The following is a 230,686-nucleotide window of genomic DNA, read 5'->3' as shown; positions in this document are numbered from 1 at the left end:
CGAAGTTTTAAGTCGACTTCGGCGATTTCGAAACCGTCGTTCGTTTGAACCATCGTTTCCATTCTTGTTTTACTGTCGGTGCTTAATTTGTGGCTTGTCATTAGAATACAATAACTCTGTTCGGCGCCACGGCCTACACGTCCGCGTAATTGGTGCAGCTGTGATAAACCAAAACGTTCAGCACTTTCGATAATCATAACGCTGGCATTCGGAACATTGACGCCAACTTCAATTACAGTTGTTGCGACCATAATATTGGTTTTTCCTTCAGAAAAACGTTTCATTTCGGCATCTTTATCGGCAGGTTTCATTTTGCCGTGCAGAATCGAAATCGAATATTGCGGCAGCGGAAAATCTCTCGAAATACTTTCGTAACCGTCCATTAAATCCTTATAATCCATCTTTTCAGATTCCTGAATTAACGGATATACGATATAAATTTGTCTCCCTTTTGCAATTTCATCGCGCAGGAATTTCCAGACTTTTAATCGGTTCGTATCAAAGCGATGTGCAGTTTCAATAGGTTTTCTTCCCGGCGGTAATTCATCTATTACAGAAATATCTAAATCTCCATATAAACTCATAGCCAAAGTTCTCGGAATTGGCGTCGCCGTCATAACCAAAACGTGTGGCGGAATATCATTTTTCTTCCACAATTTAGATCTTTGTTCGACACCAAAACGGTGCTGCTCGTCAATAACGGCCAATCCTAAACTTTGAAATTTTACTTTATCTTCTAACAAAGCGTGCGTTCCAATTAAAATCTGCAGATTCCCGTTTTCAAGTTCTTCATGAATAATTTTCCTTTCAGAAGTTTTAGTAGAACCTGTTAATATTTTAATTTTGATATTTAGCGTATTAGCAAATTTAGACAATCCAATAAAATGCTGATTTGCCAGAATTTCTGTTGGAGCCATTAAACAAGCCTGAAAGCCATTGTCAATTGCCAAAAGCATGCTCATAAAAGCAACGATAGTTTTTCCCGATCCAACATCTCCCTGAAGCAATCGGTTCATTTGGGCATTGCTTCCCATATCGGAGCGGATTTCTTTTATTACCCTTTTTTGAGCATTTGTCAGATCAAACGGCAGATGATTTTGATAAAAATCATTAAAAAGTTCGCCTACTTTTGTAAATGGATGCCCTTTTATTTTATGTTTTCTAATTAAGTTTTTAGTAATTAATTGTAATTGAATAAAAAACAATTCTTCAAACTTTAATCGGAATTGGGCTTTCGCCAAAGCATCTGCACTCTTAGGAAAATGTATATTAAACAAAGCCGCCCTTTTCGGAATCAGCTTTAACTCTTCTATTAAATAAGCCGGGAAAGTTTCGGTAAACAAAGCCTGAGTTTCAATAAACAATTGTTCCATCATTTTATTGATCGTTCGGTTTGAAATTCCTCGATTTGTCAGCGTTTCTGTAGAAGGATAAACCGGCTGCATGGCAGAACGAAGACTTTTTTCGTGCTCGCTTAACAACTCAATTTCCGGATGCGCCATACTGAATTGGCTTCCGTATAAAGAACATTTTCCAAAAATAACAAGCTGTTCGTTTAGTTTTAAGCTTTCGCGAATCCATTTATGGCCTTGAAACCAGTTCAGTTCAATCATTCCGGTTTCATCAACAAAACTGGCAACCAAACGTTTTTTGTTTTTGGCAAATTCAACCGTTTTTATATTGATAATTTTTCCAATGATCTGAACCTCAGTTCCCGTATTTTGCAATTCGTTAATCTTATAATAACGTGTCCTGTCGATGTATCGATTTGGATAAAAATTGACCAAGTCTCCATATTTATGAATTCCCAATTCCTTACGAAGCAATTGACCGCGACTTGGGCCAACACCTTTTAAGTATTCGATAGGAGTTTCCAGGAGATTATTAGACATTTATTAATTTTAGATTGTTGATTTCAGATTTTAGAAGCAAGAACCAGGAAAATAGACTATAGATTTTTTCTGTTTTCTATATTCTTTTTTCTTTCAAAAAGCGAAGATAGATTTTAATTACATAATTTGAAAATCTGAAATACTGAGATAAGCATTTTAATAAATAAAGATAATTCTTAGATTTGTTTAACTATAAGCCACTAAAAAAATGAGTAAAGAAGAAAAAGTTCCTTTTGAAACAATTGAGTTTGCAGGTGTTACGTTCAAAGTTATTAATAGAGACGAAGCCCATACTATTATTGGAGATCTTACCGATTTTAACAATCAAAAAATCTACAATGTTTTTGAAGATACCTGGCGTTTTCCTGATTATGAAGAAAATCCGATATTTTTATTAGCAGAAGATGATGTAGAAATGGAATCATTTGAAATGGATTTCACTACAGAAGAACATCAGGATATTTTTATTCTGGGATTTATTTTTAAAGGAAACCTGAATGTCAAAAAAATTATAAGTTCTTTTGATACAGATAATTCGCCCGCTTTGATTGTTTTGGGAGAAACTACTACGGTAAATATAACTTTGTTCGGAAGTGTACATTATTTAGGCGGAGGCTTAAAATGTGATACCATTATTGGTGAATACAATCACGGAGAACTTTTTGTAAAAGGCGATGTTACAGCGTGGCTAATTTACAGTGACGATATGCTGATGCATTTTGAACGTTTTACAGATGTTCAGGCAATAGTAAATGTAAACAGACCGGATATTATGATTTGCAGCAACCTTAGTGATGGAGACGGGAATATAATTACAATAGAAAACTACTTTCCTTCAACTCATAAACTATCTGATATTGTTGACGATTCTTTTATCGAACATTCAGGATATGGAACTGAAATATTAGGAAATAATTATCATGAGGATGTTTTTAGAGAAGGACTTTCGATCCTTGATTACGATAAAAAAGAAAAGTATATGTATACTGATTTTCGCAGTCAGTTTATAAATATGGTCGAAGTTTTGTCTCAATTAGAATATATAAAACACATAGGCAGAATTAGTAAAAAGAGCGGAATAAACGAATATTCGTTTATTCCTTTTACTTATGAAGGAATAAAATACAGCCAGATTTCAGAAGAAATTGGAAATGGCTTTAATATTAAAATGCGTGCTTTATGGTGCCATGATGATGAAGAAATTACGCTCGTTTTGGAATATCTTGATGAAGATGGAGATACCAAATATCAATGGGCAAATAATGAAACTGCACCCGGAATAGAAATGTTTTGTGTAAAATGTGCAGCAATAGAAGCCTTTGAAGTATTGACAAAAGAAACTTCTGTTGAAGATGAAGAAGATGATGACGATGACGAAACAGAATACCAAGAATATGATAATAGTTTTTCATTAGAAGAATTTTCAGTTCAGTTTGGCCGTTATGCTTTACCGAAAGATTTAGTAAAATTATATGAGTTTGATCAAAATTATGGGTCAGAAACGTATTCAGAATGTTTTGGTTTGCTGATATATGATGACAAAACCGGAATAAAAACTTGGTCTGAAGAAGAAGAATTTTATACTAGTTTTATTGAATTTGCAGGTGCAAACGGTTCAGGAAGTTCTTACGCATACTGGCTTATTGATAAAGATTTAAATAATTGCCCGATAGTAGTTTTTGGTGATGAAGGCGGAATTCATGTTGTGGCCGAAAATATCCGTAAATTAATTCATCTTTTAACTTTAGATACTGAAATTTCAGTCGATTTTGACAACGCTTATTTCTATAAAGATGAAGAATATTACGAAGAAATTGAAAATAAAGAAGAATTTCAAGAATGGGTTAAAGAGGAATTTAATTTAAAGCCAATAGAAACTAACGAAGAAGCTGATGAAATTGTAAATCAAGCCAAAGCGAAGTATAAAAAACAACTCAACGATTTTTTAATCAAGTTTGATATAGAAATTGGTGAAGATGAAGACTAGTTTTGATATAATGAATAAATGAATATTTATCTTTGACTAAAATTTTAAAAAATGACAACACATTTAGCACTTCTTCGCGGTATCAATGTTTCTGGCCATAATATGATGAAAATGGATGCTTTGAAAACAATGTTGGAAAATATAGGTTTTCAAAATGTTCGTACCTATCTGCAATCCGGAAATGTTTTTGTTGATAGTGAAGAAGACGCTGCAAAAGTGGGTTTTATGATCAAACAGGAAATCTTCAAGGTTTTTGGGCATGAAGTTCCTACGATTGTTATTACCAAAGAAGATCTTGAATTGTGTTTTAAAAACAGTCCCTATATAAAAGAAAAAGATATTGATACTAAAAAATTATATGTTGCTTTTGTTTCGACTGTATTGAAAAAAGAAAATATTAATGATTTAAAAATCAGTCAGTTTAAGCCCGATGAAGCCAATATCGACGGAAACAGAATTTTTATTAAATATGATATAGGAGCCGGAAAAACCAGATTAGAAGGCAAGTATATCGAGAAGAAACTGAACGTCATAGTAACAATGCGCAATTGGAATACGGTTACGAATTTGTTAGCAATGTATAATGAATAAATTTTAGCCGCAAATTACACAAATTATCACAAATCAATTCGTGAAAATTTGTGTAATTCGTGGCAAATTTTTATGCTCAGTTGGTCATTACTTCGGGATTAGGTCACAATACCAAAATCCAAAATCAAAAGCATCTGCAGCACTTGTATCGCAGGCTTTATTGGATGAATCATCACTTTTAGGTTTTTCATATTTTCGATAAACAATTTCACCAATTTCAAAATGAATAGGTTTAGAAAAAATTGGCCCATCAAAAGTAAAAGTGTGAAATTCTCCGTTTTCACCGCAGACATCAACGTTTTCAGGTAAATCATTTATAAAGTTCTGATCAATAATTCGGCCGACAAAACTTTTATCTAAATATCTTTCGTTTACGCAAACAACAATCGTTTTAAATCCAAGCGAAATAAATTCCTGAATTAAATCGTGAGATGGTATTTTCCAAATGGGAAAAATACCTTCGAAACCTATTTTTGCCAATTGTTCTTCACGATATTTTCGTAAATCTTCCAGAAAAATATCTCCAAAAACAGAGTACATGATTCCTTGGTTTTTTAGTTCCGTCAAAGTTTTGATCATTACATTTTCGTAAACTTCCATTGTCGGCATTTCCGGAACCTCCATAATTTTTAAAGGAATTCCGATGCTTTCTGCTTGAGCCTGCAACAATTCAACGCGAACGCCGTGCATGGAAATTCGTTGATATTGCTGATTTACACTCGTTAATAAACATTCGATTTTAAATTCAGGATTTTGAAGAATCTTGTATAAAGTTAAGGCAGAGTCTTTTCCGCTGCTCCAGTTAAATAAGGTTTTTTTGAGTGTAGGCACGCTTGGTTATTTTTGTATGTAAACTTACGAATTTCATTCGATTTGTTGTGGAAACCTTTGTAACTTTGGGTTTTTGCCACTAATCTATTTTCAATGAAATACATTTTTCTCTTTATAACCACTTTCATTTTTGCACAGCAAACCAAATATGTTGATTTTAAATCGGTTTCGGGACAATTAAATATCGTCGATTCCCAAAAAATAATTTACGGGCAAGTAGATTATAATTTTGATGTTTTACAGCCTATTGATACCATAAAAATCGATGCAAAAAACATGCAGTTTACAAATGTTCAAATTGGAGGAAAAGACGTGGTTTTTGTTAATACAGGTAAAGAATTACAAATCATCAATAATTTTCAGAAAGGAAATAACCATCTGACTTTCAATTATAACGTAAAACCAAAACAAGCATTGTATTTTGTAAATATTGAAAATGACGATATTCAAATCTGGACTCAGGGTCAGGGAAGATACACCAGTAACTGGTTTCCGAGTTTTGATGATGTGAATGAAAAAGTGATTTTCAATCTCGGAATTACCTATAAAAAAGACTATCAGGTGGTTTCAAACGGAGTTTTAAAAAGTAAAATGGAGAAAGATAATTTACTGCATTGGCAATACCAAATGGAAAACCCAATGAGTTCTTATTTATTGGTGCTTTCTATTGGGAAATATGATAAAAAGCTATTTACTTCGAAATCTAAAATCCCATTAGAATATTACATTGAAAACAAAGATGCTGCATGTTTTGAACCTACATATCGTTATTCGAAGCGAATTTTTGATTTTCTGGAAAAAGAGATTGGAGTAAAATATCCGTGGAAAGTTTTCAGGCAGATTCCGGTTCGCGATTTTTTATATGGCGGAATGGAAAACACGACAACTACACTTTTTACGACACGTTATGTAGTGGATAATATTGGTTTCACAGATCGAAATTATACTAATGTTGATGCTCATGAACTGGCACATCATTGGTTTGGAGATTTAATTACCGCCGAAAGCAGCACGCATCATTGGCTCCAGGAAGGTTTTGCAACTTATTATGCATTATTGGCTGAAAGAGATATTTTTGGAGACGATTATTTTTATGCCAAATTATATGATACAGCACAGCAGATAAAATTTGCTTCAAGAACAGATACCATTCCGGTTTTAAATGGAAAAGCCAGTTCGCTGACTTTTTATGAAAAAGGAGCATGGGCACTTTTCGTTTTGCATGAATCTATTAGCGACAAAGCCTTTAAAAAAGCGGTAAAAAGTTATTTGAATAAATATGCATTTAAGAATGTAAACACGCAGAATTTCTTCGATGAAATTAAAAAAGTATCCAATTTCGATTTGGTTCAGTTTCAGAAAACCTGGCTGGAATCTACTGCTTTTGATACGCCGACAGCCAATGCTTTATTAAGTAAAAATAAGGCAATTAAAGTGCGCTTGGAAGTAGATAAATTAAAGAAAACACCTCTAAAAGAAAAGATTGATTTTTTCACTAAAACCATAGATTCAGATATTCATTATTCAGTAAAAGAAGCAATTATTTCGCAATTGCAGACTGAAAAATATGAAGATAAAAAAGAGTTGCTACAGAAAGCATTGCATCAAAATAATGTACAGCTGCGCCAGACTTTAGCAGAAACTTTATCCAAAATACCGGAAGATTTTAGAACAGAATATGAAACGCTGCTGGATGATAAATCATATCAAACACAAGAAGCTGCGTTGTTTTATTTATGGAATAATTTCCCGAATCATAGAAAAGAATATCTTGATAAGTCGAAAAACTGGATTGGTTTTAACGATTATAACCTTCGTGCTTTATGGCTTTCACTTGCCTTATCGACTCCTGATTACAGCAGCAATGCTAAGGAATTAATAAATGAATTAATTGCTTTTTCTACAACAAAATATGAAGCGACTACACGCCAGAATGCACTAGAAAAATTGATTGCTTTTAAGTTTATTAACGATGATGTTTTAACGAATTTGGTTAACGCTACAACGCACCATATGTGGCAGTTTTCAAAATTTGGAAGAGATTCAATCAGGATTTTATTAAAAAATTCAGAAATGCGTGCTTCATTTAATAGAATTTTGCCTAATTTGACCCCCGATGAACAGTTTCAATTGAATCGTTTATTGAAAGAATAAAAGAGAATAGAAGCAAGAAATAGAATAAAGATTTTATCGGTACTAAAAAATCTTGATTCTTTTATCTTTTTTTCTCTTTAAAAAATCCAAAAACAAAACCTACTATATATTTTATGAGAGCATTAGTTATTTCTGGCGGCGGAAGTAAAGGCGCCTTCGCCGGAGGAGTTGCACAGTATTTAATAGAAGAAAAACGACATGAATACGATTTATTTATAGGAACATCTACAGGAAGTTTACTTATTCCGCATTTAGCTCTCGGTCATATCAAAAAAATACATTCCGTTTATACAAATGTTACGATGTCAAGTATTTTTAATATCTGCCCATTTGTAGTAAAAGTAAAAGAAGGAGTAGATATTGTGACGATTAATCACTTTAATGTACTTCGTCAGTTTTTTAAAGGAAAGAGAACTTTTGGCGAAAGCAAAGGTTTAAAGAAATATATTCGAAATAATTTTTCTCTCTCTGATTTCAATAATCTTAAAAAGATGAATAATGACGTAATTATTACGGTCACTAATTTTACTAAAAACGAATCAGAATACAAATCAGTAAAAGATTGTAGTTATGAAGAGTTTTGCGATTGGTCTTGGATCTCCAGTAATTATGTTCCATTTATGAGTTTGGTTTCAAAAAATAATTACGAATATGGCGATGGTGGATTTTCAAGTTTGGTTCCAATTCGAGAAGCTATTAACCGCGGCGCAACAGAAATCGATGTTATTATCTTAGAAACTGAAGTCAATACAAGTAAAACGGTTATTGGTAAAAATCCATTTTCTTTAATGATTGATTTGTTCCGAATTGCTTTAGATCAGGTTGAGAAACATGATATTGCTATAGGAAAACTTATGGCAAACACTAAAGATGTAAAACTTAATTTATATTATACTCCCACTAAATTAACCGATAATGCACTAATTTTCAATAAAGAAATAATGAAAGAATGGTGGAAGCAAGGTTACGAATATGCTCAGAATAAGTCTGAAGTTATGAGTGATAACAGGTAATTTTAGAATTCAGATTTTAGAATTTAGATTGTTTCTGAAATAATCTAAAATCTGAATTCTAAAATATTTTTTACCAAAGTTCTGCAACCTCATTCTTAATATATCCTAAAGCAGCATTGCTTGGAGATTGTTTTTCTAATAATTCATTCAAAATAACTTCACGAAGCTTATCTGCACTGTCAACACGGTCACTCATGGCAGCTTTACGAATCATTTGGATAGTAGAGTTTTTTGCAGTTGTAATTATTGTCCAGCATTCATCAGACATATAAATTTGCTGCGTTAAATTGTGTTCAAATTCTTGTTCAATTTGGTCAATTACAAAGTTTTCGTAATCATGTTTATCGTGTGAAATAGGAGTGATTCTGATTAATAACTTGGTCAAATTGATGCGCTCTAAAAATAAAGTCATACGTTCGTAAGCTTGCAAACGTATAGGAAGTGATTCTTTATGCGCTTGTCTGTTTAACAAAAAAGCACGCTTTTTATCATTGTTTTTAATGTGCAGTTCAAAAAAGCTGTAGGCTACAAATCCGGTAACAATAGCAGGTAATGTATAACTTGCTAATTCTATAATTCTTGTAAAATCCATTTGGGTAAATTTTTTTAGCAAAAATATACTTTTTGACGAGAAATCCACTTTAAATTTACACGAATAAACAAATTGTAAAACTTACTTTTGCAACTTGTTTTTTAATACACTTATAATGGATTTATACATAATAGTTTTTCTTTGTTTAGCTGCTTTTGCGGCAGGATTTATTGATGCAATTGTAGGCGGCGGCGGGCTTATCCAAACACCAATGGGATTAATTTTGTTGCCAAATCTGCCTGTTTCAACAGTTATTGGTACTTTAAAAATCCCGGCTTTCAGTGGGACAGCTTTTGCCGCTTTTCAATATCTGAAAAAGGTAGTTATTCAATGGAAATTGCTTTTAATTATGATGTGTCTTGCAGTTCCTTCGGCATTTTTAGGTTCTACTATTTTGACTTTGGTCAGCAATGATTTTATGAAACCGCTTTTGCTTGTCGTTTTATCATTGTTGTTTATATATACTTACGCAAAGAAAAACTTCGGACAGCATGTTGCCAAAGACCATTCGCCAGCAACACAAATAATTTATGCAGTTGTCATTAGTATAATTGTTGGTTTCTATGATGGATTTATTGGCCCGGGAACCGGAAGTTTTTTTGTTGTGGCTTTTATTGCTCTTTTGGGGTTTGATTTTTTGCACGCTTCTGCAAATGCTAAAATGGTAAATCTGGCGACGAATTTTGGTTCAATCTGTTTATTTCTGATAAAAGGAAAAATCATTTGGGCGATTGCAATTCCTATGGCAATTAGCAACGGACTCGGAGGCTGGCTTGGTGCGAAACTGGCAATCAATAAAGGAAATGGTTTTATTAGAATTTTCTTTTTGGTTGTTGTTGTGGGAACTTTGATTCGATTTGCGTACGATGTGTTTTATAAGTAAAAGTTCTCGGTAGTTAAATATTTTAAGAATATTTCTTCTCCTGAGTAATCAGGAGAAGAAAACATATCTTTTTAAATAGTATAAGATCACTATTTTTTGATGGTTTTTATAATTGTAAATTTATCTTCAGAGTATATTTTCACAAAGTATAAATCTGGGCTTAATGGTGTAAAATCAATTTTCACATTGTCTGCATTATAATCATTATCAAGTAATAATTGACCTAGTGCACTGTAAACTTGTACCTTATTAATTTCCTCACTATTTTGAATCTAGCCTCGATAGAGGCGGTATCCTCGCATCCCCGATGGCTATCGGGAGGAGAGATATAGCCGAAAGCGGGAAACCATGTTTAATAAAATGCCTATTCTTTGGGTTCAAAAAATACAAAAACTTAGCAGCTTAGAACCTCAGAATCTTAGTAGCTTATTAAAAGTATAATTCTTATTTTTGCATAAAGGAGAAAAATTACATGCAGAAATATATTGACCAGCTCAACGAAGCACAAAGACAACCCGTTTTACAAAAAGACGGGCCAATGATTATTATTGCTGGTGCAGGTTCGGGAAAAACCCGTGTTTTAACTATTAGAATTGCTTATTTGATGGCTCAGGGTGTTGATGCCTTCAATATTTTGTCGCTTACTTTTACCAATAAAGCGGCTCGTGAGATGAAGCACAGGATTTCGGATATTGTGGGAGCATCTGAGGCAAAAAACCTTTGGATGGGAACTTTTCACTCTGTTTTTGCCCGTATTCTTCGATCAGAATCAGATCATTTGGGTTATCCATCAAATTTTACAATTTATGATTCTCAGGATTCGGCCAGACTGATTTCTTCCATTATTAAAGAAATGCAGCTGGATCGTGATATCTATAAACCAAAACAGATTTTAGGCCGTATATCTAGTTATAAGAACAGTTTAATTACAGTAAAAGCATATTTCAATAATCCGGAATTAATCGAGGCTGATGCTATGGCAAAAAGACCGAGATTAGGAGAAATTTATCAGCAGTATGTAGAACGTTGTTTTAAAGCAGGAGCAATGGATTTTGATGATTTATTACTGAAAACAAATGAGCTGCTGACTCGTTTCCCTGAGGTTTTAGCAAAATATCAAGACCGTTTCCGTTATATTCTGGTTGATGAGTACCAAGATACGAATCACTCTCAGTATTTGATTGTTAGGGCTTTGTCTGATAGATTTCAGAATATTTGTGTCGTAGGAGATGATGCACAGAGTATTTATGCCTTCCGTGGAGCGAATATCAATAATATCCTGAATTTCCAAAAGGATTATGAAGGTGTAGTAATGTATCGTTTAGAGCAAAATTATCGTTCTACCCGAAATATTGTAGAAGCGGCAAATACAATAATGGAACATAATAAAACCAAGCTAGATAAAGTAGTTTGGACTGCAAATGAATTTGGTCCAAAAATTAAAATACATCGAAGTTTAACGGATGCCGAAGAAGGCCGTTTTGTAGCGAGTACGATTTTTGAACAAAAAATGCAGAACCAGCTTCATAATGGATCTTTTGCGATTTTATATCGTACTAATGCTCAGTCGCGTGCGATGGAGGATGCGTTAAGAAAACGTGATATTCCATATAGAATTTATGGTGGATTATCATTCTATCAACGTAAGGAAATTAAAGATGTTTTGTGTTATTTACGTTTAGTAATAAACCCGAAAGATGAAGAAGCTTTGATTCGTGTAATCAATTATCCGGCACGTGGAATTGGAGATACAACAGTAGAAAAATTGACAATTGCTGCCAATCATTACAAACGTTCGATTTGGGAAGTAATGGTGAACATTGATAAAATCGATTTGAAACTGAATACTGGAACAAAAAATAAATTGAAAGATTTTGTAACGATGATTCAGAGTTTTCAGGTTATTGATCAAAATCAGGATGCTTTTTATATAACAGATCATGTTGCGAAGAAAACGGGTTTGGTTCAGGAATTAAAGAAAGATGCGACTCCGGAAGGAATGGCAAAAATTCAGAATATTGAAGAGCTTTTAAACGGTATTAAAGATTTTACAGAAGGGCAAAAAGAGATTGATGGCGCAAGAGGAGCTTTGTCTGAGTTCATGGAAGATGTAGCGCTTGCAACTGATTTAGATAAAGATACTAACGATGAAGATCGTGTTGCACTAATGACGATTCACTTAGCAAAAGGGTTAGAGTTTCCTCATGTTTTTGTCGTGGGTATGGAAGAAGATTTATTTCCGAGTGCGATGAGTATGAGTACCAGAAGTGAATTAGAAGAAGAACGTCGTTTATTTTACGTAGCTTTAACTCGTGCAGAACATCAGGCGTATTTAACTTATGCAAACTCACGTTACCGTTGGGGAAAATTGACAGATAGCGAACCATCACGTTTTATTGAAGAAATTGATTCACAATATTTAGAATACTTAACTCCGGCGGAAAGTAATTACCGATATAAATCGCAAATTGACGGAGATATTTTTGGAGACATTGATAAATCAAAATTACGATTGGCAAAACCAATAGGAGGAACGCCGCCAAAGCACATTACAGATAACAACCCGAAACCGGATTTAAATATTCGTAAATTAAAACCTGTATCTGGAAATGCGCCGGAAAGTTCTAATACTAATTTGTTTGATAGTAAACTAACAATAGGAAATGTCGTAATGCATGAACGTTTCGGAAAAGGAGAAGTGATTAATTTAGAAGGGGTTGGAGCTGATAAAAAAGCCGAAATTAAATTTGAAGTAGGAGGAATTAAAAAACTTCTATTAAGATTTGCTAAATTAGATGTTGTAGGATAAGAATATTTGTTTCAGGTTTCAAGTTGTTGTTGAGTAACTTGAAACCTGAAACAAAATCAAACTTTAAACAAAAAACAAAATGGCTGAGTTCATAAAAATATATCCAGATAAACCTAGTGAAGCTGCAATTGCAAAAGTTGTAAAAGTGCTTCAGAATGGTGGATTGGTAATTTATCCAACAGATACTGTTTACGGTTTAGGTTGCGATATTACCAATTCGAGGGCATTAGAAAAAGTAGCGAAAATTAAAGGTGTCAAATTAGAGAAAGCAAATTTCTCGTTTATCTGCCATGATCTGAGCAATTTATCAGACTATGTTCGTCAAATTGATACTTCGACTTTTAAAATATTAAAAAGAGCATTGCCTGGGCCTTATACCTTTATTTTGCCTGGAAATAATAATCTGCCAAAAGAGTTTAAAAAGAAAACTACTGTTGGTATTCGTGTTCCTGACAATAATATTGTTTTAGAAATCGTTCGCCAGTTAGGAAACCCGATTGTTTCAACTTCGATTCGTGATGAAGATGATGTAATTGAGTATACTACAGATCCTGAATTGATTTTTGAAAAGTGGCAGAATTTGGTCGATATGGTAATTGATGGGGGATATGGAGATAATATTCCGTCAACAATTATAGATTTATCAGAGCATGAACCAGTTGTTGTAAGAGAAGGAAAAGGCGATATTGATATTTTGTAAAAAAATACCTAAATGGTATAAAAGTTAAAAAATTATAACTAACTTTAGTATAGTTAAAATTTAGTTAGTTAATAAAAATAATGTTGTCCTTGATTTCTGTTTAATTGGTTATTAAAAAAGATTAAGGATACAAAAAAAGCAGGTCAATTCGACCTGCTTTTTCTGTATATAAAGTATGTTACTTTAAAATTATTTTGCCTGTTTTTTCATTTCTTTCTCGATCATATCGTAGAATTGATCAATTTTAGGCATAACAACGATACGAGTTCTTCTGTTACGAGCTTTGTTTTCTGGAGAATCGTTTGCAACTAATGGTACGTATGAACTTCTACCAGCAGCAATTAATTTTGCAGGGTTAACATTTAAGTCATTTGTCAAGACACGAACGATAGAAGTAGAACGTTTAACACTTAAATCCCAGTTGTCTAGCAAAACTCCGTTGCTTTTGTAAGGAACATCATCTGTATGTCCTTCAACCATACACTCAAAATCTGGTTTGTCATTTACCACTTTTGCAACTTTAGCCAAAACTGATTTTGCTTTATCACTTACTTCATAGCTTCCGCTTTTGAATAATAATTTATCAGCGATAGAGATAAATACAACTCCTTTTTCAACATTGATCTCGATATCTGGATCGTTGATTCCAACTGCACCTTTTAAACTTGTAACTAATGCTAATGTTACACTGTCTTTTTTAGTAAGAGCATCTTGAAGTCTAGATATTTTTAAATCTTTCTCTTTTAAGCTTTCTAACGATTTTTCTAAGTTTTCTGCACCTTTAGTAGTTAAAACTGTTAAATCTTTAGAGCTGTTAATTAAGTCTTGATTGTGTTGTTTATAGCTTTCAGCTGTTGCTGCTAATCCTGCTTTTTCTTCCAGACAAGAATTTAATTTAACTGTGCAAGAGTTTAATAAATCTTGTGTCTCTTTTTGCTTAGCTTCTAATGCAGCATATTGCTTTTTCGATACACACGAAGTTAAGGCCATTAATACTGATAGTGCGATAACTATTTTTCTCATAGGTATTGTATTTAATTAAACGTTGATTACAAATTTAGTTTTTAATATTTTGATTACTGTTAAAGATTTCTTTAAAAACCTCTAATTTCTTTATATAATAAAGGAAAACGATACTTTTTACAGTATAGTATTGCTGTATTTGAAAATCTTTTCGTTTGTTTAGATATTTTAAAGATAGGCAATAAAATGAAAAATGTGCCTTTAAAATAGCAAAAGTATGCCCAAACTTTCCTTGTGTAAGAAAACGGATACCAGCAATTCCATCTAAAACCATTCTGAAGAAAATTACAAAGAATAATCCTTTTTTTGGAAGATTTTTCACAAGCATTAATAACGAATTCCTAAAGTTTAAATACGTTTTTTTTGGATTTCCCTGTTGTAAAGTTGCTCCTCCAACATGGTAAACAATTGATTCTGAATTGTATTTTATAATGTGTCCTTCATTTGCAGCACGCCAGCATAAATCAATTTCTTCCTGATGTGCAAAAAAAAACTCATCAAAGCCTCCTAAAGCATGATACACTTCTTTTCTTATAAAGAAACAAGCACCGGATGCCCAAAAAAGCTTACAGCTGTCATCATATTGCCCGTTGTCTTTTTCTATCGTATCAAAGATTCGGCCTCGGCAAAACGGAAAACCGTATTTATCAATAAACCCGCCGGCCGCTCCGGCATATTCAAAATATTCTTTGTTTTTAAAATCAAGAATTTTAGGCTGAATAATAGCGGTTTGTTTTTCTTTTTCAAAAGTATCGATTATTGGTTTTAACCAATTTTCGGTTACTTCAATATCAGAATTAACCAAGGCATAAATTTCGGCTTCTACACTTTGAAGAGCTTCATTATAGCCTTTTGCAAAACCGTAATTTCCAGTATTTTGTATGATTTTTATTGATGGATAATTTTCTCTAACAAAATTTACAGAAGTATCTGTTGATGCATTATCAGCAACATAAATAGTGGCTTCTTCTGAATATTCTAAAACTGAGGGTAGAAATTGTTCTAACAATTTAACTCCGTTCCAATTTAAAATGACAACTGCTATTTTATCCAAAAGTATTTTTTATTTTATTTATTAATATGATAATCTGGTAAGTTTTGTAAAAACTGATATTTTTCATTTTCAAAGTCCATTTGACAATAAAAATGACTTAACCCATTTGTGACATTCAAAAACCGTGCCTTCATAGTCATGTTATAACGGGCAATTTGATCAAAAGTTGCCTGTGATATTTTTACTTCAGGCGCTTTGCACTCTACTAATATATGTATAGAACCGTCTGAATTAAAAACCACAACATCATATCTTTTTCGTAATCCATTGACAGTTAAAACTTTCTCTACATTGATAAGCGATTTTGGGTATTTTTTTTCATGAATTAAATAATGAACAACATGCTGACGAACCCATTCTTCTGGAGTAAGAATGATGAATTTTTTCCTGATTTCATCAAAAATAGACACTTTATTTTCGCTATTTTTGAATCGGAAAGTATATGTAGGGAAATTTAGTTTTAACATATAGCAAAAATATAAAATAGTTTCAGGTTTCAGGTTTAAAGTTTCAAGTTTTGGAACGTGAACCTGAAACCTGAAATTTGAAACAAAAATATTTGAATGGACGAAGTTGTAAAAATTGTCAATGATATCAAGGCAGGAGATATAAAACCTATTTATTTTTTAATGGGAGAAGAACCTTATTATATAGATAAGCTGTCTGAATACATTGAGCAAAATGTACTGGCCGAAGAAGAAAAAGGATTTAACCAAACGGTTTTATACGGAAGAGATGTTTCTATTGAAGATATAGTTTCAACAGCTAAACGCTATCCTATGATGTCTGATCGTCAGGTTGTTATTGTAAAAGAAGCGCAGGATTTATCCAGAACAATTGATAAAATTGAGTCGTATGTTGATAATCCGATGCCATCTACAGTTTTGGTTTTTTGTTACAAATATAAAACACTCGATAAACGTAAAAAAGTAACCAAACTTTTGGCACAAAAAGGTATTGTTTACGAAAGTAAAAAACTATACGAAAATCAGGTAGGAGATTGGATTAAGCGTGTTCTGGCTGGAAAAAAGTATACAATCGATCCAAAAGCAAACGCCATGCTTGTTGAGTTTTTAGGAACTGACTTGAGTAAAATTAATAATGAGTTAGAAAAGCTGCAGATCATTTTGCCACAGGGAACAATGATTACACCGCAGCATATTGAGGAGAATATTGGTTTCAGTAAAGACTATAATGTATTCGAACTTAGAAAAGCAATTGGAGAACGTAATCAATTAAAAGCTTATAAAATTGCTGAGAATTTTGCTCATAATCCTAAAGAATATCCACTTGTAATGACAACAGGATTGGTCTTTGGATTTTTTGTACAACTTTTAAAATACCATGGATTAAAAGATAAAAACCCAAAAAACGTAGCGGCAGCAATTGGGGTAAATCCTTATTTTTTAAAAGAATACGATTTGGCTGTAAAAAATTATCCAATGCGAAAAGTCAGTCAGATTGTTGGAGCTTTGCGTGATATTGATGTTAAAAGCAAGGGGGTAGGTGCCAATGCTTTACCGCAGTCAGATTTACTAAAAGAAATGCTTTATAAAATATTTAATTAAGCCGTGAAAATTCACGATATTTGCCTTTCTAAAAATTTTACTACTTAAAAATAATAATTACACAATTATGGGAATGAATAAAAATACCGTTTTAGGATGGGCTACTTTTATAATGGTACTTATGGGATTGTTGCTTATAGGTCTTGGCGCTTTTAGATATAGCGATGTTTCAGGCTGGGGATTTGCTGCGGCAGGTGTTGGTTTTTTTGCTAATGCCTGGGTTTTTAATGCTTTAAAAGGTAGAGTTTAATTCGATTCAATATCAATTGCAAAATTCAATCGCAATTACGAAGAGTAAAAAATAATTAATTAAAATAAAAATAAATAGAATGTCAGACGATAAGAAAGTAATTTTCTCAATGCAAAAATTGAGTAAAACCTATCAGGGAGCAGACAAACCAGTACTTAAAAACATTTATTTAAGTTTCTTCTACGGAGCTAAAATTGGTATTTTAGGTCTTAATGGTTCTGGAAAATCTTCACTTTTAAAAATTATTGCAGGAGTTGATAAAAATTATCAAGGTGATGTGGTTTTTCAACCAGGATATACTGTAGGTTATTTAGAGCAGGAGCCAATTCTTGATGATTCTAAAACTGTTATCGAAATTGTTCGTGAAGGAGCTGCTGAAACTATGGCTGTTCTGGAAGAATACAACCAAATTAATGATCTATTCGGTCTTGAAGAGAATTACTCAGATCCAGATAAAATGGATAAGTTGATGGATCGTCAAGCAGCTTTACAAGACAAAATTGATGCTCTTGGTGCTTGGGAAATCGATACCAAATTAGAAATTGCAATGGATGCTTTGCGCACACCGGAGGGTGACACGCCTATCAAAAACCTTTCCGGAGGAGAGCGTCGTCGTGTGGCTTTATGTCGTTTGTTGTTGCAACAGCCTGATGTATTGTTACTTGATGAGCCTACCAACCACTTAGATGCAGAGTCTGTACTTTGGTTAGAGCAGCATTTAGCACAATATGCCGGAACTGTAATTGCTGTAACGCACGATAGATATTTCCTTGATAATGTTGCGGGTTGGATTTTAGAGTTGGATAGAGGAGAAGGTATTCCATGGAAAGGAAATTATTCTTCTTGGTTAGACCAAAAATCAAGCCGTATGGCTCAGGAAGAAAAAGTAGCTTCAAAACGTAGAAAAACTTTAGAGCGTGAGTTAGAATGGGTTCGTCAAGGAGCAAAAGGTCGTCAGACAAAACAGAAAGCGCGTTTACAGAACTACGATAAATTATTAAATGAAGACCAAAAACAATTGGATGAAAACTTGGAAATCTACATTCCGAATGGTCCACGTTTAGGTACGAATGTTATTGAAGCTAAAAATGTAGCCAAAGCTTTTGGTGAAAAATTATTATATGATAATTTGAACTTTACTTTGCCACAAGCTGGTATTGTTGGAATTATTGGGCCAAACGGTGCTGGTAAATCTACCATTTTCAAAATGATTATGGGTGAACAAGCTACTGACAGCGGAGAATTTTCAGTTGGGGAAACTGTAAAAATTGCTTACGTAGATCAGTCACACTCTAACATTGATCCAAATAAATCGATTTGGGAAAATTTTGCCGACGGTCAGGAATTAGTTATGATGGGAGGAAAGCAGGTTAATTCAAGAGCTTACTTATCTCGTTTCAATTTTGGTGGTGGTGAGCAAAATAAAAAAGTATCAATGTTGTCTGGTGGAGAGCGTAACCGTTTGCACTTAGCTATGACATTGAAAGAAGAAGGGAACGTACTTTTACTGGATGAGCCAACGAATGATTTGGACGTGAATACACTTCGTGCACTTGAAGAAGGTTTGGAGAATTTTGCAGGTTGTGCTGTAATTATTTCTCACGACAGATGGTTCTTAGATAGGATTTGTACGCACATCTTAGCTTTTGAAGGTGATTCTGAAGTATATTTCTTCGAAGGAAGTTTCTCTGATTACGAAGAAAATAAAAAGAAACGTCTTGGTGGTGATTTAACTCCAAAACGTTTGAAATACAGAAAATTGATTAGATAATTTTTTAAGTAATTTTCAAATTTTTAAAATCCCAAATTCCAAACTCCAAATTGTAATAGATTTGAGTTTGGGATTTTTTATATAGGATATCGTTGCTTTTTGTCATTTCGAGGAGTAAGGAAACTTCGTGACAAAATTCCGTAAAACTTGAAAATACTTTGTAGAATTACTCGTGAAGATTTCTCGTTCCTCGAAATGACAATATTGTGCTAAGTATCGGAATTTGGAATTTTTATCTTTTAAAGAAACTTAGCTTTCAATTCCGAAGTAGGAATCATGCAGCTTTCTTTTTTGCCATACCATTTGTAGCGGTTTTTAGCAATATAATCGTAAATATAATTCCGAAGTTTTTCTGGTAAAATTTTGAAGACAGAAAGTAAACTGTAAAATCCGCCTAAATCATTTGCGATTTCTACAACAGCTGATGATTTATAATAATATGCAACACCTGGATTATACAAAATAATGCTGTCAATTTTCGTTTGATCAACACCTATATAATTGCAAATCTCTTTTCCCAAATCTGACTGCAAGGCTACAAAGCGAAAAATATCTTTTTTATCGTGTTTGATAATAAACTGAACTGCACCATTGCATAGATTGCAAACGCCATCAAAAAGGATTATTTTTTTAGGAACAGTCATTGCGAGGAACGAAGCAATCTCATTTTGGGTTTTCATATTTAGTAGTTGCGTGTTTTAGTGTGTTTGCTTCGTTCCTCGCAATGACCTTGCGTATGTGTCTTTGCGAGGAACGAAGCAATCTCACTATGTTTTTCCATTTTGTTTTATACAGTCATTATATCTTCAATTTCTTCAAACAAATCTTTCCAAGTTGGATTTATAGAACGAATCAAATCATTTTTTGCCTCTCTTGAGCCGGCTTTGATTTGTTTTTCTCGGGTTATTGCATCTTCAATCCATTGAAATTGTTCGTAATAGACTAGAATGTTTATGTTATAACGAGCTGAAAATGATTTTGGATACTTTTTATTTTTATGTTCTAAAATTCTGTTTGGAAGATTTGAAGTTACGCCTGTATAGACTACAGTTTGATATTTATTGGTTATGATATAAACAAAACCTGGTTTCATTTTTATTTTTTTTGAATTGATAAGTCATTGTGAGGGACGAAGCAAATCTTACCTTATTTTCATAAACTTTGTATTTATTTATGTTAGAGCGGTTGCTTCGTTCCTTGCAATAACAAAGCTAAAAAATAAAATAAAGTATAGGTTTTTTTATTACTATTTGTTTTTATTATTAATATTTTAAAATCTATAAATTTTATAAATCAAAAACAACTCTCATAAAATATTTTTAAGCAGTTTTTGAAATTTTTCCATCTTTGTAGTTGTCTTTTTGGAGATCATTGCTTAAATCGCTTTATTTTAATTTGATTAAAATTTTTGCATTTTCAATACTGAAAACTACCACTGTGATTGAAAACTAAAAAAAACTTATTTCTTTACAGATTCTACCAATTCCAATTCATCCAAACTTACTTTCGAAGTAAAGATGCCATAATTTACAGTTGCTTTATTTTTTTCTATAGAGTCGATACTTCCAACAGATCTTCCGTCGAGCATTCTAACTCTGTCACCAACTTTTAAAATTGGTTTTGGTTTTTCGACAACAGGTTTAAGTTTCTTTTCTTTTTTCTCCTTTCGTATTTCTTCAACTTGAACCGAAACTTCGGCAATAACTTCTTTTTTCTTTTCTATAATTGCTTTGGTTTCTTTTGGTGTTGCTTTTTTACGTTTCGAATTTTCGATTTCAACGATCTTTAAAAACTCACCAATCAATTCTTTCTTATTTTTGTTGTTGAAATATTTCTCGGAAATGTCTTCAATTTTTTGCCCAATGTAAATTGTTTTCTGGTTGCTGTCATATAACTCCTGATAGCTTTCCAGTTTTTGTTTGATTTTTACATTGATGTTTTCCATCTTTTTGCTTTCTTCACGAGCGCGAGTTTCTTCTTCTTTTAAATTTAAAGAAGTTTTTTCCAGTTTCGATCTTTCTTTTTGAAGCGTTGCAATAGTTTTATCAAAACGAACTTTTCCAACTTCGATTTTCTTTTTTGCACGATTAATCAACCCAAACGGAATACCATTTTTTTGTGCAACCTCAAATGTAAACGAACTCCCTGCTTGTCCCAAAGCCAATTTATACATTGGTTCTAAAGATTTTTCGTCAAACATCATATTGGCGTTTGTTGCAAAAGGCAATTCGTTAGCCAGAATTTTTAGGTTTGAATAATGCGTGGTGATAATCCCGAATGCTTCACGATGATAAAATTCTTCAAGGAAAATTTCAGCCAAAGCGCCACCCAATTCAGGGTCAGAACCCGTACCAAATTCATCAATTAAAAACATGGTTTTCTTGTTACATTTCTTCAAGAAATAATTCATGTTTTTTAATCGGTAACTATATGTACTTAAGTGATTTTCAATAGATTGGTTATCTCCAATATCTGTTAGAATTCTATCAAACAAAAAAGTTTCGCTTCGTTCATGAACTGGAATTAATATCCCGGACTGCAGCATTAATTGTAATAGACCAACTGTTTTTAAGGAGATTGTTTTTCCTCCGGCATTTGGGCCCGAAATTACAATAATTCGGTTTTCTTGTTTTAGTTCAATTGTCTGCGGGTGCGTAATTTCATTTTTTTGTTTGTTGTTCAAATATAAAATTGGATGATACGCTTCTCTAAAGAATAATCTTCTTTCTTCCGTAATTGTTGGTAAAATTCCGTTGATTCGGTTTGCGTATTTTGCTTTTCCGGCAACGACATCAATATCACTTAAAAAGTCTTGATATTCAATTAATAAAGGCAAATAAGGACGAATTATATTCGATAAATTCTTTAAAATTCTCGTAATTTCTTCTTTCTCTTCATATTCAAGATTGGCTAATTCTCTTGAATATTTTAAAGTTGCTTCCGGTTCGATATAAGCAATACTTCCAGTTTTGGAACTTCCTAAAATAGAGCCTTTTACTTTACGTCTGTACATAGCAAGTACGGCCAAAACACGTCGGTTTTGAACGAAACTTTCTTTAATGTCATCTAAATATCCTAAGCCATTGTATTGAGTTAAGGCCACACCAAAACTTTGGTTTACTTTACCTCGAACTAAATTCATATTCTGACGAATACTTAAAAGTGCAGGAGAAGCATTGTCTTTAATTTCTCCATATTTATCAGCAATTGCATCAATATAAGTTATGATGTCTTTTGTTAATTCTACACGAGAAGCCCTTGCATTTAAGTTTGGGTAATAATCGTCAAATTTTCTCAGGAAGTTTAACAAAAAATTCGTTGTTGAAGAAAGATTGGCAATTTTTCTAAAACTGCCTACTTCAAGAAAGCTGTCCTCGATTGCTAAAAACTTAATTTCGTGCGTTATAGCGTCAAATCCGTGATTTGGAATTGCATTATTATTTTCAAAAGACGAAACATATTCTGATGTCTGCATTAAAGCCTGCATCAATGTTTCTTTATCTCTGAACGGTGTTATTTGTAAAGCTTTTTCTTTTCCAATATCTGTATTACAGCCTGCCGAAATAGTTTCGAGCACTGTTGGAAATTGTAAATCTTGTAATGTTTTTTCGGTAATACTAATCATTTAATTTCTTTAAGAAAGTACAGGCAAAAATACAAAAATAGTATCATTGAAAACTGTAAAGTTTTAGTGTTATTTTATTGTTTGTTAAAGTATGATTTAACTTAAAAATTTCTGAAATTCGCATAAAAAAAATTATGGACGTAAAAATGCATTCTTCCTGGAAACCAGTTTTGAATGAAGAATTTGAAAAACCTTATTTTACTGAATTAATCGATTTTGTAAAATTTGAATATTCTACTAAGGTTTGTTATCCAAAAGGGAGCCAGATTTTTTCAGCTTTTGATCATTGTCATTTTGATCAGGTAAAAGTGGTTATTATTGGTCAGGATCCTTATCATGGACCTAATCAGGCAAATGGTTTATGTTTTTCTGTAAATGACGGAATTTCTTTTCCTCCATCTCTATATAATATTTTCAAAGAAATCGAAACTGATTTAGGTAAGCCAGTTCCGAAAACCGGAAATTTAGAACGCTGGGCAGATCAGGGTGTTTTTCTTTTAAATGCTACTCTAACTGTTCGCCAATCTGAAGCCGGGAGTCATCAGGGAAAAGGCTGGGAAAAATTTACTGACGCTGTTATTAAACAAATTTCTGCTGAATCAGAAAATGTCGTGTTTTTACTTTGGGGTGGTTTTGCTCAAAAGAAAGCTGCTTTAATCGACGCTTCAAAACATCATATTTTAAAATCCGGACATCCATCTCCTTTGAGTGCTAATAGAGGATTTTGGTTTGGAAATAAACATTTCAGCCAGACAAATGCTTTCCTGAAATCAAAAGAATTGAAAGAAATTGAATGGTAAAAAGTTTAATTTTTCATTTCGAGGAACAAGAAATCTGTATAAATGTCGCCAATCTTTGTCGAGTTTCTTGTATGATTTCTCGTTCCTCGAAATGACAAATACGACTATTTCTTAATAATTTCTTCTAAAACAGCTTTGTTTTCGTAATTTACTACTTTTAGAATAATCTCTTGATTTTTAACTGTTTTTCCTTCAATGATATATAATTTTCCTTTGTTGAACGGAACATTACTTTGGTCAAAGTCCACGTCCCCGTAAGTTAAAGTACTTTTAATATCAGCAGTATCAACCCATTTTTCGTTTAAAGTCTTAATTGCTTTATCTGAATATTCAAAAGGTTTTGTTCTTAGATTGTTTAAAACTCTGGCATTTGGAAAATAATTGCAACGAGTGTCTTTACCACTAAATACAAGGGCTACAAAAAAGCATCCCATAATTAATCCAATCAAATAATATGCAAAACGGTGTACGAACTTCATGAAATAAAATTTTTGCAAAGGTACATTAAAGTTCCTTTAAAATACAAGTAAATTAATATCGTTGTCTGGCAGGTCGAACCAGTCGCCAATAGCTTTATTTGTTAGAATCCCATGATATAAATAAATTCCGTTTTTAAGTCCTTTATTGCATCGAATTGCACTTTCTAAGCCACCATCTTCGGCTATCTGATGCAGGTAAGGTGTTAAGATGTTACTAATTGATAATGAGGCAGTTTTGGAATAACGAGAAGGTATATTAGGTACACAATAGTGTAAAACATTGTTTTTAATAAATGTTGGTTTTTCATGAGTTGTTACTTCAGATGTTTCAAAACAACCTCCAGTATCGATACTTACATCCACTATAACGGCACCTTTTTTCATGTGTTCAACCATAGTTTCGGTAACTATAATAGGGCATCTTTCTTTGCCGCGCATCGCACCAATTGCGACATCGCAACGTCTTAATGCCTTTAATAACGCTTTTTGCTGAATAGTAGATGTAAAAATTCTTTGACTTAAATTGTTTTGTAAACGACGTAATTTAGTAATCGAATTATCAAAAACTTTTACGTTTGCACCCAATCCAATTGCTGTTTTTGCTGCAAATTCACCAACTGTTCCGGCTCCAAGAATCACAACTTCAGTAGGAGGGACGCCCGTAATATTTCCGAATAAAAGTCCTTTTCCAAATTCATCAGTAATCATTAATTCAGCAGCAATAAGAATTGAAGCTGTTCCTGCAATTTCGCTCAAAGATTTCACGGCAGGATATGAACCATCTTCATCCTTAATATATTCAAAAGCTAAAGCTGTAATTTTTTTTTGTGCCAAAGCTTCAAAGTAAGCTTTCTTTTTGGTTTTCAATTGAATAGCCGAAATAATGGTAGTTTCCGGATTTATCATTTCAATTTCAGCTAACGTCGGCGGTTCTACTTTTAGTAGAAGCGGACAGCCGAAAACTCTTTTGGTATCTTTTGTAATTTCTGCACCAGCATCTGAGTATTCCTTATCGGTATAACTCGAACTTTCTCCTGCTCCAGATTCAATCATAACACGATGGCCTTCATAAGTAAGAGAATTTACGGCATCAGGAGTTAGACAGATACGACGTTCCTGATAGCTTGTTTCCTTAGGAATTCCTATGAAAAGTTCTCTTTTAAAACGACCAACCTCAAGTTTTTCTTCTTGCGGAAGTAATTGTTGTTTTGTAAATGGAGTTAAGGTAATTGACATGGATTGTGCAAAATATTAAGGGTACAAATTACGTAAAAAGTTTTAAAATTAGTGCAAAAATTCTGCTAATAGTAAAGTCTAATGTTAAGTTATTTTTCTATCTATTTTTTATTGTTTTTTTTAAATCTGATTACATGATAAAAATTATATTATTCTTCATCATCATATTCTAACATATCTCTAACCCATTTATCTCCAATGAATTTTCTTGCGGCTTCTTCTCCATATTCAAGGTCAAATACCTCGTTTAATGTTTTGTCTTTCAATATTAATTGTTCCAAAGCAACAATTATAATATTTTTAGTTGATATTTCATCATCTGTCAAAAACTGCCAGTCACCATCTTCTTCGTGAATAACCCTTACGATTGTCTTTCCTTGATTAAGCCACTGTTTGGTTGTAAAAGTCGCAAGATTTTTGGATTCACTAAACTTGAAATCACTATTTCTATCTAGTAGTGGCTGTTTATAAAGAAATTCTTCTTCGAAATTTTCTTCCCAAGGAAATTTATTATTTCTATCTGTCCAAACTAATTGAAGAGCTGGAATATCCTCTCTTTCATAAAAATTGATTGCTGTGCCAAAATAGTCTGAAATATTATTGGGATGAACTTTTAAAAATTCTGCTCTGCTATCTTCAAAAATATCTGAATAGTTTTTTCCTTCAATAATTGTTTCATTCTTTTTAATTATTTCGGCAACGTCATTTATAAGTGTATGTAAAAGAGAAGTAGATAGTCCAAAACAAATAATTTCAGGATGATTATATTTTTTCCAAAGTCCTATGCTATAAGCAAAAGAAGGCAGGTAATCAGTTGCTTCTATGAGTATAACTTGAAGACCATATTTTTCAATATTAATTTTGGTATCCCTGATTAATTCATCAGTATCAATACAATTATGATTTTTATCTGAGGTCATAGTATTAATTTAACTTCAGCTCTCTTTTTCCGTCTGCCAATAGCTCAATTGTAATAACTGAAGTTTCTTCCGGAAGTAGATTCGCAATCTTTTCAGACCATTCGATAAAACACCAATTTCCTGAATATAAATAATCGTCAACACCCATATCGAGTGCTTCGGTTTCTTTATTTAATCGGTAGAAATCAAAATGATAAACGGTTTGATTATTAGAGGTATAATATTCATTTACCAAAGAAAAAGTCGGACTGCTGGTAGCATCCTGAACTCCTAAACTTTTGCATAACTGCTTGATTAAAGTAGTTTTTCCAACGCCCATTTCTCCGTTAAAAAGAATGATTTTTTTAGGGTTTGAGTCTAAAATCTGCTGTGCAACTTCCTGAATTTGATCTAATGAAAAAACGATAGTCATTTTTATGTTTATTTATTTTAGTCTCAGTCGCAGTTAACAGTCTCAGACTGAAAACTTTTAACTGCGACTGTAAACTTTTTTATTCATTTCAATTATCTTCCGCGAAAGCGAAATTTTTTTTTGCCACAGATTAAAAGGATTTTAAGGATTTTTTAATCTGTGTTAATCTTTTTAATCTGTGGCAAAATCTATTTTAAATCAATTTCAAGTTCTCACTGAAAACTGAGACTGAAAACTTTATTTAGGGTTAAATACCAAGAACGGAATAATCATTTCTTCTAACGAAATTCCGCCATGTTGATATGTGTTTTTGTAATAACTTACATAATGATTATAGTTATTTACGTAAGCCAGAAAAAAATCATTTTTGGCAAAAATAAACGAACTACTCATATTTATGGCAGGTAAACCAATTGTTTTAGGTTCTTTAACTACGTAAACATCTTTTTGTTCGTATGTTAAACTGCGGCCTGTTTTGTAGCGCAAATTTAAACTTGTATTTTTATCTCCCACAACTTTCGACGGATTTTTTACATTAATTGTTCCGTGGTCTGTGGTTAAAATCAATTTGAAACCTAAAAGCTGTGCCTGCTGAATGATTTCCAGTAAAGGAGAATTTTTAAACCAGCTCAATGTAAGTGAGCGATATGCTTTATCATCTGAAGCTAATTCTTTTACTACTTCCATTTCGGTTTTAGCGTGCGAAAGCATATCAACAAAATTGTAGACAACTGTTACTAAATCATTTCCTTTTAAAGCTTTGAAATTTTCAGCCAGCTTTTTACCGCCGGTATAATTGGTGATTTTGAAATAGTCTTCTTTGATGTTTAAACCTAAACGTTTTATTTGTGCTGAAAGAAATTCGGCTTCGTAAAGGTTTTTTCCACCATCTTCTACATCATTTTTCCAATACTGCGGAAATTGTTTTTCCATGTCCAAAGGCAGTAAACCAGAGAAAATAGCATTTCTGGCATATTGTGTAGCGGTTGGAAGAATAGAAAAATACGGAACTTCTTTTTCTAATTTGTAATAATTGGAAATTACGGTTTCAAAAGATTTCCATTGATCGTAGCGAAGATTATCAATTACAACAAACAAGATTGGTTTGTCTTTCTTTTTGATTTCTGGAACTACTAATTCTTTGAACAAATTGTGAGACTGAATTGGCTTATCTGCTTTTGGGGCAAACCAGTCTTCATAATTTCTTTCGATATATTTTCCGAATTGAGAATTGGCTTCAACCTTTTGAGATTCAAGAATTTCGACCATTGCCTGATCGTTAATATTCTCTAATTTTAATTCCCAAAAAAGCAATTTTTTATACAATTCAACCCAGTCTTCATAAGAATTAACCATGGCTAATTCCATTGAAATTTTGCGAAATTCTTTCTGATAATCGAGAGTAGTTTTTTCTGAAATTAATCTTGAATCGTCCAGGTTTTTCTTTAAACTCAATAAAATCTGATTCGGATTTACCGGTTTTATCAAATAATCTGCAATTTTAGAGCCAATGGCTTCTTCCATTATATATTCTTCCTCACTTTTGGTAATCATAATCATCGGGATAGCCGATTTTTTCTCCTTCATTTCAGACAGAGTTTCAAGTCCGCTCATTCCCGGCATATTTTCATCAAGAAAAACAATATCAAAATTTTCTTCTTCAAACAAAGCAATGGCATCAAGGCCGTTGTTGCTTGTTGTAACTTCGTAATTCTTTTTTTCGAGAAATAATATATGTGGCTTTAAAAGATCGATCTCGTCATCGACCCAAAGTATTTTGATCTTATCCATAAACAATTTTTAATTTTAATGCAATTTAGAAGTATAGAACTTAAAAAGTATTAAAAATAGTATAAAATTAGGGGTGATAAATTGAAATTTATTTTGAATTATTTTTTACGTCTTTTTAATATTTAAGAAAATACTTATGGTAAATATCTGTTTTTTAAGTTAAAAACTCAAATGAATTTATACTTATTTACTTATATTTGTTGACCAAAAAATAACCAAAGAGTGACTCAAATTAACAAGTTAAAAATATTCAATGACCCAATATACGGGTTTATAACAATACCGAACGAACTAATCTACGACCTGATTCAACACCCTTATTTTCAGCGTTTGCGCCGTATTTCGCAAATGGGATTATCGTATTTAGTTTATCCGGGAGCAAATCATACCCGTTTTCATCATGCTTTGGGCTGTATGCATTTAATGCAGAAGGCTGTCGAAAGTCTTCGTTTTAAAGGTGTTGCTATTTCAAATGAAGAAGAATGTGCTTTATTAATTGCTATCTTACTGCATGATATTGGGCACGGGCCGTTTTCTCATGCTATGGAAAAAAGCATTGTAGAAGATGTAAATCACGAAGCTATTTCATTATTGTTTATGAACAGGCTTAATGATGAATTTGATGGAAGATTAAGCCTGGCAATTCAGGTGTTTAAAGGTGAATATCATAGAAAATTCATGCTGCAATTGATTTCAAGTCAATTAGATATGGATAGAATGGATTATCTTAAAAGAGATAGTTTTTATACAGGGGTTGCAGAAGGAAATGTGAATTCAGAACGTTTAATTCAAATGATGAATGTTGTTGACAATGTTCTGGTGATTGAGGAAAAAGGTATTTATTCTGTAGAGAAATTTCTGCTTTCGAGAAGATTAATGTACTGGCAGGCTTATTTGCATAAAACAAGTTTGGTTGCTGAGTTAATTTTAATGAAAGTGTTGAAACGAGCTAAAGAACTTACTTTAAAAGGAGTTAAACTTCCTTGTAGTGAACCGCTTTTGTATTTTATGCAAAACAAAATTAGTCTTGAAGATTTTGATGCCGAAAAACTGGATTTATTTTCTCAGTTAGATGATTTTGATATCATCAGTGCCTTAAAAGCATGGCAGAGACATCCTGATTTTATACTTTCTACTTTAAGTAAAATGATCATTAACAGAGATTTATTAAAGATTAAACTTAGTGCAGAAAAAATTCCGATGGAAGAATCCCAATCTTTAAAAGAAGAATTTGCAGAAGCACATAATATTTCGGCATTAGATGCCGGTTATTTTATTTTTAGAGGTAAAATTAAGAATCAGGCTTATAGTAAAGCTGCCGAACCAATACGAATTTTGAAAAAAGATAAGACAATTGAAGATGTCGTTGAAGCTTCTGATCAGTTGAATCTGAAATCATTATCTAAATTGGTGACAAAATATTATATCTGTTTTCCAAAACAACTTATCTAAAATTAACATTTAAAATCTATTTTTTATATTTTTGTCGCGATGAAATTTACAGCAGAACAAATAGCAGGAATTTTAGAAGGAGAAGTTGTTGGAAATCCCAATGCAGAAGTTTCTCGACTTTCTAAGATAGAAGAAGGAGAGGAAGGATCTCTTACTTTTTTGGCTAATCCGAAATATATCAACTATATATATACCACAAGAGCAACAGTTACGATTGTAAATGACAGCTTTATACCTGAACAGGAAATCACTACTACATTAATAAAAGTGGAAGATGCTTATGCTTCTTTTTCTAAACTATTACATTTTTACAATCAGGTAAAATTAAATAAAAATGGAATCGAACCACAGTCTTTTATGTCTGAAGGAACTATTTATGGAGAAAATCTGTATTTAGGAAGCTTTAGTTATATTGGACAAAATGTAGTTTTAGGAGATAATGTAAAAATTTATCCAAACAGTTTTATTGGTGATAATGTTGTTATTGGCAATAATGTCTTTATTTTTGCCGGCGCAAAAATATATTCTGAAACTGTAATTGGAAACAATTGTACGATTCATTCAGGAACTATTATAGGTGCAGACGGCTTTGGTTTTGTACCAAATGAAGAAGGAGTTTATAGTAAAGTGCCACAAATTGGCAACGTTATTATTGAAGATAATGTAGATATTGGTGCAAATACTACAATTGACAGAGCAACTCTTGGTTCTACAATTATTAGACAAGGAGTTAAATTAGACAATCAAATTCAAATCGCCCATAATGTTGAAATTGGTAAAAACACTGTTATCGCTGCCCAGAGCGGTGTTGCAGGTTCTACTAAAATTGGCGAAAATTGTTTGATTGGCGGGCAGGTTGGTATCGCAGGCCACTTAGTAATAGGTAATAATGTTAGGCTTCAGGCACAGTCCGGAGTAGCAAGAAATATTAAAGATGATGAAATTCTGCAAGGAACACCATCTCTTGGATATACTGATTTTAATAAATCGTATGTTCATTTTAAAAATCTTCCTAAAATTGTTGCCGAAGTTGAAGAAATAAAAAAACAAATAATAAACCCAAAAAATGGAAATAATGGTTAAACAGAAGACCATCAAAAATGAAATTTCACTAACAGGAGTTGGATTACACACTGGAAAAGAAGTTACAATGACTTTTAAACCAGCTCCAATTAATAATGGTTTCACTTTTGTAAGAGTAGATTTGCAAGGCCAGCCAGTCATTGAGGCTGACGCTAATTATGTTGTTAATACGCAAAGAGGAACTAATTTAGAAAAATTAGGTGTTAAAATACAAACTCCAGAACACGTTTTAGCGGCAGTAGTTGGTTGCGATTTGGATAATATTATTATTGAATTAGATGCCTCTGAACTTCCTATTATGGATGGTTCATCAAAATATTTTGTTGAAGCAATTGAAAAAGCCGGAATCGAAGAACAAGACGCAAGCCGTAATGTTTATGTGGTAAAAGAAGTTATTTCATTTACTGATGAAGCAACAGGAAGCGAAATCCTTGTTATGCCAAGCGATGAGTATCAAGTAACTACGATGGTAGATTTTGGTACAAAAGTTTTAGGAACTCAAAATGCTACACTTAAGAGTTTATCAGATTTTAAACAAGAAATTGCAAGCTCAAGAACTTTTAGTTTTTTACATGAATTAGAGTCATTATTAGAGCATGGCTTAATTAAAGGTGGTGATTTAAATAATGCTATTGTTTATGTAGACAAGGAAATTTCTGAATCTACAATGGCTAATTTAAAGAAAGCTTTTGGTAAAGAAGAGATTTCTGTGAAACCAAACGGAGTTTTAGATAATCTTACTTTACACTATCCAAACGAAGCCGCAAGACATAAATTGCTTGATGTTATTGGAGATTTATCTTTAATTGGAGTTCGTATTCAAGGAAAAATTATCGCAAATAAACCAGGTCACTTTGTAAACACTCAGTTTGCTAAAAAACTGGCAAAGATTATTAAAATAGAACAGAGAAATCATGTTCCGGTTTATGATTTAAATCAAGAGCCATTGATGGATATTCATAAAATCATGTCAATGCTGCCACACAGACCTCCATTTTTGTTGATTGACAGAATTATAGAAATGTCTGATCGTCATGTGGTTGGTTTAAAAAATGTTACGATGAATGAAAATTTCTTCGTAGGACATTTTCCTGAAGCTCCAGTAATGCCGGGGGTTTTAATTGTAGAAGCAATGGCACAAACAGGAGGTATTTTAGTTTTAAGTACCGTTCCGGATCCTGAAAATTATTTAACATATTTCATGAAAATTGACAATGTTAAATTCAAACACAAAGTATTGCCGGGTGATACCTTAATTTTCAAATGCGAGTTGATTTCTCCTATCAGAAGAGGGATCTGTCATATGCAGGCTAATGCCTACGCAAACGGAAAATTAGTAACTGAGGCAGAATTAATGGCACAAATTGCAAGAAAACAATAATTAATCAAATTTATTGTTTAGGTTTGTTGCCCTAAAAATTAGACTATTTTAATTAAAATATAAAACATAGATGAATCAACCATTAGCATATGTTCATCCAGGCGCTAAAATCGCTAAAAATGTTGTAATTGAACCTTTTACAACAATTCACAATAATGTTGTTATTGGAGACGGTACTTGGATTGGTTCAAACGTGACCATCATGGAAGGTGCTCGTATCGGTAAAAATTGCAACATTTTTCCAGGAGCTGTAATTTCTGCGGTGCCGCAAGATTTAAAATTTGGAGGAGAAGATTCTCTTGCAATTATTGGAGATAACTGTACCATTAGAGAATGTGTTACTATAAACAGAGGTACTGTAGCTTCTGGACAAACTATTCTTGGGAACAATTGTTTAGTAATGGCTTATGCGCATATTGCACATGATTGTGAGATTGGAAATAATGCAATTATTGTAAATGGTGTTGCATTGGCAGGTCACGTAGTAGTTGGTAATCATGCCGTTATTGGAGGTTTGGCAGCAATTCACCAATTTATTCATATTGGAGATCACGCTATGATTTCTGGTGGATCTTTAGTAAGAAAAGATGTTCCTCCATATACAAAAGCGGCTAAAGAGCCATTATCATATGTTGGTATCAATTCAGTTGGTTTAAGAAGAAGAGGATTTAGTACTGAAAAAATCAGAGAAATTCAGGAAATATACAGAATTTTATATCAAAAAAATTACAATACAACACAAGCTTTAAGTATTATTGAAGCTGAAATGGAAGCGACTCCTGAGAGAGATGAAATTCTTGATTTTATCAGAAATTCATCACGAGGAATTATGAAAGGTTATTCAGGGAATTATTAATTTTAAAGTTTAGATTTCTGATTTTAGATTTCTTACTTCATCATTAAAGCTCAAATAAATATAAAAATAATAAAATGTAGATTATTAATTCTTTAAGAATTTAAATCTACATTCTAAAATCTAAAAATAAAAAACAAATGGCATCTACATCAGATATTAGAAACGGATTGTGTATTAAATTTAATCACGATATCTATAAAATAATTGAATTTCTTCACGTTAAACCAGGGAAAGGTCCAGCTTTCGTAAGAACAAAATTGAAAAGTTTAACAACAGGAAAAGTATTAGATAATACATTTTCTGCTGGACACAAAATTGAAGATGTTCGTGTTGAAACACATACTTTTCAGTTTTTATATCCAGAAGGAGATCAGTTCCACTTTATGAATGCTGAAACTTTTGAACAGATTTCTTTAAACAAGAACATCTTAGATGCTCCGGGTTTATTAAAAGAAGGAACAAATGTAATGGTTCAGATTAATACTGAAACTGATTTACCTTTATCTGTAGATATGCCAACATCTGTGATTCTTGAAGTTACGTATGCTGAGCCAGGAGTAAAAGGAAATACAGCTACAAATGCTACAAAAAGTGCTACAGTAGAAACTGGAGCATCTGTAAACGTTCCGTTGTTCATCAACGAAGGTGATAAAATTAAAATCGATACTGCTTCAGGTTCTTACATGGAGCGTGTAAAAGAGTAGTTTATTAATTACGATAATTTGTCAATGAGTCAATTAGATAATGTGTGAATCGGCACAATTTGATTTTTCATTTCTAACTGACTCATTTTCTAATTGACATATTCTCTAATTGACAAATTTTCTAATTAAAAAATATGAAATTTCCAAAAGTTCACTCTTTAGAAGAAATTGCAAATTTGCTTAACTGCGAATTTATTGGTGACAAAAACTTTGAGGTTTTAGGCATGAACGAAATTCATGTTGTAGAACCAGGTGATATTGTTTTTGTTGACCACCCAAAATATTATGACAAAGCTTTACAATCTGCAGCAACAATTGTTTTAATAAACAAAAAGGTTGAATGCCCGGAAGGTAAAGCTCTTTTAATTTCTGATGACCCTTTCAGGGATTTTAATACTTTAACGAAACATTTTAAGCCATTTCAATTCGCAAATGTTGCGATTTCATCTTCAGCAAGTATTGGAGAAGGAACTGTAATTCAGCCTAATAGTTTTGTTGGTAATCATGTAAAAATTGGGAAGAACTGTTTGATTCACTCAAATGTTTCTATTTATGATCATACCGTAATTGGTGATAATGTTATTATTCATGCCGGAACTATTTTAGGAGCAGATGCTTTCTACTATAAAAAACGTCCAGAAGGTTTCGATCAGTTAATTTCTGGTGGAAGAGTGGTAATTGAGGATAATGTTGGAATTGGTGCTCTTTGTACAATTGATAAAGGAGTTACCGGAGACACGACAATTAAGGAAGGTACAAAAATCGACAATCAAGTGCATGTTGGACATGATTCGGTTATTGGAAAAAAATGTTTAATTGCCTCACAGACCGGTATTGCAGGCTGTGTTGTTATTGAAGATGAAGTTACAATTTGGGGACAAGTTGGAACAACCAGCGGTATTACGATAGGAGCGAAGGCTGTTATTATGGGGCAAACTGGAGTTACTAAATCTGTTGAAGGAGGAAAATCATATTTTGGAACTCCAATCGAAGAATCAAGAGAAAAGTTAAAGCAATTAGCTAATATCAAAAAGATTCCTGAAATTCTAAATAAATTGAAGTAATATGTCTATAAAAGAGTTTGTTCAAAAATTTTATAAGTCGGATGCCTTAATTGATAGTGAAATTTTAAAAACGTATCTGCATCCTGAGGTAATCATTGAATGGAACAGTACTAAAGGTTTTATTCAGTTAGATTACAATGCTATAGTTGAATTAACAAATGAACTCAGCAGGGCATACGTGCGTTCTAAAGTTAGAATCAGCCACATTCTTGCCGAAGATGACTTAGTTTCAGTACGTTATTCTCATTATGTAAAAACAATCGAGAATCCGCGTGAGGAAATGTTATTGGCACATTTCTCAACGATTTGGCAAATAAAAGATGATAAGCTTTATAGAGGTTATCAAATGAGTCAATTTTCTTAATATTTTTTTGACAATAAAAGAGGCAAATTACATTACAAAACCTTATTTTTGCAACACAATTTTAAAAACTACATAAAATATATATCATGAGTGTTTTAGTTAATAAAGATTCCAAAATAATTGTTCAGGGATTTACAGGAAGCGAAGGTACTTTCCACGCTTCTCAAATGATTGAGTACGGTACTAATGTTGTTGGTGGTGTTACTCCGGGAAAAGGAGGATCAAGCCATTTAGACCGCCCGGTTTTTAATACAGTAAAAGATGCTGTAGATCAAGCTGGAGCTGATACTTCTATCATTTTTGTTCCGCCAGCTTTTGCTGCTGATGCAATTATGGAAGCTGCTGACGCTGGAATTAAAGTAATTATTGCTATTACAGAAGGAATTCCTGTAGCAGATATGATTAAAGCAAATAATTATGTTAAAGAAAGAAATTCTAGATTAATTGGCCCAAACTGTCCAGGTGTTATTACTCCGGGAGAAGCTAAAGTTGGTATTATGCCAGGTTTTGTTTTCAAAAAAGGAACTGTTGGTATTGTATCTAAATCTGGAACTTTAACTTACGAAGCTGCTGACCAGGTTGTAAAACAAGGTTTAGGAATTACTACAGCTATCGGAATTGGTGGAGATCCAATTATTGGGACTACAACTAAAGAAGCTGTTGAATTATTAATGAACGATCCTGAAACTGAAGCAATTATTATGATTGGTGAAATTGGAGGTCAATTAGAAGCTGATGCTGCAAGATGGGTAAAAGCTGATGGTAACCGTAAACCAGTTATTGGTTTTATCGCTGGAGAAACTGCTCCTGCTGGTAGAACAATGGGTCATGCAGGTGCTATTGTTGGTGGTTCTGACGATACAGCTGCTGCTAAAAAACAAATCATGAGAGACAACGGAATTTACGTTGTTGATTCACCAGCTGAAATTGGTAAAAAAGTAAAAGAAGTATTAGGATAATCTCCAAATATTCAAAATAACAAATTCCAAAAAAGTCTCAATATTTGTTGAGACTTTTTTACATTTTTAAAATGTTCGGAATATAATTAAAAATCTTAGCAACTTAGTTCCGATTGATATCGGGATAGAAGCTTAAAAAAGAAAAATGATGAGTAAAGAATTAGAAAAGTTTAAAGCAAGTAATAGTTTTACTTTTACTGTAAATGATAGTTTAGAAGAAGTTTGCAATGCTCCGGAAGGAAGTGCTGGAATTTTTGTAGTTTATGAAATTGACGGAGATGCAAAAGAATTAATTATGGTAGGTTCTACCGGAACTGTTCAGAATGATGGAACTCTTAAAAGCAAAAACGGCGGATTATACGACAAGATTGTAAACGGACACCAGTTTGCTAAAACAGGAAGAAAATATTCATGGCCGGCACAAATGAAATTAGAGAATATTTCTGTTCTTGAAGTAGTTTGGTACGAAACTTTTAATGCAGATGTAAAAGCAATTCCAACTGCAGTTGAAGGACAAGTTTTGCAAAATTTCTTAGATGAAAATGCAAAATTGCCAAGATGGAATGTGGCTTTTTAAAGCTAATATACTTTGTGATAAAACAATAAAGAGCCCTGCATTTAGCAGGGCTTTTTTTGTTTTATCAGGAAAACATTCTAAAAGGCAGTAAAAGTAAAGAATATTTACATAAGTAAAATCTGATAATTGTTTTACTTGTTTTAGTAAAAAAATAATTTTAACATTTCCTTAAGAACCCAGTTAAATCAACCAAAAGAGACAGTTTGCTATATTAGGAAACTGTCTCTTTTGTGTAAAATAATTGTTTTTAAGTTTTTGCTTTTATATATTTATCGAACAAAAGTAATTGATAATGTTAAAATAATGTATTCTCTGCATTAAGAAACATTGCCTTTGCAGAACTATAAGCCCCCACAATATGAAGACCCGAATCCTGCCAGTCAATGCTGTTGATGACAATACACTTTGGAATAATTTAATAATTGGAGATGAAAAATCATTTTCGTTATTATTCGAAAGATATTATAGTGATCTTGTAAGTTATGGAAATTCCCTTTCTCCATATGCAGAAAAAGTTCAGGATTGTATTCAGGATGTTTTTACAGATATTTGGGTTTATCGCAATTCCCTGCAGGAATCTGTAGTGGTAAAAGCTTATTTATTATCCAGTGTTAGAAAGAGAATTGCACGTTTGTATGAACGTGATCATATTTTTAGAAAAACAGCAAGTACAGATGCTATCGCTTTTCTCTTAGAGTTTTCTGTAGAAAACGAACTTCTGGAGGACGATTATACAGCAAAAGAAAAAGTAATATACCTTAATAAATTACTTAACGAATTACCTGCAAGACAAAAAGAGGCGCTTTATTTGCGCTATCATCAGGGATTATCTGTAGAACAAATTGCAGAAATGCTGGATGTCAATTATCAGTCGGCAAGTAATTTACTGCACCGCGGATTACTTACTCTTCGCAAAGAATGGAAAGGTAGTTTTTCCTTAATTATGCTACTATTTTCAGGCACTCTATAAAAAAAGTTAAAAAAACTTAAAAAAAATCTTAATTTGGTGAGTATATAATAAGAAAGCTGTCCTCTATGTTTTTGTAACCTTATTTTTTAGATGCAAAAACGTAATAAATATACCGAAATAGAAGACTTTTTATCTGACGAATCATTCCAATCGTGGGTTTTGTCTAAAATTGATGAAGATGGCTGGGAAGAGTGGACTTTAGAAAGCCGCCAGCGTGCTAAATTAGTTGAAGATTCAAGATTACTGCTTCTGGCAATGAAAGTTCCGGAAAGTAACCTTTCAAGCTCAGATATTCACAGGGCGTTGCACAACACCTGGATCAAAGTTCGAGATAAAGAAAATCAAAAAACTTTAGAAAATTTAAAAGTTAAGTTTTTCCGCAGACAATTTCTGTCTGGCGTAGCTGCAACATTGTTTTTTGCTTTTATGGGGGTGTGGTTTTATAATAGTTATTTTAAAACTGAAAGTACGGTTGTAACCTATAAAGAACTTATTGAAGAAAATAACGAAGGATTAGTAGAACAAACTAATAATTCTGACAAGCCTCAAATTATTACGTTATCAGATGGCAGTTCTGTATTACTGCAGCCTAACAGTAAATTAAGTTATCCTAAAATCTTTACCGGAAACGAAAGAAAGGTGTATTTATCCGGCGAAGGTTTCTTTGAAATTAGTAAAAATCCCCACAAACCATTCTTCGTTTATGCAAATGAAATTGTTACAAAGGTTGTCGGAACTAGTTTTAGAGTAAAAGCTTATTCTGACCAGCCTGATGTAGAAATTCTTGTTCGCACCGGTAAAGTTAAGGTAAAGTCAAATGATATGGTTTCTAAATCTGATAATGAAGAAATTGTGTTATTGCCTAATCAGGCACTCCGATTTTTGCGAAGCGACTTAAAATTTAATAAAATCACAAATATTACCCAGGATGCAGCTTTAACTCAAAGTGTTGGAAATATTGAACAGCTGAGTTTTGAATTCAATGATATTCCGGTTTCGCAGATTTTTGAAACAATAGAGCAGGCTTACTTAGTAAATATCGATTATCCAAAAAATAAATTAACAGACTGCCACTTAACAACATCTTTAAGTGATCAGCCTTTAACAGAGAAGCTAAAAATTGTCTGTAAAAGCATAGGCAATAATACCAGTTTTGAAATGAATGGGAATCAAATAATTATTACCTCAGACGGTTGTAATTAATTTTTTTAATGTAACTGTAATTACATCAAAAATACCCTTGTTTCTAATAATTAATTTTTCGAAGTAAAGCCTTTCATTTCTTGGAAGAAATGTAATTTATTTCACCAAAATAATAACCAAAAACTAAACTCAACCAGAAATAACTAAATGCCTATGTGAAAAAGAATACCATAAAAAAAGTGCCGAAATGCTGTAACATTATCGACACTTCATTAAATCGAATTTCTCTCTGTAAAGAGTTATTCATACGTTTCTTAAAATACACTCGAATCAGTATTAATCAAAACAAATCAAAATTATGAAAAAACCAGTTGTTAAACAACGATTACTCCATAGAATCATGAAAATAACACTATTTCAGTTTGTCTTAGCACTTGTGTTTTCAAGCTTTGCAGTGGCAAATAATGTAAATGGGCAAAAGAAATTAGATACCAAAGTTACAATTACAGTTGAAAATTTGACTCTTGATAATGCTTTGTCTAAAATTGAAAAGTCTGCACATGTAAAGTTTTCGTATAACTCAAGACTTCCTCAGTTGAGTAACAAAGTAAGTATAGAGGCCAATCAGGAAACGCTTTCAAGTATATTGAGCAGAATCCTGGTTCCATTTAATATAACATTTTCAGAAGTAAGCAATCAGATTATTTTGCAAAAAACTGCGAGTGCAGATCCGTTTGCAAGTGCAGATAATCACGATACACTTTTTGAAGTATTAACTGCAGGTCCAATTATCAAAGGTAAAGTTACAGACCAGTCTGGAAGTCCGCTTCCTGGCGCAACGGTTTTGGCAAAAGGAACTAAAATAGCAGTTTTAACAGATTTTGATGGTAACTTTACTATCGAAATGCCTGCAAATTCAAATGGACTTATCATTTCTTACGTAGGTATGGATACGAAAGAAATTGGTATTGAAAATACTACACCAACCGTAGTACTTAGTGAAGTAGGACAAAACTTAAAAGAAGTTGTAGTAACAACAGGTTACGAAAAAACATCAAAAAGAACTTTTACAGGAGCAATCAGTAAAATTTCTGGTGCCGAATTAAAAGTAGATGGTGTTGTTGACGTAAGCAGAATGATTGAAGGTAAAGCAGCAGGGGTTACGGTACAAAACGTTACAGGAACATTTGGTACAGCTCCAAAAATTACAGTTCGTGGATCATCTTCAATTTTTGGAGATACAAAACCATTATGGGTTATTGATGGTGTGGTTCAGGAAGATATCATCAATATGTCATTTGCAGATTTAGCATCTGGAAACTCAGAAACATTATTAAGTTCGTCTGTAGCAGGTTTAAATGCAAATGACATTCAAAGTATTGAGATTCTGAAAGATGCATCGGCAACTTCTATCTATGGTTCAAGATCGTTAAACGGAGTTGTGGTTGTAACAACAAAACAAGGACGCAGAGATGCTCCGTTAAAAATTACTTACGGTTTAGAGCAAACTGTTAGAGCAGTGCCAAACTACAACCAGTACGATATTTTAAATTCTCAGGAATCTATGAGTATTTTAAAAGAAATGGAACAAAAAGGATATTTAGATTTACCTTCAACAGTAAATGGAAGATACGGTGGAGCTTACAACATTTTAGGAAGAGCAATCAACACTTACGTGCCGGAAACGGGAGGATATTTAGTAAACAATGACCCGGTAAGCCGTAACAATTTCTTGAAAAAATACGAATTAGCAAATACAGACTGGTTCAACGTTTTGTTCAGACCATCTATTACACAAAACCACTCTTTAAGTTTTTCTGGTGGTGGAAAAAACAATACATTCTATGCGTCTTTAGGATATTATACAGATCCGGGATGGACAATTGCTGATGATGTAAAACAAATTTCAAGTAACATTAAAGGAACATTTTATGTAAACGACAAATTGAATATTACATTATCTACATTGGCCTCTATTCGTGATCAGGGAGCTCCTGGAAGTTACGAAAGCGAGAAAGACGTAGTTTTTGGAAAAGTAACTCGTGATTTTGATATCAACCCGTTTAATTATGTATTAAATACAAGTAGAACATTACGTCCTTATGATGAAAATGGAAACTTAGAGTATTACAGAAATAACTGGGCTAAAATGAACATCATCAACGAGCTTAAAAATAACTATATGGAAATCGAAGTAAAAGATATCCGTTTCCAGTTAGATCTTGATTATAAAATTACGCCACATTTAACGTATAACTTAACAGGTTCAGCACGTTACGCAAATACAAGCCGCGAGCATAAAATTTTAGAAAACTCAAACGTAGTGGGTGCTTACAAAGCTGGAACTCCAGATGGAGAAGACGGTGTAAACACACTAGTAAGAGATCAGAATATTTTCTTATACCAAGATCCAAATGATTTAACAGCACCAAAAGTATCTGTTTTACCAAACGGAGGTTTTTTAAGAAAATTTACAAACGACATGACATCTTATAACTTAAGAAATAGTGTTAACTATAGAAATGTATTCAGCGATAAACACGAAGTAGAAGGTTTATTTGGAACTGAGATGAGAGTTGTAGACAGAACAAGCGATCAGTTTACCGCTGCAGGTTTACAATATGACAGAGGTTTAACAGCCTTTACAGATCCAAGAATCATTGAAAAAATCATTAATGGAGGAGATTCTTATTATGGTTTTAATGAAGAAAAAGAAAGAACAGTAGGTTTCTTCGGGAAAATTGGATATACATACGATCGTCGTTATACAGCCTCTGTAACAGGACGTTATGACGGTTCTAACAGACAAGGAAACAGTGACTCTTCAAGATGGTTACCAACTTATACTTTTAGTGGAAAATGGAACGTTGCAGAAGAAAGTTTCATGAAAAATGTTGAGTCAGTAAATACTTTAGCAGTTAGAGCTTCTTATGGTTTAACAGCTACTGCAGGACCTGCAACAAACTCATTGGCAATCTATAAGAGTTATGTTACAGATCGTTTTAATCTTGATGACAGAGAATCTGGAATTAGAATTGACGAATTGCAAAACAGTGATTTAACTTGGGAGAAACAATTTGAAACAAACATTGGTCTTGACCTTGGAATGTTCAATAACAGAATACAGTTAACAACAGACATTTACCGTCGTAAAGCATTTGACTTAGTTGATTATGTAATTACTTCAGGAATTGGAGGACAAAGAATCAGACAAGGAAACAATGCCGATATGGAAACTAAAGGTTTAGAGGTTGGTTTTACAACTAAAAACATTGATAACAAAGATTTTAAATGGTCTACAACACTTAATTTTTCGGTATACCACCAGGAAATTACGAAGTTAGAAAACACACCAACAGCATTCGATTTGATTGATGCAAATGGAGGAAATACAGTTGGACACCCAAGAAACTCATTGTATTCTTACCAATTTACAGGTTTAAATAATCAAGGTCTTCCAACGTTTATTTTACAAGATGGTGCAGAAAATAATATTACAGATGCGAACTTTCAGGATAATTTAGATGTTACGAAATATCTTAAATATGAGGGATCAATCGAGCCAAACAAATCTATAGGTTTAGCAAACACATTTACCTATAAAAACTGGTCATTGTATGTGTTTTTTGTTGGGTCAGGAGGAAACAAAGTTCGTTTAAACCCTGTGTATGACAGTACTTATGATGATTTAACAGTATTTACAAAAGATTTCACAAACCGTTGGATTAACCCTGGAGATGAAAACTTTACAAATATTCCGGTTATTGCAGACAGACGTTTAAATGCTAATTATGGTGGAGAACGTACACTTGCAAGAGCTTACAATACTTATAATTATTCAGATGCTCGTATTGCAGATGGTGATTTCATTCGTTTGAAAAACATTTCATTAAGCTGGGAATTCCCTAAAGATTTCAAGAAAAAATTGGGACTAAGCACTTTTACACTAAAAGGTTCTGCAGTTAATCCTTGGTTACTTTACTCTGATAAAAGATTAAACGGTCAGGATCCTGAGTTTCGTAATTCTGGAGGAGTTGCTTTACCAGTAACATCTCAATACACCTTTACTTTAAACCTTTCATTATAATAGTCAGAAACATGAAAAACTTAAAAATAGCTTTATCCCTATTAATACTAATAAGTATTACTAGCTGCGATGATTTCCTTTCGGAAAAACCAGATAACAGAACAGAAATTGACACGCCTGCAAAAATATCAGAATTATTAGTTGAAGCCTATCCGCAAATGAGTTATTTTGATATTGCAGAAACAATGTCAGATAATGTTTTTGACAGTGGAATGGCAGAAACACTAAGAAAAAATGAGCAAAGTTATAACTGGGATATTCAAACAGAAACAACAGATATTGACACTCAGGCTTACTATTGGGATGCATGCTACAAAGCAATCGCTCACGCCAATAAAGCATTAGAAGCAATTGAAGACTTAGGAAGCCCGGCAAGTTTAAATCCGCAAAAAGGAGAAGCATTAATGGCAAGAGCTTATTCTCATTTTATGCTGGTTTCACTTTGGTCAAAACGTTACAATCCTGCTAGTGCTTCAACAGATTTAGGAATTCCTTACGTTACAAAACCAGAAACAGAATTAGTAACAAAATATAAACGTAATACAGTAAAAGAGGTTTTTGACTTTATTGAAAAAGATATCGAAGATGGTTTAAAAATCGTAACAAACGATTACAAACAGCCAAAATTTCATTTTAATGTAAGCGCTTCAAAAGCTTTTGCCAGCAGATTTTATTTAATAAAAGGAGATTGGGACAGAGTACTTGAATTAACAAGCGATTTAGGTTCAAAACCAGTTGGGAAATTAAGAGATTTTGCTTCTTATGATTTACTTAGTGCCGTTGATCAAAGATTAGCTTACGCAACCAGCGATGCCGAAACAAATTTATTAATCGTTTCAGCAAATTCAATTGTAAGCAGATCATACTATTCAAACCGTTTTTACCTTTCAGGAGCAAGATATCCAGATATTTTTGGTACAGCAACAAGTTTATTTAATAAACCTTGGTTATACAATTTTTATTCATCAAACAGCAGTATAACAGTATTTCTTCCGAAATTTTATGAATATTTTAAGTATTCAAACGTAACAGCAGGAATTGGAGATCCATATGTTGCAGAAGTTTTATTAAGCAATGATGAGTTTTTCTTAAACAGAATTGAAGCTCACGTAATGAAAGGAGATATTGCAACAGCAAACGACGAGTTAGAATATTTTCTATCAACAAGAACTGTAGGATATGCGCCGACAGACAAGCTTACGGAAGCAAAAGTTGTAGCTAAGTATCCGGTAATTGCAGATGAGTACACGCCATTTTACACCATGACACCAGTACAAACATCTTATGTAAAAGCAATTGCTGAAACAAGACGTAGAGATTTTATACACGAAGGAATGAGATGGTTTGATGTAAAACGTTTTAATATCGTAGTTAACCACGAAACCACAAACAAACCGGTAAACACTTTAGTAAAAGATGACAACCGCAGAGCAATACAAATTCCTTTGCACGCATCAAATACAGGTGTCGAATTAAATCCTAGATAATCTTTAAAATTAAAAACTTATGAAACTATTCAAATACAATAAAATTATCGTTATGGCCATGGTTTCGGCAGCTCTAATTTCATGCGGAAGCGAAGATCAGCCGGGAGAAAGCCAGTTAGACTTTACACAGCCTACAAAAACGGCCTTAGATAATTGGATTTCAACTACATATTTAAATCCTTTTAATATTAATGTACAATACAAATGGAACCAAAATACAGTTGATAACAGCCGTTATTTATTTCCGCCAACAATTGACAAAGTGAAACCAGCACTTGAAATTGTTGAAGAAATATGGTTAAAAAGTTACTCAACAGTTGGCGGGGCAGATTTCGTTAAGAAAATTGCACCAAGAGAAATTGTTCTGGTTGGAGGAGTAAACTTAAATAGTGTAGGAACAAGAACCTTAGGTATTGCTGAAGGAGGACAACGTGTTACATTGTTTGAAACAGATTATATAGATCAGTCAGATCGTGCAAACGTATCAGAATTTATACATACCATTCAACACGAATACATCCATATTTTAAATCAAAACAAACCTTTTGACGAAAAAGCATGGGCTGCAATAACACCTGTAGGATATACAGCAGACTGGTATAATTATGATATTCAGGAGTCAAACGAAATTGGATTTATTACATCTTATGCAAGATCAAATATTAATGAAGATTTTGCAGAAACAGCTTCAATGATTTTAATTTTTACAAAAGCAGAATACGAAGCATTTTTAGACGGTATCCAAAGCCCTTTTGCATATCAGGCATTAAAAACAAAAGAAGCGCTGGTAGTAAAATATTTCAAAGAAGCATTCAACATGGATTTTTATGCTTTAAGAGATGAAGCTGAGAAAAACACAACTGCTGTAATAAACAACTAAAACAAGTATCATGAAAATAAAAAACATATATAAGTATTTATTTGCAGCTATTTTGATACTGCACTTAAGCGCCTGTAATAACAATACAGACGCCGACCAATTATTTGACGAAACACCTACAACGCGTTTAAACAATCAAAAATCTGAACTTAATACGGCATTACTTTCATCACAGTTTGGTTGGAAAGCGGTTTATTTTACAGATAATACAGTTTTAGGCGGATACACACACTTGTTTAAGTTTGCTCAGGACGGAACTGTAGAAATGGCTTCTGATTTTGATGCAGATACAGATGTATACAAAAGTGAATATGCAATACAACTTGGAAGTACAGTAAGTTTAACATTTACTACAAAAAACAGAATTCACCTTTTATCAGAGTCAGATAATTATCCAATTCCGGCATTAAGAGCCAAAGGATATTTAGGAGATTTTCAGTTTTTATACTATGGACAAGAAAACGGAGAAATCATTTTTAAAGCAAACAGAAATGGTACAGAAATACGTTTTGTAAAAGCAACTGCTGATGATTGGGCAAAATTGCCTCAGAATTTGGTAATGGAGCAAAACGTTATCGGAAGTGACGAAAGACCGCTTTTTAGATTATTAGAAACTACAGACGGTACAACAACTCATAAATTCGATTTTTCTTTTAGCGAAATAACTCGTTTTGCAGAGTCAAATTCTATCGAAAGCGGTTATTCTATAAGCTACAACATGGGAGTAGGATACACGCCAACCGGCATTGTAGTAAGCCCGGCCGTAGAAGTAGGCGGACAAAAATTGTCAAACTTTGTGTATAATGATGCTGACGGAAGTTTTACAGCTACTGGAACAGGAGGAGTTAAGGCTGAAATTAAATATTCTAATAAACCATTGATCATTACAGATGACTATAAAAACTTCTTAAATGGTCAGCCGCAAATGGTTATAAGTTTTATTACTGCAAATCTTTATACAGCACCAACAACTTCTTCATACTTTAAAACGTTATTTGACGCTGCAAATGCTACATTACCGGCAAACCAAAAAATAACCAGAATTCAAATTTATTTCAATTCAGCCTTTGGTAACTATATCGAATATCGTTTTGCAGGCGGAAGACCAAGTGTTTATCACAACTTTACAACAAGTGCAGATGATACAAACAAACGAATTATTCTAACTCACGATTCATGGGATAACGGATCAGCATATATTCCGGCTCCGGCTTTCTTAAAATCGCTTGATGATGAATTCTTTAACGCAGCAGGACTTTACCTGAAAAAAGAAGCGTTTAAAATTACATTTACAAATAACATTTATACAATTACAAGTTCTACGACTAATTTTAGAACAACAACATATCAATTATAGTAATTTTAGTTTTAATTTTTATTTTGGAGAAAGCAGCTCAATTTATTGGGCTGTTTTTTTATTAAAATCAGATATCCTAAAGAATAATTAGTATGAAAAAATATATAACACCAGCAAATATTGCCATTTTCATCTGGGGAATAGGGCTTTTATTTATAAATGAGATGTACTATGAGTATTTAAGATACTATTTATATATCTCTATAATTCTTGCAGTTATTGCTATAATATATGATCGTTTAAAACGAAAAAAAGAAAACCAGCATCAGTAGAAAGAAAATATCCTTTAAAAATTGATGTTAAGATTTTAGTTTTATTTATTTTGGTGGAAGCAGCTCAGTTTTTTGAGCTGTTTTTTTGTTTGTAATAAAAGAAAATTCTGAGCCAATTTTTATAAAACAAATTTTATTAAATGCCCAAATACTCTATATTTGTAATTCGAAAAATAAAAACGAATACCTTAATATGAAATTACTAGAAGGAAAAGTAGCAATCATTACTGGCGCCAGCCGCGGAATTGGTAAAGGAATTGCAGAAGTTTTTGCTAAACACGGAGCAAACGTAGCATTTACATATAGTTCATCTGCTGCATCTGCAGAAGCTCTTGAAGCTGAGTTAAATAGTTTAGGAGTTAAAGCAAAAGGTTACCAATCTAACGCAGCCGATTTTAATGAGGCACAAGCTTTTGTTGATGCTGTTTTAGCAGATTTTGGAACAGTTGATATTTTAATTAACAACGCCGGAATCACAAAAGACAACTTACTTATGCGTATGTCTGAAGCTGATTTTGACCAGGTTATTGATGTTAACTTGAAATCTGTTTTCAATATGACAAAAGCAATCCAAAAAACTTTCTTAAAACAACGTGCAGGTTCTATTATCAATATTAGTTCTGTAGTTGGAGTTTCTGGAAATGCAGGTCAAACGAACTACGCCGCTTCAAAAGCCGGAGCAATTGGTTTTACAAAATCAGTAGCTTTAGAATTAGGTTCTCGTAATATTCGCTGCAACGCAATCGCTCCAGGTTTTATCGAAACTGAAATGACTGCAAAATTACCGGAAGATGTAGTAAAAGGATGGAGAGACGGAATTCCGTTGAAACGTGGCGGAACTACTGAAGATGTTGCAAATGCATGTCTTTTCTTAGCTTCAGATATGAGTGCATACGTTACAGGACAAGTTCTTAATGTTTGTGGAGGAATGCTTACTTAATGGTTTGCAGTGTTCAGTTTTAAGTATTCAGTAAATATCTAATCTGAAAAATAATAAAGAGAACACATTTGTTATAATTCGATTTCTAATGCTGATCACTAAAAACTGATTACTGAATACTAAAAAATATGACTACAAACACGATTTTATTATTATTACTTTCTTTAGTAATAGCGGGTGGTTTGTCGTACTTTCAATACTTTTATAGAGCCAAAAACAAATCAAATCTGATTTGGTTTTTGGCTTTTTTACGTTTTCTGGCCATTTTTGGATTATTGGTTTTATTAATAAACCCCATAATTTCTAAGAGTTCGCTGGAAATAACCAAAACACCTTTAGCGATTGCAGTTGATAATTCAAGTTCAATAACAGCTTTAAAATCAGATAAAAAAGCAATTGAATTATATCAAAAGCTGATATCAAATCCTGCTTTAAAAGAAAAATTCGAAATTCAGTCATATCAGTTTGACGACGAATTTAAAACTTCAGATAAATTTGATTTCAAAGGAAAACAAACCAATTTAGATGAAGTTGCCAAGAATTTAAAAAGCATCAACAAAAACCTGACTTTCCCAACGGTTATTATTACTGACGGAAATCAAACTACAGGAAACGACTATGTTTATAGATTCGATCCTGTCAATAAAGTTTATCCTTTGGTTGTAGGAGATACAACCACATTTTTTGATTTAAAAATAAATCAGCTTAACGTAAATAAATACGCATTCCACAAAAATAAATTTCCCGTTGAAGTATTCCTGCAATATGCCGGAAATAAAGCAACAACTGCTGATTTTACAATTTCGCAGGGAAATTCAGTTGTAGCAAAAGAGAAAGTTTCTTTTTCTCCATCTAAAAAAACAGCGACTTTAAATTTGCTTTTACCTGCAGATAAAGTAGGATTGCAAATTTTTAGAGCCAGCATTTCATCAAACGCAAAAGAGAAAAACAGTTACAATAATATCAAGAATTTTGCTGTCGAAATAATCGATCAAAAATCAACAATTGCCATAGTTTCGGCAATAAACCATCCCGATATTGCGGCCTTAAAACGTTCTATAGAAGTTAATGCGCAGCGTAAAGTAATCTTGGTTAAGCCCAATGATATTAATCAGTTACAAGAAGCTTCAGTCTTAGTTTTATACCAGCCAACTTATGCTTTTAAACCAATTTTTGACAATAATAAAGCGGCCGGAAGAAATACCTTTATCATAACCGGAAACAGCACTGATTTTAATTTTCTAAATCAACAGCAAAACAATTTAATCTTCAAAATGAGCGGACAGGTTGAAGATTACTTATCAGAGTTTCAACCGCAGTTTAATCTATTTGCGATAGACAATATTGGTTTTGAAAATTTCCCGCCATTGCAAAATGTATTCGGAACAATTTCAACAAACGGAAATGTATCGGTTTTACTTTCTTCAAAAATTAGAAACGTTTCTACCAATGCGCCTTTATTGGCTTTCGCCGAAAACCAAGGAAAACGAACTGCTTTTCTTTTGGGAGAAAACAGCTGGAAATGGCGTTTACAAAGTCATATCGACAATCAGTCCTTTGAAAAGTACGATGTTTTTGTAGATAAGATAATTCAGTTTTTGGCAACATCAACTTCAAAAAAATCATTGGTTGTAACACACGAAAGTTTTTATAATTCTGGAGAAGAAATCGTAATCAACGCCCAATACTTCAATAAAAACTATGAGTTTGACGAAAAAGCAAGGCTAACAATCACAGTTACAAATGCCGAAACCAAACAAGCGAAGAATTACGATTTATTAAAAGGAAATAATTCATTCTCCGTAAACTTAGAAGGATTAACAGCCGGAAAATATAATTTCACTGTAAAAGAATTAAATTCAAACACATCGTATTCCAGTCATTTTGAAATTTTAGATTTTGATATCGAAAAACAATTTGTAAATCCTGATGTTTTAAAACTGAAACAATTGGCTTTACAAACCAACGGAAAAGCTTTCTTCGAAAATCAAGAAGAAGACTTGATCAATACACTTTTAGAAAATAAAGAATACAAATCAATCGAGAAAAACATCTCAACAAAAACTCCAATAATTGACTGGGTTTGGTTATTGATTTTAATTGCTGCTTTATTAACGGCGGAATGGTTTGTTAGAAAATATAACGGGTTATTGTAAATTATAGTAAAACTATTTTTAGATAGATATGAAATATACTTTAATATTCGTTATCTTTTTGATAACAATGATTAGTTGTCAGGGAAATGATTATTTTAATTTAGGTGTTTTTCAATCTAAAAATGGAAACTACGAAAAATCAATTTATTTTTTTACAAAAGCAATAGAGAAAAACCCTAACGATAATGAAGCTTATTACAATAGAGCTTATTCTCAACAAAAGATTGGTGGTAAAGAACAAAATGTTATTTTAGATTATTCAAAATCGCTTGAATTCAACCCAAATGATTTCGAAGCCTATAATAATCGAGGTGTTGCTTACAAGAAAGTTAAAGAATATAAGAAAGCGCTTTCTGATTTTAAAATGACTATTAAACTTAATCCTGAATATTCGCTTGCTTTTTATAATATAGGGAATTTATATGCCTTAATGAAAAATAAAGACAGCGCTTGTGTGAATTTTAATAAAGCACTCAATTTAGGATATAAAGACGACAATATAAATCTTAAAATAAAAGTCAACTGTAAATAGAATTATATATTATGGATTTCAGGCTAAAAGTTTTCTATACAGTTGCACTCCGCCTTAATTTTACTAAAGCGGCAACGGAATTGTATATAACACAGCCGGCAGTTTCAAAGCATATTCAGGAACTAGAAGAAACTTATAAAACAAAACTTTTCGAACGAAACGGTTCTAAAATAGCTTTAACTCCGGCTGGAGAAATTCTGCTAAAGCATACCAAAGAAATCTTCGAAATTTACCGGGAAATCGATTTTGAAATGAGTTCCTTTATCAGTGAACGTCAGGGATTACTGCGATTAGGCGCAAGTACCACGATTTCACAATATATAATTTCTCCCGTTTTGGCACGTTTTCATCAAAAACAAAAAGACATAAAAGTCAATTTGTTAAACGGAAATACAGAACAAATCGAAAATGCTTTAATCAATAAAGAAATCGAAATTGGAATTGTGGAAGGACAGTCAAAAAATCAATCTATAAAATACATTCCGTTTTTAAAAGATGAACTGGTTTTAGTCTGCAATAGTAATAATCCATTTGTACAGCAAAATGAAATTTCAGTAAACGATTTAAAATCAATGAAATTCATAACCCGCGAACGCGGATCAGGAACACTTGAAGTTATAGAATTTGCACTTAAAAAGGTCGGTTTAAAATTCTCTGACTTGCAAATTGAAATGCAGTTAGGAAGTACAGAAAGCATAAAATCCTATTTATTAAATTCAGATTGTTTTGCTTTTATGTCCATTCATGCAGTAAGCAAAGAGTTGAAAAACAAAGAATTAATTGTTTTAGATGTCGAAAAATTAGCAATCGAAAGACATTTTTATATCATTACCTTATTAGGAAAATCAGATCCTTTATCAGAATTGTTTATTCAAAATATTGCAAATCATTATAATCTGAAGTTATAGTCGATTGTATTTTACGATTGGCGATTTCCATTTAATCGTCGGAACTTTGCAAGGTAAAATATCAATTACCTTATTTTGAAAACGAAACAACATTCCGCATCACATTTATTTGAAATAAATCATTTTTTGCAGCAATTAATTTTTGCTGTTGTAATCTTGTTATGTTTATTTTCGATAATTTCTCCGCCAGTTGCTTTATTAATTGGCGTTATAATAGTGAATATATTCGGAAATCCTTTTGTAGCATTCAACAGCAAAGCCATAACTTTTTTATTGCAGTTTTCAGTTGTAGGTTTAGGTTTCGGAATGAATGCATCAAGCGCATTTTCAGTAGGAAAAGAAGGATTTGTATTAACTATATTCTCAATTTTCAGCACCTTATTTTTTGGTTTTCTGTTAGGAAAATGGCTTAAAACCGAGAAAAAAACATCACATTTAATTTCATGCGGAACTGCAATTTGTGGTGGAAGTGCCATCGCAGCAATTTCTCCAGTAATAAAATCTAATGAAAACCAAACCTCAATAGCTTTAGGCGTAATATTTATATTAAATTCAATTGCACTGTTTGCTTTCCCGTTTATCGGACATCAGCTTGATTTGTCTCAAAAAGATTTCGGATTATGGTGTGCAATCGCCATTCACGATACAAGTTCGGTAGTTGGCGCGGCAAATAGATATGGAGTCGAAGCCTTGCAAATAGCCACAACTGTAAAATTAGCCAGAGCCTTATGGATTATTCCAATTTCACTTTTAACAGCAGTTATTTTTAAAAATAAAAACTCAAAAATTAAGATTCCTTATTTTATTGGTTTATTCGTTTTGGCGATGCTTATCAATTCTTACGTTCCGCAAGTATCTATTTTTACACCGCATATTGTAAGTTTTGCTAAAATTGGTTTAACCATTACGCTGTTTTTAATTGGAGCGACTTTAAATATAAATACTTTAAAATCAGTAGGGGTAAAGCCTTTACTTCAAGGCGTTTTTCTTTGGGTATTTATTGCAGGTTTAAGTTTAGTGTCAATTGTTTTTCTTAGTTAGACTATTTTACATTAGAAAATTTGACAACCGGTTTTCCTATCATTTTATAGAATTTTCCTTTAAAAGAAAAACGTCTTTCAATTTCAAAATTAAATGATTTTTTAGTTTTTGCCACTGCAGCAATTTCCTCTGGAGGTGTAACTTCAAATTCATCTTCTGCCTTTGCTGTTTTACTAAATGATCCGCTGGTTTTAATAATGATATCTCTAAAATGCTTTTTGGTACCGTCATCGACAACTGTATAAGAACCAGACCATTTTATGCTTGAAACGTTTGTTAACTGGTAATTATTAGCTTCCAGGATTGGCTGATATTTGCCATCAAAACCAGCAACAATATAAAGATAACCTTCAAAAGGGCCGCCGGCACCACCATTTACATGTAGTAAAGTAAAAGCATATTGATCTTCTCCAATTTGTAAAAGTTTAGGTTTTGGAGATTGTGAAAAAGCACCAAAAGCAGCAACTGCAGGCTGAAAAGATCTCATTTCCCAAGCACTGCCATTTTTAGCAAATTTTGCCAAACCTAATAAACCGCCAGAAAAACGTCCGGTTTGTAAACCATCTGCATCGTAATAAGAATGATTAAAAGCTAAAATTTTGAATTGGTTTCCTTTAGAATCAGAATAATCAATGTTAGCAAGAAGTCTTGTTGCCACACCTTCGCTGTAAGGAAACAATTGATCACCTTCAACGCCATTCACATCAGTAAAAGGTAAAGGTTTGCAAGTTTTACATTTCCAGCTTATAAAAGTATTGTGGTCAGAAAGCTTGTATAATTTTCCGGGAAACAATTTTTGCATCGTTTTTATTCCATCAAACTGATCTTGTATTTTTAGAATCCGTTTAGGATTTAAAATAGTATCGTTAACGTTTTTTAGCTCTATGTCAGCTTCTTGAGCAAAACAAACTGAACTAAAAATTAGGATAAAAAACAGAGATAAATGGCGCATATTTATAAAACTTAAGACTAAAACAAACATACAAATAAAAACTCTTAACACGAACATATTATTACTCAGATGGTTTAAAAACTAATAAAAGTTAAATTAATATATTCTTCAAGGGTAATCTTTTAAATTATCTTTAAATACGGTAACTTTGCCTTCCAAATACAAAAACAAAATGAAAAACTTCAAAATGAGGCCAAAATTGATTGCATTCTTCGCATTAATTATTGGTTTTTTTACTTTATCATGGGGAATTGTAGGCCATGAAAGAATTAATAAAGCAGCTGTAATGGCTTTACCACAGCAACTTCAGGTTTTCTTTTACAACCACATTGATTTTATTACGCAGGAAGCTTCAGTTCCGGATATTCGTAAATATGCTTTAAATTATAAAGACGAAAATCCAAGGCATTATTTCGACATGGAAAACTTTGGTTCTGCCGATAGTATTCCTCAGACAATGGAAGCCGCAAAGAAAAAATACGATGCTAAATTCTTGAACGATAACGGAATTTTACCTTGGTATATTGAAGATATGATGGTGAAGTTAACCAAAGCTTTTAAAGATAAAAACAGAGCAGAAATTTTATTTCTCGCTGCAGATTTAGGTCATTATATAGGTGATGCACATATGCCGTTACACACTTCTGCAAATCACGACGGACAATTGAGCGACCAAAAAGGGATTCATTCTCTTTGGGAAAGCAGACTACCTGAATTATTTGCTAAAAATTATAAATTAAATGTTCCTCAGGCACAATATTATACAGATGTTCATAAAGCAGTCTGGGACATGATCAACGATACACACAGTTTGGCGCAGCCATTGTTAGACATCGATAAAAAGTTGAGAACGTCAACTCCGGAAAGTCAGGTTTTTAAAATGGATGCTGATGGGAAAGTATTGAAAAGCAAATACAACACTCCAATTTTCTCTGATGAATATGCAAAGAAACTAAACGATCAGCTAAACGGAATGGTTGAAAGTCAAATGAAAAAAGCCATTACGGCAACAGCAAGTTTCTGGTATACAGCATGGGTAAATGCAGGAAAACCAGATTTAAGCGATTTAGATTCACCAGCAGTAACACAAAGAAACAATCAAGCTTTAAAAGACGATTTGATATTGTTTAAAAAAGGAGATCTATTCGGATTGAAAAATCAGAATGATTAAATTTTTGTTTCAAGTTTCAAGAAAAAGCCTCAAGTTCATTTTGAATTTGAGGCTTTTTGTTTTTAGTTGGTATTTCAAAATTGGAACTTCAAATTTTGATTCAGATTGTCGATTTAGATTGCGTAGACGCACTGCAGTGCGTCTCTACGATCAATTCATGTCGATCAATTCATGCAAATATATTTTATACAGAACGGTTATTTAGAGACGCACAGCAGTGCGTCTACGACCAGTATTCAAGGTCAGATATAAAAAGTCTATTTAAATCTGCAAAATCCGTGTGCCATTAACCACATTTGGAATTTTAAAAATTGAGATTTAAAAACTTTATCTCTGATATTTCTTTTCCTTCAACAAAAATGAAGCAGATTGATAATAAGAAATAGCTTCATTAACCAAATCAATTTTTTGCTTTTTTAACGGCATTTCATCATACTCAACTTGAAATTCAGATGAAACACTATCTTTTGAATCTAATTTTAAAGCAAATTGTTTCACCTCTTGTTTAGGCGATAAGATTGTTAAAACATTATCCTTTATCAAACCCAAATCCTGATAAGTAGCAATAAAAGCCCTAGGTTTATAAGAAGATTTTAAAACATCCTGCCCGAAAAATTTACTGTCGTAATCAAAATGCAATAATCCAAAAAGTGTAGGCATAAGATCAATTTGAGACATTAATTTGCTGCATTTTTCAGGTTTTTCATTCGGTATATAAATAAAAGCCGGAATTCTGTATTTATCAAGCGGAAGTTCTGTTTTTCCGGCGCTTGATGCACAATGATCCGCAACAATTACAAAAGCAGTATTGTTAAACCAAGGCTGTTTTCGAGCCATAGCAAAGAATTTTTTGAGAGCATAATCAGTATATTTTACGCCGCCGTCACGAGATTTAATATCACCGGGAATATCAATTTTATTGTTTGGATAAGTGAAAGGCCTGTGATTGCTCACTGTCATGATATGATTAAAGAAAGGTTTATTCTGTCTTGCTTCAATATTCATAATTTTAATTGCTTTGTTGTACATATCCTCATCACAAACACCCCAAACGTTTGAAAACGTGATCTCTTCTGGAGTAAAACTAGATTTGTCGACAATTTGATAACCATTGCCAGAATAGAAATCCTGCATATTATCAAAAAAAGCATCTCCGCCGTACATAAATTTTACATTATATCCTTTTTGTTTAAATATAGAACCCGTAGAAAATTTATTTTTATTGTCTTCTCGTTTTACAACACTTTCCCCAGCAGTTGGCGGCAGACATAAAGTAACAGCTTCAAGTCCGCGGACAGTTCGGTTTCCGGCAGCGTACAAATTAGTAAACTGCAGGCTTTTTTGAGATAAACTGTCTAAAAACGGGGTTATATTTTCTTGATTTCCATACGTTTTCATAAAATCGGCACTTAAGCTTTCGACCGTAATTAAAATCACATTTTTATGATTTTCAAGAGAATCGCTGGATATTTTCTGAATTGTATTTTCTCCGGAAATAGTCGGGAATTGTTTTTTCAAAATAGTAAAAGCTTCCTGATTAGGCAGTGTTTTGTAAAATTTGAAATAATCTAATTTGTTGTTTTGAAAAGCTAAGTAAAACTTATATAGTCCATTAGACTGCAATTCGTTTACAAATACATTTTTAGAGTTTTCGGTCTTCGCCAAAATCGGAATTGCAACAAGCGAAATAGCAAATAAAAGCCAGTAAACCCCGGAAATTTTTACTTTTTCAGTAAAAGAAGGAATCTCGTTAATATAATCCTTAGAATTTTTTACAATAAAATAAGTAACAATCCCGCTAACAAGGAATAAAGCTGAAAATAAAGGAATTACAGGATAAGACTGCATAATATTTCCGATAACTTCATTGGTGTAAATGAGATAATTAACCGCAATGAAATTGTATTTTACGCCAAATTCATTCCAAAAGAAATATTCACTTAATCCGTTTTGCAGAATTAGTAAAACATATAGAAAAACGACAAACGAATAGAGCCAAAATCTAAGTTTAGTTCTATATTTTGGCAATAAAAGAAAAATTGTAAATAAAATTGTTTTTAGCCCTATAAAAATCAAAACAATTCTGGGTAATGCGCCTCCATATTCGTCAAAAATACTTTTTCCCGAAGCAGTATATAAAAGTAATACAGCTAAAAATCCTAAAATAACATACCCATAAGGTTTATTGTATTTAGATTCTGAAAGGAAAATGAGATACAGCCAAAGAAAAACTCCGGCAATCACGAAAACAAAAAAATCTGAAAGTAATCCTAAGCCAAAAATTTTTAAACTTTCTAAAAATTTAAAAGAACTCTGTGTTATAGGATGAAAAATCAATACAACTCTCAATATAAAACTTACAGAAAAATAGAAAAAGGCCAGATTGTAAAACGGAGAAAATTTTTTGCAGGAAGTCATGAAATTTTATTTTCTGCAAAATTAATTTCGATTAATTAACGACAGATGAAGTTACCCTTTTACCTTACTTAGTCTACACTTAAATTTTGCTTAAGATCACAGATTTTAACCTATTGTTATGATTTTAAGTGGTTTCTGAGCCTTAAAATCTATATCTTTGAAGAGCAAAAGAGACAGATTAATCCTGGATCAAAATAATACGATATGCATATTTTAATTGTTGAAGATGAATTAGGAATCGTCCAGTTTTTAGAACAGGGACTGCGGGAAGAAGGGTATAAAATTACAACTGCAAATGATGGTTCAAAAGCTTTTGAGTTGTCTCAGAACCATAAATTTGATTTGATTTTGCTCGATTGGATGATCCCTAAAATCAATGGTTTGGATTTATGTAAAGCAATCAGAATCAAAGACCAAAAAACGCCGATAATCTTTTTAACCGCAAAAGATACCGTTCAGGAAACAATAGAAGGCCTGAAAGCAGGTGCAAACGATTATATCAAAAAGCCTTTTAGTTTTGAAGAATTGGTTGAAAGAATTAAAATTCATTTCAGGAATCGAGGAGGCAGCGAAGCACTTTCATTGGGAACAATTAAAATTGACCTATCGAAACATATAGTTTTAAAAAATGATGAAGAAATTGCTTTAACTCAAAGAGAATTTGAACTTTTGACTTATTTAATACAAAATAAAGGTAAAGTCTGCACACGAAATCAGATTTTAAAAGACGTTTGGGATATTAATTTTGAATACGATACCGGCGTAATTGATGTTTTTATGAATGCTATTCGTAAAAAACTCAATTTAAAAATAGAAGAGGATTATATAAAAACCATCCGTAGTGTAGGTTATATCGCTAATGACTTATAAATGAATCAGCTTTCCTTTAAAAACAGAATTGCCTTAAACTATATCATAACTACAGGATTATTGATTCTAGTAGTTTTTTCGGTTATATATTCTATCGTTAAACACACTGTTTACAGCCACATTGACGAAAATATTAAAGTCGAAATTCAGAATCATTTAGAAGAAATTAAAGTACAAAATGGCAAAGTAATTCTTATTGATGAAGAAGAATGGGAGGAGCGTGAACATAATACCGTAGATGTAAATCCTGTATTTGTTGAATTTTTAGATTTGAATAAAAAGATTATTGAAAAAGCACCTAATCTGAAAACACAAACACTTGAATTTCATGATTCTGTTGGAGATTATGAGTTGTTTGATACCAAAATGGGAGATCATGCTATTCGACAAATTCAGGTCAAATTAAACGTTCAGAACAAACCAATAGGCTATATTATAGTAGCTATGTCGCTGGCTGATTCTAGAATGGTATTAAATAATTTATTTGATATCATGTTTTTATCATTTTTAGCAATTTTAATATTGTTATTCTTTTTAGCCAGATTTTTTGCAGGCAGAAGTATTAAACCTATAAATGCTATAATTAACACCTCAAAAATCATTACAAAAGACAATCTGAAAGCGCGTATTCCGCTGCCTAAAACTCGCGATGAATTGTATACGCTTTCTAAAACCATCAACAATTTATTAAACCGGATTGAAGATGCTATTGAACGTGAAAAACAATTCACTTCTGATGCTTCGCATGAATTAAGAACACCGCTGACTGTTATTAAAGGAACACTTGAAGTACTGGTTCGTAAACCCAGAGATAATAAGGAATATGAAGATAAAATAAACTATTGTATAAACGAAGTTAACCACTTAAATGTGCTTGTGGATCAGCTTTTAACAATGGCCAGATTCGATAATCAAAAACAGCAGATTAACGCAGAAACGGTTTATTTAAATGCTGTAATTTTAGATATCTTAACTCTGAATTCTGAGAAAATAAAAAGCAAAAAACTTGATGTAAAATTTGATGCCGGAACAGATTTTTATATTCAATCTGATAATTTCTTAATCATAACGATTCTTAGAAATATTATTTCAAATGCTGTAAAGTATACAAATCCTTCGGGAGAAGTTTCGATTTTGCTCTTTAAAGAAAACGATAAAATAATTTGTAAAATTTCAGATAACGGAATTGGTATTGCAAAAGAAGATTTAGAGATGATATTAAATCCTTTTTTTAGATCTAATTATACTGAGCATCCTGAAATTAAAGGTGTTGGTTTGGGGCTTTCTATTGTAAAAAGAATTACCGAACTGCTTCATGTTAAATTTAAAATTGAAAGCCAGCTAGGAGAGGGGACTACTGTAATCTTAGCCTTTAATAAGGAATTAGAAAACGTTTTCGTAAATTGAAAATTTTCAATAAAAACCGCTCTTCAGATTTTTTTTAACAATAAACTATCGTTAAGTTATATTAAAAATTGCTTTTTTATGAAATTAACTAGTATATTTGCAACCGAATCAAAGAATTATAAAACAAACCAAACAATGATTTCAAATCAATTACATCATCATCATTTTCATTATTGCTCTCAAGCGATGTGTTAATGGTATGCATGTAAATCATCATATTTTAAAACCCGTTTGAGTACATCAAACGGGTTTTTTTATACCAATTCTTTGTACTCAAACTATTAATCAGCAAAAAACTAAAAAATGAGTACTTTAAAAATTGCAATTCAAAAATCTGGTCGTTTAAACGAAGACAGCATTCAAATCCTTAAAGACTGCGGTATTTCAATCAACAACGGAATCGATCAGTTAAAAGCTGAAGCTTCAAACTTTCCTCTTGAAGTTTTGTATCTAAGAAATTCGGATATTCCGCAGTATTTAATTGACGGAGTAGTTGATTTAGCCATCGTTGGCGATAACCTTTTAGTAGAAAAAGGAAAAGAAATTGAAGTTGTACAACGATTAGGATTTTCAAAATGCAAAGTTTCTGTTGCCGTTCCTAAAACCTTCGAATACAATTCAATACAGGATTTATCAGGTTTAAGAATCGCAACTTCTTATCCAAATACGGTTAACGAATATTTCAATTCTTTCGGGTTAACAGTAGATATTCACCAAATCTCAGGTTCTGTAGAAATTGCACCAAACATTGGTCTTGCCGATGCTATTGTGGATATCGTTTCAAGCGGAAGCACTTTATTCAAAAACAATCTAAAAGAAGTTGAAGTGATTTTAAAAAGTGAAGCAGTTTTAGCCGTTTCACCAAAAGTTTCTCCAGAAATTCAAAAACACATCGACACCTTAAAATTCAGAATACAATCAGTTTTAAGAGCGAGAAATTCAAAATACATTTTGATGAACATTCCGAATGATAAAATTGACGCAGTTGGAAAAATCCTTCCGGTTTTAAGAAGTTTAACCGTTCTGCCATTAGCACAGGAAGGCTGGAGCAGCGTTCACTCCGTAATTGATAAAGATACTTTTTGGGATGTAATTGATCAATTAAAAGAAGCAGGAGCAGAAGGAATTCTAGTTTGCCCAATTGAGAAAATGGTTCTTTAGGACGCTTTGCGCGCTTTAGGCTTTAAGCTTTAAAAAAACACTAAATTCCAATTCTTAATAACAGCTTTGCGAACTTATCGTTTTCTAAGCCAAAGAATAGCAAAAAACCTTGCGAACTTTGCGGTTAAAATAAACACAACGTTAATAAAGCTTAAAGCCTACTGCTTAAAGCTTAAAGCATAAAAAAAAATGAATAAAATAGACAATCCAAAACCAGATACTTGGTCTGAAATATTAAAACGGCCAACCCAAACGATTGATGATATTGAAGTTACGGTAAAAGAAATCTTCAAGGAAGTACAGAAAAAAGGAGACGAAGCTGTAGCAAAGTATACATCAATTTTCGACGGAATTACTTTAGAAAATTATGAAGTTTCTGCTGCAGAAGTAAATGAAGCAATTGCACTGATTCCGAATGAATTAAAAGAAGCAATACAATTAGCAAAAGATAATATCTATAAGTTTCACAAAGCTCAAAAAACAGAAAGAATTGAAATTGAAACTATTGAAGGTGTAAATTGCTGGCAGGAAAAAAGACCAATTCAAAAAATAGGATTATATATTCCGGGTGGAACAGCGCCGTTATTTTCAACAGTTTTAATGCTGGCGGTTCCGGCTGAGATCGCAGGCTGCAAAGAAATTGTTTTGTGTTCGCCTCCAGATAAAACAGGAAAAATAAATCCTGCAATTTTGTACGCTGCCAATTTATGTGGTGTAACTAAAATATTAAAAGTGGGCGGTATTCAGGCAATTGCAGGAATGACCTTCGGAACAAAATCAATCCCAAAAGTTTATAAAATTTTCGGCCCTGGAAATCAGTTTGTAACCGTAGCAAAACAATTGGCAACGCAGTTTGGTGTTGCGATTGATATGCCGGCCGGCCCATCAGAATTGTTAATTGTTGCTGATGATTCTGCCGTTCCGGCCTTCGTAGCCTCAGATTTATTATCACAGGCAGAACACGGAACAGACAGTCAGGTAATTTTAGTTTCGACTTCTAAGAAACTCATAAATGAAGTAGAAAAAGAAATTCAAACGCAGATTGAAGTGCTTCCAAGAAAAGCAATTGCAGTTAAAGCAATCGAAAATTCGAAATTGATTTATGTTGAAAATGATCAGATCGCTTTAGATTTAATTAACGAATATGGCCCGGAACACTTTATTATATGTTCTGAATATGATGATTTCTACTGCAACGGAATCGTAAATGCAGGTTCAGTTTTTATTGGAAATTATACGCCGGAAAGTGCCGGAGATTATGCTTCAGGAACAAATCACACATTGCCGACAAATGGTTATGCAAAAAATTACAGCGGTGTAAACCTGGATAGTTTTATGAAATCGATGACATTTCAAAAAATAACCGAAAAAGGGATTCAAAACATTGGAAAAGCTATCGGAATTATGGCTGAAGCCGAAGGTTTACAGGCACATAAAAATGCTGTAACTTTAAGGTTGAAGAGTTTAGAATAAAGAAAATAGAATATAGAGGCAAGAAGCAAGATGAAAGAGTTAAAGGATTAGAATTGAGTCTTTACTCTTGTCTCTTGATTCTTCCTTCTCCTTAAAAATAAAGAAATGAAATTCGACATAAATACAATTACACGTGAAAACGTAAAATCTTTAAAACCTTATTCGTCTGCAAGAGATGAGTTTGAGGATTTTGATACAGCCGAAATGATTTTTTTGGATGCGAATGAAAATCCGTTTCAAAATGGTGTAAATCGTTATCCGGATCCCCAGCAGAATTCGGTTAAAGCAATTTTAGCTAAAAATAATAATACAAAACAAAGTCAGATCTTATTAGGAAACGGAAGTGATGAAGTTTTAGATTTGATTTTCAGAGCTTTCTGCGAACCAAAAACAGACAATGTTATCACGCTTCCGCCAACATACGGAATGTACAGTGTTTTGGCAAATATAAATGCGATTGAAAACAGAGAAATTCTACTGACAAATGATTTTCAGCCACAAGTTGAAAAGATTCTCGAAGCCGTTGATGAAAACACAAAAATCATCTTTTTATGCTCACCAAATAATCCAACAGGAAATTCTTTTTCTGATGAAAGTGTGGTAAAACTACTTCAAAATTTTAAAGGATTAGTCGTTATTGATGAAGCTTATATTGACTTTTCGGAGAAAGAAAGCTGGCTTATTGAAATTGACGAATATCCAAATTTAATAATAACACAAACACTTTCAAAAGCGTATGGTTTAGCTGGAATTCGTTTAGGAATCTGTTATGCTTCAGAAGCTGTAATTTCGGTTTTAAATAAAATAAAGCCGCCATATAATGTCAACGAATTAACACAGCAAAGAGCAAAAGAACGTTTAAAGGATTCTGAAAAAATAAAGCAGGAAATTAATTCTATTATTGAGCAAAGAGAAGAATTACTTAAAGTTTTACTTGAAGTTAATTTTGTAGAGAAAGTTTACCCTACGGAAGCTAATTTTGTGTTAGTTAAAGTAGACGATGCAAATAAAAGATACGATCAATTAATCGAAAAAGGAATCGTAATTCGTAATAGAACAACTCAGCCTTTATGTGAAAATTGCCTGCGTTTTACAATTGGTATTCCAGAAGAAAATGCTGTTTTGATTAAGGAATTGAAGCTGTTGAAGTAAAAAATATAGGCCACAGATTAAACGGATTATTTATTCTGTTTATGTTTAGATTTTCGCCACGAATTTCACAAATTAACACGAATTGAATTAGTGAAAATTCGTGAAATTCGTGGCAAAAGGAACAAAAAATCCTTTTAATCTGTGAAATCTGTGGCAGAACAAAATAATAAACTATGAAAAAAGTACTTTTTATCGATCGTGATGGAACGATTGTTTTAGAACCTGAAAATTATCAATTAGACAGTTTAAATAAACTGGAGTTTTACCCAAAAGCCTTTCAATATTTGGCTAAAATTGCCAATGAATTAGATTATGAACTGGCAATGGTAACCAATCAGGACGGTTTAGGAACTGATAGTTTTCCTGAAAATACGTTTTGGCCAACGCAAAATTTTATCTTAAAAGCTTTTGAAAACGAAGGCGTTGTATTTGATGAAATTTTTGTTGACAGAACTTTTCCTGAAGAAAATGCACCAACACGCAAACCTAGAACCGGATTGCTGACAAAATATTTAAACAATCCCGAATATGATTTAGAAAATTCTTTTGTTTTAGGAGATCGTTTGACTGATGTTGAATTAGCAAAAAATCTTGGTGCAAAAGCAATTTTCATGAATATGACTGACGGAATTGGAAGCAATGAAATCTCATCAAAACGTGAAGAATTGAATGATACTATAATTCTGCAGACAACTGATTGGAAAAGAATTTATGAGTTCTTGAAATTAGAAGCACGTTCTGCATCAATAACCCGTAAAACAAATGAAACCGATATTTACATCAACCTAAATCTTGACGGAACAGGGAAAAGTAAAATCGAAACCGGAATTGCTTTTTTTGATCATATGTTAGATCAAATTTCACGTCACGGTCAAATGGACTTAGAAATCCTTGTAAAAGGTGATTTAGAAGTCGATGAACACCATACGATTGAAGATACTGCAATTGCTTTAGGTGAAGTTTTTGCAAAAGCCTTAGGTAATAAACTAGGAATTGAACGTTACGGATTCTGCCTTCCAATGGACGACTGTTTAGCGCAGGTTGCCATTGACTTTGGAGGAAGAAACTGGTTAGTTTGGGAAACGGAGTTTAAACGCGAAATGGTGGGTAAAATGCCAACTGAAATGTTTTATCACTTCTTTAAATCATTTTCTGACGGTGCAAAAGCCAATTTAAATATCAAAGCAGAAGGAATCAACGAACATCATAAAATCGAGGCTATTTTTAAAGCTTTCGCAAAAGCCATAAAAGTAGCCGTAAAAAGAGATACCGAAAAAATGATTTTACCTTCGACTAAAGGGATGTTGTAAAACGCTATAAGCTATAAGCAATAGGCAATAAGCCTAAAGCTTACGGCTTAAAGCTTAAAGCTTTTTTAATGAAAATAGTAATTATAAATTACGGAGCAGGAAATATTCAGAGCATTATGTTTGCTATAGAAAGATTGGGTTTTAAAGCTGTTTTAAGTAATAATCCAGAAGAAATTCAGGCTGCAGATAAAGTGATTTTTCCTGGTGTTGGTGAAGCAAGTTCAGCAATGGCAAAACTTCGTGAAAGCGGTTTAGACAGTCTAATTCCGGATTTGAAACAGCCGGTTTTAGGAATTTGCCTTGGAATGCAGTTGATGTGCAATTCATCTGAAGAAGGAAATACAAAAGGTTTGGGAATTTTTGATGTTGATGTGATTAAATTCACATCAAAAGTAAAAGTGCCACAAATGGGCTGGAATCAGATTTATAACTTAAAATCGGATTTGTTTGCTGCTATTCCAGAAAATGAGTTTATGTATTTGGTTCATAGTTTTTATGCTCCAAACTGCCCAGAAACCATTGCCACAACCAATTACGATTTAGAATACGCATCGGCCTTGCAAAAAAATAATTTTTACGGAACTCAATTTCATCCTGAAAAAAGTGGTGCAGTTGGGGAGAAGATTTTAGAGAATTTTTTAAAAATGTAAAGTTTAAAATTCCAATTTTTGAAATCCCAAATTCCAATTGCAATATCAAAAATCAATTTCAATCAAAATATCAGTTTAGAAAATAATCTAAAATCTAAACTCTTAAATCTAAAATAGCAAACATGAGAATAATACCAGCCATAGATATCATTGACGGAAAATGCGTTCGCTTATCAAAAGGTGATTATGATACCAAAATAATTTATAATGAAAATCCGCTTGAAGTAGCGAAATCATTTGAAGCGCACGGAATTGAATATTTGCATTTAGTAGATTTAGACGGTGCGAAATCAAGTAAAATTGTTAATTATAAAATATTAGAACAAATCGCTTCACAAACGGGTTTAAAAATTGATTTTGGCGGTGGTTTAAAATCTGATGATGATTTGAGAATTGCTTTTGAAAGCGGTGCGAATCAAATTACTGGCGGAAGTATCGCCGTAAAAAACAGAGCCATTTTTGAAAAATGGATTTCAGAATACGGTTCTGATAAAATTATTTTGGGAGCTGATGCCAAAGATGAAAAAATTGCCGTTTCAGGCTGGTTAGAAGATTCAAATGAAGATTTAATTCCGTTTATTCAGGATTATCAAACTAAAGGAATTCAGTATGTTATTTGCACCGATATTGCAAAAGACGGAATGCTAGAAGGTCCAAGTTTCGATCTTTACGGTAAAATTTTAGAAGAAGCAAATGGAGTAAAACTAATTGCTTCAGGCGGAATTTCAACTTTTGATGAATTACCTAAATTAGCTGAATTAGGATGTGAAGGAACCATTATTGGAAAAGCTATTTACGAAGGAAGAATTACACTAAAGCAACTTGAAAATTATATTTTAAATAAATAAGATTATTTCGCAAAGATGCACGAAGTAAAACACAAAGATTCACTAAAAAAAATCTTTGTGAATCTCTGCGTTATCTTTGTGAATCTCTGTGAAACAACAAAAAAATGTTAGCAAAAAGAATTATACCCTGCTTAGATATAAAAAACGGAAGAACCGTAAAAGGTATTAATTTCGTTGATTTGCGCGATGCCGGAGATCCTGTAGAATTAGCAGAAATATACTCGGCTGAAGGTGCAGATGAATTAGTTTTTCTGGATATTTCGGCTACTGAAGAACGTCGAAAAACGCTGGTTAATATGGTGCGAAGTGTAGCGGAAAAAATCAATATTCCGTTTACTGTTGGCGGCGGGATTTCGTCTGTTGAAGATGTTGAAATTCTGCTGAATAATGGCGCAGATAAAGTTTCGATTAATTCATCGGCAGTAAAAAATCCGCAATTAATAAATGATTTGGCTCAGAAATTTGGAAGCCAATGTGTTGTTGTGGCAATCGATGCCAAACAAATTGACGGACAATGGGTTGTACATTTAGTAGGAGGAAAAGTGCCAACAGAATTAAATTTATTCGATTGGGCAGTAGAAGTAGCAGAACGCGGTGCCGGGGAAATATTGTTCACATCAATGGATAATGACGGAACGAAAAATGGTTTTGCAAACGAAGCTTTGGCTAAATTATCAACCTTAATTAATATCCCGATAATTGCTTCAGGAGGTGCCGGAAATATACAGCATTTTGTAGATTCATTTAAAGAAGGAAAAGCAGATGCAGCTTTGGCAGCGAGTGTTTTTCACTTTAAAGAGATTGAGATAAAAGCTTTAAAACAAGAATTAAGAAATAACAATATAGAAGTTCGAATTTAGTTTTAACTTTAAGACTTTCGACCTTACAACTTTAGACTAAAAATATGAACGTAGATATAAAAAGCGCACACGGATTAATTCCGGCAATAATTCAGGATTCAGAAACAAAAAATGTTTTGATGCTGGGTTATATGAACGAAGAATCGCTTCAAAAAACAATAGAAACACAAAAAGTAACTTTTTTCAGCCGTTCAAAACAAAGACTTTGGACAAAAGGCGAGGAAAGCGGTAACTTTTTAAATCTGGTAAGCATTAAAAATGACTGCGACGGCGATACGCTTTTAATTCAGGCAAAACCTGTTGGACCAACATGTCACACGGGTGCAGATACTTGCTGGCAGGAGGAAAACAAAGAAAATTACGGTTTTATTTCTCAGTTAGAAAACACTATTAAAATCCGTAGAGAAAATGCTGATTCTGAGAAAAGTTATGTAGCTTCTTTATTCGAAAAAGGAATCAATAAAATTGCCCAAAAAGTAGGCGAAGAAGCTGTAGAAGTTGTTATTGAAGCAAAAGATGATAACGACGATTTATTCCTTAGTGAAAGTGCTGACTTACTTTTTCATTATTTGATTTTATTGCAGGCAAAAGGTTTTCAGTTAAATGATGTTGTTAATGTTTTAAAGAAACGTCAAAAATAATTCTTTAGAACAGAGGAAAACCGTTGTTTTTTATGTTAAAAGTAATTTAGTTTTTCGATATTTACCAAAAAACTAATATGGATATAGAAACTTTTAGAAAACGTTTTGTAAAACATTCTGATGAAGAATTAATTGTAATGGTAACCAAAAATGCCAGCAAATATAACCCGGATGCAATTCTTGTTGCCAAAGAAATTTTGACAGAACGAAATGTTGATATTGAAACCATATTAAATGATGAAAATGCTAAAAAAGTAGATAATAGTTTCAAAACGGAGAAGGAATATATTGAAAGTCTTTCGGCAATAGATCAAATGCAGTATTTATCTGAAAAAAGAGCCGAGTTTGAAGAAAATATTGAAGAAATAGTTGAATCGAATAATGCAGATTTAACTGATGAAGAATTGTTAGCGAACTTTGAAGAAATTCTAGATATCGTTATGAAAACCGGATCTTTTGGAGATCTATCAGATATTCATTCGAAAGAAAACTACTATATAACAAGTAATATAATTGCTCAAAGAAATATTAAAACTCCATTTTTATTAAACATAAAAATAGATTTTGTAAATATGATTGCGACAAGAGATGTAAGGAAGAAATGTAACAAGTATATTTTCTTTGGTTTTATTCTGATTGCTCTAGGTGTAATTTTTACCGTTGGAACTGAAGGAAATATGATATTTTATGGAGCAGTGTTGTCTGGTTTAGGCTTGCTTATTGCTGGAATTCGAGGGAAAATGCAGATAAAAAGATATTACTCAGATATGATGGAAGCATATAGTTAATAAATATAAGCTACTCCACAAACTCAAAAACAGCAAATTCTTCCGGGTGATGAAATCCAAATTTTAAACTTTTATAATCCTGTAGAGCAAGATATTCGGTTGTATTACCGTAATCAATTCTAAAAGTATTTGCTTTCCATTTTGTGCCAATTTTAGGTTTTATAAAATTTCCGTTTTCAATTTTTTCTAAGCTTGAAAACGGGATTTTAATTTCGGTATCAAAACCTTCAGGTGTTATTTTGCTGATAGCTTCTAATCCTTCAATATCAAAATTCATTGCCGTTTTCCAGCCTCCGCATTCAGGAGAAATACACTTTATAAGCATATCATAATTGGTAGAAAAAGCATTTATGCCAATTTCAAGATAGTTTTTCCCATCGCCATCAGGATCAATAAATACTTCTACTAAATCATCAGCTTCATAGATTTTAGAATCTTTTTTCTGAAGTTTTCCAACTATTTTCGAATCTACGGAATGATAGGCAATATAAAGGTTTTCGTCATTCCACGAAAGTGAAACCATTGTGTTTTGAGTAGCTTTTTCTCCGGAATTATGAATTACAAAAGACCCGAGAAATGGTGTTTTCCAATCAATTAAATCACCGTCAATTGTTATTTTATCATTTTTTTTATGAACAGGAAATGTCTGGGAATAATTATTTACTGAATACAGGAATGTCAAAAGGTATAAAAACGAGCTAAATTTCATAAAATTGGTAAATTTTAGCTAAAATAAAAAAACAATACTGTATATGAATACAAATCTGTAACATAAATTAAAAAAATATACTAATATTATAACTAATTCAAAACTTAATTTATAATGAAAAAATACGTTGGAAGTGTTATAATAGCTTTTCTAATTGGTTTTGCTGCCAATGCTCAAGGACTTATGAATAAGTCCGAAACGATTTTCACACATCAGGATACTTTACGCGGAAGCATTACAAAAGAAAGAGCCTGGTGGGATTTGAAATATTATCATCTGGATATAAAAGTAAATCCTGCAGATAGAACAATAACAGGTTCAAATACGGTTCGTTACACTGTTTTAACAGAGAATAATAAAATGCAGATTGATTTGCAGGAACCAATGAAGATTACGAAAGTAACGCAGAACGGAAAAGAATTAAAATTTGAAAGAGATGGAAATGCGTTTTTCATCACTTTAACTGAAAATCAAAAAGTTGGCGAAACTAAAGAAATCATAGTTTCTTTTGGCGGAGTACCTAAAGAAGCTGTTAGGCCGCCTTGGGATGGAGGAATTACATGGCAGAAAGATAAAAACGGAAAAGATTTCATCGCTTCATCTTGTCAGGGTTTAGGCGCGAGCGTTTGGTGGCCTTGCAAAGATCATATGTATGATGAAGTTGAAAATATGTTGATTAGCGTGAATGTTCCGGGGCATTTAACCGATGTTTCTAACGGAAGATTACAAAGCGTTAAAAAACAAAAAGACGGAACTAAAACCTTTAATTGGTATGTTTCAAACCCAATTAATAATTATGGTATAAATATAAATATTGGAGATTACGTTAATTTCTCTGAGAAATTTAAAGGAGAAAAAGGAGATTTAGACTGTAATTATTATGTTTTAAGAGATAATCTTGAAATTGCTAAAAAACACTTTCAGGATGCACCAAAAATGCTGAAAGCTTTTGAAAACTGGTTTGGACCTTATCCGTTTTACGAAGACAGCTATAAATTAGTTGAAGTTCCGTATTTAGGAATGGAACATCAAAGTTCTGTGACTTACGGAAATGACTATCAAAATGGTTATAAAGGAAACGATATGAGCGGAACAGGCTGGGGATTAAAATTTGATTATATTATTATTCATGAATCTGGACATGAGTGGTTTGCAAACAATATTACGTATAAAGACATTGCAGATATGTGGATTCATGAGAGCTTTACAACTTATTCTGAATCGCTTTTTATTGAGTATTATTACGGAAAAGACGCTGCAAATGAATATATAAGAGGAATTAGAAAAGTGATTACCAATAAAAAACCAATTATTGGCTATTATGATGTAAATGTTGAAGGATCTGGCGACATGTATCCAAAAGGGGCGAATATAATTCATACCATTCGTCAGGTTATAAATGATGATGCAAAATTCAAATCAATTTTGAGAGGTTTAAACAGTACTTTTTATCATCAAACAGTTACTACAAAACAAATTGAAGATTATATAAGCAAAGAGTCAGGAATTAATTTGAGCCCGGTTTTTAATCAGTATTTAAGAACGGCGCAGGTTCCTACTTTTGAATATTATTTTAAAAATCAAAAATTGGTTTATCACTGGATCAATTGTGTAGAGAATTTTGATCTTCCTTTAAAAGTTACTTTAAATGGTGTTGAAACATGGTTAAAACCAACAACAGACTGGAAAGCAGAAAATATAAAAGAGGATAAATCAACTTTGGTTGTCGACAAAAACTTTTACGTGACAGAATTTAATATCACAAATTAAACTTCAGAAATAATTAAAATTGAAACCCAATAAATTTGATCGTTTATTGGGTTTCTTTTTTTATGAAGAAATCATAAAATTTTAGAAATCTTAATTCGAATGTTTACATTTGTTGCAGATTGATTTCAAAATAATACCATTTTACTAATGAAAAATTACTTCGGAAGCATTTTTATTGCTTTTTTAATTGGTTTTAGTGCCAATGCTCAAGGACTTCTTAATAAAGGAGAAACAGTTTTTACACATCAGGACACTTTACGCGGAAGCATTACAAAAGAAAGAGCCTGGTGGGATTTAAAATACTATCATCTTGATGTAAAAGTTAATCCTAAAGAAAAAGCTATTTCGGGTTCAAATACGGTGCGTTATACTGTTTTAACAGAGAATAACAGAATGCAGATTGATTTGCAGGAACCTATGAAAATTACGAAAGTAACGCAGGACAAGAAAGAATTAAAATTTGAAAGAGACGGAAATGCGTTCTTTATTACTTTAATTGAAAAGCAGAAAGTTGGCGATACAAAAGAAATCGTAGTTTATTTTGAAGGAAAACCAAAAGAAGCAGTGAGAGCACCATGGGACGGCGGATTCTCCTGGAAAAAAGATAAAAATGGAAAAGATTTTATTGCTACATCTTGTCAGGGTTTAGGTGCCAGCGTTTGGTGGCCAAACAAAGATCATATGTATGATGAAGTTGAGAATATGTTAATCAGCGTGAATGTTCCGGAAGATTTAACGGATGTTTCTAACGGAAGATTACAAAGCGTTAAAAAAGAAAAAAACGGAACGAAAACGTTCAATTGGTATGTTTCAAACCCAATCAATAATTACGGAGTAAATATCAATATTGGAGATTACGTTAATTTCTCTGAAGTATATAAAGGAGAAAAAGGCGATTTAGACTGTAATTATTATGTTTTAAGAGATAATCTAACTTTGGCAAAAGAGCAGTTTAAAGATGCTCCAAAAATGTTGAAAGCTTTCGAAAACTGGTTTGGACCTTATCCTTGGTATGAAGATAGTTATAAATTAGTTGAAGTTCCGTATTTAGGAATGGAGCACCAAAGTTCTGTAACGTACGGAAACCAATATAAAAACGGTTATTTAGGACGTGATTTAAGCGGAACAGGCTGGGGATTAAAATTTGATTTTATCATTATTCATGAATCTGGCCACGAATGGTTTGCCAACAATATTACGTACAAAGATATCGCTGATATGTGGGTTCATGAAAGTTTTACGAATTATTCTGAAAGTCTTTTTATTGAATATTATTACGGAAAAGACGCCGCAGCTGAATACATTATCGGATGCAGAAAAAACATTAAAAACGACACTCCAATTATCGGACATTATGATGTTAATAATGAAGGTTCTGGAGATATGTATCCAAAAGGAGCTTCAATGCTGCATATGATTCGTCAGGTAATTAATGATGATGCAAAATGGAAATCGATTTTAAGAGGTATGAATAAAACTTTCTATCACCAAACGGTTACAGGCAAACAGATTCAGGATTATATCAACGAACAATCAGGAATTAACTTTAACAGAGTTTATGCACAATATTTGACTACAACTCAAATTCCGGTTTTTGAATATATGTTTAAAAATGGGACTTTCGGATATCACTGGACAAACTGTGTAGCTAAATTTGATATGCCTGTAAGAGTCAAACTTAACGGTGTTGAAACCTGGTTGAAACCAACAACAGAGTGGCAGTCTGAAAAAACTACAAATGAAGATAGAAAAGTAGAAGTTGATAAAGATTTTTATGTTACGACTTCAAATATAATTGAATAAATTTTTTTAAAATTCCAAAATAAAAAATCCCAAATTCCAATTATGGAGTTTGGGATTTTTTATTGGTTTTAACTTTTCCATATAGTATGTCATTTCGACGAAGGAGAAATGACAAAAGCGTAAATGATGTGATCTTCTACGCTTTTTTTATTGGAATTTGGAATTTTAAAAAATTGAAATTTAAATTAACGACTGTTAAGTTTAGCCTTTTCCTTAATTATATCCGCAATTTTTCGATTCTCAATTTTACTTTCAAGCCACGAAATAATATCAAGGTATAGGAAAGCTCTTTTTTCGTAGGTATTTTTTTCAAGCTCTACAAAACGTTCGTGCATTTTCCTGAATTCCTTCTTAATATCAGCAGGGTAGAAGTTATTTAAGTTTCTTAAAAACTTAATGATTTCTTTTTGAACTTCATGTAAATCATTCATTTTCAATAAGAACTTATACGTGCTTTTAAGATGATTTTCTAAATAATAATCTTTTCCTAATTCATAATGCGCAATCAAAGACAAAAGTCTCGCAAAACACATTAAATCCTCACGCATGGTTAAATTCTTGTTGTTGATAATTTTATCTAAATAAAGGATGCATTCATTATACTTTTCATTTCCAAAATAAATAGAAGCAATTTTATAGAAAAACAACATTTCGTGATGCTCATCAAGATGTTCACTGTGCAGTTTTATTTTTTCTAAAATCTCAGGAATTAAATATTCGCTTTCGGCAAAAGTACCTTCGAGAATATGTAAATTTAACTTATTGTTGTAAACATATAGAAATGATAGTGATGCAATGTTATCGTTTACCGGAAATTTTGGATCTTCAATAGTTTCTTCTAAAAGCGAAAGATATCTTTTGAAATTCGACGTATATTTCAGCATATAAAGCGATTCCAGAAAATAGTGGTTTCCTTTTAAGAAAAATACCGGATTCAGATAAATCATATTTGGATTGTCGTAAAAAAGCTGAACCCACTTATAAGCAAATTTATAACTCGCTAAAAAGTCCTGAACAAGGAAACTTCGCCAAAGATTAGCGTTGTAAAACCAATACTTTTCACGGAAACCAAATTTAGTTTCGTCTAGTTTGGCGATATGCTTGTTGAAATAATCATCAATATATTTATACTCTTCATCACTTTTTACGTAACCCGTTTTCAGCATGATTCCGTATAATTGAAGAGAAAGGTTCGATAATTTACTGGAGATAGTATTTCGGTAATTTAATTCTTTGGCCTGAACGACCAATTCATCGGCGCGGCCCTGAATACTTCTGGTAATATATTGCGATTCTATCAGTTTTTCGAACTCGACAATCTCATACGCCATATATTTTTCATCATTTTCTAAAGCCTGTTGTTTTGTTTTGTCCAGAATTTTTAAACTCTGTTTGTATAAACCTTTATTATATAATATAACAGCAAAATCAATTTGTTCACGCAATTGATAACGAATGTTCTGACTCGGAATATTCAAACGAATACTTACCAAAATTTGTTTGTATAAGTATGATTTTAAGTTAGATAACTGAACTTTTTTGATAATTCCGCTTTTCAGAATAAGCTTTTCATCATAGGTTTCAGACTTATCTAAAATATTGAATAATTCAATGAATTTAGTATTCGAACTTGTTTCTAATCGGCTTGCAAAAATTTTAAACTGCCGTTTTTCAGATTTGGAAAGTGATTTTATCAGAACAAATAAGAAATCTTTTTGATGGTTAGCCATTGTAAAAAATAATAATATAACTTATTGATTATTAAATATTTAAGTCGTTATAAATTGTGTTATGAACAGTATAATTTCATTAAAATGAATTTCGTACTGAAGAAGTACAATATATATTTGTTATCAAGATGTGAAATTACATTAAATAAATGAATATGAATAGAGAGAAAGTTCAAATTTTTGACACCACATTACGCGACGGTGAACAAGTTCCAGGATGTAAGTTAGATACTAAGCAAAAATTAGTTATTGCAGAGCGACTAGACAAAATGGGAGTTGATATTATCGAAGCCGGTTTTCCTGTGTCAAGTCCGGGCGATTTTTTATCGGTCTCTGAGATTTGTAAAATTGTAGAAAATGCAACCGTCTGCGGATTAACAAGAGCCGTAAAAAACGACATTGATGTTGCTGCAGCTGCTTTAAAGCATGCTAAAAGACCTAGAATCCATACCGGAATCGGAACTTCAGAATCTCATATACTCCACAAATTACAAACTACCCCGGAAGATATTATTGCAAGAGCAAAATTTGCAGTAGCTCACGCAAAAACGTATGTAGAAGATGTTGAATTCTATGCAGAAGATGCTGGTAGAACAGACAATGCTTTCCTTGCAAAAGTTTGCGAAGAAGTGATTAAATCTGGTGCAACGGTATTAAATATTCCTGATACAACAGGATATTGTCTTCCAGAAGAATACGGGGCAAAAATTAAATATTTAAAAGAAAACGTAAAAGGAATCGAAAACGTAATCCTTTCATGTCATTGTCATAATGATTTAGGAATGGCAACTGCAAACTCTATCGCAGGAGCTATAAATGGAGCAAGACAAATCGAATGTACTATTAATGGTATTGGAGAAAGAGCAGGAAATACAGCACTTGAAGAAGTCGTAATGATTTTCAAACAACATCCATACTTAAATTTAGATACAAACATTAATACAAGAGAATTAAACGAAATGAGTCGTTTAGTTTCTGAAAGTATGGGAATGATTGTACAGCCAAACAAAGCGATCGTAGGTGCAAATGCTTTTGCACACAGTTCTGGAATTCACCAGGATGGTGTGATCAAAAACAGAGCAACTTACGAAATCATGGATCCGCTTGATGTTGGTGTAAATGAATCTTCTATCATTTTGACTGCAAGAAGCGGAAGAGCAGCATTAGCATACCGTGCAAAAAAAGTAGGTTACGAGCTTACAAAAGTACAATTAGACATTGTATACATTGAGTTCCTGAAATTTGCAGATATTAAAAAAGAAGTAGTAGATGCAGATATTCACCAGATTATTGAAGCTTCTAAAATTGAAGGTGATTTAATAAGAAGCTAGTCAAAAAAGAAAATAGAAGAAAGAGTAAAGAAGAAAGAAAAAACAAGGATTTAAATACATAAAGAACGAGACGTTATGAATTTGAAAATAGCAGTTTTACCAGGAGACGGAATTGGACCAGAGGTAATTTTACAGGCCAAAAAAGCATTATACGCTATTGGTGAAGTGTACAATCATGAATTTGTTTTTGAAGAAGCGCTCATGGGTGCTATTGCCATTGACAAAACCGGAAATCCGCTCCCGGAACAAACTTTAAATCTTTGTTTAAATACTGATGCTGTTTTATTTGGTGCAATTGGTGATCCTAAATACGACAATAACCCAAATGCAAAAGTTCGTCCGGAACAGGGATTATTGAAACTTCGTAAAGAATTAGGATTGTTTGCCAATATTCGTCCTATAAAGCCTTATAAAGCATTAGTAGACGCATCTCCTTTAAAAAGAGAAATTATTGAAGGTGCAGATTTTACTATTTTCAGAGAATTAACCGGCGGAGCTTATTTTGGAGCGAAAACATTAAATGAAGAAGGAACACACGCTTCAGATTTATGTGAATATTCAGAAGAAGAAATTACAAGAATTGCACATTTAGCTTTTAAATCGGCACAAAACCGACGCAAAAAGTTAACTATGGTAGACAAAGCTAATGTTTTGGAAACCTCAAGATTATGGAGAAAAGTAGTTCAAAAAGTAGGCGAAAGTTATCCGGATGTTCTTTTAGACTTTTTATTTGTAGATAATGCAGCAATGCAGATCATTTTAAACCCAAAACAATTCGATGTGATTTTGACAGAAAATTTATTTGGAGATATTTTATCTGATGAAGCCAGCGTTATTACAGGTTCAATTGGTTTGTTGGCTTCGGCATCTTTAGGAGAAAAAAATGCGCTTTTTGAGCCAATCCACGGATCTTATCCTCAGGCAAAAGGAAAAAATATTGCCAATCCAATTGCTTCGATTTTATCAGCGGCAATGTTGTTAGAACATTTCGGATTATTTACAGAAGCAAATGTGATTTATAAAGCTATTGAAAAAGCAATTGAATATAAAGTAGTTACAGTTGATTTAAAACCAGATTCAAAATTCGGTACAAATCAAGTAGGGGAGTTTGTTTCCAATTTTATTTTCAGCAAAGATGATCTGTTATATTTTAGAAATGATAATGTTCATATCGGACAATCGACAATAGTTTAAAATTTTTATTAAAATTATGAATTAAATAACAAGAAGTATTGAAAATGTTGAGATTTTATTTTTTTAGTTCTTAAAGTTTCCGTACTTTTGTAACACTAAAAAAATAAAGATGCAAATCTCAATTATTATTACTTCTGTCGTTGTTGTCAATGTGTTTCGCACATCTGCATCGGGAATGGTATAAATATAATTGAAAAACTATATTACAAACCTTCCAAATACTGGAAGGTTTTTTTTTGAATAAAAATTAAAATAAATAATACAATAATGGAATTAAATAAGTACAGCAAAACCATCACTCAAGATCAAACACAGCCAGCGGCGCAAGCGATGTTGTACGGTATTGGTTTAACTGAAGAAGATTTGAAAAAAGCACAAGTAGGGATTGTGAGCATGGGTTACGATGGTAACACGTGTAACATGCACCTGAATGATTTAGCAAAAGATGTTAAAAAAGGTGTTTGGGATGCAGATCTGGTCGGACTTATTTTTAATACTATTGGTGTAAGTGACGGAATTTCTAACGGTACAGAAGGAATGCGTTATTCATTAGTATCTCGTGATGTAATTGCAGATTCTATAGAAACAGTTGCAGGAGCACAATGGTACGATAGTATCATCGCAATTCCCGGCTGTGACAAAAATATGCCCGGAGCGTTAATCGCAATGGGAAGATTAAATCGTCCATCAATGATGGTTTATGGAGGTTCTATTCACTCTGGAAAATGGAAAGGAGAATCTTTAAATATTGTTTCTGCTTTTGAAGCTTTAGGAAAAAAAGTAAAAGGAGAAATTACTCCGGAAGATTTTAAAGGTGTTATCCAAAATGCATGCCCTGGTGCTGGTGCCTGCGGAGGTATGTACACTGCAAATACTATGTCTTCTGCAATTGAAGCATTAGGAATGAGTATGCCATACAGCTCTTCTAACCCTGCTTTAAGTCAGGAAAAGAGAGACGAATGTTTTGCTGCCGGCGCTGCTATTAAAATTTTATTAGAAAAAGATATTAAGCCAAGAGATATTATGACTCGTAAAGCTTTCGAAAATGCTATTACAATCGTAGCAGTTTTAGGAGGTTCTACAAATGCGGTTATGCACTTAATTGCTATGGCTCACTCTGTTGGTATAACAATCACTTTAGATGATTTTCAGGCTATTAATGACAGAACTCCGGTTCTTGCTGACATGAAACCAAGTGGTAAATATATGATGGAAGATATTCATGAAGTTGGAGGTATTCCCGGAGTAATGAAATATCTATTAAAAGTTGGACTTATTCACGGAGATTGTTTAACTGTAACAGGAAAAACGGTTGCTGAAAATTTAGCTTCAACTCCGGATTTACAAGACGGACAACAAGTAATTCACGAAATTCAAAAAGCATTAAAACCAACAGGAAATATTCAGGTTTTATATGGAAATCTTGCTTCTGAAGGTGCTGTAGCAAAAATCAGCGGAAAAGAAGGAGAATATTTTGAAGGACCAGCTGTAGTATTTGAAGGAGAATTTGAAGTAATTCCTGGTCTTCAAGCCGGAAAAATTAAACCAGGTAATGTAGTCGTCATCAGGGGTTGTGGACCAAAAGGTGGTCCGGGAATGCCTGAAATGCTAAAACCGACATCAGCTATTATTGGAGCTGGATTAGGAAGCAGCTGTGCACTAATTACAGATGGTAGATTCTCCGGAGGTTCACACGGATTCGTGGTAGGACACGTTACACCAGAAGCATATGATGGTGGTGGTATTGCGCTAGTAAAAGATGGAGATATAATTGCCATTGATGCTGTAAAAAATACAATCGACCTGAAGATATCTGACGAAGAATATGCAGCTCGTAAAGCGGCTTGGGTTCAACCGCCGCTAAAAGTTGACAGAGGAGTTTTACTTAAATACGCAAGATCGGTTTCAAGCGCATCAACAGGATGTGTTACCGATAACTAGCATTCAATTACAATTTCAAAATCAATTTCAGTTAAAAAGAAAAAGATTCTTGAATAAACTATAAAAGTGTAAATCTCTATTTCTTAAAAAATAGAAATAAGAGAGAAAAAAATATACCAAATGGGAACAATTAGGATATCAGGCGCCGAAGCCGTTATTAGATGTTTATTAGCAGAAGGAGTAGACTTAATTTATGGTTATCCGGGAGGAGCAATCATGCCGGTTTACGACGAATTATATAAATTTCAGGATCAGTTACACCATGTTTTAGTACGTCACGAACAAGGTGCGACACATGCCGCTCAGGGCTATGCAAGAGCGACAGGAAAAGTAGGAGTAGCAATTGCTACTTCTGGACCGGGAGCAACAAATTTAGTTACCGGAATTGCCGATGCTCAAATCGATTCAACTCCAATGGTTTGTATTACCGGACAAGTTGGAAGACATTTATTAGGATCTGATGCTTTTCAGGAAACTGATATTATCGGAATTTCAACCCCGGTAACAAAATGGAATTTTCAGATTACTGAAGCTTCTCAGATTCCTGAAATTATTGCAAAAGCGTTTTACATTGCTCGTTCCGGACGTCCGGGGCCTGTATTGATTGATATTACTAAAAATGCTCAGTTTGATGAGTTTGATTTTAGTTATCAAAAATGTACTTCAATTAGAAGTTATGTTCCTGTTCCAAAATTAAAATTAGATAAGGTGACAGAAGCTGCAGCTTTAATCAATAGTGCTAAAAAACCTTTTATAGTTTTCGGTCAGGGAATTATTTTGGGTCAAGCCGAAGAACAATTGAAGGGGTTCATTGAGAAATCAGGAATTCCGGCAGGTTGGACAATTTTAGGGCTTTCGGCTTTGCCAACAGATCATCCATTAAACGTTGGTATGTTAGGAATGCATGGAAATTATGGTCCTAATATGTTGACAAACGAATGTGATGTTTTAATTGCATTAGGAATGCGTTTTGATGACCGTGTTACTGGAAAGTTAGCTACTTACGCTAAGCAAGCTAAAGTGATTCACTTTGAAATAGATCCTGCTGAAGTTGATAAAAATGTAAAAACAGAAGTAGCGGTTTTAGGTGATGTAAAAGAAGCTTTGACTGCTTTGATTCCGTTGATAGATAAAAAATCACACGATTCATGGCATAATGAATTCAAAGAATTACATAAAATCGAAGTAGAAACTGTCATAAACGAAGAATTAAGCCCAACGAACGGTAAAGGTATTTCGATGGGAGAAACTATCGAAATGATCAACAAACATTCAAAAGGTGATGCCATTATTGTTTCAGATGTTGGTCAGCACCAAATGTTTGCATGTCGTTATGCTAAATTCAATTCAACAAAAAGTAATATTACTTCTGGCGGATTAGGTACAATGGGATTTGCGCTTCCGGCTGCCATTGGAGCTAAAATGGGAAGACCAGATCGTGAAGTTGTTGCAATTATTGGTGATGGAGGTTTCCAGATGACGATTCAGGAATTAGGAACAATTTTCCAGACTCAGGTTCCGGTAAAGATTGTTATTCTAAATAATGAATTTTTAGGAATGGTGCGTCAATGGCAGGAATTGTTCTTTGATAACAGATATGCATCAACAAAAATGATTAATCCAAATTTTACTGCAATTGCCGAAGGTTATCATATTAAATCTAAGAAAGTTGCACAACGTGAAGACTTAGATGCTGCAGTTGCTGAAATGCTTGCTTCAAAAGATTCTTATTTCTTAGAAGTCATGGTCGAAAAGGAAAACAACGTTTTCCCAATGATTCCAACAGGAGCATGTGTTTCAGAAATTAGATTAAGCTAAAAAAAGGTTTCAAGTTTTAAGTTTCAAGTTTCAAGTTCTGCTGAGAACGTGAAACTTGAAACCTGAAACAAAATAAACTAAAAAACAAAATGGAAGATAAAACATTTACCATATCGGTATACTCAGAAAATAATGTGGGTTTATTAAATAGAATATCTGGAATATTCTTAAAGCGTCACATTAATATATTAAGTCTAAATGTTTCAGAATCAGAAATAGAAAATGTTTCAAGATTTATCATTGTAGTAAATACAACTGAAAAATGGGTTCAGAATATCGTTGGGCAAATCGAAAAACAAATTGAAGTTATAAAAGCATTTTACCATACAGATGAAGAAACCATTTATCTTGAAAATGCACTTTTTAAAATTGCTTCAAGTTTATTGTTTGATGAAAAACAAATTCAGAATATCATCAAAGACAGTCAGTCTACGATTGTAACAGTTTCTCGTGATTTCTTCGTGATTTCAAAATCAGGAAGACGTTCAGAAATTGAAGAATTATACGAAAAGTTCAAACCATACGGAATTATGCAGTTTGTACGTTCTGGAAGAATTTCGGTTTCTAAAGAAAAAATGGAGATTTCATCATTGTTAGAAACCTTCAAATAAACAATTAATATGTGATATTACGTGATCACAACCAATTATAAATAAATTAATTACTAAATTTCATTTCATTAAATATTTTAAAACAAAATGGCAAATTATTTCAACACATTACCACTTAGATTACAATTAGAGCAACTTGGAGTTTGCGAATTTATGGAGCAGTCAGAATTTGCAGACGGAATTTCAGCATTAGCAGGGAAAAAAGTTGTTATTGTTGGATGTGGTGCACAAGGTTTGAATCAAGGTTTAAACATGAGAGATTCAGGTTTAGATATTTCTTATGCATTGCGTGCAGATGCAATTGCAGAAAAGAGAGCTTCATATAAAAATGCAACTGAAAATGGATTTAAAGTAGGTACTTATGAAGAATTAATTCCAACTGCTGATTTAGTTTGTAATCTTACTCCTGATAAACAACATACATCTGTTGTTACTGCGATTATGCCATTAATGAAACAGGGATCGACTTTAGCTTATTCTCACGGATTTAATATTGTTGAAGAAGGAATGCAGATTCGTAAAGATATTACAGTTATCATGTGCGCGCCAAAATGCCCTGGTTCTGAGGTTCGTGAAGAATATAAAAGAGGTTTTGGTGTACCAACGCTTATTGCAGTTCACCCGGAAAACGATCCAAACGGATTTGGTTTAGATCAGGCAAAAGCTTACGCTGTAGGAACCGGAGGGCATAAAGCAGGAGTTTTAAGATCATCTTTCGTAGCTGAAGTAAAATCAGATTTAATGGGTGAGCAGACTATTCTTTGCGGTTTATTGCAAACTGGATCTATTTTATGTTTTGATAAAATGGTTGAAAAAGGAATCGATAAAGCATATGCTTCAAAATTAATTCAATACGGATGGGAAACTATCACAGAAGCTTTGAAACATGGTGGTATCACAAATATGATGGATCGTTTAAATAATCCTTCAAAAATTGAAGCTTACGAATTGGCAGAAGAGTTAAAAGACATTATGCGTCCGTTATTCCAAAAACACCAAGATGATATTATTTCTGGAGAATTCTCAAGAACTATGATGATTGACTGGGCTAATGACGATGTTAATTTATTAAAATGGAGAGCAGCAACAGGAGAAACTAACTTCGAAAAAACAGCTCCGCAAGAAGCGCCAATCTCTGAGCAGGAATATTTTGATAATGGAGTTTTAATGATTGCTATGGTAAAAGCTGGTGTAGAGTTAGCTTTTGAAACAATGACTGAGGCTGGAATTATCGAAGAATCAGCTTATTATGAGTCATTACACGAATTGCCATTAATTGCAAACACTATCGCAAGAAAGAAATTATTCGAAATGAACCGCGTAATTTCTGATACTGCAGAATATGGTTGTTACTTATTTGATCATGCATGTAAGCCTTTATTGACTGAATTCATGAAAAAAGTAGAAACTAATATTATTGGAAAACCGTTTTCAACTTCAAATGGAGTAGATAATAATGTTTTAATTGCAGTTAATAAAGAAATTCGTCAGCATCCTATTGAAGAAGTAGGAGCATGGTTAAGAGAGTCTATGACAGCAATGAAAAAAATTGTATAATAAATTTGGGAATTTCCACGCATTCCGAATGTAGTGGAATTTGCTCTGTATCAATGTTTTAAATTAATATTTTGAATTAGTAAGCACTTATTAAAAAAATAGATATAGATGCATATTGCATTCACTTAACTTCTGTGAAGTAAGTTAAGTGAAGCGGATCCCTCATAATGGGGTATGTTTTTTAAGAAAAAATATACTTGTTGAAAATTTCTATTTTAATTAATAAAGCGCTGCTATTTTCAAAATAGGTAAAGTATTGTAATGCAGAAATTACAAAATTAATTGTTATTGAAATTTGTTAAATAAAAAGGTATGATAATTTCTTTGTCATACCTTTTTTGCGATTTAGATTTTTTCTTAAAAAGTGTTTTTTTAGAATAACTTTAAAAAAAACGTATATTTTATTTATTATATGTTTTTTTTATACAAAATTTATGAATTAAATAATTTTAAGAATAGAAGCAGATTTAATACATTTATAAAAAAAATTCCACAAAACTATGAGTTATTATAAAATTGAAAATTTAGAACAATATTTTAAACATTACAATAAGTCAATAAGAGAGCCAAGAAAATTCTGGGGGAAAATTGCCGAAGAAAATTTTACTTGGTATCAACAGTGGGAAAAAGTTGTTGATTTTAATATGGCCGATGCTGAAGTAAAATGGTTTACTGATGCAAAAGTTAATATTACCAAAAACTGTATCGATAGACATTTAAGCAAAAGAGGAGAAAAAACGGCAATTATTTTTGAACCGAATGATCCGTCTGAAAGTGCTTTACATATAAGTTATAATGAATTGTACGAGCGAGTTTCTAAAATGGCGAATGTTTTGCGCGAGCAGGGAATTCGTAAAGGAGACCGCGTTTGTATTTATTTGCCAATGATTCCTGAGCTTGCTGTTGCAGTTTTGGCTTGTGCCAGAATTGGAGCAATTCACTCTGTGGTTTTTGCCGGATTTTCTGCTTCTGCAGTTTCTGCAAGAATTATCGACTCCGAATGTAAAATGGTGATTACATCTGATGGTGGTTACAGAGGAAATAAAACAATTGATCTAAAATCGATTGTTGATGAAGCCCTGGATACTTGTCCTTCAGTTTCTAAAGTTTTGGTGGTAAAAAGAACAAAAACAGAAGTTGCAATGAAAGAAGGTCGTGACATTTGGTTACAGCCTTTATTAGATGCAGCTCTTGATAATAGTGTTGCTGAAATTATGGATGCCGAAGATCCTTTATTTATTCTGTATACTTCTGGATCAACAGGAAAACCAAAAGGAATGGTGCATACAACTGCAGGATACATGGTTTATACGGCCTATACATTTAAAAACGTATTTAGCCACGAAGAAAATGATATCTTCTGGTGTACGGCAGATATCGGATGGATTACCGGACACTCATACATATTATACGGACCATTACTAAATGGCGGAACAACCGTAATTTTTGAAGGAGTTCCTTCTTATCCGGATTTTAGCCGTTTTTGGGATATTATCGAAAAACATAAAATCACACAATTTTATACCGCTCCTACGGCAATTCGTTCATTAGCAAAAGAAAGTTTAGATTATATTCAAAAATATCCTCTAAAATCTCTTAAAGTAATTGGATCTGTTGGAGAACCAATCAACGAAGAAGCTTGGCACTGGTTTAATGACCACGTAGGAGATAAAAGATGTCCGGTTGTAGATACTTGGTGGCAGACAGAAACTGGAGGAATCATGATTTCGCCAATTGCTTTTGTTACCCCTACAAAACCAACTTACGCAACTTTGCCATTACCGGGAATTCAGCCAGTTTTAATGGATGAAAAACGTAATGAAATAGAAGGAAACCAAGTTGTGGGAAGTTTATGTATTAAATTCCCTTGGCCTGGAATTGCCAGAACCATTTGGGGAGATCACCAACGTTATAAAGACACTTATTTCTCTGCTTTCCCTGGAAAATACTTTACAGGTGATGGAGCTTTAAGAGACGAAGTAGGTTACTACAGAATTACCGGTAGAGTAGATGACGTTGTAATTGTTTCCGGTCATAATTTAGGAACAGCTCCAATCGAAGATGCTATTAATGAACACCCTGCAGTTGCAGAATCTGCTATTGTTGGATTCCCACATGATATTAAAGGAAATGCTTTGTACGGTTACGTAATTCTAAAAGAAACCGGAGAAGTTAGAAATAAAGAGAATTTATCAAAAGAGATCAATCAATATATTTCTGATCATATAGGACCAATCGCAAAATTGGATAAAATCCAATTCGTTTCTGGTTTACCAAAAACACGTTCAGGGAAAATTATGCGTAGAATTTTACGTAAAATAGCAGAAGGTGATAATTCTAATTTTGGAGATACTTCAACATTATTAAACCCAGAAATTGTAGAAGAAATTATTAAGGATAGAATTTCTTAATTCTAAACTAGTATTTATAAAAAAATGCCTCTTAAAATTTTAAGAGGCATTTTTTTGTGTATTTTACAAAGAGATTACCTCAAAGTTTGACATTCCGAGGAACGAGGAATCTTCGCAAGTAATTCCGCAAACAAAATCGATAATCTTTGTCGAGCTACGAACGAAGATTCCTCGTTCCTCGGAATGACAAGATTGTATATAATTGTAAGGTTAGTTCTTTGTCAAAGTTTTAAACATTGACAAAGATTCTGTAGTTACCTAATTCCCAAACGAGACTTCAATTTCAAAAATAAAAGCCCAATTTTATAAGCATCTTCTGCAGAAGAGTTTCTGTCGCTTTTTGGGATTTTGTAAATTTCGCATAAATCGTTCAAAGAAAACTGCTTGTCATTAATATCGGTTAATTTTCGATACATAACGTCAATATCCAAAGCCTCATTTTTTAATCTTCCGCAATCCAATCTTTCCAAAGCTGCATTTAGCATTTCGATGTCGAAATTAATATGATGACCAACCAGAACAGCATTTCCAATAAAATTTATAAACGCTTCTAAAGCTTCTGCTTCGGGCATTTTATTCATTTTGCTTTCAATAATGAATTCATTAGAAATCCCGTGTTCTTCTAAAAATTTATACTGAAGCAAAACGGCTTCAAAATTCTCCTTAATTACAATACTGTCATCAATTACAGAAAAAGCCCCTAAAGATAAAATAACATCTTTGTTAGGGTTTAAGCCAGAAGTTTCAGTAGACAAAACTACATATTTGGTAGGTTTTGCTTCTAGTTTGGTTAAGTAATCTTTCCAGAATTCCGGATATTCCTTATTGATATTTTTGATCCAGTCTAGCATATTTTATGAGAATTGTGTAAGTTGAAATTTACTCTTTATTAATTCCTCAAGGTCTTTCATCGGGGTCAAAGCATTTTTTAACTTCTCTTTGTCTGTTTTAGACATTTCTCTTAAATTAATATATTGTCCGGAATCGTCATTTTTTAAACCTTCAACAGTTCTAAATTTTGAAAGTGTTAAAAATGCTTCGGCACAGCTTAAATATATTTCGGCATTTTTAGAATCAGTAATTGCTAATTGTTTGAATCTTAAATAAGTATTCTTGATTCCTTTTATATTAGCACTTAAAATTAATAAACGCGCACTGTCAATAAGCGGCATTAAGGCACGGGTTTTAATATCAAATTTTCCTTTTTGCGGGCCTTCTTCTTCAACGATGAATTTTTTAAAGAAGCTCAAAGGGGAATTTCTTTTCAAGGCATCGTTTCCTAAAAAGTCAAAGAATAAAGTATTATTTACGGCATTTTTAAATACCACATTTTCGATAACTTCTTCAATTTTTGCCTCGCCAATTACGATCTCATAATCAAAGAAAATACTGCTCAAATCGTTGCTGTTTTCACCTGGAGTATTCATCCAGCTGTTGTATTGTTTTGTCCAGTCACTCAATGATTTACACCATAACATGTTACTTCCCATATGGCCATTTGGACAATATTCGTAACCTACTTTTTCAAGTATGGCAGTTGTTCTTTTTGCCAGTCTTAAAAAGTAATCTTTTACCTCACGATATTTCTCTGGGGCAACATCTTCAAAAATCAAAATACTATCCTGATCTGTCAATAAAAGCTGTTCTTTACGTCCTTGACTTCCAATGCTCAACCATGCAAATCTGGCAGGAGGGGAGCCCAAATCTAAAATAGACAACTCGACCGCACGTTTTATAATAGCCAGATTAATTTCGCTCGCAATATTACTAACGTGAGAAATTGGTATATTTTTCTGAATCGAATTCTGAATCAAATCTGATAAACGATCACGAATTTGTTTTAAATCTTTTGGAAGCTGCGAACGCTTAATTTCTTTAATTAAAACACCAGGGTTACTAGCTTGAGCCACAATTAAATCATGTTCCGAAATAATTCCTTTTACACCAGATTTACTCGTTCCGTCTTTAGTTACACAAAGGTGAGAAACATTATGTTTCAGCATCAAAAGCTGGGCTTCGGCCAAAGAAACATTTTCAATTACCGTAACCACCGGCGAAGACATTATTTTGTCAATCGTCTCCGTAATGGGGTAACGTCCAGTTGCAATTTTTGAAGACAGATCGGCATGGGTTACAATACCAATTGGATTATTCTTTTCACAAATTACAATATTATCTACCATTGATTCTGTCATCAAAATGGCAACATCTTTTACAATATGGTGAGATTCAGTTGTTAATGGAGAATTATTATAAGAAAGAGACTGAATATATTGCATCTCATTCTGCTGATCCATAAAATTACTGTCCGGATCTAATTTTCCGTTAGAACGTGAGTTATCTCTTGTATGTCTGGAATTTACTGCAAAACTTTCCAGTAAAAAATTTAAAACATCCGAATTATTGGCTACAAATGGGCGAAAAACAGCAATTGGAATTGCATAAACGATACTTTCTTCACGCGCTTTTGCCGTCATCATGTAGTTATTTTTGGCAAAAAACGGACGCAAACCAAAAATATCTCCTTCGTGACATTTGTTTATAATAGTTTCCTCGGCATCAGCAATTGTTGTTAAATTAATAACACCAGAAGCCACAACATAAAAACTGTCGTGAAGTGGATCATTATTTTGGAACAATACTGCATGTTTTTCTAAATTGATAACACGAATATTTGTAGCGATATCTGATAGTTCTTGGAAAGTTAAGTTATCAAACGGCGGGTATTCTTTTAAAAAATCTGCAATATGCTCAGCAATTGTATTCATATATGGTATAATATCTTTTAAAATATTGAATGTAAAAATAATAAAATAAACTCTTACAATGAAACCATCTTACTCAGAATCTAATTATTTTAAAGAAATGTTAAGATTTACTGAATTCAAGGCTTTAAAATAGTTTTTTGTGAATCAATTTTAAATAATTAATTGATTTTCATTGTTATAAATTTACAATTTAGAAGTTTATAAAAATTATCTTAATCAATTTATGTTGTTTAAGATTAGAGGTAGGTTTAGATTATTGAATTTTATAGTAGTGACCAGTAGATGGTTAATCCTTATAATTTTCTATTTTACATAATATAAATTATAGGTCAATATTGCGTGTCTTAAATGTAGATAATTTTGTGTTTATCAACCATCTATATTTGTTTGTATAAAAAAGCATCACGTTATGTGATGCTCTTTATTGTATCAAATATGTTATTTTAAATTATCATATTTAAAGATTCTTTTGAAAAACAGATTTCCCATTTAATGAAACTTCGATAGAATTATTTTTTTCAGAAAAAGTTGTTCTCAAAACATTTCCATTAAATACAGAAACATCTCCGTAAATTTTTCCGGTTTCATCAGAAACATACTCAAATAATAATTTTTTATTATCAGGTTCAATCCCCAGTTTATAACTTGAAAATTTTGTTCCTTTTAAATCGAATTGCTGTTGTGAATCGATAATCTTTCCATCAGCATAAAAATTTGTAATCGTTTTGTTTAAAGTAATATCCGGATAATATTGATTTACTTTTGTTAGTAATGCATATTGCTCAACATTTGCATTTTCCTGTTTTGAGGAAATGGTTTGAGCGAAAGAAATTGTTGTAAAAATAAGCGCTAATAGTAAAGTGAATTTTTTCATAATTAAAATTTTATAGTTAATGTTTCAAAACATTTTCAAAACGTTATATAATAACACTTTTTGAATTAAAGTAATTATTATTTACAACAAGGTACTTAATATTTATCTTTGCACGAAATTAAAAGCAATATTTTAAGAAAATGACAACAAAAAAATATATTCAACTTATACTTATTTTAGGTTCTTTAACAGCGCTTGGGCCTTTTTCAATTGATATGTATCTGCCTGGTTTCTCTAATATTGCTAAAGATTTAAATACATCTGTGGCCAAAGTTTCAATGAGTTTATCAAGTTATTTTATCGGAATTTCTGCAGGGCAATTACTTTACGGACCATTATTAGATCGTTTCGGACGTAAAAAACCTTTATTTATGGGTTTAATGGTTTATATTTTAGCTTCATTAGGCTGTGTATATGTTACTGACATTGACTCGTTTATTTTCTTGCGTTTCATTCAGGCTATCGGAAGCTGTGCTGCAACAGTAGCTTCGGTTGCTATGGTTCGTGATTTATTTCCTGTAAAAGATATTCCAAAAGTGTTTTCTTTACTAATGCTTGTTTTAGGGCTTTCGCCAATGCTGGCACCAACTATTGGCGGTTATGTAACGCAGGATTTTGGCTGGCATATTGTATTCTTCATACTATTTTGTATGGGAATCGCTATTTTAATTGCCTCTCAGGTTGGTCTGCCAAATAGTTATAAACCGGACATTTCTATTTCTTTAAAACCAAAACCTATTATTTCTAACTTTTTAAAAGTCCTTAAAGAACCGCAATTCTATACATATGCCTTTACCGGAGCGATTGCTTTTTCAGGATTATTTACTTATGTAGCGGCCTCACCTATCATTTTTATGGATATTTATCACGTAGATGCTAAAACATATGGATGGATTTTTGCTTTTATGTCGGTTAGTTTTATCGGTTCAAGTCAGTTAAATTCAGTGTTGTTAAAGAGATTTTCAAGTGAGCAGATGATTTTTGCTGCCTTAATTTTGCAATCTCTAATCACTATTATATTCCTGATACTTTCGGTAAACAATCTATTAGGATTATATACGACTATTGTGATGTTATTTTTATTCCTGGGATGCTTAGGAATTTCAAATCCAAATACAGCCGGGCTTACAATGGCTCCATTTGCTAAAAATGCCGGAAGTGCTTCAGCCTTAATGGGTGCCATTCAATTAGGATTAGGAGCTTTAGCCTCATTTGCAGTTGGAATCTTCGTGAAGGATTCTGTAGCACCAATGGTTCTTATTATGACGGTAACGACAATTATTGCTTTTGTAGTTTTAAATATCGGAAAACGTTTTATCAAAAATAAAGTTGAAATCAATGCTGATGATGAAGTATTAGCGGGACATTAAGATTTTAATTTTTAAAATCCAAAATTCCATCTTTGTCGAGTTTCTTACGGAGATTCCTCGTTCCTCGTAATGGAAAATTGTTAGGATAAAAAAAGCCAGAACTTTTAAGTTCTGGCTTTTTGTTTAATTTTTTTGATTCACAATCTATTGGAATTTGGAATTTTAAAGATTGTAATTTTTATTCTAATTGTTGTTTCTTATCTGGTCTGATAATCATTCTAAGAGATTGATCTCTTGCAAAATATGCAACCATCCAATTCCAGAAAGTGTTTATTCTGTTTCTGTATGTGATTAAAGAAATTAAGTGGATAAACAACCAGATGATCCAGGCAAAGAATCCTTTAAAATGCCATTTTGGACTTGGTAAATCAACCACAGCCTTATTTTTTCCAATGATCGCCATTGAACCTTTATCGTTATATAAAAATGGTTTCAAAGGTTTATTTTGAGCCATTGCTTTAAAGTTTTTAGCCAGATTTAATCCTTGCTGAATCGCAACCTGCGCCACTTGTGGATGTCCATCAGGGAAATTTTTATCTCCAGCTAAAATTGCCGTATCACCAATCGCATATATATTATCTAAACCATTTACCTTATTATATTGATCTGTAGCCATACGTCGGCCGCGGCCGTAGCTTTCCTTCGGAATTCCGTCAAAAAGTTTAGCAGAAACTCCTGCTGCCCAAATCAGGTTTTTGGTCTTGATCGTTTCTCCGTTTTCAAAATGTACCGTATCATCAACATAATCAACAACACGAGTATGTAGTTTAACTACAACACCAAGTTTTGTTAGCGCTTCGAGGGTATCTTTTTGAGATTCCTTACTCATTGGCGCTAAAAGGGCATCTCCGCCATCAACCAGATAAACATTACTGGCAGATGTTTCTAACTCCGGATATTCTTTCAGTAGAATATTTTTTCTCATTTCGGCAAACATTCCAGAAACTTCAACTCCTGTTGGTCCGCCTCCGGCTACAACGATCGTTAATAATTTACGTCGTTTACGAATATCTTTGGTAATAGCTGCTTTTTCAAGGTTTTTAAGCAATGCATTTCGCATTTCAATGGCATCGTTTAAGGTTTTCATCGGAATAGCGTTTTTCATTACGTTTTCCATACCAAAATAACTAGTCTCTGCACCTGTTGCAAAAACTAAATAATCGTATGATAATTCGCCATTGCTTAGAATGATTTTATTTTCGGCTGGAACTACAGAAAGTAATTCGCCTAAACGAAACTGAAGGTTCTTTTTACCTGCAAAAAATTTTCTAAAAGGATAACTAATACTTGATGGTTCTAAAAAAGCGGTTGCAACCTGATATATAAGTGGAGGGAAAAAATTATAATTATTTTTATCTACAAGGGTTACTTGTATTTGAGGATGGTTTACAAGTTCTTTCGCGAGATTTATTCCTGCAAAACCCCCTCCTATGATGACTATATTCATATGTATTGTTTTATTATGTAGGATTTATGAGTAAAACTATTTCTGCCTTAGCAGTTCCATAAATTTAACATTTTAATTCCAAATACGAAACTCAAACTTGAGTTTTCTTTTCCTTTTTTGAGAATTATTCAGTCAATTTAAGTTTCATCATAATATCGGTTTGTTCATCATTTCCAAGTTTAAAAATATGTTTATCAAATTCGACAAAACCATTTTTTTTATAAAAACTTAAAGCTCGATGATTTTCTTCCCAGACACCTAACCAAACATAGTCAGCATTTTTTTCTTTGGCTATTTGAATCGCTTTTTCATAAAGTAATTGTCCGACTTTTTTTCCGTGAAATTCTTTTGAAACATAAATACGTTCAATTTCAAGGGATTCTTCGTCTTGTAATTCAGTCTGCGATTCTCCGAAGTTTATTTTTAAATAACCAATGACGTTATGATCAAGAACGGCAAAATAAAATTCAGAGTTTTTGTTGGTTAATTCTTCAGTTAATTTTTCTGTAGAAAAACCTTTCTCTAAATAATCTTCCATATTTTCTTCAGAATTTGATTCTGAAAAAGTCTCGTAAAATGTCTGTCGGCCAATTTTTTGTAATTGGTCAATATCGTCAAGTGTAATCTTGTTTATTTGAATAGCTGCCATTTTTAGTATACGTTGATTTTAGGATTTAAATTCCTTATAAATTTACAACATATATTAGCAGATTTAGAAGCCTGAAGTCTTACTTTTTGAATTTTTTAACAGGCTTTTCTGTTACTTCAATTTTGTACTGTAAAACATAATTAGCTAACAATTTTTCAATCAGTTCTTCTTTTGTAAGATGATGAAAAACAGTTTTTACTTTTGTTTTCAAATCAGTCGAAATATCGTGATTTGGTTTCGTTTTAAAGATTTGTTTTGCCCATAAAAGTGTATTGTTTTCTTCAATACTCAAGGCAGACGGTTTTTGAAATTTAGTAAATTTAAGTCCCAGTTCTCTTTCAAAATCAGCAATTTCTGCTATTTCTTCTTCCTGTAAAACAGTTAAAGAAAGTCCCTTTGCTCCTGCTCTGGCAGTTCTTCCGCTTCGGTGAACATACGTTTCGTAAGCATCCGGCAAATGGTAATTTACAACATAAGAAATTTCTTTTACGTCAATTCCTCTCGCAGCTAAATCTGTTGCAACTAATATATTAATATGTCCTTCACGGAATTGTTCCATAATTCTGTCACGAATTCCCTGCGATAAACTTCCGTGAATTGCTCCCGAAGAAAAACGATTTATAGCTAAATTTTTAGCTAATTTATTAACGGCAGCTTTAGTTTTACAGAAAATAATACCACGTTCCCCATCTTTTGAATTTAGAAAATGCATTAAAATATCTAATTTTTCAATTGGATTAACTACAATATATTCGTGATCAATTCCTTGGTTACCAACAGTTTCCATATTGGCACTTATCTGAACTACATTTTTGTTTAAGTAATTCTGAACCAATTGTTTAATTGTTCCGGGTAAAGTGGCCGAAAATAATAAGGTGCGGTGTTTTTTAGGAATTTCAGCCAGAATTTCGTCCAGGCTTTCTTTTAGAATTGAAACCATTTCGTCGGCTTCATCTAAAACTAAATATTGCGTTTGTTTTAAATCAACGGCTCTTCTTTGAATCAAATCTATCAAACGTCCCGGAGTCGCCACAATAATATGTGTTGGCGATGTAAGGCGCTCAATTTGTGGTTTTATCGGGATTCCACCGCAAGTTGCTGCGATTGAAATATCTGGAATATATTTTGAAAAGTCTTCTAAATTTCGAAAAATCTGATGCCCTAATTCTCTCGTTGGAACTAAAATTACAGCCTGAACTACAGGAGATTCCGTATCAATTAACTGTAATAATGGAAGTCCAAAAGCGGCTGTTTTTCCGGTTCCGGTTTTGGCTAAACCTACAACGTCGTGGTTTTCAGATAATAAAAGCGGAATTGTTTTTTGTTGAATTTCTGTAGGTTCAACAATGTTTAATTCGCCTAAAGCTTTTAAAATTGGCGCTGAAAGTCCTAATGTTGAGAATTGTTTAGACATGTTTTTTGTTTTTTTTGTTTCATGTTTCATGTTTCAAGTTGCACACAAACTCAATTAAGTTTAAAAGGAGAAATCACATTAGACTTAATTATTCTTAAATGTGATTCCTCCTTCTTGAAATTATAATTATTCAGATTTCAACAACTTGAAACATGAAACCTGAAACTTTAAACGTTCTTAAAATCAATCCGGTTCGTTCATGATTTTTTCGCGGTATTTTTTGCCTACTAATAAGGTCAATCTTTGCTTGTAATCGTCAAGAAGCCATTCGCGGTAATTTTTACTACACTGGCTTAAGCATTTTGCGTAACGTTTAATTCGGCATTCGATATCGTCTTCTAATTCTCTCGACAAAGCTTTTGCTTCCTGAAGTGTCTCTGTATTATCAACACACATTGCAGCATGTTGTTCAAGCGATTTGTCTAAAACAATTTTTGAACGTAAATTTTGTTTAATAGCCAGTTTATGTTCTTCCTCAACATCAAAAGTAACATCAGCGGTTTTGCTGAATTTTGCTCTTAATTCTGGAGGCATGCTATATTTAAAGAACATTTCGATCTCCGTATCGTCTCTTAGGTTCTCCAAATAAAATTCAGGAGATTTAAAAATGTGCTGCCAGTTTACCGGTTCGCTCCATAAACCAAAACGAGCAGCGTTATTTCCTAAATCGATTACTGTAAATTCGTCTTTACCAGGTAATTTACGAGATCCACGGCCAATCATCTGGAAATATAATGTTAATGATTTTGTTGCTCTGTTTAAGATAATAGTCTCAACAGTTGGCTCATCAAAACCTGTTGTTAAAATTCCAACAGAAGTCAAAATTGCATCCGGAGTTTTTTTGAACCAGGCCAAAATATCTTTACGTTCCTCAGAACTGCTTGTATTATCAAGGTGTCTAATATCGTAACCCGCTTCTCTAAAAGTATCATATACATATAATGATGTATGGATACCATTATTGAAAATTAAAGTTTTCTTACCCAAAGAACGTTCTGTATAAGCATGAAGCAATTTTTCCTGCATTAATGAATTGGTATACAAATCATCAGATGATTTTACAGTATAATCTCCGTTTATACCCACTTTTAATGAAGTCAAACCAACATCATAACTATATGTTGTTGCTTTTGCCAAAAATCCTTTGTCGATCAATGAACCAATAGTATCTCCAACGATAAGTTCGTCGTAGCTTTGGTGCATTGGTAATTTTATGTTTGAACTCAAAGGTGTTGCCGTTACTCCAAGAATAAAAGCATTTTTAAATGAGTTTAAAAGTTTTCTAAATGAATTGTAATGTGCCTCGTCAATAATCACCAAACCAATATTGTCAAGGTGCAGTTTTTCGTCGTTGATACGGTTTTTTAAAGTTTCAACCATCGCCACGAAACAAGAATAATCATTTTGATCTGGTAATTCTTTTACCTTACTGTTAATTATTTTATTGCTTACGCCAAAGCCCTTCAACATTTTTGAAGTTTGTTTGCAAAGCTCGATACGGTGTGTTAAAACAACCACTTTTTTGTCATTATTAGATAAATAACGACGCACAATTTCAGAGAAAATTACTGTTTTCCCGCCTCCAGTTGGCAATTGATACAATAAATGATGTTTCGAAGGAGCATTGTCTAAGCGGTCAAAAATGGCATCAATATCGCCTTTTTGGTATGCATAAAGTTCTTTTTTCTCTTCTCTTTCTATTTCTAAAGTGTTTTGAGACATTGTTTATTTTTGGATTTTTGCAAAAATACATCTAAAAAACAGTTATTCATCTTATTTTAACCTAAAATAAATGATTTTTTTAAATAAGATTTTTTATAGGAAGTGTTTTTAAAAGTCGATTTTATCTAGAATTGCTTCAAAATCATACTTATTTTTCCATTTTTGCTGCAAAGTTTCTTGATGAATCGTTTCAATTCTTGCTTTAAATTCAGTCAGGATTCCATTAGAAATGACAAAATTTACTGCTTGTTCAAACGAATTAAAGATACTTTTGTAAAATAATTCCTGCTTAATGTAATTATTTCCAGAGTAAGTTTGCGCAATTTCGATGTTATAAAACATCAAATCGGCAATAATAAACGGATCAACGCCCAGCATTATGAAATGTTTGATCATTTTTTGTGCCACAGAACGACGCATTTTTGCTTTTGGGCGCCATTTGGCATTGGGCTTTTTTATAGGAAAATATTCGTGAGAAATTTTAACCTTCGATTCCTGTAAAAGCTTGTCTTCTTTTGGGTTAAATACAAAATCATAATACACTTTTACCGGAGCAAATTTTTCATACAGCTCAATAAGCTGTTCTTCGAGTTGTTCTTTACTTAGTTCGGTTAAATATTTTTTTAAATCGCGTTTGCTCATTATCAAAGTTTAAGATTACAAAAGTAAATTACTTTCCTGACACATAACTTAAAAACCAATCCTAATACTTAATTTTGCTGCTATAATCTCAAAATATATTTACATGCTTAAGATTTTTAAAGTTACCGCTATTTTAGAAGGAATTTCATATTTAGTTTTATTTGCCAACATGCTTATTATCAAAACTAACAATCCTGAACTTTATCATACCTTATTAAGACCTTTAGGAATGACACACGGTGTGTTGTTTATAGGTTATATCATTTTGGCTTTTTTATTGAAAAAATCTCAAAACTGGGATTTAAAAACATTTGCTATTATACTAATCGCTTCTCTTATTCCGTTTGGAACTTTTTACATTGAGAAAAAATATTTAGAAACTAAAGCAAATGCTTAACCTTTTGGATAAAATATTCAATTTTTTATACCCTCTTTTCAGGCATTGGGGAATGAGCCGCAATTTTGCGTCTTATATCAGTCTTATCTTTAATATTGCCATTATGGTGGCTTTGGCTTTTGCCATTTATTATGTCGCAAAATTTGTTTTGGTAACGCTTACGGCCATTTTTGCACAGCGCACCAAAACAAAGTTTGACGATTATTTAATTCACAATAAAACCACAAAATACACAGCGTATTTAATCCCGTTTTTCTTTATTTATAAAGCTGTTCCAATTATTCTGGACAAATACGAATATTGGGAATCACTTTTCGGAAAAATCGTTGGTATTTATATTGTTTTGATCAGTTTATGGATTATCAGAACGATTTTTAATGCGCTTCGGGATTATTTAAAGCAAAAGCCGGAATACAGCGACAAACCTATCGACAGTTTCGTTCAGGTTATTATGATTGTGCTTTGGATTTTTGGAGTTGCGATGATTATTTCGACTTTATTCGGAATCAAAAGAGGCGAATTGTTAACCATTTTAGGAACACTTTCGGCTATTATTATCTTGATTTTCAGAGATACCATTTTAGGATTTGTTTCGAGTGTTCAGGTTGCCATAAACGATATGGTTCGCATTGGCGACTGGATTACAATGGATAAATTTGGTGCCGATGGCGATGTAATCGAAATCAATTTAACGACTGTAAAAGTTCGAAATTTTGATAACACCATTACCACGATTCCAACTTATGCTTTAAGTTCTGATTCTTTTCAGAACTGGCGCGGCATGCAAAATTCAGAAGGAAGACGTATTAAAAGACATATATTGATTAAAAGCAGCAGTATTCGTTTTCTGAATAATGATGACCTTAATCATATGAAAGGAATACAGCTTATTACTTCATACATTGAAACCAGACAAGCTGAAATTGAAAAGTACAATGATCTTAGAGGAATCGATAAATCATTGTCTCTTAACGGTCGTAATATGACCAATTTAGGTTTGTTTAGAAAATACATTATGCAGTATTTAATAGATCATCCTGGATTAAATAAAAACATGCATATCATGTGTCGTCAGCTGCAGTCGACTGCACACGGAGTTCCGTTAGAAATTTATGTTTTCTCAAGCGATAAACGCTGGGCAAATTACGAATATATAATGTCTGATATTTTCGACCACATTATGGCATCGGTAATTTATTTCGATCTTGAAATATTTGAACTACCGTCGCAGATTGGGGTTTTAGATAGGTAAGTTTTCAATCTCAGTAAAAAACTAAAAACTGTGACTGAAAACTATTCCTTAATCTCTTCAAAAACAAACTTAGGATCTTTATAATTCAAAGTTCCGTTAATAAAGCAAGGAAGATTCATGTAAGTCCCCACTACTCCATTTCCCAGGATCAGTTTATTTTCTTTTTTAAGCAAAGCCAAAGGCACTCTTTTCCAGCTTCCGCCATTAGAAATAAAATGAAAATCACCTCTTAAAGTATTTCCGTTTATATCTCCTCTTACATCGCCGGAATCCTTTCCTACTTTATAATAAGATATTTCATAACGACCGAAAAAGCGTTTGTCACTTATATTTATAGCTAAAATTGCGGTGTCTTTATTATTTACAGCGCGATACAAAACTTCCTGATAACCATTTTTGTCTTCTTTTGAATTGCAGGAAACTATGATAACCAATATCAACAGGAGAAAAAGAAAAGATTTTATATTCATGAGTATTTTTTTTGAACCATATAAGTTATATAAGTTCATTTAAATTAAAGCCTAATCTTGACCATACGAGTATTTCAGTTTGTTAAGAATAAAACTTAATTTTTTCTTATATAACTTATATGGTTAATTTTTAAAAGTTTAATTTTTATTTTTTATCAATTGAAAGACTTGAACCAAAAGAACGCCAAATAATACTCCAATAGCAAAAATAGAAAGGAAATCTACATTACGAATATTTGATAGAGAATTGCTTCTAAAATAATTTCCTGATGCAATGATTAGAAGAATTACGGTCAGTATTATTGACTTGTTTTTCATGATGTGGATTTTTAGGTGAAATTAATTTTTAATAAATGTATTAAATATTATTTATTAAAAGATTTTTTCTAAATTTAAAAGAAAAAACATGGCAGATAGAGACACTTTTTTAAGAGAATTAAGAGGCGAAACTTTAGGAACTGTAAGTGCTCAATCTTCTCCAGATGAAATCTTTCAAAATCAAACGATTAGGCCTATTTTAAAACTTCAAAACGATTTGTTTATTGCGGTTTTTATTAATTATGTAAATAAAAACAAAGCCGATTTTTATTCGTATACAGTTGAGAAGAAACTGCAGACTATAGAAAATTCCATTCAAAAAGATATTAAGTTCAGAAATTCCCTCAAAGGAATTGTAATGGCGCTTTTTACCATTGAAGAGTATGAAACTTATATTCAGAATTCATCAAGTTTAAACAAACGAATGATGAATTTATTGATTGAAAGATTGAAAAGCCAGGTGCAGTTGTTTGAAGTGGAATCTGATTCGAAGTAAATTAAAAAAAATAATGAATAATATTTTTTGCATTGTCTTTCTGGTCATTCTCAGTTCATGTAATACTCGCGACAAGGAAAGATGGGATGATGAAAAACAGTATTGGTCTCCACTAATGAATGCTATTTATGATAATAATACTGAAGAATTTATTGGCTTAATAAATCAGAATGCAGATGTAAATTTTATTTCAAAAGGTGAAAACACTAATTGGGAATTAACTGCTCTAGATGTTTCTTTGTTTATGAATAATGATATTGCAGTTGAAAAACTATTGGCAACTGGTAAAGTAATAAATCTAAATGATTATATGATTCGAGCTGCTAGTGAAAACAATGCAAGAAGTGTTCAGTTATTAATTGATCACGGAGCAGATCCAAATAAAACTTTAGAAAATGGATATAATGCTTTAATGAGTGCTTCTAGTTTTGGATCTATTGAAGTTTTGGAATGTCTATTGAAAAATAAAGCAAACCCTAATTTACATAGAAGTATAGATGAAATGACTCCATTAAAGTGTGCGAAAATAAATGGAGATTCAGGGAAAATCAGCTTACTTATAAACTATGGAGCTAAAAAATAATGATTAAATGTTCAATCAATTCCGAAATAAATTCCCTCTAACCGATGAAAAATGGAACGAATACACCAGTTGTTTCAATCGTATTGAAGTTCCTGCCAAAACAGTTTTGATAGAAGAAGGTGAAGTTTCTAAAAAGCTTTTTATAATTGAAAAAGGCTGCATCAGGGTTTGGTTTAATAATAACGGAAAAGATTTGACTTCGCAGTTTTTTTTCGAAAATCAAAGTGTTGCTTCTATTGAAAGTTTTATGAAAAAATTCCCCAGTCCGGTTGTGGTGGAAACAATTGAGCCTTCTGTTTTATGGTGGATTTCTAAAAATGATGTCGATAAAATTATTGAAGAAATTAAGGAAATTCCAGAACTTCGGGATCGGTTAATCAATATGCTTTTTCAAAGAACATTTGATTATATGAAACACTTTTTTTCTTTTATAAAAGACTCCCCTACCCAGCGTTATCTCAGTTTAATTGAAGAAAAACCTCAAATTGTACAGCGAGTTCCGCAGCACTACATTGCTTCTTATCTTGGAGTAAGCACAGTTCACTTAAGCCGAATCAAAAGTAAACTGGTTCACAAAAAATAATTAAAATTTCACCATATAAGTTATATAAGTTAATTTAAGCCTAGCTTATAATTTCTTATATAACTTATATAGTTTTAAAAAAAAAACTTGATAATTGTTTCTTATTTCATTTGATAACAAATGTTATCGTCTGCCCGTAAACGGCTCTATAATTTTGCTTCATAAAATTTAATATTTATAAAAATTATGAAAGCAGCAGTAGTTTATAAAAAAGGCGAATTGCCAAAATATGCAGAATTCCAAGAGCCAATCGCGGCAAATGAAAATGAGGTTTTAATCTCGGTTAAAGCCGTAGCGATTACCAATTTGGATAAAGGAATTGCAAGCGGAGAACATTATTCATCAGAAAATGATAATCAAAATGGATTTGTAATTGGCAGTGATGCAATTGGTTTGCTCGAAAACGGAACCAGAGTTTATGCCCGGGGAATTTCAGGAACAATCGCTGAAAAAGCTTTAGTGGAGAAAAACAGAATGGTTGCATTACCAGACGGAATTGATGATGCAGCGGCCGCAGCAATGCCAAATGCAGTTGCAGGTTCAGCAATGGCACTTCGTTTTAGAGCCGGAATAAAACCGGGAGAAACTGTTTTAATTAATGGGGCAACTGGTTTTACAGGTCAAATGGCGATTCAGATTGCGAAACATTATGGTGCAAAGAAAATAATTGTTACCGGAAGAAATGAAAAAACACTTCAAAGTCTTTTAGAATTAGGCGTTGATGAAATTATTTCTTTAAAACAGAATGATGAAAATTTTATTTCGCAGCTTAAAGAAACTCATCAAAACACACCAATCGATATTGTTTTGGATTATTTATGGGGACATTCGGCAGAAATGATTCTTTCTGTTTTAAAAGGAAACGGGAATTTTGCTCCTAAAACGAGATATGTTTCTGTTGGTTCAATGTCTGGTGATACCATTCAATTATCTGCTCAAATTTTACGAAGCGTTGATTTGCAATTGTCTGGGTCAGGTTTAGGAAGCTGGACAAGAGACGAAGTGAAATTGTTGTTTTCAGAAATACTTCCCGAAATGTTTCTTTTGGCTTCTCAAAATAAGCTAAAAGTAAATATCGAAAAAGTGAATTTAGTCGATATCGAGAAAATGTGGAATGCAGAAGTTTCTGATGGAAAGCGATTAGTAGTTATTGCTTAAAGTTGCTAAGGTTCTAAGATGCTAAGATTCTAAGTTTTTTTAAACTCAGAAACAATTTTAGCATCTTAGAACCTCAATATCTTAGCAACTTAGAATCTTAGTATCTCAGTAACTCAAATAAAACCTCTTCAAAACGATTTTTTGGTAAAAACTGATCTTCCAGTGCTTTTGTAAACGGAATTGGTGAATCTAAACTCGCCACTCTTTTTACCGGACCGTCTAAATATTCGAAACATTCTTCCATAATTAAAGCCGAAAGATCGCTGGCAATTCCGCCAAACAGAGTGTCTTCCTGATAGATAATTACTTTTCCTGTCTTTTTAACCGAAGCAAAAATAGTTTCAGTATCAAGCGGCTGTAAAGTTCTTAAATCGATTAAATCAGCTTGGATTTCAGGATTATTGGCTAAAGTTTCTAAAGCCCAGTGAACTGGAGCTCCAAAAGCTATAATAGTTACTGCATTTCCTTCTTTTAATAAAGCCGCTTTTCCAAACGGAATTGTATAATAATCAGTTGGAACATCTTGATAAACACTTCTGTATAATTGTTTATGCTCAAAAAACAAAACCGGATTTGGATCGTTGATGGCAGTATTCAATAAACCTTTTGCATCATAAGGAAATGCTGGATAAACCACTTTTAAACCTGGAGTTTTAGTAAACCAAGCTTCATTTGTCTGCGAGTGAAACGGGCCGGCTTGAGTTCCTCCGCCGCAAGGCATTCTAACGACAACATCGGCTTTTTCGCCCCAGCGATAATGTGATTTTGCTAATAAATTGACAATTGGGTTAAAACCTGTCGAAACAAAATCAGCAAACTGCATTTCGACAATGGCTTTATAATTATTGATGGATAATCCCATTGCGGCCGAAACTACGGCACTTTCGCAAATTGGTGTATTTCGTACTCGATCTTTTCCAAAAGCATCAACAAATCCTTCTGTAATTTTAAAAGCACCACCATATTCAGCAATGTCCTGACCCATTATGACCAAGTTTTTATTACGCCACATAGATTGTTCTAAACTATTTCGGATAGCATCTATAAAACGAATATTTTTTACTTCTTCACCATGAGTATATTCTTCATATTCAAAGTTTTTGTAAACATCATCTAATTCTCCGCTGTAAGTTGGCTCTATTTCAGGTTCGGCGTTTGCCATTGCCCAGTTTTCATCAATTTCCAGCTTGATTTCAGCACGTAATTTTTCGTCCAGTTCTTCGGTAAGGACTCCAATTTCTGTTAGATATTTTCTATAATTGGTAACAGGATCTTTAGCTTCCCATTCGTCCATTAATTCCTGCGGAACATATTTTGTACCACTCGCCTCTTCGTGACCGCGCATCCTGAATGTTTTAAATTCTAATAAAACCGGATGCGGATTTTCGATCATTTCCTTTTTTAACTGCGATAATTTGTTGTAAACTTCAAGAATATTATTTCCATCAATAATCCAGCTTTCCATGCCGTAACCAATTCCTTTGTCAGCAAGGTTTTCACAAAAATACTGTTCGTTTGTTGGTGTAGAAAGTCCGTAGCCATTGTTTTCAATAACAAACATCACCGGAAGCTTCCAAACCGCTGCAATATTCAATGCTTCATGAAAATCGCCTTCACTTGTTGCGCCTTCACCGGTAAAAACAGCTGTAATTTTTTTATTATCCTGAAGTTTATTGGCAAGAGCAATTCCGTCAGCAATTCCTAATTGCGGACCCAAATGCGAAATCATACCTATAATATTATATTCTTGAGTTCCAAAGTGGAAACTTCTGTCACGCCCTTTTGTAAAACCGTTTGCTTTTCCCTGCCATTGAGAAAAAAGTCTGTGTAATGGAATATTTCTAGTGGTAAAAACACCTAGATTTCGGTGCATTGGCAATACATATTCAGATTCGTCTAAAACAGACGTTACCCCTACTGCAATAGCTTCCTGGCCAATTCCTGAAAACCATTTTGAAACTTTTCCTTGTCGAATCAAAATAAGCATTTTCTCTTCGATCAAGCGTGGTTTCAGGATTTTTTTATATAAATCTAGTAATTTTTCGTCAGTAAGGTTTTCTCTGTAAAAGATCATTGGACTATTTTTTTTTATTCAAATATATAAAAATATAACAATTTTAACAGTATTTGTTAAATAATTTAAAATTGTTATTTGTTAACATTTATAAAAATAGAAAAAATAATTTGCTGTTTTCCATTTATAAAAATTGAAGACAAATATAATGGGATTTTTTTGTCACGCTAGTATTTTTTATCTTATTTTAGCTACAAAAAATAAATACATTAATTTTTGAGTTTTTAAAATTAATATTCAGAATTTGTATTAAAAATTGGATATAAAACTAAATTTTATGGTAATTTATAAAATTCAAATATAAAATATTCTCTACCTTTGTTATTGAAAGGCTTAATACGCCTTTTTTTCTTAAATAAAAATGTAAAGTATGCAAAACATTCCTAGTGTAGACTTACGTGATTTCCTTTCGGACGACCCGAAACGTAAACAAAAATTTGTAAATGAAATCGGCAGTGCATTTGAAAACATTGGCTTCGTTGCCTTAAAAGGTCATTTCTTAGATGACAAATTGGTAGACGAACTTTATGGTGAAATTAGAAAATTTTTCGCCTTGCCAGTAGAAACTAAGCATAATTATGAAATTCCCGGAATTGGCGGACAAAGAGGTTATGTATCTTTTGGAAAAGAACATGCTAAAGGCCGTAAAGAGGGAGATTTGAAGGAATTCTGGCATTTTGGCCAGTATGTTGACAAAGATTCTAAGTGGGCTTCAGAATACCCTGATAATGTAGAAGTTAAGGAATTGCCTCGTTTTAATGAAGTTGGTAAAGATGCTTATCAAATGCTTGAAAAAACAGGAATTTATGTTTTAAGAGCTTTGGCTTTACACCTTGGACTTGATGAGTTTTATTTTGATGAATATGCAAAAGAAGGAAACTCTATTTTAAGACCAATCCATTATCCCCCAATTACTTCTGAGCCAGAAAACGCAATTCGTGCGGCTGCTCACGGTGATATCAATTTAATCACTTTGTTAATGGGAGCACAAGGAAAAGGACTTCAGGTTCAAAACCACGATGGCGAATGGATTGATGCTATTGCAGCAGATGATGAATTGGTGATTAATGTGGGAGATATGTTATCCAGACATACTAATAATAAACTTAAATCTACAATTCACCAGGTTGTAAATCCACCTAGAGAATTATGGGGAACTTCTCGCTATTCAGTTCCATTTTTTATGCATCCTGTAAGCGATATGCGTTTGGATTGCTTAGATAAATGTATTGATGCAGAAAATCCTAAGAAATATGAGGACATCTCAGCGGGCGAGTTTTTACACGAACGTTTGGTAGAATTAGGTTTAATCAAGAAATAAAAATCTTAAATCTCAATTTTTAAATTCCAAATTCCAAAAAATAGCAATCTATTGGAATTTGGAATTTAATTTTTACAAACTATAATTTTTGAATTTAATTAAGCTATGGACTTAAAAGATCAATTAAAAAACTTATTTCCAGATCACGAAGAATCAAATGATCCTGAAGAAATTCAGAAAGAGGATCATGTTTTGTATGTCCAGAAAGAACCGATGATTTGTAAATTTGAAAAACGTAAAGGAAAACCAACCACCATAATTGAAGGTTATGAAGGAAGTGATGAAGATTTTAAAGTATTAGCCAAAGAAATCAAAACAAAATTGAGCGTTGGCGGTACTTTTAAAGATGCTTCGATCATCATTCAAGGCGATTACCGTGACAAAATTATGGCAATTTTAAAAGAAAAAGGATTTAAAACTAAAAGGGTTGGGGGCTAAATAGTTTCAAGTTTCAAGTTACGAAATATGAAAACTTGAAACTTGAAACAAAAAAACTTTGTCCCTTTGTCCCTCAGAACCTAAGCACCTAAAAAAAAATGATAAAAGAATCAGAATTAATACTTAACCCGGATGGAAGTGTATACCATTTAAACCTTCGTCCTGAGCATATTGCCAACGATATTATTTTTGTTGGAGACCAGAACAGAGTTGAAAAAATTACTCAATTTTTTGATTCGATTGAATATTCTACACAAAAAAGAGAATTTAAAACCCAAACGGGAATTTACAAAGGAAAAAGAATCTCTGTAATGTCAACCGGAATTGGCCCTGATAATATCGATATTGTTTTAAACGAATTAGATGCTTTGGTAAACATCGATTTAAAAACACGTCAGCCAAAAGAAAAATTAACCTCTTTAAATATTATCCGAATTGGAACTTCGGGATCGCTGCAGGCCGATATTCCTGTTGATAGCTTTGTAATGTCAAAATTCGGATTAGGTCTGGATAATATGCTTCGCTCCTATTTAATTGACGAAGTTTCAAATACGGCTCTTGAAGATGCTTTTATTTATCACACCAATTGGGATATTAGAAAAGGAAGACCTTATGTAATTCCGTGTTCTGAAAAACTGGAAAAAATTATCGAATCAGATAAAATTTTTAAAGGAATAACCGCTACAGCCGGAGGATTTTATGGTCCGCAAGGCCGTGTTTTAAGACTCAATATTCAGGATGAAGAATTAAACAATAAAATGGATAATTTTGATTTTAATGGCAATCGCATTACCAATTTAGAGATGGAAACGGCTGCAATTTATGGACTTTCTTCTCTTTTAGGACATAATGCATTATCTTTAAATGCAATTATTGCCAATCGTGCTTCGGGGACTTTTAGTGAAGATCCTTATAAAGCCATTGATGCATTAATTACGTATACTTTAAATAAACTTTCAAGTTTTAAATAATGCAGACAGCTATTCTTAAATTTGAAAAATTACTGAACGAAAATGTAAATCATTTTTCAACATTAAGTAACGAAGTTTTAGAAACCAAAATACCTGGAAAATGGTCTAAAAAAGAAATTTTAGGTCATTTAACAGATTCAGCAATTCATAATTTGGTACGTTTTACAGAAATTAATTATGTAGAAAAACCTTATCAGCACCGACCATATAATCAAATAGATTTAGTAAATTTAAATCAATATCAAATCATGGATCCTGATGAACTTTTGCAGTTGTGGTTTGTGTTAAACAAACAAATTGTGAGGATTATGAAATCTGTTGATGAGAAGGCTTTAGATTATAAAATCGTTTTAAGTGATGAATCTGTAATTGATCTAAGGTTTCTTATGACGGATTATGTAGAACATTTAGAACATCATATCAATCAGATAAAAGCTTAGATTATGTTTTTAAGAGTAGCCCGACATACCAATGACTTAGAAAAGATTGAAGATTTTTATGTAAATATTCTCGGTTTTGAACAATTGGGAGGTTTTGAAAAGCACAATAATTACGATGGTATTTTTATTGGAAAATCAGGCTTAGACTGGCATTTTGAATTTACACAATCAACTATAAAAGCCAATCATTCTTTTGATGAAGACGATGTAATCGTGCTTTATCCTAAGACAATTTCACATTACAACGAATTAATAAATAAGCTTATACACCACAATATTGCAACGATAACTGCAGCTAATCCTTTTTGGAACGAAAACGGAAAAATGATTCAGGATCCAGATGGTTATCGTATCGTAATATCATCTTTAAAAGCCATAATAAACGAAATAGAATAATGCAGGAAACACATAAAAAAATATTATTTAAATATTACAGTGATTATTTAGAAGATACGGTTTCAGAAACGATGTGGGCCGAAATTGTAGATTTAGAAAAAGGACTTTTTAAATTGGATAATATTCCTTTTTTTGGTCCCTTAATTGCTACCGATGATTTATTTTATGCTGAATTTGATGAAAATGAAAAACATCTGATATACAAAGAAACGATTGAAAATTCAGGGAATTCAATTGTTCAGGTTATAATTCTTGAAAAAGGATTTGACAAGGAAATTATCAGAGAAAAACTAAAAGCCATAAATTGTTTATCAGAAGGTTTAAACGATAATTTTGTTTCTGTAGAAGTGGTTCGGGATGTGGATTATTCTATTGTGAGAAGTATTTTAAACGAATACGAATCTCGGGAGATTATAGAATTTGCAGAACCTTGTCTTTCAGATAAACATCGGGCTGATTTATTAAAAAACTAAACTTACAAACTTAAGAATACGCATACCAAACTTAACTTAAACTTAAACTATAATGAAAACTGTAAAAATTGTAGGTGTTCCTGAACACTTCAATCTGCCATGGCATTTATGCATTGAAAATGGCGAATTTGAAGCAGAAAATATCGATTTGCAATGGAAAAATGTTCCTGAAGGTACCGGAAAAATGTGTCAGATGCTGCGTGACGGTGAGGCTGATATGGCCGTTATTTTGACAGAAGGAATTGTAAAAGATATTACGGCAGGAAATCCGAGTAAAATTGTTCAGATTTATGTGCAGTCGCCTTTAATTTGGGGAATTCACGTTGCAGCAAAATCAGATTTCCAAACTGTAAAAGATTTAGAAAACAAAAAAGTTGCGATTTCAAGAATTGGATCAGGTTCACAGTTAATGGCTTATGTAAATGCAAATGAGCAAGGCTGGAACAGCGATAAGCTGCAATTTGAAATTATAAATACGATTGACGGCGCTGTCGAAGCGTTGACAAACGAAACTGCAGATTATTTTATGTGGGAACGTTTTATGACAAAACCGCTGGTTGATCAGGGAATTTTCAGACGTGTTGGCGACTGCCCTACTCCATGGCCTTCGTTTGTGATAACAGTTCGCGATGAATTCTTAAAAAAGAATCCAAAAGTGATTGAAAAAGTATTGGAAATTATAAACAAAACAACGCATGATTTTGCGCAGATTCCTGATATTGATAAGACTTTGGCCGAGTTATTTAATCAAAAAGTTGAAGATATTCAGGAATGGCTGAAACTAACACAATGGTCACAAAAACATTTAAGTGAAAAAGCATTTATCAAAATTCAAAATCAATTATTTGATCTGGGAATTATTGATAAAAAAAGTACTTTTGTTGAAACGGTGAAAGCGCTGTAAAACTGCTTTTGATTCTTATGATAAATTTTCCCAAAATTGACCTTCCGCAGTTAAAATCCAAATTACAGGTGAAATCGCCTTGGGATAGGATTATTATTTCTGTGTTGAGTCTTTTCATTACAATTCCAATATTTATCATTCTGCATCAAAACCTGATCGATTTAGAATGGGCTTTCAATCTGGATCGTGTTTTTATATTCATTTTTGTTTTTGCTGCCGTTTTCTTTCTGTTAATGTATCTGCGTACCATAATAATTTTATGCGTTGCGGTATATTTATTGATTTTATTTTACGGATCGGTTATTGGAAATTATGGTTTCAGCGAGATTTCTGAAGATTATAATTCGATGATTTATACTATGTCAGATAATCCGTATCCGCAGGATATAATTGTGGCAAAACTGCTTCCGTTTCCCAATAAGTCAAAAATTATAAGTGCCATTGAATATCAAAATCCGAAAGTTCGAAATTTTGCTATTATGGCCACTACAAAGCATTTTAAAGGAATTAAAGGCTATTCTGATTACAGAACTATTATTCAGTGTTTTGCTGTTTTTAAAGAAATAAACGGCCGCTGGAATTATGTCAACGACCCCAAAGAAGGTGATTATATCGCTACTGCCAGCGAGTCATTAGAATATTTTTCTGGAGACTGCGACGATCATTCTATTTTAATGGCAGCGGCAATTCGTTCTATTGGCGGAACTCCAAGACTTATTCATACAAAGGGCCATATTTATCCCGAAATATTAATAGGCTCTATGATTGATCTGGAAAAGGTCAATTATTTAATTAAAAATGTTCTTTTTCAAAGAGAAAGTTATGGTAAAAAACTGCATTACCATATCGATGAACGCGGTCAGGTCTGGATGAATCTGGATTATACAGCAACTTATCCAGGAGGACCGTTTATGTACGAAGAAATTCTGGGAGCTTTAACTTTAAATTGATTTTTAAAGTTCTCAAAACCTCATGTTTTATATAAAATATTAGAAATCAGATAACTCAAACTTACTTTCTGTGACTATAACGTTATAGATAATAATTTTTTTTGTACCTTTTCATTTCTAATCTTTAATCGCAAAATCATGAAAAATTCTAAATTATTTATCTTCACACTTGCATTGGCTGCAGTATTAATGATTTCATGTTCTAAGAGAAATACATTGGTAAACTCTTGGAAAATAACAGCGGTAGAACCGAAAACCCCTATTTCGGATTCTTTAAAAACTGTAATTTTAACGGATGGAACTTTAACATTTACAAAAGATGGGCATGTTACCGGATTTCTAACACGAGAAATAACAAACGGTACTTATGCATTGACAAAAGGGGGAAAAAGTTTAGTAATTAAAGATGAAGTTGGAACCCCATACCCTTGTGAAAGTACAATTACAAGTGATGAATTGATTTTGGACAGTAAAGAAATGAAAATTACGCTCAAAAAAATATAAGCTTTGCTATCCTGATATAACCATTAAAGCATAAAAAACTCCTTAAATGAATAATTTAAGGAGTTTTTTTATTGCTATGAATTTTTTAAAATTTTAAAAACATATTCTTTATAACTGGCACCAATTGGAATTTCAATATTTCCAATTTCGACATCATAAGGGGTAAATGCTGTGATGTTTTTTAGATTAATAATAAAAGAGCGATGAATTCTTAAAAAGTTTTTATCCTGCAATTCTATTTCAATATCACTGATTTTATATTTGGCATTTAATTTTACACCTTCTTTTTGATGTACAATAATATAATCTTTGACACTTTCGATATATAAAATCGTATCGACGTTTACTTTATTGAATTTTGGTCCGTTTTTGATGTAAATATAATCTTCCTGCAAAGGTGTAATTATTTTGCTGTTTACAGGGCCGCTGATTCTTAAATAGCGATCTGCGGCTTTAAAAAATCGATCGAAAGTAACCGGTTTTAAAAGATAATCTACAATATCAAGTTCATAACTTTCTAAGGCATATTCACGATAAGCAGTAGTAAAAATAACGGCTGGTGGATTCTTTAATGTTTTTAAAAAATCAATTCCTGTAATCTGCGGCATTTTGATATCTAAAAACATCAAATCTACAGCGGTTGTGCGCAATACATCGGCGGCTTTTAAAGCGTTTGGACAAGTCCCCACAACTTCAAAATAATCTAATTTACTGATATGATTCTGCAATAAGCTGATTGCTAAAGGCTCGTCGTCGACTAATAAACACTTTATTTTCATTTTAAGCTAAATTATATTCGGTTGCTAAATTAATCTGCAGATAAGCCGTAAAATCTTTGTCTGTTTTTGTCACATCAAAAGTATAATGTTCCGGATAAATTTTATCAAGCTGCTGGATAATATTATTTAATCCAATTTTTCCATTTCCAGATTCGCTGTTACTTTTGTTTATGGAGTTTACAATTTTAAATTCAAAATGATCATTTTGTAATTTTAAATCAATTTGAATGTTTGGGGAACTTCCAGTGTCCTCTCCTGCTCCATGTTTAAAAGCGTTTTCGACCAAAGAAAGCAAAATTAAAGGCGCAATAGCTTTATTATGATCTATGGAATGATTAAATACTACGCTTAAATTTTCGTCATATCTCAATTTTTCGAGCGTAATATAATTTTCAAGTAATGAGATTTCCTGAGAAATTGGAACATAAGTCGCACTGCATCGGTATAAAATACAATCTAATATCTCAGATAAAACAGCAATTGATTTTGAGGTTATTGGAGAATTTACAACAGATAGCGAATAAATATTATTAAGCGTATTAAACAAAAAATGAGGGTTTAATTGTGCTTTCAGGATTTTTAATTCGGTTTCTGCTTTTTGTTTTTCAAGGAGTAAAGACCTTTTCTGAATGATATACTGATCTTTTATCAATTTTATAAAAATAAAAAATATAGATAATGAAAGTATATGTAAAAAATAAGCTCCAAATAAAGTAGGCAAATCAGTCAGGATTTCGGCAATTGATTCCTGATTGAAAGGTGGCTTACGGGTAAGAGTTTCCAAGCCGTATACCATTGCAATTCTGGCAATAGCAGAGATTACATAACTTCCCAGAATAAATTCTCCCCAAACCCAATTATGCTTTTGTGTTATCATTAAGCGGGGTAAAATTCTATAGGATAAAAAATAAGCCCCAATGATAGAAAACAACTCGTAATATAATGTGTATGCTATATCAACCCATAATTCTTCTGGTTCAGAGGAAGTGTTTTTGCTAAAGAACATAATAAAAATGAATACCCAAAAAATGATATGGGTACTTATTCTGTGAATTTTAGAGAAGTTTATAATTTTTTCAAATGGTGTCATGTTTTTTTTAAGTTGCTGAGTTGCTAAGGTTCTGAGATACTAAGATTTTTTCTAAAGCTCTATTATTTTGTTCTAAAAAACTTAGAATCTCAGTATCTCAGAACCTTAGCAGGTTTAAGTAAAATCAAAGTTAGCATTTATTTAGAAAGACAAAATAGTTGTCGATGAACATATAAAAAAAAGATACGAACATATAAAAATTGGCTATAAACACGATTTATGACTTCTATTTGATTGTTTATACGCAATAATCGCCCTTATATCACGCGTGAAAATTTTGAGTGAAATTAAAAAGGAGTTTTGCTTAAAATTCTAAACCTAATCAAAAAATGAAACAGTTCGCATTATTAATCGTATTACTTTTCGGATTCACATCTGGAGCACAAACATCACAATTTTCTATTAAAGGAAAAATAGTAGATTCTAAAACCAAACAGACATTACCTTATGTAACGCTTTTGTTATCATCTGCTGAAACTAAAAAAGAAGCCGTTACAGACGCTGACGGAAATTACATTTTAAAAAGCAGTCCGGGAAATTATCAGCTAAAAGCTGTGTACATGTCATATAAATCTTTTACTATTGAAAATATTCAATTGAATAAAGATATTGTCATGAAAGACATTCTTTTAGAAGAAAGCATAAATCAATTAGACGAAGTAAAAGTTATTGCCGAAAAATCAGCTGTAGAAATGAAAATTGATAAAAAAGTTTTCAATGTTGGTAAAGATATTCTATCCAGCGGCGGATCTGCAAATGATATCTTAAATAATGTTCCTTCGGTAAATGTTGATATTGCAGGAGTTGTGAGCCTTAGAGGAAACAACAGCGTTACGGTATTAATAAACGGAAAACCTTCTATGCTGACGGCAAATAATGGTTTATCGCAAATATCTGCCGCTAATATTGAAAAAGTAGAAGTTATTACCAATCCTTCTTCGGCATATGAAGCACAGGGCGGAGCGGGAATAATTAATATTATCATGAAAAAGAATAGTATGAAAGGTTTTAACGGTTCGCTTCAGGCCGGAATTGGAAATCCTGCAAGACATAACTTAAATGCCAATGTGAGTTATAAAACAGAAAAAGTGAACCTTTTTGGTAATTTGGGTTATCGTTATTTGGATATTTTTGGTTACAACAAACAATTTCAGACTAATACAGATAACGGTACAACGACGATTTTAAATCAGTACGATGATATGAAACGAAGCATTAGCGTCTACAATATGTATGTTGGCGGAGATTATTATATCAATGCTAAAAATACTTTAACAGGAAGTTATTATCGCAGTAAAAACAATAATAACAACAAAATGCATTACAATTACAATTATGCTGACGCAAATAATGTTACGGATAGTATTATTTCGAGATCTGAAAAGTATAAAGAGCCTCAAATTTATAATGCATTAGAATTAAACTATGTAAAAACGTTTGACAGAAAGGATAAAAAATGGACGACAAGTTTACAATATGATTTTTGGAATGATGATGAAAACCAATACATTACACAGCAGAAAACATTTCCTTTTAATGCATCGGTTTCTAATTTGTATTCAAGAGATATTGAAAGCAGTAATGACATTTTTATAAAATCAGATTTTGTAGATCCAATTTCTGAAAACTCAAAAATTGAAATGGGAATTAGAAGCGACCTGCGTGCGTTAAGAAGTGATTATCATACAATTATGGATAATGTACTGCAGGAACAATTTACTAATAAATTAAAATACGATGAGAATTTATACAGTGCTTATTTTCAGTTTTCAAGCAAATATAAAAAGTTCAATTACCAGTTAGGTCTGCGTTCTGAACTATCTGATATAAAAATTGCCGATACAAAAAATACGTTTAATAACGCTAAAAATTACATTAACCTTTTCCCTACGCTGCATTTTGTATATAATTTAACCGAAAAAACAGATTTACAATTGAGCTACAGTAAACGAATAAACAGACCAAGATTCTGGCAGTTAAATCCGTTTTCGGGCGTATCAGACTTAAGAAATTTAACTGTAGGAAATCCTGATTTGAACCCTATGTTTACCAATTCTTTTGAGTTTACATTATTGACAAAACCGGGAAAATTCAGCATTAATCCATCTGTTTATTACAAGCATACTACAAACTATTTTGAATATATAGTAAAACGCACTGATGAAAATTATTTTGTAAGCACACCTGTAAACCTTGATACTGAAGACCGTTATGGCGCAGAAGTTTCAACAACTTATAATCCAACAAAATGGCTTAGACTGGCTTTAGATTTTAATTATTACAAATTTAAACAGCAAGGTACTTTTGAAAACATAAATTATAATGCCGAAGATCAAACCTGGCTTTCCAATTTTAGATCTGTAGTTAAGTTTCCTAAAATTATTTCGGGAGAATTCAGTTTCAGATACCGAGGAAAAAATCAAGGCGTTCAATCGCTTACAGAAGCGCAGTATACTGCTAATTTAGGTTTGAGCAAGGATTTTCTTGGAGATAAAATGTCTGTAACTTTAAACGTAAATAATTTATTTAATTCGCAGATTACAACAGAAAAAATTACAACTCAATATTACTATTTAGAATCTGAAGCGAGATCGCAAGGCCGCTATATTAATTTGAATGTTATTTATCGTTTTAACAGAAGTAAAAATGATGCTGACAGACTGCCTGATGGAATGTAAAAATTTAAAATTTCAATTTTTTAAAATCCAAATTCCAAATGTTGTTTTAAATAAAAAAGCCGTTTTAATTTACTAAAATGGCTTTTTGTTTTTATTCCCTTAGAATTTTTTCCATTTTTCTTCCTTTTGCCAATTCATCTACTAATTTATCCATATAGCGAATCTTTTGCATTAGCGGGTCTTCGATATCTTCAATTCGGTAACCGCATATTACGCCTGTAATTTTAGATGCATTTGGATTCAGGTTTGGTGCTTCTGCAAAAAAGGTCTGCAAATCTGCTTTCTTTTCGATTTGATCTCTGAATTGTTTATCATTATAACCTGTAAGCCACAGTATGACAGTATCTACTTCTTCTGCCGTGCGTCCCTTCTTCTCTACTTTTTCCTTGTATAATCGGTAAATACTCGCAAATGAATATTGAAATACTTTAGCATTATTATTCATGTTTTCTTCTTTTTTAATGAATTTTAAAATTATAAAAATTTTAAATTCTATTGGTTAAAATTATTAAAATGAATATGCGTCTTTTCAACGGATTAAAATCCGTTGCTACAATATGAATCATTCTTCCGGAACTTCTATCCTTCTAAAAAAAAAGCCATAGGCTCGATTATATTGTAAGGCTGGATTTCAATCTAGTTTAACGCATGATGAAAAAAAATCATAAAAAATATTGTGCAGTCAAATGACTTCATTATATTTGCAGTCAAATAACTGCATAATGGAAATACGTAGAGATGTTTTTCAGGCAATTGCCGATCCAACGCGAAGAGCAATTTTAAATTTGGTGGCCATACAAGCGATGACGCCGGGAACTATAGCCGAAAATTTTGATTCGTCAAGACAGACGATTTCAAAACACATTAAAATACTAACAGAATGTGAACTGCTTGACCAAAAACAAAACGGACGCGAGATTTATTACTATATAAATCCAAAAAAAATAAAAGAAGTAGCTGATTTTATTGAGCCTTTCCGCCAAATGTGGGATGATCGTTTTAATAAATTAGAAAGTATAATGAAAAACTATAAACCCAAAAAAGATTAATTTATGGAACGCAAAACAAAAATTAATGCAGAAAACGGCCAGCAGGAAATTGTAATTACAAGAGAATTTGATCTCCCGGTTGATTTACTTTTTAAAGCTTATGCAGAACCTGAAATTGTAGAACAATGGATGGGAACAAAAGTGGTAAAACTAGAAAATAAACAACATGGCGGCTGGCAGTTTGAAACCAAAGATCCCAGTGGAAATGTTGTATTTAGTGCCAATGGCGTAATTCATGATTTTGTTCCTAATGAAAGGATTACCAGAACTTTTGAAATGGATAATGCTAATTTTGCCCCTCAATTGGAGTTTTTTGAGTTTGAGAAACTTACAGATGATACAAGCAGACTTACGATGCAAATTATCTACAAATCGGTAGAACACAGAGATCAACAATTGAAACTGCCTTTTGCACAAGGTATGAATTTCGCACACAATCGCTTACAGGAAATAGTAAACAAACTTAAATAAATCGTTATGAGCAAAAGAAACAAAATTATTTATTGGATTGCCACAATTTGGCTGGCATTAGGAATGACTTCAACCGGAATTGTGCAACTAATAAAAATGAAAGAAGAAGCCGATATGATGGCACATTTAGGTTATCCGCTTTACTTTCTAACTATTCTGGGTGTTTGGAAAATCTTAGGTGTGATCGCTATTTTAATTCCTAAGTTTCCTTTATTAAAAGAATGGGCTTATGCAGGATTCTTTTTTGCCATGAGTGGTGCTATTTTCTCTCATTTTGCCGTAGGAGATTCTGGTATAGCTTATTTTGGACCAACCTTATTATTGGTTTTAACAGTTACATCATGGTATTTTAGACCTGTAGACAGAAAAGCTGTTGTTTAGTCTCAGTATTAGTCGCAGTCTCAGTTTTCAGTTTTTTAGGGCTGAAAACTGAGACTGTAAACTATCTAATAAACTTGATTAAAAAAGTCTAGTAAAAGCTGCAGGTTATTTTCATCGTGCATGGCTTCTGTTTGCTGCAATGTGATTTCGGTAATTTCAGAAGCTCTGGTGCACATTCTTTTTTCGAAGAAACCAACCGCATCTTCCATCTTCACAAACAAATTAGAAGTTAACACTTCATACAATTCTAAAGCATCTGCCAAAGCCTGATTTGCTCCTTCTCCGGCATATGGCGGCATTCGATGAGCAGCATCGCCAATCATAGTAAGATTTGATAACGGTTTCCATTGCTGATCTAAAGGAAAATGATACATCGGACGTGGAATTATTAAAATTTCATTGGTTTCGAAAATTTCCTGCCATTCCTTTTTCCATTCTGAAAACTCTTTTTTAAACCATTCTGCAACAGATTTTTTATCTTTAAAATTAATTCCAGAATTTGTTATCCAGTCTTCTGTAGTTTTTATTCCAATTAAAACAGAAAGTGTACCATCTGCTTTTGTACTGCATAAAAATGTTTTTCCTTGTTCTAATGCAAAAAGTTTTCCATCGTTTACAAGCTTCCAAAGGTTTGCCGTATTGTTTTCTGCTTTATAAATATTAATTTCAACTGCTGTAACACCCGAAAACATAGGCTGAATGTCTGTAATATATTTTCTTACACGCGAATTTGCTCCGTCAGAAGCAATTACAAAATCGGCATAAGCGGTTTTTCCGTTTTCAAAAGAAATTTCCCAGCCAGTTCCAGAAGGCTTCATTTGGGTGAATTTAGAATTCCAAACCACATTTTCTTCTTTAAGCGAAGCAATTAGTAAATCACGCAAAGGCCCGCGGTCTATTTCGGGACGAAAATGCTCATTCCCGAAATCTTCTTCAGGTTTTTCGCCATGATCATCAAGCACTACATTCATATTTTTATCGACAATTCGCATTTTATCTGCTCCAGGGCGATAGTATTTTTTAAATTTCTCCATTAGTCCGGCTTCCTGTATCGCTTTTAAACCTGTATCTTCATGTAAATCAAGTGTAGAACCCTGCTGACGAACGTATCGGTTTTCGTCTCTTTCATACACTTTTACCTCTACACTTTTTTCTTGTAATAATCGGGCAAGAGTTAACCCGCCTGGTCCGCCGCCAATAATCGCAACTTTTTTATTATTTAGTAACATAATTATATCGTTTTTAATTTGTTTAAAATTTTCATTACAAAATTATCTGTATCTTTATAGATAAAATATCCGCTTATGACATTAAAATAGTCGTAAATGAAAATTGAAGTTATTGATAAAGACGGCTCCGGAATCTTGCAGAAATTTGCTGATGCGATTGGAGCTCGTGTACGCGGACGTTTTATTGATATTCCTAAGAATTTAGGTGAAGGTTACATGACTGGTTTTACATGGGGAAATGACTTGCGAATGATGATCAGGAATTATTATTTAAAGGAAGAAATTGTTCTTGAACGTAAAAATGAAATTCCCGAAGGACAAGAAAATGTGATTTTTTTTCTTAGCAGTATTTTTGATTCTTCTAACCAAAAACAGGGAGCAATAATTGCAGAACAGCCTAATGTTTTTATTGCAATGCAATCTGTTTCATCTGTAATGGCGATGCCGCAAAATACATTTTTTAGAAGTGTAACCATTTCTGCATCAAGAGATTATTTACAGGAGAGATTTGGAGAATTAAAACATCCAATAGTTTCAAGTATACTTTTATCTAAAGATACTTTTGCATACGAAATTGGAATTTCTCCCGCTATGATTACAGCAGCAAGCGAAATGCTGCATCAATCCGTTCCCGAAAGTTTAGAGAATCATTACCATAAATTGAAATGCGAAGAACTGCTCTGTCATATTTTTGCTCTGTTATTAGCGCGTGAAGAAACACCAGCGAGCGGCATTCATATAAAAGATATTAAAGCAATTTATGCCATAAAATATCATTTACAATCTAATTTAGACAAAGCGCCAGAGATTAATTCACTGGCAAAAGAAGCCGGAATGAGTGAACCCAAACTTCGAAAATTGTTTAAACAGACTTTTGGAAAAGGTGTTTTTGAATATTATCAATTTATGAGAATACAAGAGGCCGCCAGGCTTTTAAAAGAAAAACATTTATCAGTTTCAGAAGTTGGTTATCAGTTAGGATTTACCAATCTGAGCCATTTTTCAAGGGTTTTTGAACAGCAAATTGGGTTGAAACCTAAGAAATATTCTGTATTATAATTTGAATATCTAATTTACAATAACATTATTATTTAATAAATGAGCCTATTGATTCAGTCAGCTTTACCGGATAATTCCATTTCGCATTTTGTCCACAGCTTTTGGATGCTGGAAAACAATACGGGAAATGATATCCCGTCAACTATTTTACCAAACGGAATGGTTGATTTAGCGGTTATGAACTTAAATTCTGATCGCTGGGAAAAAACGATTCGAGGTTTAGATACAATTCCGAGTCAGATTACTATTCCTATTGGAGCAAAAATGTTTTCTATTGGTTTTAAATTGCTGGCTGTTGAATATTTATTTGGAGATTCGATCAAAGATGTTTTAAATGACGGGAAAATTATTTCAGACAAAGTCTGGCAATTTGAAGCTAATGATTTGAGTGCTTTTGAGAACTTTTGCAGTAAAGCAACCCAAATAATAAAGAGTATTATAACAGCAGATATTGATAACCGAAAAAAGAAATTATTTGAGCTTATTTATTCTTCAAAAGGCTCTATAACGGTAAAGGAACTATCTGAAAATGTGTTTTGGAGCAGTCGCCAGATTAATCGTTACTTTAATCAGCAATTCGGGATTTCGTTAAAAGCTTACTGCAATATTCTGCGCTTTGGTTCTTCGTTTAAACCTATTAGCGAAGGCATACTTTTTCCGGAACAAAACTTTACAGATCAAAATCATTTTATAAAAGAAATCAGGAAATACTCCGGCGTTACACCAAAAGAATTAAGTAAAAACAAAGACAATCGTTTTATGGATATTGTTGCAATTAAAAAACTGAATAACAAAAACGGCTGATTTTTACTATTTCATCTCACAACGCTTTTTCAATTTTGTAGCCTAATTAAACAATAAAAATTATGTTACTTACAAATAAAAAAACAGTCATTATTGGTGCAGGCCCGGTTGGTTTAACTATGGCAAGATTACTTCAGCAAAACGGAATTGATGTTACGGTTTACGAAAGAGACAAAGATCCCAAAGCAAGAATTTGGGGCGGAACGCTCGACTTACATAAAGGTTCGGGTCAGGATACAATGCAGAAAGCGGGATTGCTTGAAATGTATTATGAAAAAGCAATCCCAATGGGGAGAACTGTTGCAGATTATTCTGGAAAAATATTGTTTACCAAAGAAACTTCTGAAAAAGAACAATACGACAATCCTGAAATAAACCGAAATGATTTAAGAACCTTATTAATCGACAGTTTAAAAGAAAATACAGTTGTTTGGGACAGTAAACTGACTGAAATTGAAGAACAAAACGGAAAATGGCTTTTGTATTTTGAAAATGGGAAAACGGCGGATGCTGATTTTGTTATTGGAGCAAATGGCGGTATGACTTCTATTAGAAAATATATTACAGATGCCGAAGTTGAACTTACAGGAACGTATATGATTCAGGGCGAAGTAGCTCAATCAAAAGCCAAATCTCTTAAATTTTATGAATTATGCGACGATAAAATTTTAATGGTTTCTTGCAATGGTAATTTATTGGTGGCCAATCCTAAAAACAACAATGCTTTAAGTTATAATGTAATTTTTAAAATGCCTGAAACATTGGAAATTGATTTTCAAAATACAGAAAATGTTGCAGCATTTCTTTCAAATAAGCTTTCCGATTGGGATGAATCTTATAAAGAATTATTTCGTGCAACTTCTCTCTTTACCGGACTGCCTACTAAAAAGGTTTCTGTAGAAAAAACTTGGAAAAATAATCGTCCCCTGCCTATTACGCTTATTGGCGATGCTGCGCATTTAATGCCTCCTTTTGCCGGACAAGGCGCTAATATTGGACTTTTTGATGCTTTAATTTTATCTGAAAATCTATTAAATGGAGAATTTCAAACCATTGAAAATGCTATAAGTAATTACGAAGAAAGGATGTTTATTTATGCAAAAGAAGCGCAGCAGGAAACCAGAGAAAATGAAATAGAAATGCTTAAAAGCGATTTTTCATTTCTAAAATTTGTTAACTGAAATTTTATCCTTTGTGATGAAAATAATTTTATCTTAGTCAAAGAAAACTAACCTTTAAAACTAAGAATATGTCAGACTCACAAAATCAACCAGACGATACAACTCCAAAAGTTACCGGAATTGGCGGTATTTTCTTTTTTCTTGAAAACCCAAAAGAAACTAAAGATTGGTATGCTAAAAATTTAGGATTAGAAATCAATGATTGGGGTTCGGCAAGTTTTGAATCCAGAAATCTTGATAAACCAGAACAGATAGAATCAACGCAATGGTGTCCTTTTAAAAAGGGTGATGAATATTTTTCGCCATCAAAAAAAGATTTTATGGTAAATTACCGTGTTCAAAATATTGAAGGTCTTGTAGAAAAACTCAAAGCAAATGGCGTAACCGTTCTTGATGATATTGAAACCTATGATTATGGCAAATTTGTGCACATTATGGATACAGAAGGCAATAAAATTGAGCTTTGGGAACCGGTTTATTAGTATTTGGGTATAAACAAACTTTTTAAGCCTAATCAATATTTAAATAAAAATGACCAAACCGCATACCGAAAATAGCATTTCAAAAGACAAAAATATACTTCTTGTTTTACAAGATAAAATCGATACATCATCAGAATTGGGATATTTGGTCTCTAATTTCTGCGGAAAAGTTATTACTGACTTTTCAGAGATTAAAACTTCTTTAAATAATAAAACAATTTATACTTTCGGTGACATTAGTCAGCTTAAAGATGTAAAGGAGACTTACTTTGTAATTAAGGATTTTTCTACTAATTATGAAAATATAACTAGTGCAGATATTCATATTGTAGAATTGGGACAAGTTCCTATTCTGGTGAGCAATGCCGGGGTTTATTTTAGGGAAATGTTTATTGGGAATGGTTATTTTGATAAAATAAAATCGGAGCATTTGTTTCAAAATTTAACAGAGTCCAACAAAGGATCTAAAGCATTAAGAACCGGGATTTATTTAAGTGAGATTTTAAAAGAAAAAACTGCGGATAAAGAAATGCTGCATTTCAATCTTTTAAGATGTTCCAGTAATTTTACTGGACCAACAGATAATTTTAGAGAAACCGATCATACAGTAATGAAAGCTTTAAATGATGCTGTTAAACAGACTTTTGAAGAAGAAACGAGGGTAAATCATGTATTGGTTCAGATTTATGAAAATAAAATAAAATCGGATGAAAATTCTAAGGAAGTAAAATCAAAAATAAAAGCACATTCTGATAAAACCAAAGATATGCCAAAAGAAGGAATTATTGCTTTTTGTACTTTCTATGATAATACCAACTTTGATAAACTTAGGCCTTCTAAAAAGGATAGATATGACTGGTGTTACAAGGAAACAAGCGGATTGACAAAGCTTCATTTTAAGTTAAAAAATACAGTTACGGATGCTTCTTTAGAAAAAGAATTCAGCGTTACTTTATATCCAAATTCAGCATTTATAATCCCACTTTCAACAAATAGATTGTATACGCATGAAATTAGGCCTTCGTCATTAAACGTTGACCAAATCCCAATTAGAATGGGATATGTTGCCCGATGTTCTAATTTGGAAGCGGTTTACACGGAAAATCAAACTTATATTAAAGAAAACGGCGGGTTAATTAAACTGGAAGAAATGACGGAAGAAACAATGAGTGCTTTGCGAGATTCTTATTATGAAGAAAATATGACTGTAAACAATATTGAATACGGAAAAGTTCATTTTAGCATGAATGCTGGTGATTATGAAAAGCCAATATATTAATTTCCGAAAATGAAAGACTTTCAAAAGATTACCCTTCCATTCGAAAATAATTTATTTGATGAATTGCTGCATTCTGCCGATTTTGAAATTACTGGAAAAGGCAGACTCGGAAATCATTTAGTTGATGTAAAAGATAAAGGTGTTCCTATTGTGAGAACAACTACGATTTATAATATTCCTGCTAACCAATTTTCTGCTTTGCATCAGTCAATAATAGTGAGTTTAAACGCTGAAATTGAAAAGAATAATATAGATGATTTGCCTAAAGTTGATTTTAATAATGCACTAATTGAAGTGTATGATTCAAGTTATGCTACAATGAAATACCATTCAGATCAGGCTTTGGATCTGGAAGAAGGCTCTTATATTGGGCTTTTCAGCTGTTATCAAAATCCGGAAGAACTGTCTGAAAAAAACTTAAGAAAGCTTAAAGTAAAAGATAAAACTACAGATGAAGAATTTGATATTATTTTAAATCATAATTCGGTTGTTTTATTTCCATTGTCAGCAAACACTGCCTTTCTTCATAAAATTATATTAGAATCTGTGCCGAAACAAAAAACACCTGAATCGAATAAATGGCTAGGTATTACCTTTAGAAAATCAAAAACTTTTATTCAGTTTGAAGATAATAAGCCTAGATTTTCTAGCGGAGAATTATTAGAATTGGCAGATGAAGATCAAAAAACGGAATTTTACAAATTAAGAGGACTGGAAAATTTTACTATGGATTTTACCTATCCGGAAATATCATATACACTTAGTATTAGTGATACCATGCTGCCGAAATAATATGTTAGATTACTCAAAACACCACAGATTTTATGAGAAAAACAATAGTTAAGATTATTAGCAACGGATTTTTATATGGAGTGTATGCTTTTTTGCTTTGCTTTTGTTTAGGAATTATCATTGCTCATTTACCACTAGGATTATTTCTGGAAATTTCTATACCTATAGCACTTTGTTCCATGATTTTAAATGGAGCTATCTATACAAGATTTACAAAACCAGTAAAAGTTCTCGAAAAGATTAAAATAAATAAAGAAGATTTTGAAAATGTCATCATAGAAGCACCAGCAAATCATTTAATTGATGGCGATATTGTTTCGGGAAAACTATGCTTAACAGACAAAAGATTACTATTTAAAAGTCGTGAGCAAGAAGAATTTACTTGGGACAAATCTGAATTGCATACTATGGTTTTCTATAGATCTTTTAAAAATAAAGGCGGAGAGTTTACTCTAAAAGATAAGGCAGATCGAAGATTAATGTTTGAAGTTGACCAGCTTAAGTCTTGGAAAACAGTATTACTTGATAACTAAAAAAATAATAAAAATGGCAAATCAATTTGAAGAAGTTATCGGAAAAGCATATTCTGCATTCAATGAAAGAAACATCGACAACGCATTGTCAACAATGCAAGAAGATGTAAAGTGGTCAAAAGCATGGGAAGGCGGTTACATAAGCGGGCACGATGAAATCAAGCAATATTGGACAAGACAATGGACGGAGATAAATCCAAAAGTTGAGCCGGTTGGTTTTATCGAAAGAGATAACGGAAGCCTGGAAGTTAAAGTGCACCAAAATGTAAAAGATTTACAAGGTAATTTAATGTTCGACGGATTGGTAAAACATATTTATACTTTTCAGGACGGACTTATAAAAACTATGGATATTGAACTGGTTGAGAATTAATAGTATAATAAAAGCTCCATTAAAAATTATGGAGCTTTTTATTTATTAAGTTTTTTAAAGTGAATTCTCTAATTTAAATTTTCCTTTTTTCATAATACTATAAACGCTGCTTGTGTAGGTAACTCCAGCTGTATTTTTTATCGTAAAATAGATCTTAAAATCCGAAGTCTTAAATCCGGGGTCAGAATAACTTGTATCTGGAACAGCCATAAAGTAACCAGTAGCTCCCCACCCTATTGCATATGGCGCACCGTTTGTATTAACTTTACTATACCACCAAATAATGCTGTCTAAATCTGCATTGGGTAAATTACCAGTGTAATTCCAGGTTATCATAGTAACGCCAGAAGATAAGTAATTAGGACCGTCTGCTGTAATTTTAGGAGGCGGAGGTAAATGACAGGTATACATTGATGAAATCATTTCTAAATCACCAGCTGATAATGCAGTTCTTTGACCTATAAAAGTAGATCCATCTAATTTTGTCATAGTTGGGAAACCATTAGACGAAAAAGCGTAAGAACCATATAGCATTATGGAATCAAAATCAAGCTGTCCGATTTGATAACCATTAAGTCCCAATTCACTATATGTTCTAAACTGATCTTCATATCCGGGTGTGACATTAGCGTAATTTATATTAATAGAGTTACTTCTATCGGTTCTTTGCTGTTCATGAAAGAAACCTAAAGCATGTCCTATTTCATGTATTGTATTACCAGTTGAACAAGCAGTTCCTAATCCAATAACTTGTCGTCCGCCAATCATTCCTAAGTTAGAGTAGCATCCGTCTGCCGGTATAAACTCTATATAATTGGCTTGTGTTGTTCTCACAACAAAATCAATTGGGTATCTTGTTTTCCAGTGTTCAATTGCATCTATAACTCGCTGTTGATTAGTTAAGGATGGATTTATAGTGTAATAAACTGTACAAAATGCCCATCTTTTTGATAATTCTGACAAACCTGTTTTTCCTGTTTTTGAAGGTTCTTTTGTCCATAAAGAAATTTGTTCCGGTGTCAAGAGTATATCTCCGGATAAAATAAATTCATCCTGCTTTTTTTCTAAAGTAATATTCTTTCCTGAACTAGATTTTAAGGTAATTAGCTCTCCGGTACTATTAGGAAAAGCTAATTCGTTATTATTTTTTTCATTAGTTTTGGTTTGAGGATTTTCTTTGGGAGTATTTTCATCGGCACAACCTTGAAAGAGTGCTAACATCAAAATCATCAATGAAAAATGCATTAACTTATTGTAAAACATGTTTTTAATTTTTAAATTTTTATTCATTGTTTTATGTATTAGTTTAGCCTTACTTTGTTTTTGGAGTGTTCAGGTCAAATTTTTCTCCTTGATTATTGTTTAGATGGCATAATCAAATATATTAAAAATATATTAAAAAATGAGTTTTTTCTGTATTATTATAAAAATATATTAAAAATAAACTTACTTAAATGTTATTTAATAGGTTTTGCAATAAGTTAAACAGAGCAAAGAGAAGGCATATATTCGCGCGAATTTTTTGAGGAATACAGGACGTCTGAAGAAAAGCGAGATAAAAACCTTGAGTAAAAGAAAATAGAATAAAAAAAGCAAACCTCCTAAATCATTTTGATTTAGGAGGTTTTAATTTATAACATAACTTTTGATTACATTCCCGGCCAATATAAAAAATTGTATTTATGACCATCCGGATCTGCAAAACCAAAAGTGTAACCTTTTTCAAAATTTTCCGGTTCGGAGAAAATTGTTCCACCTGCTTTTTTTACTTTTTCAAGCCAAAGGTCTACCTCTTCTCTACTGTCTGCAGATAATGAAAAGATAATCTCATTATTGATTCTGGTATCGGTTAATTTGCCTTTTAAAGCATTTTCAAATCTTTTTGCTGTAAAGAAATTAATTATAAAGTTATTTTCAGCAAAAATGAAACTTACCAGTTCTTCTGTTTCTTTTCCGTTTTGTTTGAAGCCTAACGCGGTATAAAAATCAATTGTTTTTTGTAAATCATTCGAAACCAGGTTTCCCCATATCATTCTAGTTTTCATAAGCTTGTTTTTTTGTGAATAGATAGTAAGAAATAAAGTTAAGAAATTAATTTCTTGTTTTGAGTTCTTTCTTTTATGATGGACTATGAGGGACAACAGTAGAATGATTATTTTGACTTTTTTGATAACTTAAAATAAGGTGTTCTGAAAGTTAGAATCCCATTCGTCAATCATTACATCTTCTTCTTAGTATTTTCAATCAGCATTTTTTTTGGTTGCAAATTATAATATGCAACGCATTTAAGGTAAATTTTGCAAGTAAAATTATTCCAAGTTTCTATCTTTAATGGAGGATCAATTTTACGACTCTTTTCTAATTTCACGCAACAGAAATCATATAATGTTACATCAAAATTTTTATAAAATAGATAATAATTGTCTAGCTCAAATTATAATTTTTCCATTGGCCTTCATTTTTGTTAGCATGTGAAGTAATTCTGTATGAGCTAATAAAGTAGTACTTAAAAGTAAATTACATTTTTATACTAACACTAAATACTATAACTATATGTTACAAATGAACCTAGAAAAGACAATAAAGAATTGCGGAATTATTTTTGCAATAAGAATTATTTTTGCTTTGGGGACAATTGTTCCTCAACATATTAGTGCCCAAACCACTAAGAAACCAAACATTTTAATAATCTTTGGTGATGATATTGGACAATCGAATATTAGTGCGTATACACATGGTTTAGTTGGATATGAAACTCCCAATATTGATCGTCTTGCCAAAGAAGGAATAATGTTTAACGACTATTATGCAGAAAATAGTTGTACTGCAGGGCGATCTACACTTATTACAGGACAGAGCTGTTATCGTACCGGACTCTCCAAAGTAGGTATGCCGGGTGCTCCAATCGGCCTGCAGGCCCGTGATATTACCATTGCACAGGCACTAAAGCCTTTGGGATATGCCACAGGGCAATTTGGAAAAAACCATTTAGGAGATTTGAATAAATACCTGCCAACTGTACATGGTTTTGATGAATTCTTTGGAAACCTTTATCACTTAAATGCAGAAGAAGAGCCGGAAGATCCGAGTTATCCTTATCAGGATTCAGCATTTGTAAAATCATACATGGTCAGAGGCGTGCTAAAATGCAAAGCGACAGATAAGGATGATCCGACAGTTGATCCACGTTTTGGAAGGGTGGGAAAACAAACCATTGAAGATTCGGGGCCTCTTACTAAAAAAAGAATGGAAACCATCGATGATGAGACTTTTGCTGCGGCAATAGATTTTATTAAAAGACAAAATGCCGACGGGAAACCGTTTTTTTGCTGGATGAATGCAACGCGTATGCATGCTTTTACACATGTCCGCGAATCACTCCGTGGTAAAAGCGGTATGCCCGACAACGAATATGCAGACGGTATGCTGGAGCATGATAGCGATGTAGGTTTAATATTGAAGGCCCTGGATGATCTGGGTATTACAGAGAATACAATAGTAATTTATACAACCGATAATGGTCCAAACATGTTTAGCTGGCCAGATGCAGCAATGTCTCCATTCAGAAGTGAAAAAGATTCTAACTGGGAAGGTGCTTTCCGTGTGCCTGCTTTTGTACGATGGCCAGGCCATATTCCAGCCGGTAAAATATGCAACGAAATTGTATCAGGGTTGGATTGGTTTCCAACAGTACTGGCTGCTGCGGGGGAGCCAAATATAAAAGAGAAACTTTTGACCAGTTATAAATCACAAGGAACCAACTTCAAAGTGCATCTGGATGGTTTCAACCAAATGCCTTATCTTACCGGACAACAACCAAAATCACCAAGAACTGAATTCTACTATTTTAATGATGATGCAGAACTTGTATCGATGAGAATGAACGACTGGAAAATAGTTTTTCAGGAACAAAGAACTCAGGGTGGTTTTGGTATTTGGGCAAATCCGTTTACCCCGCTTCGCGTTCCTAAATTATTCAACCTGCGTCAGGATCCTTACGAAAGAGCCGATATTACTTCTTTTGTGTATGAAAAATGGTGGGGAACAAAAATGTATATTGTAGCGGAAGGCATTCAAAAAGGAGCCGTATTTTTGGAATCGTTCGTTACTTATCCTCCAAGCCAAGACCCGGCAAGTTTCTCGATTAATGCTATAAGTGAAAGAGTAAAAGATCAAATAAAAATGATTCATTCACAGCAAAATGCAATGAGAAAATAATCTTTAATATATTTTTAATTTGATTAAGAAGTCATATAAAATAATTGGAAACTTAAGTAAATGTTGAGTAAATATGTAGATGTAATTATTTATCTGATAAAAATGAGATTTAAGCTTTTCTTTTTGATTAAACAGAAATTGAAAGTGAATTAAACCTATAAAGAATTGTACAGATAAACATGAAGTTTAAAAAGCTATGAATAAATAAAACCACTGGAGTACAGTGGCTTTATTTTTTTTATGTGGGCGATGAGGGGTTCGAACCCCCGACCCCCTCGGTGTAAACGAGGTGCTCTGAACCAGCTGAGCTAATCGCCCTATTTTATTAGGATGCCATCATTTCGTGATTGCGAGTGCAAATATACAGCTAGAATTTGTATTTGCAAGTATATTTCAAAAAAAATCAAATATTTTTTTCACGTTTTTATTTAGCAACCTATTTTTCAGCTTCTTAAAAAACAAATAAAATTCCCGGTTTTCTTATAATTTAGTTAAAAAACGAAATCGGGATCTCTAATTCTTAATATTGCTTTGTAATCTTTTGCTATAGTTATACATTTGCATACCTAAAAACAGTATATTCTAATGGCTAGATATAAAGAAAACGATTTACCAAAATCAAAAATTACAGCTACTTCTCTTAATAAAGCAAAAACAATATTTACATACGCAGGAAACCACAAATGGAAATTTTTCATCGGATTAATATTTCTGCTTTTAACCGGTGCTACTGCCCTCGCCTTTCCTAAATTAATGGGAATGCTTGTCGATTGTGTGAAAAACAAAGATAATGACGAAGCCAATAAAATAGCCTTGGGGTTAATTGTAATTCTGTTTTTACAGTCATTTTTCTCTTTCTTCAGATTATCATTGTTCGTGAATTTTACCGAAAATACACTAGCAAACCTACGTTTGGCTCTGTATACAAATTTGGTAAAACTGCCAATGACATTCTTCTCTCAAAAAAGAGTTGGAGAATTAAACAGCCGTATCAGTGCCGATATTACACAAATTCAGGATACTTTAACCACTACAATTGCTGAATTTTTGCGTCAGTTTATATTAATTATTGGCGGTGTAATTTTATTAGCAACAGAAAGTTTAAAATTGACTTTATTAATGCTTTCAGTTGTACCCTTAGTTGCTATTGCTGCTGTTGTATTTGGAAGATTTATTAGAAAATATTCTAAAAAAGTACAAGATCAGGTTGCAGAAAGCCAGGTAATTGTAGAAGAAACTATGCAGGGAATCAGTATAGTAAAAGCTTTTGCTAACGAATGGTATGAAATTGCACGTTATAAAGGTAAAATAAGCGATGTGGTAAAACTGGCTATTAAAGGCGGTAAATACCGTGGTTATTTTGCCTCATTTATTATTTTCTGTTTATTTGGAGCCATTGTAGCCGTAGTTTGGTTTGGAGTTCGTTTGAGTATTGCGGGAGAAATGAGTGTTGGACAATTAATATCATTTGTATTATATTCTACTTTCGTTGGGGCTTCTTTTGGAGGAATTGCCGAATTATATGCACAAATTCAAAAAGCAATTGGAGCTACAGAACGTGTTTTTGAGTTATTAGATGAAAATCCGGAGAAAATTAACTCCGACTCAAATAAAACTCAGGAAAAAATTAAAGGTAACGTAACTTTCAGTAATGTTGCTTTTAGCTATCCAACACGTAAGGAAATTCAGGTGTTAAAAGATGTAAATTTCTCTGCAGAATTTGGACAGAAAATAGCAATTGTAGGGCCAAGTGGTGCCGGAAAATCTACTATTTCTTCTCTCCTATTACGTTTTTACGATATAACTTCGGGAGAAATTACGGTTGACGGAAAAAATATTTACGATTACGATTTAGAGGCTCTTCGCGGTAATATGAGTATTGTTCCTCAGGATGTAATTCTTTTTGGAGGAACTATCAGAGAAAATATTGCTTACGGAAAACCAGATGCTTCTGATGAAGAAATAATATTAGCGGCAAAACAAGCAAATGCATTCAATTTTGTGAACGGTTTCCCGGAGAAATTCGAAACGCTTGTTGGAGAACGCGGCGTTAAATTATCTGGCGGACAGCGTCAGCGTATTGCAATTGCAAGAGCTTTACTTAAAAACCCAAGTATCTTAATATTAGACGAAGCAACTTCATCTTTAGACAGCGAAAGCGAAAAACTGGTTCAGGAAGCTTTAGAAGTTTTGATGGAAGGAAGAACAAGTATAATCATTGCTCATCGCCTTTCAACGATTAGAAATGCTGATAAAATTTTAGTTCTGGATAACGGAAAAATTTCAGAAGAAGGAACACATCAGGAATTAATAAATCTTGAAAATGGAATTTATAAAAACTTAAGTAATTTACAGTTTAGTAATTCTTAAATAAAATTCAATTTTTAATTTAAAACCTATTTAAACCGGACTAAAGTCCGCCCCAACAATTATGAATCGAGCCAAAGGCTCTTTGATAGTTCCGAAGGAACAAATTATATTGTAGAGCTGGACTTCAGTCCAGTTTATATAAAGGACATTCAAATATTTAAAAATTTATGATAATACAAAAAAAGCTCCAATGAAAATTGGAGCTTTTTTTGTATGTAAACCGAGATTAAAAACTATTATTTTCCTTTTCTACGTTTACGTTCAGCTTTAATCATAGATAATTCACGGCTTGTCTGCCCTGCTACAGAAGTATTTTCTTCAGCACGACGAATTAAGTACGGCATAACATCTTTTACAGGTCCAAACGGAAGATATTTTGCTACATTATAACCGTTTTCAGCTAAGTTGTAACTAATATTATCGCTCATTCCGTATAATTGTCCGAACCAGATTCTTTTATCGTTTTTAGCAATTCCTTTTTCAGCCATCATTTCCATCAACTTGTAAGAACTCAATTCGTTATGAGTACCTGCAAAAATGGCCATTGTTTCTAAATGCTCTAACATATAGTGAACAGCATCATCATAATTAATATCTGTTGCTTCTTTAGAAACACAAATAGGCGAAACATATCCTTTTTCTTCTGCTCTCTTATTTTCTTTTTCCATGTAAGCACCGCGAACCAATTTCATTCCAATAAAGAAACCTTCGTTTTTAGCAATCTCATGAAGTTTTTTCAAATAATCTAAACGATCCCAACGGTACATTTGTAAGGTGTTAAATACAATCGCTTTTTCTTTATTGTATTTACGCATCATATCTGTAACTAATTCGTCAGCAGCATCCTGCATCCAGCTTTCTTCACCATCAATTAATAATGCCACGTCTTTTTTGTGCGCTTCACTGCAAACCTGATCAAAACGATTTACTACTCTGTTCCATTCTTCTTGTTCTGCCGGAGTTAAGGTTTGTTTTTCTCCTAACTTTTCATACAATTCAAAACGCCCTAAACCCGTTGGTTTAAATACTGCAAACGGAATCGCTAAACGTTCTTTTGCAAATTCAATAGTTTTTAACGTCATTTCTAAAGCCGCATCAAACTGAGCTTCTTCTTCTTTTCCTTCAACTGAATAATCTAACACAGATGAAACGCCTTTGGTAAACATTTTATCTACAACAGTTAAACAGTCATCTTCGTTTACTCCTCCGCAAAAATGATCAAAAACAGTGGCACGAATTAATCCTTCAACCGGAAGATGTGCTTTGATTGCAAAATTTGTAACAGCAGTTCCAATACGTACTAAAGGCTCACTATCAATCATTTTAAAAAGAAAATAAGCTCTGTCAAGTTCTGTATCACTTTTAAGTGAAAAAGCAACTTGAGTGTTATCGAATATTTTTTCCATTAAGTTTAGTTTTTATGCAAAGATATAGACTGTTTTGAATATTATTTACTAAATCATGCCATATTTTTTCAAATCAACAATAAAGATTGTTGGAAATATTAAATTATGAAGTAAAGTTTTACCGTCTTGCAGGATTTTCTGCTTATTAATTTAGAATGATTCGTTTTTAAACAAATTAGGCTCAAAGTTTGAATATATTTTAGTTAAAAATGCCTTATTTTGCGGTTTCAATTAACCGAAGAATTATGCAATCTATTCAAGCGAACAATTATCTCGTGCATTTTAACCAGCATGTATACGAAGCTTTAAATAAACATTTAAAAGAAAATAAATACTCAAATATCTTCATTATAGTTGATACTGAGACAAATGAGTATTGCCTGCCAAAACTTTTACCAGTAATTGAAACAGATTTAAATATCGAAATTATCGAATTTGAAGCTGGAGAAGCCAACAAAAATATTGAAACCTGCATTGAAATCTGGCATGTATTGACAGAACTTGGTGCAGATAGAAAATCACTTATAATTAATCTTGGAGGCGGTGTTGTAACAGATTTAGGTGGTTTCGTAGCTTCAACCTTTAAAAGAGGAGTTAATTTTATAAACATACCTACTACTCTATTATCTATGGTAGATGCTTCTGTGGGAGGAAAAACCGGAGTTGATTTAGGAAATCTTAAAAACCAGATTGGTGTTATAAATGTTCCGGAAATGGTTTTGATCGATACAGAATATCTTGAAACTTTACCACAAAGCGAAATGCGTTCCGGACTAGCAGAAATGCTAAAACATGGTTTAATTTATGATGCTGTTTACTGGAAAGAATTTCTTGATCTTGCATCTATAGATTATAATGCATTAGATGAATTAATTTACCGCTCGGTTGAAATTAAAAACGAAATCGTAATTCAGGATCCAACAGAAAAAAATATTCGTAAAGCACTTAACTTCGGACATACTCTTGGTCATGCTATCGAAAGTTACTTCTTAGAAAGTGAATCTAAAAAGACTTTATTACACGGAGAAGCAATTGCCGTGGGAATGATCTTAGAAAGTTATATTTCCCTTCATAAAGATTTAATTACTTCTGCAGAATATTCTGAAATAAAAAAAGCTATAAAGGCTATTTATGAAGATGTAAAATTTGAAGAAAATGACATCGATCCTATTCTGGAATTGCTTATTCATGACAAAAAAAATGAATATGGTTTAATTCAATTTGCGCTAATTGAAGGAATCGGAAAAATAAAAATTAACCAATCCGTTGAAAATAAATTAATTCTAGCTGCGTTTCAAGATTATAAATCTTAAACTTTTTTTAATTAAAAGCATTGCTTTTGGTATATATTATTTTTTACATTTGCCACAATGAAAACAAACAATAAACAAAGACAATTCAGCTCTTACAGAAACCGTCTCAACAGTTCTTTACTTAGAATGTTGAATCGTTTTTATAATAGTAAAAGTCCGTTTTGTTTTGATGTTTTCCAATGCTCAAAAGCAGAACACGAAAAACTGCAAATTATATTTGCTAATATTAGAGTATGAATTTTAAATTTAGAAGAAAATCACTAAATTTAATAATTACTACTTAAAATATTGAAATATAAATGAATACAAAATATTCGGATCTAATTAATCAAACATATTACTTTCCGCAAGAGGAATTTAAACTAAGCAAAGACAACCTTCAGTTTCACAACATCGATTTGATGAAATTGGTTGAACAGTATGGTACGCCATTAAAATTTACTTATTTACCTCAGATTTCTGAAAACATCAATAAGGCAAAAGCCTGGTTCAGAAAATCAATGGAAAAGAACAAGTACGAAGCAAAATATTACTATTGTTATTGTACAAAAAGCTCTCATTTTGAATATATTATGAATGAAGCTTTTAAAAATAACATTCATATCGAAACATCATCTGCATTTGATGTTAATATTGTTGAGAATTTATTAGAGAATGGTAAAATCAACAAAAGCACTTATGTAATTTGTAATGGTTTCAAAAGAGACGAATACATTAATAATATTGCAAGATTAATTAATAACGGACACAAAAATACTATTCCGATTATTGATAATTACGAAGAGCTTGATCTCCTTCAGGGAGAAATCAAAGGAAAATTCAAAATTGGAATTCGTATTGCAGCCGAAGAAGAACCTAAATTTGAGTTTTATACTTCAAGATTAGGAATTGGTTATAAAAACATCGTTTCGTTTTATAAAAAACAAATTCAGGAAAATGATAAATTAGAGCTTAAAATGCTTCACTTTTTCATTAATACCGGAATAAACGATACTTCATATTACTGGAACGAGCTTGTAAAATGTATAAAAGTATACATTGCACTTAAAAAGGAATGCCCTACTCTGGATGGTTTGAACATTGGAGGTGGTTTCCCAATTAAAAACTCGCTGGCTTTTGAATATGATTACCAATATATGATTGATGAAATTATCAATCAGATTAAAATAGCTTGTGATGAAGCTGAAGTTGATGTTCCAAATATATTTACTGAATTTGGATCATTTACAGTAGGAGAAAGCGGCGGTGCTATCTATCAGATCTTGTATCAAAAACAACAAAATGATAGAGAGAAATGGAACATGATCGATTCATCGTTCATTACTACACTTCCGGACACCTGGGCCATTAACAAACGTTTTATTATGCTGGCGATTAATCGCTGGAATGATACTTACGAGCGGGTTCTGTTAGGAGGATTGACTTGTGATAGTGACGATTATTACAATTCAGAACAAAATATGAATGCCATTTATCTGCCTAAATATAACAAAGAAAAGCCATTATACATTGGTTTCTTTAATACAGGAGCATATCAGGAAACTATTGGTGGTTACGGAGGTTTACACCACTGTTTGATTCCGCAGCCAAAACATATCTTGATAGATCGTGATGAAAATGGAATCCTTGCAACAGAAGTTTTCTCTGAACAGCAGACTTCAGATGATGTATTAAAAATATTAGGATACAAGAAAAAATTGTAAAAAAAAACTGTAAATTAATTAAGGTTAATTATTATAAAATTATTAATTTGCATATATCCAAAAGGTTAAAAACTTTTAATTCAAAAAAAAACAAAAAAAACAAAAAACAAAATGAAAGGACCAATCAGTCAGTTTATTGAAAAACATTATTTACACTTTAATTCTGCTTCACTGGTAGATGCAGCCAAAGAATACGAACAACAATTAGCAAATGGATCTAAAATGTTGGTGAGTATGGCTGGTGCAATGAGTACAGCAGAAATTGGTAAAATTTTTGCGGAAATAATTAGACAAGATAAAGTACAAATTATTTCATGTACTGGAGCCAATCTAGAAGAAGACATCATGAATTTAGTAGCTCACTCTCACTATGAAAGAGTTCCTAATTACCGTGATTTGACACCAGAAGACGAATGGGCTTTACTGGAAAGAGGATTAAACCGTGTTACAGATACTTGTATTCCCGAGCATGAGGCTTTTAGACGTTTACAAAAACACATCTATAAAATCTGGAAAGATGCTGATGACAAAGGAGAACGTTATTTCCCGCATGAATTCATGTACAAAATGTTATTATCTGGCGTTTTAGAAGAATATTACGAAATTGACTTAAAAGACAGCTGGATGTACGCTGCTGCTGAGAAAAATTTGCCTATTATTGTTCCGGGATGGGAAGATAGTACCATGGGTAATATTTTTGCATCATACGTGATTAAAGGTGAGTTGAAAGCATCAACAATGAAGTCTGGTATTGAATACATGACTTTCCTAGCTGACTGGTATTCAAAAAACAGCCAAAATGGTATTGGATTCTTCCAAATTGGAGGTGGTATCGCAGGAGATTTTCCTATTTGTGTTGTACCAATGTTGTATCAGGATATGGAAATGCATGATGTTCCATTCTGGAGTTATTTCTGCCAAATTTCTGATTCAACAACAAGTTACGGTTCTTATTCAGGAGCAGTTCCAAATGAAAAAATTACCTGGGGTAAATTAGATATCAAAACCCCTAAATTTATTATCGAGTCGGATGCTACGATTGTTGCACCGTTAATTTTTGCATATTTATTAGATTTATAGGATATTTTTATGAAAAGAGTTATAGTAGACTACGCCAAACTGACAAACGAAATTTTAAACCTTTTGGTTGAAAAATTTCCTGATGGTTATGATGATTCGGATGTTATCCGTTTTAGAAACGCTAAAAACGAATTAGTAGAAGCTGTTGAAGTTCGTACTGAAGACACTATTTATTTAGTAAAAATCAGTACTAAACTTGCTGACAGAATCGAAAATTATGATGAAGATGATGATATCGATCTTGATGTTGATACAATCGAGCCAGTTAAAGGTCTTGATCTTGATGATGATGCTGCAGATGATGATGACGATGATGATAATCTAGACAAACCAGACGTAGATGGCGGCGATGATGACGATGAAGACAGAGACCCAGACGATATAGCTGACGATGAAGATGATGAAGACGACGAAGATTAATCATTTAATTTTAAAATAAAGACAAAGGAACTCTATTTTGAGTTCCTTTTTTATTTATCTGAATATATAAATTATAAGAAAAATACTATATTTATATTTTAAGAAATATATTTAAAATATAAATTATTTGCCAATATGAAATCAGAATTACTACACGCCAAACTGAAAGAAAATTTCGGATTTGAAAAATTCAGGCCAAATCAAGAAACAATAATAACAGCTATTTTATCTGGACAGGATACTTTAGCTATTATGCCTACTGGTGGTGGAAAATCGATATGTTTTCAGCTGCCTGCTCTCATACTGCCTGGAATAACAATAGTTATTTCTCCGTTGATTGCCTTGATGAAAGATCAGGTAGACAGTTTGAAAACAAATGGCATTGCAGCATGTTACATCAATAGCAGTCAATCCTCTGAAGAACAACAGTTTTACATTGATAATCTAAAATCGAATAATTTTAAACTCGTTTATATTGCTCCCGAAAGTTTATCTTATTTAGATAATGTGTTTAATGAATTGACAATTAGTTTAATTGCAATTGATGAAGCACATTGTATTTCGTCGTGGGGTCATGATTTTAGACCGGCATATACCAATTTAGGATACTTAAAAAACCGCTTCCCTTCTACTCCGGTTTTGGCTTTAACAGCAACAGCAGATAAAGCAACACGTGTAGATATTACCAAACAGTTGAATCTAAAAAGCCCAAAAACTTTTGTTGCTTCTTTCGATCGGGCAAATTTAAGTCTTGAAGTACGACCAGCCTTAGATCGTGTAAAACAAATTATTGATTTTGTTGAAAATAAACCCAATGAATCAGGGATCATTTATTGTTTAAGCAGAAAAACTACAGAAGAGCTTGCAGAGAAATTATCTAAAAATGGGATTTCTGCGAAAGCTTATCACGCAGGTTTAGACAATACGACACGAGCAAAAACTCAGGATCAGTTTATAAACGATGATTGTCAGGTTGTATGCGCTACCATCGCATTTGGAATGGGAATTGACAAATCAAATGTTCGATGGGTTATTCATTATAATTTACCAAAAAATATAGAAGGCTATTATCAGGAAATTGGGCGTGCAGGCCGCGATGGTTTACCGGCTGAAACCGTTTTATTTGAAAGTTATGCTGATGTAATTCAACTTCAAAAATTTGCTTCTGAAGGATTGAATTCTGATGTTCAGCTTGCAAAATTAGAACGAATGAAGCAATATGCCGACGCAGTAAGCTGCAGACGAAAAATTCTTCTTTCTTATTTTGGAGAATTGGTTACAGAAAATTGCGGTAATTGTGATATTTGCAAAAACCCGCCAACATTTTTTGATGGAACGATTCTCGCACAAAAAGCGCTTTCGGCCATTACAAGATTACAAGAATCTGAACCTTTAGCCGTAATTGTTGACTTTTTAAGAGGCTCAAAAAACGCGTATATCTACGAAAAAGATTATCAAACGCTAAAAACGTACGGAATTGGTGCTGATATTTCCTGGTACGATTGGAATCAATACCTAATTCAGCTAATTAATTTAGGATATTGTGAAATTGCTTTTCATCAGCATAATAAAATTTTACTAACTTCCTTTGCAAAAAAAGTTCTGTTTGAAGGAGAAAAAGTAAAACTGACAACAGTTGTTAAAAAAGTAATTGATAAAAATGAAGTAAAACAAGAGAAAGCAAAAACGGCTGCAAAAAATTCTCTTTTTGAAACACTTCGAAAATTACGCTATGAAATTGCTCAGGAAGAAGAAGTTCCGGCATATGTGATTTTCAGTGATGCTTCATTAAGACATATGGAAATTTCAAGGCCTATGAGCGACGAGGATTTCCTTGCTGTAGAAGGTGTTGGAAAAGCAAAGCTTGAAAAATATGGAGCAGATTTTATTAATGCGATTATTGAATTTCAGAGAAATAAATCGGTTGTTAAAAAAGAAAAAAAGGAAAGTACGTATGCCAAAACTTTGGAGTTGTTTAAAAACGGACTTTCTATTGAAGAAATCGCCGGACAAAGAAATCTGGGAGAAACCACAATTGTTTCTCATTTAGCTAAATTATATGTTGACGGAAACGATTTTGATTTGAGCCAGTTTGTTTCTGATAAAGAAATTATTGAGATTGAGAAAGCTCAGTTAGAATTAGAAAATCCTAGCGCTTTACGACCTTATTTCGAGTATTTTGAAGAGAAAATGTCTTATGATAAAATTCGGTTTGGTTTAGCGTTTTTAGAGAGAAAACATTTAATCATCAAATAATATTGTCATTTTTGTCATTCCTCGTTCCTTGGGATACAAGATTGAGATTGTAATTAAAACAAAAAAACCTGTGAATAAACTTCACAGGTTTTTTTTATTCATTTTTATTCTACAAATATCTTTCTTCAAAAACCTTTTGATGATGTTTTTGATGACCAATTATAACAAAACCTAATGCTCGAACAGAAGTTGGGTTATTCGAAGCAGTTCCAATTCTTTTAAGCTGATCTTCAGACAAACTTTTGTAAAATAATAAAGTTGAATGTCTTAGAGCAGAAAGTTCAGTTAATAAATCCTGAATACTTCTTTTATTTGATTCTGTATTATTTGCATAATCATCTTCTTCAAAACTAGGCAAAGGCGTTTTGTCATTTCTTGAAAATCTCAAAGCGCGATATGCAAAAATACGCTCGGTATCTATAATATGCTGAATAATATCTTTTATTGTCCACTTCCCTTCCGCATAACTATAATCAAATTTATCCATTGGAATATCCTGAACAAATCGGATAAAATCATGAAGAGAAATTTCTAATTCTTCAATTAATTTTCCATCTCCGGCTTCTCTGATATAAGTACCAAAATGCCCTGAATATTCATTTTCCAGTAACTGACTTGCAATCATTTTTATAATTTTAAAGTTTATAAATTGCGATTAAGCTGAATTTCTACTTGCGTTAGTATTACCAAAAAGAGATCTTGTTACAATTTTTTCGTATACTTTGATAAGCTCCTCATTAGTTGAATTTTCTTTGTTTAATTCATTTATTTTTAACAATGCATATTGCTGTATTGTTAACAATGGTAGTACAATACGCTCTCTTATTTGAATTGATGCTATACCATCAGGATAATTTTCCATTAAGGTTTTATGACCTGCAATTTTCAATAAAAGACGTTTTGTTTCAGAGAATTCATCATAGATAATCTGCCAGAATTCACCAAACTCAGGATCTTTTCTCATGTAGGCTGTTAATGGTAAAAATGATTTTGCCAATGACATCATACTGTTTTCGAGCAATGTTTTAAAGAATAATGAATTGTGGTATAAATCACTTACTTTATCCCATTGTCCTGATTCTTCAAAATGTTTCAAAGCAGTTCCTACTCCAAAAAATCCAGGTACATTTTGTTTTAACTGACTCCAAGATCCCACAAACGGAATTGCTCTTAAATCAGCAAAATCTAAAGATTCAGATTTACTTCTTTTCGAAGGTCGGCTTCCAATATTAGTTTTAGAATAATATTTCAACGTACTCATTTTTTCCAAATACGGAATAAACTTTGGATGATTCTTAAAACTTAAATATTTATCGTACCCTAAATCAGCTAATTGATTTAAAATTTGAGTTTCCTCTGGAGTTAACTCATTCTTTTCTTTACCAAAAACCTGATTAGTTACACCTGCACTTAATAAATTTTCAATATTAAAACGACAAGAATCTAAAGTTCCAAAATTAGAACTGATTGTCTGTCCCTGAACCGTGATCTGAATTTCTTTGTTTTCAATTTTTGGCCCCAAAGAAGCGTAAAATTTGTGTGTTTTACCACCGCCACGCGCAGGAGGTCCACCTCGACCGTCAAAGAAAATAGCTTTAATTCCGTATTTTCTTGAAATTTCAGTCAACGAAATTTTAGCCTGATAAATACTCCAGTTAGCCATTAAATAACCGCCGTCTTTTGTACCGTCAGAGAAACCAAGCATAATAGTCTGTTCGTTTCCTCTTGATTTTAAATGCTTAGAATATTCAGGGTTTGTGTACAATTGCTCCATAATTTGATGAGCATTTTGTAAATCATCCACAGATTCAAAAAGCGGAATTATATCAACAGTTGGATTTTCCCAATTATTCAAACGAATCATCGCAAAAGTTTCCATTACGTTTAAGGCACTTTCGTTATTACTAATAATATAACGATTCGCTCCTTCTTCCCCATTATTTTCCTGGATGGTTTTTATTGCCTGAACAGATTCTAAAGTCGATCTTGTAATTTCATTTTCAAAATCAGCAGGATTTAAATTTCCTTTTATTTTTGATAAAACATCGATTTTTTGATCTTCTGTCAATTCATAGTAATTCTTTGGAAAAGTATCCGAACCTGAATTTAAGTAATAATTCACGACATCTTTAAAAACGGCATTATGAATTTTACTGTTCTGACGAATATCTAAAGTCGCAAAATGGAATCCGAATAAATTGATTTTTACCAAAAGTGCTTCTAAATCGTCTAAATATAACGACTGATGTTTTTCGATAATTATAGTCCTAATTTTATTAAGCTGTGTCAATAATTCATCTAAAGTGATAAAAATTTCACCTTTAGAATAAAATACTGAACGGTAAAGTTTATGTTCAAGTTCAGATACTAAAGTGTCTACACCAGAGAAAGTTAGCTTTCTTTTTAAGTTTCTCATTTCAACATAATAACACTTTAAAATCGAAGTTCGCAATCGATCTGCAACTTTAAGTGTAATCTCTGTTGTAACAAATGGATTTCCGTCACGATCACCTCCCGGCCAGAATCCCAATTTTATCAATTGATTCTGAATTGGATTTCCATCATGAAGATTTTTTTGAAGATAATGTACAATTTCGCCCGCGGTAGCATAAAATACATTTTCAAGATACCAAATTAAACTTACAGCTTCGTCGTAAGGATTTGGTTTTTCATGCTGAATAAAAGGTGTTTTTCCCAGCTGCGCCAATAATTGTTTGATTTGCAATAAATCGTTTTGGCGAATTGCTTCGGTCAAATCGTTTATAATTCCTAAAACCGGTCCAGGATAAAACTGGGTTGGGTGCGCCGTTAAAACCGTGCGAACATTGAAATTTTCTAAAAAATTAACTAACTCGTCATCTTTTTCTTTTGCATCTGATTTTTCTTTGATATCACGCAAAGATCCTCTTCCTTCCATATTATTAACTTCTGGAAAAGCAGCATCTTCGATAGCGTCAAACAACACAATCTGGCGTTCTATATATTGGATAAATCGAAACATTAAATCGATTTTCTCTGTTTCTGAAGCATTATTCAGAAACTTGCTTGAAAAGAAATCAAAAATTTCTTTTGGTGTTTCTTGCTTTTTAAATCCCGTTTCGCAAGTTTCTGTAAATAATGGGAGTAAAACTCCTGTATTATCTATAGAATCAAATGGTAATGTTATGAAAACACTATTGTAAATGTGGTATTTAGAGAGAACGTCTTTATTAAAACGTTCTATTTTTGGCAACGTGTACATAAATTCTTTTATAGTTGGTTGGTTAATTGGTCATAAAAAAACCCCAAGAATAAACTTGAGGTTATATTTTAATATAGCATTCAAGAGGAATTGTTACATATTTTTGAAAATAGTATGCATCAAACGCTTCTTATCGTTAATACTTTCTTCTAATGAAATCATAGTTTCAGTTCTGTAAACACCCTCGATATCATCAATCATGAAAATAACTTCTTTTGCGTGTTTAGTGTCTTTTGCTCTAATTTTGCAAAAGATGTTAAATTTTCCTGTCGTTACAGAAGCAACTGTTACGAATGGAATTTGATTGATACGCTCTAATACAAATTTGGTTTGTGATGTATTATTAAGGAATACCCCAACATAAGCAATAAATGAATAACCTAATTTATCGTAATCTAAGGCTAATGAAGACCCCATGATGATACCGGCATCCTCCATCTTTTTTACTCTAACGTGTACTGTACCAGCAGAAATCAATAGTTTTTTTGCAATGTCAGTAAACGGAACTCTCGTATTGTCTATTAACATATCTAAAATCTGGTGATCTACTTCATCTAAACGAAATTTACTCATAATTCTTTAATTAATATTACTAATTGCTATTACAAAGTATAAAAATATATATAAAAAACAACAAATTCACATAAAAATTAACTTTTTATCAACCCGTTAACAAATTTAGTATTTTTATTTAAATAAAAATCTGCTTTTTGGTTCATTTTCGGAATATTAAAATAATCATCAGAATAAACAGCTTCATTTCCGTCGTATTCATAATGACCAAAATAATTTTCCAATTCGCCTGCTTCTACTATATAAGCATTAAAATGAATCTTATTTTCAATCAATTCTTCTTTGTATTGTGCGACAAAATTCGTAATAATTTCGATACCATCATAATTTATTTTGATATTTTTATACATAAAATCATAAAAAACGACTTTATTTTGTGAAATATTCAAATAATCAGAAATTCTATTGACGACTAAATCGTTTTCGCTTATGAGTTTGAAGCTTGAAATTAGTGAGAAAAATATGTATTTTCTAGTAATCTCCCTCTCGTAATCGTTAGGAAAATGACCGGCTTCAAATAATATAGTCGGCACTCCTAAAAACTGAAAAGTATCTCCTATACAGTTTATATTGAATGAATCATCAAATCTTCCTACTTGTCCGGGGATATATTTTTGTAATTCGTCGTTAATTCCGGCAATTAAATTGATCGCTTTTTGCCTGTTTTCATTTACTTCTCTTTCTTCATTATAGGATGGAGCTAAAAAAGAAACAGTTGCAGGCTTACCTGTATCGCCAGCACCAAAAATAGTACGCTGATCGTGCAGATTAAAGCAATAATGAGGTTTAAAGGTTTCAAAAACTTCTCTTAAAACATTGCTTTCAGGCTGTGTCAGGTTTTGAGAATCACGATTTAAGTCAATTTTATTTGCATTTTCACGTGTATAAAGCCTTGCACCGTCAGGGTTTAAAATTGGAATAGCATAAAATGTAAATGTAGAGAGCATTTTTTCAGCAAAATCAGATTTACTGTTCAATACGTTTATAAAATCAAAAAGTGCTTTTGTTGTAGTGCTTTCGTTTCCATGCATTTGAGACCACAAATAGATACGTGTTTCTCCTGTTCCAATTTCGTAACTATATATAGGTTCTCCTAAAACTGATTTTCCAATAACCTTAACTTGATTATTAGTATTTAGTTTGTCTAATAAAGGTTGAATATGATCTAAAGTTAGATATCTTCCTTCGATTGACTGCTCTTTGTATTGGTTAAATAATTCTTCTAAATTCATTGTGTTTTGATTAGTTTACAAAAGTAAACATCTTTATTTTTACAATTGTAAACAATAAAAAAAGATAGAAGTTTAGAAATGTAAACACTTTTATTAATTGTTTTTAAACATTCAGGCAAAATGCAGTTAACAATTGTTATTACTTTAAGTTTAAAACATTAATTATTTATATCTCAATAACTTAAATGTTATTATATAAAGTAAAAATTACGCAATAAACATTTAATTTAAACGATTTACAACTGTAAAATTGTATTATCCAATCTTTTTAGTTACATTTGTAAACATGTGTAATTTAAACTATAGTTTACAATGGTAAACATCGATGATTTTGTAAAAAGACTGGAAATTATACTTGATTATTATGGACTAAATGCCTCTTCTTTTGCAGATAAAATTGGAGTGCAGCGTTCTAGTATGTCTCACCTTCTCTCTGGAAGAAACAAGCCAAGTCTTGATTTTGTCATGAAAATTTTGGATGTATTTCCGGAAGTAGATTTATATTGGATTTTAATTGGTAAAGGAAATTTTCCAAAATCAGAAAATGAAACTGTCTCAAATTTTCAAAATACAAATCCAGACTTCCCTACTTCACCAAATGAAAATTATTCTCGAGAAGATTTATTTAGTCCAGTAAATGACAATGAAAATAAATCGCCAGTTAAAAATTTTATCGAAACTAAAAAATCAAATTTAAGTTTTGAAGAAGATGAAATTGAGAAAATTGTAATTTTCTACAAAAACGGAACTTTTAAGGCATATATACCTTAATTCGAAAAATTCGTTTATTTGAAAATTTTCAAAAATAATTTTCATTTAAGGGATTCTCACGAATCTGAAAAAAAATCGATAATTTAAATCTGAATTCCGTTTTCAGGAATTTTTCCTAAAACACCTTTATAATGTTGTTTTAAAATTTCCCAATCCGCCTCGTAATTTCCTGTAGGATAAAATGGCTTTCCTAAATTTACCTCTTTCTTACCCCAGTCAAAAGCTACAGGAACAGTTGGCACATTCGCTTTAAGCGCTATATAATAAAATCCGGTTTTAATTTCGGTAACACCTTTTCGTGTTCCTTCGGGGGCAACCGCCAAACGAAAAACTTCTTTACGGTCAAATATGGCAGCGATTGAATCTACTTTATTTAATCCACCTGTACGATCAAGCGGTTCACCACCAACATTTCTAAAATAATAACCAAACGGAAATTTGAATAATTCTTTCTTTCCAACCCAATTCATCTGCAAGCCAGAAATGCCACGGGTAAATAGACCAATATAAAAATCATGATTACTGGTATGCGGCATAACCATTAATATACATTTCTTCACTTCAGCATTTTCTATTCCTACTATCTTCCAGCCCATTAGCTTAAAAAAGATGAATTTGTATAGTCTTTTCTTCATTAAAATTTAATATTTCTTGCAAAATAAAAGATTTAAAATGGTATTTTTGAGTAAAAGCATTACAAAATGATCCAAAAACTATTCAGTTATTTATATCCAATTAAAATCTTCAAAAAAAAATCGACCCGAAGTAAAGTAATTGAAGTTACCTGGGCAAATGGAGAGTTGGTTTTAGATTCTGAAAACACAAATTACTCTTACGGAAGCTTGCAGCGCATATTAAGGTACGGCCTTCGAAATATTGGTTACGACAAGGTACTAGAAATGGATCATATTCTGGTTCTTGGTGTTGCCGGCGGAAGCGTAATCAAAACCCTTGTTGACGAAATTAACTATAAAGGTAAAATTACCGGAGTTGAAATCGATCCTGATATGATTCAAATTGCAAATCAGTATTTTAATCTAAATGAGATAAAGCAGCTAGAAATTATCATTGATGATGCGTTTGAATTTGTTTTAAAAACAAAAGACCGCTACGATTTAATAATTATTGATATTTTTGAAGATACTAATATGCCAAACTTTTTGTTCGAAAAGTTTTTTAGCGAACGAGTTTGTTTTCTCCTCAAAAATCAGGGCTTCATTTTATTTAATACCATGATTCTTGATGAAGCGCATAATGTTCGAAACAGAAAATATATTACCGAAATAAACGCACAATTATTTACTTCAAAAATGCTGCCCCGCATAGAAGTTCATAATGAATTAATAATAATCGAAAAAGTAGCCTAAATTTAATTTTATGAAATCCCTTGTATCTATATTAAAAGCCTTACCACCTACTAAAGTCATTGATGCCTCTATTGATTTTTCAAAATACCTTCCTTTAGATTTATCTGTAACCAATACCGATTTAGTCAAAACCAAGCCCGAAACGTCTACAGATTTTGAGCGTTTTATTTTTGGATATCTGTCAGATAACAATGCCGAAGTTGCATATGGCGGTTATATTGAAGGCCGTAACTTATATAAAAGAAGCACGATTTTTAAAAATGATTCTGTTCCTGAACGAAATATACACATTGGTCTAGACTTATGGGCAAAAGTTGAAACAGCAGTTTTAGCTCCGCTTGATGGAAAGGTTCACAGTTTTCAAAACAACGAAGGTTTAGGAGACTACGGTCCTACCATAATATTAGAACATGAAGTAGAAAAGGAGAAGTTTTATACTTTATACGGACATTTATCGTTAGAAAGTATAGAAAACCTTACTGTTGGGGCAATTTTTAAGAAAGGCGAACAAATTGGAGCTTTAGGAAATTCAACTGTTAACGGAGATTATGCACCTCATGTTCACTTTCAGATTATAAAAAACTTAGGAGACAAATGGGGCGATTATCCCGGTGTCTGCAACACAAATGATTTAAATTTTTATATAGAAAATTGTCCCGACCCAAACTTATTATTAAAAATAACTTAAATGATTATGAAGAAAGCGGGATTGATTATATGTTTGTTGTTATTAATTGGATGTAAATCGAAAACTGTTAGTAGAGATACGGAAGATTTAAAAATTAAAAAAGTTTCTAATGCCGATATTAGTTCAGAGCAGCAAAGAAAAGCATATGAATTAGGCAAAAGAGTTTTAGAAACCTGTAATACATCAAAGTTTAAACCTTTTAATGAAACCGAAGTTACTCCGTCTGTTAGAGAAAACACGACCGAAGAACGATTGACTAAAACCTGTACCAGATTTAGACAATATTATGGAAGTTTTATTGATTTAAAATTAGACGGCGTTTACAAAACAAAACAAGAAGTAATTTACCGCTATCACGCTTTATACAGTAAAAAAGTGGCAAACAAGGAATTACGCATTTTTGTAAATGAAGAAAATTTAATTTCAGCGATTAAATCAATGGATTGGGATGAAAAGTTTGATGCAAAAGTAGCCGAACAATAAAGTAACTATATATGAAATTAAAAATGCCTCTTCTTTTATTACTGTTTATTTCAATCTTTGCAAATGCTCAGCAAGCAATGAGTGTAAAAGGATCTCAGGCTTTTCCGGCAACGCAGGAATATACTTTTATCTGCGAAAAATATGCTTTTACGGGCGAAGCTAACATTCAGATTGCAAAAACAGATAAAGGCGGCATTTTAAAAATTACAATTGCTACTTCAAATGATAAAGCGAGAATTGCCGGAGGCCTTTATGTAGATTTGGCTAATGCCGATGTTATTGCCTGCGTAGACAAAAACGTAAAGGAATCTACCGATGGAAAAACAACTTCGTACTATTACTTTACTCCTGCTGAATTTGCCAAACTTAAAAAAAATGATATTTACGCCGTTCGATTTATCATAAACGGAGGTTCAAATACTTTTGGAAACGAAACCGGATATTTTACTGCACATAACAAAAAGAATTATTTTTCAACGGCTTACGATAAATCGAAGAAGAGTTACGACACCGCAAAAGAAATTAGTGTTTTATAAACAAAATATTTTATAAAATAAACCTTATATTTATAACCTAATTTCCAAATTTATGACTCCCAACGAAGCTTTAATTACAAAGTTCTATACTGCTTTTGCCAATTCTGATTTTAAAACGATGGCTGAATGTTATCATCCAAAAATACATTTTATTGATCCGGCATTTGGTTTATTAAAAGAAGAACAAGTTTCGAAAATGTGGGAAATGCTGATTATACGAAGCAAAGGAAATCTTAAAATTGAATTCTTTGACGTAAAAGCGGATGAATTTACCGGCTCTGCAAAATGGGTAGCAGCTTATAATTTCAGCAAAACAAATCGTAATGTAATAAATAGAATTTCGGCCGAATTTGTTTTTCAGGATGGCCTGATTATCAAACATACAGACAATTTTGATGTTTGGAAATGGTCAAAACAAGCCTTTGGCACAACCGGATATTTATTAGGTTGGACGGGATTTTTTCATAAAAAAATTCAGGAACAAGCTTTACTTTCCCTTAAAAAATTTCAGGAATCTAAATAATTAGAAGCAGAAAAATCAGGTTTTTCATGACCTAAAGTCCCGCTATCCGTTTCAATCTTTTGCATCTCGTTCAAAAAACGAGACACAAAAGGATTTTCACTTCTATCGGGGCTAAACCAGAAAAATACTATTTCATAAAAACAATAAGCCCGACAGTTTTAAAAATCGTCGGGCTTACTTTTTATAATTGATATTCTCAAACCAAACTTTGAGACCTTAAAAACTTAGCTACTTTACGATTAAATCAAAAGCATCAAAAAAAATTAAGATTTAAACCAGTTCTTCACTAATTCATCTTCAAATGAAGTTGCATTTTTATGAACAAATTCATTAGTATCTTTATTATAAGAATATTCCAAAGCCCAGGTTTTATGGTTTTTAGCTAAATCTATAATACTATCACAAACAAAAGCAATTTCTTCATCTGTTGTAGTAGGGTGAATTGACATTCTAATCCATCCCGGTTTTTTAATTAAATCCCCAATTGTAATTTCATTAACCAGTTTATTAGAAGTTTCTTGGTCTACATGTAATAAATAATGTCCATAAGTTCCGGCACAACTGCATCCGCCGCGAGTCTGAACTCCAAATTTGTCATTCAATAATTTTACACCTAAATTAAAATGTAAATCCTCAATAAAAAATGAAATTACACCCAAACGGTTTTTATGCTGACCAGCTAAAATCTTAATATTTTCAACAGGATCTAACTGACTAAAAACAAAATCAACAATTTCGTGTTCACGCTGTAAAATGTTTTCAATTCCCATTTCTTCCTTCAGCTCAATAGCCAAAGCAGTTTTAATAACCTGAAGAAACCCCGGAGTTCCACCATCTTCACGATCCTCAATATTATCAATATATTTATGTTCGCCCCAAGGATTTGTCCAGCTAACCGTTCCTCCACCAGGACAATCCGGAATCATATTATTATATAATTTCTTATTGAAAATCAAAACTCCCGAAGTTCCCGGACCGCCAAGAAATTTATGCGGAGAAAAGAAAATTGCATCCAGATAAGATTCAGAATCTGCAGGATGCATATCAATTTCGACATAAGGACCTGAACAGGCAAAATCAACAAAGCAAACACCGTTATATTGGTGCATTAATTTTGCTGCATCATGAAAAGGTGTCTTTATACCCGTAACATTTGAGCAGGAAGTAATCGATGCAATTTTTATAGTTCTGTCGCTGTATTTCTGCAATAACAATTCTAAGTTATCCAGACAAAACAGCCCTTTTTCGCAAGACGGAATAATTTCAACATCTGCAATAGTTTCTAACCATGAAGTTTGATTAGAGTGATGTTCCATGTGAGAGATAAAAACAATAGGTTTCTTTTCTGCAGGAACGTTGGTGAAATTTTTAAGGTTTTCAGGAATTTTTAAACCTAAAATACGCTGGAATTTATTAATAACGCCAGTCATACCGGTTCCGTCAGTAATTAAAACATCATCTTCATTTGCATTTGTATGACGCTTAATAATATGTCTGGCATGATGATATGCCTTTGTCATGGCAGTACCTGACACAGTAGTTTCAGTATGCGTATTAGCAACAAACGGTCCAAATTGATTCAATAGTTTTTCCTCAATTGGTCTGTACAGCCTACCGCTGGCAGTCCAATCGGTATAAACAATATTTTTTTTGCCAAAAGGTGACATAAATTCCTGATCTATGCCAACGATATGCTGCCTAAAATCCTGAAAATAAGTTTCTAGACTGATGGTACTATTTTTGGTGTTCATTTGTTGTGCCTGTGTTTAACTGCAAATATATTGCTTTTTTCTAAAATTGAGAATTTATCAATTCTAAACTTCAAACTTTAAGAAAACTTTTAATATCTTTAGTTTAACAGCTATTTTTTAGATAAATTATCACAATATTCTATCAGGTTAATAGGGCATATAAACTTTAAGCTATTTTTACATTTATGAAAAATTTATCAACAGCCACTTTTGGTGGTGGATGTTTTTGGTGTGTAGAAGCTGTAATTCAGCGTTTAAAAGGTGTTGAAACAATAAAATCTGGCTTTTCAGATGGTTTTATAAAGAATCCTGCATACCGCGAAGTATGCACAGGACGAACTGGTCATGCAGAAGTTATTCAGGTTACTTTTGACTCTGACATAATTTCATACCATGATTTACTAACTGTTTTCATGACAAGCCACGATCCAACAACCTTAAATCGTCAGGGTGGTGACAACGGAACACAATATCGCTCAATCGTTTTGTATCATAATGAATTGCAAAAAAAAATCGCAGAACAGGTTTTTGAAGAAGTACAGACGGTTTATACTGATCCAATTGTAACGCAGTTAAAACCTTTTGAAGTCTTTTATGAAGCCGAAGATTATCATCAGGATTATTACAACAACAATCAGGAAGCAAGATATTGCCAGCTTGTAATCGACCCGAAAGTTCAAAAACTTAAAAAAATGTATGCTGATAAATTGATCAGCTAAAAAAATTTAGTCCACAGATTTCATGGATTAAAAGGATTTCTCTTTTTTTGATTGTAATAAAGATAGACACAGATTTAAAAAAATCCGTTTAATTTGTTTAACCTGTGTAATCTGTTGGCCAAATATAAAAACTCAAATGAAAAACTTAAAAATAAATAATCGATTTACTGCCGAATTGCCCGCAGATACAGACTTAACAAATGAAATTCGTCAAGTTAAGAATACGTCATTTTCGTATGTAAATCCAACAAAGCCTTCAAATCCAAAATTGATTCACGCTTCTGAAGAAGTGGCTGAATTAATTGGAATCTCAAAAGATGAAATTCAATCTGAGGAATTTTTGAATGTTTTTTCAGGAAAAGAAATTCTTTCTGAAACACAGCCTTATGCCATGTGTTATGCCGGACACCAATTCGGAAACTGGGCAGGTCAATTGGGCGACGGCCGCGCTATCAATCTAACAGAAGTAGAAAATAACAATCAGTTTTTCACCCTTCAATTAAAAGGCGCCGGAAAAACGCCATATTCAAGAACCGCCGATGGTTTGGCCGTTTTACGTTCGTCTATAAGAGAATATTTATGTGCCGAAGCCATGTACCATTTAGGTGTTCCTACTACCCGATCGCTTTCGTTGATTCTTTCTGGAGATCAGGTTTTGCGTGATGTTTTATACAACGGAAATCCCGCTTATGAAAAAGGTGCGATTGTATGTCGTGTTGCGCCTTCTTTTATTCGTTTTGGGAGTTTTGAAATGTTGACCGCCAGAAATGAGCTTAAAAATTTAAAGCAGTTTGTAGAATATAATATCAAACATTATTTTCCTGAAATTACGGGCGAACCAAAAGAACAATATTTACAGTTCTTTAAAAAAGTCGCTGATACAACACGCGAAATGATTTTGAATTGGCAGCGTGTGGGTTTTGTTCACGGCGTAATGAATACCGATAATATGTCGATTCACGGTATCACGATTGATTACGGGCCTTATGGATGGCTTGAAAACTATGACCCGAATTGGACACCAAATACTACAGACAGTCAAAATAAAAGATACAGATTCGGGAATCAGCCGCAAGTTGCACACTGGAATTTATATCAATTGGCGAATGCAATTTATCCTTTGATTAATGAAACGGAGCAGTTAGAAAAAATCTTAGAATCATTCATGGATGATTTTATTTTAGATTATAAGGAAATGTCTTTAAACAAATTAGGTGTATTTATTTCAGCTTCTGCTCAAATTGATAATGATTTAACAGATAACCTGGAAGCAACATTACAATTGACAGAAACCGATATGACGATCTTTTTTAGAAATTTAAGTTCCGTTAAAAAATCTGATTCTGTTGAAAAAGCGATTGAAAAAATTCAATTCTCATTTTATAAAATCGAAGAAGTTTCCGGAGATATTTTAGATGCCTGGAAAAAATGGTTTACTGCCTATTTGGAAAGATTGAATTCTGAAGAATTATCAGATGATGAACGTTCACAAAAAATGAACTTAATTAATCCTAAATACGTACTTCGTAATTATATGGCACAATTAGCTATTGATGCAGCTGATAAAGAAGATTATTCGCTGATAAACGAATTATATACACTATTACAAAAGCCATACGAAGAACAGCCGGAATACGAAAAATGGTTTGCAAAACGACCAGATTGGGCACGATCTAAAGTAGGATGTTCTATGCTTTCTTGCAGCTCTTAAAAAGTTTATAGCCACGAATTCACGAATATTTTTCCAAAAGCAGAATAGATCAATTCGTAAATTCGTGGCAAAAAAAATTATTTCGAAACAATATAATCCACAATCATATTTGCGTGAATTCTTGAGTTTTCGATAAACCATTTATGTGTCTGCATTCCGCCGCAGACGACGCCTGCCAGGAATAAACCTTCAACATTCGTTTCCATAGTTTCAGGATTATACGTTGGGGTTTTCAATTCATCATTTGAAAGTTCAATTCCGATATTTTCAAGAAAATTTAAATCTGGTTTATAACCTGTTAAAGCCAGAACAAAGTCATTTTCGATTATCACTTTTCCATTTGGAGTCTCAATTTCAACTTCATTATCACGGATTTCAGTAATATTAGATTCAAAATAAGCTTTGATACTTCCTTCAGCAATTCGGTTTTCGATATCGGGTTTTACCCAATATTTTACCCGATTATTGATTTCATTTTTACGAATTACCATAGTTACGTTTGCCCCTTTTCTCCAGCATTCTAAAGCCGCATCAACAGATGAATTATTAGCACCAACAACAATAACATTTCTAAAAGCATATTCGTGGGCTTCTTTATAATAGTGGCGGACTTTAGGCAATTCCTCACCTTGTATGTTCATTTGAATTGGAATATCATAAAAACCGGTTGCAATAACAATGTTTTTAGATTTGTATAAACTTTTATCCGTAGAAATTTCGAAAATAGAATTTCCTGTTTTTTTAATTTCGGTTACTTTTTCAAATAAATTAATATTGAAATTAAAGTAACGATGAATATTTCGGTAATATTCTAAAGCTTCCTGACGCCCCGGTTTAGGTGCTAAACAGTTAAATGGAATATCACCAATTTCAAGTCTTTCGGCAGTTGAGAAAAAAGTCATATACAATGGATAATTGAAAATACTATTTACAATCGCACCTTTTTCTATTATTAAATAATGTAAGTTTTTCTTTTGAGCTTCTATCGCACAAGCCAAGCCTATTGGCCCGCCTCCCACAATAATTAAATCATATTGGTCTGCCATAAATTATTCTTTTCCCCAGTTTTTAAAAGGATTTTTGCTCAAATAAGCATTATAATATCTTTCGTCATTTGTTACTTCCTCTCCCAGCCATTCTGGTTTTTCGAAATTTTCATCTTCAGACTGCAGTTCAATTTCAGCCATTGTTAAGCCTTCATTTTCACCATAAAATTCATCCACTTCGTAAATATGATTTCCGAATTTAATTTCATAACGTGTTTTCTCAATTTTGCCTTTTTCACATAATTTCAAAAGTTCGGCTGCTTCGTCAAGCGGAATTTGATTTTCCCATTCAAAACGAGACATTCCACCCTGATGACCAATACCTTTTATGGTTAAAAACGCTTTTTCACCTTTAATCCTAACACGAACCGTTCTCTCGGCAATTGAACTTAAATAACCTTGTGCAATTTTATTTTTTGCAAATGCCTGTTCTTTAAAATCATCAGATTTCACAAGAAACTTTCTTTCTATCTCGAGCATTTTGAGTCTTAATTTATTTTACTGCAATTTACTCATTTTAATTCAGTCGTAGAATTTCATTTTTAAAAATCCTGATATAAAATTCATTTCAAGTTCTAATTTATTTGGTCTAAAATGAAACCAATTTCATTGATTATTAACATATTACGTGTCTTAATTTTCGCTAATTTTGATAGAACCTTAATTTATCAAATCATGTCTAAAAAAGCACTTTATCTATTAGGGATCGCTCTGGTCATAATTTTAGGTACAATCTTGTATATAAAGTTTTGCTGCAATTGCGATGCGGCCCAGCCAAATGCTGCTGTCAAAAAAACACCTTCGACAGTAATGAAGAATGATAATTTTGTCCCCTTTATCATAAATGGTTCCCGATTTGAATATCAAACCAATGATAATTTTAAATTTCTAAAAAATAACTTTGTCTTAATTCAGCCAATAAGTGATTCAATTTCAATTGGAGTTGAAAAACTTAAAGCTTTTTTAGTTTCAAATCCGAAACAAAAAGTTACCATTACGGGTTATGCTACTTCTGACGAAACTAATACAACAAAGTTTGAAAATCTTGGACTAGCACGAGCAAATGATGTCAAAAATTATTTTGTTTCAAAAGGTTTGGCTTCTTCTCAATTGGATACAAAAGGAGAAATTATCAACAGCTGGAAAACAAATGCAGATACACTTATTGGCCCTGTTGAATACGAATTTGCGACTATTGATATAACTTCTGCTGATACAACTTCTACAGATGAATGGTCTGCACTAAAAGAAAAAATTAATGCCAATCCGTTAATTTTTCATTTTAATACCAATAAATCAAGCTTTGATTTAAATGAAGAAGAACAGCAAAAAGTGGCTGATATTACTAAATACTTAAAAAATGTAAAAAACACTTCTGTCTTAATTGTAGGGCATAGTGATAATGTTGGCAATCGGGATTTAAATATAGATCTGGCGCAAAAAAGAGCAGATTTTTCTAAAAACTATTTAATCAAAAATGGCATTGAAGCTTCCAGAATTGAAACTGAATCAAAAGGTCCGGATGAACCAATTGGCGATAACACAACCGCCGAAGGAAAGGCCAGCAACAGAAGAACCGTAATTACCATCAAATAATCAAAAATATACTTATTATGAATTTACCATGTATCTTAATACCGATTTTAGTGGGTATAATCTGCGGAATTTTAGGTTACTTACTAGGAAAATTGAACTCAAAAGAAGATGATTCTTTAGCCGCATCATTACAAGCTGATCTTGATGCCTGTAAAGCAAATACGAAAAGTTTGAATACAAAAATAGCGTCTCTTGAAGCTGATCTGGCCGCTGCAAATGCCAAAGTTTCTGCATCTGCATCTAAATCATTTGTTTCGGAGGCTCCATCAGCTTTGTTTGATAGTGCGTTGGCAGCAAATGTATTAGGAAAAAAAATAAAACAAGACGATTTGAAAATTGTTGAAGGAATTGGCCCAAAAATAGAAGCTTTGTTTAACGATGCAGGCATTAAAACCTGGCGTGATCTTTCAGAAACTTCGACAGAAAAATTACAGTCAATCCTGGATGCCGGAGGAGAAAATTATGCCATCCACAACCCAAGTACATGGGCGAAACAAGCTTTATTTGCCTATCAGGGCAAATGGCAGGAACTAAAAGAATGGCAGGAAAATTTACTTGGTGGAAAAGAGTAAAATATAGGTTCAAAGGTTCAGAGTTGCAAAGGAGCAAAGGTTTCTTATCTGTTTTTTAAACCTTTGTTCCTCTGAACCTTTGAACTACCTCTATAAAAAATCCCATTTTTCAGAGATATCATACCATAATTTACCTTTTGAAACTTTTAGCGGACAGTTGAAATTATTGGTGTAAAGTGCTCCGGTTCCTAATCCTTGAGGCATTTTTGAATTTTGTAGAAATGTCCATTGTGCGATTGCATTCAATCCAATATTGCTTTCCAGTGCAGATGTAATCCACCAGCCAATATTGTATTTATCTGCTAATGTAATCCATTCCTGGGTTCCTCTAAAACCACCAATGAAACTTGGTTTCAAAATAATATATTGAGGTTTGATTTGCTGCAGTAATTTTTCTTTTTCTTCTAATGTAAATAGGCCTATCAATTCTTCATCTAAAGCAATTGGAAAAGGAGTTATTTTACATAAATCAGCCATTGCCTCAATATTTCCTTTTTTAATAGGCTGTTCAATGCTATGTAATTGAAATTTATTTAATTGATTGAGTTTATCTAAAGCTTCATCTAAAGTAAAAGCTCCATTTGCATCAACCCGAATTTCTATTTCTTCTGCTGAAAAATGACTGCGGATAAATGCTAATAATTCTAATTCTTTTTGAAAATCTATTGCTCCAATTTTAAGCTTAATGCAGCTAAAGCCGTCTTCTAATTTTTCTTCAATCTGATGTTTCATGAAAGCCGGTTCGCCCATCCAAACCAAACCATTAATTTCAATTGATTGGGTATTATTGGTAAAATCAGAAGGAAACAATAAATATGGATTTTCGCTTTTCAGTGATAAAAAAGCCATTTCAATCCCAAATTGAATCGAAGGAAATTCAAGTAATGATTCCCAGAGTGTTTTTTCTCCTAACTCAATATTTTCGCAAGCCCATTTTAGTTTTTCTTCATAATCATTGCGATCATCAGCACTCAAGCCACGAAGTATACCACACTCTCCTATTCCTTTTTTACCATTTTCTTCAAGCATGATAAACCAGGTTTCTTTTTCGGTCATAATACCGCGAGACGTCCCAGACGGACGCTTAAACTCGAGTAAGTATTTTTTATAAGTAGCTTTCAAGATTATATTATTTTTAGCCACAGATTACACAAATTTTAATGATTATTTATAAAATCCGTTTAATCTGTGTAATCTGCTGCCAAATTTTAATTGAATATTTTTAAAACTTTTTCAAAGTCTTTTGAGGGTAAGCCTGCTTTTTCGAAAAGGGCAAAATCGGATTTTGTTTTATCTTTCCAGCTTACGCTGTCTGTAACGTTTTGATCTTGGTATTTTTTATAGATTGCTTTTGCGTCACTGTAATTATTGCTTACTAAATAAACGTGTGCTAAATTTAATTTTACCAATAACTCCGTATTATCTAATTTTTCGCCTTCCTGTAAAAACTTTAATGCTTTTGCATATTGTTTTGTCAGGATATAGCAATAACCAATTGAACTGTAGTCTAATGCTGTTGCTTTTCCGTCGTTAATAATTATATTTAATTTCTGGATTGCTTCGTTGTATTTTTGCTGTTTTATTAAAGTTGCAATCTGATTTCTTAAATCGTTATAAACATTTTTAGAGATATCTGCATCTTTATAACAGGTATTTCCAAAGTCTTTGTAGACTTTTGCTTTTTCTACAGCTAATAATTTTTGAAATTCAGCATAACGATATTCTTTCATAATTTTATCTAGTATGCAGACACAAAAATCATCAGAATTGGCCATTTTTTGAGCCATTGTTGATGTCTTGCATAAACTGATGATCTCATTTTTATTATCCTGATTCCAGCCGCGGTTTAATTTAGTATCAACCCAAGGCACAACTTCTAAAACTATTTTTTGGGTTAAAAACCAATTTTTACTTTCAAAACCAAACCAAATTGTTTTTGTATTTTCTTTTAAACACGAATTTTTGTCTAATGAAATTCTTTTTGCGTCTTTACTAACGGGTTCAGACTGAGAAAAGCAAGCTGAATCTATTTTTCCGTCGCTAACGTATTTTTTAGCATTTTCATTTGAGGTAAACAAAGAATAGGTACATTGATCGTCTCCAGAAATTTTAGACATTAAAAAAACAGCTCCGGCAGATCCCTGACCTATTCCATAAGGATCTGGAATTGCTTTTAGCAAAGAAACCAAACTATTGGCCATTTGCTGATTTTTGTCTAAAAGTGTAATTCTATACACAATTTCAGTTGTTCCTACTGGTAAATCTTCCGTTTTTATTACAATTCTATCGCCTGCAGAAACCAGAATTTCTTTTGTAGTTGCACGTTCTTTGTCCCAATAACCGTCTTTTTGAGCAAAAACGCTGTAGGTTGAAGTTATTAAAAGGATTAAAAATATTCTTTTGAAAGTCATATTTCTTGATGATTGCTATTTAAATTTTATTCTCATTTTTGTCATTCCGAGGAACGAGGAATCTTCGTAAGAAACTAACATAACGATGATTTAGCATGTCGAGTTACTAACGAAGATTCCTCGTTCCTCGGAATGACATAACATAACGAATAATTGAATCTTCTTGTAAAAGAGAATATTTAAACTTTCTTATAGTTCTATAGATTCTCCAATATTTAAAAGCATCAAATCTTTTCCTTTATCAAAGAATTTACGAATTGATTCTTCGTGGTTGATTTCGATGTAACCAAAAGTATCAAAATGATAGCCTAGAATTTTGTCACATTCTACAAAATCAGAAGCGATTATAGCATCTTCAATATCCATCGTGAAATTATTTCCGATTGGAAGAATGGCTAAATCTAATTTTGTACGCAGCGGAATCAATTTCATATCAAATGTAAGTGCTGTGTCTCCGGCAATGTAAATATTTTTGTGTTCACCTTCGATTACAAATCCACCAGGGTTTCCTCCGTAAGTCCCATCAGGAAAAGAACTTGAGTGAATTGCGTTTACATATTTTACTCTTCCAAAATCAAATTTCCAGCTTCCGCCGTGATTCATTGGATGTGCATTAAAACCTTTTTTTGCGTAGTAACTTGTAATTTCAGCATTTGAAACAATTACAGCATTAGTATTTTTTGCAATAGTATCTACATCTAAAACGTGATCACTATGCGCGTGAGTCAGTAAAATATAGTCGGCTTTTAATGTATTTATGTCGATGGCAGCAGCTTGTGGGTTTCCAGAAATAAATGGATCAACAAGAATATGTTTTCCTCCTACTTCGATCCCTAAGGATGCGTGTCCGTAAAATGTAATTTTCATTTTTTAAAGAGTTTTAAAGTTGAACTTAAATTATCTTCCTCCTAAGAAAAGATTAACAATGATGTCTGAAATCAGCGAAATCATACAAACTGTCAATAATATAGAAAGTAAAAATGTGCTTAGCGCCAGTTTTTTTAATTCCGGATCTAAAAGCTTAGGGTTTTGATTTTTATAAACGGTAATTAAATGTTTAGTTAAAGGAATATATGCTAATAAAAACAAATATTGATCGAAATTATAATCGCTTAAAACAGCAAAAACTATAACCAATAACATAGCGGTAATAATCAATGAAAAGTGATAAATTTTAGCTTTTGCACCGCCCATTTGTACTACGATAGTATTTTTTCCGGATTTTCTGTCTGATTCTTCATCACGCATATTGTTAAGGTTCAAAACCCCAACACTTAATAATCCAATAGAAACTGCCGGAAGAATTAAAAGCGGATCAACTTCTTTAGAATATAAAAAGTTAACGCCTAATGTGCTGACAAGTCCAAAGAAAATGAAAACAAATAAATCGCCAAATCCTCTGTATCCATAAGCCGAATTCCCTACTGTATAACGAATTGCCGAAACAATTGCAGCGATTCCAAGTAAAAGAAAAAAGATAGAATAACCAAAATTATCCTGACCAAAAGCAAAATAAATAAGGGTTATTGCTGATAATAGAGTAAGCAATGAAGTGATTATTATTGCCTTTTTCATAGCTTGCGGCGTAATTGCTCCACTCTGAATGGCGCGCTGCGGGCCTACGCGATCTGCATTGTCTGTACCTTTTACCCCGTCTCCATAATCATTTGCAAAGTTAGACAGTACCTGAAGACCAAGTGTTGTTAAAAGTGCGAAACCAAAAATTTTCCAACTAAAAACTTCTGTTGGCGTATTAATCGTTTCTGTTGGGTTTGAAAGTGCATAAATACTTCCAACTATAATTCCGGAAACTGATAAAGGCAATGTGCGCAGTCTGGCTGCTTCAATCCAATGTTTCATTTATTTTTTAGTTTATTTGGTTTAAAGTTTCAGATTTCAAGTTTTTACAGAACGTGTAATATGAAGCTTGAAACCTGAAACAATTTATTAATTTATGGCAGCCATTTATTTTCGCCAAAGTTTGGTTTTCTCTTTTCTAAAAAGGCATTTCTTCCTTCTTTTGCTTCTTCGGTCATGTAGGCTAAACGTGTTGCTTCGCCTGCAAAAACCTGCTGGCCAACCATTCCGTCGTCTGTTAGGTTCATGGCAAATTTTAGCATTTTGATAGAAGTTGGAGATTTTTGAAGGATTTCTTGTGCCCATTCGTATGCAGTAGCTTCTAATTCATCATGTGGAATTACGGCATTTACCATTCCCATTTCAAAAGCTTCCTGAGCTGAATAATTTCTTCCTAAAAAGAAAATTTCACGTGCTTTTTTCTGCCCGACCATTTTAGCTAAATAAGCAGATCCGTAACCACCGTCAAAACTGGTAACATCAGCATCTGTTTGTTTAAAAATGGCGTGCTCTTTACTTGCCAGTGTCATATCGCAAACTACGTGCAAACTATGTCCGCCTCCAACAGCCCAGCCTGGAACAACTGCAATGACTACTTTTGGCATAAAACGAATTAAACGCTGTACTTCTAAAATATTTAAACGATGCTGTCCGTCTTCTCCAACATATCCCTGATGTCCGCGTGCATTTTGATCACCTCCGCTGCAAAACGAATAAACTCCATCTTTAGTTGACGGGCCTTCTGCAGAAAGTAAAACTACTCCTATTGAAGTATCTTCTTGTGCATCATAAAAAGCCTGGTATAATTCTGAAGTTGTTTTAGGTCTGAAAGCATTTCTAACATTTGGTCTGTTAAAAGCAATTCTGGCAACTCCGTTACATTTTTTATAGGTTATATCTTCAAATTCTCTGGCTGTAATCCAATCCATTTCTGTTTGTTTATTTAAAAAATTATAGTGTAAAAATAAACCATTTTTTACATTTTTTCCTATTCAATTTTGTTTAAGTGACAGCTATTTTTTCATTCAATGTTAACAATTGGTATACTTGTATAAAAAATAACACTTTTTAACATTAGTATTAAAAAATAATGAGTAATTTTACAGTCTAGAAATCAACAAGATACAAATTATTTTGTTGACATAAGATTGATTTTCTTTCACTGATTTATTAACCTAAAAAATGATTTTTTTGAGAAAATTTAAAAAATTTGTCGCTCATTTTTTTATGGTTTTAAATAGTAAACCTGTTAGGAATGAGCAAATGATTTACTCGTTTGTCAAAACTTCAAAAAGGAGATAGTAACACCTAAGGTTAAACGCTAGAATTGTTTTGTAATTAGTATAAAATTGATTACGAAAAGAGGAAAAAATGCTAACTAAAACTTTCTATAAGTTATTTTATTAAACCAAATGGATTAGCCGTGAAATTAAATTTTTGCTTTTAAGATAAACGCATTAATTGTTTAAAGACATACCATCACGAAAGAAGTTTCTAAAATTCGTAAAGCTGCTTACTTTCAAGATGAATTCGAATTATTTTATTTCTGTTTTTTTTTAATTACAATTTTTTTTAAAACTAGAATAAAAAGGGAAAGGCTGCTTGTAATGAGCAGCCTTTCCTGTTATAAATAATTTTGAAATTTCAAAAAATAAAAAATTCCAAATTCCAACTATATTCGTAATGCATGGGAATTTGGAATTTAAAATATTAGAATTTTATTCTTTTACCAAATAAATCCCATCTTCTTTAATTTCAATGAGTTTCTCTTTATATAAAGCTCCAACAGCTTTTTTAAAAGTTTTTTTGCTCATTTTTAAAACCGTTTTAATGTCTTCCGGATGCGAATTATCATTTAAGCGCAAAAAGCCACGATTGGCTCTTAATTCATCTAAAATCTTTTCTGCATTTGGCTCAATACTCTGATAACCTTGAATTTGCAAGGCAACATCAATTTTATTATCAGGACGAATGGTTTTAATATAACCGCGCATTCTGTCGCCGGTTCTTATCGAATCGTCATAAACTTCATCTTTATACAAGAGCCCTTTATGCTGTTCGTTAATAATTACATTTATTCCCAACTCTGTAATGTGAGAAACTATCAAATCAACTTCTTCTCCTTTTTCAACTGTAAGCTGATCGTTATTTAAAAATTGGTTCAACTTACTTGAGGCCACCAAACGATTGGTTTTTTCATCTTTATAAAGATAAACAAGGTAGCGTTTTCCTTTTTCCATTGGGCGCGCCTGTTCTTTAAACGGTACCAGAATATCTTTTTCCATTCCCCAATCCATAAAAGCACCAACGTTATTGATGTAGTTTACTCTTAAAAGCGCAAACTCATTAAGTAAAATATAAGGTTCAAGAGTAGTAGCCACTGGGCGCTGTTCATGATCTAAATAAACAAAAACGACAAGCTCTTCGCCTATTTCAAATTCATTTGGAACATATTTATTTGGTAATAAAACATCGTGAATTCCATCTGGATCTTTTTCAGGATTTCCTAAAAAAAGACCAACTTTTGTATCACGTAATATAGTTAGTGTATTGTATTTTCCTATTTCAAGCATTATTATGAGTTTCTAAGCTGTAAGCAGCTAAGTTTCTAAGGTGCAAATGTACGAAGTTTGAAATGGTAAATGAAAAATGTTTTGGATTAAGACATATAAAAAGAAAAAAGCGCCAATTTTGACGCTTTTACTTTTGTTATTTATAAACACTTTCTTTTTTAAAGTGTACTGTTAATAGATAATAAACGACAGCTCTGTATTTGTGCTTGTTTGATTTTCCGTATTTTTCTAAAACAGCATGAATAGCCTCATCTAAAGCCGGAGTATCCGCTAAGCCTAATTTCTTAATCAAAAAATTATTTTTAACAGTTTGTATCTCTGAATCTTGACTTGCCGCTACTGTAGAGGCATCAGCATTATAAATTGAAGGTCCACAGCCAATTGTTACTTTAGTCAATAAATCCATATTTGGAGTCACTCCGCATTTGTCTTTTAAATCTGCTGCATACTTCTGAATTAATTCTTCTCTTTTGCTCATAATAAAATTTAATATTGGTTACTATTATATAGCCAAATCTAAATATTATTATACTTCAAAGCAAATATTTAACACTACTTAACTTACAAAATATTAAACAAGCTCTTTAAAGTATTGTTTTAAAATAACATCGTTTTCCGCAGTTGGTGTAAATACTTCTAATATTCCCGGCGCTCCATTGTTATTGTACAATTTTTCTAAATTCTCATTTAGTTCTGTCAAATCATTGGCTTTAAAATAATTGCAATTATACATTTTCGCCAAATGTTCTGCCGTTAATTGGTGTGAGGTTTCAAAATAAGTATTAAAAACAGGTTTTTCTTCATGGCCAGGTAAAATCCTAAAGATTCCTCCTCCTCCATTATTGATTATAATAATTTTGAAGTTTTTAGGAATATAGGAGTTCCATAAAGCATTACTGTCATATAAAAAGCTGATATCCCCTGTAATAAAAACAGTTTGTTTTCCGCTTCCAACGGCTGATCCAACTGCGGTTGAAGTGCTTCCGTCAATACCGCTTGTTCCTCTGTTGCAAAATACTTCAATTGATGGATCAATCTCGATTAATTGTGCATAACGAATTGCTGAACTATTACTAATTTGTAAGTGACTGTTTTTAGGAAGCGATTCGATTACTTTTTCAAAAACTTTAAAATCTGAAAATGGAATTTTCTTTAAATATTCTTCTTTCCTTTTATTTCTTAGGCTGTAGATTTTATCTATCTTTTTAAAATAATTACTTGCTGTAAATTCTGTTTTTGGAAGCAGATCTTTAAAAAAATCATTTGGTTCCATCACAAAATGTTTACTTAAAGTATTAAATGTATTATAAGCACGTAAAGTATCTATATGCCAGTGATGTGCAGGTTTATATTTTCGTAAAAAAGCTTTAATTCGTTTCGATACAATCATACCTCCAAAAGTGATTAAAACTTGAGCTTCAAGTTCTTTAAAATCTGAATCGTCAAATGGTGTAATTAAAGTATCTATACTATTTATAAAGCTCGGATGATGCAAGTTTGAAGTAGTTTCTGTAAGTACAACAATCGATGGATCATTCCCTAAATTTTCTAAAATTTCCTGATCTATAGAATTAGATTCGTTTATTCCTCCAATAAGAATTAATTTTCTTTTGGCCGAATTCCAAATAGAAACAATTTCTTCGCTGTTATCAATAATTTTGGTTGGAATTTCTTCTTCCGGAGTTGTTATTTTTGGCTCAACAGAAAGTTCTGAAACCGTTTCGTATAATGGTTCTTCAAATGGTGCATTAATATGGACCGGGCCTTTTTGAAGAATTGCTGTTTCTATGGCTTTATTGATTTTTAAATCATTTTCTACCGAAGCGTCTTCGGTTAAATTGGCATTAAAAACGGAATGATTTAAGTATACATTTTCCTGACGAATGGTTTGCCCGTCGCCTATATCGATTTTACTCTGCGGACGATCTGCAGAAATTACAATTAGCGGAATCTGACTGTAAAAGGCTTCGGCTACAGCCGGGTAATAATTCAATAATGCCGATCCTGACGTACAAACAACTGCTGTTGGTTTTTTAGTCTGCATCGCGATTCCTAAAGCAAAGAATGCGGCACAGCGCTCATCGGCAATACTGTAACATTTAAAATTTGGATTTTGTGCGAAACCAATCGTCAAAGGTGCATTTCGCGAACCTGGAGAAATTATAATATTATGAATTCCTTTTGCTGAACAAATCTCTATAATGCTTTGTGCAAGCGCTATTTTGGGGTAAATCATTCTAAATGGTGTATAATTTTTTAAAGAAAATAGATTGTTTAAAATTTTCTTTTACGAATACAAAGTTACAAACTTCGCGCTTGATTTAACTTATATATTAGGAAGATATTAAGACTGATTTTATAAAAAGAGAATATATTTGTAAAACAGAATTTCTTTATTAAAATTAACCCTTTATGCGTTTTTTATATTTACTTTTTCTTTTCGTTTCGCTGCAAACCGTAAAATCTCAAAATCAATTTGCTGTTGACGGAATAACGTACAAAACGGCTTTAGAAAATGCTAAAACACAAGGCAAACCAGTTTTTGTAATGTTGTATGCAGATTGGTGTCCGCATTGTAACCAAATGAAAAAAGAAGTTTTCAGTGATCAAAATGTGATGGACTTTTTGAATAAAAATTATATATGTGTTTGGAAAAACATTGAAAAGGAAGAAGGAACCTCACTCAAAAATAAATTTAAAACTACTTCACTTCCGTCATTTTTGTTTGTAGATGCTCATGAAACTCTTTTATATGCTTTAAAAGGCGAAATGAAAAAAGAAGAATTTTTGGCAGAAGCTAATTATGCTTTAAATCCTAAATTACAGTTGCCTTATTTAGAAAAAGATTTTTTGGCAGATCCAAGTAATGCTACAAAGTTCTTTACTTATTTGAATACGCTGAAAAAAGGAAAAGACAGAACCCAATTATCGATTCCAACACATATTTACCTTCAAACACAATCAGATTCTCAATTGGTTAGTGAAATCAATTGGCGTGTAATTGCAAATGGTGTTACTGATATTAATTCCAGAGAATTTCAATATGTTTTAAAACATCAAAAAGAATTTGCCGCTGTGGCTTCGCAAAATCGCGTAGACCGTAAAGTTGAAAGTATTGTAAACGAATTACTTCGCCCGCTTGTTGACAATCTCGATACTATAAATTATTACAAACAAAGAGAAGTTGCAAAATCAATTCGATTGCAAAAAACGGACTCTCTTGTTTTTAAATTCGATTTAACGCTGGCTGAACGTACTGAAAAGTGGAATTTCTACAAAAAAGTAACTTTGGAAGACACTGAGAAATTAGTTTGGAATGACGCTAGTTTCTTAAAAGATATCGGGCAGACGTATTTAAAACATATTAATGATACCGAAAGTTTGAAAAAATCAATTATATGGGTAAAACATTCTTTAGAACTAACTGATTCTTATGATGGAAATTTACTCGTCGCCCGGCTTTATAATAAAATAAAAGACAAAAAACAGGCATTGAAATACGCTAAAGATGCCAAAGCAATTGGTAAGGAAATGGGCTGGAACACGAAAGATATTGATACTTTACTAACTGAATTAAATTCTAAATAAACTTAAAATAATAAACACAAATTTCACGAATTAACACGGATTTCTTTGTGACGTGAAATTTTAAAAGATTAAAACCATGAGCCTTATTCTTAGACCTGCAACCACAAACGATTTAGAAAAAATACTTGAAATTGTAAATCATTCTATCCTGCATACAACGGCAAATTATAGTTATGATGTCCAAACTCTTGAAATACAAACAAAATGGTTTGAGGATAAAAAAGCTAAAAACCTTCCTATTGTAGTAGCAGATTTAGAGGGAGAAGTTGTTGGCTTTGGAAGTTATGGTCAGTTTCGTGAAAAAATTGGGTATCAATATACCGTTGAGCATTCTGTTTATGTGGTTGATAATGTTATTGGAAAGGGAATTGGATCTAAATTATTAACAGAATTAATTCGTTTGGCCAAAGAGCAAGGTTTTCATGTTATGATTGGCGCTATCGATGCTGACAATGCCGGAAGTATAGCTTTTCATGAAAAATTTGGATTTGTGGTGTCAGGAACAATCCGCGAAGTTGGATATAAATTTGATCATTGGCTGGATTTGGTTTTTATGCAGTTAATATTGAAGTAATTGGTACACGAATTTTACGGATTTTCTATTGCGAAGACACGGATTAGCACGTTTTTTCTATTTCGAGATAAAACCTCTGTCCCTTTGCAATTTGTCACTTTGAACCTCAAAAAAAATCCACAAATTTGAATTTATCAAATTTGTGGATTTTTTGTCTAGAAAGTTCTAAATTAACTCTTGATCCAATTAATAACTTCTGGATCTGTAACTAAAGTTTTTGGTTTAATTACTTTTACCAATTCTCCTCTTTCGTTGATTAAGTATTTTTGAAAATTCCATTCTACTTCAGAATCCTGTAATCCATTTTTAGATTTTTGAGTTAAGAATTTATAAACCTCACACATATCGTCACCTTTTACAGAAACTTTATCCATCATTGGGAAAGTTACACCATAATTTTGCTGGCAGAAAGTTTCAATTTCTTTGTTTGTTCCAGGTTCCTGAGATGCAAAATTGTTTGCCGGGAAACCAACAATTACAAACTCTTTGTCTTTGTATTGTTTATAAACAGCTTCAAGATCTTTGTATTGAGGAGTTAATCCGCATTTTGATGCTGTGTTTACGATTAGTACCTTTTTGCCTTTTAAAGAAGCAAAATCAAAAGTATTACCTGATAAATCTTCAACTTTAAACTGATAAATGTTTTCTTTTGCCATAGCTTTATCTGATTTAGATAATTTATTTGTGCTTGTTTGAGCCTGAGTTTGTGCGCTTATAAAAAATAAGGTACTGTATGCTATAAATAGTATTTTTTTCATTTTATATTTTTTTATAAAATTAATTAAAATCTGTATTGCTGAATATTTTTTACCGCTTTTATTTTTATTAATTATAAGTTAAATAAAAAATGAAGCCCGGCGTTAATCAGACGCCGGGCTTCCCCCCATACAAACAAATCAAACCATGAATTAATTATTTGTCTCTTTTATATTTTTAAAATTATAGTTGATGCCCCGGTTAGAATGAAAATCTTTTAATCTTAATCGCACTAATTCAATTATCTATGGCGTTTATAGTGGAAAATTTCAGTTCGTTTAGCATGCATGATTACTATTATTGTTTTGATTTTCAGTTGGAAGTCCGAGGACATCAACTATTCAATATTTTTATTAAGTTCATTTTGAACGATTTCATTTTTAAAATCTTTATTGCTAAAATTTATCAGCGACAAAACAGTTGTTAAACCCACAATCAATATTTTAAATTTTTCTATCCTTCTCATAATTTTTTACTCTTAAAAACTCAATCTTATTAATTGCTAAATCTTTCTCTCTTCATTTTTTCATCTATAATGTTATATACGTAAAGGGTTTACTTTTGGATTTAAAAAAGTAAAAAAAATTGCACTTTTTTTCTAAATATTTTCGAAAAGCCCTATTTTCCTAAGGTTTGGACTACTAAAAAAAAATATTATTTTTCACAAAAAAATGAACTATCTTTATCTCAGGTATAAAAATAATGTTCAATAAATTTTTGTTTAAGCTTTAAATCCAAATCTATGAGTCAAGAAGAATTGTTAGTTTTAATTTACAAAAAAGACGAAAGAGCTTTTACCCATTTGTACGATATGTACTCTAAAAGTTTATTTTCAGTCATTAATGTTTTAATCAAAAATCGTGAAGAAGCCGAAGATGTTTTGCAGGAAGTTTTTGTAAAAATCTGGAAAAATATCGATTCTTATAACGAAAGTAAAGGCCGATTTTACACCTGGATCCTTAATATAGCCAGGAATACTTCGATTGACAAGCTGAGATCTAAAAATTTTAATAACAGCCAAAAAAACCTTTCCTCGGATAATTTCGTAAATCTGTTAGATGACAGTAATAAATTAATTAATAGAATTGATACAATTGGAATTCAGGAATTCGTAAAAAAACTGAAACCAAAATGTATAGAAATTATTGATTTATTATTCTTTAAAGGATATACCCAGCAAGAAGCTTCAGAAGAATTGGCACTGCCACTGGGAACTATCAAAACACAAAACAGAAACTGTATTAACGATTTAAGAAATTATTTAAAAATATAATGGAAGCACAAGAATATATTGAATCAGGAATTCTAGAACTTTATGTTTACGGTTTATTGACTGAAAAGGAGAATCTGGAAATAGCCGAACTGGCAAAGAACAACAAAGACGTAGACGACGAAATAATTGCGATTGAGAGAGCTATTGTGGCTCTGTCATCAAGCTTCGCTCCTTTCCACTCTGTTGAAAATTTCGAAAAAATTAAAGCTCGTTTAGAACTTAAACATGGTAAAGTTGTCGAATTAAAACCTGCATCAAACTGGACACAATATGTGGGCTGGGCAGCGGCAGTTTTATTATTGTTAGGTTTTGGATACCAAACTTTAGAATTAACTAAATCAAAAGAAGCAATCTCTAAAGTTGGAAATGAGAAAAATAAAATAGAAAGAAATTATGCTTTTTTAGATCAACAAAATAAACAAACCGAGAAAAACTTAACTATTGTTAGAGATATTAAAAATACTGGTGTAACGCTTGGCGGTCAGGCTGTTTCTCCAACATCTTTTGCAAAAGTGTACTGGAACCAGCAGACAAAAACAACTTATATTGATGCTGCAGGTTTACCAACACCGCCAAAAGGAATGGTTTATCAGGTTTGGTCTTTAAAATTAAGTCCGGTATTAACGCCAACAAGTATTGGTTTACTGGATAATTTTGAAGGAAATGCGCAAAAAATATTTGCTGTAAGCCAGACAGATTCGGCAGAAGCATTTGGAATTACTTTAGAGCCGGCCGGCGGAAGCCTAACGCCTACAATGGAACAATTATATACTTTAGGAAAAGTTTAAAACCTAAAATATTTATAAATTTAAAGCACATATTAATTACTTTTAATATGTGCTTTTTTATTTAACCAAAAACAAAACTATCCTAACTATGAACACAACTTTACTTTTAAGAATTGCTACAGCAATAATTCTGCTTACACATTCGGTTTTCGGAATTTTTAATAATGGAATTAATGATTTTGGAAATTTATATCTAAACCAGATTGGCTTTGCTCCTTTTGGTGTTTTTTTGGCTTGGTCAATTAAATTATCTCATATTGTCGCCGCTATACTTTTACTGCTAAATAAATATGTAAAGCCAGCGGGATTTGTAACGATTTTTATCCTGATCATGGGAATTGTTTTGGTTCATTTTCAGGAAGGCTGGTTTGTTGTGGGCGGCGGAAGAAATGGTGTAGAATATAATTTTTTATTAATTTGTGTTTTATTGGCGATAATGTATCCAAACGGACTTAAGCTAAATTCTAAATAATGTGTCGATATGGAAATAACTTGCAAAAACTGTCATCAGGTTTATACAGGTCATTACTGTAATAATTGTGGTCAAAGTGCCGAAACCCATAAAATAAATGCACATTTTTTGTGGCACGATATTCAACATGGACTATTACATTTTGACAATGGAATTCCTTATTCAGTAAAACAATTATTTACAAGGCCAGGTCATTCTATTAGAGAATTTATTGAGGGAAAAAGAATAAGACATTTTAAGCCTTTGTCTTTAGTTGCTGTTTTGGCAACCCTTTATGCTTTTTTATGTCATTACTTTCATATCAATATATTTAAGTCATCTTCAGATTCAGAGGTAGATTTTGGTAATTTTAGTGAATGGATAGCAACTCATTTTTCATGGGTTACAATAGCCACTATTCCAATTTACACCGTTGGAACGTATGTTGTTTTTAGAAAGCAGGGTTATAATTTTTTCGAATTATTTGTATTAAACACTTTTAAGGCTTCACAAAGACTTTTTGTGCAAATTTTGACATTTCCAATCCTTTTATATTTAACTAATACAAATCATGCTGATCACTTTTCATTCGTAACGTATCTAATAGGTATCGTATTAATATTTTGGACAAACATTCAATTTTTCGACAAGATGTCAAAAACAAAGGCTTTCTTTTTAACTATATTAAGTCACGCAATTTTTTGGGTTACTTTTTTAATTGTAATTATTTTGATTCTTGCTATAATGGGGAAATTACCAAAATAGTAACATCATGATAGTATAAGTTACTATTTAGATTTAAGATTTTCTATATAAAAAAAGGTTCAACAATTAAGTTGAACCTTTTTCTATTATATCAAAAAAATTACTTTTTGGTCTTATAAAATTTTCTATAACTCGGATACGTTATTACGCCAATTGCCGCTATTGTTCCCATACTGTAATAAATCCAGTCTAGAGAATGTGCTTCTCCGCTTGCATAAGAATGTAAACCTACTAAGTGGAAGTTTACTCCATAATAAGTAAATAAAATTGAGATAAACGCAAACATACTCATCAGGTTAAAGAACCATTTTCCGCGTAAAGCCGGAACAAAACGAGCGTGAATTACAAAAGCATAAATCATAATCGAAATTAAAGCCCAGGTTTCTTTTGGATCCCATCCCCAATAACGTCCCCAGCTTTCGTTTGCCCACTGTCCTCCAAGGAAGTTACCTATTGTAAGCATAATTAAACCAATTGTTAATGCCATTTCGTTGATGTACGTAATCTCTTTTACATTCAGGCTCATTTTAGCTTTATTTCTTTCATTCGTAAAGAATATCAAAATCAAGGCTACGAAACCTAAAATCATTCCCAAGGCAAAAGGTCCGTAACTTGCCACAATTACAGCAACGTGAATCATTAACCAATATGAATTAAGAACCGGCTGTAAATTTGCAATTTCAGGATCGATCCAGTTCATGTAAGCAGCCATTAAGATCATTGCCGTTACGAATGCTGATGAAGCAACAGTAAGTTTTGATTTTCTGTCAAAAGCCAAACCAAAGAACATGGTAGCCCAAGCTACATAAACAATCGATTCATAAGCATTACTCCAAGGTGCGTGACCCGAAATGTACCAACGAGCAACTAATCCTAATGTATGAAGTGCAAATAAAAGCCCTATAATTATGTGAAAAGCATTTACGGTTATACGAAGCCATTTCTTCTCGAAAAAGATATTTACGATCGTAAAAATCAACATTAAAATAGAAGCTGTAATATACCAATACGGTAATACTTTGAAAACGTCGTATTTGTTATAAGCAATCTCGGCGTCAATTTTTTGTTCGCTCGGACGTACTTTATTTCCAAATTTCTTTTGAAAACCATTAATACTTTCGACTAATTGATCGGCTGTATCCCAGTTTTTAGAAATAGAACCATTATTTAAGGCACTAAAATATAACGGAAGAATTTGGTTTACATAAGTAGAATCCATTCCTTTAAAGCCATTATTGTTACGCTCTAAATACGAAACCCATTTGTGATTTGGATCGTTTGGAACAGGGAAAATTTTCAGGATACTACCGCTTAAAGCAGATTCCATTAAATTTACTTTTTTATCTGTTTCGATAAAATCTTTCTCAAACTGATTTGGATTTGCTGCTTTATACGATGCATCTAAATAGGGAGAAAGTTTGTAGTTTCCGTTTTGATCAAAGAAGTTAACAAACGGAGCAAATTTTGCTTCTTTATCAACCCCAATAATTTTACGAATACTATCATTTCCTGATTTAATATAAATAAGCGGAATCTGAATCCAAACCTGAGCATATTGTGTCATTGACAAAAATACCTGATCAGAGTTCATTCCGTTGTAAGTATCAGCATGACTTACTTTTCTCAGTAATTCAGATGAAAAAGTATTAATCGGTTTCATACGTCCTCCTGCATCCTGAATAATCAAACGCCCGAATTTAGCGGCATGCGCTTCCGGTGCTTTATAAATCGTCAATAATGAATCTAATTGTTTTTGACTTGGCGGAGCGGTAACGTGATTAGCGTGATCATTTGGGTCTGCTGTATGATTGTGATCATGATCGTGCGAATGTACATGAGGATTTTGTTGTGCAAAACCACTCAAACTAATCATTATAATTAAAATCGTAATTAGTTTTTCTTTTTTCTTTTTCACATTTTCCAGTTTACGTTTTAAGTCAGCAAAACGAGAATGTTTTGTAAACATAATTGCCATTAAACCAAAGAACAACATAAAATATCCTAAATACGTTATAGATGTTCCCCAAAAATCGTGGTTTACAGATAAAACCGTTCCTTTTTCGTCAGGATCAAAAGAGGATTGAAAGAAACGATATCCTTTGTGATCTAAAACGTGATTCATATAAATATCGGCATCAAAAGTTTCTGTAGAATCCTGAACGGTAACTTTACTTTCAAAAGCAGAATAACTTTTTTCTGTTCCTGGGTATTTTGTTGCGATAAAGTCATTCAATTTAATTCTAAAAGGTAAAACATATGCTTTACTTCCGTAAAATATAGAATATTCGATTTTACCAATTTTTACCGTTTTAGGTTCTCCAACACTTCCTTTAGAGCCCATCACCATTACTTCTTTTTCCTGTCCTTCTGCTTTTACTTTTAAAACTAAAGCATCAGTATGGGATTTTGCTTTGAAATCGTTATTTGATTCATAATCTACTTTTCCTTTCATAGCAGGATCCGGGAAAACGATTCTAATATCTCCAATACTATATAAAGAACGCATCATTAAAGGCTGAACGTTATCTTTAGTAACTTTTCCTTTCAGCTGATCTGCCATTCGCATAAATTCACCTTCAAAAGGAGTCTGAATGGTATATTTTTCGCCAGTTGTATTGATATTAATAGCACCTTGCGTTGGCTTGTTTAAGGCAAATAAAACATTGTGAATGTTTTGAACCTCTCCTTCTTTCAGAAAATGTTCTTCACGGCCGCCTGCACCTGCTTCAACTAGTTTAAGATATAGAGTTCCTTTAGGATCCGGTTTTACCACTTCCTTTGCTCCCATTATATATTTTGAATACGAAACTTCAAACGGAGTCTCGTCAAATTTTCCTGAAATAGAGAAATCATTATTAGTAACCGGAGAAAGTAAAAGGCTTTTTTCGAAAACTCTTCGTTTCATTTCTCCTTTATATTCGCCATCAACAAAAATGGTTACGAATGTTTTATCCGAATAAATCTGATTTTCTGATGCGCCTTCGCGAATTGGCATCATTCCTTCATAACTGATATATCGTGTAATAAAAGCTCCTAAAATGATAAAAACAAAGGCTATGTGAAGTAAAAAAGTAGCCCATTTTTCTTTTTTCAATAATTGATAACGTTTGATATTTCCGAAGAAATTAATCATAAACACAAACATTATCGCTTCAAACCACCAGGTATTGTAAATTAAAATTCTGGCTGTATCGGTATTGTATTTACTTTCGATAAAAGTTCCAACACCCATTGCAATTGCGAATGTTATAAAAAGAACTGCCATTAATCGTGTAGAAAACAAAAAAGAGAATATTTTTTTATCCATTTTTAAGGAATTACATTGTATAAAAGTGGCACAAAAATACTTAAAAATGTTGATTTGAGGTAAATGTTATTTGTTAATAAAAACCAAATAATAGGATTGGTTTATGGGTCACAGATTAAACAGATTGAACGGATTATTTTATTTTTGTTTCTTAAATCTTTGTTGTTTTTGATTAAAATAATAGATAACTAAATAGAAATCAGTTTAATCTGTTTAATCCGTGACCAAACTTTCTACTACCTTATTTTCTTTAGAAAAAATAATGTTAATTTTGCGATTATGATTCGAATAACAATTATTGGTTCCGGAAACGTCGCACAGCATTTAGTAAAAGCTTTTTCTGCAAGTTCTCTTGTTGAAATTGTACAGGCTTTTTCAAGAAAAAAAGAAGCTTTGAGTCATCTTTTGGATTCAGCCAAAATCGTAACCGAATATTCAGCTTTAAAAGATGCAGATTTATATATTATTTCGGTTTCTGATAACGCTATTGCTGAAGTTTCAAATCAATTACCTTTTGAAAATCAATTAGTTGTTCATACTTCAGGAACAACTTCAATTGATGTATTAGATTCAAAAAACAGAAAAGGTGTTTTTTATCCCTTGCAAACATTTTCTAAAAATAAAGAAGTCGATTTTTCAATAATTCCGATTTGTTTGGAAACTGAAAATCAGAATGATTATAAAATTTTAGAAGATACAGCACAAAGCATTTCAAAAGCTGTTTTTCCTATAAGTTCTGAACAAAGAAAGGCTTTACATATTGCGGCCGTTTTTGTCAATAATTTCACGAATCATTTGTACCAAATTGGGCAGGAAATCTGCGAAGAACACGAAGTTCCTTTTGAAGTTTTAAAACCTTTGATTCAGGAAACTGCCGAAAAAATAAAAACTTTAGATCCAGTTTACGCTCAGACCGGTCCTGCAAAACGCCACGATTCTGTCACAACCGATGCTCACCTGAATTTTATCACAAACGAAAATCAAAAAAACATTTATAAAATACTAACACAATCTATACAGCATAATGGCAAAAAGTTATAAAGAAATGATGAACGACATTACAACATTTATTTTTGATGTTGATGGCGTACTTACAGACAGTTCAGTTTTTGTAACCACAGAAGGAGAAATTCTTCGTACAATGAATATTCGTGACGGTTACGCCATGAAAGCGGCTGTAGAAAGCGGTTATCATGTCTGCATTATTTCTGGCGGAAGCAACGAAGGCGTTCGCGTAAGACTGCGTAATTTAGGAATTACGGATATTCATTTAGGAACTCCTGATAAAGTGAAAACATTCAAAGAATACACTGATTCTTACAATATTAAACCAGAACAGGTTTTATATATGGGAGACGATATTCCGGATTATCATGTTATGAAATTAGTAGGTTTACCAGCTTGTCCGCAAGACGCAAGCCCTGAAATCAAGAATATCTGCCGTTATATTTCACACGTAAAAGGCGGAAAAGGTGCTGCACGTGACGTTATCGAGCAAGTAATGAAAGTGCAGGGAAAATGGATGGAACATTTTAATGGGCAGCACGATTAATTAATTGTGAATTGTTAATGGTAAATTAATCAATTATAAAAAACCTCTGAGCCTTTGCCCCTTTGAACCTTTGTAACTCTAAAAAAATGAAATACCTAAAACTAATTCGATATAAAAATCTACTCATGCTTGCTTTTATGCAGGTTTTATTTCGTTATGCTTTTTTAAAACAGCAGGATATTCCGCTGGCTTTAGCAGACTGGCAATATGCGCTTTTAGTTTTAAGTACCGTTTTATTGGCTGCAGCGGGTTATGTCATTAACAATATTTATGATATTGCAACAGATACCATTAATAAACCTCAGGATGTTGTAATTGGCAAAGGAATTTCTGAAACGGCGGCGTTTAATATTTATATCGGACTTAATGTTACCGGCGTTGCAATTGGTTTTATTTTGGCAAACATAATTTTAAGACCAACATTTGCCTCGCTTTTTATTCTAATTGCATCTTTACTTTATTTCTATTCTACAACTTTAAAATCAATTATGATTTTAGGGAATTTTGTAGTGGCGGCTTTACTTGCTATAAGTGTTTTGATAATTGGTGTTTTTGATCTTTTTCCGGCTACTACTTTAGAGAATAAAGCACAAATGGCCAGTTTCTTTTCTATTTTGACAGATTATGCCCTTTTTGCATTTATGATCAATTTTGTGCGTGAAATAGTTAAAGATATTGAAGATATGGATGGAGATTACAATCAAGGAATGAATACTTTACCAATTGCCATTGGAAAAAACAGAGCAGCGAAAATTGCACTGGGATTTGCTATAATTCCTTTTATTTTATGCCTGCTTTACATTAATAAGTATTTCTTTGAAAATAATCTTTTCATAGTCACGTTTTATACGTTTGCTTTTGTTTTAGCACCTTTATTATATTTTATTGTCAAAATATTCAGTGCCAAAACAAAAAATGATTTTCACCATTTAAGTACTGTCTTAAAATTAATTTTATTCTTCGGAATTTTATCAATTCTTATTATCAGCTTAAATCATCAATACCTTCAAAACCATGCTTAAAGAAAAACTCAAAAAATATAAAATTATCCTGGCTTCAGGGTCACCTCGCAGACAGCAGTTTTTTAAGGATTTAGATCTTGATTTTGAAATTCGCTTAAAAGAAGTTGAAGAAATTTATCCACCTGAATTAAAAGCAGTTGAAATAACTGATTTTCTGGCACAGCTAAAAGCCGATGCTTTAAAGGATGAATTAAAAGAAAATGAAATACTAGTAACAAGCGACACAATTGTCTGGCATCAAAATAAGGCTTTAGGAAAACCAAAAAGTGCCGAAGATGCTTTTGAAATGATCAAATCAATGTCGAATACAACACATGAAGTGATTACGTCTGTTTGTTTTCAAAACAATACTGCTTCTACCCTTTTACATGATATTACAAAAGTTACTTTCAAAGATTTATCTGATGAAGCGATTTTATATTATATCGAAAATTATAAACCTTATGATAAAGCTGGTGCTTATGGCATTCAGGAATGGTTTGGTTTCATGGCAGTTACAAAAGTAGAAGGTTCTTATACCAATGTTATGGGACTTCCAACGGCTAAAGTTTACGAATATTTGAGTACTTTAGTGTAAAAATTTATTTATGTTTTCTTTTAAAGGATATACTCAGGAAATATTTGCAACTTTTATTCTTATTATTGCTTTAATCGCTTTAAGAATGATTGTTGCCAAATTAATCCGACGCTTCGCATCTTCAAGTCAGTTATTAGAACATCGTACTAATCTCGTTATTAAATACATTCATATTTTGATGAATATTTTGGTAGCGCTTAGTTTAATTGTGATTTGGGGGGTTAATACCGAGGATATTTTTTTAACAGTCTCCTCTATTGCAACCGTTATTGGCGTTGCAATGTTTGCACAATGGTCAATTTTAAGCAATATTACTTCGGGAATGATTTTGTTCTTTTCATTTCCTTTTAGAATTGGCGATACCATAAAAATTCACGATAAAGATTTTCCAATTGAGGCTGAAATAGAAGACATTAATACTTTTCATATCAGCCTGAGAACAAAAGAAGGCGAAAAGATTATTTTCCCCAATAATTTACTGCTGCAAAAGGGAATTTCTATTATGCCGGCACACTACGAAGAGAAAGAATTTTTTGATTAATTTTTGAATGGGAATTTTATAAAGTATAACTAAAAAGCTAAAACGTTATAATTTAGAGAAATTATAATATTTGCTTAACCAATTATACATTATCAAAAAATTTCATCCAAAATGATTCATCCCATAAAGTTGCCGTTTTATGCAAAACTTGCGTGTATCTTAGTAAGCTTAATTTCATTTGCTTATATTTTTTGTATTACCAAAGACATTCTTACTCCGGTTCTATTAGCATTTTTGTTTGCGGTTTTACTACTACCAGTTTTTACCTTTTTAAATACAAAATTTAAGTTTCCCAGACATCTTGCGGCGATAATCTGCGTTTTAATTTTTCTCGCATTCATTGGTGGAATACTTATTTTCATCTCCTATCAGGTTACTAATATGGCAAGTGATTTTGAGACTATTAAAAAAAATGCCAACTCCTTTATAATTGAAATTCACAAATTTATCAGAGAAAATTTCCAGATAAGTATTGGCGAACAAAAAAAATATCTCGACACTGTTACAAAAGACTCTGTAAAAAACGGAAATGCAACTTTAGGTTCGGCTATAATATCCATAAGTGATCTTCTTTTAGACAGTACTATTATTGTAATTTATACGTTTCTGTTTCTTATATATAAAGAGCATTTCAAGTTGTTTTTGGCCAAATTAATAAGTAAAGAAAATCATTCTGCTTTAAAAGATATTCTATCACAAATCAAAGTTTCGATAAATAATTATATCGTGAGTTTAATACTGGAAATGATTATAGTTTCCGTGTTAACGAGTTTAGGACTTTGGATTATTGGCATTAAATATTTCATTTTATTAGGATTGATAACCGGAATTTTGAACCTGGTTCCTTATATCGGAATTTTAATTGCTGGTATTATTACCGTTTTGGCTTCATTGACCGGTTCCGGAGAAACATCGGTGATTGTTGGAATTTTAATTGTTAATGTAATTGTTCAGTTAATTGATAATAATCTTCTTGTGCCTTTAATTATTAACTCAAAAGTAGAAATAAACGCTTTTGTTTCGATTATGGGAATTATTGTAGGTGGTGCGGCGGCCGGAGTTTCGGGTATGTTTCTGGCAATTCCGCTTTTAGCAATTTTGAAAATTATATTTGACAGAATAGAATCATTGGAACCGTGGGGCTATTTAATGGGAAATCATATTCCGAGAAGATTTACCTGGAGAGTTCGCAGAGCTAAAGTACAAGAGTAAAATAATGTATTGATTTTAAAAATAATCGTGTTATTTATCTTAAATTCATAGAATAATAGCCTTTAAAATAAGTTTAAATCCATCTGAATGTTATCAAGTAAAAAAATAGTTATTTTTATTTTCTTATGCTTTTGTTTTCAAAGCATTAGTGCGCAGACAGATAAAACAAAGAAAGAGAATCCTCCCAAAAAGGACAGTACAGAGATTTATACTAAAATAAAAAACTATTCTAAGAAAAATAAATTCACTCAAACCTTACATAAACTTCTGTTTAGATCAAAAAAAGCTAAAAAAAGAGAAGTTATTGAACCAAGTGATTCTCAAAGTTATGAAGGCAAAATCATTCGAAAAATCAATATTGTAACACTTGACCCTTTTGGGCATTCCATTACAGATAGTACTGTACAGCCAAAAAATTGGGGAGAACGAACCGGAAACAAACTACATTTAAAAACAAAAAAAATAGCGATCCATAATCTTCTTTTATTTAAAAGAAATACTCCTTACGATTCTTATAAAGTACAGGAAACAGAGCGTTTAATTCGTGCTCAGAGATATGTTACGGCCGTCAGGATTTCTAACGAATTAGCCAGTCCGGCATCAGATTCTGTTGATGTTACTATTAGGGTTTTAGATTCCTGGAGTACTATTCCGAGGTTTTCAATTTCGAGCAGCAGAGTTGGCGTAGGATTTAAAGAAAAAGATTTTTTCGGCACTGGGCAGCAGCTCGAATATCGTTTCACTAATCGGTTTGATGATGGCGCAAATGGTAATGATGTTACGTATACAGTTCCAAATATAAAAAACACCTATATAGGGACTACATTGCATTACAACATGGACTTAGACAATAATTATACTAAAAGTATTGATATTGAAAGAGATTTCTATTCGCCTTTAACTAAATGGGCAGGTGGTGTTTTTGTTGGACAGAACTTCAGGAAAGATTCGTTGCAGGCTCCAGATATGAGCTATGCATTTCAGACATTTAAAAATAATTTTCAGGATGTTTGGGCTGGAAAAGCCACAAAAGTTTATGAAGATGATAATGAAGCGATTACCAATTTAATTACATCGGCACGTTTTTTAAATGTGAATTACAGCGAATCTCCTGATTCCTTATATGATCCAACTAATTTTTATTCAGATGAAAAACTGCTTTTAATGGGCGTTGGATTAAACAGACGAAAATTTATAAAAGACAATTATATTTTTAGAAATGGTCAGACAGAAGACGTTCCAATTGGCCGTATTTACGGAATCACATTTGGATATCAATATAAAAATACGATTTGGAGACCTTACGCTGGTGCACAATTTTCTTTTGGAAATTATTACAGGTTAGGTTTTTTGAGTATGAATTTTGAAGCCGGAACCTATTTTCATCAATCCAAAACCTATCAGACCGCTTATTTATTGGAATCGAATTATTTTACAAAACTTTTTAATCTTGGAACCTGGAAATTAAGACAATTCGTAAACCCAAGAGTGGTTATTGGCGCAAATCGCGAGGAAATAATTGGAGATGAACTCAATATAAACGAACGAAATGGTCTCGCAGGATTTAACAGCGCATTATACGGAACCAGTAAAACTGTTTTATCCTTGCAGACACAAACGTATTCTCCATATGCACTTTGGGGATTTCGTTTAAATCCGTTTTTTAATTATACCATTGCATTTTTAGGCAGTCCAAAAAATGCCATGTTCGACAGCAAACCGTATTCAAAAATCACTTTGGGCTTATTAATAAGTAATGACTATTTGGTTTTTAGTAATTTCCAGCTGTCACTGTCATATTACCCAAGTATTCCTTTTCAGGGTGATAATGTTTTCAAAACCAATACATTTGAAACTACAGATTATGGTTTGCAGAGTTTTGAGCTTGCCAAACCCAGAGTTGTCGATTATAGATAATCAAAAAATATTTAGATTTTTTTTAGATTATTCAAACTCTATAAAACACTTTAAAAATCAATATTTTACAGAATATTTAGCTTCATTCGAATCGCTAAAAAGCATAATTTATCCGATGAAATACAATTGCGTTTTATTTTTGGCACGGTATATGAAAATCCTTAAACAAAGATTAACATTAAACTTTAGAAAAGATGAAAACAATTAAAATAGCAATCGCCGGATTATTTCTTTTGGTTGCAAATGCCACACAAGCTCAGGTATCAATTAACGTTAATATAGGAACTCCTCCAGCTTGGGGGCCTGCAGGATATTCTGAAATGGAATATTACTATCTTCCAGATATTGAAGCTTATTATGATGTACGTGCATCACAATTCATCTATTTTGGAGGAGGAAGATGGGTTAGAACAACTTACTTACCAAGACAATACAGAAATTATGATTTATACGGAGGTTACAAAGTAGTTTTAACTGATTATCACGGAAGAACTCCTTACACTTACTTCGATCGTCATAGAGTAAGATACTATAAAGGATACCACGGTGCACCGCAAAGACCTTACAAAGCAAGACCGGTTTATGGTTACAACGACCGTCGTAATGATCACAGAGATCACAGACATTATGATAAACACGACAAACACCACGGAAAACATGATAGACACGATCATGACGATGATGATCACGGTCGCGGTCACGGAAGAAGATAATAAATCAAGCATGAGAGCGTATTAAGTTTTAATACGCTCTTTTTTTATTCAATATTTTATAAAAAGCAGCTTCCAAAAGAACCATTAACATTTCATTTAAATAATGTTTCATAATTTAATTAGTATTTTTGAAGCTATTTCAAAATCATTTAACTACGCCATGCGAAAAATACAAGTTCAAATTATTCTTTTATTTTTTATAAGTTTTCAAACCTTATTTGCACAACAGCCGCAAAAACCTAACGCAGTCGAAATTTACAATCAAATTAAAAAATTAAACTTTTTAGGTTCTGTATTGTACGTTGCTGCGCATCCTGATGACGAAAATACCCGAATGATTTCGTATTTGGCTAATGAGATGCATGCAAGAACAGGTTATTTATCATTAACCCGAGGCGATGGCGGTCAAAATTTAATTGGTCCGCAATTGCGCGAATTACTTGGTGTAATCAGAACTCAGGAATTAATTGAAGCCAGAAAAATAGACGGAGGTGAACAATTTTTTTCTAGAGCAAATGATTTTGGTTTCTCAAAAAATCCAAACGAAACCTTAGAAATTTGGGATAAAGATAAAGTCCTTGCCGATGTAGTTTGGACAATAAGAAATTTTCAGCCGGATATCATCATTAACCGATTTGATCATCGTTCTCCCGGAACTACGCACGGACATCATACATCATCTGCCATGTTAAGTGTGGAGAGTTTTAAACTAACGAACGATCCAAAAGTTTATCCTGAACAATTAAAATATGTTTCGCCATGGCAGGTAAAACGCCAGTTTTTTAACCCATCTTGGTGGTTTTATGGAAGTCAGGAAAAATTTGATGCTGCTAATAAATCTAAATTTACTAAGTTAGAAACGGGTGTATATTATACCGGAATTGGAAAATCAAATCAGGAAATTGCAGCTTTAAGTCGAAGCCGTCACCAGTCACAAGGTTTTGGAAGTACAGGAGTCCGTGGTTTAGAAACAGAATATTTAGAACTTATTAATGGAGAAACTCCAAAAGACCGCGATAATTTATTCGATGGAATCGACACAAGCTGGAATCGTGTTAAAAACGGAAAACCAGTCGGAGATTTAATTGCTATGATCATTGAAAAATACAATTTCAGCAATCCATCAGCAAGTATTCCGGATTTAGTGAAAGCTTACACCATGATTCAGGCTTTAGATGATACACATTGGAAAAATTTAAAATCGACAGCCATAAAAAATATCATTGCTTCATGCTCAGGTTTATATCTTGAAGCAGTTTCAAATGAACAGGAAGCCACTCCGGGAAGTAGTATTCGTTTGAGTTTAGAAGCTATTAACAGATGTGCTGTTGAAATGCAGTTGACAAGCGTTACAACATTGCCAGATAATAAATCAACTGCTCAAAACAGCATTTTAAAAGACAATAATGATCAAAAAATCAATCTTCAGATACAGCTTCCAAACAGCATCGAATACACGCAGCCATATTGGTTAAAAGAAAAAGCAACGGTTGGAATGTACACCGTTTCAAATCAGGAAAACATAGGTATTCCGGATATTATTAGAGAAGTAAAAGTGGTTTTTAATATAAAAATCAACAATGTCGAAATCCCGTTTGAGCGTACCGTTGTTTACAAATACAATGACGGCGTAAAAGGCGAAATGTATAATTTTTTGGATATTGTTCCAGAAGTTACCACTTCAATCTTAGAAAAAGTTTTAATTTTTAGAGATACAAAAAGCAAAATGATTCCAGTAAAAGTTCGTGCCGGAAAAGATGATGCAAAAGGAAATCTGCAATTGGATTTACCAAAAAGCTGGAATGTCTCTCCAAAACAAATTGCATTTACTTTAGATAAAAAAGGAACGGAACAAATTTTTTATTTTGAAGTTACACCGCCCATAAATCCTGAAGAAGTTGTAGCAAAAAGTATTGCAATTGTCGACAACAAACGTTTTGACAGAGACCAGACTATTATTGATTTCAATCATATTACAAAACAAATGGTTTTAAAACCGGCTGAATCAAAATGTATTAGAATTGATTTAAAAACTTCTGGAGATGCTATCGCTTATATTATGGGTGCCGGCGACGAAGTTCCGGAAAGTTTAACGCAAATGGGATATAAAGTTTCTATTTTAAAACCCGAAGAAATTACTCCTGAAAAATTGGATTCTTTCAGCACCGTTATTACAGGAATTCGTGCTTACAATACCGTAAACGCTTTGGCAAACAAACAAAATATCTTATTTAATTTTGTAAAAAGCGGTAAAAACATGATTGTGCAGTACAATACATACGGCAAATTAGTAACCGATAAAATTGCACCATATCCATTAAAATTATCAAACGACCGCGTGACCGAAGAAAATGCTAAAATTACTTTCTTAGCACCAAATCACCCCGTTTTAAATACACCAAATAAAATCACTTCAAAAGATTTTGAAGGCTGGACACAAGAGCAGGGCTTATATTATCCAGACGAATATGATGCAGCCTTCACTCCTATTATTTCTTCGCATGATAAAGGAGAATCTGCTAAAAATGGAGCATTATTAGTCGCTCCGTATGGAAAAGGATATTACATTTACACCGGTCTAAGCTTTTTTAGAGAACTGCCGGAAGGTGTTGCGGGCGCTTATAGATTACTGTCGAATATTATTTCGCTAAAACAGCCTCTTGAAGCCCCTAAACAAGATTTAAAGCAATAATTTCAAAAATATGGAAGCAAAAAAAACAAAAAAATGGAAAAAAAGTTACACCTATGTTTTAGTTGCTAACCTCATTTATATTGTGATTTTTTTCTTAATCATGCAATTTTATTCATAACCTATGCAGCTATTTGACTGGATCGTACTTATTGTAACACTTTTATTCATTGTTGGTTACGGTTCCTGGAAAACCAAAGGAAGTAAAAACGTTGAAGATTTTATTTTAGGAAACAACGAAACGCCTTGGTATACCGTTGGACTTTCAGTAATGGCAACTCAGGCCAGCGCAATTACATTTTTGTCTACGCCTGGTCAGGCTTATCATGACGGAATGGGTTTTGTACAGTTCTATTTTGGACTGCCAATTGCAATGGTTGTTATTTGTTTGACATTTATTCCGCTTTATCATAAAAACAAGGTTTTTACCGCTTATGAATACCTTGAAAAACGATTTGATGTACAAACTCGTTCTCTTGCTGCTATTTTATTCTTAATTCAAAGAGGATTGGGAACAGGACTGACAATTTATGCTCCGGCCATTATTTTATCGGCACTTTTGGGCTGGAACTTAACAGGTATGAATATTATAATTGGAGTTTTGGTGATTATTTATACTTTTTCCGGAGGAACTAAAGCCGTAAACGTAACGCAGAAACAACAAATGTTTGTAATTATGTCGGGGATGTTTATTACATTTTTCCTGATTTTGCATTACCTCCCAAATGATATGACTTTTACAAGCGCACTGCATATTGCGGGAGCAAATGATAAAATGAATATTGTAGATTTTTCTTTTGATCCTGAAGAAAAGTATACTTTTTGGAGCGGAATTACGGGCGGGTTCTTCTTAGCCCTCGCCTATTTTGGTACAGATCAGTCTCAGGTTGGAAGATATTTATCCGGAAAATCGGTGAAGGAAAGCCAAATGGGATTAATCATGAACGGACTTTTAAAAGTCCCGATGCAGTTTTTTATTCTGTTAACCGGAGTTATGGTTTTTGTGTTTTTTCAATTCAATCCAGTTCCTTTAAATTTTAATCCGAATAATAAAATTGTAATCGAAAAATCGGCTTATAAAGAAGAATATCATGCTCTTGAAAAAAAACTGGACAAATTATCTGAAGATAAAAAAGTAATTAACTTATTGTATATCGATCAGTTAAATCAAGATTATGATAATCCGATTCTTCGCAAGGAATTAGTTAATTTATCTAATAAAGAAAAAGATTTACGCGATCGTGCCAAAGAAATCATTTCAAGAGCCGACAGCAATAGCGAGACCAACGATAAAGATTATGTCTTTTTCCACTTCATCCTGCATTATTTACCAAAAGGCTTAATTGGTTTATTGCTTGCCGTTATTCTTTCTGCAGCAATGTCTTCAACAGCTTCAGGATTAAATGCTTTAGCTTCGACAACAGCAATTGATATTTACAAACGAAATCTCAAAACCGAAAAATCAGAGAAACATTATCTTAATGCAACTAAATTTTTCACGCTGTTTTGGGGAATTATAGCAATCCTTTTTGCTTGTGTAGGAACTTTGTTTGAAAACTTAATCCAGCTTGTAAATATAATTGGTTCAATATTTTATGGAACTGTTTTGGGGATTTTTCTTGTTGGTTTTTATTTAAAACGTATTCAGGCAAAATCTATGTTTATTAGTGCCTGTATAAGCCAGTTTGTAATTATAATCATTTATTACTTTATGGTTTACAAACAAGAAAAATTGGGTTATTTATGGCTGAATTTTATTGGGGCAATTTTGACTATTGGTTTGGCTTTGATTTTGCAGTTTTTGTTTTTTAAAGGAGACAAAATGAATAATGATGATTTAATTTTAGAAGAAGATTACTAAACAAAATTTGAGATTTTAATTTAAACAAACAGCTTTTCAAATAAAAATGAAAAATCTATTTCTAGCTATTACTTTCTTTCTTATTTGTAATTCAAATTACTCGCAAGAAAACAAAAAAGCTCTCAAAACATCAGAGGAAATATATTTGATGATTAAAAATAATGAATACTTAAAGTTATATGAAAAACTTGAAGATAATGTCAAATCAAAGGTTACTCTTGATTATGTAAGGGATTTAGTTAATTCATTAAATAAAACTTTAAAAAATGAATTAATAAATTTTGAAAATTTTAAAACTCAAATAATAACTCCCTTAGGTCAAGAATCTGATTTTGATTATATTATTTATAGATTTCCTTTAAATCAAAAAGATTATTTCGAAACATCTTTTATTTTAAAAAATGATTACTCGAAAATTTTTAGCACCAATATAATTCGAATTGATAGAATGCCTGATGTACAAGTTATATATGGCGCAGAAGGGCAGCAAATTCCAAAAGTTGGAGATGTAATTACAGAAAAAGATTCTCAAACAGATTTTATCAGAAGCATTAAGTATCGAGATTTTAATAATTTAATTATTATAGATTTTAACGATAAACAAGAAAAAATTAGAGAATCGAAATTTCCCTTAAATAATTTAAAATTTAAAAGCATAACTGAATTTTATGCTAATGGTAAAATAAGCTTGAATGCTAGTTATGACAATGGAATTGTAATTGGACAATTTCAAAAATTCTATGAAAATGGTAACATAAAAGAATCTGGAAACTACATCAAGGATATAGAGAAAGATGGAACATGGAATTATTATGATAGCAACGGGATTATAACAAAAACAGAACTATTTGAAAAAGGTGTTCTTATTAAATAAAACTATTATTACGCAATCATCCATCTTTGTCAAAGTTTAAAACTTTGACAAAGATTACTACACTTTAGTTTTTCAAATCGAAAAACAATGCGAAAATCTAAACAAATCTCTATCTTTGAGTAACCCACTTCTTAAATAGAGCGTTATGAAAGATCATAAAAAATACAGCAATAAAACCAAAGCAGCTTTTATCCTGCTGATTGTAATGCTGATAATTTTACTGGGGAATTTCAATACGCTTCGAAATTCTAAAAATGTAAACGACAATATCAACGCCATTTATAAAGATCGATTGGTTGTGGCACATTATATTTTTCAATACTCGAAACAACTTCATTTTATAAAGGCTGAAGCTGAAAAACTGGATTTAAGTGATAATATTAAAAAAAATGAAATCATTCATACTCTAGATATCATTCACAACATTGATGATTTATACGCTAAAACGGTTTTAACCAATAACGAAAAAAGACATTTTGATGCTTTTCTGGGTTCTTGTAAAGAAATCAACAAACAAGCCGAAAACAAAAACTGGAATAAAATAGCTTATTCGAGCGCACAAGCTTTAAAAACTTTAGAATCTTTATCTCAAATTCAAATTAAAGAAGGAAAAGCAAAGCTGGCAAATGCGAATGCAATGTACAGCAAAAACAATAGTTTAGGCCAGCTTCAAATTGCTTTACTTATAATTTTAGGCGGAATTACTTTTTATCTTTTAATTGTAAAGAAAATCAAAAGAAAGGTAAAGATTCCTGAACCTCCTAGTATGAACTAATTATTTAAATTTCCTGTCTTCTTCTTTTATTTGAAGATCATTTATACTGGCATATCTTTTCTGCATTAAACCATTCACGTCAAATTCCCAGTTTTCATTTCCATACGCTCTAAACCAATTTCCATCAACATCTTGATATTCATACTCAAATCGCACTGCAATTCTATTTTCAGTATGCGCCCAGTATTCTTTTTTCAATTTGTAATTTCTCTCTTTTTTCCATTTTTCCGTTAAAAAAGCAACAATTTCATCGCGTCCGTTAACGAATTTGTCTCTGTTTCTCCATTCGCTGTTTATTGTATACGCTTTTGAAACTCTTTCCGGATCCTGGCTGTTCCATGCGTCTTCTGCCAGCTGAATTTTTTCTTTTGCCGTTTCTAAAGTGAAAGGTGGCAACGGTAATTTCTGTTCCATTATTTTAAAATTAAAGTTTGAATTATTTTTTTTGATTGTTCTATTAACTCGTTTGACTTAAATAACTGACTTTCAATTATACAGCTTTCAAATAATAAATAAACATGATCTGATACCAGTTCATCTTTCAAAATATCTCTGAAAAAATTACGCAAGTCGCTTTTATGGCTTTCAATAACACTGAGAATCTTGACATTATCTGGCGGAATCTCTGAAAGTATATTTAGGAAGCTGCAGCCTCGAAAAGTTTCTTTCTGATTCATGTAAATCAAAAACTCAAAGGAGGCTAAAACTTTAGAATTTGAATTTCCTGCATTACTTGTGAATTTTAGTAATTCATTAAACCAAAAGGTATGACGCTGCTCTAAAAATGCCACGCATAAATCCTCTTTTGATTTAAAGTGCTGGTAAAAACTAGCTTTCGCCACTTTAGATTCTTCAATAATCTGATTGATTCCAGTAGCATTATAGCCTTGCTTATGGAATAAAATAAAAGTCTTTTCTAAAATTCGTTCTCTAGGCTGCATCTTCAATAATTTGATATACAAATATAAAAATTATTTCAACATACAGACAAGTCTGTCTATATTAATTTCAAAAAAAAATCCAAAACTCATAAAAAGCTTTGGATTTTCGAATTTTTATATTGAAATTTTCAAGAAATTATCTACTCCATTCAGTAATACTGTCTTTATTCATTTTTACGTAATCTTGATTGTTTGCAGCTTCTGCAGCAGCCAATGAAAGTTTTGCCGTTTCAACAGCACCTTTTTTATCACCTTGTTTTGCCTGGATTAATGATTTTAATCTTGAAACATAATAAGGCTTATCAGTACTCATATCTAATGCTTTATCAACATAGATTTTTGCAGTATCTAGATTTCCATTTGAAGAAAATAAATATTGAGACGCTGCATAATAATCATTCCAAGTTGGTCCGGCCAGCGTTTTTTCGATACTTGCAATTGCATTTTTAGCCGTTGGAACTTCAAATTTTAAAGCAACATGAGAGTTTTCCCAAGCCATTTCTAAATAAGCAAAGTTTTGATCTATACCATTAATTCCAATTGTAAAAGTTTCAACCGGAGTTGGAAGTGCGTTTTCTTTAACGGTAGTTTTTAAAACAACATACGAATCGTTCCAATTTTCAGGTAATCCCCAGTTGTCTGTAGAAAGATAAAAAATAACTTCCCAGCTTTCGATTTTAGGAATGGTATAAATTGCATATTTTCCTTTTTTTAAAGTTTTACCGTCAATTACAACATCGTCACTAAAATTAATAACGGTATTTTCATTTGCTCCGGTTCTCCAAAGTTTACCAAACGGAACCAAGTTTCCAAAAACAGCTCTGCCTCTGGCTCCCGGTCTTGAATAGGTAACTTCAACATCCGTTAAACCCACTGTTTGTTTTATATATGCTTTTGGACTCGCTTGCGGCGTTCTTACTTGTGCTTCAGCTGCTAAAGGTGCCAAAATAATGGCTAATGCAATAAGTATTTTTTTCATTATAGGGTGTTTATTTGTTTTGTTCAAATTTACAAATTCAATTACCTAACAAATGTTAAATTTTACATAATTCAAGCCTTAAGCTGTGATATTTTTTGTGCATTTAATTCGCTAAAATGATTGATAACAATATCCGCTTCTGCTAAATCCTGCAGGTTAGAATGAACACTATTATAACCCACACAGTAAATTCCGGCAGCTTTTGCCGCTTTTACACCATTTGTACTGTCTTCAATAATAATGCATTCCTCTTTTGGCGCAATGGACAAGGAAGCTGCATGAATAAAAATAGCCGGATTTGGTTTAGACTGTGGAAAATCTTCTCCACTTACAATATGAGGAAAATACTGATGCAGGTTAAATCTTGTAAACACTCTTTCAATAGTAACTTTTGAAGCTGAAGAAGCTAAAATTAACTGAATTCCGCTTGCGTAAATGTCCTTAATTAAATCTTCAACGCCATCTAAAAGATACAGATCTTCCTTAGTATCAAAAGCATCATTAAAAATGTTTCTTTTTCTTTGAATCAAATCTTCTACTTCGTGCTCAATTGTTGGAAAAAATCCTTTTAAACTCTGAAAAGTATTTTTCGTCGAAAATCCGGTAAATGAAGTATACATTTCCTCAGGAACTTCAATATTTAATTCTGAAAACTGTTTGTAGTAGGCATAACGATGAACGGGTTCTGTATCTACAATTACGCCGTCCATATCAAAAATTACTGTTTTAATCATTTTTTTTAAGGTGCTAAGGTTCTGAGGGACAAAGGTGCAAAGGTTTTTCTCTGTGAACTGAGACTGAAAACTGTGACTGCCTACTCTTTTTTAAGTAAATAACGAATTACAGTTTCTGCAGCGTGAAGACCAAATAATCCTGGCATGTAGCTGTTTGTTCCGTAGAAAGATTTTTTGAAGTTTTTTCCGTCGGTTAATTTTAAACTCTTTTCGTTTTGGATTTCAGATGAAAAAACAACTTTTAGTTTGTTGATTTTTACGGCTTTTAATCTCTTACGGATTGCTTTTGAGAAATAACAGTTTATAGTTTTAGAAATATCACCCACTTTTACTTTAGAAGCCAGCATCTTTCCTCCTGCTCCCATACTGCTGATGATTTTTACTCTTTTACGTTTTGCTGCAATAATTAAATTCAGTTTTGGAGTAATACTATCGATGCAGTCCAAAACATAATCAAATTCCGGAGAAACGATTTCAAAAGCTCTTTCCGGAGATAAAAATTCCTGAACACGAGTTAGTTTCAATTCAGGATTAATATCTATTAAACGATCGCCTACAATTTTAATTTTTGCTTCTCCAACTGTAGAATGCAAAGCCGGTAATTGTCTGTTAATGTTTGTAATATCTACAACATCTCCGTCAACAATTGTCATGTTTCCCACTCCTGCTCTTGCTAAAAATTCAGCTGCAAACGATCCAACACCGCCTAAACCTACTACTAATACATTTGCATTACGCAAATTTTCTAATCCTTCCTTTGTAAATAAAAGCTCGGCTCTTTCTGTCCACTCTGCCATATATTCTATTTTGTTTTTTTAGTTTTTATTTTTTTTGTTTCAAGTTTCAGGTTTCAGGTTTCAAGTTCTCTGCTGTGAGGCTGAGCGAAGTCGAAGCCCACGCCTAATTGGAGTGCCCTTCGACTTCGCTCAGGGTGACAAACTTATTTCACTTTTTACTATTTACTTTTCACTAATTACTAATCACTTTCTCACAAATACTTCTGCAAAATTACTTGAGATAATACCCTGTAATTCTCTGATTGTAGTATTTTTATATTCTGATGCTAAATCGTAAACCTGCTTAATATTCTCTTCAATCGTATCGGTTTCCAGAAAAAAACGATCGTTTGGAATATTCTGAAAAACGGTTTTTAAATTGGCATTTCTCAATAAATATTTTCCGAAAGAAATATAAAATCCATCTTTAATTAATTGTTCTGCCAACTGATTATTTTTGGAAAAACCGTGAATAATCATCGGAACAGAAATTTTTAATTTCTTTTTAATCGCTGTCACTTCCTGAAAAGCGGCAACGCAATGAATCACGACTGGTTTTTTATATTTTTCAGCTAAAGCCAATTGTTTTTCAAAAACCACAATCTGCTGTTCTAACGGAATTTCAATTCGTTTGTCTAAACCGCATTCGCCTATTGCTAAACAATTTTCGTTTTGCAGTTTATCTTCAATAATTTTCAATTCTAAATCAATTTCATTTTTCTTAATATGCCATGGATGAATTCCGATAGAATAAAACGGAATCGATACATCAAATTCCTGCGGATATTGATTAACCAATTCTAATACATTAGATTGATTTGTAAATTGATGGGTATGAAAATTAAAGAATTCCATTAATGAAATGTTTTCACTCCGGCTTTGATTTCTACTTTTAAATCATTCTCTAACGGAACAAGCGGGCAAGAATATTTATGATTATAAGCACAATACGGGTTGTATGCCTGATTGAAATCTACTGCAATTGTTTTTCCTTTAGGGATTTTTAAATCGATATATCTTCCGCCAATATAACTTTCTTTACCACAGGTTAAATCTGAAAAAGGAAGAAATAAATGGTCTTTGTATTCTTTTTGTTTAGAAAGTTCTATGTTTCTGTAAACGTTCAACTTCATAGGAACACCATTTAAAGTAAAGGATAAAGTTCCGTATTTAATATATTGCGGTGTTCTTGTTCCTGTAGTTTTCATTTCGAAAACTTTTTCGTTGTCCGATTTTTCAAATTTTGCATTCACAAAATACTTTCCATTAATTGGGTAAAAATCTAAAGTTTTAAAAGTCTTTAAATCTTCTTCCATTAACGGACTTGTCTTAGCATCAGCATATTCTGAGTTGATTTGCTTTTGGAATTTTTCAGCTTCACTCTTGCTAAATTTACTTTGGCTGAAGCCAAAACTAAAAGCCAGAAGCAAAATAAGGGCAATAGAATTTTTCATCTTTGGAAATTTTATGCAAAAATAGTTTAAAAGTAACAAAGCAACAACCGTTGTACGTGACAAAGTTTCCTAACTTTGTGGCAAATACAATAATTATAATGCTCAAAACTGCCGCAAACCATTACTTGAATAATTTTAGAGGATTTACAAGAGAAATTTGGATACTTACATTAATCACTTTCATAAATCGTGCAGGTACAATGGTGCTGCCTTTTTTATCAAAATATTTAAATGAAGATTTAGACTTTTCTTTAGATCAGGTAAGCTGGATCATGGTTTCATTTGGTTTAGGTTCTATGCTAGGTTCCTGGCTTGGAGGGAAACTTTCTGATAAAATAGGGTTTTATAAAATAATGGTTTTTAGTTTATTTACCAGCGGAGTATCACTTTTCTTTGTTCAATATATTACATCTTTCTGGGGGCTTTGTATTGCAATGTTTGTATTAATGACAATTGCCGATATGTTTCGTCCTGCAATGTTTGTGTCCTTGGGCGCTTATGCAAAACCAGAAAACAGAACGCGTGCCTTAACTCTTGTTCGTCTTGCTGTAAATTTAGGCTTTGCTGCTGGGCCTGCCCTCGGAGGCTTGATTATTATGGGAATGGGCTATTCTGGTTTGTTTTGGGTTGATGGAGCTTCGTGTATTATTTCGATATCAATTTTTGCTTTATTAGTTAAGGAAAAGAAAAAAGTCGATCATGGTGATAAAACCGAAAGTGTAACAAATGTAAAATCTGTATTTCATGATAAGATATTCTGGGTTTTCTTATTTGTGAGTTTTATTACGGCTATTATTTTCTTTCAGCTTTTCACTACTTTACCTTTATATCATCATAAACAATATGGTTTAAATGAATTTCAAACCGGACTTTTAATGACTTTAAACGGGCTTTTGATTTTTGCTTTAGAAATGCCAACGGTTGGTTTTATGGAAAGAAAAGGTTTTCCAAAAATCAAAATCATCATTATAGGATCATTTGTAATGGCATTGAGTTTCTTTTTATTATTAATTAATGTTTGGGCCGGAATCCTGGTTATCAGCATGATTTGTATTTCGATTGGAGAAATTCTAACCTTCCCTTTTTCGAATGCATTTGCTTTAAGCCGTGCGCCTCGTGGTCAGGAAGGGCGTTATATGGCTTTGTATACCATGAGTTTTAGTTTAGCACATATTTTTAGCACTATGCTAGGTTTTGGAATTGCTGATCATTTTGGTTATCAACAAAACTGGCTTTTTATGGCTTCTATCGGAATCTTGGCTACGCTTTGCTGCCTTTGGATTAGAAAAGCTTTACTTCTGGAGAAAAATAAATAATTTTAACTTTTACACATAAATCATTATAATTCAAATCATTAACTTTGATTTTGAATAGCTTTTCTATGCTTTTAATTCAGCTTTAAACGAAATTTTTAGTTAAATAACTATATTTATAGTTGCGTAACTAAAAAAATAGTTGTAGGTTTGAATTAAAATTAGAAAACATGCAAAAGTTAACCAATAAAGAAGAAGAGATAATGCAGATTTTATGGAAGCTTAAAAAAGCATTCGTAAAAGAAATTCAGGCAGAGATAACGGAAGACCAGCCGCATTATAATACACTTTCGACAATTGTTAGAAATCTGGAAGAAAAAGGTTTTGTGGCACACAATGCTTTTGGAAATACACATCAATATTATCCAATAGTAACTCTCGAAGCGTACAGTAAAAAATATATGAAAACGGCTATTGATAATTATTTCAACAGCTCTTATAAAAACATGGTTTCGTTTTTTGCCAAAGAAGAAAAAATTTCTGCAGATGAATTGCGCGAAATTCTGGCAATGATCGAAAATCCAAAAGACAATAAATAACAGTAAAAAAATAGACGAAGAAAAATGATAGTTATGGAATCAATATTTGTTTATATCGCAAAATCGGCTGGCTTAGTGGCATTATTTTACTGTGCCTATTATTTTTTACTTCGAAAAGAAACTTTTTTTACTAGTAACAGATGGTTTTTACTTACTGGTTTAATTACTTCAGTTCTACTTCCATCTATAGTTTACACTAAAGTTGTTTGGGTAAACCCTACTCCTATTCCAAACTTAAGTTTTTCAGATGCAAATCTTATTCAAAATACTGAAAATAAAGCTTTTGAAATAAACTGGATTTATGTTATACTATCTATTTATTGCATCGGGTTTTTAGTTTTCCTGATAAAATTCGCCATGGATTTTTACAGTTTAAATTATATTTTAAAAGGAAAAAAAGTACATCAGCAGGCTGATTTCAAATTTATTGATACAAACGAAAATATTCCCCCTTTTTCTTATTTCGAATATATCGTATACAACTCATCAATGTATACGCCAACAGAATTAGAAAACATAATTGAACATGAAAAAGTGCACAGCGATCAAAATCATACAGTTGATGTTTTAATATCAAGAGCTTTTTGTATGCTTTTTTGGTTCAATCCTATTATATGGCTTTATAAAAAAGCAATTATCCAGAATTTAGAATTTATTGCCGATAAAGAAGCTGCTAAAAAATTATCAGATAAAAAAGCGTACCAATACACGCTTTTAAAAATAACAACACACAAAAGCTGTGTTGCCATTACCAATCATTTTTATCAATCATTAATCAAAAAACGAATTGTCATGTTAAACAAAAATCAATCAAAAAGAAGAAATTCCTGGAAGTATTATGTTGTAATTCCTGCTCTTGGAGCCTTTGTTTTGCTATTTCAGGTTGAAGTAGTTGCAAAAGAAAAACAACAAATTGTAAAAGAAGTTTCGGGAGAAATTAAATCTGTAGATGTTTACAAAATCAAGAAAAGCTCTACAGATGCTGAATTGGAAAAAATTAAAGAAAATTTAAAAAAACATCACAATGTTGATTTTGAAGTTTCTGATGTAAAAAGAAATACAGATAACTTTTTAACTTCAATCAAAGTTGATATTAAAAATGGAAAACAGCAAGCACAATCTATTCAGGTTGGCGGAGATCATATTATTAAAGATTTTGGAGTAATTGTTATAACAGATGAAAAAGGCCATAAAAACGTTGGCATTCAAACTGATGACGAAGCAAATGCTAAAGTTGTAGTTAGTAAAAAAGTAAGTTTTATAGATGCCGCTGACATCGATAATACTAAAACTGCTGCAGATTCTAAAACTGTAATCAGCAAAAAACTAACCACTAAAATTGACACCAATGTTAACGATAATTCTAATACTAGTACAAAAACTAATAGCAATACTAACACAAATGTTAGTACTACTGTAACAATTGATACTGATAACAGTACTAACACTAAGGTAATTACAGCTACTGACGGTTCGACCATTACAGTTTCGAATCCTGCAAAAACTAATGTCAAACAAGGATTTCAACTTTTAATTGTTGATGGAAAGGAAATGCCAAGTGGTTTTGATTATGAAGGTATTGATCCAAAAGACATTAAATCTGTAAATGTCTATAAAGGAATACACGCAGTGACTAAATATGGAGAAAAAGGTTCAAATGGTGTAATTGAGATAGAAACAAAACATTAATACGTTTCTAATTTTTTAAAAATCTGAAAATGCAAAAACTAACCAACAAAGAAGAAGAAATAATGCACATTTTATGGAAGCTCAAAAAAGCATTTGTAAAAGAGATTCAGGCAGAAATTACGGAAGATCAGCCGCATTATAATACACTTTCAACTATAGTTCGTAATCTTGAAGAAAAAGGTTTTGTGGCGCATAATGCTTTTGGAAACACACATCAATATTATCCGGCCGTAACTCTTGAAGCTTACAGCAAAAAGTACATGAATACAGCCATTGATAATTATTTCAACAGTTCTTATAAAAATATGGTTTCGTTTTTTGCCAAAGAAGAAAAAATCTCGGCAGATGAATTACGCGAAATCCTGGCTATGATTGAAAGTCCAAACGAAAAAAAGTAAACGAAGAAAAAATAAATCATCATGGAAGCACTTTTCATTTTTATCGTCAAATCAAGTGGTTTAATCGCTTTGTTTTATTTTGCATACTTTTTTTTACTGCGAAAAGAAACTTTCTTCAATAGCAGCAGATGGTTTTTACTTGCCGGTTTAATAACATCAATTGTTTTGCCGTTTGTTGTTTACACAAAAGTAGTTTGGATTGATCCGGTTCCCGTTCCAGTTGATTATGCGCCAGCCGCGAACTATCACTACACTCCAAATTATCACCCGCAAATTGCCGAAGAAGAATCTTTTGAAATAAACTGGAATCTGGTTTCATTAGGTATTTACGCACTTGGATTTGCTGCTTTTATGATAAAATTCGGAATAGATTTTTATAGTCTGAATTCGGTTTTAAAAGGAAAAAAGGTAGAACAGCAGGCCGATTTTAAATTTGTAGATGTTAAAGAAAATATTGCTCCATTTTCTTATTTTGATTATATCGTTTACAACTCATCAATGTACAGCGAATCAGAATTAGAAAGTATTTTAGAGCATGAAAAAGTGCACAGCGACCAACATCATACAGTCGATGTGATAATTTCGAGGATTTTCTGCATCTTGTTTTGGTTCAATCCAATTATCTGGCTTTATAAAAAAGCAATTCTTCAAAATTTAGAATTCATTGCAGATAATGAAGCGTCCAAAAAAATATCAGACAAAAAAGCGTATCAATACACGCTTTTAAAAATTACAACACACGAAACTTGTGTTGCCATCACCAATCATTTTTACCAATCATTAATCAAAAAACGAATTGTTATGTTAAACAAAAATCAATCAAAAAAATGGAATTACTGGAAATATTACGCTGTAATTCCAGCACTTGGAGCATTTGTTCTCTTGTTCCAAATTAAAACAATTGCGCAGGAGAAAAAAGAACTTAAAGAAAAGACCGAAAAGGCTGCTTTGGCCTCTATAATTCAAGATGGAGAAGTTTATAAAATCACAAAATCAACTACAGATCAGGAATTAAAAGATTTAAGTGCAAAACTAAAATCGGAACATAATGTTGATTTGGAAATTTCTAATGTTAAGAGAAACAGTGAAAATGAACTAATAGCTATTAAAATTAGAGTTATTAAAGAAAGTGGTAAAGTGCAGGTTATTGAAATGAACAGTACTAAAGCCTTAAAAGACTGTAGTATTGTAATTGATAAAGATGACGAAGGCACAAAAAGCGTAAGCTTGGTTACTGATGATCAAATAGATCATCCGGTAGTAATTCAAAATCGTGATGTTGTAGTAAGAAACTTCGAATCTGATGTTACTCCGGAAGATCGTTCTTCACCGGTTCCTCCTACAGCTCCAGTTGCTCCAATGGCTCCGGTTTTTCCTGCGGGACCAATGCCTCCAGCACCAGCTATTGATATGTCTAAAATGCCAAAACCACCAGTTGCTCCGGCAAGTCCAAAAGATAAAGTGGCCTGGGCTAAATTTGAAAAAGAAATGGCTGAGTTTGAAAAAAAGATGGAAGCTTTTGAACCAGATCTTTCTGCTTACGAAAAACAAGTTGATGCTATTATGGCTCAGCGAGAAGCCATTTTTGAGAAACAAATGGAGAAGTACGAAATTGCAATGGAGAAATTCAATTTTGATATGGATAAATTCAGTCAGGATGTAGAAATTAAATATGGCAGAGATTCTAAAGAATATGAAAGAAGCGTAAAGCAGTATGAAAATGATATGAGACAGCATCAGTTTGACATGAAACAACATGAAAAAGATATGAAGCAGTTTGAAAAAGACATGAAACAACGTGAAAAAGAATTGAAAAAATGGGAAAAAGAGAACAATAAAAAGTCTTAAAGATCCCTTCAATAGATTGAAAACCAGTGTACAAAACACTGGTTTTTTAATATAATTAAATATCGAATACATTAAAAATAATCAAAAATGAAAAAAGCATTTTCAGTTTTATTTATACTATTGTTTATTTCCTGCTTTGCGCAACAAAAATCAAGTTCATTTACAGAAAAAGAAATTCTAGCCTTCATGGACAAGAATGCTAAAGTTTTACTCGAAAATTCTAAAGCAAATTCAGTGTCTATAGGAGTTATAAAAGATGGTAAAACGTATACAAAACATTACGGAGAAATAGACAAAGGAAAAGAAAATCAAGCCAATAACAATACCGTTTTTGAAGTAGCTTCGATAACCAAATTATTCACTGGATTATTAGTTGCTCAGGCAGTTGTCGAAGGAAAAATAAATCCTGAAGATGATATTCGAAAATATTTGACAGGTCCTTATCCAAATTTAGAATATAATGGAACTCCAATAAAAATTAAGGATTTAGTTTCGTTTAGAACCGGCTTCAATAAAGATTTACCTGATACTTCAGAATTAAGAAAAAAGCAGACAGACAGCAGCTATATCGCTTTCAAAAAAACAGATGATGAATATTCAAGAACCAAATTCTTCGAAGATTTAAAAACTATGAAATTAGATACGCTGCCGGGAACAAAGTTTAAATACAGTAACGGTAGTCTACAATTAGCTGCACACATTTTAGAGAATGTTTATCATAAAAATTATGAAACGTTATTGAAGGAAAATATTCTTTCAAAATTAAACATGAATTCAACTTATCTAACTTTAGATAAATCTGTTCTTATTGCTAATGGGTATAATGGCAAAAAATTAATGCCAAATATTTCAGATAATTTGTGGGGTGCTGCCGGATATTTAAAATCTACTTTAAGTGATTTACTCAAATTCCATGCATATGAGTTAAGTACAAAAAATAAAATTGTGGCAGAATCTCAAAGAAATCTTTTAAATTCTGATACAAGCTGGAATGGTTATTTTTGGGATGGAATTGAAGTTGACAATTTTGGCAGAAACTGCTGGAAACATGGAGGAGCTTTTGGAACACAAAATATGTTTTTAGTTTATCCTGAAATTGGTTTAGGAATTTCTATTATTGTAAACATCAGTAATGAAAACACAGGAAATGCACTAGGAAATGCAATTGTAAAATTATCTGAAGATTTGATTTCTAAACCAGAAAACAAAAAAGAATTGTATGGTTACACATTAACGAAAGACAATGTAATTTTCACTTATGAGCATTATAAATCGCTTAATACTGATTTAGTAAAAAGTGTTTCAATTGCCGGAACTTTTAACAATTGGAACCCAAATGATAATAAGTATCAAATGATTCGAAAAAATAAAAACACGTTTGAACTTACGGTTCCGAAAAGTCAGTTCGAAAAAGATAAAACCCAAATGTTCAAATTTGTGATAAACAAAACAGGCTGGGCAAAAACGCCAAAAAATGCTTTAAATACTGAAGAAGGAGAAAACAAAAACCTGATCCTGAAGATCGAATAAATTAATTAATGTTTTGAAGCTAAAAAAGACTTTGTGAGTAACAAAGTCTTTTTTTATATCTTTGAAAAAACAAATCTGCCATGTATAAAATTTTAGCCAAACTAAATAAAATTCTACTGCCTAGTTTTACTAAACAAGGTCTGGATATTTCAAAAGCAAAAAAATGGCAAATGGCGATCATTGGCTATCGCGCATATGTTACTAAACGAGCTTTAGGATAATCAATTAAAAATACTTTTGTTTTAGACAGCAGAAATAATTGATTTTATTTTCTGCAATATTATATTTATGAAAAATAAAGAATTTAACCTTCCTCCTGTTCCGGCAGTTTTATTGGCAATTATAAGTGTACAATGCGGGGCTGCGATTGCAAAAACACTTTTTCCTGCAATTGGAGCTGCGGGAACGGCATCTATACGTATTGGTGTTTCGGCATTAATTTTATTATTGGCCTACAGACCAAATTTAAAAGCAATAACTCCTGCGCAATGGAAAATTGTAATCCCGTATGGTTTGTCATTAGGTGCAATGAATTTGATTTTTTATTTTGCTATTGAAAGAATTCCAATTGGTCTGGCTGTAACTTTAGAGTTTATGGGACCACTATTGGTTGCTATTATAGGCTCAAAACGTTTAATCGATTATTGTTGGGTTTTACTGGCCGCAATGGGAATTGTTTTAATTGCTCCATGGACAAATGCTCGTTTAGATGTTTTAGGAGTTGTATTCGCTCTCTTGGCCGGTGCGCTTTGGGCGGCATACATAGTTTTAGGTGGGAAAATTTCAAAAATAATGAATGGAGGTCAGGCCGTTTCAACCGGAATGTTATTTGCTGCAATCCTGATTTTGCCTTTCGGATTCCTTGAAAATGGATTAGTGAACTTAACTCCAAAACTTTTCGGAATGGGTGTTGCGCTTGCTCTTTTATCTAGTGCAATTCCGTTTACTTTAGAAATGAAAGCTTTAGGTCAGCTTCCTCCGCGTACATTTAGTATTTTAATGAGTTTAGAGCCTGCAGCTGCTTCTATTTGCGGATTTATCTTTCTACAGGAAAACTTAAGCTTTTATGAAATATTAGCCGTATTGTGTGTTGTAATTGCGTCTGCTGGAAGTACCTTGACCGCGAAGAAATAAAAAAGCCCTGCATATCTGCAAGGCTTCTTCATTGTAGGCATTCTATTTTTGGAGGTCTTTAATTATTTTTTAGGCAGTAATACAGCATCAACAACATGAATCACTCCATTTGATTGGTTCACGTCTGCAATTGTTACTTTAGATTTATTACCATTTTCGTCAGTAACATACAAATCTTTTCCTTTCATCCAAGCCGTAAGAGTCCCGCCGCTTACTGTTTTAAGAGTAGCTTTTCCGTTTCCTGCTTTTATAGCTTCTGCAATATCAGGCGCATTCATTTTTCCTGCAACAACATGATAGGTCAAGATCGTTTGCAGTGTTTTTAAATTTTCAGGTTTTAATAATGACTCAACAGTTCCCTTTGGCAATTTATCAAAAGCAGCATTTGTTGGAGCAAAAACAGTAAATGGTCCTGCACTTTGCAATGTTTCAACTAATCCTGCAGCTTTTACAGCAGCAACAAGAGTGGTATGATCTTTTGAATTAACGGCATTCTCGATAATATTTTTGTTTGGATACATCGCCGCACCGCCTACCATTACTGATTTTTGAGCAAAAGATGTAAATCCGAATGATAAGGCTAAAATGGCGGCGGCTAAAAATTTTCTAGTTTTCATAATTTATATTTTAAGTTATAAGCTCATTTACGTTGATATATTCGTTTTGGTTTTGATCAAAAATTTATTTTATCAAAATTCAAATTGAAATAGGCATAAAATTTATTGCTATAGCCTATAAATCATTAGATTGTTATCAAAAAAAAATCAATAAAAAATTAATTTTATTAACATTTAATTATTATTTTTAGAAATAAAACAATTCATTATGCAAAATTTACCTAAAAAAGTAAGAAGTAAAAAATTGAGCTCACGAGTAGATTTAACTGCAATGGTCAGCGTTTCTTTTTTGCTGATTATATTCTTTATACTCGTTGGTGAATTGTCTAAACCAAGAGTCATGGAATATTATAACGCAGAAGACAGAAGAGGTTGTTGTGAGTGTCCTCCACCTCATTATGGAGAAAACAGATCAATAACTATAGTGTTAGGTGAAAATAACAAATTGATATATTACATGGGCATTTTGAGTTCTCCGATAGTTTCTCCAAAAGAAATTAAATACGGTAAAGAGGGAATTCGTCAGGAATTGCTAAAAAGAAATAAAAGTGTGCTCGAATATTCAGCAGCTTTAGGAAAACCCGGAAGAGGAATTACTGTCATTATAAAACCTAGTAAAAAATCTAACTTTAAAAATTTGATTGATATTTTAGATGAAATGGCAATTGCTAATATTGAAACCTATGCAATCATACCTGAGTTTACTCCAGAAGAATCTAAATTATTGGCTTCAAATTAATTCTTTTTAACTTAAATCTAGATCTATGAAAAATCTTCCTCAGAAAATAAGAAGCAAAAAGTTAAATTCAAGAGTTGATTTGACTGCAATGGTCAGTGTTTCATTTTTACTAATTATCTTTTTTATGCTTGTTGGTGAATTGTCTAAGCCAAAAGCATTGGATTTAAGTATGCCGGAAAGGCACTGCGATGATAAATTTGACTGTGTTATAACTTGTGGCACCGATACACGTCGTATTATAACCGTTTTATTAGATGATAATAATAAAATAATTACTTATTCAGGCCTTTTATTTAATCCTTTAGAAGATCCAAAAAAAGTAAGTTATGGGAATAACGGAATTCGTAAAATACTACTTGAAAAAAGCAACACAATTCGAGAACATTCTGCTGCAATAGGAAAACCAAAATATGGTCCCATCGTAATTATAAAGCCAAGTAAAAAATGTAATTTCAAGAATTTGGTCGATATTTTAGATGAAATGGCAATTGCAAAAATTGACACCTACGCAATCGTGCCTGAATACACTCCAGAAGAATCAAAATTATTAGCTTCTAAATAAATACTCTAATTATGGAAAATCTCCCTAAAAAAATCAGAAGTAAAAAATTAAGCATAAAAGTGGATTTAACTGCAATGGTCAGCGTTTCATTTTTGCTGATTATATTTTTTATGGTGACAATTGAGTTAGCGAAGCCGAAAATGATGGAATATGAATATGGATATCGCGGAGGTTGTGGTCCTGAACCTGAATGTAACAAACCAGATGAAAACCGTATTCTAACTGTCTTATTGGATGATAATAATAAAATGATTACATATATGGGTTTATTATACTCTCCTATCCAAAACCCTAAAGAGGTGCAATATGGAAAAGAAGGAATAAGAAAGGAATTAATATCTATAAATAAAAAAGTCCATGAATATTCAGCCAGTATGGGAAGGCCGGAAATTGGTGTTACAGTTATTATTAAACCAAGCAAAAACTCTAATTATGGCAACTTAGTTGATATTCTTGATGAGATAAAAATAACGGGAATAAACTCTTATGCAATTGTGGATTATTATACTCTGGAAGAAACAAAATTATTAGCAATTAAATAAAGTTTATAATTCTGTAAAAACCTGAAACCTGAAACAAATAAAACCTTAAAAAAACACATACAAAAAAGTCCCACAGTAATGTGGGACTTTCTATTTATATAAAACTAAGAATTATTTTTTCTCAGTTTTTTCCATTTTAGCTTTTAATGCAGCTAATACATCATTGTTATCTCCTAAAGTTGCAGCTGGTGCATTAGTAGTAGATGCAGATGAAGTATTTTCAGTTGCAGCTTTCACGTTTTTCTCTTCTTCTTCACGGAAGATAGCAGTGTGAGAAGCAACTACTCTTTTGAATTCTTTATTGAATTCAATTACTTTGAAATCAGCAGTATCACCTTTTTTCAATTTCTTTCCGTCTTCTTTTTCAAGGTGACGAGTTGGAATGAAAGCAACGATATCATCTCCGAATTCTACAGTAGCTCCTTTGTCAACGATTTCAGAAATCTCACCATTGTGGATAGTTCCTACAGCGAAAGAATCTTCGTATTGATCCCAAGGATTAGCAGTAGTTTGTTTGTGACCTAAAGATAATTTACGTCCTTCAACATCTAATTCTAATACCACTACATCAAGTTTCTCACCAACATTTACAAATTCAGATGGGTGTTTGATTTTCTTAGTCCAAGATAAGTCAGAGATGTAAATTAATCCATCAATTCCTTCTTCTAATTCTACGAAAATACCAAAGTTTGTAAAGTTTCTAACGATACCTGTATGTTTAGAACCTACTGGGTATTTAGAAGTAATGTCAGTCCATGGATCTTGAGTCAATTGTTTGATACCTAATGACATTTTACGGTCATCTCTATCTAAAGTTAAGATAACAGCCTCAACAACATCTCCAACTTTTACGAAATCCTGAGCAGAACGTAAATGAGTTGACCATGACATTTCAGAAACGTGGATTAAACCTTCAACACCTTCAGCAACTTCGATGAAAGCACCGTAATCAGCGATTACAACTACTTTACCTTTTACTTTATCACCAATAGTTAAATTAGCATCTAAAGCATCCCATGGGTGAGCGTTTAATTGTTTCAATCCTAATTGAATTCTTGTTTTCTCATCATCGAAATCAAGGATTACAACGTTTAATTTTTGGTCTAATTCAAGAACTTCACTTGGGTGGTTGATTCTGCTCCAAGAAAGGTCAGTAATGTGAATTAATCCATCAACACCACCTAAGTCAATAAACACACCATAAGAAGTAATGTTTTTAACAACACCTTCTAATACTTGTCCTTTTTGTAATTGACCGATGATTTCTTTTTTCTGTACTTCGATATCAGCTTCAATAAGCGCTTTATGAGATACAACAACGTTTTTGAATTCGTGGTTAATTTTTACCACTTTGAATTCCATCATTTTGTTTACATATACATCGTAGTCTCTAATTGGCTTAACATCAATTTGAGAACCAGGTAAGAAAGCTTCAATTCCAAAAACGTCAACGATCATACCACCTTTAGTTCTGCATTTTACAAAACCATTAACGATTTCTCCTGTTTCGTTTGCAGAAATAACTCTATCCCATGATTTAATAGTACGTGCTTTTCTGTGAGATAATACTAATTGACCTGTTTTGTCCTCACGGATGTCGATTAATACTTCTACTTTGTCACCAACTTTTAAGTTCGGGTTGTAACGGAATTCGTTTAAAGAAATAACACCTTCCGATTTTGCGTTGATATCAACGATAACGTCTCTATCTGTAATTCTAACAACTACACCTTCAACTACTTCTTCTTGATCTGTAGCGATAAAAGTTTTTGAAACTAGTTCTTCGAATTCTTGTAAGTTTTTCTCATCTACTGCATCAATTCCTTCTTGGAAGTTATGCCAGTTAAAATTTGCTAAAAACTCTTCTTGTGATTTTAATTGTTCAGACATGCTGATAAAAAATTTGTATTCTGTTTTCCTCGAGTTTCATAAAGCAGTAGAAAAAACAGAAGTTGTTTTACATAAATAGTTGATACCTAAAGGAAACTCTTCTTTGCCAAAAGGTTTGCAAAATTACTACAAATATTTGTAATAGCAAAACAATTCTAAATGATTATCAGGCAATTGTTCAGGAGCAGACGATTTCGGGTTTTTCAAGACCTTTAGTCCCGCTTTCACTCCTATCTTTTATGGTGAACCCCACCATAAAAGGATATCCGTTCTATCGGGGCTAGATAAGAACCGATATCAGTTTTTAAGAACCTTTTATTCAAGTTAAGAATAAAAAACAGCCTTTTAAATCCTGTCAGTTTACTATGCGCAACTATCTTTGTCAAAATTTAAAACTTAGACAAAGACCTTATGTTGTTTTAATTTTCTCTTCAATAAAAGAAATTATTCTCTGAAAATTTTCTTCACCAACTTCAATTTCTGCCAATATATAAGGATGATAATCTTTAGTGATTAAAATCAAATTCTTTTCTTCAATTAAATATTTTTTGAAATCTTTCCAATCAATACTTCTAAAATGATTGCCGTCACTAGTAATTAATGACTTATCTGTGAAGTCGAAAACAAAATTTTTAAAATCATTATTAATTTCAACTTCTTTAATTTTAGCAACATCAAACTTTTTATAACTTGCTTTTATTTTAAAGTAATAATAGACAAAAGGAAGCAAATTTGATAAACCTAAAATAAGCAGACCAAAACCAAATAGATTTGGTCGATTACAAATCATCACGCCTCCAACAAATATTAAAAGTGCACCGAAATATTGTGAATTCTTATAGTATGATATTTTTCTTTTCCAAGCCAAATCAAACAACAAATCCATTTGCTTGTTGTAAATATCTTTATCAAAAGCCAATTCAAACCTCATTATTCTCTACTTCTTTTAATCCAAAACAATCCTCCCAAAATCGAAACTGGCGCAAAAACAAAAATGGCCAACAATTGCGTCCAGGAACTACCACCTGATTTAAAAAGCGAAAAAGTCGCAAAACCAGCCAAAATAATAAATAGCACATAATTGACTTTCAGGTTTTTAGTTTTTGCAATCAATTGAGTCACAAGTCCGCTGATGAACGAAAAAACAGTTCCGTAAACAAATGTCAAAGCCATAAATAACTTCGAAGCCTCTTCATGTGGATTCACTTCTGAGAATTTAAATAAAAGCACAGAACTAATCACAAAAATGGCGTAACCAAAAATAATTCCTAAAATTTGTCTAGTCATAATCTTAAAACTTTTAAATCAAAAATAACTTTTAAAAAGAATAATATCAATCTAAATTAAGTTCAAATAACTTCGGATTTTCAAATTTACTTTCATCTAATTGAAAATCTTTATCATAAAATTTCCAAGGCGAATTAGCAAAAAAATACATTTTGTTTTTAACCAAAGTTGCTAATGCGGGTTCATTAAATTCCTTTCTATTATTATCTAAAACCTTAAAATCAGTTATTTTAGTTTCAGTTTCATTCAAATTATAACGTACAATCCGAATTGGCACTACTCCATTTTGAATCGCAATTAACGAATTCTTATAAAAAACCAATCCGTCAATTCCTTTTCTAGAAGCTTCTTCCGGAAAATCCAGCCAGTTTCCTTTTTGCGACTTTACATCAATTGAAATAATTCCTTTCAAATAATCAGCTGCAAACAATTTTGATTCATTTGTATTCAAAGCGATTCCCTGCAGATTAAAAGCTTCTTTTCTTAAATCTTTCCAAACAACTAAATTCTCTTTTTCAATTTTATAAAGAATCGGTTCAGCACTATCTGAAATATAGACATCATTATTTTTGGTTACAATTAAATCTCCAAAAACATGATTCCCATCAATAGTATAACGTTTGACCAATTTTTTAGTGGCAATTTCAATTTTAAAAATTTCGCTTTTTCCATCCATTTCTTTAGCAAAACCTTTCATTTCAGTAATCGCAGAGCAGGCAACCCATAAATATTTTTCCTTCGAATCTGCCTTTAAAGCAAAAACTGAATACAAACAATCTGTAAACCAATCTGAACATTTACCATTTTCATCAGAAGAAACAATCTTTTTATTCCGAATACTTGATGACAGCCAGAGTTTTTGTTTCTGTAAATAAAGCAACCCTTCCGGATGAAGATCTTTTTCAGAAAGCCTTATTTTCTCAACAGAAGTTTCAATTGTTTTTGATTGTAAAACTTTTAATTCCAGTAAATTTTTAAAATTTTTCCCATTTTTAATAGATTCAAAATCAGCATCATCTTCAAAAGCAATACTATTATTTGCCAGAACAATCTTTTTTAAAACCGATAAAGCCTCTTCACTTTTACTATTTAAAGAATAAGCTGATGCCAAATTATAAGTATATGCAGGATGCGTTGGCCGAATACTATCAAGCTCTTTCGCTAATTTTAAAAACAAAACATAATCTTTGTTTTTATAAGCTTCAACACTTTGATTATACAAGGCTTTCGTCTGGGCAAAACCAGAAATTCCAATCAAAAGCAAAACAAATAATTTAAGTTTCAGCATCATTAAAGTCTTAAAAATGAAGTACTAAGTTATGGCTTTTATTTAAAACAGAATATTCTGTAAAACAACAAACCCGACAGGTTAAAAAAACTGTCGGGCTTACTTATATAATTCCTCATTATTAAAGTTCAAAACTTGAATAAAGTTTTATAATATTTAATGACTCAAATTCTCTAATTCTTTCGGATCATGTTTGTGTTTAAATAGAACAGCAAAAGCAATCGCAATAACCAACGCATAAGCTGCAAATGATAACCAGATCGTATGCCAGTCTTTCATTAAAATTGGATTACTGAAAATTCCTTCTGCAGAAACCGAATTTCCCTGACTCTTTACAAATTCTAACATTTTAGGATTTGTAGTTTCAGTTTGCAGAAACCCAGACAACTCAATCGTATTATGAAATGATTTAGTAAAAAAACGATCAATTGCCCAGCCAGAAGTTAAACTTCCTAAAACAGCTCCTACCCCATTAGTCATCATCATAAATAATCCTTGTGCTGATGAACGAATTTTAGAATCGGTATTGCTTTCTACGAATAATGACCCTGAAATATTAAAGAAGTCAAATGCCATTCCGTAAACAATACAAGACATAATAATCATCCATAATCCGCCAACAGGATCTCCAAAAGCAAATAACCCGAAACGCAATACCCAAGCCAACATAGAAATCAGCATAACTTGCTTGATTCCAAAACGTCTTAAGAAAAACGGAATCGCTAAAATAAATAAGGTTTCAGAAACCTGAGAAATCGACATAATAATAGTCGAATATTTAATTACGAAAGAATCTGCATATTTTGGAAAATGTTTGAATTCATCTAAAAATACATCTCCATAAGCGTTTGTCAATTGCAAAGCTCCTCCTAAAAACATAGAGAATACAAAAAACAATGCCATTTTGTAGTTTCCAAATAATTTAAAAGCTTCAAGACCTAATGTTTCAACGACTGAAGCGTTTTCTTTTGTCAAACGTTGTGGCTCACATTTTGGCAATGTAAACGCATAAACCCCAAGAATTAAAGCACCAATTCCAGCAATATAAAACTGATATTCAGTTGCTTTACTGCCACTCAAATTTGTGATCCACATAGCAACAATAAAACCTATTGTTCCCCAAACACGAATTGGCGGAAAATCTTTTACAATATTCTTATTATTAAGCTTTAGCGAAGTATAAGAAATAGAATTACTTAAAGCAATTGTTGGCATATAGCAGCACATAGCAATCAGCATTACAGCAATAAAAGTATCCGGTGTAGTAACCTGTGCAATTCCAAACAAAACTACCGCATAAGCAATATGTAAAAAACCATAAAGTTTTTCAGCATTTACCCATCTGTCGGCAATAATCCCGGTTAATGTAGGCATGAATAAAGAAGCAATTCCCATGGTTCCAAATACTAAACCAAATTGAGTTCCTTCCCAATTTTTGGTTCCAAACCAATAATTTCCAATTGTAATAAGCCAGGCTCCCCAAACAAAAAACTGAAGAAAGCTCATTACGATTAACCTATTTTTAATTCCCATATAATGAAATTGTCTTTTTAATAAAAATGAAGTCGTAAAACTACCATTAAAAATAATATCTACAAAAAATTAATCTATTTTAACAACATCATTTACTAATTCTAAAACAGCCGTAAATTGTTCTTCTTTATTTAAGTAAGAATTATCAATCTCAATCGCATCATCTGCAATTACCAGAGGAGAATCTTCGCGGTGTGTATCTATGTAATCTCTTTCCATAACATTTTTTAAAACATCTTCGTAAGATACATTATCTCCTTTTTGCTGCAATTCATCAAAACGTCTCTGCGCACGGGTCTCGGCACTGGCAGTCATAAATATTTTAAGTTCGGCATTTGGAAAAACTACAGTTCCAATATCTCTGCCATCCATTACAATTGCTTTATTGGTACCCATTTCTTGTTGCTGCTCAACCAATTTAGCACGCACTTCAGAAACTTCGGCTACTTTGCTTACATAATTAGAAACCTCAATAGTTCTAATTTGTTTTTCAACGTTTTCGCCATTCAAATACATTTCTGCAAAACCTACATCAGCATTAAATCTAAATTCTAACTGAATATTTGGTAACGTCTGAATCAAAGTTTCTTTATTAAAAAAATCAGTTCCTATAAACTTATTCTTCATCGCAAAATAGGCCACGGCACGATACATTGCGCCAGTATCAACATATATATATTCAAGTTCTTTTGCCAATTGTTTTGCTAAAGTACTTTTCCCTGTTGATGAAAACCCGTCGATAGCAATTGTAATTTTTTTCAATTTTTTATGTTTTAATTTTTATTCTCTAAATAATACGATATGTGACTATCAAACAGTCAAAAAATATAACTGCAAATGTAACATCTTTCTCTGTAAGTTGAATGCTTCAAACAGCAATAACAATATCAATTTGTAACGTTTTTAATATCTGTTATCTTATTCAAAAAAAAACTATTATTAAAGAAAGTTATATTGCTTTCCTTAATAATAGTGTATTGTTGAGATGCTTGTAAATAATATTTTTTAATAATAAATATCTAAAAGAATGTTCGATTTAGAACTATCAATTATCTTTTCTATACGTTTAAAAAATTGCTCACTAACCATCGGGCATCCTTTACTGCGGCTGATGTAATAGTTTTGTTCTTCGGCAGGAACTGCAGAATAAGAGTGTAATACAATCGCTCTTTTTAAAGCATTATCATTAGTTTCATCTAACCCCATTAATCTATATGCTTTCCCGAAAATGCCTTTGTAATTTTTGCCTATTGCATATCTGCCAAGTGCTGTGCAGTTTGAGTTAGGCTCATTACTAAATTTAAGCATTCCGTTAATACCTGTTTCAGAACCAGAACCGTGCGCTACAAGACCTTGATCGATAATTTCATTTTTCTCTAAATCATAAACAAAAAAACGATTTTTTCCTGAAGGTACTTTCATATCAACTAAAAATGCAATTTTAGAATTGTATTTGTGATCGATATTCATCATGCTTCTAATTTCGCCTACCCTGCTGTTGATTCTTTCGATTTCTAAACTGGTTATAGAAGATTCTTCTTTGAAGTAGTGTTTTGATCCCGTAAAAACGCCTACAGTCATAAACAAAAATAAACTGAATAATTTCATATAAATTACTGAAGATTTAGAATTAAACCAAAAAGACTTGTATTTCCTGCCAATGTATATCTAGAGTACGAATAGTTAAACTTTAACTTATTCATCTTTAATCCAAAACCTAATGAAATTCCCGAAAAATTACGCTGTTCTTCGACACGTAATTCTTCTCCTCTTCTAAAATTATAGCCTAAACGCAGATTTACTGCTTTTTTAGGGAAGAGCTCTACACCAAAAATAACATGCCTCAAGGCATTATTTACAAATGAAACTTTCTCACCGCTAGTTGATCCATCAATATTGGTTTCTCCGCGAACGGGATTCGAAAAAGAGATATTCCATTGCTGCAAATTCTCTAAAGTAAGATGCCAGCGAATAGGAACATGCTCTAATTCCTGCGAAATTCCAGCAGAGATTTCAAACGGCAAATTTTCCTGTATTCCGGAATACGTTCTAAATTGTGTACCTATATTACGAAATACCAGCGCATAATTTAAATCATTTTTTTCATCAATATATAATAAACCTATATCTACTGCACCTCCAATCGAATTATAACTTTCTAATGTCGAAGTTATTAACTTCGCACTAGCTCCAATATGAAGATCTGTAAAAGGAACATTATAAGCATATCCAAATGACAATGCACCTTCATTTCCTGTAAAATCTGATGTAGCCTGACCGTTTTCGTCGTAACCTTCAAAAGATCCGTAGTTTATGTAATTAACTCCGGCATAGAAAGTCTGCACATGACGGTCGTAAGTATAAGCATAGGAAGCACTTCCATAAGAAGCTTCTCCATAATAATTTCCATAATTCAAAGCTAAGTGGTTGTCCATATCTGCGTTTAAAACGGCTGGGTTGGACATAGCCTGGTTAACATCTTCGTCATATATCGTAATCACTTTTCCACCTAGCGCTGCCTGACGCGGAGATGCTGTTAAATTTAGAAATTGATAGGTGTAACGCCCTCCAATTTGCCCGAACGAAACCGAACAAAGTAGTAACATTAAAAATAAAACATAGTGTTTTGGCATTTGCTTTTGTGGCGTTCCTATATGGGAATAACGCAAATACAAATATAAAATTATATAACACCAAAAATAAAATTAAACTCTAAATAAATTCCAATAAAAAAAATCCAAATTCCAAACCATCATAGTTTGAAATTTGGAATTTGGATTTTTTTAAAATTGAAATTTAAAACCTGAATTTATTTCAATGTTTTAGCATTCTTTACATTTTGATCTGTCAAAGCTAAAGCCAGAACTTCACTCATTTCTTTTACATAATGAAAAGTAAGACCTTCTAAATATTCAGCTTTAATTTCGTCAATATCGCTTTTGTTTTCGTGACAAAGAATGATTTCTTTAATTCCTGCTCTTTTTGCAGCTAGGATTTTTTCTTTAATTCCGCCAACAGGCAAAACTTTTCCACGTAAAGTGATTTCTCCAGTCATGGCAAGGCTTTTCTTAACCTTCTTTTGTGTCAATAATGAAACTAAAGAAGTAAGCATTGCAATACCTGCGCTTGGCCCGTCTTTTGGCGTTGCTCCTTCCGGAACGTGCAGGTGAATGTTATATTTTTGAAATAATTCAATTCCTAACCCTAACTTTTTAGCATTTGCTTTTATATATTCTAAAGCAATTGTAGCTGACTCTTTCATCACATTTCCAAGGTTTCCGGTAATAGTCAAAGCACCTTTTCCTTCAGAAATTAATGATTCTATAAATAGAATATCTCCTCCAACGCTTGTCCATGCAAGACCTGTAACAACTCCTGCAACATCATTATTTTCGTATTTATCACGCTCTAATCTTGGAACTCCTAAAACTTTTACAATATCTTCGTCTGTAACTTTTTTATTGTACTCCTCTTCCATCGCAACGGCTTTTGCTGCATTACGAATTACTTGGGCAATTTTTGTTTCTAAATTACGAACACCAGATTCTCTTGTGTATCCTTCAACAATTTTTTCTAATTGTTTTTTTCCAATAGTCAAATCTTTGGCAGTTAATCCGTGTGCTTCTAACTGTTTTGGAAAAAGGTGTCTTTTTGCAATTTCAACTTTTTCTTCGATAGTATAACCTGACATTTTGATAACTTCCATTCTGTCACGCAAAGCAGGCTGTATTGCAGCCATATTGTTTGATGTCGCAATAAACATTACTTTAGATAAGTCATAACCCATTTCAAGGAAATTATCATAAAAAGCATTGTTTTGTTCCGGGTCTAAAACTTCTAATAATGCCGAAGAGGGATCGCCGCTGTTTCCGTTTGATAATTTATCAATCTCATCTAAAATAAAAACCGGATTTGAAGTTCCTGCTTTTTTCAAACTTTGAATGATACGCCCCGGCATTGCTCCGATATATGTTTTTCTATGTCCGCGAATCTCTGCTTCGTCGCGTAATCCTCCTAAAGAAATTCGAACATATTCACGTCCTAAAGCTTCTGCCACAGAACGTCCTATAGAAGTTTTACCAACTCCAGGAGGCCCTGTTAAACATATAATTGGCGATTTCATGTCATTTCGCAATTTTAAAACTGCCAAATGTTCAATCATTCTTTTCTTTACTTCATCAAGACCAAAATGATCTTTGTCTAATATTTTTTGAGCAAATTTTAAATCAAATTTATCTTTAGAATATTCACCCCAAGGCAATTCTAAAAACAACTCTAAATAATTACGCTGAATTCCGAAATCTGGCGACTGCGGATTCATTCTGCGCATTTTAGATAATTCTTTTTCGAAATGTTTCTGCGTTTTTTCGTCCCATTTTTTTGTTTTCGCTTTCAGCCCCATTTCGTCCATTTCTTCCTCTTGCGAAACACCACCCAATTCTTCCTGAATGGTTTTCATTTGCTGATGAAGGAAATATTCGCGCTGCTGCTGATCTAAATCAAAACGAACTTTTGACTGAATGTCATTCTTCAATTCTAGTTTTTGAAGCTCAACATTCATATAACGCAAAGTTTCTAAAGCACGCTCTTTTAAACCATTTATTGATAAAAGACCTTGTTTTTCTTTTACTGATAAATTCATGTTTGAAGAAACAAAATTGATTAAAAACGATTGGCTTTCAATGTTTTTAATTGCAAATGTAGCTTCAGATGGAATGTTTGGACTTTCTTTAATGATCTGAATTGCCAGTTCTTTTACTGAATCTAAAATAGCAGTAAATTCACTGTCATTTTCATCAGGACGTTCTTCTGACACTTCTTTAATAGTAGCCGTCATATAAGGATCTTCTGAAACAACTTCGTCAATTTCAAAACGTTTTTTTCCTTGTAAAATAACGGTTACATTTCCGTCAGGCATCTTTAAAACACGCAAAATACGTGCAACAGTTCCTATTTTATGAATATCGTCTTTTGACGGATCTTCGTCTTCTTCATTAATTTGAGAAACAACCCCAATAATTTTTCCACCGGCATTGGCATCATTAATTAATTTAATTGATTTATCTCGTCCTGCAGAAATTGGAATCACAACTCCCGGGAATAAAACTGTATTTCGTAAAGGTAAAATTGGCAGAGAAACAGGAAGTTCTTCATTGTTCATTTCCTCTTCGTCCTCTGGAGTTAATAATGGAATTAATTCTGCTTCTGAATCAAATTCTTGAAGTGACAGATTGTCAATAGTGAGTATTTTATGATTTGACATAATAATATATAAGTCGTTTTGTCATTAAAAGTTTAATACTATTTGTAAATATGGCCTTAAAAGTTGTAGTTTCTATTAAGTGTTTCATTTACAAGATAGGCCATAAAAATAGACAATCATTATGCCAAATGCAAAATAGTTAGGTTTGAAATTTAGTTTTAGCCCCTAATTTATTTCTAAAAAAAATAAAATTAATTTTATAAAAACTGTAACAAACTAAAAAAAGCAAAGTCATTATAAAAAACTAGCAACCATTACTTGAGTATAACAAATCAAAATATCGAAGAATTAATCGCACTTTGTAAAAACAATAATCAAAAGGCCCAATTCGAAGTTTACAATCGTTATTGTAAAGCTATGTACAACGTGGCTTACAGAATTGTAAAAGACGAGCATTTTGCACAAGACGTCATGCAGGAAGGTTTTTTGAAGGCTTTTACAAAAATTAACGATTATAAGCAGGAAGTTGCGTTTGGTGCGTGGCTTAAAAAGATCATTATTAATTATAGTATTGATTTTTACAAGAAAAATAATGCTTTCCAGATGGAAGACCTGAACAAAACGCTTTTTAAAATAGAAGAAAACGATTCTATATTGTCTGAAAGTATTGATCTGAATTCACTAAAAGTGAAACAGGTTTTAGATACCATTTCGGGCCTGAAAGACAATTACAGAATGGTTTTGACGCTCTTTTATATTGAAGGTTACGATCAGGAAGAAATCTGCGAAATCCTGAATATTAGTTACGCCAACTGCAGAACCACTTTAAGCCGCGCCAAAGAAAGTTTACGAAAAAAATTAGAGGAGATATGAAAAAGGAAAATGACGATTTAGATCAATTATTCAGCAAGTTTGAAAATCAATGGGATATTCATGAAATGAATCCGGATCATCAAATTGATTTTTTAGACAAATTGAATAACAAAAAGCCGCGAAAAAAGAATTATGCCGGCTGGGCCATTGCTGCATCAATTGCTGTGCTTTTGGGTATATCACTATTTTACAATAATAATGAAAAACCAAAAGAACTCAAATTTGCATCGCAGGAAACCAAACGCACCGATTCTATCTTTAATATTTTGATCGAGAATGAGCTAGTTAAATTAAAAGAAAAAAATTCACCGGAAAATGAACAAATTATAAATGATGCATTAAAACAAATGAAAGTGTTTGATGCCGATTATGAAAAAATCATTAAAGAGGTTCAGAAAAACGGAGAAAACAAACAAATTATTTACGCTATGATAAGCAACCTGCAAACGAGAATTTCTTTTTTGCAGACGGTTTTGCAGCGAATTGAAGAAAACGAAAATTTAAAAAACACATCTAATGAAAAAACATTATAATTTACTAATCCTGTTTCTTTTGATTCCTTTTTTAGGATTTTCAAATGATGATACTTTTGTTACCAAACAAAAAAGTATTAAAAAAACCTATATCGTCAACTCTAATGCAGGAATTGATATTGATAACAAATACGGAAACATCTCGGTATCTACCTGGGATGAAGATAAAATTGACCTTGACATTACCATTAAAGTTAATGGGGCAAACGAAAGCTGGGTAAACGAAAGATTAAACAGTATAGACGTTGAAATTACAGCGCTAAAAAGCTTAGTAACTGCAGTAACTAATATTGGAAACTCGGCATTTAAAAGCAGAGGAAGCAACAATAGTTTTGAGATTAATTACATCATCAAAATTCCTAAAAATGGCTCTGTAAAACTGGTTAATAAATATGGAAATATTTCAACGCTGAATTTAGAATCGACAACTGATATTAGCTGTAAATACGGAAAAACAACACTGGGTAGATTAAACGGTTCAAGTAACCGAATTGAAATTGCATATTGTCAAAATTCAAGTATTGAGTATATTAAAAACGGAAATATTGATGCCAGATATTCGGGTTTAAAAATTACTGATTCGGGAAATCTTAACCTTGATGCCAATTATACCGATGTGACATTAAATGATGGTCAGAATATTAAATACAGCTGTAATTACGGGACTTTTAAATTCCAAAAGATCAATTCATTGTCAGGTTCTGGAAATTATTTAACCATTTCAATTGGAGAAATTTCAAGCAGTTTTAATTTCGATACCAATTACAGCAAAATCAGTGTTAAAACCATTAGTGAAAAAGCTGGAAATATCAGCATAAATTCAGGATATACAGATGTATCACTTGGGTTTGACCCCAACTATGCCTTTGATTTTGATATATCGGGCCGATACAGCAATATTAAACCTGACAATGCTTTAGATATTTCGGTTTCTGAAAACAAAAGCAATACGAAAAGAATAAGCGGCTTTTATAAGAAAAAAGGACAAAATAAAATCAACATCAATACAAATTACGGCAGTGTGTCAGTATTAAAAAATTAATAATCTAACAAAATCAAGACTATGAAAAAATCAATTCTATTATTAGCTTGCGCAGTATTTCTCTTAAGCTTTAATACAAACGCTCAAAATAAAATTAAAGGAAACGGTAAAGTTGTTACTGAAACGAGAACTACAGGAGATTATGATGGTATTAAAATTTCGGGCTTTTTTGATGTAAATCTTGTTGCCGGAAAAGAAGGAAAAATTTCTATCAAAGGAGAAGAAAACTTATTATCATCAATTAAAGTTGAAGTGGAAGACAATACCTTAAAAATTTATATTGAATCATTCAAAAACATTCGACCAAGCAGCGGTAAAAGTATCGAAATCACAGTTCCGTTTGACAAAATCTCTAATATAGCCTTATCTGGATCAGGAAATATTCAATCTAAAGATGTCATTAAAAGTGACAAACTTCTTGCTAAACTATCAGGTTCAGGAAACTTTAATTTAGCTATTGATTCCAATGAATTCGAACTTAATTTGAGCGGTTCAGGAAATGTAAATTTAAAAGGAATTGCTGACAACTTTACAACAAAACTTTCAGGTTCAGGAGATATTGATGCCGGAAGTTTAAAATCTAAAAATGTAGATGTAAATGTTTCGGGTTCAGGAAATAGTAAAGTTACCTGTAATGACAAATTAACAGCAAGAGTTTCAGGTTCTGGAAATATTAAATACGCAGGAAATCCTGAAAAACGTGATGTAAAAGTTTCCGGGTCAGGAAACATTACTAAAGCCTAATTTTTACATAAAAGCTCAATAATAAATTTACTTTTATCATCTATCAAATAACAGAACAGCGACTTTTTGTTTATTATTGAGCTTTTATTTCTACTCTTCAATTATAATTTGTCAAAGTACAATCTTAAAGCTTAAAGCTTTAAGTGTAAATCCTAAAAATAAAAATGCCAGACAAATGATTTCAAAAATCAATGTCTGGCTTTAATATATCATTAAGGCACTTTTTTAAAGTGCCTTTTTTGGTACTCTTCTTAATAGAAAAATAGACGTAATAAAGAAAACTGCCAAAATAACAATTGCCGCACGCGGACTTCCCGTTATTTGATCGATAATTCCGTAAACACACATCCCTATTACAATTCCTATTTTTTCCGCAACATCGTAAAAACTAAAAAATGAAGCTGTATCTTCTGTTTCAGGTAATAATTTTGAATAAGTTGAACGTGATAAAGCCTGAATTCCGCCCATTACAAATCCCGCAACTGTAGCCATAACATAAAAATGCATTGGCAATGTGATGAAATAAGCCAACGCACAGAAAACTGCCCAAATTGCATTTATGAAAATCAACGTTGGAATATTTCCGAATTTTGCTGAAGCTCTTGAAGTTAAAACTGCTCCAACGACGGCTACCAGCTGAATTATTAAAATACAGATAATCAAACCAATAGTACTTTCTTCTTTTGAAGACCATTGAATTTCCTGTGCTCCAAAATAAGTTGCAACCAGCATTACAGTTTGTACAGCCATACTTGAAACAAAAAAACCGCCTAAGTATCGTCGCAAAGGAACATTTTCATTCAATAATGCCCAAACCTTTTTCAATTCTTTGAAACCATTAAAAACAACAGATTTTGTTAGTTTTTCACCCTTTTCTTTTCTTCCTTTTGGCAAATAGTAATAAGTGTATTGGCTAAATAAAATCCACCAAACTCCCACCATTATAAAAGAATAACGCATAGCTTTCATTGCTGGTTCTGGACCTGTAATTCGGAACCATTCAGGTTTCATTATCATCGCTAAATTGATGATTAATAAAATAACACTGCCTATATATCCCAAAGAATATCCTTTTGCACTAATCCTGTCTTGCTGCTCTTCAAAAGCGATATCAGGAAGATAAGAATTATAGAAAACCAAACTTCCCCAATATCCTAACAATCCAAGAAAATAAAAGGTCAATCCAACATAAATATCAGTTAATTCAAACCAATATAACCCCATACATGACAAAGCTCCCAAATAACAGAAAAATTTCATGAAAGATTTTTTGTTCCCCACATAATCGGCAATTCCTGATAATAATGGTGAAATAAATGAAACTACTAAAAAGGCCGCTGCTGTAATAAAACTAATTAATGCAGAATTTTTTAAATGAAGTCCAAAAACGTCAATATAGTGATCACGTTTTGCAAATAAAGCCTCATAAAAAATTGGAAATACTGCTGATGCAATTGTAAGTGTATAAACTGAATTTGCCCAATCATAAAATGCCCAGGCATTTAATAATTTCTTGTCTCCTTTTTGTAGGTTTTTCATAGAAATGGTTTTGTTAATGCGCTACGAATTTATCCAATTTTTATGATAATCAAATATAAATTATCTAATTCATGCATTATTAAATTATAAACAATTTAAAGCATAAAAAAAGCTACTCAAAGAATAGCTTTTAATACTTTATAAAAATATTTTTTATTTGATAGTACCTACTTTAAGTGCAATTGCTTTAGCTTCAGGAATTAATGCTTTTATATTTGCAATTCTTGTGGCATCAGATGGGTGGGTACTCATAAACTCCGGCGTTCCCGAACCTCCTGATTTAGCCGACATTCTGGTCCAGAATGCAACAGCATCATCTGGATTATAACCTGCAATAGCCATTAGGGTTAATCCTATTTTATCTGCTTCGCTTTCGTTGCTTCTGCTAAATGGCAGCATTACTCCTACTTCTGATCCAATTCCGTAAGCCTGTGCAAAAATTTGCTGTGTTGCTTCAGATTTTCCGCTTGTCGCTGCTCCCAAAGCCGCTCCGCCAATTTGCTGCAATTGCGCAGCCGACATTCTTTGTGCTCCGTGATTAGCTAATGCGTGCGAAACTTCATGCCCCATTACGGTTGCCAAACCAGATTCGTTTTGTGTTACTGGTAAAATCCCTGAATAAACTACTATTTTTCCTCCAGGCAAACACCAAGCATTAACTTCTTTATTATCAACAAGTTTGTATTCCCAGCGATAATCTTTCAGATATTGTGATTGTCCTAAATATGCTAAATATTTTTCGGCTGCAGCTTTAATTTTAAATCCAACAGTTTCAACGCGTTTCGCATCTGCTGTTCCGGTTATTACTTTATTTTCAGTTAAAAACTGGTTATATTGCTGAAAAGAAGATGGAAATAATTCACTGTTTGAAACAAAATTTAAATTTTGCTTTCCAGTTATAGGATTCGTAGCACAGCTGCATACTAAAACAACTGCAAATAGGCCTGAAATTAAATGTTTTTTCATGATTTTAAAGATTTAAACACACACAAAAATACAATTAAAATTACTTAAAATCTTACATAATTACTTCAAACACTATCAGAATTTTACTTATTCGCCTATAATATGAAGCTCATTAAACTCTTTATCAACAAGTAAGAAATTGTTTAATTCAAAGCTAATTCTATCAAATTCGATTTTTTCGTTGTCGATTTCAATCTCCGTTACTTTAAAAGGCAGTCCAATTAAATTAATTTTATACTTACTGTAAGGTGTGTCATATTTTCCTTCTTTATGAAGCTGAATTATGAGTTCTTTTTCTTTCCCGATAGTTCTAAATGATAAAAAGCTGTAACGGCCTTTTTTATAATCGTAACCGTCTTGTGCATCTTCATAAACTACTGATTTTTCTTTTCCATTTTTAAAGTAAACATCAAGCGTTAATTCATCAAACTCCAATTCTCCAACATATTGCTGAACTGGGTATTTTGGAATAATAGCACCCGCTTTTACAAAAACCGGAATTTCATCAAATTTAGTATCCACCCAAATTTCTTTCCCGCCAATAAACAAATCATTTGTCCAGTAGTTATACCACTCACCTCTTGGAATATACATACGTCTGCCTACAGCGTTAGGTTCAAGAATTGGACACACTAAAACTTGATTTCCAAAGATGAATTCGTCATTACGATAATGCGTTTGCGTATCTTCCTGATCGTAATAAACTAAAGGTTTCAACATCGGAAGTCCTTCTTCTATATACTGCCAAAACATGGTATACAAATAAGGTAATAATTGATAACGCAGACTGACAAATTTTCTGGTAATATTAATTACTTCTTCGTCAAATGCCCAAGGTTCCTGATTTCCGTGATCTCCGGAAGAATGCGTTCTGCAAAACGGATGAAAAACCCCCAGCTGAATCCAGCGTGCGTATAATTCTCCCGTTGGCTGTTCCGCAAATCCTCCGATATCAGAACCCGTGAATCCCATTCCAGAAATTGACATTCTCTGTACCTGAATATTCGCAATCCATAAATGTTCCCAAGTTGCCACGTTATCTCCTGTCCAGGACGATGTATAGCGCTGCGCTCCAGAATAGGCAGATCTTGTAATAACAAAAGGTCGTTTTGGATAAGCGAATCTTTTTACTCCATGATATGTTGCCCTTGCCATTTGCGTTCCATAAATATTATGCGCTTTTCTATGGCTGCACGGATTTCCGTCGTAAAAGTGACGAACATCCATTGGAAAAGTTTTATTTGGAACTTCCATTACGGCAGGTTCATTCATATCGTTCCAAACGCCTTTTACGCCTATCTCTGAAATTAATTCTTTAAATAATCCTGCCCACCATTCTCTAACTGCAGGGTTTGTGTAATCTGGAAAATTACATTCTCCCGGCCAGACTTTTCCTTTCATATAAGGTCCATCAGCTCTTTTGCAGAAATAATCTTTTTCTAAAGCTTCTTTATAAACCCAATAATCTTTATCAATTTTTATTCCCGGATCGATGATTACAACTGTTTTAAAACCATCTTCGGCTAATTCGGCAACCATTCTTTTCGGGTCTGGAAAATAGTTTTTATTCCATGTAAAACATCGAAATCCTTCCATATAATCAATATCCAGATAAATGGCGTCGCACGGGATTTTAAGTTCTCTAAATTTTGAAGTGATTTCTTTTACTTTACTTTCAGGATAATAACTCCATTTACATTGGTGATATCCTAAAACCCAAAGCGGCGGCAATTCCGGTTTTCCAGTCAAATCAGTATAAGTAGTTACAACATCCTGCATTTGAGGACCGTAAATAAAATAATAATTCATTTCCCCTCCTTCTGCCCAGTAACTTGTTACATTTCTTCTTTCCTGACAAAAATCAAAGAAAGTTCTAAAGGTATTATCAAAGAAAATACCGTAAGATTGTTTGTTATGTAAACCTATATAAAACGGAACTACTTTATATAGAGGATCTTGTTCTTTTTGATATGCGTATTGATCTGTTGCAAAATTCTCGACTCTTTTACCTTTTAAATTCATTTGAGTCGCCTTATCTCCTAAACCGTAAAAGCATTCACCGTCTTTAGAAGATTTACTCATTTTTACAATATTGCCGCCATATTCGTAACTTTCTTCCCAATGAAAACCAAGCTCATCTTCAAGAATCAAGAAATCATTTAAATCGTAAATCCAAACACGAAGATCTGCTTTTTGAATTTTACATTTTACTTTGCTGGTTCTTATCTGGAAATAGGTTTCTTCTTCAGTAAGTTCCAAAAAATTATATCCGTGAAGCTGACTTTTGTCAATTGCATACGAAAAGTCATTGCTGAAATATCCTTTTGTAGTAAAGCGAAATCGAATTAAACTATCTCTAAGAATAGTGACTTTTAAGATTACTTTATTATCTGTATTAAAAAAAATAGAATCTCCTTCATGCTCGTACGAAACAATCTTTGATGGATATAAATCGCCTTTGTATTCTAATGATGTGTTTGTAATCATATCGCGAATGAATTAATTATAACAATAATCTCTATTTCAAACATACAAAAAAAGTTAGTAAAGGGCTATGAATAAAAGGTTTATTCACGAAAACGTTTTTTCTGACTGAGTATCAAATTAGAGATCAAAAAATCAACAATTCGATAATTTAAAAACGATAAAATGACAAAACAATACCGCTGAAAATATTTGTCAGATTTTATTTAAACGAAAGAATAAACGGTTACGCTTAAAGGCGGTAAAATTAATTCAATAGAAAAATCTCTTCCATCATAAGGCGTTGATTCAATTTTTAATTTTCCGTTTCCAACACCACCGCCGCCATAAACCAAAGCATCGCTATTAAAAATCTCTTCTAACTGGCCTTTCTTCGGAATTCCAATTCTATAATTTTCTCGTACCACTTGTGTGAAATTGCAAACTACAATTACATTTTCATCTGCATTATTTCCTTTTCGGATATAAGATAATACCGCATTTTGATGATCTGAATAATTAATCCATTCAAAACCATCTCCTGTAAATTGTTTTTCGTACAATGCAGGACGAGATTTGTATAACTGGTTTAAGTCTGTAATTAATCTCTTTATTCCCGAATGAAAATCATACTGTAATAAATGCCAGTCTAAACTTTGCTCAAAATTCCACTCATTAGTTTGACCAAATTCGGCTCCCATAAACAATAATTTTGTTCCGGGATGTGTAAACATATAACCGTATAATAATCTCAAATTGGCAAATTGCTGCCATTCGTCGCCAGGCATTTTATAAATAAGAGACTTTTTACCATACACTACTTCATCATGAGAAAACGGAAGCATGAAATTTTCGGTAAAAGCATACGTCATCGAAAAAGTTAAATCATTTTGATGGTATTTTCGATAAACTGTCTCTTTTTGAAAATATTCTAAAGTATCGTGCATCCAGCCCATCATCCATTTCATTCCGAAGCCTAACCCCCCGGTAAAGGTTGGTCTTGAAACCATCGGAAATGAAGTACTTTCTTCCGCAATAGTTTGAACTCCATCAAAATTAGCATAGATAACTTCATTAAATTCTTTAAGAAAACTTATGCTGTCCAGATTTTCTCTTCCACCAAAGATATTGGCTTCCCACTCGCCTTCTTTTCTCGAATAATCAAGATATAACATCGAAGCTACGGCATCAACCCTTAATCCGTCAACATGATAATTTTGAAGCCAAAAAACAGCATTGCTAATTAAAAAAGCACGCACTTCATTTCTGCCATAATTAAAAACCAAACTTTTCCAGTCCGGATGATATCCTTTTCGACGATCTGGATGTTCGTATAAGTGTGAACCATCAAAATAGCCTAAACCATGTGCATCATCAGGAAAATGTGACGGGACCCAATCTAAAATTACACCAATTCCTTCCTGATGTAATCTGTCTACTAAAACCATAAAATCCTGTGGCTTTCCAAAACGTGAAGTTGGTGCAAAATATCCCGTTAATTGATAACCCCATGAAGGATCATAAGGATATTCCATTATGGGCATAAATTCTACATGTGTAAAACCTGTTTCTTTTACATATTTAACCAAATCATCAGCCAGTTCCAAATAACTCAAAAATCGATTATGTTCTGCTCGTTTCCAAGAACCCAAATGTACTTCATAAACAGAATAGGGTTTATCCAAAGCATTATACTGATGACGATTTTGCATCCAGTTTTCGTCTTTCCATTTATAATCTAAATCCCAGACAACAGATGCTGTATGCGGTGGTTTTTCACAGTATAATGCAAATGGATCTGCTTTTTCGGTTACAATTCCGTCAATATTCGATTGGATTTTATATTTATAAAGTGCTCCTTTTGAAACATCAGGAATAAAACCTTCCCAAATTCCCGAAGAATCCCAGCGAACATTTAAAAGATGTTCTCCCTGTGTCCAGTAATTAAAATCGCCTACAACAGAAACAGAATTTGCTGTAGGTGCCCAAACGGCAAAATAAACACCTTTAACTCCATTAACTTCAATTAAATGCGCTCCTAATTTTTCATATAATTTGAAGTGTTTTCCGGCCTTGAATAAATCTATATCAAAATCAGTAAATAGAGAATGTGTGATTACTTTAGTCATATTTGGTTTTTAAGGCAAAAATTGATATTGAAATTAATATTGAAATTGAAAATTATTCTATTCTAAAGTTATCCGACAATGTAACTCCTTTTTTAATCACAACAATTCCGTCTTTTATACTGTATAATTCATTGGTAAAATTGTCTAGATGTTTTCCACCATTAATATGAACATTATTTCCAATTCGAACATTTTTATCAACCAAGGCATTTTTGATAAAACAATTTTCACCAATACCAACATGAATTTTATTGATACTGCTTTCATAGTTCATTTCATCAAGATCCTGATAAAAATCGTTGCCCATAACATAACAATTTTCCAATACCGTTCCCGCACCAACTCGCGAACGAATACCAATCACAGAACTTTTAATTTCTTTAGCATTTATGATACAGCCTTCAGAGATTAAAGATTGATTAATAATTGAATTTCTAAATTTTGATGGCGGTAATAATCTTGGTCTTGTAAAGATTTTGTTTTCGTTATCAAATAAATTAAACTCAGGAATATCAGCCGTTAAGCCAATGTTAGCTTCAAAAAAGGATTCAATATTTCCAATATCTGTCCAATATCCTTCATATTGATAACTTAGAATTTTATGTTTTCCAACGGCTTGCGGAATAATCTCTTTCCCGAAATCTTTTGTTTCCTGATTCGCCATTAATTCTTCTAACAATGGTTTGTTAAAAATATAAATTCCCATTGAAGCAAGATACTTTTTACCTTTTTCCTGCATATGTTCACTCACTTCAGATTCCCATTCGGGTAATAATGAAGCGTTTGGTTTTTCTATAAAAGCATGAATATTATTTTCATGATCGGTTTTAAGAATTCCGAATTCTGGGGCATCTTTAGCATTTACAGGCAGAGTCGCAATCGAGATTTCGGCGTCAGCAGCAATATGCGCTTCGAGCATTTCGTTAAAATCCATTTGATACAATTGATCACCCGAAAGGATTAAAGCGTGATCAAAATCGTGTTTCAAAAAATGCGACATACATTGTCTTACAGCATCTGCCGTTCCCTGAAACCAAGTTGGATTATCAGGAGTTTGTTCTGCTGCCAGAATATCAACAAATGACTGACTGAAAATACTAAAATTGAAAGTGTTTTTAATATGCGCATTTAAAGATGCGGAGTTAAACTGTGTCAAAACAAATATTTTAAAAATATCAGAATTGATACAATTAGAAATTGGAATATCAACCAAACGATATTTTCCTCCAATTGGAACTGCCGGTTTTGATCTCGTTTCTGTTAATGGAAACAAACGTGATCCCTGTCCTCCTCCTAAAATAATAGCAACTACATTTTTCTTTTTAAATTTCATTTTTCTCAATTATTAGGTTGTATATCTCGATATATTCTTGGCAAACACTTTCCCAGGAATGGTCTGCAGCCATTCCTCTTCTTAAAACTGTATTAAAATTTATTTTGTCATCGTACAATTTAACCGCACGATTTATGGAATAACAAATATCTCCAACCGAAGCCTGATCATGACAAATTCCGTTTCCGTCATCACCAAAATCAATAACAGTATCACGCAACCCTCCCGTTCTTCTAACAATTGGAATTGTTCCATAACGCATGGCATACATTTGGTTTAAACCACACGGTTCTACTCTTGAAGGCATTAAAATATAATCTGAACCTGCGTAAATTAAATGTGCTAATTCTTCATTATAACCAATAAAAACATTGTAATTCCCTTTATAATCATTACGTAGTTGCGTTAATTGTGATTCAATTTCAGCGTTTCCTGAACCTAAAATTAAAATATTGATCTCTTCAAAATGTTCAGATAACGCAAGTGCAGAAGCCTGAGGCAATAAATCACCGCCTTTTTCTTCAAACAAACGTCCTATAAAACTAAACAGCGGCTTTGATGGATCTAAGTCAAATTGATCGCACAATTTTTCTTTATTTTTCTGTTTTCCAATTTCAAAGTTTTCTATCGAATAATTTTCTGCAATCATTTGATCTTTTAATGGATTCCAGACTTCAATGTCAATTCCATTTAAAATTCCTTTAGATTTATTTCTAACGGATTTAAACAAAGATTCTAATCCATTTGCACTATAATTGATTTCATTTAAATAACTTGGAGAAACTGTAGTAACAGCATTAGCACATTTTACTCCAACTGCCAATGAGTTAATTGAATTATTCCATTCTAAAAATCCAGCATGTTTTAAATCAAATTCTGGCAGATAATATAATTTATCAAAACCAAACCAGCCCTGATATAAACCATTATGAATTGTTATAACAGTTTTAACGTCTTTTAGTGTTTCGTATTTATAAGCAAACTGAAGTAGAAATGAAATTAATCCAGTATGATGATCGTGACAGTTAATTATATCCGGAATTTTATTTCGAGCGACAATCCAATCTAAAACTGCAATTTGAAAAGATAAGAAACGTTCAATATCGTCTTCGTAACCATATACGTTCGGACGATTAAATAATTCATTAATTTCAACTAAATACAATTCATAGCCTAATTTATCTGTACTTTCTTTTAAAACGCTAAAAGGAAAATTGAAGTTTCCTAATTTAACTGTTCCCCAATGCACACAGTCAAATTTATTTTCATTTTTAAATTTTGTATCATAAGCCGGAACAACAACTCTTACGTCATGTTCTGCATTCTTCTGGTACTTTGGTAAAGCACCAACTACATCAGCCAAACCGCCGACTTTTGCCATCGGATAACATTCTGCACTAATATGAAATATCTCCATTTCAGAAATTAATTTGTGGTTATTTTTCAAGAAACAATCATTAATATGCTATTTTTATCTTTTTTTAAATTTAGCAAAAAAATAGGCAAAATACTGCTTCTAAATCAGTTTTATTGAAATGACAAAAAAGGCAATTAATCCTACTAAATCATTAGAAATTCCACAGATAATTATACTATCTGCCAAAATTTGCGTATTTGTATCCACTAAGTTAGCAACTAAATTTGCTGCGAGGCTGTTTACAACGCCTATAAAACATAAGGTCCCCAAACGTGAATTTGAAATGGATCTCAAAAGCATTCAAAAAATTGTTCACGTTTCTGCCATTAATAAAAATGTTGTAACGTATCAATATGGTCAAAGTGAACGCAAAATTTTACTTGTTCATGGCTGGTCAGGCAGAGGAACCCAATTATTTAAAATAGCCGATGAACTTTTGCAAAATGGTTATTCTACTGTAAGTTTTGATGCGCCTGCACATGGAAAATCAGAAGGAAAAACAACCTTAATGTCTGAATTTATTGCTTCTATTCTTGAAATTGAAAAAGAATTTGGCCTTTTTGAATTTGCAATTGGACATTCATTGGGCGGAATGTCTGTATTAAATTCAATTAAAGATGGTTTACAAGTAAATAAAGCTGTAATAATTGGAAGCGGAGATATTGTACAAGATATTTTGGATGAGTTTATTTTTAAATTAAAGCTGAAAAAGGAATTTAGCGAACGTTTAAGACTGTTTTTTGAAGATAAATATCAATTAAAAATGGATGATTTTTCGGCTTATAAAGCTGCACAAAAAATCGAAATTCCTGTATTGGTAATTCATGATAATGATGATCCGGAAGTACCTGTAAAAGCAGGAATTCATATTTATGAAAATCTTAAAAATGGATCATTATTGTTAACCGATGGATTAGGCCACCGAAAAATACTTGGAAATCAAACTGTTATTAAAAAAACATTAGATTTCATTAAAAATAGTTAACTTTATATATAACTATTTAAATATCAAATACTAAAGAATAATAAAAATGGATTTATTTGGTGAAACAATTGATTGGGAAATTAAATTAAAACCCATTTTAAAAAAATATAAAGGCAAAAAACATCCTCTGGATTATCAAAATACCTATCAGCTTTTGGTTATGGTTGTTTTATCTGCTCAGGATTCTGATGCAAATATTAATTCAATTGCTCCGGCTTTGTTTGAGAAATTTCCAACTCTTACAAGTTTGTCAAAAACTGATTTCGAGACTTTTATTCCTTACATAAGTAAAGTTCGCAATCATGCGACCAAATCTAATTGGCTTTTGGAAATTGCCAAAACAATTCAAAATGACAAGGATATTCCTTTAACAATGTCTGAATTGACTGCTTTGAAAGGTATTGGAAGAAAATCTGCGAATGTCATTTTAAGAGAAACCAATAAACCAGCAGAAGGAATTATTGCCGATTTACACGTTATAAGAGTTGCACCCAGAATTGGTATAATAAAAGAAGCGAAAGACGGAAATAAAGCAGAAAAAGACTTGATGGAAGTTTTACCAAAAAAAATATGGTCAGAAATTGGAATGGCAATTTCCTTTTTAGGTCGGGAAATCTGCAGACCAAAACCTAAATGTGAAGAATGTCTTTTAACCGATATCTGTTTGTATTACAATACTGTAGTTCTTAAAAACTAAATTATTTTCTTCGGGTATCAATTAGGTAAATTATTTTCCAGGAATCTTTTTCTTTAAACAATGTAAAAGTATTTACACCTGTATGACTCAATTTATCGTTTAAATAAAACTCATAAGGTGCCCAAACATGAGCCATTGTACCATCAATTTGAATGTTATAACTCAAAATTTTCTCCTGAAATTTCATACTTGACGGAATCATGCCAATAGATTTATAGAATTCATTCGCACTTTCATTCGATAATTTGTTTCCCTTTACGGAACTCTCACTAATAGATTGCAAAATCATTTTATCCGCGCAAACAGTTTTTATTTTCACAGAATCTTTTTGGTGGAATCCTTCAAAGAATATTTCAATAGCTTTTTGAACCTCCTGTTTCTGTGCATTGGATGATAATCCAAAAAGCAGAAAAATTAGAATAAAATAAATTCTCATATCATAATTTTAGATTAAACACCAAATTGAGATAAATGATGGTCTAAATGTTTAGCAAACATATTATTCCATTCTTTAGTAGTTAATTTACCCAAAGAAAGAGATTCTTTTCTCATAAATTCACTTTCTCCTAATTCTTGTGTTTTTAGAATATAGGAGATCAATCTGCTTTTTTCAAGTTCAAAATCACGATCTCCGGCAATAATAAATTGTGGAGCCGTATGAATATTTCTTGCGTATGGTTTTTCGCTTACTATTGCTTTTTTAGCTAATAGTTTAAGAATTAATCTCATAAAAACATTTGGCTTTGGATGAATATTATCATAAACCATTTCATAAGTTACATTACAATGAGCCAGCATCTGATCAACTGACATTTTGCCCCAAAGTGGCTGTGAGTCTATTTCAAGCTGATTGATACGGTTTATAAATTGATCACAGTCTTCTCTAAGAAAAATATTTTGCATAGTTTAATTATAAGGTAAAACATTAAAGTAAAAGTATAAAATTTACTATTAAAATAACTTTTGTGACAAAAAAAAACTTCAATTAGCATAGCCAATTGAAGTTTTTAGTACTCAGAGCGGGACTTGAACCCGCACGAACATTGCTGTTCACTGGATTTTAAGTCCAGCGTGTCTACCAATTTCACCATCCGAGCATTATGTGGTACCTCCAGGGATCGAACCAGGGACACATGGATTTTCAGTCCATTGCTCTACCATCTGAGCTAAGGTACCTTAATTGCTTAAATTAATAAGCAAAAATTAGAATAAAAAACCCCGTTTCTTGGAAACAGGGTTTTTAAAAGAAAGGCGACGACATACTCTCCCACAATACTGCAGTACCATCTGCGCAGGCGGGCTTAACTACTCTGTTCGGGATGGGAAGAGGTGAGCCCCGCCGCAATAACCACCT

General features: G+C 32.4%; 213 protein-coding genes, 3 tRNA genes and 1 rRNA gene (1 of these 217 cut by a window edge). 133 read left to right on the top strand and 84 right to left on the bottom strand.

Going from position 1 to position 230,686, the window contains the following annotated elements; all coding sequences use genetic code 11:
- Positions 1–1,892: the 5' portion of an ATP-dependent DNA helicase RecG gene (gene recG / locus ASD98_RS23245; RefSeq protein ID WP_056209591.1), read on the bottom strand. Its footprint begins 217 nt before the window's first position; only the first 1,892 of its 2,109 coding nucleotides appear in the window; its start codon is at positions 1,890–1,892; the stop codon falls past the left edge of the window.
- A 208-nt stretch (positions 1,893–2,100) separates the two neighbouring features.
- On the opposite strand from recG, the gene ASD98_RS23240 reads away from it, so the two are divergent.
- Positions 2,101–3,879 (top strand): hypothetical protein, encoded by a 1,779-nt coding sequence (locus tag ASD98_RS23240; protein WP_056209586.1) that lies wholly within the window; start codon positions 2,101–2,103, stop codon positions 3,877–3,879.
- A 51-nt stretch (positions 3,880–3,930) separates the two neighbouring features.
- Positions 3,931–4,470 carry a DUF1697 domain-containing protein gene (locus tag ASD98_RS23235; protein ID WP_056209582.1) on the top strand — a complete coding sequence of 180 codons (540 nt, stop codon included), beginning with the start codon at positions 3,931–3,933 and terminating at the stop codon, positions 4,468–4,470.
- 87 nt (positions 4,471–4,557) lie between these two features.
- Here the strand turns inward: ASD98_RS23235 and ASD98_RS23230 are convergent, their stop codons facing one another.
- Positions 4,558–5,301 (bottom strand): diphthine--ammonia ligase, encoded by a 744-nt coding sequence (locus tag ASD98_RS23230; RefSeq protein ID WP_056209579.1) that lies wholly within the window; start codon positions 5,299–5,301, stop codon positions 4,558–4,560.
- A 93-nt stretch (positions 5,302–5,394) separates the two neighbouring features.
- Here ASD98_RS23230 and ASD98_RS23225 point away from each other — a divergent pair, with 93 nt between their 5' ends.
- Together ASD98_RS23225 and ASD98_RS23220 are read left to right on the top strand one after the other, a co-directional pair.
- Positions 5,395–7,455, top strand: coding sequence for a M1 family aminopeptidase (locus ASD98_RS23225; RefSeq protein WP_056209576.1), 2,061 nt, complete (start codon positions 5,395–5,397; stop codon positions 7,453–7,455).
- Between the two features lie 113 nt (positions 7,456–7,568).
- Positions 7,569–8,468: a patatin family protein gene (locus tag ASD98_RS23220; protein WP_056209573.1), complete on the top strand. Its 900-nt coding sequence runs from the start codon at positions 7,569–7,571 to the stop codon at positions 8,466–8,468.
- Between the two features lie 70 nt (positions 8,469–8,538).
- Here the strand turns inward: ASD98_RS23220 and ASD98_RS23215 are convergent, their stop codons facing one another.
- Complete coding sequence (locus tag ASD98_RS23215) at positions 8,539–9,060, bottom strand: hypothetical protein (RefSeq protein WP_053471407.1); 522 nt, start codon at positions 9,058–9,060, stop codon at positions 8,539–8,541.
- Positions 9,061–9,175: 115 nt separating this feature from the next.
- Between ASD98_RS23215 and ASD98_RS23210 the strand changes: the two genes are divergently transcribed.
- Positions 9,176–9,943, top strand: a complete 768-nt coding sequence (locus tag ASD98_RS23210; protein ID WP_056209570.1) for a TSUP family transporter — start codon at positions 9,176–9,178, stop codon at positions 9,941–9,943.
- Between the two features lie 89 nt (positions 9,944–10,032).
- On the opposite strand, the gene ASD98_RS24635 is transcribed toward ASD98_RS23210, so the two are convergent.
- Positions 10,033–10,197, bottom strand: a complete 165-nt coding sequence (locus ASD98_RS24635) for a T9SS type A sorting domain-containing protein (protein WP_369814804.1) — start codon at positions 10,195–10,197, stop codon at positions 10,033–10,035.
- Positions 10,198–10,415: 218 nt separating this feature from the next.
- Here ASD98_RS24635 and ASD98_RS23205 point away from each other — a divergent pair, with 218 nt between their 5' ends.
- Positions 10,416–12,752 (top strand): ATP-dependent helicase, encoded by a 2,337-nt coding sequence (locus ASD98_RS23205; protein ID WP_056209568.1) that lies wholly within the window; start codon positions 10,416–10,418, stop codon positions 12,750–12,752.
- 79 nt (positions 12,753–12,831) lie between these two features.
- Positions 12,832–13,452 (top strand): L-threonylcarbamoyladenylate synthase, encoded by a 621-nt coding sequence (locus ASD98_RS23200; RefSeq protein WP_056209563.1) that lies wholly within the window; start codon positions 12,832–12,834, stop codon positions 13,450–13,452.
- Between the two features lie 189 nt (positions 13,453–13,641).
- Here ASD98_RS23200 and ASD98_RS23195 read toward each other — a convergent pair whose 3' ends face one another.
- Genes ASD98_RS23195 through ASD98_RS23185 form a run of 3 tightly spaced genes read right to left on the bottom strand, consistent with a single transcriptional unit; the run spans position 13,642 to position 15,996 of the window.
- A complete protein-coding gene (locus ASD98_RS23195; protein ID WP_053471411.1) occupies positions 13,642–14,475 on the bottom strand; it encodes an OmpA family protein in 834 nt (277 codons plus the stop codon).
- A 34-nt stretch (positions 14,476–14,509) separates the two neighbouring features.
- Positions 14,510–15,529, bottom strand: coding sequence for a glycosyltransferase family 2 protein (locus tag ASD98_RS23190; RefSeq protein ID WP_056209558.1), 1,020 nt, complete (start codon positions 15,527–15,529; stop codon positions 14,510–14,512).
- 14 nt (positions 15,530–15,543) lie between these two features.
- Positions 15,544–15,996 (bottom strand): type I restriction enzyme HsdR N-terminal domain-containing protein, encoded by a 453-nt coding sequence (locus ASD98_RS23185; RefSeq protein WP_056209555.1) that lies wholly within the window; start codon positions 15,994–15,996, stop codon positions 15,544–15,546.
- A gap of 96 nt (positions 15,997–16,092) precedes the next feature.
- On the opposite strand from ASD98_RS23185, the gene holA reads away from it, so the two are divergent.
- The 3 genes from holA to ettA all read left to right on the top strand — a co-directional run bounded on the left by holA (position 16,093) and on the right by ettA (position 19,118).
- Positions 16,093–17,097, top strand: coding sequence for a DNA polymerase III subunit delta (gene holA / locus ASD98_RS23180; protein ID WP_056209552.1), 1,005 nt, complete (start codon positions 16,093–16,095; stop codon positions 17,095–17,097).
- Between the two features lie 67 nt (positions 17,098–17,164).
- The gene (locus ASD98_RS23175; RefSeq protein ID WP_056209547.1) at positions 17,165–17,347 is read left to right on the top strand and encodes a CAL67264 family membrane protein; all 183 of its coding nucleotides are present in this window, start codon (positions 17,165–17,167) and stop codon (positions 17,345–17,347) included.
- Between the two features lie 79 nt (positions 17,348–17,426).
- Complete coding sequence (gene ettA / locus ASD98_RS23170; protein WP_035680920.1) at positions 17,427–19,118, top strand: energy-dependent translational throttle protein EttA; 1,692 nt, start codon at positions 17,427–17,429, stop codon at positions 19,116–19,118.
- 239 nt (positions 19,119–19,357) lie between these two features.
- Here ettA and ASD98_RS23165 read toward each other — a convergent pair whose 3' ends face one another.
- From ASD98_RS23165 to ASD98_RS23155, 3 genes are all read right to left on the bottom strand, one after another.
- Positions 19,358–19,798: a thiol-disulfide oxidoreductase DCC family protein gene (locus ASD98_RS23165; protein WP_056209542.1), complete on the bottom strand. Its 441-nt coding sequence runs from the start codon at positions 19,796–19,798 to the stop codon at positions 19,358–19,360.
- Positions 19,799–19,905: 107 nt separating this feature from the next.
- Positions 19,906–20,211, bottom strand: coding sequence for a GIY-YIG nuclease family protein (locus ASD98_RS23160; protein WP_056209537.1), 306 nt, complete (start codon positions 20,209–20,211; stop codon positions 19,906–19,908).
- Between the two features lie 366 nt (positions 20,212–20,577).
- Positions 20,578–22,743 carry a DNA mismatch repair protein MutS gene (locus ASD98_RS23155; protein WP_056209534.1) on the bottom strand — a complete coding sequence of 722 codons (2,166 nt, stop codon included), beginning with the start codon at positions 22,741–22,743 and terminating at the stop codon, positions 20,578–20,580.
- Between the two features lie 134 nt (positions 22,744–22,877).
- Between ASD98_RS23155 and ASD98_RS23150 the strand changes: the two genes are divergently transcribed.
- Positions 22,878–23,543, top strand: a complete 666-nt coding sequence (locus tag ASD98_RS23150) for a uracil-DNA glycosylase (protein WP_056209529.1) — start codon at positions 22,878–22,880, stop codon at positions 23,541–23,543.
- 104 nt (positions 23,544–23,647) lie between these two features.
- Here ASD98_RS23150 and ASD98_RS23145 read toward each other — a convergent pair whose 3' ends face one another.
- From ASD98_RS23145 to ASD98_RS23120, 5 genes are all read right to left on the bottom strand, one after another.
- Positions 23,648–24,022: a DUF4258 domain-containing protein gene (locus tag ASD98_RS23145; RefSeq protein ID WP_056209526.1), complete on the bottom strand. Its 375-nt coding sequence runs from the start codon at positions 24,020–24,022 to the stop codon at positions 23,648–23,650.
- Positions 24,023–24,058: 36 nt separating this feature from the next.
- A complete protein-coding gene (locus tag ASD98_RS23140) occupies positions 24,059–25,258 on the bottom strand; it encodes an alanine dehydrogenase (protein WP_056209523.1) in 1,200 nt (399 codons plus the stop codon).
- Between the two features lie 149 nt (positions 25,259–25,407).
- Positions 25,408–26,178: a DUF4262 domain-containing protein gene (locus tag ASD98_RS23130; protein ID WP_056209517.1), complete on the bottom strand. Its 771-nt coding sequence runs from the start codon at positions 26,176–26,178 to the stop codon at positions 25,408–25,410.
- Positions 26,179–26,182: 4 nt separating this feature from the next.
- The gene (gene tsaE, locus ASD98_RS23125) at positions 26,183–26,590 is read right to left on the bottom strand and encodes a tRNA (adenosine(37)-N6)-threonylcarbamoyltransferase complex ATPase subunit type 1 TsaE (RefSeq protein ID WP_056209515.1); all 408 of its coding nucleotides are present in this window, start codon (positions 26,588–26,590) and stop codon (positions 26,183–26,185) included.
- Between the two features lie 237 nt (positions 26,591–26,827).
- Positions 26,828–28,381, bottom strand: a complete 1,554-nt coding sequence (locus tag ASD98_RS23120) for a bifunctional response regulator/alkaline phosphatase family protein (RefSeq protein ID WP_056209511.1) — start codon at positions 28,379–28,381, stop codon at positions 26,828–26,830.
- A 222-nt stretch (positions 28,382–28,603) separates the two neighbouring features.
- On the opposite strand from ASD98_RS23120, the gene ASD98_RS23115 reads away from it, so the two are divergent.
- The 21 genes from ASD98_RS23115 (at position 28,604) to ASD98_RS23015 (ending at position 52,594) form a co-directional block, all read left to right on the top strand.
- On the top strand, positions 28,604–29,833 hold the full coding sequence (locus tag ASD98_RS23115; RefSeq protein ID WP_056209508.1) for an HD domain-containing protein: 1,230 nt from the start codon (positions 28,604–28,606) through the stop codon (positions 29,831–29,833).
- 39 nt (positions 29,834–29,872) lie between these two features.
- Positions 29,873–30,916, top strand: coding sequence for a UDP-3-O-(3-hydroxymyristoyl)glucosamine N-acyltransferase (gene lpxD, locus ASD98_RS23110; RefSeq protein WP_056209505.1), 1,044 nt, complete (start codon positions 29,873–29,875; stop codon positions 30,914–30,916).
- The gene (locus ASD98_RS23105; protein WP_056209840.1) at positions 30,909–32,297 is read left to right on the top strand and encodes a bifunctional UDP-3-O-[3-hydroxymyristoyl] N-acetylglucosamine deacetylase/3-hydroxyacyl-ACP dehydratase; all 1,389 of its coding nucleotides are present in this window, start codon (positions 30,909–30,911) and stop codon (positions 32,295–32,297) included. The genes lpxD and ASD98_RS23105 overlap by 8 nt, the downstream gene beginning before the upstream one ends.
- A 70-nt stretch (positions 32,298–32,367) precedes the next feature.
- Positions 32,368–33,153, top strand: a complete 786-nt coding sequence (gene lpxA / locus ASD98_RS23100) for an acyl-ACP--UDP-N-acetylglucosamine O-acyltransferase (protein ID WP_029270176.1) — start codon at positions 32,368–32,370, stop codon at positions 33,151–33,153.
- A gap of 137 nt (positions 33,154–33,290) precedes the next feature.
- Positions 33,291–33,857 (top strand): elongation factor P, encoded by a 567-nt coding sequence (gene efp / locus ASD98_RS23095; RefSeq protein WP_056209502.1) that lies wholly within the window; start codon positions 33,291–33,293, stop codon positions 33,855–33,857.
- Positions 33,858–33,991: 134 nt separating this feature from the next.
- Positions 33,992–34,921 carry a UDP-3-O-(3-hydroxymyristoyl)glucosamine N-acyltransferase gene (locus ASD98_RS23090; protein ID WP_056209499.1) on the top strand — a complete coding sequence of 310 codons (930 nt, stop codon included), beginning with the start codon at positions 33,992–33,994 and terminating at the stop codon, positions 34,919–34,921.
- Between the two features lies 1 nt (position 34,922).
- Complete coding sequence (locus ASD98_RS23085) at positions 34,923–35,285, top strand: nuclear transport factor 2 family protein (RefSeq protein WP_056209495.1); 363 nt, start codon at positions 34,923–34,925, stop codon at positions 35,283–35,285.
- 86 nt (positions 35,286–35,371) lie between these two features.
- Complete coding sequence (sucD, locus tag ASD98_RS23080; protein WP_056209493.1) at positions 35,372–36,244, top strand: succinate--CoA ligase subunit alpha; 873 nt, start codon at positions 35,372–35,374, stop codon at positions 36,242–36,244.
- Positions 36,245–36,392: 148 nt separating this feature from the next.
- Positions 36,393–36,821, top strand: coding sequence for a hypothetical protein (locus ASD98_RS23075; RefSeq protein ID WP_053471431.1), 429 nt, complete (start codon positions 36,393–36,395; stop codon positions 36,819–36,821).
- Positions 36,822–37,179: 358 nt separating this feature from the next.
- Entirely contained in the window at positions 37,180–37,791 is a 612-nt protein-coding gene (locus tag ASD98_RS23070; RefSeq protein ID WP_056209491.1) for an RNA polymerase sigma factor, read from the top strand.
- Between the two features lie 90 nt (positions 37,792–37,881).
- Positions 37,882–38,994: a FecR family protein gene (locus ASD98_RS23065; protein WP_056209488.1), complete on the top strand. Its 1,113-nt coding sequence runs from the start codon at positions 37,882–37,884 to the stop codon at positions 38,992–38,994.
- 298 nt (positions 38,995–39,292) lie between these two features.
- Complete coding sequence (locus ASD98_RS23060) at positions 39,293–43,021, top strand: SusC/RagA family TonB-linked outer membrane protein (RefSeq protein ID WP_056209486.1); 3,729 nt, start codon at positions 39,293–39,295, stop codon at positions 43,019–43,021.
- Positions 43,022–43,032: 11 nt separating this feature from the next.
- Positions 43,033–44,508: a RagB/SusD family nutrient uptake outer membrane protein gene (locus ASD98_RS23055; protein WP_056209483.1), complete on the top strand. Its 1,476-nt coding sequence runs from the start codon at positions 43,033–43,035 to the stop codon at positions 44,506–44,508.
- 19 nt (positions 44,509–44,527) lie between these two features.
- Positions 44,528–45,388 (top strand): substrate import-associated zinc metallohydrolase lipoprotein, encoded by an 861-nt coding sequence (locus tag ASD98_RS23050; protein WP_056209481.1) that lies wholly within the window; start codon positions 44,528–44,530, stop codon positions 45,386–45,388.
- 10 nt (positions 45,389–45,398) lie between these two features.
- Positions 45,399–46,745, top strand: a complete 1,347-nt coding sequence (locus ASD98_RS23045; RefSeq protein ID WP_056209479.1) for a DUF4302 domain-containing protein — start codon at positions 45,399–45,401, stop codon at positions 46,743–46,745.
- Positions 46,746–46,837: 92 nt separating this feature from the next.
- Positions 46,838–47,017, top strand: coding sequence for a hypothetical protein (locus ASD98_RS23040; RefSeq protein WP_056209476.1), 180 nt, complete (start codon positions 46,838–46,840; stop codon positions 47,015–47,017).
- Positions 47,018–47,210: 193 nt separating this feature from the next.
- Positions 47,211–47,957 (top strand): 3-oxoacyl-[acyl-carrier-protein] reductase, encoded by a 747-nt coding sequence (fabG, locus tag ASD98_RS23035; protein ID WP_026729795.1) that lies wholly within the window; start codon positions 47,211–47,213, stop codon positions 47,955–47,957.
- Between the two features lie 128 nt (positions 47,958–48,085).
- Positions 48,086–50,113 (top strand): hypothetical protein, encoded by a 2,028-nt coding sequence (locus ASD98_RS23030; RefSeq protein WP_056209474.1) that lies wholly within the window; start codon positions 48,086–48,088, stop codon positions 50,111–50,113.
- A 67-nt stretch (positions 50,114–50,180) separates the two neighbouring features.
- On the top strand, positions 50,181–50,645 hold the full coding sequence (locus tag ASD98_RS23025) for a tetratricopeptide repeat protein (protein WP_056209472.1): 465 nt from the start codon (positions 50,181–50,183) through the stop codon (positions 50,643–50,645).
- A gap of 11 nt (positions 50,646–50,656) precedes the next feature.
- Positions 50,657–51,553 carry a LysR family transcriptional regulator gene (locus ASD98_RS23020; protein WP_056209469.1) on the top strand — a complete coding sequence of 299 codons (897 nt, stop codon included), beginning with the start codon at positions 50,657–50,659 and terminating at the stop codon, positions 51,551–51,553.
- A 75-nt stretch (positions 51,554–51,628) separates the two neighbouring features.
- Positions 51,629–52,594: a YeiH family protein gene (locus tag ASD98_RS23015; RefSeq protein WP_056209466.1), complete on the top strand. Its 966-nt coding sequence runs from the start codon at positions 51,629–51,631 to the stop codon at positions 52,592–52,594.
- Between the two features lies 1 nt (position 52,595).
- Here ASD98_RS23015 and ASD98_RS23010 read toward each other — a convergent pair whose 3' ends face one another.
- Positions 52,596–53,396: a hypothetical protein gene (locus ASD98_RS23010; protein WP_242412156.1), complete on the bottom strand. Its 801-nt coding sequence runs from the start codon at positions 53,394–53,396 to the stop codon at positions 52,596–52,598.
- 322 nt (positions 53,397–53,718) lie between these two features.
- Here ASD98_RS23010 and ASD98_RS23005 point away from each other — a divergent pair, with 322 nt between their 5' ends.
- Positions 53,719–54,717 (top strand): zinc dependent phospholipase C family protein, encoded by a 999-nt coding sequence (locus ASD98_RS23005; RefSeq protein ID WP_056209460.1) that lies wholly within the window; start codon positions 53,719–53,721, stop codon positions 54,715–54,717.
- Positions 54,718–55,044: 327 nt separating this feature from the next.
- Here ASD98_RS23005 and ASD98_RS23000 read toward each other — a convergent pair whose 3' ends face one another.
- Positions 55,045–57,135 carry an LTA synthase family protein gene (locus tag ASD98_RS23000; RefSeq protein WP_056209456.1) on the bottom strand — a complete coding sequence of 697 codons (2,091 nt, stop codon included), beginning with the start codon at positions 57,133–57,135 and terminating at the stop codon, positions 55,045–55,047.
- Positions 57,136–57,339: 204 nt separating this feature from the next.
- On the opposite strand from ASD98_RS23000, the gene ASD98_RS22995 reads away from it, so the two are divergent.
- The 11 genes from ASD98_RS22995 to ASD98_RS22945 all read left to right on the top strand — a co-directional run bounded on the left by ASD98_RS22995 (position 57,340) and on the right by ASD98_RS22945 (position 68,295).
- The gene (locus tag ASD98_RS22995) at positions 57,340–58,005 is read left to right on the top strand and encodes a response regulator transcription factor (RefSeq protein ID WP_056209455.1); all 666 of its coding nucleotides are present in this window, start codon (positions 57,340–57,342) and stop codon (positions 58,003–58,005) included.
- Positions 58,006–59,412 (top strand): HAMP domain-containing sensor histidine kinase, encoded by a 1,407-nt coding sequence (locus ASD98_RS22990; RefSeq protein WP_056209452.1) that lies wholly within the window; start codon positions 58,006–58,008, stop codon positions 59,410–59,412.
- Positions 59,413–59,715: 303 nt separating this feature from the next.
- Positions 59,716–60,573, top strand: coding sequence for an ATP phosphoribosyltransferase (gene hisG / locus ASD98_RS22985; RefSeq protein ID WP_056209449.1), 858 nt, complete (start codon positions 59,716–59,718; stop codon positions 60,571–60,573).
- A gap of 189 nt (positions 60,574–60,762) precedes the next feature.
- Positions 60,763–62,046 (top strand): histidinol dehydrogenase, encoded by a 1,284-nt coding sequence (hisD, locus tag ASD98_RS22980; RefSeq protein ID WP_056209446.1) that lies wholly within the window; start codon positions 60,763–60,765, stop codon positions 62,044–62,046.
- A gap of 105 nt (positions 62,047–62,151) precedes the next feature.
- Complete coding sequence (gene hisC / locus ASD98_RS22975; RefSeq protein ID WP_056209443.1) at positions 62,152–63,198, top strand: histidinol-phosphate transaminase; 1,047 nt, start codon at positions 62,152–62,154, stop codon at positions 63,196–63,198.
- 173 nt (positions 63,199–63,371) lie between these two features.
- Positions 63,372–64,508 carry a bifunctional histidinol-phosphatase/imidazoleglycerol-phosphate dehydratase HisB gene (gene hisB / locus ASD98_RS22970; RefSeq protein WP_056209439.1) on the top strand — a complete coding sequence of 379 codons (1,137 nt, stop codon included), beginning with the start codon at positions 63,372–63,374 and terminating at the stop codon, positions 64,506–64,508.
- 68 nt (positions 64,509–64,576) lie between these two features.
- A complete protein-coding gene (gene hisH, locus ASD98_RS22965; RefSeq protein ID WP_056209435.1) occupies positions 64,577–65,158 on the top strand; it encodes an imidazole glycerol phosphate synthase subunit HisH in 582 nt (193 codons plus the stop codon).
- Positions 65,159–65,280: 122 nt separating this feature from the next.
- Positions 65,281–66,006, top strand: a complete 726-nt coding sequence (gene hisA, locus ASD98_RS22960; protein ID WP_056209432.1) for a 1-(5-phosphoribosyl)-5-[(5-phosphoribosylamino)methylideneamino]imidazole-4-carboxamide isomerase — start codon at positions 65,281–65,283, stop codon at positions 66,004–66,006.
- A 104-nt stretch (positions 66,007–66,110) separates the two neighbouring features.
- Complete coding sequence (hisF, locus tag ASD98_RS22955; protein ID WP_056209427.1) at positions 66,111–66,866, top strand: imidazole glycerol phosphate synthase subunit HisF; 756 nt, start codon at positions 66,111–66,113, stop codon at positions 66,864–66,866.
- Positions 66,867–66,910: 44 nt separating this feature from the next.
- Positions 66,911–67,507, top strand: coding sequence for a bifunctional phosphoribosyl-AMP cyclohydrolase/phosphoribosyl-ATP diphosphatase HisIE (gene hisIE / locus ASD98_RS22950; RefSeq protein ID WP_056209424.1), 597 nt, complete (start codon positions 66,911–66,913; stop codon positions 67,505–67,507).
- 77 nt (positions 67,508–67,584) lie between these two features.
- Positions 67,585–68,295: a hypothetical protein gene (locus tag ASD98_RS22945; RefSeq protein WP_056209421.1), complete on the top strand. Its 711-nt coding sequence runs from the start codon at positions 67,585–67,587 to the stop codon at positions 68,293–68,295.
- A gap of 10 nt (positions 68,296–68,305) precedes the next feature.
- Here the strand turns inward: ASD98_RS22945 and ASD98_RS22940 are convergent, their stop codons facing one another.
- A complete protein-coding gene (locus tag ASD98_RS22940; RefSeq protein WP_056209417.1) occupies positions 68,306–69,004 on the bottom strand; it encodes a carbohydrate-binding family 9-like protein in 699 nt (232 codons plus the stop codon).
- A gap of 114 nt (positions 69,005–69,118) precedes the next feature.
- Here ASD98_RS22940 and ASD98_RS22935 point away from each other — a divergent pair, with 114 nt between their 5' ends.
- Positions 69,119–70,774: a M1 family metallopeptidase gene (locus ASD98_RS22935; protein WP_056209413.1), complete on the top strand. Its 1,656-nt coding sequence runs from the start codon at positions 69,119–69,121 to the stop codon at positions 70,772–70,774.
- 147 nt (positions 70,775–70,921) lie between these two features.
- A complete protein-coding gene (locus ASD98_RS22930) occupies positions 70,922–72,577 on the top strand; it encodes a M1 family metallopeptidase (protein WP_056209410.1) in 1,656 nt (551 codons plus the stop codon).
- A 185-nt stretch (positions 72,578–72,762) separates the two neighbouring features.
- Here ASD98_RS22930 and ASD98_RS22925 read toward each other — a convergent pair whose 3' ends face one another.
- Positions 72,763–74,307, bottom strand: coding sequence for a hypothetical protein (locus ASD98_RS22925; protein ID WP_056209408.1), 1,545 nt, complete (start codon positions 74,305–74,307; stop codon positions 72,763–72,765).
- Between the two features lie 155 nt (positions 74,308–74,462).
- On the opposite strand from ASD98_RS22925, the gene ASD98_RS22920 reads away from it, so the two are divergent.
- The 7 genes from ASD98_RS22920 to acs all read left to right on the top strand — a co-directional run bounded on the left by ASD98_RS22920 (position 74,463) and on the right by acs (position 85,170).
- Positions 74,463–75,638: a 2-isopropylmalate synthase gene (locus tag ASD98_RS22920; RefSeq protein ID WP_073482969.1), complete on the top strand. Its 1,176-nt coding sequence runs from the start codon at positions 74,463–74,465 to the stop codon at positions 75,636–75,638.
- A 75-nt stretch (positions 75,639–75,713) separates the two neighbouring features.
- Positions 75,714–76,832: a 3-isopropylmalate dehydrogenase gene (gene leuB / locus ASD98_RS22915; protein ID WP_056209401.1), complete on the top strand. Its 1,119-nt coding sequence runs from the start codon at positions 75,714–75,716 to the stop codon at positions 76,830–76,832.
- 267 nt (positions 76,833–77,099) lie between these two features.
- Positions 77,100–78,773, top strand: coding sequence for a dihydroxy-acid dehydratase (gene ilvD, locus ASD98_RS22910; RefSeq protein ID WP_056209396.1), 1,674 nt, complete (start codon positions 77,100–77,102; stop codon positions 78,771–78,773).
- 120 nt (positions 78,774–78,893) lie between these two features.
- Positions 78,894–80,591 (top strand): biosynthetic-type acetolactate synthase large subunit, encoded by a 1,698-nt coding sequence (gene ilvB / locus ASD98_RS22905; protein WP_056209394.1) that lies wholly within the window; start codon positions 78,894–78,896, stop codon positions 80,589–80,591.
- Between the two features lie 89 nt (positions 80,592–80,680).
- Positions 80,681–81,202 carry an acetolactate synthase small subunit gene (ilvN, locus tag ASD98_RS22900; protein ID WP_056209390.1) on the top strand — a complete coding sequence of 174 codons (522 nt, stop codon included), beginning with the start codon at positions 80,681–80,683 and terminating at the stop codon, positions 81,200–81,202.
- A gap of 87 nt (positions 81,203–81,289) precedes the next feature.
- Complete coding sequence (ilvC, locus tag ASD98_RS22895; protein WP_056209384.1) at positions 81,290–82,759, top strand: ketol-acid reductoisomerase; 1,470 nt, start codon at positions 81,290–81,292, stop codon at positions 82,757–82,759.
- A 500-nt stretch (positions 82,760–83,259) separates the two neighbouring features.
- Positions 83,260–85,170: an acetate--CoA ligase gene (gene acs, locus ASD98_RS22890; protein WP_056209382.1), complete on the top strand. Its 1,911-nt coding sequence runs from the start codon at positions 83,260–83,262 to the stop codon at positions 85,168–85,170.
- Between the two features lie 254 nt (positions 85,171–85,424).
- Here acs and ASD98_RS22885 read toward each other — a convergent pair whose 3' ends face one another.
- The 3 genes from ASD98_RS22885 to ASD98_RS22875 form a co-directional block, all read right to left on the bottom strand.
- A complete protein-coding gene (locus tag ASD98_RS22885) occupies positions 85,425–86,021 on the bottom strand; it encodes a PolC-type DNA polymerase III (RefSeq protein ID WP_056209379.1) in 597 nt (198 codons plus the stop codon).
- Between the two features lie 3 nt (positions 86,022–86,024).
- Positions 86,025–87,938 carry a DUF294 nucleotidyltransferase-like domain-containing protein gene (locus ASD98_RS22880; protein WP_056209371.1) on the bottom strand — a complete coding sequence of 638 codons (1,914 nt, stop codon included), beginning with the start codon at positions 87,936–87,938 and terminating at the stop codon, positions 86,025–86,027.
- A 457-nt stretch (positions 87,939–88,395) separates the two neighbouring features.
- Positions 88,396–88,812 carry a hypothetical protein gene (locus tag ASD98_RS22875; RefSeq protein ID WP_056209368.1) on the bottom strand — a complete coding sequence of 139 codons (417 nt, stop codon included), beginning with the start codon at positions 88,810–88,812 and terminating at the stop codon, positions 88,396–88,398.
- A gap of 140 nt (positions 88,813–88,952) precedes the next feature.
- On the opposite strand from ASD98_RS22875, the gene ASD98_RS22870 reads away from it, so the two are divergent.
- On the top strand, positions 88,953–90,182 hold the full coding sequence (locus ASD98_RS22870) for a multidrug effflux MFS transporter (RefSeq protein WP_056209365.1): 1,230 nt from the start codon (positions 88,953–88,955) through the stop codon (positions 90,180–90,182).
- Between the two features lie 178 nt (positions 90,183–90,360).
- Here the strand turns inward: ASD98_RS22870 and ASD98_RS22865 are convergent, their stop codons facing one another.
- From ASD98_RS22865 to ASD98_RS22845, 5 genes are all read right to left on the bottom strand, one after another.
- Positions 90,361–91,629, bottom strand: a complete 1,269-nt coding sequence (locus ASD98_RS22865) for an NAD(P)/FAD-dependent oxidoreductase (protein ID WP_056209362.1) — start codon at positions 91,627–91,629, stop codon at positions 90,361–90,363.
- A 124-nt stretch (positions 91,630–91,753) separates the two neighbouring features.
- Positions 91,754–92,278, bottom strand: coding sequence for a GNAT family N-acetyltransferase (locus ASD98_RS22860; protein ID WP_056209359.1), 525 nt, complete (start codon positions 92,276–92,278; stop codon positions 91,754–91,756).
- Between the two features lie 79 nt (positions 92,279–92,357).
- Positions 92,358–93,692, bottom strand: coding sequence for a DEAD/DEAH box helicase (locus ASD98_RS22855; RefSeq protein WP_056209837.1), 1,335 nt, complete (start codon positions 93,690–93,692; stop codon positions 92,358–92,360).
- A 183-nt stretch (positions 93,693–93,875) separates the two neighbouring features.
- A complete protein-coding gene (locus tag ASD98_RS22850) occupies positions 93,876–95,414 on the bottom strand; it encodes a DEAD/DEAH box helicase (RefSeq protein WP_056209356.1) in 1,539 nt (512 codons plus the stop codon).
- A gap of 108 nt (positions 95,415–95,522) precedes the next feature.
- Positions 95,523–96,056 (bottom strand): DUF6155 family protein, encoded by a 534-nt coding sequence (locus ASD98_RS22845; protein WP_056209355.1) that lies wholly within the window; start codon positions 96,054–96,056, stop codon positions 95,523–95,525.
- Between the two features lie 103 nt (positions 96,057–96,159).
- Here ASD98_RS22845 and ASD98_RS22840 point away from each other — a divergent pair, with 103 nt between their 5' ends.
- Together ASD98_RS22840 and ASD98_RS22835 are read left to right on the top strand one after the other, a co-directional pair.
- Positions 96,160–96,453, top strand: coding sequence for a DUF3817 domain-containing protein (locus ASD98_RS22840; protein WP_056209352.1), 294 nt, complete (start codon positions 96,160–96,162; stop codon positions 96,451–96,453).
- On the top strand, positions 96,446–97,705 hold the full coding sequence (locus ASD98_RS22835; protein ID WP_056209349.1) for a mechanosensitive ion channel family protein: 1,260 nt from the start codon (positions 96,446–96,448) through the stop codon (positions 97,703–97,705). Before ASD98_RS22840 ends, ASD98_RS22835 begins: the two co-directional genes overlap by 8 nt.
- A 41-nt stretch (positions 97,706–97,746) precedes the next feature.
- On the opposite strand, the gene ASD98_RS22830 is transcribed toward ASD98_RS22835, so the two are convergent.
- Both ASD98_RS22830 and ASD98_RS23890 read right to left on the bottom strand, forming a co-directional pair.
- On the bottom strand, positions 97,747–98,175 hold the full coding sequence (locus ASD98_RS22830) for a hypothetical protein (protein ID WP_056209346.1): 429 nt from the start codon (positions 98,173–98,175) through the stop codon (positions 97,747–97,749).
- Between the two features lie 138 nt (positions 98,176–98,313).
- Positions 98,314–98,493, bottom strand: coding sequence for a hypothetical protein (locus tag ASD98_RS23890; RefSeq protein WP_128414880.1), 180 nt, complete (start codon positions 98,491–98,493; stop codon positions 98,314–98,316).
- 88 nt (positions 98,494–98,581) lie between these two features.
- Between ASD98_RS23890 and ASD98_RS22825 the strand changes: the two genes are divergently transcribed.
- The 4 genes from ASD98_RS22825 (at position 98,582) to ASD98_RS22810 (ending at position 101,313) form a co-directional block, all read left to right on the top strand.
- Positions 98,582–98,989 (top strand): hypothetical protein, encoded by a 408-nt coding sequence (locus ASD98_RS22825; RefSeq protein ID WP_056209343.1) that lies wholly within the window; start codon positions 98,582–98,584, stop codon positions 98,987–98,989.
- Between the two features lie 13 nt (positions 98,990–99,002).
- Positions 99,003–99,572: an ankyrin repeat domain-containing protein gene (locus ASD98_RS22820; RefSeq protein WP_056209339.1), complete on the top strand. Its 570-nt coding sequence runs from the start codon at positions 99,003–99,005 to the stop codon at positions 99,570–99,572.
- 7 nt (positions 99,573–99,579) lie between these two features.
- Positions 99,580–100,155 (top strand): Crp/Fnr family transcriptional regulator, encoded by a 576-nt coding sequence (locus ASD98_RS22815; protein ID WP_056209337.1) that lies wholly within the window; start codon positions 99,580–99,582, stop codon positions 100,153–100,155.
- Positions 100,156–100,341: 186 nt separating this feature from the next.
- Positions 100,342–101,313, top strand: a complete 972-nt coding sequence (locus ASD98_RS22810; protein ID WP_056209335.1) for a zinc-binding alcohol dehydrogenase family protein — start codon at positions 100,342–100,344, stop codon at positions 101,311–101,313.
- A 97-nt stretch (positions 101,314–101,410) separates the two neighbouring features.
- Here ASD98_RS22810 and ASD98_RS22805 read toward each other — a convergent pair whose 3' ends face one another.
- Positions 101,411–103,387, bottom strand: a complete 1,977-nt coding sequence (locus ASD98_RS22805; protein WP_056209332.1) for a thiamine pyrophosphate-dependent enzyme — start codon at positions 103,385–103,387, stop codon at positions 101,411–101,413.
- Between the two features lie 370 nt (positions 103,388–103,757).
- Between ASD98_RS22805 and ASD98_RS22800 the strand changes: the two genes are divergently transcribed.
- The 9 genes from ASD98_RS22800 to ASD98_RS22760 all read left to right on the top strand — a co-directional run bounded on the left by ASD98_RS22800 (position 103,758) and on the right by ASD98_RS22760 (position 109,784).
- A complete protein-coding gene (locus ASD98_RS22800) occupies positions 103,758–104,708 on the top strand; it encodes an isopenicillin N synthase family oxygenase (protein WP_056209329.1) in 951 nt (316 codons plus the stop codon).
- Positions 104,709–104,813: 105 nt separating this feature from the next.
- Positions 104,814–105,146 carry a translation initiation factor gene (locus ASD98_RS22795; RefSeq protein WP_056209326.1) on the top strand — a complete coding sequence of 111 codons (333 nt, stop codon included), beginning with the start codon at positions 104,814–104,816 and terminating at the stop codon, positions 105,144–105,146.
- A gap of 98 nt (positions 105,147–105,244) precedes the next feature.
- Positions 105,245–106,117 carry a nucleoside phosphorylase gene (locus ASD98_RS22790; RefSeq protein WP_056209323.1) on the top strand — a complete coding sequence of 291 codons (873 nt, stop codon included), beginning with the start codon at positions 105,245–105,247 and terminating at the stop codon, positions 106,115–106,117.
- The gene (locus tag ASD98_RS22785; RefSeq protein ID WP_056209321.1) at positions 106,117–106,557 is read left to right on the top strand and encodes a DinB family protein; all 441 of its coding nucleotides are present in this window, start codon (positions 106,117–106,119) and stop codon (positions 106,555–106,557) included. The genes ASD98_RS22790 and ASD98_RS22785 overlap by 1 nt, the downstream gene beginning before the upstream one ends.
- A 3-nt stretch (positions 106,558–106,560) precedes the next feature.
- The gene (locus ASD98_RS22780; protein ID WP_056209318.1) at positions 106,561–106,953 is read left to right on the top strand and encodes a VOC family protein; all 393 of its coding nucleotides are present in this window, start codon (positions 106,561–106,563) and stop codon (positions 106,951–106,953) included.
- Positions 106,953–107,426 carry a DUF4265 domain-containing protein gene (locus ASD98_RS22775; RefSeq protein ID WP_056209315.1) on the top strand — a complete coding sequence of 158 codons (474 nt, stop codon included), beginning with the start codon at positions 106,953–106,955 and terminating at the stop codon, positions 107,424–107,426. Before ASD98_RS22780 ends, ASD98_RS22775 begins: the two co-directional genes overlap by 1 nt.
- 52 nt (positions 107,427–107,478) lie before the next feature.
- Positions 107,479–108,330 (top strand): substrate-binding domain-containing protein, encoded by an 852-nt coding sequence (locus ASD98_RS22770; protein ID WP_056209312.1) that lies wholly within the window; start codon positions 107,479–107,481, stop codon positions 108,328–108,330.
- A gap of 17 nt (positions 108,331–108,347) precedes the next feature.
- A complete protein-coding gene (locus tag ASD98_RS22765) occupies positions 108,348–109,280 on the top strand; it encodes a hypothetical protein (RefSeq protein WP_056209310.1) in 933 nt (310 codons plus the stop codon).
- Positions 109,281–109,418: 138 nt separating this feature from the next.
- Complete coding sequence (locus ASD98_RS22760) at positions 109,419–109,784, top strand: hypothetical protein (protein WP_056209307.1); 366 nt, start codon at positions 109,419–109,421, stop codon at positions 109,782–109,784.
- A 74-nt stretch (positions 109,785–109,858) separates the two neighbouring features.
- Here the strand turns inward: ASD98_RS22760 and ASD98_RS22755 are convergent, their stop codons facing one another.
- Both ASD98_RS22755 and ASD98_RS22750 read right to left on the bottom strand, forming a co-directional pair.
- Positions 109,859–110,563 (bottom strand): LytTR family DNA-binding domain-containing protein, encoded by a 705-nt coding sequence (locus tag ASD98_RS22755; RefSeq protein ID WP_056209304.1) that lies wholly within the window; start codon positions 110,561–110,563, stop codon positions 109,859–109,861.
- Position 110,564: 1 nt separating this feature from the next.
- Entirely contained in the window at positions 110,565–111,653 is a 1,089-nt protein-coding gene (locus ASD98_RS22750; protein ID WP_242412155.1) for a sensor histidine kinase, read from the bottom strand.
- 329 nt (positions 111,654–111,982) lie between these two features.
- On the opposite strand from ASD98_RS22750, the gene ASD98_RS22745 reads away from it, so the two are divergent.
- Positions 111,983–114,331 carry an outer membrane beta-barrel family protein gene (locus ASD98_RS22745; RefSeq protein ID WP_056209301.1) on the top strand — a complete coding sequence of 783 codons (2,349 nt, stop codon included), beginning with the start codon at positions 111,983–111,985 and terminating at the stop codon, positions 114,329–114,331.
- A gap of 91 nt (positions 114,332–114,422) precedes the next feature.
- Here ASD98_RS22745 and ASD98_RS22740 read toward each other — a convergent pair whose 3' ends face one another.
- On the bottom strand, positions 114,423–114,776 hold the full coding sequence (locus ASD98_RS22740) for a DUF2200 domain-containing protein (protein ID WP_056209298.1): 354 nt from the start codon (positions 114,774–114,776) through the stop codon (positions 114,423–114,425).
- Positions 114,777–115,053: 277 nt separating this feature from the next.
- On the opposite strand from ASD98_RS22740, the gene ASD98_RS22735 reads away from it, so the two are divergent.
- From ASD98_RS22735 to ASD98_RS22725, 3 genes are read left to right on the top strand one after another with little or no spacing between them, the layout of a single operon-like run.
- Positions 115,054–115,380, top strand: a complete 327-nt coding sequence (locus tag ASD98_RS22735; protein ID WP_056209295.1) for a helix-turn-helix transcriptional regulator — start codon at positions 115,054–115,056, stop codon at positions 115,378–115,380.
- Positions 115,381–115,383: 3 nt separating this feature from the next.
- Positions 115,384–115,851: an SRPBCC domain-containing protein gene (locus tag ASD98_RS22730; protein WP_056209294.1), complete on the top strand. Its 468-nt coding sequence runs from the start codon at positions 115,384–115,386 to the stop codon at positions 115,849–115,851.
- A 6-nt stretch (positions 115,852–115,857) separates the two neighbouring features.
- Positions 115,858–116,232 (top strand): DoxX family protein, encoded by a 375-nt coding sequence (locus ASD98_RS22725; RefSeq protein ID WP_056209291.1) that lies wholly within the window; start codon positions 115,858–115,860, stop codon positions 116,230–116,232.
- Positions 116,233–116,297: 65 nt separating this feature from the next.
- On the opposite strand, the gene ASD98_RS22720 is transcribed toward ASD98_RS22725, so the two are convergent.
- Positions 116,298–117,461 (bottom strand): NAD(P)/FAD-dependent oxidoreductase, encoded by a 1,164-nt coding sequence (locus ASD98_RS22720; protein WP_056209288.1) that lies wholly within the window; start codon positions 117,459–117,461, stop codon positions 116,298–116,300.
- A gap of 96 nt (positions 117,462–117,557) precedes the next feature.
- On the opposite strand from ASD98_RS22720, the gene ASD98_RS22715 reads away from it, so the two are divergent.
- The 8 genes from ASD98_RS22715 (at position 117,558) to ASD98_RS22680 (ending at position 123,964) form a co-directional block, all read left to right on the top strand.
- Positions 117,558–118,520: an AraC family transcriptional regulator gene (locus tag ASD98_RS22715; protein ID WP_056209283.1), complete on the top strand. Its 963-nt coding sequence runs from the start codon at positions 117,558–117,560 to the stop codon at positions 118,518–118,520.
- A 39-nt stretch (positions 118,521–118,559) separates the two neighbouring features.
- Entirely contained in the window at positions 118,560–119,324 is a 765-nt protein-coding gene (locus ASD98_RS22710; RefSeq protein ID WP_056209280.1) for an AraC family transcriptional regulator, read from the top strand.
- A gap of 62 nt (positions 119,325–119,386) precedes the next feature.
- On the top strand, positions 119,387–120,505 hold the full coding sequence (locus ASD98_RS22705; RefSeq protein WP_082577922.1) for an NAD(P)/FAD-dependent oxidoreductase: 1,119 nt from the start codon (positions 119,387–119,389) through the stop codon (positions 120,503–120,505).
- Positions 120,506–120,573: 68 nt separating this feature from the next.
- A complete protein-coding gene (locus tag ASD98_RS22700) occupies positions 120,574–120,987 on the top strand; it encodes a VOC family protein (protein ID WP_056209273.1) in 414 nt (137 codons plus the stop codon).
- A 49-nt stretch (positions 120,988–121,036) separates the two neighbouring features.
- Positions 121,037–122,266, top strand: coding sequence for a hypothetical protein (locus ASD98_RS22695; protein WP_056209270.1), 1,230 nt, complete (start codon positions 121,037–121,039; stop codon positions 122,264–122,266).
- Positions 122,267–122,275: 9 nt separating this feature from the next.
- The gene (locus tag ASD98_RS22690; protein WP_056209266.1) at positions 122,276–123,058 is read left to right on the top strand and encodes an alpha-ketoglutarate-dependent dioxygenase AlkB; all 783 of its coding nucleotides are present in this window, start codon (positions 122,276–122,278) and stop codon (positions 123,056–123,058) included.
- Positions 123,059–123,090: 32 nt separating this feature from the next.
- The gene (locus ASD98_RS22685; RefSeq protein WP_056209263.1) at positions 123,091–123,591 is read left to right on the top strand and encodes a hypothetical protein; all 501 of its coding nucleotides are present in this window, start codon (positions 123,091–123,093) and stop codon (positions 123,589–123,591) included.
- Positions 123,592–123,604: 13 nt separating this feature from the next.
- A complete protein-coding gene (locus tag ASD98_RS22680; protein WP_056209832.1) occupies positions 123,605–123,964 on the top strand; it encodes a nuclear transport factor 2 family protein in 360 nt (119 codons plus the stop codon).
- A gap of 54 nt (positions 123,965–124,018) precedes the next feature.
- Here the strand turns inward: ASD98_RS22680 and ASD98_RS22675 are convergent, their stop codons facing one another.
- Both ASD98_RS22675 and ASD98_RS22670 read right to left on the bottom strand, forming a co-directional pair.
- The gene (locus tag ASD98_RS22675; protein WP_082577921.1) at positions 124,019–125,254 is read right to left on the bottom strand and encodes a M12 family metallopeptidase; all 1,236 of its coding nucleotides are present in this window, start codon (positions 125,252–125,254) and stop codon (positions 124,019–124,021) included.
- Between the two features lie 359 nt (positions 125,255–125,613).
- Positions 125,614–126,009, bottom strand: a complete 396-nt coding sequence (locus tag ASD98_RS22670; RefSeq protein ID WP_056209258.1) for a VOC family protein — start codon at positions 126,007–126,009, stop codon at positions 125,614–125,616.
- Between the two features lie 517 nt (positions 126,010–126,526).
- Here ASD98_RS22670 and ASD98_RS22665 point away from each other — a divergent pair.
- Positions 126,527–128,182 carry an arylsulfatase gene (locus ASD98_RS22665; protein WP_056209829.1) on the top strand — a complete coding sequence of 552 codons (1,656 nt, stop codon included), beginning with the start codon at positions 126,527–126,529 and terminating at the stop codon, positions 128,180–128,182.
- A 243-nt stretch (positions 128,183–128,425) separates the two neighbouring features.
- Here ASD98_RS22665 and ASD98_RS22660 read toward each other — a convergent pair.
- Positions 128,426–128,500: transfer RNA gene (locus ASD98_RS22660), tRNA-Val, on the bottom strand.
- 267 nt (positions 128,501–128,767) lie between these two features.
- Between ASD98_RS22660 and ASD98_RS22655 the strand changes: the two genes are divergently transcribed.
- Positions 128,768–130,552: an ABC transporter ATP-binding protein gene (locus tag ASD98_RS22655; RefSeq protein WP_056209257.1), complete on the top strand. Its 1,785-nt coding sequence runs from the start codon at positions 128,768–128,770 to the stop codon at positions 130,550–130,552.
- 236 nt (positions 130,553–130,788) lie between these two features.
- On the opposite strand, the gene ASD98_RS22650 is transcribed toward ASD98_RS22655, so the two are convergent.
- Positions 130,789–131,958 (bottom strand): proline dehydrogenase family protein, encoded by a 1,170-nt coding sequence (locus ASD98_RS22650; RefSeq protein ID WP_056209254.1) that lies wholly within the window; start codon positions 131,956–131,958, stop codon positions 130,789–130,791.
- Positions 131,959–132,203: 245 nt separating this feature from the next.
- On the opposite strand from ASD98_RS22650, the gene aroB reads away from it, so the two are divergent.
- The 5 genes from aroB (at position 132,204) to recQ (ending at position 138,730) form a co-directional block, all read left to right on the top strand.
- Complete coding sequence (aroB, locus tag ASD98_RS22645) at positions 132,204–133,271, top strand: 3-dehydroquinate synthase (protein ID WP_056209826.1); 1,068 nt, start codon at positions 132,204–132,206, stop codon at positions 133,269–133,271.
- A gap of 299 nt (positions 133,272–133,570) precedes the next feature.
- On the top strand, positions 133,571–134,974 hold the full coding sequence (locus ASD98_RS22640) for an arginine decarboxylase (RefSeq protein WP_056209251.1): 1,404 nt from the start codon (positions 133,571–133,573) through the stop codon (positions 134,972–134,974).
- Between the two features lie 111 nt (positions 134,975–135,085).
- On the top strand, positions 135,086–136,054 hold the full coding sequence (locus ASD98_RS22635; RefSeq protein WP_056209248.1) for a deoxyhypusine synthase family protein: 969 nt from the start codon (positions 135,086–135,088) through the stop codon (positions 136,052–136,054).
- A 9-nt stretch (positions 136,055–136,063) separates the two neighbouring features.
- Complete coding sequence (locus tag ASD98_RS22630) at positions 136,064–136,474, top strand: hypothetical protein (RefSeq protein WP_056209245.1); 411 nt, start codon at positions 136,064–136,066, stop codon at positions 136,472–136,474.
- A 135-nt stretch (positions 136,475–136,609) separates the two neighbouring features.
- Entirely contained in the window at positions 136,610–138,730 is a 2,121-nt protein-coding gene (recQ, locus tag ASD98_RS22625) for a DNA helicase RecQ (protein ID WP_056209242.1), read from the top strand.
- A 109-nt stretch (positions 138,731–138,839) separates the two neighbouring features.
- On the opposite strand, the gene ASD98_RS22620 is transcribed toward recQ, so the two are convergent.
- The 4 genes from ASD98_RS22620 to ASD98_RS22605 form a co-directional block, all read right to left on the bottom strand.
- On the bottom strand, positions 138,840–139,355 hold the full coding sequence (locus tag ASD98_RS22620) for a DinB family protein (RefSeq protein ID WP_056209240.1): 516 nt from the start codon (positions 139,353–139,355) through the stop codon (positions 138,840–138,842).
- A 30-nt stretch (positions 139,356–139,385) separates the two neighbouring features.
- Positions 139,386–141,971, bottom strand: a complete 2,586-nt coding sequence (locus ASD98_RS22615; RefSeq protein ID WP_056209238.1) for a phosphoenolpyruvate carboxylase — start codon at positions 141,969–141,971, stop codon at positions 139,386–139,388.
- 93 nt (positions 141,972–142,064) lie between these two features.
- Positions 142,065–142,544: an Lrp/AsnC family transcriptional regulator gene (locus ASD98_RS22610; RefSeq protein WP_007805990.1), complete on the bottom strand. Its 480-nt coding sequence runs from the start codon at positions 142,542–142,544 to the stop codon at positions 142,065–142,067.
- A 77-nt stretch (positions 142,545–142,621) separates the two neighbouring features.
- On the bottom strand, positions 142,622–143,776 hold the full coding sequence (locus ASD98_RS22605; protein WP_056209235.1) for a M14 metallopeptidase family protein: 1,155 nt from the start codon (positions 143,774–143,776) through the stop codon (positions 142,622–142,624).
- A gap of 312 nt (positions 143,777–144,088) precedes the next feature.
- Here ASD98_RS22605 and ASD98_RS22600 point away from each other — a divergent pair, with 312 nt between their 5' ends.
- A complete protein-coding gene (locus ASD98_RS22600; protein WP_056209232.1) occupies positions 144,089–144,547 on the top strand; it encodes a helix-turn-helix transcriptional regulator in 459 nt (152 codons plus the stop codon).
- Between the two features lie 83 nt (positions 144,548–144,630).
- Here the strand turns inward: ASD98_RS22600 and ASD98_RS22595 are convergent, their stop codons facing one another.
- On the bottom strand, positions 144,631–145,182 hold the full coding sequence (locus ASD98_RS22595) for a 1-acyl-sn-glycerol-3-phosphate acyltransferase (RefSeq protein WP_056209229.1): 552 nt from the start codon (positions 145,180–145,182) through the stop codon (positions 144,631–144,633).
- 66 nt (positions 145,183–145,248) lie between these two features.
- Between ASD98_RS22595 and ASD98_RS22590 the strand changes: the two genes are divergently transcribed.
- From ASD98_RS22590 to ASD98_RS22570, 5 genes are read left to right on the top strand one after another with little or no spacing between them, the layout of a single operon-like run.
- Entirely contained in the window at positions 145,249–145,914 is a 666-nt protein-coding gene (locus ASD98_RS22590) for a spermidine synthase (protein ID WP_056209226.1), read from the top strand.
- 10 nt (positions 145,915–145,924) lie between these two features.
- Positions 145,925–146,602 (top strand): peptidoglycan DD-metalloendopeptidase family protein, encoded by a 678-nt coding sequence (locus ASD98_RS22585; protein WP_056209224.1) that lies wholly within the window; start codon positions 145,925–145,927, stop codon positions 146,600–146,602.
- A 6-nt stretch (positions 146,603–146,608) separates the two neighbouring features.
- Positions 146,609–147,085: a hypothetical protein gene (locus ASD98_RS22580; protein ID WP_056209823.1), complete on the top strand. Its 477-nt coding sequence runs from the start codon at positions 146,609–146,611 to the stop codon at positions 147,083–147,085.
- Positions 147,086–147,108: 23 nt separating this feature from the next.
- Entirely contained in the window at positions 147,109–147,621 is a 513-nt protein-coding gene (locus tag ASD98_RS22575) for a hypothetical protein (protein WP_242412154.1), read from the top strand.
- Positions 147,622–147,673: 52 nt separating this feature from the next.
- The gene (locus ASD98_RS22570) at positions 147,674–148,144 is read left to right on the top strand and encodes a nuclear transport factor 2 family protein (RefSeq protein WP_056209219.1); all 471 of its coding nucleotides are present in this window, start codon (positions 147,674–147,676) and stop codon (positions 148,142–148,144) included.
- A 263-nt stretch (positions 148,145–148,407) separates the two neighbouring features.
- On the opposite strand, the gene ASD98_RS22565 is transcribed toward ASD98_RS22570, so the two are convergent.
- Complete coding sequence (locus ASD98_RS22565) at positions 148,408–149,895, bottom strand: aminotransferase class V-fold PLP-dependent enzyme (RefSeq protein WP_056209215.1); 1,488 nt, start codon at positions 149,893–149,895, stop codon at positions 148,408–148,410.
- A 185-nt stretch (positions 149,896–150,080) separates the two neighbouring features.
- Between ASD98_RS22565 and msrA the strand changes: the two genes are divergently transcribed.
- Positions 150,081–150,614 (top strand): peptide-methionine (S)-S-oxide reductase MsrA, encoded by a 534-nt coding sequence (msrA, locus tag ASD98_RS22560; RefSeq protein WP_056209210.1) that lies wholly within the window; start codon positions 150,081–150,083, stop codon positions 150,612–150,614.
- Positions 150,615–150,750: 136 nt separating this feature from the next.
- Positions 150,751–152,325 (top strand): YdiU family protein, encoded by a 1,575-nt coding sequence (locus ASD98_RS22555; RefSeq protein WP_056209205.1) that lies wholly within the window; start codon positions 150,751–150,753, stop codon positions 152,323–152,325.
- Between the two features lie 77 nt (positions 152,326–152,402).
- Here ASD98_RS22555 and ASD98_RS22550 read toward each other — a convergent pair whose 3' ends face one another.
- Complete coding sequence (locus tag ASD98_RS22550; protein WP_056209203.1) at positions 152,403–153,371, bottom strand: YpdA family putative bacillithiol disulfide reductase; 969 nt, start codon at positions 153,369–153,371, stop codon at positions 152,403–152,405.
- Between the two features lie 3 nt (positions 153,372–153,374).
- On the bottom strand, positions 153,375–153,851 hold the full coding sequence (locus tag ASD98_RS22545) for a CYTH domain-containing protein (protein ID WP_056209198.1): 477 nt from the start codon (positions 153,849–153,851) through the stop codon (positions 153,375–153,377).
- 195 nt (positions 153,852–154,046) lie between these two features.
- Between ASD98_RS22545 and ASD98_RS22540 the strand changes: the two genes are divergently transcribed.
- Together ASD98_RS22540 and ASD98_RS22535 are read left to right on the top strand one after the other, a co-directional pair.
- Entirely contained in the window at positions 154,047–154,967 is a 921-nt protein-coding gene (locus ASD98_RS22540; protein WP_056209195.1) for an OmpA family protein, read from the top strand.
- Positions 154,968–154,984: 17 nt separating this feature from the next.
- A complete protein-coding gene (locus tag ASD98_RS22535) occupies positions 154,985–155,539 on the top strand; it encodes a hypothetical protein (RefSeq protein WP_056209192.1) in 555 nt (184 codons plus the stop codon).
- Positions 155,540–155,629: 90 nt separating this feature from the next.
- Here ASD98_RS22535 and ASD98_RS22530 read toward each other — a convergent pair whose 3' ends face one another.
- The 8 genes from ASD98_RS22530 to menD all read right to left on the bottom strand — a co-directional run bounded on the left by ASD98_RS22530 (position 155,630) and on the right by menD (position 164,616).
- Positions 155,630–156,661 (bottom strand): o-succinylbenzoate synthase, encoded by a 1,032-nt coding sequence (locus ASD98_RS22530; RefSeq protein WP_056209190.1) that lies wholly within the window; start codon positions 156,659–156,661, stop codon positions 155,630–155,632.
- 86 nt (positions 156,662–156,747) lie between these two features.
- The gene (locus tag ASD98_RS22525; RefSeq protein WP_056209187.1) at positions 156,748–157,950 is read right to left on the bottom strand and encodes a M48 family metallopeptidase; all 1,203 of its coding nucleotides are present in this window, start codon (positions 157,948–157,950) and stop codon (positions 156,748–156,750) included.
- A gap of 189 nt (positions 157,951–158,139) precedes the next feature.
- The gene (locus tag ASD98_RS22520) at positions 158,140–158,817 is read right to left on the bottom strand and encodes a metal-dependent hydrolase (RefSeq protein ID WP_056209182.1); all 678 of its coding nucleotides are present in this window, start codon (positions 158,815–158,817) and stop codon (positions 158,140–158,142) included.
- A gap of 30 nt (positions 158,818–158,847) precedes the next feature.
- Entirely contained in the window at positions 158,848–159,810 is a 963-nt protein-coding gene (gene menA / locus ASD98_RS22515) for a 1,4-dihydroxy-2-naphthoate octaprenyltransferase (RefSeq protein ID WP_056209179.1), read from the bottom strand.
- A gap of 92 nt (positions 159,811–159,902) precedes the next feature.
- Positions 159,903–160,736, bottom strand: coding sequence for a 1,4-dihydroxy-2-naphthoyl-CoA synthase (locus ASD98_RS22510; RefSeq protein WP_053473251.1), 834 nt, complete (start codon positions 160,734–160,736; stop codon positions 159,903–159,905).
- Positions 160,737–161,525: 789 nt separating this feature from the next.
- The gene (locus ASD98_RS22505; RefSeq protein WP_056209177.1) at positions 161,526–162,380 is read right to left on the bottom strand and encodes a S1 RNA-binding domain-containing protein; all 855 of its coding nucleotides are present in this window, start codon (positions 162,378–162,380) and stop codon (positions 161,526–161,528) included.
- Between the two features lie 136 nt (positions 162,381–162,516).
- On the bottom strand, positions 162,517–162,858 hold the full coding sequence (locus tag ASD98_RS22500) for a DUF2853 family protein (RefSeq protein WP_056209174.1): 342 nt from the start codon (positions 162,856–162,858) through the stop codon (positions 162,517–162,519).
- A 93-nt stretch (positions 162,859–162,951) separates the two neighbouring features.
- Positions 162,952–164,616, bottom strand: coding sequence for a 2-succinyl-5-enolpyruvyl-6-hydroxy-3-cyclohexene-1-carboxylic-acid synthase (gene menD, locus ASD98_RS22495; protein ID WP_056209172.1), 1,665 nt, complete (start codon positions 164,614–164,616; stop codon positions 162,952–162,954).
- A 176-nt stretch (positions 164,617–164,792) separates the two neighbouring features.
- On the opposite strand from menD, the gene ASD98_RS22490 reads away from it, so the two are divergent.
- Together ASD98_RS22490 and ASD98_RS22485 are read left to right on the top strand one after the other, a co-directional pair.
- Positions 164,793–165,968 carry a thioredoxin family protein gene (locus tag ASD98_RS22490; RefSeq protein WP_056209169.1) on the top strand — a complete coding sequence of 392 codons (1,176 nt, stop codon included), beginning with the start codon at positions 164,793–164,795 and terminating at the stop codon, positions 165,966–165,968.
- A gap of 76 nt (positions 165,969–166,044) precedes the next feature.
- Positions 166,045–166,542: a GNAT family N-acetyltransferase gene (locus ASD98_RS22485; RefSeq protein ID WP_056209166.1), complete on the top strand. Its 498-nt coding sequence runs from the start codon at positions 166,045–166,047 to the stop codon at positions 166,540–166,542.
- A 170-nt stretch (positions 166,543–166,712) separates the two neighbouring features.
- Here the strand turns inward: ASD98_RS22485 and ASD98_RS22480 are convergent, their stop codons facing one another.
- Positions 166,713–167,300, bottom strand: coding sequence for a glutathione peroxidase (locus tag ASD98_RS22480; RefSeq protein WP_056209162.1), 588 nt, complete (start codon positions 167,298–167,300; stop codon positions 166,713–166,715).
- Positions 167,301–168,040: 740 nt separating this feature from the next.
- On the opposite strand from ASD98_RS22480, the gene ASD98_RS22475 reads away from it, so the two are divergent.
- The 4 genes from ASD98_RS22475 to ASD98_RS22460 all read left to right on the top strand — a co-directional run bounded on the left by ASD98_RS22475 (position 168,041) and on the right by ASD98_RS22460 (position 170,575).
- Complete coding sequence (locus ASD98_RS22475) at positions 168,041–168,571, top strand: RNA polymerase sigma factor (protein ID WP_053473258.1); 531 nt, start codon at positions 168,041–168,043, stop codon at positions 168,569–168,571.
- A complete protein-coding gene (locus ASD98_RS22470; protein ID WP_056209159.1) occupies positions 168,571–169,359 on the top strand; it encodes an anti-sigma factor domain-containing protein in 789 nt (262 codons plus the stop codon). The genes ASD98_RS22475 and ASD98_RS22470 overlap by 1 nt, the downstream gene beginning before the upstream one ends.
- An 88-nt stretch (positions 169,360–169,447) precedes the next feature.
- Positions 169,448–169,831: a DoxX family protein gene (locus ASD98_RS22465; protein WP_056209155.1), complete on the top strand. Its 384-nt coding sequence runs from the start codon at positions 169,448–169,450 to the stop codon at positions 169,829–169,831.
- Between the two features lie 9 nt (positions 169,832–169,840).
- Positions 169,841–170,575, top strand: coding sequence for a DUF3667 domain-containing protein (locus ASD98_RS22460; protein WP_056209152.1), 735 nt, complete (start codon positions 169,841–169,843; stop codon positions 170,573–170,575).
- Positions 170,576–170,675: 100 nt separating this feature from the next.
- Here the strand turns inward: ASD98_RS22460 and ccsA are convergent, their stop codons facing one another.
- Complete coding sequence (gene ccsA, locus ASD98_RS22455; RefSeq protein WP_056209149.1) at positions 170,676–173,882, bottom strand: cytochrome c biogenesis protein CcsA; 3,207 nt, start codon at positions 173,880–173,882, stop codon at positions 170,676–170,678.
- Positions 173,883–174,161: 279 nt separating this feature from the next.
- Here ccsA and ASD98_RS22450 point away from each other — a divergent pair, with 279 nt between their 5' ends.
- From ASD98_RS22450 to ASD98_RS22390, 12 genes are all read left to right on the top strand, one after another.
- A complete protein-coding gene (locus ASD98_RS22450) occupies positions 174,162–174,923 on the top strand; it encodes a Rossmann-like and DUF2520 domain-containing protein (protein ID WP_056209147.1) in 762 nt (253 codons plus the stop codon).
- Positions 174,907–175,434: an HAD family hydrolase gene (locus ASD98_RS22445; protein ID WP_056209144.1), complete on the top strand. Its 528-nt coding sequence runs from the start codon at positions 174,907–174,909 to the stop codon at positions 175,432–175,434. Before ASD98_RS22450 ends, ASD98_RS22445 begins: the two co-directional genes overlap by 17 nt.
- A gap of 86 nt (positions 175,435–175,520) precedes the next feature.
- Positions 175,521–176,456 carry a geranylgeranylglycerol-phosphate geranylgeranyltransferase gene (locus tag ASD98_RS22440; RefSeq protein WP_082577919.1) on the top strand — a complete coding sequence of 312 codons (936 nt, stop codon included), beginning with the start codon at positions 175,521–175,523 and terminating at the stop codon, positions 176,454–176,456.
- Entirely contained in the window at positions 176,449–177,033 is a 585-nt protein-coding gene (locus ASD98_RS22435; RefSeq protein WP_056209139.1) for a Maf-like protein, read from the top strand. Before ASD98_RS22440 ends, ASD98_RS22435 begins: the two co-directional genes overlap by 8 nt.
- 10 nt (positions 177,034–177,043) lie before the next feature.
- On the top strand, positions 177,044–177,574 hold the full coding sequence (locus ASD98_RS22430; protein ID WP_056209136.1) for a mechanosensitive ion channel domain-containing protein: 531 nt from the start codon (positions 177,044–177,046) through the stop codon (positions 177,572–177,574).
- A 111-nt stretch (positions 177,575–177,685) separates the two neighbouring features.
- A complete protein-coding gene (locus tag ASD98_RS22425) occupies positions 177,686–178,786 on the top strand; it encodes an AI-2E family transporter (RefSeq protein ID WP_056209133.1) in 1,101 nt (366 codons plus the stop codon).
- Positions 178,787–178,873: 87 nt separating this feature from the next.
- On the top strand, positions 178,874–180,703 hold the full coding sequence (locus ASD98_RS22420) for a hypothetical protein (RefSeq protein WP_056209130.1): 1,830 nt from the start codon (positions 178,874–178,876) through the stop codon (positions 180,701–180,703).
- Positions 180,704–180,897: 194 nt separating this feature from the next.
- Complete coding sequence (locus tag ASD98_RS22410) at positions 180,898–181,416, top strand: hypothetical protein (protein ID WP_056209123.1); 519 nt, start codon at positions 180,898–180,900, stop codon at positions 181,414–181,416.
- Positions 181,417–181,576: 160 nt separating this feature from the next.
- On the top strand, positions 181,577–184,108 hold the full coding sequence (locus ASD98_RS22405; protein ID WP_056209820.1) for a PIG-L family deacetylase: 2,532 nt from the start codon (positions 181,577–181,579) through the stop codon (positions 184,106–184,108).
- Between the two features lie 121 nt (positions 184,109–184,229).
- Positions 184,230–185,966, top strand: a complete 1,737-nt coding sequence (locus tag ASD98_RS22400; protein WP_056209120.1) for a sodium:solute symporter — start codon at positions 184,230–184,232, stop codon at positions 185,964–185,966.
- A gap of 46 nt (positions 185,967–186,012) precedes the next feature.
- On the top strand, positions 186,013–186,840 hold the full coding sequence (locus ASD98_RS22395; protein WP_056209117.1) for a toxin-antitoxin system YwqK family antitoxin: 828 nt from the start codon (positions 186,013–186,015) through the stop codon (positions 186,838–186,840).
- A 145-nt stretch (positions 186,841–186,985) separates the two neighbouring features.
- Entirely contained in the window at positions 186,986–187,615 is a 630-nt protein-coding gene (locus ASD98_RS22390; RefSeq protein ID WP_056209115.1) for an MCP four helix bundle domain-containing protein, read from the top strand.
- Here the strand turns inward: ASD98_RS22390 and ASD98_RS22385 are convergent, their stop codons facing one another.
- The 7 genes from ASD98_RS22385 to ASD98_RS22355 form a co-directional block, all read right to left on the bottom strand.
- A complete protein-coding gene (locus ASD98_RS22385) occupies positions 187,616–188,029 on the bottom strand; it encodes a nuclear transport factor 2 family protein (RefSeq protein WP_199866319.1) in 414 nt (137 codons plus the stop codon).
- Positions 188,029–188,556: a TetR/AcrR family transcriptional regulator gene (locus ASD98_RS22380; protein WP_056209108.1), complete on the bottom strand. Its 528-nt coding sequence runs from the start codon at positions 188,554–188,556 to the stop codon at positions 188,029–188,031. Before ASD98_RS22380 ends, ASD98_RS22385 begins: the two co-directional genes overlap by 1 nt.
- A 136-nt stretch (positions 188,557–188,692) precedes the next feature.
- Positions 188,693–189,535 carry a DUF2911 domain-containing protein gene (locus ASD98_RS22375; RefSeq protein WP_056209106.1) on the bottom strand — a complete coding sequence of 281 codons (843 nt, stop codon included), beginning with the start codon at positions 189,533–189,535 and terminating at the stop codon, positions 188,693–188,695.
- Between the two features lie 71 nt (positions 189,536–189,606).
- Entirely contained in the window at positions 189,607–190,269 is a 663-nt protein-coding gene (locus ASD98_RS22370) for an HAD family phosphatase (protein WP_056209103.1), read from the bottom strand.
- A gap of 80 nt (positions 190,270–190,349) precedes the next feature.
- Positions 190,350–191,066 (bottom strand): ThiF family adenylyltransferase, encoded by a 717-nt coding sequence (locus tag ASD98_RS22365; RefSeq protein WP_056209101.1) that lies wholly within the window; start codon positions 191,064–191,066, stop codon positions 190,350–190,352.
- Positions 191,067–191,249: 183 nt separating this feature from the next.
- On the bottom strand, positions 191,250–191,900 hold the full coding sequence (locus ASD98_RS22360) for a TatD family hydrolase (RefSeq protein ID WP_056209098.1): 651 nt from the start codon (positions 191,898–191,900) through the stop codon (positions 191,250–191,252).
- Positions 191,900–192,499, bottom strand: a complete 600-nt coding sequence (locus tag ASD98_RS22355) for a DUF1684 domain-containing protein (RefSeq protein WP_056209095.1) — start codon at positions 192,497–192,499, stop codon at positions 191,900–191,902. Before ASD98_RS22355 ends, ASD98_RS22360 begins: the two co-directional genes overlap by 1 nt.
- A 98-nt stretch (positions 192,500–192,597) precedes the next feature.
- Between ASD98_RS22355 and ASD98_RS22350 the strand changes: the two genes are divergently transcribed.
- The 8 genes from ASD98_RS22350 (at position 192,598) to ASD98_RS22315 (ending at position 200,950) form a co-directional block, all read left to right on the top strand.
- Complete coding sequence (locus tag ASD98_RS22350) at positions 192,598–193,815, top strand: MFS transporter (RefSeq protein WP_056209093.1); 1,218 nt, start codon at positions 192,598–192,600, stop codon at positions 193,813–193,815.
- Between the two features lie 167 nt (positions 193,816–193,982).
- Positions 193,983–194,351, top strand: a complete 369-nt coding sequence (locus ASD98_RS22345; protein ID WP_056209090.1) for a BlaI/MecI/CopY family transcriptional regulator — start codon at positions 193,983–193,985, stop codon at positions 194,349–194,351.
- A 33-nt stretch (positions 194,352–194,384) separates the two neighbouring features.
- The gene (locus tag ASD98_RS22340) at positions 194,385–196,040 is read left to right on the top strand and encodes a M56 family metallopeptidase (RefSeq protein WP_056209088.1); all 1,656 of its coding nucleotides are present in this window, start codon (positions 194,385–194,387) and stop codon (positions 196,038–196,040) included.
- A 29-nt stretch (positions 196,041–196,069) separates the two neighbouring features.
- Positions 196,070–196,438, top strand: coding sequence for a BlaI/MecI/CopY family transcriptional regulator (locus tag ASD98_RS22335; protein WP_056209086.1), 369 nt, complete (start codon positions 196,070–196,072; stop codon positions 196,436–196,438).
- A 21-nt stretch (positions 196,439–196,459) separates the two neighbouring features.
- Positions 196,460–198,286 (top strand): M56 family metallopeptidase, encoded by a 1,827-nt coding sequence (locus ASD98_RS22330; protein WP_056209082.1) that lies wholly within the window; start codon positions 196,460–196,462, stop codon positions 198,284–198,286.
- An 87-nt stretch (positions 198,287–198,373) separates the two neighbouring features.
- Positions 198,374–199,816 (top strand): serine hydrolase, encoded by a 1,443-nt coding sequence (locus ASD98_RS22325; protein ID WP_082577918.1) that lies wholly within the window; start codon positions 198,374–198,376, stop codon positions 199,814–199,816.
- An 80-nt stretch (positions 199,817–199,896) separates the two neighbouring features.
- The gene (locus ASD98_RS22320; RefSeq protein ID WP_056209078.1) at positions 199,897–200,037 is read left to right on the top strand and encodes a hypothetical protein; all 141 of its coding nucleotides are present in this window, start codon (positions 199,897–199,899) and stop codon (positions 200,035–200,037) included.
- Between the two features lie 67 nt (positions 200,038–200,104).
- Complete coding sequence (locus ASD98_RS22315; protein WP_056209073.1) at positions 200,105–200,950, top strand: DMT family transporter; 846 nt, start codon at positions 200,105–200,107, stop codon at positions 200,948–200,950.
- A gap of 62 nt (positions 200,951–201,012) precedes the next feature.
- Here ASD98_RS22315 and ASD98_RS22310 read toward each other — a convergent pair whose 3' ends face one another.
- Positions 201,013–201,567, bottom strand: a complete 555-nt coding sequence (locus tag ASD98_RS22310; RefSeq protein WP_056209070.1) for a fasciclin domain-containing protein — start codon at positions 201,565–201,567, stop codon at positions 201,013–201,015.
- A gap of 208 nt (positions 201,568–201,775) precedes the next feature.
- Here ASD98_RS22310 and ASD98_RS22305 point away from each other — a divergent pair, with 208 nt between their 5' ends.
- The 3 genes from ASD98_RS22305 to ASD98_RS22295 are packed head-to-tail and all read left to right on the top strand — an operon-like array spanning position 201,776 to position 203,410.
- Complete coding sequence (locus ASD98_RS22305; protein ID WP_056209068.1) at positions 201,776–202,306, top strand: biopolymer transporter ExbD; 531 nt, start codon at positions 201,776–201,778, stop codon at positions 202,304–202,306.
- A gap of 25 nt (positions 202,307–202,331) precedes the next feature.
- Positions 202,332–202,868, top strand: coding sequence for a biopolymer transporter ExbD (locus tag ASD98_RS22300; RefSeq protein WP_056209065.1), 537 nt, complete (start codon positions 202,332–202,334; stop codon positions 202,866–202,868).
- An 11-nt stretch (positions 202,869–202,879) separates the two neighbouring features.
- Positions 202,880–203,410 carry a biopolymer transporter ExbD gene (locus ASD98_RS22295; RefSeq protein WP_056209063.1) on the top strand — a complete coding sequence of 177 codons (531 nt, stop codon included), beginning with the start codon at positions 202,880–202,882 and terminating at the stop codon, positions 203,408–203,410.
- Positions 203,411–203,521: 111 nt separating this feature from the next.
- Here the strand turns inward: ASD98_RS22295 and rpsA are convergent, their stop codons facing one another.
- From rpsA to lon, 9 genes are all read right to left on the bottom strand, one after another.
- Positions 203,522–205,300, bottom strand: coding sequence for a 30S ribosomal protein S1 (gene rpsA / locus ASD98_RS22290; protein ID WP_056209059.1), 1,779 nt, complete (start codon positions 205,298–205,300; stop codon positions 203,522–203,524).
- A gap of 409 nt (positions 205,301–205,709) precedes the next feature.
- Positions 205,710–206,231, bottom strand: coding sequence for a hypothetical protein (locus ASD98_RS22285; RefSeq protein WP_056209056.1), 522 nt, complete (start codon positions 206,229–206,231; stop codon positions 205,710–205,712).
- A complete protein-coding gene (locus tag ASD98_RS22280) occupies positions 206,231–206,587 on the bottom strand; it encodes a hypothetical protein (RefSeq protein WP_056209053.1) in 357 nt (118 codons plus the stop codon). The genes ASD98_RS22285 and ASD98_RS22280 overlap by 1 nt, the downstream gene beginning before the upstream one ends.
- A 46-nt stretch (positions 206,588–206,633) precedes the next feature.
- Positions 206,634–207,878 carry a M48 family metallopeptidase gene (locus ASD98_RS22275; protein WP_128414879.1) on the bottom strand — a complete coding sequence of 415 codons (1,245 nt, stop codon included), beginning with the start codon at positions 207,876–207,878 and terminating at the stop codon, positions 206,634–206,636.
- A 153-nt stretch (positions 207,879–208,031) separates the two neighbouring features.
- Positions 208,032–209,408, bottom strand: coding sequence for a nucleoside permease (locus ASD98_RS22270; RefSeq protein ID WP_056209048.1), 1,377 nt, complete (start codon positions 209,406–209,408; stop codon positions 208,032–208,034).
- Between the two features lie 69 nt (positions 209,409–209,477).
- A complete protein-coding gene (gene cmk / locus ASD98_RS22265; protein WP_056209045.1) occupies positions 209,478–210,170 on the bottom strand; it encodes a (d)CMP kinase in 693 nt (230 codons plus the stop codon).
- 243 nt (positions 210,171–210,413) lie between these two features.
- Positions 210,414–211,016 carry a murein L,D-transpeptidase catalytic domain-containing protein gene (locus ASD98_RS22260; RefSeq protein WP_056209042.1) on the bottom strand — a complete coding sequence of 201 codons (603 nt, stop codon included), beginning with the start codon at positions 211,014–211,016 and terminating at the stop codon, positions 210,414–210,416.
- Positions 211,017–211,021: 5 nt separating this feature from the next.
- Positions 211,022–212,041 (bottom strand): type IX secretion system protein PorQ, encoded by a 1,020-nt coding sequence (gene porQ, locus ASD98_RS22255; RefSeq protein ID WP_056209040.1) that lies wholly within the window; start codon positions 212,039–212,041, stop codon positions 211,022–211,024.
- A gap of 176 nt (positions 212,042–212,217) precedes the next feature.
- Positions 212,218–214,671 carry an endopeptidase La gene (gene lon / locus ASD98_RS22250; RefSeq protein ID WP_056209037.1) on the bottom strand — a complete coding sequence of 818 codons (2,454 nt, stop codon included), beginning with the start codon at positions 214,669–214,671 and terminating at the stop codon, positions 212,218–212,220.
- Positions 214,672–214,929: 258 nt separating this feature from the next.
- Here lon and ASD98_RS22245 point away from each other — a divergent pair, with 258 nt between their 5' ends.
- Genes ASD98_RS22245 through ASD98_RS22230 form a run of 4 tightly spaced genes read left to right on the top strand, consistent with a single transcriptional unit; the run spans position 214,930 to position 217,803 of the window.
- A complete protein-coding gene (locus tag ASD98_RS22245; protein WP_053474199.1) occupies positions 214,930–215,484 on the top strand; it encodes an RNA polymerase sigma factor in 555 nt (184 codons plus the stop codon).
- Positions 215,481–216,017, top strand: coding sequence for a hypothetical protein (locus ASD98_RS22240; RefSeq protein ID WP_056209036.1), 537 nt, complete (start codon positions 215,481–215,483; stop codon positions 216,015–216,017). The genes ASD98_RS22245 and ASD98_RS22240 overlap by 4 nt, the downstream gene beginning before the upstream one ends.
- Positions 216,001–217,059, top strand: a complete 1,059-nt coding sequence (locus ASD98_RS22235) for a hypothetical protein (protein ID WP_056209033.1) — start codon at positions 216,001–216,003, stop codon at positions 217,057–217,059. The genes ASD98_RS22240 and ASD98_RS22235 overlap by 17 nt, the downstream gene beginning before the upstream one ends.
- Positions 217,060–217,080: 21 nt before the next feature.
- Positions 217,081–217,803, top strand: coding sequence for a head GIN domain-containing protein (locus ASD98_RS22230; RefSeq protein WP_056209030.1), 723 nt, complete (start codon positions 217,081–217,083; stop codon positions 217,801–217,803).
- A 225-nt stretch (positions 217,804–218,028) separates the two neighbouring features.
- Here ASD98_RS22230 and ASD98_RS22225 read toward each other — a convergent pair whose 3' ends face one another.
- From ASD98_RS22225 to ASD98_RS22200, 6 genes are all read right to left on the bottom strand, one after another.
- Complete coding sequence (locus ASD98_RS22225; RefSeq protein WP_056209028.1) at positions 218,029–219,342, bottom strand: MFS transporter; 1,314 nt, start codon at positions 219,340–219,342, stop codon at positions 218,029–218,031.
- Between the two features lie 153 nt (positions 219,343–219,495).
- The gene (locus tag ASD98_RS22220; protein ID WP_056209025.1) at positions 219,496–220,308 is read right to left on the bottom strand and encodes a M48 family metallopeptidase; all 813 of its coding nucleotides are present in this window, start codon (positions 220,306–220,308) and stop codon (positions 219,496–219,498) included.
- Positions 220,309–220,395: 87 nt separating this feature from the next.
- A complete protein-coding gene (locus ASD98_RS22215; RefSeq protein WP_056209020.1) occupies positions 220,396–222,795 on the bottom strand; it encodes a glycoside hydrolase family 31 protein in 2,400 nt (799 codons plus the stop codon).
- 203 nt (positions 222,796–222,998) lie between these two features.
- Positions 222,999–224,900 carry a 1,4-alpha-glucan branching protein GlgB gene (glgB, locus tag ASD98_RS22210; protein ID WP_056209017.1) on the bottom strand — a complete coding sequence of 634 codons (1,902 nt, stop codon included), beginning with the start codon at positions 224,898–224,900 and terminating at the stop codon, positions 222,999–223,001.
- Between the two features lie 52 nt (positions 224,901–224,952).
- Positions 224,953–226,233 (bottom strand): glucose-1-phosphate adenylyltransferase, encoded by a 1,281-nt coding sequence (locus ASD98_RS22205; RefSeq protein ID WP_056209817.1) that lies wholly within the window; start codon positions 226,231–226,233, stop codon positions 224,953–224,955.
- The gene (locus tag ASD98_RS22200) at positions 226,223–227,650 is read right to left on the bottom strand and encodes a glycogen synthase (RefSeq protein WP_056209815.1); all 1,428 of its coding nucleotides are present in this window, start codon (positions 227,648–227,650) and stop codon (positions 226,223–226,225) included. Before ASD98_RS22200 ends, ASD98_RS22205 begins: the two co-directional genes overlap by 11 nt.
- 118 nt (positions 227,651–227,768) lie before the next feature.
- Here ASD98_RS22200 and ASD98_RS22195 point away from each other — a divergent pair, with 118 nt between their 5' ends.
- Both ASD98_RS22195 and nth read left to right on the top strand, forming a co-directional pair.
- Positions 227,769–228,635 carry an alpha/beta hydrolase gene (locus ASD98_RS22195; RefSeq protein WP_056209015.1) on the top strand — a complete coding sequence of 289 codons (867 nt, stop codon included), beginning with the start codon at positions 227,769–227,771 and terminating at the stop codon, positions 228,633–228,635.
- Positions 228,636–228,681: 46 nt separating this feature from the next.
- Positions 228,682–229,332 carry an endonuclease III gene (nth, locus tag ASD98_RS22190; protein ID WP_056209012.1) on the top strand — a complete coding sequence of 217 codons (651 nt, stop codon included), beginning with the start codon at positions 228,682–228,684 and terminating at the stop codon, positions 229,330–229,332.
- A gap of 1 nt (position 229,333) precedes the next feature.
- Here nth and ASD98_RS22185 read toward each other — a convergent pair whose 3' ends face one another.
- The 5 genes from ASD98_RS22185 to rrf form a co-directional block, all read right to left on the bottom strand.
- Positions 229,334–229,768 carry a nuclear transport factor 2 family protein gene (locus tag ASD98_RS22185; RefSeq protein WP_056209009.1) on the bottom strand — a complete coding sequence of 145 codons (435 nt, stop codon included), beginning with the start codon at positions 229,766–229,768 and terminating at the stop codon, positions 229,334–229,336.
- Between the two features lie 14 nt (positions 229,769–229,782).
- Positions 229,783–230,235 (bottom strand): DUF1569 domain-containing protein, encoded by a 453-nt coding sequence (locus tag ASD98_RS22180; RefSeq protein WP_056209007.1) that lies wholly within the window; start codon positions 230,233–230,235, stop codon positions 229,783–229,785.
- A gap of 108 nt (positions 230,236–230,343) precedes the next feature.
- Positions 230,344–230,429, bottom strand: a tRNA-Leu gene (locus tag ASD98_RS22175).
- A 6-nt stretch (positions 230,430–230,435) separates the two neighbouring features.
- Positions 230,436–230,508 (bottom strand) — tRNA-Phe (locus ASD98_RS22170).
- Positions 230,509–230,578: 70 nt separating this feature from the next.
- Positions 230,579–230,686, bottom strand: a 5S ribosomal RNA gene (gene rrf / locus ASD98_RS22165); the annotation flags it as partial.

Source organism: Flavobacterium sp. Root186 (assembly GCF_001428525.1).
Lineage (GTDB): Bacteria > Bacteroidota > Bacteroidia > Flavobacteriales > Flavobacteriaceae > Flavobacterium.
This window is presented reverse-complemented; position numbering and strand designations above follow the sequence as displayed.

Excerpts from the sequence above, each read along its gene's own strand:
- ASD98_RS23240 (WP_056209586.1), top strand. The coding sequence starts at position 2,101 with ATGAGTAAAGAAGAAAAAGTTCCTTTTGAAACAATTGAGTTTGCAGGT.
- ASD98_RS23235 (WP_056209582.1), top strand. The coding sequence starts at position 3,931 with ATGACAACACATTTAGCACTTCTTCGCGGTATCAATGTTTCTGGCCAT.
- ASD98_RS23225 (WP_056209576.1), top strand. The coding sequence starts at position 5,395 with ATGAAATACATTTTTCTCTTTATAACCACTTTCATTTTTGCACAGCAA.
- ASD98_RS23220 (WP_056209573.1), top strand. The coding sequence starts at position 7,569 with ATGAGAGCATTAGTTATTTCTGGCGGCGGAAGTAAAGGCGCCTTCGCC.
- ASD98_RS23215 (WP_053471407.1), bottom strand. The coding sequence starts at position 9,060 with ATGGATTTTACAAGAATTATAGAATTAGCAAGTTATACATTACCTGCT.
- ASD98_RS23210 (WP_056209570.1), top strand. The coding sequence starts at position 9,176 with ATGGATTTATACATAATAGTTTTTCTTTGTTTAGCTGCTTTTGCGGCA.
- ASD98_RS23205 (WP_056209568.1), top strand. The coding sequence starts at position 10,416 with ATGCAGAAATATATTGACCAGCTCAACGAAGCACAAAGACAACCCGTT.
- ASD98_RS23200 (WP_056209563.1), top strand. The coding sequence starts at position 12,832 with ATGGCTGAGTTCATAAAAATATATCCAGATAAACCTAGTGAAGCTGCA.
- ASD98_RS23195 (WP_053471411.1), bottom strand. The coding sequence starts at position 14,475 with ATGAGAAAAATAGTTATCGCACTATCAGTATTAATGGCCTTAACTTCG.
- ASD98_RS23185 (WP_056209555.1), bottom strand. The coding sequence starts at position 15,996 with ATGTTAAAACTAAATTTCCCTACATATACTTTCCGATTCAAAAATAGC.
- holA (WP_056209552.1), top strand. The coding sequence starts at position 16,093 with ATGGACGAAGTTGTAAAAATTGTCAATGATATCAAGGCAGGAGATATA.
- ASD98_RS23175 (WP_056209547.1), top strand. The coding sequence starts at position 17,165 with ATGGGAATGAATAAAAATACCGTTTTAGGATGGGCTACTTTTATAATG.
- ettA (WP_035680920.1), top strand. The coding sequence starts at position 17,427 with ATGTCAGACGATAAGAAAGTAATTTTCTCAATGCAAAAATTGAGTAAA.
- ASD98_RS23165 (WP_056209542.1), bottom strand. The coding sequence starts at position 19,798 with ATGAAAACCCAAAATGAGATTGCTTCGTTCCTCGCAATGACTGTTCCT.
- ASD98_RS23160 (WP_056209537.1), bottom strand. The coding sequence starts at position 20,211 with ATGAAACCAGGTTTTGTTTATATCATAACCAATAAATATCAAACTGTA.
- ASD98_RS23155 (WP_056209534.1), bottom strand. The coding sequence starts at position 22,743 with ATGATTAGTATTACCGAAAAAACATTACAAGATTTACAATTTCCAACA.
- ASD98_RS23150 (WP_056209529.1), top strand. The coding sequence starts at position 22,878 with ATGGACGTAAAAATGCATTCTTCCTGGAAACCAGTTTTGAATGAAGAA.
- ASD98_RS23145 (WP_056209526.1), bottom strand. The coding sequence starts at position 24,022 with ATGAAGTTCGTACACCGTTTTGCATATTATTTGATTGGATTAATTATG.
- ASD98_RS23140 (WP_056209523.1), bottom strand. The coding sequence starts at position 25,258 with ATGTCAATTACCTTAACTCCATTTACAAAACAACAATTACTTCCGCAA.
- ASD98_RS23130 (WP_056209517.1), bottom strand. The coding sequence starts at position 26,178 with ATGACCTCAGATAAAAATCATAATTGTATTGATACTGATGAATTAATC.
- tsaE (WP_056209515.1), bottom strand. The coding sequence starts at position 26,590 with ATGACTATCGTTTTTTCATTAGATCAAATTCAGGAAGTTGCACAGCAG.
- ASD98_RS23120 (WP_056209511.1), bottom strand. The coding sequence starts at position 28,381 with ATGGATAAGATCAAAATACTTTGGGTCGATGACGAGATCGATCTTTTA.
- lpxD (WP_056209505.1), top strand. The coding sequence starts at position 29,873 with ATGAAATTTACAGCAGAACAAATAGCAGGAATTTTAGAAGGAGAAGTT.
- ASD98_RS23105 (WP_056209840.1), top strand. The coding sequence starts at position 30,909 with ATGGTTAAACAGAAGACCATCAAAAATGAAATTTCACTAACAGGAGTT.
- lpxA (WP_029270176.1), top strand. The coding sequence starts at position 32,368 with ATGAATCAACCATTAGCATATGTTCATCCAGGCGCTAAAATCGCTAAA.
- efp (WP_056209502.1), top strand. The coding sequence starts at position 33,291 with ATGGCATCTACATCAGATATTAGAAACGGATTGTGTATTAAATTTAAT.
- ASD98_RS23090 (WP_056209499.1), top strand. The coding sequence starts at position 33,992 with ATGAAATTTCCAAAAGTTCACTCTTTAGAAGAAATTGCAAATTTGCTT.
- ASD98_RS23085 (WP_056209495.1), top strand. The coding sequence starts at position 34,923 with ATGTCTATAAAAGAGTTTGTTCAAAAATTTTATAAGTCGGATGCCTTA.
- sucD (WP_056209493.1), top strand. The coding sequence starts at position 35,372 with ATGAGTGTTTTAGTTAATAAAGATTCCAAAATAATTGTTCAGGGATTT.
- ASD98_RS23075 (WP_053471431.1), top strand. The coding sequence starts at position 36,393 with ATGAGTAAAGAATTAGAAAAGTTTAAAGCAAGTAATAGTTTTACTTTT.
- ASD98_RS23070 (WP_056209491.1), top strand. The coding sequence starts at position 37,180 with ATGAAGACCCGAATCCTGCCAGTCAATGCTGTTGATGACAATACACTT.
- ASD98_RS23065 (WP_056209488.1), top strand. The coding sequence starts at position 37,882 with ATGCAAAAACGTAATAAATATACCGAAATAGAAGACTTTTTATCTGAC.
- ASD98_RS23060 (WP_056209486.1), top strand. The coding sequence starts at position 39,293 with ATGAAAAAACCAGTTGTTAAACAACGATTACTCCATAGAATCATGAAA.
- ASD98_RS23055 (WP_056209483.1), top strand. The coding sequence starts at position 43,033 with ATGAAAAACTTAAAAATAGCTTTATCCCTATTAATACTAATAAGTATT.
- ASD98_RS23050 (WP_056209481.1), top strand. The coding sequence starts at position 44,528 with ATGAAACTATTCAAATACAATAAAATTATCGTTATGGCCATGGTTTCG.
- ASD98_RS23045 (WP_056209479.1), top strand. The coding sequence starts at position 45,399 with ATGAAAATAAAAAACATATATAAGTATTTATTTGCAGCTATTTTGATA.
- ASD98_RS23040 (WP_056209476.1), top strand. The coding sequence starts at position 46,838 with ATGAAAAAATATATAACACCAGCAAATATTGCCATTTTCATCTGGGGA.
- fabG (WP_026729795.1), top strand. The coding sequence starts at position 47,211 with ATGAAATTACTAGAAGGAAAAGTAGCAATCATTACTGGCGCCAGCCGC.
- ASD98_RS23030 (WP_056209474.1), top strand. The coding sequence starts at position 48,086 with ATGACTACAAACACGATTTTATTATTATTACTTTCTTTAGTAATAGCG.
- ASD98_RS23025 (WP_056209472.1), top strand. The coding sequence starts at position 50,181 with ATGATTAGTTGTCAGGGAAATGATTATTTTAATTTAGGTGTTTTTCAA.
- ASD98_RS23020 (WP_056209469.1), top strand. The coding sequence starts at position 50,657 with ATGGATTTCAGGCTAAAAGTTTTCTATACAGTTGCACTCCGCCTTAAT.
- ASD98_RS23010 (WP_242412156.1), bottom strand. The coding sequence starts at position 53,396 with ATGCAAAAATTGTTTCCCGGAAAATTATACAAGCTTTCTGACCACAAT.
- ASD98_RS23005 (WP_056209460.1), top strand. The coding sequence starts at position 53,719 with ATGAAAAACTTCAAAATGAGGCCAAAATTGATTGCATTCTTCGCATTA.
- ASD98_RS23000 (WP_056209456.1), bottom strand. The coding sequence starts at position 57,135 with ATGACTTCCTGCAAAAAATTTTCTCCGTTTTACAATCTGGCCTTTTTC.
- ASD98_RS22995 (WP_056209455.1), top strand. The coding sequence starts at position 57,340 with ATGCATATTTTAATTGTTGAAGATGAATTAGGAATCGTCCAGTTTTTA.
- ASD98_RS22990 (WP_056209452.1), top strand. The coding sequence starts at position 58,006 with ATGAATCAGCTTTCCTTTAAAAACAGAATTGCCTTAAACTATATCATA.
- hisG (WP_056209449.1), top strand. The coding sequence starts at position 59,716 with ATGAGTACTTTAAAAATTGCAATTCAAAAATCTGGTCGTTTAAACGAA.
- hisD (WP_056209446.1), top strand. The coding sequence starts at position 60,763 with ATGAATAAAATAGACAATCCAAAACCAGATACTTGGTCTGAAATATTA.
- hisC (WP_056209443.1), top strand. The coding sequence starts at position 62,152 with ATGAAATTCGACATAAATACAATTACACGTGAAAACGTAAAATCTTTA.
- hisB (WP_056209439.1), top strand. The coding sequence starts at position 63,372 with ATGAAAAAAGTACTTTTTATCGATCGTGATGGAACGATTGTTTTAGAA.
- hisH (WP_056209435.1), top strand. The coding sequence starts at position 64,577 with ATGAAAATAGTAATTATAAATTACGGAGCAGGAAATATTCAGAGCATT.
- hisA (WP_056209432.1), top strand. The coding sequence starts at position 65,281 with ATGAGAATAATACCAGCCATAGATATCATTGACGGAAAATGCGTTCGC.
- hisF (WP_056209427.1), top strand. The coding sequence starts at position 66,111 with ATGTTAGCAAAAAGAATTATACCCTGCTTAGATATAAAAAACGGAAGA.
- hisIE (WP_056209424.1), top strand. The coding sequence starts at position 66,911 with ATGAACGTAGATATAAAAAGCGCACACGGATTAATTCCGGCAATAATT.
- ASD98_RS22945 (WP_056209421.1), top strand. The coding sequence starts at position 67,585 with ATGGATATAGAAACTTTTAGAAAACGTTTTGTAAAACATTCTGATGAA.
- ASD98_RS22940 (WP_056209417.1), bottom strand. The coding sequence starts at position 69,004 with ATGAAATTTAGCTCGTTTTTATACCTTTTGACATTCCTGTATTCAGTA.
- ASD98_RS22935 (WP_056209413.1), top strand. The coding sequence starts at position 69,119 with ATGAAAAAATACGTTGGAAGTGTTATAATAGCTTTTCTAATTGGTTTT.
- ASD98_RS22930 (WP_056209410.1), top strand. The coding sequence starts at position 70,922 with ATGAAAAATTACTTCGGAAGCATTTTTATTGCTTTTTTAATTGGTTTT.
- ASD98_RS22925 (WP_056209408.1), bottom strand. The coding sequence starts at position 74,307 with ATGGCTAACCATCAAAAAGATTTCTTATTTGTTCTGATAAAATCACTT.
- ASD98_RS22920 (WP_073482969.1), top strand. The coding sequence starts at position 74,463 with ATGAATAGAGAGAAAGTTCAAATTTTTGACACCACATTACGCGACGGT.
- leuB (WP_056209401.1), top strand. The coding sequence starts at position 75,714 with ATGAATTTGAAAATAGCAGTTTTACCAGGAGACGGAATTGGACCAGAG.
- ilvD (WP_056209396.1), top strand. The coding sequence starts at position 77,100 with ATGGAATTAAATAAGTACAGCAAAACCATCACTCAAGATCAAACACAG.
- ilvB (WP_056209394.1), top strand. The coding sequence starts at position 78,894 with ATGGGAACAATTAGGATATCAGGCGCCGAAGCCGTTATTAGATGTTTA.
- ilvN (WP_056209390.1), top strand. The coding sequence starts at position 80,681 with ATGGAAGATAAAACATTTACCATATCGGTATACTCAGAAAATAATGTG.
- ilvC (WP_056209384.1), top strand. The coding sequence starts at position 81,290 with ATGGCAAATTATTTCAACACATTACCACTTAGATTACAATTAGAGCAA.
- acs (WP_056209382.1), top strand. The coding sequence starts at position 83,260 with ATGAGTTATTATAAAATTGAAAATTTAGAACAATATTTTAAACATTAC.
- ASD98_RS22885 (WP_056209379.1), bottom strand. The coding sequence starts at position 86,021 with ATGCTAGACTGGATCAAAAATATCAATAAGGAATATCCGGAATTCTGG.
- ASD98_RS22880 (WP_056209371.1), bottom strand. The coding sequence starts at position 87,938 with ATGAATACAATTGCTGAGCATATTGCAGATTTTTTAAAAGAATACCCG.
- ASD98_RS22875 (WP_056209368.1), bottom strand. The coding sequence starts at position 88,812 with ATGAAAAAATTCACTTTACTATTAGCGCTTATTTTTACAACAATTTCT.
- ASD98_RS22870 (WP_056209365.1), top strand. The coding sequence starts at position 88,953 with ATGACAACAAAAAAATATATTCAACTTATACTTATTTTAGGTTCTTTA.
- ASD98_RS22865 (WP_056209362.1), bottom strand. The coding sequence starts at position 91,629 with ATGAATATAGTCATCATAGGAGGGGGTTTTGCAGGAATAAATCTCGCG.
- ASD98_RS22860 (WP_056209359.1), bottom strand. The coding sequence starts at position 92,278 with ATGGCAGCTATTCAAATAAACAAGATTACACTTGACGATATTGACCAA.
- ASD98_RS22855 (WP_056209837.1), bottom strand. The coding sequence starts at position 93,692 with ATGTCTAAACAATTCTCAACATTAGGACTTTCAGCGCCAATTTTAAAA.
- ASD98_RS22850 (WP_056209356.1), bottom strand. The coding sequence starts at position 95,414 with ATGTCTCAAAACACTTTAGAAATAGAAAGAGAAGAGAAAAAAGAACTT.
- ASD98_RS22845 (WP_056209355.1), bottom strand. The coding sequence starts at position 96,056 with ATGAGCAAACGCGATTTAAAAAAATATTTAACCGAACTAAGTAAAGAA.
- ASD98_RS22840 (WP_056209352.1), top strand. The coding sequence starts at position 96,160 with ATGCTTAAGATTTTTAAAGTTACCGCTATTTTAGAAGGAATTTCATAT.
- ASD98_RS22835 (WP_056209349.1), top strand. The coding sequence starts at position 96,446 with ATGCTTAACCTTTTGGATAAAATATTCAATTTTTTATACCCTCTTTTC.
- ASD98_RS22830 (WP_056209346.1), bottom strand. The coding sequence starts at position 98,175 with ATGAATATAAAATCTTTTCTTTTTCTCCTGTTGATATTGGTTATCATA.
- ASD98_RS23890 (WP_128414880.1), bottom strand. The coding sequence starts at position 98,493 with ATGAAAAACAAGTCAATAATACTGACCGTAATTCTTCTAATCATTGCA.
- ASD98_RS22825 (WP_056209343.1), top strand. The coding sequence starts at position 98,582 with ATGGCAGATAGAGACACTTTTTTAAGAGAATTAAGAGGCGAAACTTTA.
- ASD98_RS22820 (WP_056209339.1), top strand. The coding sequence starts at position 99,003 with ATGAATAATATTTTTTGCATTGTCTTTCTGGTCATTCTCAGTTCATGT.
- ASD98_RS22815 (WP_056209337.1), top strand. The coding sequence starts at position 99,580 with ATGTTCAATCAATTCCGAAATAAATTCCCTCTAACCGATGAAAAATGG.
- ASD98_RS22810 (WP_056209335.1), top strand. The coding sequence starts at position 100,342 with ATGAAAGCAGCAGTAGTTTATAAAAAAGGCGAATTGCCAAAATATGCA.
- ASD98_RS22805 (WP_056209332.1), bottom strand. The coding sequence starts at position 103,387 with ATGATCTTTTACAGAGAAAACCTTACTGACGAAAAATTACTAGATTTA.
- ASD98_RS22800 (WP_056209329.1), top strand. The coding sequence starts at position 103,758 with ATGCAAAACATTCCTAGTGTAGACTTACGTGATTTCCTTTCGGACGAC.
- ASD98_RS22795 (WP_056209326.1), top strand. The coding sequence starts at position 104,814 with ATGGACTTAAAAGATCAATTAAAAAACTTATTTCCAGATCACGAAGAA.
- ASD98_RS22790 (WP_056209323.1), top strand. The coding sequence starts at position 105,245 with ATGATAAAAGAATCAGAATTAATACTTAACCCGGATGGAAGTGTATAC.
- ASD98_RS22785 (WP_056209321.1), top strand. The coding sequence starts at position 106,117 with ATGCAGACAGCTATTCTTAAATTTGAAAAATTACTGAACGAAAATGTA.
- ASD98_RS22780 (WP_056209318.1), top strand. The coding sequence starts at position 106,561 with ATGTTTTTAAGAGTAGCCCGACATACCAATGACTTAGAAAAGATTGAA.
- ASD98_RS22775 (WP_056209315.1), top strand. The coding sequence starts at position 106,953 with ATGCAGGAAACACATAAAAAAATATTATTTAAATATTACAGTGATTAT.
- ASD98_RS22770 (WP_056209312.1), top strand. The coding sequence starts at position 107,479 with ATGAAAACTGTAAAAATTGTAGGTGTTCCTGAACACTTCAATCTGCCA.
- ASD98_RS22765 (WP_056209310.1), top strand. The coding sequence starts at position 108,348 with ATGATAAATTTTCCCAAAATTGACCTTCCGCAGTTAAAATCCAAATTA.
- ASD98_RS22760 (WP_056209307.1), top strand. The coding sequence starts at position 109,419 with ATGAAAAATTCTAAATTATTTATCTTCACACTTGCATTGGCTGCAGTA.
- ASD98_RS22755 (WP_056209304.1), bottom strand. The coding sequence starts at position 110,563 with ATGAAAATAAAGTGTTTATTAGTCGACGACGAGCCTTTAGCAATCAGC.
- ASD98_RS22750 (WP_242412155.1), bottom strand. The coding sequence starts at position 111,653 with ATGACACCATTTGAAAAAATTATAAACTTCTCTAAAATTCACAGAATA.
- ASD98_RS22745 (WP_056209301.1), top strand. The coding sequence starts at position 111,983 with ATGAAACAGTTCGCATTATTAATCGTATTACTTTTCGGATTCACATCT.
- ASD98_RS22740 (WP_056209298.1), bottom strand. The coding sequence starts at position 114,776 with ATGAATAATAATGCTAAAGTATTTCAATATTCATTTGCGAGTATTTAC.
- ASD98_RS22735 (WP_056209295.1), top strand. The coding sequence starts at position 115,054 with ATGGAAATACGTAGAGATGTTTTTCAGGCAATTGCCGATCCAACGCGA.
- ASD98_RS22730 (WP_056209294.1), top strand. The coding sequence starts at position 115,384 with ATGGAACGCAAAACAAAAATTAATGCAGAAAACGGCCAGCAGGAAATT.
- ASD98_RS22725 (WP_056209291.1), top strand. The coding sequence starts at position 115,858 with ATGAGCAAAAGAAACAAAATTATTTATTGGATTGCCACAATTTGGCTG.
- ASD98_RS22720 (WP_056209288.1), bottom strand. The coding sequence starts at position 117,461 with ATGTTACTAAATAATAAAAAAGTTGCGATTATTGGCGGCGGACCAGGC.
- ASD98_RS22715 (WP_056209283.1), top strand. The coding sequence starts at position 117,558 with ATGAAAATTGAAGTTATTGATAAAGACGGCTCCGGAATCTTGCAGAAA.
- ASD98_RS22710 (WP_056209280.1), top strand. The coding sequence starts at position 118,560 with ATGAGCCTATTGATTCAGTCAGCTTTACCGGATAATTCCATTTCGCAT.
- ASD98_RS22705 (WP_082577922.1), top strand. The coding sequence starts at position 119,387 with ATGTTACTTACAAATAAAAAAACAGTCATTATTGGTGCAGGCCCGGTT.
- ASD98_RS22700 (WP_056209273.1), top strand. The coding sequence starts at position 120,574 with ATGTCAGACTCACAAAATCAACCAGACGATACAACTCCAAAAGTTACC.
- ASD98_RS22695 (WP_056209270.1), top strand. The coding sequence starts at position 121,037 with ATGACCAAACCGCATACCGAAAATAGCATTTCAAAAGACAAAAATATA.
- ASD98_RS22690 (WP_056209266.1), top strand. The coding sequence starts at position 122,276 with ATGAAAGACTTTCAAAAGATTACCCTTCCATTCGAAAATAATTTATTT.
- ASD98_RS22685 (WP_056209263.1), top strand. The coding sequence starts at position 123,091 with ATGAGAAAAACAATAGTTAAGATTATTAGCAACGGATTTTTATATGGA.
- ASD98_RS22680 (WP_056209832.1), top strand. The coding sequence starts at position 123,605 with ATGGCAAATCAATTTGAAGAAGTTATCGGAAAAGCATATTCTGCATTC.
- ASD98_RS22675 (WP_082577921.1), bottom strand. The coding sequence starts at position 125,254 with ATGAATAAAAATTTAAAAATTAAAAACATGTTTTACAATAAGTTAATG.
- ASD98_RS22670 (WP_056209258.1), bottom strand. The coding sequence starts at position 126,009 with ATGAAAACTAGAATGATATGGGGAAACCTGGTTTCGAATGATTTACAA.
- ASD98_RS22665 (WP_056209829.1), top strand. The coding sequence starts at position 126,527 with ATGAACCTAGAAAAGACAATAAAGAATTGCGGAATTATTTTTGCAATA.
- ASD98_RS22655 (WP_056209257.1), top strand. The coding sequence starts at position 128,768 with ATGGCTAGATATAAAGAAAACGATTTACCAAAATCAAAAATTACAGCT.
- ASD98_RS22650 (WP_056209254.1), bottom strand. The coding sequence starts at position 131,958 with ATGGAAAAAATATTCGATAACACTCAAGTTGCTTTTTCACTTAAAAGT.
- aroB (WP_056209826.1), top strand. The coding sequence starts at position 132,204 with ATGCAATCTATTCAAGCGAACAATTATCTCGTGCATTTTAACCAGCAT.
- ASD98_RS22640 (WP_056209251.1), top strand. The coding sequence starts at position 133,571 with ATGAATACAAAATATTCGGATCTAATTAATCAAACATATTACTTTCCG.
- ASD98_RS22635 (WP_056209248.1), top strand. The coding sequence starts at position 135,086 with ATGAAAGGACCAATCAGTCAGTTTATTGAAAAACATTATTTACACTTT.
- ASD98_RS22630 (WP_056209245.1), top strand. The coding sequence starts at position 136,064 with ATGAAAAGAGTTATAGTAGACTACGCCAAACTGACAAACGAAATTTTA.
- recQ (WP_056209242.1), top strand. The coding sequence starts at position 136,610 with ATGAAATCAGAATTACTACACGCCAAACTGAAAGAAAATTTCGGATTT.
- ASD98_RS22620 (WP_056209240.1), bottom strand. The coding sequence starts at position 139,355 with ATGATTGCAAGTCAGTTACTGGAAAATGAATATTCAGGGCATTTTGGT.
- ASD98_RS22615 (WP_056209238.1), bottom strand. The coding sequence starts at position 141,971 with ATGTACACGTTGCCAAAAATAGAACGTTTTAATAAAGACGTTCTCTCT.
- ASD98_RS22610 (WP_007805990.1), bottom strand. The coding sequence starts at position 142,544 with ATGAGTAAATTTCGTTTAGATGAAGTAGATCACCAGATTTTAGATATG.
- ASD98_RS22605 (WP_056209235.1), bottom strand. The coding sequence starts at position 143,776 with ATGAATTTAGAAGAATTATTTAACCAATACAAAGAGCAGTCAATCGAA.
- ASD98_RS22600 (WP_056209232.1), top strand. The coding sequence starts at position 144,089 with ATGGTAAACATCGATGATTTTGTAAAAAGACTGGAAATTATACTTGAT.
- ASD98_RS22595 (WP_056209229.1), bottom strand. The coding sequence starts at position 145,182 with ATGAAGAAAAGACTATACAAATTCATCTTTTTTAAGCTAATGGGCTGG.
- ASD98_RS22590 (WP_056209226.1), top strand. The coding sequence starts at position 145,249 with ATGATCCAAAAACTATTCAGTTATTTATATCCAATTAAAATCTTCAAA.
- ASD98_RS22585 (WP_056209224.1), top strand. The coding sequence starts at position 145,925 with ATGAAATCCCTTGTATCTATATTAAAAGCCTTACCACCTACTAAAGTC.
- ASD98_RS22580 (WP_056209823.1), top strand. The coding sequence starts at position 146,609 with ATGAAGAAAGCGGGATTGATTATATGTTTGTTGTTATTAATTGGATGT.
- ASD98_RS22575 (WP_242412154.1), top strand. The coding sequence starts at position 147,109 with ATGCCTCTTCTTTTATTACTGTTTATTTCAATCTTTGCAAATGCTCAG.
- ASD98_RS22570 (WP_056209219.1), top strand. The coding sequence starts at position 147,674 with ATGACTCCCAACGAAGCTTTAATTACAAAGTTCTATACTGCTTTTGCC.
- ASD98_RS22565 (WP_056209215.1), bottom strand. The coding sequence starts at position 149,895 with ATGAACACCAAAAATAGTACCATCAGTCTAGAAACTTATTTTCAGGAT.
- msrA (WP_056209210.1), top strand. The coding sequence starts at position 150,081 with ATGAAAAATTTATCAACAGCCACTTTTGGTGGTGGATGTTTTTGGTGT.
- ASD98_RS22555 (WP_056209205.1), top strand. The coding sequence starts at position 150,751 with ATGAAAAACTTAAAAATAAATAATCGATTTACTGCCGAATTGCCCGCA.
- ASD98_RS22550 (WP_056209203.1), bottom strand. The coding sequence starts at position 153,371 with ATGGCAGACCAATATGATTTAATTATTGTGGGAGGCGGGCCAATAGGC.
- ASD98_RS22545 (WP_056209198.1), bottom strand. The coding sequence starts at position 153,851 with ATGCTCGAGATAGAAAGAAAGTTTCTTGTGAAATCTGATGATTTTAAA.
- ASD98_RS22540 (WP_056209195.1), top strand. The coding sequence starts at position 154,047 with ATGTCTAAAAAAGCACTTTATCTATTAGGGATCGCTCTGGTCATAATT.
- ASD98_RS22535 (WP_056209192.1), top strand. The coding sequence starts at position 154,985 with ATGAATTTACCATGTATCTTAATACCGATTTTAGTGGGTATAATCTGC.
- ASD98_RS22525 (WP_056209187.1), bottom strand. The coding sequence starts at position 157,950 with ATGACTTTCAAAAGAATATTTTTAATCCTTTTAATAACTTCAACCTAC.
- ASD98_RS22520 (WP_056209182.1), bottom strand. The coding sequence starts at position 158,817 with ATGAAAATTACATTTTACGGACACGCATCCTTAGGGATCGAAGTAGGA.
- menA (WP_056209179.1), bottom strand. The coding sequence starts at position 159,810 with ATGAAACATTGGATTGAAGCAGCCAGACTGCGCACATTGCCTTTATCA.
- ASD98_RS22510 (WP_053473251.1), bottom strand. The coding sequence starts at position 160,736 with ATGGATTGGATTACAGCCAGAGAATTTGAAGATATAACCTATAAAAAA.
- ASD98_RS22505 (WP_056209177.1), bottom strand. The coding sequence starts at position 162,380 with ATGCTTGAAATAGGAAAATACAATACACTAACTATATTACGTGATACA.
- ASD98_RS22500 (WP_056209174.1), bottom strand. The coding sequence starts at position 162,858 with ATGAGCAAAAGAGAAGAATTAATTCAGAAGTATGCAGCAGATTTAAAA.
- menD (WP_056209172.1), bottom strand. The coding sequence starts at position 164,616 with ATGATTTACCCCAAAATAGCGCTTGCACAAAGCATTATAGAGATTTGT.
- ASD98_RS22490 (WP_056209169.1), top strand. The coding sequence starts at position 164,793 with ATGCGTTTTTTATATTTACTTTTTCTTTTCGTTTCGCTGCAAACCGTA.
- ASD98_RS22485 (WP_056209166.1), top strand. The coding sequence starts at position 166,045 with ATGAGCCTTATTCTTAGACCTGCAACCACAAACGATTTAGAAAAAATA.
- ASD98_RS22480 (WP_056209162.1), bottom strand. The coding sequence starts at position 167,300 with ATGAAAAAAATACTATTTATAGCATACAGTACCTTATTTTTTATAAGC.
- ASD98_RS22475 (WP_053473258.1), top strand. The coding sequence starts at position 168,041 with ATGAGTCAAGAAGAATTGTTAGTTTTAATTTACAAAAAAGACGAAAGA.
- ASD98_RS22470 (WP_056209159.1), top strand. The coding sequence starts at position 168,571 with ATGGAAGCACAAGAATATATTGAATCAGGAATTCTAGAACTTTATGTT.
- ASD98_RS22465 (WP_056209155.1), top strand. The coding sequence starts at position 169,448 with ATGAACACAACTTTACTTTTAAGAATTGCTACAGCAATAATTCTGCTT.
- ASD98_RS22460 (WP_056209152.1), top strand. The coding sequence starts at position 169,841 with ATGGAAATAACTTGCAAAAACTGTCATCAGGTTTATACAGGTCATTAC.
- ccsA (WP_056209149.1), bottom strand. The coding sequence starts at position 173,882 with ATGGATAAAAAAATATTCTCTTTTTTGTTTTCTACACGATTAATGGCA.
- ASD98_RS22450 (WP_056209147.1), top strand. The coding sequence starts at position 174,162 with ATGATTCGAATAACAATTATTGGTTCCGGAAACGTCGCACAGCATTTA.
- ASD98_RS22445 (WP_056209144.1), top strand. The coding sequence starts at position 174,907 with ATGGCAAAAAGTTATAAAGAAATGATGAACGACATTACAACATTTATT.
- ASD98_RS22440 (WP_082577919.1), top strand. The coding sequence starts at position 175,521 with ATGAAATACCTAAAACTAATTCGATATAAAAATCTACTCATGCTTGCT.
- ASD98_RS22435 (WP_056209139.1), top strand. The coding sequence starts at position 176,449 with ATGCTTAAAGAAAAACTCAAAAAATATAAAATTATCCTGGCTTCAGGG.
- ASD98_RS22430 (WP_056209136.1), top strand. The coding sequence starts at position 177,044 with ATGTTTTCTTTTAAAGGATATACTCAGGAAATATTTGCAACTTTTATT.
- ASD98_RS22425 (WP_056209133.1), top strand. The coding sequence starts at position 177,686 with ATGATTCATCCCATAAAGTTGCCGTTTTATGCAAAACTTGCGTGTATC.
- ASD98_RS22420 (WP_056209130.1), top strand. The coding sequence starts at position 178,874 with ATGTTATCAAGTAAAAAAATAGTTATTTTTATTTTCTTATGCTTTTGT.
- ASD98_RS22410 (WP_056209123.1), top strand. The coding sequence starts at position 180,898 with ATGAAAACAATTAAAATAGCAATCGCCGGATTATTTCTTTTGGTTGCA.
- ASD98_RS22405 (WP_056209820.1), top strand. The coding sequence starts at position 181,577 with ATGCGAAAAATACAAGTTCAAATTATTCTTTTATTTTTTATAAGTTTT.
- ASD98_RS22400 (WP_056209120.1), top strand. The coding sequence starts at position 184,230 with ATGCAGCTATTTGACTGGATCGTACTTATTGTAACACTTTTATTCATT.
- ASD98_RS22395 (WP_056209117.1), top strand. The coding sequence starts at position 186,013 with ATGAAAAATCTATTTCTAGCTATTACTTTCTTTCTTATTTGTAATTCA.
- ASD98_RS22390 (WP_056209115.1), top strand. The coding sequence starts at position 186,986 with ATGAAAGATCATAAAAAATACAGCAATAAAACCAAAGCAGCTTTTATC.
- ASD98_RS22385 (WP_199866319.1), bottom strand. The coding sequence starts at position 188,029 with ATGGAACAGAAATTACCGTTGCCACCTTTCACTTTAGAAACGGCAAAA.
- ASD98_RS22380 (WP_056209108.1), bottom strand. The coding sequence starts at position 188,556 with ATGCAGCCTAGAGAACGAATTTTAGAAAAGACTTTTATTTTATTCCAT.
- ASD98_RS22375 (WP_056209106.1), bottom strand. The coding sequence starts at position 189,535 with ATGAAAAAAATACTTATTGCATTAGCCATTATTTTGGCACCTTTAGCA.
- ASD98_RS22370 (WP_056209103.1), bottom strand. The coding sequence starts at position 190,269 with ATGATTAAAACAGTAATTTTTGATATGGACGGCGTAATTGTAGATACA.
- ASD98_RS22365 (WP_056209101.1), bottom strand. The coding sequence starts at position 191,066 with ATGGCAGAGTGGACAGAAAGAGCCGAGCTTTTATTTACAAAGGAAGGA.
- ASD98_RS22360 (WP_056209098.1), bottom strand. The coding sequence starts at position 191,900 with ATGGAATTCTTTAATTTTCATACCCATCAATTTACAAATCAATCTAAT.
- ASD98_RS22355 (WP_056209095.1), bottom strand. The coding sequence starts at position 192,499 with ATGAAAAATTCTATTGCCCTTATTTTGCTTCTGGCTTTTAGTTTTGGC.
- ASD98_RS22350 (WP_056209093.1), top strand. The coding sequence starts at position 192,598 with ATGCTCAAAACTGCCGCAAACCATTACTTGAATAATTTTAGAGGATTT.
- ASD98_RS22345 (WP_056209090.1), top strand. The coding sequence starts at position 193,983 with ATGCAAAAGTTAACCAATAAAGAAGAAGAGATAATGCAGATTTTATGG.
- ASD98_RS22340 (WP_056209088.1), top strand. The coding sequence starts at position 194,385 with ATGGAATCAATATTTGTTTATATCGCAAAATCGGCTGGCTTAGTGGCA.
- ASD98_RS22335 (WP_056209086.1), top strand. The coding sequence starts at position 196,070 with ATGCAAAAACTAACCAACAAAGAAGAAGAAATAATGCACATTTTATGG.
- ASD98_RS22330 (WP_056209082.1), top strand. The coding sequence starts at position 196,460 with ATGGAAGCACTTTTCATTTTTATCGTCAAATCAAGTGGTTTAATCGCT.
- ASD98_RS22325 (WP_082577918.1), top strand. The coding sequence starts at position 198,374 with ATGAAAAAAGCATTTTCAGTTTTATTTATACTATTGTTTATTTCCTGC.
- ASD98_RS22320 (WP_056209078.1), top strand. The coding sequence starts at position 199,897 with ATGTATAAAATTTTAGCCAAACTAAATAAAATTCTACTGCCTAGTTTT.
- ASD98_RS22315 (WP_056209073.1), top strand. The coding sequence starts at position 200,105 with ATGAAAAATAAAGAATTTAACCTTCCTCCTGTTCCGGCAGTTTTATTG.
- ASD98_RS22310 (WP_056209070.1), bottom strand. The coding sequence starts at position 201,567 with ATGAAAACTAGAAAATTTTTAGCCGCCGCCATTTTAGCCTTATCATTC.
- ASD98_RS22305 (WP_056209068.1), top strand. The coding sequence starts at position 201,776 with ATGCAAAATTTACCTAAAAAAGTAAGAAGTAAAAAATTGAGCTCACGA.
- ASD98_RS22300 (WP_056209065.1), top strand. The coding sequence starts at position 202,332 with ATGAAAAATCTTCCTCAGAAAATAAGAAGCAAAAAGTTAAATTCAAGA.
- ASD98_RS22295 (WP_056209063.1), top strand. The coding sequence starts at position 202,880 with ATGGAAAATCTCCCTAAAAAAATCAGAAGTAAAAAATTAAGCATAAAA.
- rpsA (WP_056209059.1), bottom strand. The coding sequence starts at position 205,300 with ATGTCTGAACAATTAAAATCACAAGAAGAGTTTTTAGCAAATTTTAAC.
- ASD98_RS22285 (WP_056209056.1), bottom strand. The coding sequence starts at position 206,231 with ATGAGGTTTGAATTGGCTTTTGATAAAGATATTTACAACAAGCAAATG.
- ASD98_RS22280 (WP_056209053.1), bottom strand. The coding sequence starts at position 206,587 with ATGACTAGACAAATTTTAGGAATTATTTTTGGTTACGCCATTTTTGTG.
- ASD98_RS22275 (WP_128414879.1), bottom strand. The coding sequence starts at position 207,878 with ATGATGCTGAAACTTAAATTATTTGTTTTGCTTTTGATTGGAATTTCT.
- ASD98_RS22270 (WP_056209048.1), bottom strand. The coding sequence starts at position 209,408 with ATGGGAATTAAAAATAGGTTAATCGTAATGAGCTTTCTTCAGTTTTTT.
- ASD98_RS22260 (WP_056209042.1), bottom strand. The coding sequence starts at position 211,016 with ATGAAATTATTCAGTTTATTTTTGTTTATGACTGTAGGCGTTTTTACG.
- porQ (WP_056209040.1), bottom strand. The coding sequence starts at position 212,041 with ATGCCAAAACACTATGTTTTATTTTTAATGTTACTACTTTGTTCGGTT.
- lon (WP_056209037.1), bottom strand. The coding sequence starts at position 214,671 with ATGTCAAATCATAAAATACTCACTATTGACAATCTGTCACTTCAAGAA.
- ASD98_RS22240 (WP_056209036.1), top strand. The coding sequence starts at position 215,481 with ATGAAAAAGGAAAATGACGATTTAGATCAATTATTCAGCAAGTTTGAA.
- ASD98_RS22235 (WP_056209033.1), top strand. The coding sequence starts at position 216,001 with ATGAAAAAACATTATAATTTACTAATCCTGTTTCTTTTGATTCCTTTT.
- ASD98_RS22230 (WP_056209030.1), top strand. The coding sequence starts at position 217,081 with ATGAAAAAATCAATTCTATTATTAGCTTGCGCAGTATTTCTCTTAAGC.
- ASD98_RS22225 (WP_056209028.1), bottom strand. The coding sequence starts at position 219,342 with ATGAAAAACCTACAAAAAGGAGACAAGAAATTATTAAATGCCTGGGCA.
- ASD98_RS22220 (WP_056209025.1), bottom strand. The coding sequence starts at position 220,308 with ATGAAAAAACATTTAATTTCAGGCCTATTTGCAGTTGTTTTAGTATGC.
- ASD98_RS22215 (WP_056209020.1), bottom strand. The coding sequence starts at position 222,795 with ATGATTACAAACACATCATTAGAATACAAAGGCGATTTATATCCATCA.
- glgB (WP_056209017.1), bottom strand. The coding sequence starts at position 224,900 with ATGACTAAAGTAATCACACATTCTCTATTTACTGATTTTGATATAGAT.
- ASD98_RS22205 (WP_056209817.1), bottom strand. The coding sequence starts at position 226,233 with ATGAAATTTAAAAAGAAAAATGTAGTTGCTATTATTTTAGGAGGAGGA.
- ASD98_RS22200 (WP_056209815.1), bottom strand. The coding sequence starts at position 227,650 with ATGGAGATATTTCATATTAGTGCAGAATGTTATCCGATGGCAAAAGTC.
- ASD98_RS22195 (WP_056209015.1), top strand. The coding sequence starts at position 227,769 with ATGACAAAAAAGGCAATTAATCCTACTAAATCATTAGAAATTCCACAG.
- nth (WP_056209012.1), top strand. The coding sequence starts at position 228,682 with ATGGATTTATTTGGTGAAACAATTGATTGGGAAATTAAATTAAAACCC.
- ASD98_RS22185 (WP_056209009.1), bottom strand. The coding sequence starts at position 229,768 with ATGAGAATTTATTTTATTCTAATTTTTCTGCTTTTTGGATTATCATCC.
- ASD98_RS22180 (WP_056209007.1), bottom strand. The coding sequence starts at position 230,235 with ATGCAAAATATTTTTCTTAGAGAAGACTGTGATCAATTTATAAACCGT.